This is a genomic window from Enterobacter sp. V87_3, from assembly GCF_029967835.1.
GTDB classification, from domain to species: domain Bacteria; phylum Pseudomonadota; class Gammaproteobacteria; order Enterobacterales; family Enterobacteriaceae; genus Enterobacter; species Enterobacter cancerogenus.
This window is the reverse complement of sequence record NZ_JASCAM010000010.1, coordinates 223096-453781: the sequence shown is the minus strand read 5'-3', so window position 1 is coordinate 453781 and position 230686 is coordinate 223096. Positions and strand designations below refer to the sequence as shown.

At 55.7% G+C, this 230686-nt stretch carries 194 protein-coding genes, 1 tRNA gene, 1 riboswitch and 1 other annotated feature (2 of these 197 running past the window's edge); of the genes, 121 read left to right on the top strand and 74 right to left on the bottom strand.

What is annotated here, in order from left to right:
* The 4 genes in view from menH to menE are tightly spaced (each overlapping or abutting the next) and all read left to right on the top strand, a layout consistent with a single transcriptional unit that may run on beyond the window.
* Positions 1-154, top strand: the end of a protein-coding gene (gene menH / locus QLG21_RS02770; protein WP_137849425.1) for a 2-succinyl-6-hydroxy-2,4-cyclohexadiene-1-carboxylate synthase. Its footprint begins 623 nt before the window's first position; 154 of the gene's 777 nt are visible here — the last part of the coding sequence; the start codon falls outside the window, past its left edge; the stop codon is at positions 152-154.
* Complete coding sequence (menB, locus tag QLG21_RS02765) at positions 151-1008, top strand: 1,4-dihydroxy-2-naphthoyl-CoA synthase (protein ID WP_006176492.1); 858 nt, start codon at positions 151-153, stop codon at positions 1006-1008. The genes menH and menB overlap by 4 nt, the downstream gene beginning before the upstream one ends.
* Positions 1008-1973 carry an o-succinylbenzoate synthase gene (gene menC, locus QLG21_RS02760; protein ID WP_282483850.1) on the top strand — a complete coding sequence of 322 codons (966 nt, stop codon included), beginning with the start codon at positions 1008-1010 and terminating at the stop codon, positions 1971-1973. Before menB ends, menC begins: the two co-directional genes overlap by 1 nt.
* Positions 1970-3331, top strand: coding sequence for an o-succinylbenzoate--CoA ligase (gene menE / locus QLG21_RS02755; protein ID WP_282483849.1), 1362 nt, complete (start codon positions 1970-1972; stop codon positions 3329-3331). The genes menC and menE overlap by 4 nt, the downstream gene beginning before the upstream one ends.
* On the opposite strand, the gene QLG21_RS02750 is transcribed toward menE, so the two are convergent.
* Genes QLG21_RS02750 through QLG21_RS02740 form a run of 3 tightly spaced genes read right to left on the bottom strand, consistent with a single transcriptional unit; the run spans position 3332 to position 6281 of the window.
* Positions 3332-4846, bottom strand: a complete 1515-nt coding sequence (locus tag QLG21_RS02750; protein WP_137849422.1) for a tripartite tricarboxylate transporter permease — start codon at positions 4844-4846, stop codon at positions 3332-3334. It abuts the gene before it with no gap.
* Between the two features lie 11 nt (positions 4847-4857).
* Complete coding sequence (locus tag QLG21_RS02745; protein ID WP_282483848.1) at positions 4858-5289, bottom strand: tripartite tricarboxylate transporter TctB family protein; 432 nt, start codon at positions 5287-5289, stop codon at positions 4858-4860.
* 11 nt (positions 5290-5300) lie between these two features.
* A complete protein-coding gene (locus QLG21_RS02740; protein ID WP_220710414.1) occupies positions 5301-6281 on the bottom strand; it encodes a tripartite tricarboxylate transporter substrate binding protein in 981 nt (326 codons plus the stop codon).
* A gap of 152 nt (positions 6282-6433) precedes the next feature.
* Here QLG21_RS02740 and tctD point away from each other — a divergent pair, with 152 nt between their 5' ends.
* The 4 genes from tctD (at position 6434) to QLG21_RS02720 (ending at position 10465) form a co-directional block, all read left to right on the top strand.
* Positions 6434-7108, top strand: coding sequence for a transcriptional regulator TctD (gene tctD, locus QLG21_RS02735; RefSeq protein WP_101737233.1), 675 nt, complete (start codon positions 6434-6436; stop codon positions 7106-7108).
* Positions 7095-8504 carry a sensor histidine kinase gene (locus tag QLG21_RS02730; RefSeq protein ID WP_137272303.1) on the top strand — a complete coding sequence of 470 codons (1410 nt, stop codon included), beginning with the start codon at positions 7095-7097 and terminating at the stop codon, positions 8502-8504. The genes tctD and QLG21_RS02730 overlap by 14 nt, the downstream gene beginning before the upstream one ends.
* A 127-nt stretch (positions 8505-8631) precedes the next feature.
* Complete coding sequence (locus QLG21_RS02725) at positions 8632-9171, top strand: YfaZ family outer membrane protein (RefSeq protein WP_042320303.1); 540 nt, start codon at positions 8632-8634, stop codon at positions 9169-9171.
* Between the two features lie 94 nt (positions 9172-9265).
* Positions 9266-10465, top strand: a complete 1200-nt coding sequence (locus tag QLG21_RS02720) for a nicotinamide mononucleotide deamidase-related protein YfaY (protein WP_282483847.1) — start codon at positions 9266-9268, stop codon at positions 10463-10465.
* A gap of 33 nt (positions 10466-10498) precedes the next feature.
* Here QLG21_RS02720 and glpC read toward each other — a convergent pair whose 3' ends face one another.
* Genes glpC through glpA form a run of 3 tightly spaced genes read right to left on the bottom strand, consistent with a single transcriptional unit; the run spans position 10499 to position 14521 of the window.
* Positions 10499-11689, bottom strand: a complete 1191-nt coding sequence (glpC, locus tag QLG21_RS02715; RefSeq protein ID WP_282483846.1) for an anaerobic glycerol-3-phosphate dehydrogenase subunit GlpC — start codon at positions 11687-11689, stop codon at positions 10499-10501.
* Positions 11686-12903 (bottom strand): glycerol-3-phosphate dehydrogenase subunit GlpB, encoded by a 1218-nt coding sequence (gene glpB, locus QLG21_RS02710; RefSeq protein WP_282483845.1) that lies wholly within the window; start codon positions 12901-12903, stop codon positions 11686-11688. The genes glpC and glpB overlap by 4 nt, the downstream gene beginning before the upstream one ends.
* Positions 12893-14521: an anaerobic glycerol-3-phosphate dehydrogenase subunit A gene (gene glpA, locus QLG21_RS02705; RefSeq protein WP_282483844.1), complete on the bottom strand. Its 1629-nt coding sequence runs from the start codon at positions 14519-14521 to the stop codon at positions 12893-12895. Before glpA ends, glpB begins: the two co-directional genes overlap by 11 nt.
* 251 nt (positions 14522-14772) lie before the next feature.
* Here glpA and glpT point away from each other — a divergent pair, with 251 nt between their 5' ends.
* The 4 genes from glpT (at position 14773) to QLG21_RS02685 (ending at position 19861) form a co-directional block, all read left to right on the top strand.
* Positions 14773-16125 (top strand): glycerol-3-phosphate transporter, encoded by a 1353-nt coding sequence (glpT, locus tag QLG21_RS02700; RefSeq protein ID WP_006176478.1) that lies wholly within the window; start codon positions 14773-14775, stop codon positions 16123-16125.
* An 11-nt stretch (positions 16126-16136) separates the two neighbouring features.
* A complete protein-coding gene (glpQ, locus tag QLG21_RS02695) occupies positions 16137-17198 on the top strand; it encodes a glycerophosphodiester phosphodiesterase (protein WP_282483843.1) in 1062 nt (353 codons plus the stop codon).
* 165 nt (positions 17199-17363) lie between these two features.
* Positions 17364-18905, top strand: coding sequence for a GMC family oxidoreductase N-terminal domain-containing protein (locus QLG21_RS02690; protein ID WP_282483842.1), 1542 nt, complete (start codon positions 17364-17366; stop codon positions 18903-18905).
* A 29-nt stretch (positions 18906-18934) separates the two neighbouring features.
* Positions 18935-19861, top strand: a complete 927-nt coding sequence (locus QLG21_RS02685; protein WP_282483841.1) for a LysR family transcriptional regulator — start codon at positions 18935-18937, stop codon at positions 19859-19861.
* A 34-nt stretch (positions 19862-19895) separates the two neighbouring features.
* Here QLG21_RS02685 and yfaE read toward each other — a convergent pair whose 3' ends face one another.
* The 4 genes from yfaE to ubiG all read right to left on the bottom strand — a co-directional run bounded on the left by yfaE (position 19896) and on the right by ubiG (position 24727).
* Entirely contained in the window at positions 19896-20150 is a 255-nt protein-coding gene (gene yfaE, locus QLG21_RS02680) for a class I ribonucleotide reductase maintenance protein YfaE (protein ID WP_042320298.1), read from the bottom strand.
* Positions 20150-21280 carry a class Ia ribonucleoside-diphosphate reductase subunit beta gene (nrdB, locus tag QLG21_RS02675; RefSeq protein ID WP_042320295.1) on the bottom strand — a complete coding sequence of 377 codons (1131 nt, stop codon included), beginning with the start codon at positions 21278-21280 and terminating at the stop codon, positions 20150-20152. Before nrdB ends, yfaE begins: the two co-directional genes overlap by 1 nt.
* A 100-nt stretch (positions 21281-21380) precedes the next feature.
* Positions 21381-23666: a class 1a ribonucleoside-diphosphate reductase subunit alpha gene (gene nrdA, locus QLG21_RS02670; RefSeq protein WP_006176472.1), complete on the bottom strand. Its 2286-nt coding sequence runs from the start codon at positions 23664-23666 to the stop codon at positions 21381-21383.
* Between the two features lie 332 nt (positions 23667-23998).
* A complete protein-coding gene (gene ubiG / locus QLG21_RS02665; RefSeq protein ID WP_006176471.1) occupies positions 23999-24727 on the bottom strand; it encodes a bifunctional 2-polyprenyl-6-hydroxyphenol methylase/3-demethylubiquinol 3-O-methyltransferase UbiG in 729 nt (242 codons plus the stop codon).
* A 146-nt stretch (positions 24728-24873) separates the two neighbouring features.
* On the opposite strand from ubiG, the gene gyrA reads away from it, so the two are divergent.
* Both gyrA and rcsC read left to right on the top strand, forming a co-directional pair.
* A complete protein-coding gene (gyrA, locus tag QLG21_RS02660) occupies positions 24874-27510 on the top strand; it encodes a DNA topoisomerase (ATP-hydrolyzing) subunit A (RefSeq protein ID WP_088208022.1) in 2637 nt (878 codons plus the stop codon).
* A gap of 140 nt (positions 27511-27650) precedes the next feature.
* A complete protein-coding gene (rcsC, locus tag QLG21_RS02655) occupies positions 27651-30497 on the top strand; it encodes a two-component system sensor histidine kinase RcsC (RefSeq protein WP_282483840.1) in 2847 nt (948 codons plus the stop codon).
* 110 nt (positions 30498-30607) lie between these two features.
* On the opposite strand, the gene rcsB is transcribed toward rcsC, so the two are convergent.
* Positions 30608-31258, bottom strand: coding sequence for a response regulator transcription factor RcsB (gene rcsB / locus QLG21_RS02650; RefSeq protein ID WP_006176468.1), 651 nt, complete (start codon positions 31256-31258; stop codon positions 30608-30610).
* Positions 31259-31274: 16 nt separating this feature from the next.
* On the bottom strand, positions 31275-33950 hold the full coding sequence (gene rcsD / locus QLG21_RS02645; protein WP_282483839.1) for a phosphotransferase RcsD: 2676 nt from the start codon (positions 33948-33950) through the stop codon (positions 31275-31277).
* Between the two features lie 742 nt (positions 33951-34692).
* Here rcsD and QLG21_RS02640 point away from each other — a divergent pair.
* The 6 genes from QLG21_RS02640 to mgtE all read left to right on the top strand — a co-directional run bounded on the left by QLG21_RS02640 (position 34693) and on the right by mgtE (position 42091).
* Positions 34693-35799 carry a porin OmpC gene (locus QLG21_RS02640; protein WP_058609847.1) on the top strand — a complete coding sequence of 369 codons (1107 nt, stop codon included), beginning with the start codon at positions 34693-34695 and terminating at the stop codon, positions 35797-35799.
* A gap of 115 nt (positions 35800-35914) precedes the next feature.
* A complete protein-coding gene (gene apbE, locus QLG21_RS02635; protein ID WP_042320291.1) occupies positions 35915-36970 on the top strand; it encodes an FAD:protein FMN transferase ApbE in 1056 nt (351 codons plus the stop codon).
* A gap of 72 nt (positions 36971-37042) precedes the next feature.
* On the top strand, positions 37043-38098 hold the full coding sequence (ada, locus tag QLG21_RS02630) for a bifunctional DNA-binding transcriptional regulator/O6-methylguanine-DNA methyltransferase Ada (RefSeq protein WP_282483876.1): 1056 nt from the start codon (positions 37043-37045) through the stop codon (positions 38096-38098).
* Positions 38098-38748 (top strand): DNA oxidative demethylase AlkB, encoded by a 651-nt coding sequence (gene alkB, locus QLG21_RS02625; protein ID WP_282483838.1) that lies wholly within the window; start codon positions 38098-38100, stop codon positions 38746-38748. Before ada ends, alkB begins: the two co-directional genes overlap by 1 nt.
* A 76-nt stretch (positions 38749-38824) precedes the next feature.
* Positions 38825-40468, top strand: a complete 1644-nt coding sequence (locus QLG21_RS02620; protein ID WP_006176461.1) for a multidrug ABC transporter permease/ATP-binding protein — start codon at positions 38825-38827, stop codon at positions 40466-40468.
* Positions 40469-40654: 186 nt separating this feature from the next.
* On the top strand, positions 40655-42091 hold the full coding sequence (gene mgtE, locus QLG21_RS02615; protein ID WP_006176459.1) for a magnesium transporter: 1437 nt from the start codon (positions 40655-40657) through the stop codon (positions 42089-42091).
* On the opposite strand, the gene QLG21_RS02610 is transcribed toward mgtE, so the two are convergent.
* Entirely contained in the window at positions 42054-43340 is a 1287-nt protein-coding gene (locus QLG21_RS02610) for a SulP family inorganic anion transporter (protein WP_137272552.1), read from the bottom strand. The two genes, mgtE and QLG21_RS02610, sit on opposite strands and share 38 nt — an antisense overlap.
* 186 nt (positions 43341-43526) lie before the next feature.
* Between QLG21_RS02610 and mqo the strand changes: the two genes are divergently transcribed.
* Complete coding sequence (gene mqo / locus QLG21_RS02605) at positions 43527-45176, top strand: malate dehydrogenase (quinone) (RefSeq protein WP_101737247.1); 1650 nt, start codon at positions 43527-43529, stop codon at positions 45174-45176.
* A 92-nt stretch (positions 45177-45268) separates the two neighbouring features.
* Here the strand turns inward: mqo and eco are convergent, their stop codons facing one another.
* Complete coding sequence (gene eco / locus QLG21_RS02600; protein WP_006176455.1) at positions 45269-45772, bottom strand: serine protease inhibitor ecotin; 504 nt, start codon at positions 45770-45772, stop codon at positions 45269-45271.
* A gap of 215 nt (positions 45773-45987) precedes the next feature.
* Here eco and QLG21_RS02595 point away from each other — a divergent pair, with 215 nt between their 5' ends.
* On the top strand, positions 45988-46248 hold the full coding sequence (locus tag QLG21_RS02595) for a DUF2534 family protein (RefSeq protein ID WP_042320288.1): 261 nt from the start codon (positions 45988-45990) through the stop codon (positions 46246-46248).
* Between the two features lie 55 nt (positions 46249-46303).
* Here QLG21_RS02595 and QLG21_RS02590 read toward each other — a convergent pair.
* From QLG21_RS02590 to QLG21_RS02580, 3 genes are all read right to left on the bottom strand, one after another.
* A tRNA-Pro gene (locus tag QLG21_RS02590) sits at positions 46304-46380 on the bottom strand.
* Positions 46381-46452: 72 nt separating this feature from the next.
* Positions 46453-48213: an LPS biosynthesis-modulating metalloenzyme YejM gene (gene yejM, locus QLG21_RS02585; RefSeq protein WP_137849407.1), complete on the bottom strand. Its 1761-nt coding sequence runs from the start codon at positions 48211-48213 to the stop codon at positions 46453-46455.
* A 19-nt stretch (positions 48214-48232) separates the two neighbouring features.
* Positions 48233-48460 (bottom strand): YejL family protein, encoded by a 228-nt coding sequence (locus QLG21_RS02580; protein ID WP_001135586.1) that lies wholly within the window; start codon positions 48458-48460, stop codon positions 48233-48235.
* A 134-nt stretch (positions 48461-48594) separates the two neighbouring features.
* Here QLG21_RS02580 and yejK point away from each other — a divergent pair, with 134 nt between their 5' ends.
* Positions 48595-49602, top strand: coding sequence for a nucleoid-associated protein YejK (yejK, locus tag QLG21_RS02575; protein ID WP_006176452.1), 1008 nt, complete (start codon positions 48595-48597; stop codon positions 49600-49602).
* A gap of 51 nt (positions 49603-49653) precedes the next feature.
* Here yejK and rplY read toward each other — a convergent pair whose 3' ends face one another.
* Positions 49654-49938: a 50S ribosomal protein L25 gene (rplY, locus tag QLG21_RS02570; RefSeq protein WP_006176451.1), complete on the bottom strand. Its 285-nt coding sequence runs from the start codon at positions 49936-49938 to the stop codon at positions 49654-49656.
* Between the two features lie 125 nt (positions 49939-50063).
* Complete coding sequence (locus QLG21_RS02565) at positions 50064-51824, bottom strand: DEAD/DEAH box helicase (RefSeq protein WP_006176450.1); 1761 nt, start codon at positions 51822-51824, stop codon at positions 50064-50066.
* 151 nt (positions 51825-51975) lie between these two features.
* Between QLG21_RS02565 and rsuA the strand changes: the two genes are divergently transcribed.
* The 3 genes from rsuA to QLG21_RS02550 all read left to right on the top strand — a co-directional run bounded on the left by rsuA (position 51976) and on the right by QLG21_RS02550 (position 54519).
* The gene (gene rsuA, locus QLG21_RS02560) at positions 51976-52683 is read left to right on the top strand and encodes a 16S rRNA pseudouridine(516) synthase RsuA (protein ID WP_137849404.1); all 708 of its coding nucleotides are present in this window, start codon (positions 51976-51978) and stop codon (positions 52681-52683) included.
* A gap of 15 nt (positions 52684-52698) precedes the next feature.
* On the top strand, positions 52699-53895 hold the full coding sequence (locus QLG21_RS02555; protein ID WP_058609838.1) for a Bcr/CflA family multidrug efflux MFS transporter: 1197 nt from the start codon (positions 52699-52701) through the stop codon (positions 53893-53895).
* A gap of 279 nt (positions 53896-54174) precedes the next feature.
* Complete coding sequence (locus QLG21_RS02550; RefSeq protein ID WP_042320285.1) at positions 54175-54519, top strand: YejG family protein; 345 nt, start codon at positions 54175-54177, stop codon at positions 54517-54519.
* 3 nt (positions 54520-54522) lie between these two features.
* On the opposite strand, the gene yejF is transcribed toward QLG21_RS02550, so the two are convergent.
* From yejF to QLG21_RS02505, 9 genes are all read right to left on the bottom strand, one after another.
* Complete coding sequence (gene yejF / locus QLG21_RS02545; protein WP_282483837.1) at positions 54523-56112, bottom strand: microcin C ABC transporter ATP-binding protein YejF; 1590 nt, start codon at positions 56110-56112, stop codon at positions 54523-54525.
* 1 nt (position 56113) lies between these two features.
* Entirely contained in the window at positions 56114-57139 is a 1026-nt protein-coding gene (locus tag QLG21_RS02540; protein ID WP_282483836.1) for an ABC transporter permease, read from the bottom strand.
* Entirely contained in the window at positions 57139-58233 is a 1095-nt protein-coding gene (locus tag QLG21_RS02535; protein ID WP_006176444.1) for a microcin C ABC transporter permease YejB, read from the bottom strand. The genes QLG21_RS02540 and QLG21_RS02535 overlap by 1 nt, the downstream gene beginning before the upstream one ends.
* A gap of 9 nt (positions 58234-58242) precedes the next feature.
* On the bottom strand, positions 58243-60048 hold the full coding sequence (locus tag QLG21_RS02530) for an extracellular solute-binding protein (RefSeq protein ID WP_282483835.1): 1806 nt from the start codon (positions 60046-60048) through the stop codon (positions 58243-58245).
* A 73-nt stretch (positions 60049-60121) separates the two neighbouring features.
* Positions 60122-61678 carry a cyclic di-GMP phosphodiesterase gene (locus QLG21_RS02525; protein ID WP_282483834.1) on the bottom strand — a complete coding sequence of 519 codons (1557 nt, stop codon included), beginning with the start codon at positions 61676-61678 and terminating at the stop codon, positions 60122-60124.
* A gap of 127 nt (positions 61679-61805) precedes the next feature.
* Positions 61806-62375, bottom strand: coding sequence for a bifunctional murein DD-endopeptidase/murein LD-carboxypeptidase (gene mepS, locus QLG21_RS02520; protein WP_006176441.1), 570 nt, complete (start codon positions 62373-62375; stop codon positions 61806-61808).
* Positions 62376-62787: 412 nt separating this feature from the next.
* Positions 62788-63504 (bottom strand): phosphatase PAP2 family protein, encoded by a 717-nt coding sequence (locus tag QLG21_RS02515; RefSeq protein ID WP_282483833.1) that lies wholly within the window; start codon positions 63502-63504, stop codon positions 62788-62790.
* Between the two features lie 33 nt (positions 63505-63537).
* Complete coding sequence (locus QLG21_RS02510; protein ID WP_006176438.1) at positions 63538-64524, bottom strand: GTP-binding protein; 987 nt, start codon at positions 64522-64524, stop codon at positions 63538-63540.
* A gap of 123 nt (positions 64525-64647) precedes the next feature.
* Positions 64648-66114, bottom strand: a complete 1467-nt coding sequence (locus QLG21_RS02505) for a fructuronate reductase (protein WP_282483832.1) — start codon at positions 66112-66114, stop codon at positions 64648-64650.
* A 205-nt stretch (positions 66115-66319) separates the two neighbouring features.
* On the opposite strand from QLG21_RS02505, the gene uxuA reads away from it, so the two are divergent.
* The gene (uxuA, locus tag QLG21_RS02500) at positions 66320-67510 is read left to right on the top strand and encodes a mannonate dehydratase (RefSeq protein WP_282483831.1); all 1191 of its coding nucleotides are present in this window, start codon (positions 66320-66322) and stop codon (positions 67508-67510) included.
* A 118-nt stretch (positions 67511-67628) separates the two neighbouring features.
* Here the strand turns inward: uxuA and yeiP are convergent, their stop codons facing one another.
* Positions 67629-68201 (bottom strand): elongation factor P-like protein YeiP, encoded by a 573-nt coding sequence (gene yeiP / locus QLG21_RS02495; protein ID WP_006176435.1) that lies wholly within the window; start codon positions 68199-68201, stop codon positions 67629-67631.
* Between the two features lie 163 nt (positions 68202-68364).
* Between yeiP and QLG21_RS02490 the strand changes: the two genes are divergently transcribed.
* Complete coding sequence (locus QLG21_RS02490) at positions 68365-68619, top strand: YkgJ family cysteine cluster protein (protein WP_042320278.1); 255 nt, start codon at positions 68365-68367, stop codon at positions 68617-68619.
* Here QLG21_RS02490 and setB read toward each other — a convergent pair.
* Positions 68616-69797, bottom strand: coding sequence for a sugar efflux transporter SetB (setB, locus tag QLG21_RS02485; RefSeq protein WP_282483830.1), 1182 nt, complete (start codon positions 69795-69797; stop codon positions 68616-68618). The two genes, QLG21_RS02490 and setB, sit on opposite strands and share 4 nt — an antisense overlap.
* A 354-nt stretch (positions 69798-70151) precedes the next feature.
* Between setB and fruB the strand changes: the two genes are divergently transcribed.
* Genes fruB through fruA form a run of 3 tightly spaced genes read left to right on the top strand, consistent with a single transcriptional unit; the run spans position 70152 to position 73922 of the window.
* Positions 70152-71282: a fused PTS fructose transporter subunit IIA/HPr protein gene (fruB, locus tag QLG21_RS02480; protein WP_058609899.1), complete on the top strand. Its 1131-nt coding sequence runs from the start codon at positions 70152-70154 to the stop codon at positions 71280-71282.
* Positions 71282-72220: a 1-phosphofructokinase gene (gene fruK / locus QLG21_RS02475; protein ID WP_006176431.1), complete on the top strand. Its 939-nt coding sequence runs from the start codon at positions 71282-71284 to the stop codon at positions 72218-72220. The genes fruB and fruK overlap by 1 nt, the downstream gene beginning before the upstream one ends.
* A gap of 16 nt (positions 72221-72236) precedes the next feature.
* Entirely contained in the window at positions 72237-73922 is a 1686-nt protein-coding gene (fruA, locus tag QLG21_RS02470; protein ID WP_282483829.1) for a PTS fructose transporter subunit IIBC, read from the top strand.
* Between the two features lie 46 nt (positions 73923-73968).
* Here the strand turns inward: fruA and nfo are convergent, their stop codons facing one another.
* Positions 73969-74826: a deoxyribonuclease IV gene (nfo, locus tag QLG21_RS02465; RefSeq protein WP_088208082.1), complete on the bottom strand. Its 858-nt coding sequence runs from the start codon at positions 74824-74826 to the stop codon at positions 73969-73971.
* Positions 74827-74890: 64 nt separating this feature from the next.
* Positions 74891-75937 (bottom strand): YeiH family protein, encoded by a 1047-nt coding sequence (locus QLG21_RS02460; protein WP_153688092.1) that lies wholly within the window; start codon positions 75935-75937, stop codon positions 74891-74893.
* A 97-nt stretch (positions 75938-76034) separates the two neighbouring features.
* Here QLG21_RS02460 and yieE point away from each other — a divergent pair, with 97 nt between their 5' ends.
* The 3 genes from yieE to cirA all read left to right on the top strand — a co-directional run bounded on the left by yieE (position 76035) and on the right by cirA (position 80749).
* Positions 76035-76901, top strand: a complete 867-nt coding sequence (gene yieE, locus QLG21_RS02455) for a DNA-binding transcriptional regulator YeiE (protein ID WP_006176427.1) — start codon at positions 76035-76037, stop codon at positions 76899-76901.
* Positions 76902-77081: 180 nt separating this feature from the next.
* Positions 77082-78551 carry a lysine-specific permease gene (lysP, locus tag QLG21_RS02450; protein WP_282483828.1) on the top strand — a complete coding sequence of 490 codons (1470 nt, stop codon included), beginning with the start codon at positions 77082-77084 and terminating at the stop codon, positions 78549-78551.
* 227 nt (positions 78552-78778) lie between these two features.
* The gene (gene cirA, locus QLG21_RS02445; protein WP_282483827.1) at positions 78779-80749 is read left to right on the top strand and encodes a catecholate siderophore receptor CirA; all 1971 of its coding nucleotides are present in this window, start codon (positions 78779-78781) and stop codon (positions 80747-80749) included.
* Between the two features lie 101 nt (positions 80750-80850).
* On the opposite strand, the gene fghA is transcribed toward cirA, so the two are convergent.
* Positions 80851-81678, bottom strand: a complete 828-nt coding sequence (fghA, locus tag QLG21_RS02440; protein WP_137849391.1) for an S-formylglutathione hydrolase — start codon at positions 81676-81678, stop codon at positions 80851-80853.
* A 137-nt stretch (positions 81679-81815) separates the two neighbouring features.
* Between fghA and QLG21_RS02435 the strand changes: the two genes are divergently transcribed.
* The 7 genes from QLG21_RS02435 to mglC all read left to right on the top strand — a co-directional run bounded on the left by QLG21_RS02435 (position 81816) and on the right by mglC (position 90010).
* Positions 81816-82964, top strand: coding sequence for a YbfB/YjiJ family MFS transporter (locus QLG21_RS02435; protein WP_102890471.1), 1149 nt, complete (start codon positions 81816-81818; stop codon positions 82962-82964).
* 103 nt (positions 82965-83067) lie between these two features.
* Positions 83068-83736 (top strand): GTP cyclohydrolase I FolE, encoded by a 669-nt coding sequence (gene folE, locus QLG21_RS02430; protein WP_042320272.1) that lies wholly within the window; start codon positions 83068-83070, stop codon positions 83734-83736.
* 18 nt (positions 83737-83754) lie between these two features.
* Positions 83755-84912, top strand: coding sequence for a DUF418 domain-containing protein YeiB (gene yeiB, locus QLG21_RS02425; RefSeq protein ID WP_282483826.1), 1158 nt, complete (start codon positions 83755-83757; stop codon positions 84910-84912).
* Positions 84913-85067: 155 nt separating this feature from the next.
* Positions 85068-86090 (top strand): HTH-type transcriptional regulator GalS, encoded by a 1023-nt coding sequence (galS, locus tag QLG21_RS02420; RefSeq protein WP_042320612.1) that lies wholly within the window; start codon positions 85068-85070, stop codon positions 86088-86090.
* A gap of 295 nt (positions 86091-86385) precedes the next feature.
* On the top strand, positions 86386-87384 hold the full coding sequence (gene mglB / locus QLG21_RS02415; protein WP_282483825.1) for a galactose/glucose ABC transporter substrate-binding protein MglB: 999 nt from the start codon (positions 86386-86388) through the stop codon (positions 87382-87384).
* Between the two features lie 79 nt (positions 87385-87463).
* The gene (gene mglA / locus QLG21_RS02410) at positions 87464-88984 is read left to right on the top strand and encodes a galactose/methyl galactoside ABC transporter ATP-binding protein MglA (protein WP_042320270.1); all 1521 of its coding nucleotides are present in this window, start codon (positions 87464-87466) and stop codon (positions 88982-88984) included.
* Positions 88985-88999: 15 nt separating this feature from the next.
* Positions 89000-90010 (top strand): galactose/methyl galactoside ABC transporter permease MglC, encoded by a 1011-nt coding sequence (gene mglC / locus QLG21_RS02405; protein WP_006176417.1) that lies wholly within the window; start codon positions 89000-89002, stop codon positions 90008-90010.
* Positions 90011-90115: 105 nt separating this feature from the next.
* On the opposite strand, the gene sanA is transcribed toward mglC, so the two are convergent.
* The 4 genes from sanA to QLG21_RS02385 all read right to left on the bottom strand — a co-directional run bounded on the left by sanA (position 90116) and on the right by QLG21_RS02385 (position 93061).
* Positions 90116-90829 carry an outer membrane permeability protein SanA gene (gene sanA, locus QLG21_RS02400; protein ID WP_006176416.1) on the bottom strand — a complete coding sequence of 238 codons (714 nt, stop codon included), beginning with the start codon at positions 90827-90829 and terminating at the stop codon, positions 90116-90118.
* Between the two features lie 127 nt (positions 90830-90956).
* On the bottom strand, positions 90957-91841 hold the full coding sequence (cdd, locus tag QLG21_RS02395) for a cytidine deaminase (RefSeq protein WP_058609827.1): 885 nt from the start codon (positions 91839-91841) through the stop codon (positions 90957-90959).
* Positions 91842-91970: 129 nt separating this feature from the next.
* Positions 91971-92666 (bottom strand): CidB/LrgB family autolysis modulator, encoded by a 696-nt coding sequence (locus QLG21_RS02390; protein WP_058609826.1) that lies wholly within the window; start codon positions 92664-92666, stop codon positions 91971-91973.
* Positions 92663-93061, bottom strand: a complete 399-nt coding sequence (locus QLG21_RS02385; RefSeq protein WP_006176413.1) for a CidA/LrgA family protein — start codon at positions 93059-93061, stop codon at positions 92663-92665. The genes QLG21_RS02390 and QLG21_RS02385 overlap by 4 nt, the downstream gene beginning before the upstream one ends.
* A gap of 201 nt (positions 93062-93262) precedes the next feature.
* On the opposite strand from QLG21_RS02385, the gene map reads away from it, so the two are divergent.
* The 8 genes from map (at position 93263) to QLG21_RS02345 (ending at position 103653) form a co-directional block, all read left to right on the top strand.
* On the top strand, positions 93263-94042 hold the full coding sequence (gene map, locus QLG21_RS02380) for a type I methionyl aminopeptidase (protein ID WP_006176412.1): 780 nt from the start codon (positions 93263-93265) through the stop codon (positions 94040-94042).
* Positions 94043-94108: 66 nt separating this feature from the next.
* Positions 94109-95041 (top strand): tRNA dihydrouridine(16) synthase DusC, encoded by a 933-nt coding sequence (gene dusC, locus QLG21_RS02375; protein WP_282483824.1) that lies wholly within the window; start codon positions 94109-94111, stop codon positions 95039-95041.
* 366 nt (positions 95042-95407) lie between these two features.
* Positions 95408-96697: a carbohydrate porin gene (locus QLG21_RS02370; protein WP_227658179.1), complete on the top strand. Its 1290-nt coding sequence runs from the start codon at positions 95408-95410 to the stop codon at positions 96695-96697.
* 165 nt (positions 96698-96862) lie between these two features.
* Complete coding sequence (gene bglG, locus QLG21_RS02365; protein ID WP_282483823.1) at positions 96863-97696, top strand: transcriptional antiterminator BglG; 834 nt, start codon at positions 96863-96865, stop codon at positions 97694-97696.
* 135 nt (positions 97697-97831) lie between these two features.
* Entirely contained in the window at positions 97832-99685 is a 1854-nt protein-coding gene (gene bglF / locus QLG21_RS02360) for a PTS beta-glucoside transporter subunit IIABC (protein WP_282483822.1), read from the top strand.
* Between the two features lie 12 nt (positions 99686-99697).
* Entirely contained in the window at positions 99698-101092 is a 1395-nt protein-coding gene (ascB, locus tag QLG21_RS02355) for a 6-phospho-beta-glucosidase (protein WP_282483821.1), read from the top strand.
* Positions 101093-101419: 327 nt separating this feature from the next.
* The gene (mdtQ, locus tag QLG21_RS02350; protein ID WP_282483820.1) at positions 101420-102838 is read left to right on the top strand and encodes a multidrug resistance outer membrane protein MdtQ; all 1419 of its coding nucleotides are present in this window, start codon (positions 101420-101422) and stop codon (positions 102836-102838) included.
* A gap of 50 nt (positions 102839-102888) precedes the next feature.
* Positions 102889-103653, top strand: a complete 765-nt coding sequence (locus QLG21_RS02345; protein WP_282483819.1) for an SDR family oxidoreductase — start codon at positions 102889-102891, stop codon at positions 103651-103653.
* 80 nt (positions 103654-103733) lie between these two features.
* On the opposite strand, the gene QLG21_RS02340 is transcribed toward QLG21_RS02345, so the two are convergent.
* Entirely contained in the window at positions 103734-104303 is a 570-nt protein-coding gene (locus tag QLG21_RS02340) for a DedA family protein (RefSeq protein ID WP_006176403.1), read from the bottom strand.
* Between the two features lie 157 nt (positions 104304-104460).
* Here QLG21_RS02340 and QLG21_RS02335 point away from each other — a divergent pair, with 157 nt between their 5' ends.
* Together QLG21_RS02335 and pbpG are read left to right on the top strand one after the other, a co-directional pair.
* Complete coding sequence (locus QLG21_RS02335; RefSeq protein ID WP_282483818.1) at positions 104461-105048, top strand: Yip1 family protein; 588 nt, start codon at positions 104461-104463, stop codon at positions 105046-105048.
* 167 nt (positions 105049-105215) lie between these two features.
* Positions 105216-106136, top strand: coding sequence for a D-alanyl-D-alanine endopeptidase (gene pbpG / locus QLG21_RS02330; RefSeq protein ID WP_153688103.1), 921 nt, complete (start codon positions 105216-105218; stop codon positions 106134-106136).
* A 97-nt stretch (positions 106137-106233) separates the two neighbouring features.
* Here the strand turns inward: pbpG and QLG21_RS02325 are convergent, their stop codons facing one another.
* Both QLG21_RS02325 and dld read right to left on the bottom strand, forming a co-directional pair.
* Positions 106234-106788 (bottom strand): GNAT family N-acetyltransferase, encoded by a 555-nt coding sequence (locus QLG21_RS02325; RefSeq protein ID WP_042320259.1) that lies wholly within the window; start codon positions 106786-106788, stop codon positions 106234-106236.
* Positions 106789-106900: 112 nt separating this feature from the next.
* A complete protein-coding gene (gene dld / locus QLG21_RS02320) occupies positions 106901-108649 on the bottom strand; it encodes a D-lactate dehydrogenase (RefSeq protein WP_058609817.1) in 1749 nt (582 codons plus the stop codon).
* A 189-nt stretch (positions 108650-108838) separates the two neighbouring features.
* Between dld and bglX the strand changes: the two genes are divergently transcribed.
* From bglX to QLG21_RS02295, 5 genes are all read left to right on the top strand, one after another.
* A complete protein-coding gene (gene bglX, locus QLG21_RS02315; RefSeq protein ID WP_282483817.1) occupies positions 108839-111136 on the top strand; it encodes a beta-glucosidase BglX in 2298 nt (765 codons plus the stop codon).
* Between the two features lie 147 nt (positions 111137-111283).
* On the top strand, positions 111284-112201 hold the full coding sequence (locus QLG21_RS02310) for an ABC transporter substrate-binding protein (RefSeq protein ID WP_058609815.1): 918 nt from the start codon (positions 111284-111286) through the stop codon (positions 112199-112201).
* 12 nt (positions 112202-112213) lie between these two features.
* On the top strand, positions 112214-113371 hold the full coding sequence (locus QLG21_RS02305) for an ABC transporter permease (protein ID WP_282483815.1): 1158 nt from the start codon (positions 112214-112216) through the stop codon (positions 113369-113371).
* The gene (locus tag QLG21_RS02300) at positions 113364-114314 is read left to right on the top strand and encodes an ABC transporter ATP-binding protein (protein WP_006176393.1); all 951 of its coding nucleotides are present in this window, start codon (positions 113364-113366) and stop codon (positions 114312-114314) included. Before QLG21_RS02305 ends, QLG21_RS02300 begins: the two co-directional genes overlap by 8 nt.
* On the top strand, positions 114298-115035 hold the full coding sequence (locus QLG21_RS02295) for an ABC transporter permease (protein ID WP_282483814.1): 738 nt from the start codon (positions 114298-114300) through the stop codon (positions 115033-115035). Before QLG21_RS02300 ends, QLG21_RS02295 begins: the two co-directional genes overlap by 17 nt.
* Here the strand turns inward: QLG21_RS02295 and QLG21_RS02290 are convergent.
* Together QLG21_RS02290 and mlrA are read right to left on the bottom strand one after the other, a co-directional pair.
* Positions 115010-115123: a protein YohO gene (locus tag QLG21_RS02290; RefSeq protein WP_071599713.1), complete on the bottom strand. Its 114-nt coding sequence runs from the start codon at positions 115121-115123 to the stop codon at positions 115010-115012. The genes QLG21_RS02295 and QLG21_RS02290 overlap by 26 nt on opposite strands.
* A gap of 69 nt (positions 115124-115192) precedes the next feature.
* Positions 115193-115933, bottom strand: a complete 741-nt coding sequence (gene mlrA / locus QLG21_RS02285) for an HTH-type transcriptional regulator MlrA (protein ID WP_006176391.1) — start codon at positions 115931-115933, stop codon at positions 115193-115195.
* A 217-nt stretch (positions 115934-116150) separates the two neighbouring features.
* Between mlrA and QLG21_RS02280 the strand changes: the two genes are divergently transcribed.
* The 3 genes from QLG21_RS02280 to QLG21_RS02270 are packed head-to-tail and all read left to right on the top strand — an operon-like array spanning position 116151 to position 119067.
* Positions 116151-117836 (top strand): sensor histidine kinase, encoded by a 1686-nt coding sequence (locus QLG21_RS02280; RefSeq protein ID WP_282483813.1) that lies wholly within the window; start codon positions 116151-116153, stop codon positions 117834-117836.
* A complete protein-coding gene (gene btsR / locus QLG21_RS02275; protein WP_006176389.1) occupies positions 117830-118549 on the top strand; it encodes a two-component system response regulator BtsR in 720 nt (239 codons plus the stop codon). The genes QLG21_RS02280 and btsR overlap by 7 nt, the downstream gene beginning before the upstream one ends.
* A gap of 47 nt (positions 118550-118596) precedes the next feature.
* Positions 118597-119067: a DUF1456 family protein gene (locus QLG21_RS02270; protein WP_282483812.1), complete on the top strand. Its 471-nt coding sequence runs from the start codon at positions 118597-118599 to the stop codon at positions 119065-119067.
* 99 nt (positions 119068-119166) lie between these two features.
* Here QLG21_RS02270 and metG read toward each other — a convergent pair whose 3' ends face one another.
* Positions 119167-121200, bottom strand: a complete 2034-nt coding sequence (metG, locus tag QLG21_RS02265; protein WP_282483811.1) for a methionine--tRNA ligase — start codon at positions 121198-121200, stop codon at positions 119167-119169.
* Positions 121201-121336: 136 nt separating this feature from the next.
* Between metG and apbC the strand changes: the two genes are divergently transcribed.
* Complete coding sequence (apbC, locus tag QLG21_RS02260; protein WP_282483810.1) at positions 121337-122446, top strand: iron-sulfur cluster carrier protein ApbC; 1110 nt, start codon at positions 121337-121339, stop codon at positions 122444-122446.
* 91 nt (positions 122447-122537) lie between these two features.
* On the opposite strand, the gene QLG21_RS02255 is transcribed toward apbC, so the two are convergent.
* Positions 122538-123017 (bottom strand): GNAT family N-acetyltransferase, encoded by a 480-nt coding sequence (locus tag QLG21_RS02255; RefSeq protein WP_282483809.1) that lies wholly within the window; start codon positions 123015-123017, stop codon positions 122538-122540.
* Positions 122968-123300, bottom strand: coding sequence for an RcnB family protein (locus QLG21_RS02250; RefSeq protein WP_006176384.1), 333 nt, complete (start codon positions 123298-123300; stop codon positions 122968-122970). Before QLG21_RS02250 ends, QLG21_RS02255 begins: the two co-directional genes overlap by 50 nt.
* A 467-nt stretch (positions 123301-123767) precedes the next feature.
* Between QLG21_RS02250 and QLG21_RS02245 the strand changes: the two genes are divergently transcribed.
* The 3 genes from QLG21_RS02245 to QLG21_RS02235 are packed head-to-tail and all read left to right on the top strand — an operon-like array spanning position 123768 to position 127551.
* On the top strand, positions 123768-124904 hold the full coding sequence (locus tag QLG21_RS02245; protein ID WP_282483808.1) for a polysaccharide export protein: 1137 nt from the start codon (positions 123768-123770) through the stop codon (positions 124902-124904).
* Positions 124904-125353, top strand: coding sequence for a protein-tyrosine-phosphatase (locus QLG21_RS02240; RefSeq protein WP_006176381.1), 450 nt, complete (start codon positions 124904-124906; stop codon positions 125351-125353). Before QLG21_RS02245 ends, QLG21_RS02240 begins: the two co-directional genes overlap by 1 nt.
* Entirely contained in the window at positions 125353-127551 is a 2199-nt protein-coding gene (locus QLG21_RS02235) for a polysaccharide biosynthesis tyrosine autokinase (RefSeq protein ID WP_282483807.1), read from the top strand. The genes QLG21_RS02240 and QLG21_RS02235 overlap by 1 nt, the downstream gene beginning before the upstream one ends.
* Here the strand turns inward: QLG21_RS02235 and QLG21_RS02230 are convergent.
* Both QLG21_RS02230 and QLG21_RS02225 read right to left on the bottom strand, forming a co-directional pair.
* A complete protein-coding gene (locus tag QLG21_RS02230) occupies positions 127548-128891 on the bottom strand; it encodes an NCS2 family permease (RefSeq protein WP_282483806.1) in 1344 nt (447 codons plus the stop codon). The two genes, QLG21_RS02235 and QLG21_RS02230, sit on opposite strands and share 4 nt — an antisense overlap.
* 20 nt (positions 128892-128911) lie before the next feature.
* Positions 128912-130690: an adenine deaminase C-terminal domain-containing protein gene (locus QLG21_RS02225; protein WP_282483805.1), complete on the bottom strand. Its 1779-nt coding sequence runs from the start codon at positions 130688-130690 to the stop codon at positions 128912-128914.
* A gap of 123 nt (positions 130691-130813) precedes the next feature.
* On the opposite strand from QLG21_RS02225, the gene QLG21_RS02220 reads away from it, so the two are divergent.
* Together QLG21_RS02220 and QLG21_RS02215 are read left to right on the top strand one after the other, a co-directional pair.
* Positions 130814-131734: a LysR family transcriptional regulator gene (locus QLG21_RS02220; protein WP_171007398.1), complete on the top strand. Its 921-nt coding sequence runs from the start codon at positions 130814-130816 to the stop codon at positions 131732-131734.
* Between the two features lie 76 nt (positions 131735-131810).
* The gene (locus QLG21_RS02215) at positions 131811-132326 is read left to right on the top strand and encodes a protein disulfide oxidoreductase (RefSeq protein ID WP_058609808.1); all 516 of its coding nucleotides are present in this window, start codon (positions 131811-131813) and stop codon (positions 132324-132326) included.
* 36 nt (positions 132327-132362) lie between these two features.
* Here QLG21_RS02215 and QLG21_RS02210 read toward each other — a convergent pair whose 3' ends face one another.
* From QLG21_RS02210 to QLG21_RS02200, 3 genes are all read right to left on the bottom strand, one after another.
* Positions 132363-133829: an aspartate aminotransferase family protein gene (locus tag QLG21_RS02210; protein ID WP_137849370.1), complete on the bottom strand. Its 1467-nt coding sequence runs from the start codon at positions 133827-133829 to the stop codon at positions 132363-132365.
* An 18-nt stretch (positions 133830-133847) separates the two neighbouring features.
* On the bottom strand, positions 133848-135224 hold the full coding sequence (locus QLG21_RS02205) for a diaminobutyrate--2-oxoglutarate transaminase (protein ID WP_006176373.1): 1377 nt from the start codon (positions 135222-135224) through the stop codon (positions 133848-133850).
* Positions 135225-135537: 313 nt separating this feature from the next.
* The gene (locus QLG21_RS02200; protein WP_137849369.1) at positions 135538-135975 is read right to left on the bottom strand and encodes a hypothetical protein; all 438 of its coding nucleotides are present in this window, start codon (positions 135973-135975) and stop codon (positions 135538-135540) included.
* A gap of 766 nt (positions 135976-136741) precedes the next feature.
* A riboswitch (TPP riboswitch) is annotated at positions 136742-136839 on the top strand.
* A gap of 35 nt (positions 136840-136874) precedes the next feature.
* Between QLG21_RS02200 and thiM the strand changes: the two genes are divergently transcribed.
* From thiM to QLG21_RS02185, 3 genes are read left to right on the top strand one after another with little or no spacing between them, the layout of a single operon-like run.
* Positions 136875-137645, top strand: a complete 771-nt coding sequence (thiM, locus tag QLG21_RS02195; RefSeq protein ID WP_282483804.1) for a hydroxyethylthiazole kinase — start codon at positions 136875-136877, stop codon at positions 137643-137645.
* Entirely contained in the window at positions 137642-138442 is an 801-nt protein-coding gene (thiD, locus tag QLG21_RS02190) for a bifunctional hydroxymethylpyrimidine kinase/phosphomethylpyrimidine kinase (RefSeq protein ID WP_137849366.1), read from the top strand. Before thiM ends, thiD begins: the two co-directional genes overlap by 4 nt.
* Before the next feature lie 42 nt (positions 138443-138484).
* Entirely contained in the window at positions 138485-139231 is a 747-nt protein-coding gene (locus tag QLG21_RS02185; RefSeq protein ID WP_006176355.1) for a GntR family transcriptional regulator, read from the top strand.
* Here QLG21_RS02185 and QLG21_RS02180 read toward each other — a convergent pair.
* Genes QLG21_RS02180 through QLG21_RS02170 form a run of 3 tightly spaced genes read right to left on the bottom strand, consistent with a single transcriptional unit; the run spans position 139205 to position 142433 of the window.
* Complete coding sequence (locus QLG21_RS02180; protein ID WP_101737305.1) at positions 139205-140158, bottom strand: PfkB family carbohydrate kinase; 954 nt, start codon at positions 140156-140158, stop codon at positions 139205-139207. The two genes, QLG21_RS02185 and QLG21_RS02180, sit on opposite strands and share 27 nt — an antisense overlap.
* The gene (locus QLG21_RS02175; RefSeq protein ID WP_282483803.1) at positions 140155-141159 is read right to left on the bottom strand and encodes an ADP-ribosylglycohydrolase family protein; all 1005 of its coding nucleotides are present in this window, start codon (positions 141157-141159) and stop codon (positions 140155-140157) included. The genes QLG21_RS02180 and QLG21_RS02175 overlap by 4 nt, the downstream gene beginning before the upstream one ends.
* A complete protein-coding gene (locus QLG21_RS02170; protein ID WP_006176350.1) occupies positions 141156-142433 on the bottom strand; it encodes a nucleoside permease in 1278 nt (425 codons plus the stop codon). The genes QLG21_RS02175 and QLG21_RS02170 overlap by 4 nt, the downstream gene beginning before the upstream one ends.
* Before the next feature lie 251 nt (positions 142434-142684).
* Here QLG21_RS02170 and fbaB point away from each other — a divergent pair, with 251 nt between their 5' ends.
* The 7 genes from fbaB to QLG21_RS02135 all read left to right on the top strand — a co-directional run bounded on the left by fbaB (position 142685) and on the right by QLG21_RS02135 (position 150396).
* Entirely contained in the window at positions 142685-143737 is a 1053-nt protein-coding gene (gene fbaB / locus QLG21_RS02165; RefSeq protein ID WP_006176348.1) for a class I fructose-bisphosphate aldolase, read from the top strand.
* Between the two features lie 303 nt (positions 143738-144040).
* Positions 144041-145195, top strand: coding sequence for a mandelate racemase family protein (locus QLG21_RS02160; RefSeq protein ID WP_137849362.1), 1155 nt, complete (start codon positions 144041-144043; stop codon positions 145193-145195).
* A gap of 33 nt (positions 145196-145228) precedes the next feature.
* On the top strand, positions 145229-146845 hold the full coding sequence (locus QLG21_RS02155) for an ABC transporter substrate-binding protein (protein ID WP_137849361.1): 1617 nt from the start codon (positions 145229-145231) through the stop codon (positions 146843-146845).
* Positions 146842-147879: an ABC transporter permease gene (locus QLG21_RS02150; protein ID WP_137849360.1), complete on the top strand. Its 1038-nt coding sequence runs from the start codon at positions 146842-146844 to the stop codon at positions 147877-147879. Before QLG21_RS02155 ends, QLG21_RS02150 begins: the two co-directional genes overlap by 4 nt.
* Complete coding sequence (locus tag QLG21_RS02145) at positions 147876-148781, top strand: ABC transporter permease (protein ID WP_137849359.1); 906 nt, start codon at positions 147876-147878, stop codon at positions 148779-148781. Before QLG21_RS02150 ends, QLG21_RS02145 begins: the two co-directional genes overlap by 4 nt.
* On the top strand, positions 148753-149613 hold the full coding sequence (locus tag QLG21_RS02140; protein ID WP_282483802.1) for an ABC transporter ATP-binding protein: 861 nt from the start codon (positions 148753-148755) through the stop codon (positions 149611-149613). Before QLG21_RS02145 ends, QLG21_RS02140 begins: the two co-directional genes overlap by 29 nt.
* A gap of 9 nt (positions 149614-149622) precedes the next feature.
* Positions 149623-150396, top strand: a complete 774-nt coding sequence (locus QLG21_RS02135; RefSeq protein ID WP_137849357.1) for an ABC transporter ATP-binding protein — start codon at positions 149623-149625, stop codon at positions 150394-150396.
* A gap of 95 nt (positions 150397-150491) precedes the next feature.
* On the opposite strand, the gene yegS is transcribed toward QLG21_RS02135, so the two are convergent.
* The gene (gene yegS / locus QLG21_RS02130) at positions 150492-151391 is read right to left on the bottom strand and encodes a lipid kinase YegS (RefSeq protein ID WP_137849356.1); all 900 of its coding nucleotides are present in this window, start codon (positions 151389-151391) and stop codon (positions 150492-150494) included.
* Between the two features lie 423 nt (positions 151392-151814).
* Between yegS and QLG21_RS02125 the strand changes: the two genes are divergently transcribed.
* Complete coding sequence (locus tag QLG21_RS02125; protein ID WP_282483801.1) at positions 151815-152627, top strand: RNase A-like domain-containing protein; 813 nt, start codon at positions 151815-151817, stop codon at positions 152625-152627.
* Between the two features lie 7 nt (positions 152628-152634).
* Positions 152635-152973, top strand: coding sequence for a contact-dependent growth inhibition system immunity protein (locus tag QLG21_RS02120; protein WP_282483800.1), 339 nt, complete (start codon positions 152635-152637; stop codon positions 152971-152973).
* A gap of 255 nt (positions 152974-153228) precedes the next feature.
* Here QLG21_RS02120 and yegQ read toward each other — a convergent pair whose 3' ends face one another.
* The 8 genes from yegQ to yegD all read right to left on the bottom strand — a co-directional run bounded on the left by yegQ (position 153229) and on the right by yegD (position 167315).
* A complete protein-coding gene (gene yegQ / locus QLG21_RS02115) occupies positions 153229-154590 on the bottom strand; it encodes a tRNA 5-hydroxyuridine modification protein YegQ (protein ID WP_006176342.1) in 1362 nt (453 codons plus the stop codon).
* Between the two features lie 206 nt (positions 154591-154796).
* Entirely contained in the window at positions 154797-155519 is a 723-nt protein-coding gene (gene baeR / locus QLG21_RS02110; protein WP_137849352.1) for a two-component system response regulator BaeR, read from the bottom strand.
* Positions 155516-156919: a two-component system sensor histidine kinase BaeS gene (baeS, locus tag QLG21_RS02105; protein ID WP_006176338.1), complete on the bottom strand. Its 1404-nt coding sequence runs from the start codon at positions 156917-156919 to the stop codon at positions 155516-155518. Before baeS ends, baeR begins: the two co-directional genes overlap by 4 nt.
* Positions 156916-158331, bottom strand: coding sequence for an MFS transporter (locus QLG21_RS02100; RefSeq protein WP_282483799.1), 1416 nt, complete (start codon positions 158329-158331; stop codon positions 156916-156918). The genes baeS and QLG21_RS02100 overlap by 4 nt, the downstream gene beginning before the upstream one ends.
* Positions 158332-161409 carry a multidrug efflux RND transporter permease subunit MdtC gene (mdtC, locus tag QLG21_RS02095; protein ID WP_282483798.1) on the bottom strand — a complete coding sequence of 1026 codons (3078 nt, stop codon included), beginning with the start codon at positions 161407-161409 and terminating at the stop codon, positions 158332-158334.
* Positions 161410-164532, bottom strand: a complete 3123-nt coding sequence (locus tag QLG21_RS02090; protein WP_282483797.1) for an MdtB/MuxB family multidrug efflux RND transporter permease subunit — start codon at positions 164530-164532, stop codon at positions 161410-161412.
* The gene (locus QLG21_RS02085) at positions 164532-165776 is read right to left on the bottom strand and encodes an MdtA/MuxA family multidrug efflux RND transporter periplasmic adaptor subunit (RefSeq protein WP_282483796.1); all 1245 of its coding nucleotides are present in this window, start codon (positions 165774-165776) and stop codon (positions 164532-164534) included. The genes QLG21_RS02090 and QLG21_RS02085 overlap by 1 nt, the downstream gene beginning before the upstream one ends.
* A gap of 186 nt (positions 165777-165962) precedes the next feature.
* Positions 165963-167315, bottom strand: a complete 1353-nt coding sequence (yegD, locus tag QLG21_RS02080; RefSeq protein WP_282483795.1) for a molecular chaperone — start codon at positions 167313-167315, stop codon at positions 165963-165965.
* Positions 167316-167446: 131 nt separating this feature from the next.
* Here yegD and alkA point away from each other — a divergent pair, with 131 nt between their 5' ends.
* Positions 167447-168319 (top strand): DNA-3-methyladenine glycosylase 2, encoded by an 873-nt coding sequence (alkA, locus tag QLG21_RS02075; RefSeq protein ID WP_101737314.1) that lies wholly within the window; start codon positions 167447-167449, stop codon positions 168317-168319.
* On the opposite strand, the gene QLG21_RS02070 is transcribed toward alkA, so the two are convergent.
* The gene (locus QLG21_RS02070) at positions 168284-171613 is read right to left on the bottom strand and encodes a diguanylate cyclase (RefSeq protein WP_137849346.1); all 3330 of its coding nucleotides are present in this window, start codon (positions 171611-171613) and stop codon (positions 168284-168286) included. The two genes, alkA and QLG21_RS02070, sit on opposite strands and share 36 nt — an antisense overlap.
* 342 nt (positions 171614-171955) lie before the next feature.
* Between QLG21_RS02070 and udk the strand changes: the two genes are divergently transcribed.
* The 3 genes from udk to asmA all read left to right on the top strand — a co-directional run bounded on the left by udk (position 171956) and on the right by asmA (position 175142).
* The gene (gene udk, locus QLG21_RS02065) at positions 171956-172597 is read left to right on the top strand and encodes a uridine kinase (RefSeq protein WP_006176324.1); all 642 of its coding nucleotides are present in this window, start codon (positions 171956-171958) and stop codon (positions 172595-172597) included.
* 90 nt (positions 172598-172687) lie between these two features.
* Entirely contained in the window at positions 172688-173269 is a 582-nt protein-coding gene (gene dcd / locus QLG21_RS02060) for a dCTP deaminase (protein WP_006176323.1), read from the top strand.
* A gap of 22 nt (positions 173270-173291) precedes the next feature.
* Positions 173292-175142: an outer membrane assembly protein AsmA gene (gene asmA / locus QLG21_RS02055; RefSeq protein ID WP_101737316.1), complete on the top strand. Its 1851-nt coding sequence runs from the start codon at positions 173292-173294 to the stop codon at positions 175140-175142.
* 89 nt (positions 175143-175231) lie between these two features.
* Here the strand turns inward: asmA and QLG21_RS02050 are convergent, their stop codons facing one another.
* Positions 175232-176815 (bottom strand): TerC family protein, encoded by a 1584-nt coding sequence (locus QLG21_RS02050; protein ID WP_006176320.1) that lies wholly within the window; start codon positions 176813-176815, stop codon positions 175232-175234.
* A 694-nt stretch (positions 176816-177509) separates the two neighbouring features.
* On the opposite strand from QLG21_RS02050, the gene QLG21_RS02045 reads away from it, so the two are divergent.
* The 38 genes from QLG21_RS02045 (at position 177510) to ugd (ending at position 220638) form a co-directional block, all read left to right on the top strand.
* Positions 177510-178649 carry a polysaccharide export protein gene (locus QLG21_RS02045; RefSeq protein ID WP_006176318.1) on the top strand — a complete coding sequence of 380 codons (1140 nt, stop codon included), beginning with the start codon at positions 177510-177512 and terminating at the stop codon, positions 178647-178649.
* Positions 178650-178655: 6 nt separating this feature from the next.
* Entirely contained in the window at positions 178656-179099 is a 444-nt protein-coding gene (wzb, locus tag QLG21_RS02040) for a low molecular weight protein-tyrosine-phosphatase Wzb (protein WP_006176317.1), read from the top strand.
* 2 nt (positions 179100-179101) lie between these two features.
* Positions 179102-181264 carry a tyrosine-protein kinase Wzc gene (gene wzc / locus QLG21_RS02035; RefSeq protein ID WP_282483794.1) on the top strand — a complete coding sequence of 721 codons (2163 nt, stop codon included), beginning with the start codon at positions 179102-179104 and terminating at the stop codon, positions 181262-181264.
* A 119-nt stretch (positions 181265-181383) separates the two neighbouring features.
* The gene (gene wcaA / locus QLG21_RS02030) at positions 181384-182226 is read left to right on the top strand and encodes a colanic acid biosynthesis glycosyltransferase WcaA (RefSeq protein WP_058609789.1); all 843 of its coding nucleotides are present in this window, start codon (positions 181384-181386) and stop codon (positions 182224-182226) included.
* A complete protein-coding gene (wcaB, locus tag QLG21_RS02025; protein WP_042320603.1) occupies positions 182226-182717 on the top strand; it encodes a colanic acid biosynthesis acetyltransferase WcaB in 492 nt (163 codons plus the stop codon). Before wcaA ends, wcaB begins: the two co-directional genes overlap by 1 nt.
* A complete protein-coding gene (gene wcaC / locus QLG21_RS02020) occupies positions 182714-183931 on the top strand; it encodes a colanic acid biosynthesis glycosyltransferase WcaC (protein WP_137849344.1) in 1218 nt (405 codons plus the stop codon). Before wcaB ends, wcaC begins: the two co-directional genes overlap by 4 nt.
* Complete coding sequence (gene wcaD / locus QLG21_RS02015) at positions 183906-185126, top strand: colanic acid polymerase WcaD (protein WP_088208129.1); 1221 nt, start codon at positions 183906-183908, stop codon at positions 185124-185126. Before wcaC ends, wcaD begins: the two co-directional genes overlap by 26 nt.
* A gap of 16 nt (positions 185127-185142) precedes the next feature.
* A complete protein-coding gene (gene wcaE, locus QLG21_RS02010) occupies positions 185143-185889 on the top strand; it encodes a colanic acid biosynthesis glycosyltransferase WcaE (RefSeq protein ID WP_137849343.1) in 747 nt (248 codons plus the stop codon).
* Between the two features lie 16 nt (positions 185890-185905).
* Entirely contained in the window at positions 185906-186460 is a 555-nt protein-coding gene (wcaF, locus tag QLG21_RS02005) for a colanic acid biosynthesis acetyltransferase WcaF (protein WP_006176308.1), read from the top strand.
* Positions 186461-186481: 21 nt separating this feature from the next.
* The gene (gmd, locus tag QLG21_RS02000; protein ID WP_088208132.1) at positions 186482-187603 is read left to right on the top strand and encodes a GDP-mannose 4,6-dehydratase; all 1122 of its coding nucleotides are present in this window, start codon (positions 186482-186484) and stop codon (positions 187601-187603) included.
* A 2-nt stretch (positions 187604-187605) separates the two neighbouring features.
* The gene (locus QLG21_RS01995) at positions 187606-188571 is read left to right on the top strand and encodes a GDP-L-fucose synthase (RefSeq protein WP_006176306.1); all 966 of its coding nucleotides are present in this window, start codon (positions 187606-187608) and stop codon (positions 188569-188571) included.
* Between the two features lie 2 nt (positions 188572-188573).
* Positions 188574-189053, top strand: coding sequence for a GDP-mannose mannosyl hydrolase (locus tag QLG21_RS01990; RefSeq protein ID WP_006176305.1), 480 nt, complete (start codon positions 188574-188576; stop codon positions 189051-189053).
* Positions 189050-190273, top strand: a complete 1224-nt coding sequence (gene wcaI, locus QLG21_RS01985; protein ID WP_282483793.1) for a colanic acid biosynthesis fucosyltransferase WcaI — start codon at positions 189050-189052, stop codon at positions 190271-190273. Before QLG21_RS01990 ends, wcaI begins: the two co-directional genes overlap by 4 nt.
* 3 nt (positions 190274-190276) lie before the next feature.
* A complete protein-coding gene (gene cpsB, locus QLG21_RS01980) occupies positions 190277-191713 on the top strand; it encodes a mannose-1-phosphate guanyltransferase (RefSeq protein WP_006176303.1) in 1437 nt (478 codons plus the stop codon).
* A gap of 110 nt (positions 191714-191823) precedes the next feature.
* Complete coding sequence (gene cpsG / locus QLG21_RS01975) at positions 191824-193194, top strand: colanic acid biosynthesis phosphomannomutase CpsG (protein ID WP_101737323.1); 1371 nt, start codon at positions 191824-191826, stop codon at positions 193192-193194.
* 115 nt (positions 193195-193309) lie between these two features.
* Positions 193310-194704, top strand: a complete 1395-nt coding sequence (wcaJ, locus tag QLG21_RS01970) for an undecaprenyl-phosphate glucose phosphotransferase (protein ID WP_006176301.1) — start codon at positions 193310-193312, stop codon at positions 194702-194704.
* 1 nt (position 194705) lies between these two features.
* Positions 194706-196184, top strand: coding sequence for a colanic acid undecaprenyl disphosphate flippase WzxC (gene wzxC, locus QLG21_RS01965; protein ID WP_282483792.1), 1479 nt, complete (start codon positions 194706-194708; stop codon positions 196182-196184).
* Positions 196185-196199: 15 nt separating this feature from the next.
* The gene (gene wcaK / locus QLG21_RS01960; protein ID WP_282483791.1) at positions 196200-197480 is read left to right on the top strand and encodes a colanic acid biosynthesis pyruvyl transferase WcaK; all 1281 of its coding nucleotides are present in this window, start codon (positions 196200-196202) and stop codon (positions 197478-197480) included.
* The gene (wcaL, locus tag QLG21_RS01955) at positions 197477-198697 is read left to right on the top strand and encodes a colanic acid biosynthesis glycosyltransferase WcaL (RefSeq protein WP_006176298.1); all 1221 of its coding nucleotides are present in this window, start codon (positions 197477-197479) and stop codon (positions 198695-198697) included. The genes wcaK and wcaL overlap by 4 nt, the downstream gene beginning before the upstream one ends.
* A gap of 12 nt (positions 198698-198709) precedes the next feature.
* Positions 198710-200101, top strand: a complete 1392-nt coding sequence (gene wcaM / locus QLG21_RS01950) for a colanic acid biosynthesis protein WcaM (protein WP_282483790.1) — start codon at positions 198710-198712, stop codon at positions 200099-200101.
* A 175-nt stretch (positions 200102-200276) separates the two neighbouring features.
* Positions 200277-201173 carry a GalU regulator GalF gene (gene galF, locus QLG21_RS01945; RefSeq protein WP_236347900.1) on the top strand — a complete coding sequence of 299 codons (897 nt, stop codon included), beginning with the start codon at positions 200277-200279 and terminating at the stop codon, positions 201171-201173.
* A 351-nt stretch (positions 201174-201524) separates the two neighbouring features.
* Positions 201525-202610, top strand: a complete 1086-nt coding sequence (gene rfbB, locus QLG21_RS01940; RefSeq protein ID WP_137849333.1) for a dTDP-glucose 4,6-dehydratase — start codon at positions 201525-201527, stop codon at positions 202608-202610.
* A complete protein-coding gene (gene rfbD, locus QLG21_RS01935) occupies positions 202610-203509 on the top strand; it encodes a dTDP-4-dehydrorhamnose reductase (RefSeq protein WP_282483789.1) in 900 nt (299 codons plus the stop codon). Before rfbB ends, rfbD begins: the two co-directional genes overlap by 1 nt.
* 51 nt (positions 203510-203560) lie before the next feature.
* Entirely contained in the window at positions 203561-204439 is an 879-nt protein-coding gene (rfbA, locus tag QLG21_RS01930; protein WP_137849331.1) for a glucose-1-phosphate thymidylyltransferase RfbA, read from the top strand.
* 2 nt (positions 204440-204441) lie between these two features.
* Entirely contained in the window at positions 204442-204990 is a 549-nt protein-coding gene (rfbC, locus tag QLG21_RS01925; RefSeq protein ID WP_137849330.1) for a dTDP-4-dehydrorhamnose 3,5-epimerase, read from the top strand.
* A gap of 47 nt (positions 204991-205037) precedes the next feature.
* A complete protein-coding gene (pseB, locus tag QLG21_RS01920) occupies positions 205038-206036 on the top strand; it encodes a UDP-N-acetylglucosamine 4,6-dehydratase (inverting) (protein WP_137849329.1) in 999 nt (332 codons plus the stop codon).
* Entirely contained in the window at positions 206036-207187 is a 1152-nt protein-coding gene (pseC, locus tag QLG21_RS01915; protein ID WP_137849328.1) for a UDP-4-amino-4,6-dideoxy-N-acetyl-beta-L-altrosamine transaminase, read from the top strand. Before pseB ends, pseC begins: the two co-directional genes overlap by 1 nt.
* Positions 207188-207898, top strand: coding sequence for a pseudaminic acid cytidylyltransferase (gene pseF, locus QLG21_RS01910; RefSeq protein WP_137849327.1), 711 nt, complete (start codon positions 207188-207190; stop codon positions 207896-207898).
* Entirely contained in the window at positions 207876-209408 is a 1533-nt protein-coding gene (pseG, locus tag QLG21_RS01905) for a UDP-2,4-diacetamido-2,4,6-trideoxy-beta-L-altropyranose hydrolase (RefSeq protein WP_282483788.1), read from the top strand. Before pseF ends, pseG begins: the two co-directional genes overlap by 23 nt.
* Positions 209408-210457, top strand: coding sequence for a pseudaminic acid synthase (gene pseI, locus QLG21_RS01900; RefSeq protein WP_137849325.1), 1050 nt, complete (start codon positions 209408-209410; stop codon positions 210455-210457). Before pseG ends, pseI begins: the two co-directional genes overlap by 1 nt.
* A gap of 19 nt (positions 210458-210476) precedes the next feature.
* On the top strand, positions 210477-211634 hold the full coding sequence (locus tag QLG21_RS01895) for a hypothetical protein (RefSeq protein ID WP_137849324.1): 1158 nt from the start codon (positions 210477-210479) through the stop codon (positions 211632-211634).
* Complete coding sequence (locus QLG21_RS01890) at positions 211631-213037, top strand: DUF6418 domain-containing protein (protein WP_137849323.1); 1407 nt, start codon at positions 211631-211633, stop codon at positions 213035-213037. The genes QLG21_RS01895 and QLG21_RS01890 overlap by 4 nt, the downstream gene beginning before the upstream one ends.
* A complete protein-coding gene (locus tag QLG21_RS01885; protein WP_282483787.1) occupies positions 212982-214094 on the top strand; it encodes a glycoside hydrolase family 99-like domain-containing protein in 1113 nt (370 codons plus the stop codon). The genes QLG21_RS01890 and QLG21_RS01885 overlap by 56 nt, the downstream gene beginning before the upstream one ends.
* Before the next feature lie 38 nt (positions 214095-214132).
* On the top strand, positions 214133-215320 hold the full coding sequence (locus QLG21_RS01880) for a hypothetical protein (protein ID WP_282483786.1): 1188 nt from the start codon (positions 214133-214135) through the stop codon (positions 215318-215320).
* Positions 215313-216254 (top strand): glycosyltransferase family 2 protein, encoded by a 942-nt coding sequence (locus QLG21_RS01875; RefSeq protein WP_137849320.1) that lies wholly within the window; start codon positions 215313-215315, stop codon positions 216252-216254. The genes QLG21_RS01880 and QLG21_RS01875 overlap by 8 nt, the downstream gene beginning before the upstream one ends.
* A gap of 62 nt (positions 216255-216316) precedes the next feature.
* A complete protein-coding gene (gene wbaP, locus QLG21_RS01870; RefSeq protein ID WP_282483875.1) occupies positions 216317-217687 on the top strand; it encodes an undecaprenyl-phosphate galactose phosphotransferase WbaP in 1371 nt (456 codons plus the stop codon).
* 150 nt (positions 217688-217837) lie between these two features.
* Positions 217838-219244 carry an NADP-dependent phosphogluconate dehydrogenase gene (gene gndA / locus QLG21_RS01865; RefSeq protein WP_282483785.1) on the top strand — a complete coding sequence of 469 codons (1407 nt, stop codon included), beginning with the start codon at positions 217838-217840 and terminating at the stop codon, positions 219242-219244.
* Between the two features lie 227 nt (positions 219245-219471).
* A complete protein-coding gene (ugd, locus tag QLG21_RS01860; protein ID WP_137849318.1) occupies positions 219472-220638 on the top strand; it encodes a UDP-glucose 6-dehydrogenase in 1167 nt (388 codons plus the stop codon).
* A gap of 52 nt (positions 220639-220690) precedes the next feature.
* Here ugd and QLG21_RS01855 read toward each other — a convergent pair whose 3' ends face one another.
* Positions 220691-221695: an NAD-dependent epimerase gene (locus QLG21_RS01855; RefSeq protein ID WP_137849317.1), complete on the bottom strand. Its 1005-nt coding sequence runs from the start codon at positions 221693-221695 to the stop codon at positions 220691-220693.
* Between the two features lie 190 nt (positions 221696-221885).
* Here QLG21_RS01855 and wzzB point away from each other — a divergent pair, with 190 nt between their 5' ends.
* The gene (gene wzzB / locus QLG21_RS01850; protein ID WP_137849316.1) at positions 221886-222866 is read left to right on the top strand and encodes an LPS O-antigen chain length determinant protein WzzB; all 981 of its coding nucleotides are present in this window, start codon (positions 221886-221888) and stop codon (positions 222864-222866) included.
* A gap of 39 nt (positions 222867-222905) precedes the next feature.
* Here the strand turns inward: wzzB and hisIE are convergent, their stop codons facing one another.
* From hisIE to hisL, 9 genes are all read right to left on the bottom strand, one after another.
* The gene (gene hisIE, locus QLG21_RS01845) at positions 222906-223517 is read right to left on the bottom strand and encodes a bifunctional phosphoribosyl-AMP cyclohydrolase/phosphoribosyl-ATP diphosphatase HisIE (protein WP_282483784.1); all 612 of its coding nucleotides are present in this window, start codon (positions 223515-223517) and stop codon (positions 222906-222908) included.
* Positions 223511-224287, bottom strand: coding sequence for an imidazole glycerol phosphate synthase subunit HisF (hisF, locus tag QLG21_RS01840; RefSeq protein WP_058610111.1), 777 nt, complete (start codon positions 224285-224287; stop codon positions 223511-223513). The genes hisIE and hisF overlap by 7 nt, the downstream gene beginning before the upstream one ends.
* On the bottom strand, positions 224269-225006 hold the full coding sequence (gene hisA, locus QLG21_RS01835) for a 1-(5-phosphoribosyl)-5-[(5-phosphoribosylamino)methylideneamino]imidazole-4-carboxamide isomerase (protein WP_137849314.1): 738 nt from the start codon (positions 225004-225006) through the stop codon (positions 224269-224271). Before hisA ends, hisF begins: the two co-directional genes overlap by 19 nt.
* Positions 225006-225596 carry an imidazole glycerol phosphate synthase subunit HisH gene (hisH, locus tag QLG21_RS01830; RefSeq protein WP_282483783.1) on the bottom strand — a complete coding sequence of 197 codons (591 nt, stop codon included), beginning with the start codon at positions 225594-225596 and terminating at the stop codon, positions 225006-225008. Before hisH ends, hisA begins: the two co-directional genes overlap by 1 nt.
* Complete coding sequence (gene hisB / locus QLG21_RS01825; protein ID WP_006176276.1) at positions 225596-226663, bottom strand: bifunctional histidinol-phosphatase/imidazoleglycerol-phosphate dehydratase HisB; 1068 nt, start codon at positions 226661-226663, stop codon at positions 225596-225598. The genes hisH and hisB overlap by 1 nt, the downstream gene beginning before the upstream one ends.
* Entirely contained in the window at positions 226660-227721 is a 1062-nt protein-coding gene (gene hisC, locus QLG21_RS01820; protein ID WP_282483782.1) for a histidinol-phosphate transaminase, read from the bottom strand. Before hisC ends, hisB begins: the two co-directional genes overlap by 4 nt.
* The gene (gene hisD / locus QLG21_RS01815) at positions 227718-229022 is read right to left on the bottom strand and encodes a histidinol dehydrogenase (protein ID WP_282483781.1); all 1305 of its coding nucleotides are present in this window, start codon (positions 229020-229022) and stop codon (positions 227718-227720) included. The genes hisC and hisD overlap by 4 nt, the downstream gene beginning before the upstream one ends.
* Before the next feature lie 5 nt (positions 229023-229027).
* Positions 229028-229927 carry an ATP phosphoribosyltransferase gene (gene hisG / locus QLG21_RS01810; RefSeq protein WP_006176273.1) on the bottom strand — a complete coding sequence of 300 codons (900 nt, stop codon included), beginning with the start codon at positions 229925-229927 and terminating at the stop codon, positions 229028-229030.
* A gap of 35 nt (positions 229928-229962) precedes the next feature.
* Positions 229963-230086, bottom strand: a sequence feature (His leader region).
* Positions 230062-230109 carry a his operon leader peptide gene (gene hisL / locus QLG21_RS01805; protein WP_001375657.1) on the bottom strand — a complete coding sequence of 16 codons (48 nt, stop codon included), beginning with the start codon at positions 230107-230109 and terminating at the stop codon, positions 230062-230064. Its footprint overlaps the feature before it by 25 nt.
* A 175-nt stretch (positions 230110-230284) precedes the next feature.
* Here hisL and QLG21_RS01800 point away from each other — a divergent pair, with 175 nt between their 5' ends.
* Positions 230285-230686: the 5' portion of an SDR family oxidoreductase gene (locus QLG21_RS01800; protein ID WP_282483780.1), read on the top strand. The gene runs 423 nt beyond the window's last position; only the first 402 of its 825 coding nucleotides appear in the window; its start codon is at positions 230285-230287; the stop codon falls past the right edge of the window.

Here is a 230686-nt window from a genome sequence, read left to right as displayed (position 1 = left end):
ACGTGATGAAAAATTTGGTGGCATCGCCGCCGAACTGAACGCCGTTCGCCATGCTATCCCTCATGCCGGACACAACGCCCATCGGGAAAATCCCGCTGCGGTGGCTGCGACTCTGGCGCAGATTCTGCGTCTTCCAACAAAGGACACACTATGATCTATCCTGATGAAAACATGCTCTACGCACCGGTTGAATGGCAAGACTGCTCCGAAGGCTATACCGACATTCGTTATCACAAATCGGCTGATGGGATTGCCAAAATCACCATCAACCGCCCGCAGGTGCGCAACGCGTTTCGCCCGCTGACCGTAAAAGAGATGATTCAGGCGCTGGCGGATGCACGCTATGACGACAATATCGGCGTCATTGTCCTGACCGGTGAAGGCGACAAAGCCTTCTGCTCCGGCGGTGACCAGAAAGTGCGTGGCGATTACGGCGGATACCAGGATGATGCCGGTACGCACCACCTGAACGTGCTCGATTTCCAGCGCCAGATCCGCACCTGTCCAAAACCGGTTGTTGCCATGGTCGCGGGCTACTCCATCGGCGGCGGCCACGTGCTGCACATGATGTGCGACCTGACCATTGCCGCTGAAAACGCCATCTTCGGCCAGACCGGCCCGAAAGTCGGCTCGTTCGACGGCGGCTGGGGCGCGTCCTACATGGCTCGCATTGTGGGTCAGAAAAAAGCGCGCGAAATCTGGTTCCTGTGCCGTCAGTATAACGCTCAGGAAGCGCTGGACATGGGCCTGGTGAATACCGTGGTACCTGTCGCCGATCTCGAAAAAGAGACCGTCCGCTGGTGTCGCGAAATGCTGCAAAACAGCCCAATGGCGCTGCGCTGCCTGAAGGCGGCACTCAATGCCGACTGCGACGGCCAGGCGGGTCTGCAGGAGCTGGCGGGTAACGCCACCATGCTGTTCTACATGACCGAAGAGGGTCAGGAAGGGCGCAACGCGTTCAATGAAAAACGTCAGCCAGACTTCAGCAAATACAAACGGAACCCGTAATGCGTCGCGCGCAGGTTTACCGCTGGCAGATACCCATGGACGCGGGCGTGGTGCTGCGTGAACGGCGGTTAAAAACCCGTGACGGGCTGTTCGTGCATCTCCGGCAGGGTGAGCGCGAAGGGTGGGGCGAGGTTTCGCCCCTTCCGGGCTTTAGCCAGGAGTCGCTGGAGGAGGCGCAGGCTGCAGTGCTTGCCTGGGCGCGCGAGTGGCGCGAGGGGGCCGAACCGGCACTGCCGGACATCCCCTCCGCTGCCTTCGGTGTCAGCTGCGCGCTGGCCGAGCTTGAGGGGCGCTTGCCCAACGCGGCGAACTATCGCGCTGCGCCGCTCTGCACCGGCGATCCGGACGAGCTGTTTGCACTGCTCTCCGCCATGCCGGGCGAAAAAGTGGCGAAAATCAAGGTCGGGCTGTACGAAGCGGTGCGCGACGGAATGGTGGCTAACCTGCTGCTTGAAGCGATCCCCGATTTGCATCTGCGTCTGGACGCCAACCGCGCCTGGACGCCGCTCAAGGCTCAGCAGTTTGCGAAGTATGTTAATCCCGCATACCGCAACCGTATCGCCTTCCTTGAAGAGCCCTGCAAAACCCGCGATGACTCCCGCGCCTTTGCCCGTGAAACGGGCATTGCGATTGCGTGGGATGAAAGCCTGCGCGAGGCGGATTTTGCGTTCATCGCCGAGCCTGGCGTGAGCGCGGTGGTGATCAAACCCACGTTCACCGGCAGCCTGGAGAAAGTGCGCGAGCAGGTCGCGGCGGCCCATGCCTTAGGGCTGACGGCGGTGATCAGTTCATCCATTGAATCCAGCCTCGGGCTGACCCAGCTGGCGCGCCTCGCCGCGTGGTTAACGCCCGACACCCTCCCGGGTCTCGACACGCTGAACCTGATGCAGGCGCAGCTGATCCGCACGTGGCCGGACAGTGCCCTGCCGTGCCTCGGGGTCGAGGCGCTGGAGCCGTTGTTATGATGTTTACTGACTGGCCGTGGCGACACTGGCGCGCGCAGCGTGCGGATAAACCCGCGCTGCGGTTAAACGACGACGCGCTGAGCTGGCAGCAGCTGTGCGAGCGGGTGGACAGGCTGGCGACAGGTTTCCACCGTCAGGGGCTGAGTGAGGGCGACGGCGTGATGCTGCTCGCCCATAACCATCCTCAAACGCTGCTGGCGTGGCTGGCACTGTTGCAGTGCGGCGCGCGTATTCTTCCTGTCAATCCTCAGCTTCCGCGCCCTCTGCTTGACGTCCTGCTCCCACAGATGACGCTGCGCTTTGCGCTGCTGCTTGACGGCACGTTTGACGGGCTTTCGCGGCTCGCGCTGGATGACCAACCCGGTGAGCATGCCGCCCCGTGGCAGCCGGAGCGTCTGGCGTCGATGACGCTCACTTCCGGCTCTACGGGCTTACCCAAGGCGGCGGTACACACCTGTGCGGCGCATCTTGCCAGCGCGGCAGGCGTGTTGTCGCTGATGCCTTACAGCGATGACGACGACTGGCTGCTCTCCCTGCCGCTGTTTCACGTCTCCGGTCAGGGGATTTTGTGGCGCTGGCTTCAGGCCGGGGCGCGTCTTACGGTGCGTGAGAAACAGCCGCTGGAGCAGGCGCTACAGGGCTGCACCCACGCCTCGCTGGTGCCAACACAGCTGTGGCGACTGCTTAATGGTGAGTGCCGCATCGCACTGAAAGCCGTGCTGCTTGGCGGGGCGGAAATCCCCGTTGAACTGACTGCGCGCGCGCGTGAGCAGGGTATTCGGACCTTCTGCGGCTACGGACTGACCGAGTTCGCCTCCACCGTCTGCGCCAAAGAGGCGGACGGCGCGCCGGATGTGGGCAGCGCGCTGCCGGGCAGAGACGTACAGGTGGTGAACGGTGAAGTCTGGATCAGGGCGCAAAGCATGGCGGCGGGCTACTGGCGAGACGGCGCACTCTTACCGCTGGTCAACGACCAGGGCTGGTTTGCCACCCGCGATCGCGGTGAGTGGCACAACGGTCGCCTGACTATTCTGGGCCGCATGGACAATCTCTTTTTCAGTGGGGGAGAGGGGATCCAGCCGGAATCGCTGGAGCGCGTGATCGTTACCCATCCGCAGGTAAACCAGGTGTTTATCGTCCCGCTGGACGACGCTGAGTTCGGGCAGCGCCCGGTCGCGGTGGTGGAATGTGAGCCGGGCACGGACATCACGGAATTACCGGAGTGGGTTCAGGGTAAGCTGGCGCGCTTTGAGCAGCCGGTCCACTGGCTGGCGTTGCCGCCAGAGCTAAAAAATGGCGGGATAAAGATCTCCCGCCAGGCGTTAAAACAGTGGGTCAATGCCCTGCTAAGAGGGTAATCAGCCGATATCCGGCTGCGGTTTGTGCTGGCGGCGACGAATCCAGCGCAGCACCGGTGGCACGACAATTACCATAATCGCCAGCGCCAGCAGGACTTTCGTCACGCTACTCTCCCACAGAATGGCCATGTTGCCGTTGCTGATGGAGAGGGCGCGGCGCAGGTTCTGCTCCAGCATTTCACCTAATACAAACCCCAGGATCAGCGGCGACATCGGGAAGTGCATCTTGCGCAAGATGTAGCCCAGCACCCCAAGCAGCACCATCAGGACCAGATCAAAGGTTGTGCTGTGCACCGCATACACCCCAACCGCAGAGACGGCGGCGATAGCAGGAACCAGGAACCACAGGGGAATGGTCAGCATTCGCGTGAACAGGCCGATCAGCGGGATGTTCATCACCAGCAGCATCACGTTGGCGATCAGCAGGGCGGCAATCAGACCCCAGACGATATCCGGCTGTTCGGTAAACATTGCCGGACCCGGTGTGATGTTGTAGAGCGTCAGCGCGCCCATCATCACCGCCGTGGTGCCGGAGCCGGGTACGCCGAGGGTCAGCATCGGGATAAACGAGCCGCAGGCCGAGGCGTTATTCGCCGCCTCTGGCGCGGCCACGCCACGGATATCGCCTTTGCCAAAGCTGTCGCTGTTACCGCTCAGCTTTTTCTCGGTCATGTAGGTGATGGCGCTGGCGATGGTGGCCCCTGCGCCGGGCAGAACGCCGACGAAAAAGCCGATCACCGACGAACGTAAGGTGGCACCCACACACTGCGCCCCCTCTTTGGCATTAAAGAGCATACGTCCGGTCTTACGGACCAGCGTCTGCCCGCTGCTGGTATGTTCCAGCATCAGTAAGATTTCCGATACAGAGAACAGCCCAATCACAACGACGATAAACTGCACGCCGTCAGACAGGTGAACGCTGTCGAAGGTAAAGCGATAAACCCCGGTGTTGGCATCCACGCCGACGGTGGCTAACCCTAAGCCAATCAGCGCAGACAAAAACGACTTCAGTGGATTTTGCGCCATCATGCTGCCAAGGCAGGCGATGGCAAACACCATCAGTGCAAAATATTCGGCCGGACCAAACGCCAGCGACCACTCGGCCAGCGCTGGTGCAAAGAGAATGATGCCGCCAATGGCGATCAGGGAGCCAAAGAACGAACTGACGGCAGAAATCGAGAGCGCCACGCCGCCGCGTCCCTGTTGCGCCATCGGGTAGCCATCCAGCGCGGTCATAATGGCGGCGGCATCGCCGGGCACGTTAAGCAGTATCGACGAAATGCGCCCGCCGTACTCACAGCCGATATAGACCGTCGCCAGCAGGATCAGCGCCGACTCCGCGGGCAAATGCAGGGCAAAGGCCAGCGGTAACAGAATCGCCACGCCGTTGATGGGGCCAAGGCCGGGCAGCAGGCCGACGATGGTCCCGACGAAACAGCCGATCAGGGCGATCACCAGGTTTTCCGGGGTCATCGCTACCGCGAACCCCTGAGAGAGATAGATCCAGGTATCCATAGCGTGCTCCGTTAGTTAAACCATGCGCCGAGGGGCAGCGTCACGTCCAGCAGGCGGTCGAAGGCGTACCAGAGTAAAATGCCCAGTACGACCCCGGAGATCCCCGCCGCAGGCAGCGAGGCGTTAAACAGCATGCCAATCACCATTGTCAGAATGGCGGTGGCAATCGGGAAGCCGAGCCATTCAAAGCCCCAGGCATACATCAGCAGGACAATCACCATGACCAGCAGCCGTTGCAGGGTACGGCGTGGCGGCCACTCTATGGTGTCCGGGTGGCGCAGCAGCAGGGCCACCGAGCAGAGCAGCATCAGGCCGACAATGCCCACGGGAAAGGGGCGCGGCCCCACGGGTTCATAGCTGTATTCGCTGTGGATCTGCCAGGCGACGAACATCCCGCCAATGCAGAGCAGCAGCCAAATTCCGGCAAAAATACGATCGCTCATAGCGCCTCCGGTTATTTCGCCAGACCAAAGGCTTTCGCCTGCTCGCGGTAGTCATTCACCTGTTTTTTAACGTATTCGTCCAGCGGCTTGCCGTTCAGATTGAACTCAAACAGCCCGCGCAGATCGCGCTGCTTTTTGAACTCGTCGGTTTGCTGGAGCTTCGCGAAGGTCTCCACCCACCACTGGTACTCGGCGTCGGTCACTTTCGGCCCGACGAAGAAGCCGCGAATGATCGGCCAGACCAGGTTATAACCCTGTTCTTTGGCGGTAGGGACGTTTGCCAGCTGGCCCGGCAGACGGTTTTCTGAGAACACCGCCAGCACGCGAATTTTGTCCCCGCTAAGGTAGGGCACCATTTCGCTGAGATCGCCCGATACCGCCTGGACGTGATTACCCATCAGCGCCGTCACCGGCTCACCGCCGCCTTCAAACGCCACGTAGCGCATTTTGTGTGGATCGACTTTCGCCTGCTGCGCCAGCAGAGCGGCTTTCATCCAGTCCTGACTGCCGATAGACGCCCCCGCGCCAATCACTACGCTGTTGGGGTCTTTTTCCATGGCGGCCAGCAAATCGTTCAGGGATTTCCACGGGGAGTCTGCGCGTACGGCAATCATGCCGTAATCGGTGCCCACGGTGGCGAGCCAGCGCACGTCATTCACGTCATAACGGCCAAATTTTCCTTGTGCCAGGTTCAGCAGGGAGCCGCCGGAGAAGGCCACCACGGTACCCGCTTCGGCAGGGCGCTGCGCGACAATCGCGTTATAGGCCACCGCCCCCACGCCACCGGGCATGTAGGTGACGCGCATCGGTTTTTCGATGGCCTTCGTCTCCAGCAGGCTGACCTGAATCAGCTTGCAGGTCAGGTCAAAGCCGCCGCCGGGTTTGGCCGGGGCGATACATTCGGTGCGGGAGGGCGCGTCCTGCGCCTGAACAACAGAAGCACTCAACATCAATACGCTTGCAGCAAGGGTAGAGAGTAATTGTTTTTTCATCGTTTATCCTCACGCCGGAGAACCGGGAGTACGGGTACGGGTGTCTTTTTACTGATTATGTGAACCACCTTGTAGCGGTTCCGTTGCGTGATTGTTAAAACAATAACCTTTCATTTCCCTTTCACTGCGGCACCAACTTTACAGGATGTGATATGCGTCTCTTACTGGCGGAAGATAATCGTGAGCTGGCTCACTGGCTGGAGAAAGCGCTGGTACAGAACGGTTTTGCCGTGGACTGCGTCAACGACGGACGCGCGGCAGATCACCTTCTGCAGGGGGAAAACTACGCTGTCGCTATTCTTGATATCGGCATGCCCGGATTCGACGGGTTGGAGGTGGTCCATCGTCTGAGAAAACGCGGGCAGACGCTGCCGGTGCTGTTTCTAACCGCGCGCAGCAACGTGGCAGACAGGGTCAAAGGGCTGAATGCCGGGGCGGATGACTATCTGCCGAAGCCGTTCGAGCTGGAAGAGCTTGATGCGCGCCTGCGCGCGCTGCTGCGTCGAAGTGAAGGGCGGACTCAGGAGCGTCAGCGTCTGGGGGAGCTTGAATACGATGATGAAGGCTTTTTCCTGCTGCGCGATGAACCCCTCTCCCTGACGCCGCGCGAACTCTCTTTACTGAAGGTGCTGATGCACCGCCGGACTCGCCCCGTCTCCCGACAGCAATTGTTCGACCAGGTGTTTAGCCTGAATGATGACGTCAGTCCCGAGAGCATCGACCTTTATGTTCATCGCCTGCGTAAGAAACTGACCGGTAGCGGCGTGCGGATCACCACGCTCAGAGGGCTGGGCTACGTGCTGGAGTGCGGCGATGAAGTGGCTTAAGCCGCAGTCGCTTTACCTGCAACTTTTGCTCTTTCTGGGTTTACCGCTGCTGCTGTTATGGGGGTTGTCAGCCTTCAACAGCTACGTCAGCGCACTACAGGCGGCGACGCAGGCCTATGACCGCACGCTGTTATCCTCGGCGCGCACGGTGTCGGAGCGGCTGGAGGTACACAACGGTAAGCTCCAGGTGAACGTTCCCTGGGTGGTGCTCGACAGCTTCGAGCTGAACATGAACGATCGCCTTTACTACAAGGTGGTCGATCCCGACGGTCGGGTGATCTCCGGCTATGACGATCTGCCGAAAATGCCCCCCTCCACGTCGCGCACCCGGCTCTATCCCGCGCTGGCCTGGTTTTACCATACCGAGTATCGCGGGCAGGCGATCCGCGTGGCGAAGCTGCTCCAGCCTGTAAACGAAGACAATGTGGTGGGGATGGCGGAGATCTACGTCGCCGAAACCCTCCAGTCCCGGCGCTATCTGGCGACTCAGCTTCTGTTCTCATCACTCGTGTCTCAGGGGCTGTTGGTGCTGCTGACGCTGGTTTTAACCGCCTGGCTGCTGCGCCGCGTACTGCGCCCGATGCGTCAACTCTCGTCGCTGATGGTCCGTCGTGAGCCCGGGTTGCTGGCCCCGCTGCCGGAGCTGTTGCCCTGGTCTGAAACGCGCCTGCTGATCGTGGCGTTTAACCGTTACATCGACCGGCTTCGCGGCGTGCTGTCGCGCCAGGCGCGTTTCAATGCCGATGCCTCTCATCAGCTCAAAACGCCGCTGGCGGTGCTGAAAACCCAGGTTTCCGTTGCCCTGACGCGCAACGATCCGGCGCTGTGGCAGGAGAGCTTGCGGGCGATGAACGTCACCCTGGATAACACCATCGTGCTGACCGAACGGCTGTTACAGCTTTCGGTGGTGAAGCGAAAAGAGCAGGGGGAACGGCAGTTTGCCCCGGTCGATCTGGTGCAGGTGGTGCAAAACTGCTGTTTCTCCCGGCTGGCGCAGGCGCGCAGTAAGGCTATCGATCTTGGTTATGACGGCGTTCAGCAGCCGGTGATGATTGAGGGCGATGACGTGCTGCTGGGCGAACTTTGCGCCAACCTGCTGGAGAACGCGATCAAATACACGCCCGAGCACGGGATCGTGACGGTGTACCTGCGCACGGACAACGGCGCGGTTGAGCTGAGCGTGGAGGACAGCGGGCCGGGGATTGCCGACGATCTCATCCCGCAGGCGTTGCTGCCGTTTCACCGGCTGGATAACGTGGGCGACGCCGCCGGGTCCGGCATTGGCCTGGCGCTGGCCAATGATATTGCCCGCCTGCACCGTAGCCATCTTCAGCTAACGCGCAGCGAAAATCTGGGCGGGCTGAGCGTGAAAATGCGCTTTTTATTGATGGTGTAAATACCGAAATTATCAAATCGTTACAAACTAATTGCCTGACGCACGCAGAGTGCTTGATCCCAAAGACACGCAGGTTAAAATCTCGCGGTTTTGGGACATCTCTAATTATTACGTGCGGGACATGACAATGAAAAAAGTGGCATTTTTGGGCGCAGGCCTGATGTTTGTTTCAGTTGCGGCAAACGCAATTTCCTTTAACGGCTCAGCGGGTCAGGATTACACCCACCTGGGCTTTGGCCTGGGGACGGAAACCTCTGGCCTGGCGATGACGGGCGGCTGGACGCATAACGACGACGACGGCGATGCGGCAAGCCTCGGCCTTGGCCTTAACGTTCCGCTGGGGCCATTCCTGGCAACCGTGGGCGGTAAAGGTATCTACACCAACCCGAACGACGGTGACGAAGGATACGCGGCGGCCGTTGGCGGCGGGCTGCAGTGGAAAATTGGCGACAGCTTCGGCCTGTTCGGCGAGTATTACTACTCTCCGGATTCGCTCTCCAGCGGTATCGACAGCTATCAGGAAGCTAACGCCGGTGCGCGCTGGACCATCATGCGTCCTGTTACCATCGAAGCAGGTTACCGCTATCTGAACCTGGCCGGTAAAGACGGCAACCGCGACAACGCGCTGGCCGACGGCCCGTACGTGGGCGTGAGCGCAGGCTTCTAATCCCCCCGGCGCGGCGGCCTGCCGCGCCAGTTTATCGCTTCCCCCCTCTCCCAATTGCGCTATAGTGTTTTGACTATTAAAGCGGGAGAACACAATGATTAACGTGGAGATGTTATCCACCGGCGATGAAGTGCTGCATGGTCAAATCATCGATACCAATGCGGCCTGGCTCGCCGATTTATTCTTTGAGCAGGGATTACCGTTAACGCGTCGCAACACGGTAGGCGACAACCTTGAGTCGCTGGTGAACATTCTGCGCGAACGCAGCGAGCACGCTGACGTGCTGATTGTGAACGGCGGCCTTGGCCCAACCGGCGACGATCTTAGCGCGCTGGCCGCCGCCACGGCGAAAGGCGAAGGGCTGGTCCTCCACGAAGCGTGGCTGGCGCAGATGGAACGCTTTTTCTCCGAGCGCGGTCGCGTCATGGCCCCCAGCAACCGTAAGCAGGCCGAAATCCCCGCCAGCGCCGAGCTGGTGGATAACCCCGTCGGCACCGCCTGTGGCTTTGCCGTTAAGCTTAACCGCTGCCTGATGTTCTTCACGCCGGGCGTGCCGTCTGAATTTAAAGTGATGGTCGAGCAGCAAATCCTGCCGCGCCTGCGCGCGCGTTTCACCCTGCCTGAGCCGCCGCTGTGTCTGCGACTGACCACCTTTGGCCGCTCTGAAAGCGACCTTGCCCAGAGCCTCGACAGCCTGCCGCTGCCGCCGGGCGTCTCGATGGGCTACCGCTCTTCTATGCCGATTATCGAGCTGAAGCTGACCGGCCCGGCGACGCAAAAGGAGGCCATGCTGGCGCTGTGGCCTGAGGTACAGCGCGTAGCGGGAGAGAGCCTGATCTTTGAGGGAACGGAAGGGCTGCCTGCGCAGATTGCCCGCACCCTGAAGGCTCGCCAGCTGAGCGTCACGCTGAGCGAACAGTTCACCGGTGGGCTTCTGGCGCTGCAACTTTCACGGGCGGATGCGCCGCTTCTGGCCAGTGAAGTGGTACCGTACCAGCAGGAAACGCTGGCGCAGACCGCGCGCTGGGCGTCGGAGCGCAGGGTTAAGCATTTCGCCGGGCTGGCATTGGCCGTCGGCGGCGTGGAGGGCGAGCACCTTAATTTTGCCCTCGCGACGCCGGAAGGAACCCATGCGCTGCAGGTAAAAATGAGTATTACCCGCCACAGCCAGGCGGTGCGTCAGGAGGTGTGTGCCATGATGGCGCTCAACATGCTGCGACGCTGGCTGAACGGCAAACCGGTCGCCAGCGAGCATGGCTGGATCAATGTGGTTGATTCCCTGTTTGTTGAGTAACGAATGTGCCGGGGCAAACCGCCCCGGCATCGCTTAGCCCAGCGCGTTTGCCAGCAGGGTGATGGGATGTTCGCAGCGTTTGCTGGTGGACATTTCAACCTGCCATTTGCAGGTTTCGCAGTCGGTCACTACCAGGTCGGCTCCGCTCTCCTCTATCTGCCTGAATAGCGGCGCGCCAATCGCCTGCGACGTGTCGTAGTTTTCACGCTTAAATCCGTAGGTGCCCGCTATCCCGCAGCAGCGCGAATCCAGCACCGTCAGCTCCAGCCCCGGGATCAGCCGCAGCAGCTCCAGCGTATACAGCGACCAGCCCATTTTTTCCATATGACATGGCGTGTGATACACCACCTTCAGCGGCAGGGTGCCCAGCGGTAAGGTCTTCCCACTGTCCAGCATGCGCCACAAAAACCGCGTTGCCAGTTCAATATGGTCGCGCAGATCGGTGTTATCCACGTCCAGCAGGTGAGGGTACTCGTCGCGCAGGGTGAAGGTGCAGGTAGACGAGGTGGCCAGGACCGGTATGCCTTTCCCGACTATCGCGTCGCGCAGGGAGGTGACGTTGCTGCGGGCCTGCCTGCGCGCTTTATCCGTAAAGCCGTTGGCAATCAGCGGCACGCCGCAGCATTTTTCCTTGCTCAGGAGCTGCACACCTGTGCCCATCGCGTTCAGCACTTTCAGCAGGTCTTTTCCCAACTGCGGGTGGTTGTAATTCACGTAGCAGCCATGGAAGAACGCCACCTGATCGGCAAAGCGTGCCTGTTCTGCCGCCACCGATTTGTACCAGCGACGGAAGGTGCCGTGGGCGTATTTCGGCAGGCTGCGGTGGTGGTCAATTTTCAGCGTCGCGTCGAGCAGCCGGCGTACCGGTTTCAGGGAGGTGGCGGCATTCACCAGCGGCGCGAAGGGCGTGGAAACGCTGCCCATCAGGTCGGTATGGCTGAGGATCGCATCGCGCAGCGTCGGTTTTTGCGTGCTGTACTGCGCCCGGGCGCGCTGGATGATGTCGCCGATTTTGACGTCTGACGGACAGGCCACCTCGCAGCGCTTACAGTTAATGCAGTATTTCAGCGCATCATCGTAGAGTGCGGCGTCTTTCAGACGCAGGCGCTCGCCGTCAGGCCCGGCCTGTTTTGGGCCAGGATAACGCGGGTTCACGCCGCTGACCGGGCAGACCGTGGTGCACACCGTGCATTTTATGCAGCTTTCGAAACGGCTATCGCTCATTGTTCTGCCTCCGTGCGTTGAATAATCTGCTCTGCGGCATGAAGCGCCGTGATCGCACACACGCCGCCGCCGCAGCCCTGGGCAATCGGATCGTAGCCGCCCAGAATCGAGCCGATGGCGTAGAGACCGTTAAGCGACCGGCCGTTGAGCTGCGGGTGCAGGTGGTTATCGACAATCACGCCAAACTGCTGCCAGGGCTGCGGCGTAAAGAAATCACTCTGATACCAGTCCGAACGGGAGGCGCTCTGCCGGACATCCAGCCCCAGAATGGCTTCGCGGATCCCCTCGCGGGTACTCAGTAAGCCGTTACTGAAAAAGCTGCCGCTGGCCAGCACCACGGCGCGTGCGCGCAGCGGAATATCGCCGTGGTTTCGCGTCCACACCTCGCTGAGGTCGCTATCAGACAGCGTGATCTTTTTCACCTCGTCACCCGCCATCCACACGCCGCCCTGGGCAATAAATTTTTGCTTAAGCTGCGTGTGCAGCCGAATACCCGGTACGGAAGGGGGAAGGGTCGGCAGCAAGCCGAGAGTGCACGGCAGGCGGTCCGACAGCCAACGCCAGAGTCGATTGTCGGTGAGGCCAAAGCACGCAGGCATCAACAGGGCGTCACACTGTTCAGCGAGCGGCCTGAGCGCGTCATACAACAGCGGCCAGTTATCGTCGTTATCCAGCAGCCGCGCGATATTCACTGCCCGAAACTCGCTGGAGTTTTCGCGCAGCATGTCCAGTTCGGGAAGGTCTATTTCCGCCGCCGTCGCGTTAATGCCGTGCTGACAGAGTGAGGCCGCCGCCAGGTGCGGCTGAAAATCAAGAAAACCGCCAATCCCCACCACCATTACGCGTTCTGCGCTGAACGGGGCGACAGGAACTTCTTCCGGGCTGAGCCACGCGGAACGCAGGGTGCCGAGCGGTGTCACGCGCTGGTGATTTTTCTCAGCGCTGCCCTGCATCCGCGCGCCACAGGCGCTCAGCAGCCTTTCGGTTTCCTGCGCCAGGCGGGCAATGTTGTGCTCGCCGATCAGGCTGTAGGGATGCTCAGGCGCAAGTGCGCCGCGACAGGCATCGTCGAGGAGATCCAGCGATCCGGAAGAGAAGTGCAAAGCGCTCTGCCCGCGGGTGATGATGGCGCAGCGCAGACCACGTCGCGTGAGCGTGATCCCGCACAGCAGCCCTGCCAGCCCGCCGCCGACAATAACGGTATTAAATTTCATTATGTGGCTCCTTCTCCAGGCCGCAAAGTCCCTGATAAACCCAGCGGGTAAACTCGCTTTCGCGCAGGGCATCGCCCCAGGCAACGGGCTGAATGCCTTTCCAGCGTTCATTGAGGAAATCGCTGAGCTGGGTCAGGGACTGCGCTGAGGTGGTGGCGTGAAAGCGTTGCAGCAGCCCGGCGGCGCGACAGGCGCAAAGCTCGCCCTGACAGGTACCCATACCGACGCGCGTGCGGCGGCGAAGATCGAGCAGCGTATTGACCGTCAGATTCTCGACGGCATATTGCACCTCGCCTGCGGTCACCGCTTCGCACTCGCACACCAGGCTGCGGCTTAGTCGCCCCTCGCCAAGCCACTGCGGGGTTCTGTCGCCGTGGCGATAAACGGCGGAGCCGCGCAGCGGAGCGGGCAGAGAGATGATTTTCTGCAGCGTTTTCTCGGTGGACTGACGCGATCCGGGCAGGGGCTGTTCTGCCGTGGCGCACGGCGTTGTGTTACCGAGTTTGCGGCAGACGGCATCTGTGGCCCACTCCGCCATCAGGCGGTAGGTCATGAGCTTGCCGCCGGTAATGGTGATAAAGCCCTCCATGCCGTCACGTTGGGCATGATCGAGCAGGACGATCCCACGGCTGACGTTGCGCCCGCTTGGGTCGTTATCGCTGGCGACCAGCGGTCGCACACCCGCATAGGCGCGCAGAATGCGGGTTTGCGCCATCACCGGGGCCAGTTTCTCGCCTTCGCGCAGAAGGATATCCACCTCTTCGGCCGTCACCCGGTTAACGTCAATCTCGCTGTAATCGACGTGGGTGGAGGTGGTGCCGATAAGCGAAATGGTGTCGCCCGGTACCAGAATATCGGCGTCGGAAGGCTTACGACAGCGGTTGATGACGTGGTTATTGATGCGATGGTCGAGGATCAGCAGTGAACCTTTCGCCGGGAACATGCGGATGGATAAGTCGGCATATTCCGCGATGCGTTGCCCCCAGATCCCCGCCGCATTAATAACCACGGCGGCATACAGTTCGCTGCGCTCGTTATATTGCGGGTCGAACACCCGCACGCCGCGCACAGTGTTGCCTTCGCGAATAAGCCCGGTGACTTCATGCCCGGTCAGAATGCGCGCGCCGTGTTCCCGGGCGTCCAGCATATTTGCGGCGGTCAGGCGAAACGGATCGACCGTGCCGTCGGGGACTTTCACCGCGCCGGTGAGGGCCGGGTTGACAGACGGCTCCAGCCGACGCGCCAGCGCCGGGTCGATGGCGTCGGCCCGGATCCCTGCGGCCGTGCAGGCGGAAATAAAGGTTTGCTGAAACGCGAGATCGTCTTCGGGAAGGGTAATGAACAGTCCGTTGGTCGGCTCGATGCAGTGGCGGGCGATGCGTTTCAGGATCTGGTTTTCCGCAATACACTCCCGCGCCGACTCACCGTCGGTCACCGCGTACCGCGCGCCGCTGTGCAGCAGGCCGTGGTTGCGGCCTGTGGCACCTGTCGCAATATCATGGCGCTCCAGCAGGGTCACGCTCAGGCCACGCAGGGCACAGTCGCGGGCGATGCCGGCCCCGGTTGCGCCGCCGCCAATGATTATCACATCGCTGTAGCGAGGATCGAGAACCGTCATTGTCTTCCCTCTATGTTCGTTTTTTTATCATTTAGCCACACTGAAAATGTGGTTTGTTTGATTTCGAACATAAACGCGCGTTATTCGAAAGTGAAACGTGATTCCATGCGCTTTTTTGCGCATTCTGTCATATTTCTGTAACAATCTGTGCGTTGATTCACAGTAACAATCACCGTGATTTCTTAACATCGCCGCCTCTGGAATCGGGTGCGAGGCACCTTCTCATTCATTACAAGGCCACGGAGGCTGTCATGCTCAGTATCTTTAAACCTGCGCCGCATCGGGCGCGTCTGCCAGAGGCAGAGATAGATCCGCTTTACCGCCGTCTGCGTTGGCAAATCTTCCTGGGGATTTTCTTCGGGTACGCGGCGTATTATCTGGTACGTAAAAACTTCGCGCTCGCCATGCCGTATCTGGTGGAGCAGGGTTTTTCGCGCGGTGATTTAGGGTTTGCGCTCTCGGGGATCTCTATCGCCTACGGGTTTTCCAAATTCATTATGGGGTCGGTGTCGGATCGCTCGAATCCGCGCGTGTTCCTGCCAGCCGGTTTGATTCTGGCGGCTGCGGTGATGTTGTTTATGGGCTTTGTGCCGTGGGCGACGTCCAGTATTGCTATTATGTTTGTGCTGCTGTTCCTCTGCGGCTGGTTCCAGGGGATGGGCTGGCCGCCGTGCGGACGCACCATGGTGCACTGGTGGTCGCAGAAAGAGCGTGGCGGAATTGTGTCGGTCTGGAACTGCGCGCATAACGTGGGCGGCGGTATTCCTCCGCTGCTGTTCCTGCTCGGGATGGCATGGTTCAACGACTGGAAAGCCGCGCTTTACATGCCGGCTTTTGGCGCGATCGTAGTGGCGATTATCGCCTTCGCCCTGATGCGCGATACGCCGCAGTCCTGCGGCCTGCCGCCAATTGAAGAGTACAAAAACGATTATCCGGACGACTACAGCGAACAGCATGAAGAGGAGCTGACGGCCAAACAGATCTTCATGAAGTACGTGCTGCCCAACAAACTGCTGTGGTACATCGCGGTAGCCAACGTTTTCGTTTACCTGCTGCGTTACGGCATCCTCGACTGGTCACCAACCTACCTGAAAGAGGTGAAACACTTCGCGCTGGATAAATCGTCCTGGGCCTACTTCCTGTATGAATACGCGGGTATCCCGGGCACGCTGATTTGTGGCTGGATGTCGGACAAGGTCTTCCGCGGCAACCGTGGTGCAACGGGTGTGTTCTTTATGACCCTGGTGACCATCGCCACCGTCGTTTACTGGCTTAACCCGCCGGGCAACCCGGGCGTGGACATGGCCTGTATGATTGTGATCGGCTTCCTGATCTACGGTCCGGTGATGCTGATTGGCCTGCATGCCCTTGAGCTGGCACCGAAAAAAGCGGCAGGGACGGCGGCAGGCTTTACCGGCCTGTTTGGCTACCTTGGCGGCTCGGTCGCCGCAAGCGCTATTGTCGGCTATACCGTTGACTTCTTCGGCTGGGATGGCGGCTTCATGGTCATGATTGGCGGTAGCGTACTGGCGGTACTGCTGCTGATTGTTGTCATGATTGGTGAAAAACGTCATCACGCCGAAATACAGGCACGTCGTCAATAAGGAGCGTTACGATGAAACTGACTCAACTCGCTACCGGCCTGCTGCTGGCCGGTGTCATGACAGGCTCGGCGCTGGCGGCAGACAAGATTGTCATTGCTCACCGTGGCGCCAGCGGCTATCTGCCCGAGCATACGCTGCCCGCGAAAGCGATGGCTTACGCGCAGGGGGCGGATTACCTTGAGCAGGATCTGGTGATGACCAGGGACGACCATCTGGTCGTCCTGCATGACCACTATCTTGACCGCGTCACCGATGTCGCCGACCGTTTTCCCGACCGTGCCCGCAAGGACGGCCGTTATTACGCCATCGACTTCACGCTTGACGAGATCCGCTCGCTGAAATTTACCGAAGGCTTCGAGATTGAAAACGGCAAGAAGGTACAGGTCTATCCGGGGCGTTTCCCGATGGGCAAGTCCGACTTCCGCATTCATACCTTTGAAGAGGAAATCGAGTTTGTTCAGGGGCTGAACCACTCTACCGGTAAAAATATAGGTATCTATCCGGAGATCAAAGCGCCGTGGTTCCATCATCAGGAAGGGAAGGACATTGCGGCGAAAACGCTGGATGTGCTGAAGCAGTACGGCTACACCAGTAAGAAGGATAAGGTTTACCTCCAGTGCTTTGATGCGGCGGAACTCAAGCGCATCAAAACCGAGCTGGAACCGAAGCGGGGGATGGATCTCAACCTGGTGCAGCTGATTGCCTATACCGACTGGAATGAAACGCAGGAGAAGCAGCCAGACGGCAAGTGGGTTAACTACAACTACGACTGGATGTTTAAGCCGGGCGCGATGAAGCAGATTGCGCAGTACGCCGACGGCATCGGGCCGGATTACCACATGCTGGTGGCGGAAGGTTCCACGCCGGGATACATTACCTTCACGGCGATGGTGAAAGAGGCGCACGCCAGCAAGATGCAGGTGCATCCGTACACGGTACGTGCGGACCAGTTGCCGGACTATGCGACGGATGTGAATCAGCTTTACGACGTGCTGTATAACCAGGCGGGCGTCGACGGGTTGTTTACTGATTTCCCGGATAAAGCGGTGCAGTTCCTGCGAACGTCTCAGTAACGCGTTGCACTAGTATGGACCCGCTTCGGCGGGTCTTTTTTTGTTCATTTTTTATGAACGCCGGTTCGCGTTTGGCGCTCTGTTCAGCGCGGTTGGCCTCACATATTCTCCTTTTATACCCCGGCGTGGCTGTTTTCTGCCGGTAGCGCGACAGAGGAGAAAGAGATGAGTGCAACGACAGCCGGTATCAACGATGTTTGGGACGTGATAGTGGTCGGGGGCGGTTCAGGCGGTGCGGTGGTGGCTGCAAGGCTAAGTGAAAATCCGGACCGGCGCGTGCTGCTGCTGGAAGCGGGGCCGGCCTTTGCGCCAGATGAGTATCCCCCCGAGCTGTCGATGAGTCACAGCGTGGGCGGTGGCGACTATATCTGGGAGCGGGGCACGGCGACCGGAACCGATCACACCGCAGAGCATCTCCGCGCAAGGGTATTGGGCGGCGGATCGGCGATCAATGCCGGGGCCTTCGTCAGGGCCCCCAGGTCTGATTTCGATCGCTGGGTAAAGCGCGGCCTGACGGACTGGTCTTTCGATAAGGTCTTACCCTGGTTCAAGGCGCTGGAGAGCGCCGATTATGGCGACGATGACTGGCACGGGCGTCACGGACCTGTACCGGTCAGGCTGCCGACGCTGGCATCGTTGAGCCCTGCCAGCCAGGCGTTTTATCACGCCTGCCGTGCACATGGTTTTGCGGAAATTGCAGACGTGAACGGGCCGCACCAGCACGGTATTGCCCTCTATCCGCTCAATGTCGTGAACGGCGTCAGGCAGAATACCGGCATGGTTTATCTCAACGCGCAGGTTCGCGCCAGGCCTAACCTGGAAATCGCAGGCATGGCGGTGGTCGACAAAGTTCTGTTGAATAAAGGCCGGGTCGAGGGTGTGCAACTGGCCGAGGGCAACCGCCTGTTTGCCGATACGGTGTTCCTGTGCGCTGGCGCGGCGGGAACGCCCGCTATACTGCTCCGCTCGGGCGTGGGGCCAGGGAGTGATTTGCGCCAGCTTGATATTCCCGTCTGCCAGGATTTACCTGTAGGGCTGAATCTGCAGGAGCAGCCGGTGAACGGTATTATGCTCGGCACGCTGCCGCCGCAGAGCGACAGCCCACCCATCGGCGCGACGCTCTGGACCCGTTCCACCCTGGCGGAACCCGGTGAGCTGGATATTTACATCAGTAATAACCATTTCGTTGATCCGGCGCTGTTTCCGCAAGGGTCGGGCTTTCAGCTGTTTTATACCGTTTCTCGCCCCTGGTCGCGCGGGACGCTGACGCTCACCAGCCGTAACCCGCTGCTGAAGCCGAACATCGATCTCAATCTGCTGGACGATGAGCGGGACGTCGCGCGTATGCTGGAGGCGTTGGAACTGTCGCGCGCGCTGGTGGAGGAAACACCGTTGCGCGAGCTGGTCACCGGGGAATATCCCGGTGTGAAGGGCGGCAAGCTGGCGGTCACGAAGTCGCAAAAGGTGAAAGAGCAGTACGCTACGGTCAAGAGCAATCTTCACCTCTCCGCTACGGCACCGATGGGGCTGGAGAGCGATCCGCAGGCCGTTGTGGATCAGCAGGGCCGCGTGTTGGGTACCCAGGGACTTTATGTTGCCGATGCGTCAATTTTCCCGGACGTGCCCTCGCAGGCCACCAACCCGGATGTGATCATGGCAGCAGAATATATCGCCAGCCGTTTCGCCGCCTCCGCCAGTGGGCCATAGTAAAAGGACGTGCCCGAACGGAATACCTGATGAACAAATTCGTGGAGATGAGCACCTTTGTCGCGGTGGTGGACGCGCTGAGCGTTGTCGGCGCGTCGCAAAAGCTGGGGACAACGAAATCGGTGATTAGCCAGCGTATCAAGGGGCTGGAGAAGCGCCTGGGCGTAAGCCTGCTGGAGCGCGGGCCGAGCCTGAGTCTCACGGAACAGGGGCTATTGTTCTACCGCGAATGCGTGCGCATTCTGGATGAGGTAAGCCTTGCGGAAGAGGCGGTGACGCCAGGGCGAACCGACGTCTGTGGCAGGCTGCGAATGACCACTTCGCACACCTTTATGTGTACGCACCTGTCGCCCATTCTGGCCGATTTCGCCGCGCGCTATCCGCAGATCGCGCTGGATATCGTCACTGAAGATCGGCATATCAATATGCATCAGCCCGGCTTTGACGTGGCGATCCGCCTTGGTACACTGCCGGATTCCACCCTGATTGCCCGGCATCTGGCGCGTAACCTGACCTATTTATGCGCCAGCCCGGCCTATCTCCAGCGCTGCGGCACGCCGTTGCATCCAGAGGAACTGGCGCACCACGACGGGCTACTGTACAGCCACCGCGCGCCGGGCGGGGTCTGGCAGCTTGTTCATCAGGGGGAGGTTCAGCCATGGCACGTCCGCAGTCGTCTGCGTTCGGATAACGCCTTCAGCCTGCTGGCAGCTGCAAAGGCCGGATTGGGTATTATGGTGCTGCCGCTTTTTTTAGGCGCAGAGGCTGTTGAAAAAGGGGAACTGCAGGTGATCCTGCCCGAGTGGCGTCCGGATGGTGGGAATATTGTTGCCCTGTATCGCAAAACGCGTCGGGATTCACCGGTGATACAGGCTTTAGTGAACTGCATTGGAGAACATCTGGGCGCGGAGCCAGAATGGGAAAGACGATTGCGCCTGAATGGACAACTGCCCTGATGCCCTCTCCCACAGGAAAAGGGTATCAGGGACGTTACATCTCGATCTCAATATCGCCTTTTGCCCGGCAGCAGCAGGGCAAAATTTCCCCTTCGCTGATAAAGGCCAGCGGTTCGGTCAGCCAGTCCACCTGGCCTGCGACCAGGCGACAGCGGCACGAGCCGCAATAGCCTTCCCGACACTGATACTCAACCTCAACCTGATGGGCCTCAAGGGCGACCAACAGGGAAGGGTGCTCTTCCCGACACAGGACTTCTGTGCCGGTAAGGCGTAGCGTCACCCGGCTCATCAGAGCTGGAAGTCGCTCAGGTCGTCGGTGTTGACTTCAGAATCAATCTGACCGACCAGGTAAGAGCTGACTTCCACTTCCTGTGGCGCGACCTGCACGTTATCGGACACCAGCCAGGTGTTGATCCACGGGATAGGGTTAGAGCGCGTCTGGAACGGCAGATCAAGACCCACCGCCTGCATACGGATGTTGGTGATGTACTCAACGTACTGACACAGGATGTCCTTGTTCAGACCAATCATGGAGCCGTCGCGGAACAGGTAATCTGCCCACTCTTTCTCCTGCTGTGCGGCCTGCACGAACAGGTCGTAGCACTCCTGTTTGCACTCTTCGGCGATAGCCGCCATTTCCGGATCGTCCGTACCGCTGCGCAGCAGGTTCAGCATGTGCTGGGTACCGGTCAGGTGCAGGGCTTCGTCACGGGCGATCAGACGAATAATTTTGGCGTTGCCTTCCATCAGCTTGCGCTCGGCAAAGGCGAAGGAGCAGGCGAAGCTGACGTAGAAGCGGATCGCTTCCAGCGCGTTAACGCTCATCAGGCACAGATACAGCTGCTTTTTCAGCGCGCGCAGGTTCACGGTGACAGTTCTGCCGTTCACGTTGTGGGTGCCTTCGCCCAGCAGATGCCAGTAGCTGGTCATCTCAATCAGCTCGTCGTAGTAGTGCGCGATGCCTTCGGCACGTTTCTGGATCTGCTCGTTGGTGACGATATCGTCAAACACCACCGCCGGATCGTTCACGATATTGCGGATGATATGGGTGTACGAGCGGGAATGGATCGTCTCGGAGAACGCCCAGGTCTCAACCCAGGTTTCCAGCTCCGGAATGGAGATAAGCGGCAGCAGCGCTACGTTCGGGCTACGCCCCTGAATGGAGTCCAGCAGCGTCTGATACTTCAGGTTGCTGAGGAAGATATGCTTTTCGTGTTCCGGCAGGGCCTGGAAATCGATACGGTCGCGAGAGACGTCAACTTCTTCCGGGCGCCAGAAAAAGGAGAGTTGCTTTTCAATCAGCTTTTCGAAGATGTCATATTTTTGCTGATCGTAGCGTGCCACGTTGACCGGCTGGCCGAAGAACATGGGCTCTTTGAGCTGGTCGTTTTTCGTCTGTGAAAAGGTGGTATATGCCATTGCGGTGAGTCCTGTTGAGATTTTATTGCCCGGCGGCACTGCGTTTGCCGGGCCTACAAAACCGTAGGCCGGGTAAGCGTAGCGCCACCCGGCGAAGTGCTTAGATCTTACATGCGCCGCTTTCGCAGCCATCGTCCTGAATTGACGGCACCATATCGTCCTGCGCGTCTTCTGCACCGTCACGGGTGTTGTGATAGTACAGGGTCTTCACGCCAAATTTATAGGCGGTGAGCAGGTCTTTCAGCAGTTGCTGCATCGGAACCTTGCCAGACGGGAAGCGCGTCGGGTCATAGTTGGTATTCGCAGAGATCGACTGGTCGATAAACTTCTGCATGATACCCACCAGCTGCAGGTAACCGTCGTTGTTCGGCATCTCCCACAGCAGTTCGTAGTTGTTGCCCAGCGTCTCGTAATCCGGTACGACCTGGCGCAGCACGCCGTCTTTCGACGCTTTGATGCTGACGTGGCCGCGCGGTGGCTCGATGCCGTTGGTGGCGTTAGAGATCTGCGAAGAGGTCTCGGACGGCATCAGGGCAGAGAGCGTGGAGTTACGCAGGCCGTGAGTCTTGATGGACTCGCGCAGGCCTTCCCAGTCCAGGTGCAGCGGTTCGCTGACGATCCCGTCCAGGTCTTTCTTATAAGTGTCGATCGGCAGAATGCCTTTCGCATAGGTGGTTTCGTTGAACCACGGGCACGCGCCTTGCTCTTTTGCCAGCTCGTTGGAGGCTTTCATCAGGTAATACTGAATAGCTTCAAACGTCTGGTGCGTCAGGTTGTTGGCGCTGCCGTCGGAGTAACGCTTACCGTTTTTCGCCAGCCAGTAGGCGAAGTTAATCACGCCAATCCCCAGGGTACGACGACCCATCGCGCCGCGTTTGGCCGCCGGGATTGGGTAGTCCTGATAGTCGAGCAGGGCGTCGAGTGCGCGAACTGCCAGCACCGCCAGCTCTTCCAGCTCGTCCAGGCTCTTAATCGCGCCCAGGTTGAAGGCAGACAGCGTACACAGCGCGATTTCACCGTTCTCATCGTTCACGTCATTGAGCGGTTTGGTCGGCAGGGCGATCTCCAGACACAGGTTGGACTGGCGCACCGGCGCAACAACCGGATCGAACGGGCTGTGGGTGTTGCAGTGGTCAACGTTCTGGATGTAGATACGGCCAGTAGAGGCACGTTCCTGCATCATCAGCGAGAACAGGTCGACGGCCTTCACGCGCTGCTTGCGAATGCTCTCGTCTTTTTCATATTTGGTGTACAGACGCTCGAACTCGTCCTGATCGGCAAAGAATGCGTCGTACAGGCCCGGTACGTCGGACGGGCTGAACAGGGTGATATCTTCCCCTTTCAGCAGACGGGTGTACATCAGCTTGTTGATCTGCACGCCGTAGTCCATGTGGCGCACGCGGTTGCCTTCCACACCACGGTTGTTTTTCAGCACCAGCAGGCTTTCCACTTCCAGGTGCCACATCGGGTAGAACAGGGTGGCTGCCCCGCCGCGAACGCCGCCCTGAGAGCAGGATTTCACCGCGGTCTGGAAATGCTTGTAGAACGGGATACAACCGGTGTGGAACGCTTCACCGCCGCGAATCGGGCTACCCAGCGCACGGATACGACCCGCGTTGATGCCGATACCGGCGCGCTGGGAGACGTATTTTACGATTGCGCTGGAGGTGGCGTTGATGGAATCCAGGCTGTCACCGCACTCGATCAGCACGCAGGAGCTGAACTGGCGGGTTGGCGTACGTACGCCAGACATGATTGGCGTTGGCAGCGAAATCTTGAACGTCGAGACCGCATCGTAAAAACGCTTCACGTATTCCAGACGGGTGTCACGCGGGTAGTTAGAGAACAGGCAGGCGGCCACCAGAATGTAGAGGAACTGGGCGCTCTCATAGATTTCACCGGTCACACGGTTCTGAACCAGGTATTTGCCTTCGAGCTGCTTCACCGCCGCGTAGGAGAAGTTCATGTCGCGCCAGTGATCGATAAACCCGTTCATCTGCTCGAACTCTTCTTCCGTATAGTCTTCGAGCAGATGCGTATCGTATTTGCCCAGTTCAACCATTTTTACGACGTGATCGTACAGCTTCGGCGGCTCAAACTGGCCGTAGGCTTTTTTACGCAGATGGAAAATGGCCAGACGTGCTGCAAGGTACTGATAGTCCGGTGCGTCGCGGGAGATGAGATCTGCCGCTGCTTTAATAATGGTTTCGTGGATATCAGACGTTTTGATGCCGTCGTAGAACTGGATGTGTGAGCGCAGTTCAACCTGGGAGATAGATACGTTATTCAGCCCTTCTGCTGCCCAGTCGAGAACTCGATGGATTTTGTCCAGATTGATACGCTCGGTAGTACCGTCGCGCTTTGTCACCAGCAGACTCTGATTCATGTGGGTTTTACCTGTCCGTGAAATAAAAAAATATCCCCCGCTTATCCACAAGGCTCTGTGGATAAATACTACATATAGGGGTTTTACGATAAGATTAACGCAAGATGGTGAGTATTCTAGTAGCGAATCATTTCAGTACAAGAGTTGATTTTGAGGTTAAATTGAGGTTGTGAAAGGGTAAAAAAGCCTAAGTCCTCGTATCGTAAGGCCTGGACGACATGTCAACATTTCAGAAAAAAAATCTAAAATTTGATCGAGTGCTGATTTCTTCAACGAGTGGTCAAAATTGCGCAACGAATGTCGCGCAATCTTTATAAGAAGTTCGTATGACGTTAGCTATTTTTTGCTGTAGTGTGCAACATATAGTTAACATCCACACCCGGGGCGAGTTTGAACTTGTCGGTTAACGGGTTGTAGTGCAGGCCGGTAATGTGCTGCTCCTTGAGCCACGTCTGGTCCACCCAGCCCAGCAGTTCAGCAGGCTTGATGAACTTCTTCACGTCGTGCGTGCCTTTCGGCACCATCCGCAGGACATACTCCGCGCCGACCACGGCCATCAGCCAGGCCTTGCCGTTACGGTTGATGGTGGAAAAGAACACCTGGCCGCCCGGTTTCACCAGCTTTGCACAGGCGTTGACGACCGACTGTGGATCGGGAACGTGCTCCAGCATCTCCATGCAGGTCACCACGTCGTACTGGTGCGCATGTTCTGCCGCGTGCGCTTCTACCGTTTCCTGCACATATTCCACCTGCACGCCCGATTCCAGCGCGTGCAGACGCGCCACCTGCAGTGGCTCAAAGCCCATATCGAGGCCGGTCACGGTGGCCCCTTCACGCGCCATGCTTTCTGCCAGGATCCCGCCGCCGCAGCCGACGTCGAGCACCTTTTTACCGAACAGACCGCCGGAACGCTCCGCGATATAGCCCAGACGCAGCGGGTTGATGCGATGCAGAGGTTTAAACTCACCTTCGAGATCCCACCAGCGGGACGCCACGGCTTCAAATTTGGCAATCTCTTCGTGGTCAACGTTGTGAGCTACCGGGGATTTTTCGGCATTCATGGGCGCTTTTACTCCTTATTTAGCAAGACAAAGGAGTATATCAGGCAATCCCCGTGAATAAAGCGTATTGCTTTACCTCAATCACCGTGGCTGTGTTATAATTTGCGACCTTTGAATCCGGGATACAGTAGAGGGATAGCGGTTAGATGAGCGACCTTGCGAGAGAAATTACACCGGTTAACATCGAGGAAGAGCTGAAGAGCTCCTATCTGGACTATGCGATGTCGGTCATTGTTGGCCGTGCGCTGCCGGACGTCCGCGATGGCCTGAAGCCGGTACACCGTCGCGTACTATACGCCATGAACGTATTGGGCAATGACTGGAATAAAGCCTATAAAAAATCTGCCCGTGTCGTGGGTGATGTCATCGGTAAATATCACCCGCATGGTGATACCGCCGTTTATGACACCATCGTTCGTATGGCGCAGCCATTCTCCTTGCGTTACATGCTGGTAGATGGTCAGGGTAACTTTGGTTCTGTTGACGGCGACTCCGCGGCGGCGATGCGTTATACGGAAATCCGTATGTCGAAAATCGCTCACGAGCTGATGGCCGACCTGGAAAAAGAGACCGTTGATTTCGTCGATAACTACGACGGCACTGAGCGAATCCCAGATGTTATGCCAACCAAGATCCCGAACCTGTTAGTTAACGGGTCATCCGGTATCGCAGTGGGCATGGCAACCAATATTCCGCCACACAACATCACGGAAGTGATTAACGGCTGCCTGGCCTATATCGATGATGAAGAGATCAGCATTGAAGGGCTGATGGAACACATCCCGGGGCCAGACTTCCCGACGGCAGCGATCATCAACGGTCGTCGTGGTATTGAAGAAGCGTACCGCACCGGTCGCGGCAAGATTTACATCCGTGCCCGCGCCGAAGTGGAAGCCGACGCCAAAACCGGCCGTGAAACCATCATTGTTCACGAGATCCCGTATCAGGTGAACAAGGCGCGTTTGATTGAAAAAATCGCCGAGCTGGTAAAAGAAAAACGCGTTGAAGGCATCAGCGCGCTGCGTGACGAGTCTGATAAAGACGGGATGCGCATCGTGATTGAAATCAAACGCGACGCGGTGGGTGAAGTGGTGCTGAACAACCTCTACTCCCAGACTCAGCTGCAGGTCTCCTTCGGTATCAACATGGTTGCACTGCACCATGGTCAGCCGAAGATCATGAACCTGAAAGAGATCCTGAGCGCGTTTGTGCGTCACCGTCGTGAAGTGGTGACCCGCCGTACGATCTTCGAACTGCGTAAAGCCCGCGACCGTGCGCACATCCTTGAAGCACTGGCCGTCGCGCTGGCAAACATCGACCCGATTATCGAGCTGATCCGCCGCGCACCAACCCCTGCTGAAGCGAAAGCCGCGTTAGTGGCGCAGCCGTGGGCGCTGGGTAACGTGTCTGCGATGCTGGAGCGTGCCGGTGATGACGCCGCGCGTCCTGAATGGCTGGAACCTGAATTCGGCGTGCGTGACGGTCAGTACTACCTGACTGAACAGCAGGCCCAGGCGATTCTGGATCTGCGTCTGCAGAAACTGACCGGCCTTGAGCACGAAAAACTGCTCGACGAGTACAAAGAGCTGCTGGAACAGATTGCTGAGCTGCTGCACATCCTGGGCAGCGCCGATCGCCTGATGGAAGTGATCCGCGAAGAGCTGGAGCTGGTCCGCGACCAGTTTGGCGACGAGCGCCGCACCGAAATCACCGCGAACAGCTCTGATATCAACATCGAAGACCTGATCAACCGCGAAGACGTGGTGGTCACCCTGTCTCACCAGGGCTATGTGAAGTATCAGCCGCTCACCGACTACGAAGCACAGCGTCGTGGTGGTAAAGGCAAATCTGCCGCACGTATCAAAGAAGAAGACTTTATCGACCGCCTGCTGGTGGCCAACACCCATGACACCATCCTCTGCTTCTCAAGCCGGGGTCGTCTGTACTGGATGAAAGTGTATCAGCTGCCGGAAGCGAGCCGCGGCGCGCGTGGTCGTCCGATCGTCAACCTGCTGCCGCTGGAAGCGAACGAACGTATCACCGCGATCCTGCCGGTACGCGAGTACGAAGAGGGCGTTAACGTCTTTATGGCGACCGCCAGCGGTACCGTGAAGAAAACGGCGCTGACCGAGTTTAGCCGTCCGCGTTCTGCCGGTATCATCGCCGTCAACCTTAACGAAGGCGACGAACTGATTGGCGTGGATCTGACCTCCGGTTCTGACGAAGTGATGCTGTTCTCTGCCGCCGGTAAAGTGGTGCGCTTTAAAGAGAACGCGGTGCGCGCAATGGGTCGTACCGCGACCGGCGTTCGCGGGATCAAACTGGCGGGTGAAGACGCCGTGGTTTCTCTGATTGTTCCACGTGGCGAAGGCGCAATCCTGACCGTCACGCAGAACGGTTACGGTAAGCGTACGGCAGAAAGCGAATACCCGACCAAGTCTCGTGGCACGCAGGGCGTTATCTCCATCAAAGTGACCGAGCGTAACGGTTCCGTTGTGGGCGCGGTGCAGGTAGACGATGCTGACCAGATCATGATGATCACCGATGCCGGTACGCTGGTGCGTACACGCGTGTCTGAGATCAGCGTGGTAGGGCGTAACACCCAGGGCGTTATCCTTATCCGTACTGCGGAAGATGAAAACGTGGTGGGTCTGCAGCGCGTTGCTGAGCCAGTTGATGACGAAGAGCTGGACTCTATCGACGGTACCGTAGCGGAAGGCGATGATGACATCGCGCCGGAAGCCGAGTCCGACGATGATGCTGCGGATGACGCAGACGAGTAATCATCACCTGATGTGAAGAAAAGGGCCGGTTTCCGGCCCTTTTGTTTTGCAGTTGCAGATAACTGAACGTTGCGGCATGGCGCGTTTACCGCTACCTTAACCACATTCTTTTTTGACCCCGATGGCGGAGCCTCGCCCCTTTGAAATACCTTGTCTCCTTTCGTACTACGCTGAAAGTCTCTCGTTATCTGTTTCGGGCGCTGGCACTGTTGCTGTGGCTGCTGGTGGCGCTGATCTCGGTCTTTTATATTGTTAACGCGCTTAACCAGAAAGAAGCTGAAATTCGCCAGGAGTTCAGTATCAGCTCCGATCAGGCCCAGCGTTACATTCAGCGAACGTCGGATGTAATGAAGGAGCTGAAATACATTGCTGAAAATCGCCTGACGGCGGAAAACGGCATTATGGCTATCCGTGGACGCAAAGATAAAACGGAAGTGCCCAATTTCGAGCCACTGTTCCCGGACTCAGACTGCTCCGCGATGGGTAACACCTGGCGCGGTTCGCTCGAATCTCTTGCCTGGTTTATGCGCTACTGGCGGGATAATTTTTCCGCCGCCTACGATCTGAACCGCGTGTTCCTTATCGGCAGCGAAAATCTCTGCATGGCCGACTTTGGCCTGCGTGATATACCCGTCGAACGGGATGATGCGCTGAAAAGCCTGCATGAACGAATCGTTAAATACCGCAATGCGCCTCAGGAAGAGCGCGGCAATAACATCTTCTGGATAAGCCAGGGGCCGCGCATGGGCGTCGGCTATTTCTATGCCCTTACCCCCGTATACCTGGCTAACCGCCTGCAGGCGCTGCTGGGAACGGAACAAACCATCCGTATGGAAAACTTCTTCACGCCGGGCAGCCTGCCGATGGGCGTGACCATTCTGGATGAAAACGGCCATACGCTGATTTCGCTGACCGGGCCGGAGAGCCGCTTAAAAATCGATCCGCACTGGATGCAGGAGCGCTCGTGGTTTGGCTACACCTCGGGCTTCCGCGAGCTGGTGCTCAAGAAAAGTTTACCGCCGTCCTCGCTCAGCATCGTCTACTCGGTGCCTGTTGATATGGTGCTTGAGCGGATCCGTATCCTGATCCTCAATGCCATCCTGCTGAACGTGCTGGTCGGCGTCGCGCTGTTTATGCTGGCGCGGATGTACGAGCGCCGGATATTTATCCCTGCCGAGAGTGATGCCCAGCGTCTGGAAGAGCACGAGCAGTTCAACCGCAAGATTGTCGCCTCTGCGCCGGTGGGAATCTGTATTCTGCGTACCCAGGATGGCACCAACATCCTCAGCAATGAGCTGGCACATAACTACCTCAACATGCTGACCCACGAAGACCGGCAGCGGCTGACGCAGATCATCTGCGGTCAGCAGGTTAACTTTGTCGACGTGCTGACCAGCACCCACACTAACCTGCAGATCAGCTTTGTGCATTCGCGCTACCGTAATGAAAACGTGGCGATCTGCGTGCTGGTGGATGTCTCTGCGCGCGTGAAGATGGAAGAGTCATTGCAGGAGATGGCGCAGGCGGCGGAGCAGGCCAGCCAGTCGAAGTCGATGTTCCTTGCCACCGTCAGCCATGAGTTGCGCACGCCGCTTTACGGCATTATCGGTAACCTCGATCTGTTGCAGACCAAGGAGTTACCGAAAGGGGTCGACAGGCTGGTTACGGCCATGAACAACTCCTCAAGTCTGCTGTTGAAAATCATCAGCGACATTCTCGACTTCTCGAAAATTGAGTCCGAACAGCTCAAAATCGAGCCGCGGGAGTTCTCCCCGCGTGAGGTGATGAATCACATCAGCGCGAACTACATGCCGCTGGTGGTGCGTAAACAGCTGGGGCTGTACTGCTTTATTGAGCCTGACGTGCCGCTGACGCTGCATGGCGACCCGATGCGCCTGCAGCAGGTCATCTCGAACCTGCTCAGCAACGCGATTAAATTCACCGACACGGGCTGTATTGTGCTGCATGTCTGCCTCGTTGGCGACTATTTGACCATTCGCGTGCGCGATACGGGCGTCGGGATCCCGGCGAAAGAAGTAGTGCGCCTGTTTGATCCCTTCTTCCAGGTGGGGACCGGAGTACAGCGCAACTTCCAGGGCACCGGGCTGGGGCTGGCGATTTGCGAAAAACTGATCAGCATGATGGACGGCGATATCTCCGTGGATACCGAACCGGGCATGGGGAGCCAGTTTACCATTCGTATTCCGCTCTACTCGGCGCAGTACCCGGCCAAACCGATGCTGGACGGCCTGAGCGGTAAACGCTGCTGGCTGGCCGTCAATAACGCATCGCTGAACGAATACCTCAGATCCTTGTTAAGCAGCAATGGCATCGAGGTGTCTCTCTACGAAGGGCAAACCCCGGATGCGGACGACATGCTGATTGCGGATGACCCGCCGGAGCAGCCGTGGCAGGGCAGGGGCGCGGTGATCTTCTGCCGACGTCATATCGGCATACCCGTTGAGCGCGCGCCCGGCGAGTGGGTGCACAGCGTGGCTACGCCGCACGAGCTGTTAGCCTTGCTGGCGCGCATTTACAGCATCCAGCTGGACGACGGGGATAACGCATCGGCGCTGCCTTCTCCTGAGTCGCTGGCCTCGCTGAATGACGACATGATGATCCTGGTGGTGGACGACCATCCAATTAACCGTCGCCTTCTGGCTGACCAACTCGGCTCGCTGGGGTATCAGTGCAAAACGGCGAACGATGGCGTCGATGCGCTTAACGTTCTCAGCAAAAACCATATTGATATCGTGCTGAGCGACGTGAATATGCCGAATATGGACGGGTATCGCCTGACGCAGCGCATTCGTCAGCTTGGCCTGACGCTGCCAGTGGTAGGCGTGACGGCAAACGCCCTGGCGGAAGAGAAACAGCGCTGTCTTGAGTCGGGTATGGACAGCTGCCTGTCAAAACCGGTGACGCTGGACGTGCTGAAGCAGACGTTGTCGGTGTATGCAGACAGGGTCAGGAAAACGAGAGTATAAAAAAAGGCCCGTAAGGGCCTTTTTATTTGCCCGGCGGCGCTGCGCTTGCGCGGGCCTACGGGTTCTGTGTGCCGGGTAACGCGAGCGCCACCCGGCACAGACAGCGGAGATCAATCCTTGTCCGACGCGCTCAGCGTAACGGAAGAGAGATAGTTCAGCAGGGCGATATCGTTATCCACACCCAACTTCATCATCGCGGATTTTTTCTGGCTACTGATGGTTTTAATGCTGCGGTTCAGCTTCTTGGCAATCTCGGTGACCAGGAAACCTTCAGCGAACAGACGCAGAACTTCACTCTCTTTCGGTGACAGGCGTTTGTCACCGTAGCCACCCGCGCTGATTTTCTCCAGCAGACGGGAGACGCTCTCAGGGGTGAACTTCTTGCCTTTCTGCAGCGCGGCGAGCGCTTTCGGCAGGTCGGTAGGTGCACCTTGCTTCAGCACAATCCCTTCAATATCCAGATCCAACACCGCGCTCAGGATAGCCGGGTTGTTGTTCATGGTCAGAACGATGATCGAGATGTCAGGGAAGTGACGTTTAATATATTTGATGAGCGTAATCCCATCACCGTATTTGTCCCCAGGCATGGAGAGATCGGTGATGAGGACGTGTGCATCAAGCTTTGGGAGGTTATTGATCAGTGCTGTAGAGTCTTCAAATTCACCGACTACATTCACCCACTCGATCTGTTCAAGCGATTTGCGAATACCGAACAGTACAATCGGATGGTCATCGGCAATAATTACGTTCATATTGTTCATGTATAAGGCTACCTTGCTACAGCAAGCTTTTGACGTAGGCGTCAATGTCGCTGATATAATTTTCAATGCCAGAGGCATCTTTCTCACGAATTAGATGTTCCAGCGTTTCACATAACTGCTTGCCGGGAACCAGATTAAGCATGGCAAACACGCCTTTAAGCCGGTGTGCTGTCTGCGCCAGCGCTGCAAAATCATTCGCAGCGGACTCAGTATACAACCGCTTAACATCATCTGGTACTGTATCAACAAACAGTGAATAGTATCCGCTGGCATGGAGTTCGGCATTTTCATCACCGCCCAACGGGGACTCCAGGATATCTTCCTGCGCCAGCTGCTCCTCGATCAGTTGTAGTACAGCCTCCTGCATCGCATTGCTCATGTTAAAGTTGACGCGCATCTGCCCAGGGCCGATTTTTCGCACGCCTGGCTCATCATCGCTTAAAAGCAAGCCGGAGGCAGTAAGATTAGACGGATTATCAGTTAAAAACAGATCAAATTCTTGACTCGCGAGCCGTTCATCGGGGGTGATACAGCTTGCGCCCCAGTTTTCCAGCTGGCGAACCACGATATTGCGGATCTCGTTTGAGGTCACATCGACCATCACCACCACATCATCCAGCAGACGTTCTTCATCTTCTTCTCGCGGGTTGGCGGTCATTTTTACGTGCAATGAATAGCGCGTGCCGAGAGTTTCACGCGCCTTGATGTTCAGGTGCCCACCCAGCTTGCGCGCCAGCTGATCGCACAGCCAGAAGGTGAGGGCATTTGCCTTGCCGTAGCGGTCGCCCTGCGTATCGTTAAGGAACGGGAAGTGCAGATTATCAATTTCACTCACGGTGACGCCTTCGCCGGTGTCGAGGATACGGAAGGTCAGACGATCGTCCGTTGACTCGTCGGTGCTGACCTCCAGGGTGATCTTGCCGATCTGCGTGGTGGTCACCGCGTACTGGATAAGCATCAGCAGGATCCGGCGCAGGGCTTCGCGATCGCCGTGGCGCTTATCGTTAGCCGGTAAGTGGTTGTTGATGAGCAGTTGCAGACCCTTGCGCTTAATCACGGGCAGCACGTCAGGCACCACTTCATCAATCAGATCCTGAATAGAGAACAGGGACGGATTGCCTTTCCAGCTATCGCTTTCCAGCATGTTCGCAAGCTGAATTTCATCTACCAGCTGCACCAGCGAGTCAGCCTGGCCTGCGAGCTGATGGCTTTCAGGCGTGCTCAGTTCGGCAGCCTTCGCGGCAAGCGTTTTCAACGGCTGCTTGAAGGCCTCGCCAATGTTTTGCATGAACGCGGCGCGCCCCTGCTGGTTTTTTTCATACAGTCTCTGCGCCTGCTTCAGCTTTTTATTCACCAGCACTTCGCGATCCTGATCGCGAATAACAAAAATCTGCGTGCGCGATGCCACCTGGCTGCGGAACTGGCGGATCTCATAGAGTTCATTATTAATGGTGGCCTGGATTACCCCCTGATGCTGATCCGCCATGGTGGTAATGTTCTGCAGGTTCAGATGCGGCAGCAGGTGGTCGGCAATCTTGTTACTCATTACCGTGCGGTTAGCCTCCTGGTCGTGAACCAGCACACCCAGCGGCAGCACGGAGACAATCTCTTCATTAAGGGCGCGCAATACGCGTAGCTCGTTACTTGTTCCAACGGAGACGGAAGAGGATTCCCCCTTCTGGCGGCCCGGCTGGAAACGGAAGGTGCTGTAGCCAAACAGCGCCAGCGCCAGCAGGCCAATGTTCAGGAGCAGCGGCAGCAGGATATTTTGCAGTGTGTCGAGCAGCAGCGTGCCGAAAGGAACCTGCCACACCAGACGCATGCCGGTTGAGTTCAGCGAGGAGGAAATTTCAATCTTCGAACCGTTAAAGGAGATCGAGACGCTCTCTGCCCCTTCTTTATCCGGCGGCGTGCGCATGTTTTGCGTGCTGTTGTCAGGATCCAGACGGAAGCTGTCCAGCGGCATATCCGGCGGGATCAGGTCATTAATGGGTAAGTCGAAGGCTACCACCGTCGCCAGATGCCCTGGCTGGTTGAAGGTGGTGCGCAAGGTAAAGTAATGCCCGTTTTGCCAGGCCAGCCGACGCAGGGAGGAGAAACTTTCGCGCTCGTCCAGGGCGTTAGCCTGCTGGAGCATTTCCGCCCGGCGGGAATCAACGATGCTGCCAACGGTAGTCTCTTTAAAGCCGGAGGAGAGATCTTTAAGCGGCAACGTCGAGACCAGAATCATGCTGTTGTCCTGGCCGTTCAGGTAATACATAGACCACGGCACGGTCTCCGCACCCCAGAGGGTATCAAGATAGCTGGAAATGCGCTGGGTCATCTCCAGCGTGGCGCTGTCGTGCGATCCGAAAATCAGGGCTTCCGTTTTACGCTGTGGTTTTTCGAGGTAATAAACGTCCTGCTTAAGACGCGTTTCCTGTAGTCCTTCACCGGACGATGTGGCCGGGGCGGCGGCAATATTGTCGTAAATCTGCCACGTGGCGTAGCGCCAGGTATCGATTCGTTTATGGATGGCGTGGGTGATATCGACGACCTGATAGCTTTTGTCCTTAAGCCAGGTATTCACCGCGCTTTGAATCATCACCCCCATCGTGACTAACAGCACAATGATCAACAGAAGAAAGAAACGGGTGATGCTCCCGGGAAGAAGGGAAAATTTGCTCGGGGCGGTAGTTTCAGTCTGACTCATTGATATGTTTAACCCGTGGTGGCTGCGCTTTAAGGGGATAGGGCAGTATAAAGGGTAATAACCGAATTTCCAGCGCCGTCATCGGTGAAGCAGGGACTTTTTATTGCCTGAATACCCTCATCGCATAAAGCTTAAAAGATGTACAACACCATGCTGAGTGTACAAATAAGTGGCGATACGAGGGCGAAAATAGCACTAATAAACAAGAAATTAAAAATTCATGCCAGAATGCATATTTTAGAGGGGGAAATAATCGATTTAGTTAATAGTCGTTATAATTTCACGCGGGTAGCACAAGAAAATTATATTTACGTAAAGATAAGTAAAAAAAAACCGAATGCGTTGCATCCGGTCTAATCAGGGATAAACAGACATTCAAAGCTGAATGACGGTAATAAATAAAGTTAATGATGATAGCGAGAGTTATTTTAGTGAGGTTGTACGATTTTGTTTTGTCTTTCAGTGCTGTAAAGATTTTTGGTATAAGGTATTGATATTATTAATGATAATTTAAAGCTTGATTATGCGTGCTCTATTTTTTCACTGTTTGTGCTTTGTAAAAGTTCCTCTTTATTTACAAATGGAAACATCTTTATGGAACAATGAAACATCTTCAAAGTTTTAGTATCATATTCCCATTGGATTATTCTGTAATTTTAAGGAGAATGAATCCGCCGACTGATTAAGAGGGTTGATCAGTAAGCAGTGGCAATAATAAGGCATATAACAGAGGGTTAATAAAATGAAAGTTAAAGTTCTTTCCCTCCTGGTACCAGCTCTGCTGGTAGCAGGCGCAGCAAATGCGGCTGAAATTTATAACAAAGACGGCAACAAATTAGATCTGTACGGCAAAGTAGATGGTCTGCACTATTTCTCTGATGACAAGAGCGCTGACGGCGACCAGACCTACATGCGTCTTGGCTTCAAAGGCGAAACTCAGGTTAACGACCAGCTGACCGGTTACGGCCAGTGGGAATACCAGATTCAGGGTAACACCGATGAAAGCGACAACCAGTCCTGGACGCGTGTGGCGTTCGCGGGTCTGAAATTCGCTGACGCGGGTTCTTTCGATTACGGTCGTAACTACGGCGTAATCTACGACGTGACCTCCTGGACCGACGTTCTGCCAGAGTTTGGCGGCGACACCTACGGCGCAGACAACTTCATGCAATCCCGTGCCAACGGCGTAGCAACCTACCGTAACCAGGACTTCTTCGGTCTGGTTGATGGCCTGAACTTTGCTCTGCAGTATCAGGGTAAAAACGGCAGCGTAAGCGGTGAAAACGATGCGGGTCGTAGCACCCTGAAACAGAACGGCGACGGTTACGGCGCGTCCCTGTCCTACAACCTGGGTGAAGGCTTCAGCATCGGCGGTGCGATGTCCTCTTCCAAACGTACCTCTGACCAGAACAACACCGCAGCACTGGGTGATGGCGATCGCGCAGAAGTGTACACCGGTGGTCTGAAATACGACGCCAACAACATCTACCTGGCCGCGCAGTACTCTCAGACCTATAACGCAACCCGTTTCGGTAATTCCCAGAGCACCAGCGACATCTATGGTTTTGCGAACAAAGCGCAGAACTTCGAAGTGGTTGCTCAGTACCAGTTCGACTTCGGCCTGCGTCCATCCGTGGCGTACCTGCAGTCTAAAGGCAAAGACATCGAAGGTTACGGCGATCAGGATCTGCTGAAATATGTTGATGTTGGCGCGACTTACTACTTCAACAAAAACATGTCTACCTACGTTGATTACAAAATCAACCTCGTTGACGAAAACGAATTCACCCGTCAGGCGGGTATCGGTACTGATGATATCGTAGCGCTGGGTCTGGTTTACCAGTTCTAATCGCGTTTCAGTACGTTGAAGGGGCCTTTTGGCCCCTTTTTTCATGCAATGATTGGGGTCTTACAAATGCCCCCTTTTGGTGTACTCTTGCCGCCCTGGCATGAGGATAATAAGAATGGACATGACTTTTTTACGCGCCAGCTTTCTGGCTACGCTTTTACTTCTGACAGCATGCGACGCATCAACGCCTCCGGCAAAAACCACCGCGCCAGCGCCAACGGTTCTGGATGGTAAAACCATGGGCACCGTCTGGCGCGTCAGCGTGATGAACCTCGACAACGCGCGCGCCGACGAACTCCGCGAAAAAATCCAGTCGCAGTTGGATGCTGACGATCAGCTGCTGTCGACCTGGAAAAATGACTCCGCGCTGATGCGCTTTAATCTTTCCAGAAGCACCTCGCTGTGGCCGGTCAGTGAGGCGATGGCCGACATCGTGACCGAAGCAATGCGCGTGGGATACAAAACCAACGGCGCGATGGATGTCACCGTCGGGCCGCTGGTGAACCTCTGGGGCTTTGGCCCCACTAAACAGCCTGACACTACCCCCGACCAGGCGGCGATTGATGACGCCCGCGCCCGCACGGGGTTACAGCACCTGACGACGATCTATCAGTACGGTCAGCAGTATCTTCAGAAAGATATTCCCGATCTGTTTGTCGACCTTTCGACGGTAGGCGAGGGCTATGCAGCGGACCATCTTGCTAAGCTGATGGCGCAGGAAGGGATTTCACGGTATCTGGTTTCAGTGGGCGGTGCGCTGGTCAGCCGGGGCATGAACGCCAGCGGTAAACCGTGGCGGGTGGCGATCCAAAAGCCAACCGACCAGCAGAACGCGGTTCAGGCGATTGTGGATATCAACGGTCACGGCATCAGCACCTCCGGCAGCTACCGCAACTACTATGAACTTGACGGTAAACGGATTTCGCATGTGATCGACCCGCAGACGGGACGTCCAATTACGCACAACCTGGTCTCGGTCACGGTTATCGCCCCGACGGCGCTGGAGGCGGATGCCTGGGATACCGGGCTGATGGTGCTGGGTACCGAGAAAGCTAAAGAGGTAGTGCGTCAGGAAGGGCTGGCCGTTTACATGATCACCAAAGAGGCGGATGGATTCAAAACCTGGCATTCGCCGCAGTTCGATAGCTTTCTGGTAAAGGAACAAAATTAAAAAGCAAGGTTGCGGGTTTTTCTTCGCTGGCGCTCGGGCAAGGTAGGGGTATGCTTGTAAGAGGAGCCGATGATGAAAAACCTGACCATGACCGATGATGAGCGCTGGCAGGCCGTGCTGGCCCGCGATCCGCTCGCCGATAACCAGTTTGTCTTTGCGGTACAGACGACCGGTATTTTCTGCCGTCCTTCCTGCCGCGCCCGCCACGCGCTGCGCCAGAATGTTCGTTTTTATCCTGATGCGGAACGCGCTGCGCAGGCTGGCTTTCGTCCCTGCAAGCGCTGCATGCCGGACAAACCCGATCCGCAGGCGCAAAAACTGCAAAAAATTGAGCTGGCCTGCCGTCTGCTCGAGCAGGATCCGGCCCTGAGTCTGGAGGCGCTGGCCCGGCAGGTTGCCGTCAGCCCGTTCCATTTCCATCGTCTGTTTAAATCCGTGACCGGCATGACGCCGAAGGCCTGGCAGCAGGCCGCGCGGGCGCAGCGCCTGCGTACTGCGCTTGCTCAGGGCGAGAACATTACCGATGCCGTACTGAACGCCGGTTTTCCGGACAGCAGCAGCTATTACCGCAAAGCCGATGGCGCACTGGGAATGACGGCAAAACAGTATCGCAGGGGGGATATCGCGGTGCGCTATACCCTCGTTGACTGTTCCCTGGGCCGCAGCCTGGTGGCGGAAAGCGAGCGCGGGATCTGCGCGATACTGCTGGGGGATAATGACGCGGCACTTGAAGAGGAGCTGCGAACGCTGTTTTCCAACGCGGCGCGCGAGCCTATGCAGGGCGAGTTTGCTCAGCGCATTCATCAGGTTATCGCCAGTATCGACAGCCACAGGATACCGCTGGCGCTGCCGCTGGATATTCGCGGCACGGCCTTCCAGCAGCAGGTCTGGCAGGCGTTACGCGCCATTCCGGCCGGTGAAACGCTAAGCTATCAGCAGGTGGCGAAGGCCATTGGCAAACCCAATGCCGTGCGTGCCGTGGCGGGAGCCTGCGCGGCGAATACGCTGGCGATTGTGATCCCTTGTCACCGCGTGGTGCGTAACGACGGGGCTCTGTCGGGCTATCGCTGGGGAACCGCCCGCAAGACGCTATTATTACAACGTGAGGCAAAAAAGCTGGAGGGCTAATGCTCGATCTTTTTGCGGAGGCTGAACCCTGGCAGGAGCCGCTGGCTCCCGGGGCGGTGATCCTGCGACGCTTTGCGCTTACGCGCGCGAAGGCGCTGCTCGACGGCATCAACGACGTGGCGGCCATCTCGCCGTTTCGCCACATGGTGACGCCCGGCGGCTACACCATGTCTGTCGCGATGACCAACTGCGGGCCGCTGGGCTGGGCAACCAATGCCCGCGGCTATTTATACGCCCCGGAAGACCCGGTCACCGGCCACCCCTGGCCGCCCGTGCCTGCGGTTTTTGAGGCTCTGTGCCACGAGGCAGCCATCGAAGCGGGGTATCCCGAATTTCAGCCCGACGCCTGTCTGATAAACCGCTACGCCGTCGGAGCAAAGCTGTCGTTGCACCAGGATAAGGATGAGCCGGACCTGCGCGCACCCATTGTTTCCGTCTCCTTAGGGCTACCTGCCGTGTTTCAGTTTGGCGGGTTAAAACGCAGCGATCCCCTGAAACGCCTGATGCTGGAGCATGGCGACGTGGTGGTCTGGGGCCGGGAATCCCGCCTGTATTACCACGGTATTCAGCCTCTTAAGCCTGGCGTTCATCCTATGACGGGGGAATACCGTTACAACCTGACCTTCCGGCAGGCAGCGTACAGCGAATAAAAATAAGAATTATTCTTGATGTAGGCGCAAGGCAGTTTACACTGCTGGCTGTTTTTTATTGTCCGGATTGCTCTGCATGCAACTACTTCTTCTTGTCTGGCGTCAGTATCGCTGGCCTTTTATTGCGGTAATGGCCCTAAGCCTTGCCAGCGCCGCGTTGGGGATTGGCCTGATTGCTTTCATCAACGTGCGTTTGATTGAAATGGTCGACACTTCACTCTCCGTTTTGCCGGAATTCCTGGGATTACTGCTGCTACTGATGGCGGTGACGCTTGGCTCACAGCTGGCCCTGACCGCGCTTGGCCACCATTTCGTTTTCCGTCTGCGAAGCGAATTCATCAAACGGATCATGGATACCCACGTTGAGCGCATTGAGCAGCTTGGCAGCGCCTCTCTGCTGGCAGGGCTGACCAGCGACGTACGTGCCATCACCATTGCGTTTGTGCGTCTGCCGGAACTGGTGCAGGGGATCATTCTGACCTTTGGCTCGGCGGCCTATCTGGCCTGGCTTTCCACCAAAATGCTGGCCGTGACCGCGCTGTGGATCGTCATTACCATCTGGGGCGGCTTCCTGCTGGTATCGCGCGTCTATAAACACATGGCGGTGCTGCGCGAAACCGAAGATAAGCTCTATAACGATTACCAGACGGTACTGGAAGGGCGCAAGGAGCTGACGCTGAACCGCGAGCGTGCCGAGCATATCTTTAACCACCTGTATACGCCCGATGCGCGCGAATACCGGCACCATATTATCCGGGCCGATACCTTCCATCTTAGCGCGGTGAACTGGTCGAACATTATGATGCTGGGGGCGATTGGCCTGGTGTTCTGGATGGCAAATAGCCTGGGCTGGGCCGATACCAACGTGGCGGCAACCTACTCGCTGACGCTGTTGTTCCTGCGCACGCCGCTGCTTTCCGCTGTCGGCGCGCTGCCCACGCTGCTGAGTGCTCAGGTGGCGTTTAACAAACTTAAAAAATTCGACCTCGCGCCGTTCAAAGCCGAGTTCCCGCGCCCGCAGGCCTTCCCGCACTGGCAAACGCTGGAACTGCGCGACGTCACCTTCCGCTATCAGGACAACGCGTTTTCCGTCGGGCCGGTAAACCTGACGATTCACCGCGGCGAGCTGCTGTTCCTGATTGGCGGCAACGGCAGCGGAAAATCGACGCTGGCGATGCTGCTGACCGGGCTGTACCAGCCGCAGTCAGGCGAAATTTTGCTTGATGGCAAAGCGCTGAACGCAGAAAAGCCGGAGGATTACCGCAAACTCTTCTCGGCGGTATTCACCGACGTCTGGCTGTTCGACCACCTGCTGGGGCCGGAAGGGCAGCAGGCGGACCCTGCGCTGGTGGACAAATGGCTTGCGCACCTGCAAATGTCGCACAAGCTGGAATTGCAGGACGGCAAGATCCTCAACCTGAAGCTCTCCAAGGGGCAGAAAAAGCGCGTGGCGCTGCTGCTGGCGCTGGCTGAAGAGCGCGACATCATCCTGCTGGACGAGTGGGCAGCCGATCAGGACCCGCACTTCCGCCGTGAGTTTTATCAGGTGCTTCTGCCGCTGATGCAGGAGATGGGCAAGACCATTTTTGCCATCAGCCATGACGATCACTACTTCATCCATGCCGATCGTCTGCTGGAGATGCGCGACGGGAAGCTCAGCGAGCTGACCGGCGAAGAGCGCGACGCGGCTTCACGTGATGCGGTGGCCCGTACGGCCTGAGTGCGATTGTGCCGGGTGGTGGCTTCGCCTCACCCGGCATGTTTACGCCCGTGCGAAGGTAGCAACGCCGTGTACGCTGTTTAGCACGATATGCCGCTTTTTTCTCCATCCCGCCCCGTTGTTTATTCTTATTTACATATCCCCGCGCTATGCTTAATGCCATCTCATTTCATGGATTTATGATTGATGTCGGTATTAAGCAAAAACAGCGCCAGGGTGCGCGATCAGGAACGTGCGCGTCTTATCTGGCTTCTCACTACCGATAAAGCGGTTACGTCTGCTTTACTGGGTAAACTGACCCTGGCTGAGCAATATGATGTCGGTACGTTATCCGACGATATTGCTGAGGTAGGAGCGCTGGTTGCTCACTTGCCCCCGCCCGACCTGGCGGACACCCTTGAAGCACTCCCTTCGGAAGAACGCCACGCCCTGTGGCGGCTGGTACAGGATCACGAGCGTGGTCAGGTCCTGCTTGAGGCGTCCGAAAACGTCTGGGATGACCTCATCGATGAGATGAGCGACAAGGCCATTCTGGATGCCCTGCAAACGCTCGACATCGACGAGCAGATTTACCTGGTTCAGCACCTGCCGCGAAACCTGACCGGGCGACTGCTGGCGTCCCTGCCGGCGGAAGAGCGCGCGCGGGTGCGTCAGGTGATGCACTACGAAAAAAACAGCGTCGGCGCGATCATGGAGTTTGGCGTCATCATGGTGCGCCCGGATGTGACCCTCGGGACGGTGCAGCGCTATCTGCGTCGCCTGGGCGATATGCCGGACAACACCGATAAGCTGTTTGTCACCTCACGGGATAAAACCCTGCTTGGCGAGCTGGAGCTGAAAACTATTCTGCTCAACAGCACCCAGCGGCGGGTGAGTGAGGTGATGGAGAACGAACCGATGGTCTTCTCGCCGGAAGATGACGCGGAAAAAGCCGCGCGTACCTTCGAGCGTGACAACCTAGTGAGTGCGGCAGTGGTGGATTCAGTGGGCAAACTGATGGGGCGTCTCACCATCGACGAGATCGTCGATGTGGTCTACGAAGAGACCGATAACGATTTACGTGCCCTCGGGGGGATCAGCGCCGAAGATGACGTTCACGCCTCCGTCGGCAAGGCTGTCAAAACGCGCTGGGCGTGGCTGGCCATCAATCTCTGTACCGCGTTCATCGCCTCGCGCGTGATTGACGGCTTTGAACATACCATTTCACAACTGGTGGCGCTGGCCTCGCTGATGCCCATTGTGGCAGGGATCGGCGGCAACACCGGTAATCAGACCATCACCATGATCGTCCGCGCGCTGGCGCTGGAAAACATTCAGCCCGGCAACTTCGCCTTTCTGATTTTCAGGGAGATGGGCGTGGCGCTGATCAACGGCCTGGTGTGGGGCGGGATCATGGGGGGCATCACCTGGTGGCTGTACGATGATATGGCGCTCGGCGGGGTGATGATGCTGGCAATGGTGTTAAACCTGCTGGTGGCCTCAATGATGGGGGTCATTATTCCGCTGACGATGACCAAGCTCAAGCGCGACCCCGCAGTGGGGTCGAGCGTGATGATCACTGCCATTACCGATACCGGCGGTTTCTTTATTTTTCTTGGGCTGGCGACGATTTTTCTTCTGTAACCCGAGGCGTGCGCTTAAGTCGGGCGGGCAGGATAACCATCATCACAATCCCGCCCAGCACGCCAATCGCCAGATTACCGGTGTAGACCGTTGCCGCCACGGTGACCAGCATCACGACCGTTTCGGCAATCGGGGCGTGTTTTAACGTCGCAGGCTGAATACTATGCCAGCTGAAGGTTTTAATGGCCACGATGGCCATGATCCCGGCCAGAACAGCCATCGGTATTTTCGCCATCACCTCGCTGAGCGCGGTGACCAGCACCAGCAGCACAATGCCCGCCGCAACGGTTGAAATGCGGCTGCGGCCTTTGCCCATCTCAACGTTGACGATGGTTTGTCCAATCATCGCACAGCCTGCAATACCGCCATACAGCCCGGCCATGATATTACCCACGCCCAGCCCGATGCTTTCCCGGCGCTTGCTTGACGGGGTGACGGTCAGCTCATCCACCAGCTTCGCCGTCAGCAGCGACTCCAGCAGACCGACAAAAGCAATACTCAGTGCGCACGGCCAGATGATGGACAGCGTGTGCAGATTCAGCGGAACAAGCAGCTGCGTCAGCCCCGGCAAGCCGCCACTCATAGAGCCTTCATCGCCGACGGTGGGCAGGATCTGTCCGCTGGTGACGGTGAAAAGGGTTAACACCACGATGGCGATCAGCGGCGAGGGGACGCTTTTGATGTAGCGCGGAACCCACAGCACAATCAGCAGCGTCAGGACAAACAGGCCGACAATCAGCGGGCTTTTGCTCCAGAAGTGCGGAACCTGGGCGAAGAAAATCAAAATGCCGAGGGCGTTTACAAACCCGGTCATCACCGACTGGGGGATAAAGCGCATTAACCGCGCCATGCCCAGCACGCCAAACAGGATCTGGATAGCCCCGGCCATCAGGACCGCAGGCAGGATGTACTGCACGCCGTGCTGATGCACCATCGGACCAATCACCAGCGCAACGGAGCCTGCGGCAGCCGTCACCATGGCCGGGCGACCACCGAGCACGGACAGGGCCAGACAGAGAACCACGGAGGCGACCAGGCTCACTTTCGGGTCTACGCCCGCGACGACGGAAAACGAGATGACCTCGGGGATCAGCGCCAGCGCGGTAATTACGCCCGCCAGCGTTTCGCGCATCAGACTCGATGGCGATCGAAGTACGTTAGCAACGTGATTTTCTTGGGAGATGGGTAATGACATAACAATTCGCAGGTTAGGGCAGGCTTCCGTGCGCGCGATCACAAAGTGCAGCATAGTAGCCACAAAAACCGACCATTGCCAGCGGCACGCGCAATCCCCTACAAACAATCCATCATTAAATTTCACAATTACAATAATTTCGTAACCTTTAAACAATATTTAAAAGTTGCTACCGTTCCCGCGCAGCTGTTTCACCTGCAATTTCCACGCATCACGTACTATTCAACGAAGGCATAAATTATGAAAAAAATGACTGCCATGCTCTTTTCTCTGGCTGTGGGACTGAATACCGTCTCCCTGGCGGCGAAAGCCGACACGCCTGAAGAGCAGGAAACGGACGTCCTTTTAATTGGTGGCGGCATCATGAGCGCTACGCTGGGCACCTATCTGCACGAACTCCAGCCGGACTGGTCGATGACCATGGTCGAGCGCCTTGATGGCGTGGCGAAGGAGAGCTCTAACGGCTGGAACAACGCCGGTACCGGGCATTCGGCACTCATGGAACTGAACTACACGCCGCAGAAAAAGGACGGTTCCATTAGTATCGAGAAGGCGGTAGAGATCAACGAAGCGTTCCAGATCTCTCGTCAGTTCTGGTCTCACCAGGTTAACAGCGGCGTGCTGCAAAACCCGCACTCCTTTATCAACACCGTTCCGCACATGAGCTTCGTGTGGGGCGACCAGAACGTTAACTTCCTGCGCGCGCGCTACGCTGCCCTGCAGCAGAGCACCCTGTTCCGCGGCATGAAATACTCTGAAGATCACGCCCAAATTAAAGAGTGGGCACCGCTGGTAATGGAAGGTCGTGACCCGAACCAGAAAGTCGCGGCGACCCGTACCGAAATTGGTACCGACGTGAACTACGGTGAGATCACCCGTCAGCTGGTTGGCTCCCTGCAGAAGAAAAACAACTTCACGCTGCAGCTTAACACCGAAGTACGCGGCTTCAAGCGCAACGCGGATAACAGCTGGAGCGTGACCGTTGCCGATCTGAAAAACAACGAAGCCGAGCACGTCATTAAAGCGAAGTTCGTCTTTATTGGTGCAGGCGGGGCAGCGCTGAAGCTGCTGCAGGAGACCGGTATTCCTGAAGCGGATGGCTATGCGGGCTTCCCGGTAGGCGGCCAGTTCCTGGTATCTGAAAACCCTGAAGTGGTAAACCGTCACCTGGCGAAAGTGTACGGCCAGGCCTCTGTCGGCGCGCCGCCGATGTCCGTTCCGCACATCGATACCCGTATGCTTGACGGCAAGCGCGTGGTGCTGTTCGGGCCGTTCGCAACCTTCTCGACCAAGTTCCTGAAAAATGGTTCGCTGTGGGATCTGCTGAGCGCGACCACCACCTCTAACGTGAAGCCTATGATCGACGTCGGTCTGGATAACTTCGACCTGGTGAAATACCTAATTAGCCAGGTGATGCTCTCTGACGAAGAACGCTTCGAGGCGCTGAAAGAGTACTATCCGCAGGCGAAAAAAGAGGACTGGCGTCTGTGGCAGGCGGGCCAGCGCGTGCAGATCATCAAACGCGATCCTAAAGAGGGCGGGGTACTGCGTCTGGGTACCGAAGTGGTGAGCGATAAAGACGGGACGATTGCTGCCCTGCTGGGTGCATCACCGGGCGCGTCCACCGCGGCACCGATCATGCTGCACCTGATGGAAAAAGTGTTTAAAGATAAAGTCGCCAGCCCGGAATGGCAGGCGAAGCTGAAAACCATCATTCCATCTTACGGCACGAAGCTGAACGGTAACGTTGAGGCGACGGAACAAGAGCTGGAATACACCAGCCGCGTGCTGCAGTTGCAGTACATCAAGCCGCAGGCCGCCGACGCGGCACCTAAGGCAGAGCTGAAACCTCAGCCGGAAAACAAACCGGTCGCGGATATCGCACTGTAATATAAAAAAGCCGGGTGGCGCTAACGCTTACCCGGCTTACGTTCGGTGCTGTGTTGCAGGTCGGGTAAGGCGAAGCCGTCACCCGAATTTTTTCAACGAATTACCGCTTGCCCAACGTTCTCATCCGCCTTCCAGATGCGATACTTCACATCCACATTTTCAGGCGTGTATACCACGATAGGCAGCTTGCTGTTGTAGCGCAGCAGACTGTTGTCACCCAGATACGCGGTCACAAATTTCTTCTCTTTTTTGCCGTCCGGGCAGGCCATCATAGTGGAGACCGGAGAAGTCACTTTATCAAAGACGTAGTAGTCGTAACCCCAGCCTTCCAGGGTTTTGCTCTCCAGCTTGCCGCCCAGACGGTGGTGGTTACAGTCCACTTCCAGCGTCTGACCAATCAGCAACTCAACTTTGAAGTTGGCTTCATTTTCCTGGGCCGGAACCTGAATAACCTGACGCTTCATCCCCTTTTCCGCTTGCGGATAAGGGGCTACTTTTTCCAGAGGCTGATCGTTTTTGGTGTCGGTGGCGAATGCGCTGGTGCTGACGCAGGCTGCAGCCAGCAGGGCGATGGCAAATTTAGGTGCGTTTTTCACAGTTATCCCTTTATGTCTATGTCAAAACGTTCGCTGCCAGATTAGCATAATTCAAATGAATGATTGGAGTGATTTACTTACATTTTCATTATGTATGGATGAATACACTGCCTGATGGCGATGTCACTGGTCTTTCGTGCTGGTGTGGAGTCGAGGGGGAGATCGTGTTATTTTAAGCGTTAAAAATGTTATTCATCTGTAAAGGGAAGAGAAAGATGGTTCGTGCAAAACTGAAAACAGCTGAAGGCCGCAAGTTTTTACTGGCATTACTGGTTGTGTTTTTGATTGCCGCTGCGTGCGTTGGCCGGGCAACCATTGTGGGCGTGATCGAGCAGTACAATATTCCGCTCTCCGCCTGGACCACCAGCATGTATGTGCTGCAGTCGGCGATGATCTTTGTCTACAGTCTGGTCTTCACCGTTCTGCTCGCCATTCCGCTGGGGATCTTCTTCCTCGGGGAGCGCGACAAGCACTAAGCCTGAGCGTCAGCCATAAAAAAACCCGCCATAAGGCGGGTTTTTTGTATTTGATTGGTCGGCACGAGAGGATTTGAACCTCCGACCCCCGACACCCCATGACGGTGCGCTACCAGGCTGCGCTACGTGCCGACGCATAAAAGGAATACTACTCGAATCCTTTTTGAATGCAAGGGGAGACCACGCTAACTGGTTTATAATTAATCAGTTAGCGATGAAGCGTTTCTCATCCGTCAGCACCTGCAGCAGCAGGCTGAGCTGCGGCTTCTGATCCTTGAGCTTCTCACCCTGAAGATTATACGTCTGGTAGCTGCCGTTGCTGTTCAGCACCAGCGTCAGCGCCGGCGTCGTTACCGCCAGGGTGTTGCCGCCAGCTGCCGTGACCCAGTCATGTCGGCGCGTGGCGCTGAAGAGATCCTGTCCCTGCGAATATTCATTTGCTGGCGTACTGACGTGCAGCAGACGCTGCATAAGCGTGGTCATGACGTCTTTATGATCGGTCAGCATCGTGACGCGCTGAGCAGGGGTGCCCGGCCAGTGAATGACCAGCGGGACGTGCAGGTTAGGACGAGACCAGTCCATATTTTTAGTCTCATCGCCCAGCGGCACGCCGTGACCCGCAGTAATAATTACGACCGTATTGTCGAGCTTGCCAGAGTCGCGAAGTGCCTTCAGCACGCGCGCAATTTGCGCATCGACATCATCCGCAGCACGGCTGTAGCGGCGAGCAAAGCCTTTTTGATTGCTGTCATCAAGCGTGGTGCCGTTAAAGGCAACCCACGAGAACCAGCGGTTATCTTCCTGAGCATAGCGCTGCAGCCAGTTAACCCACTGGTTGGCGGTCTGCTCATCGGACTGGCTACGCGGTGCAGGCAGGGAGAAATCAGACAGCAACGCCTGGCGATACAGCGCGCTGTTAAAGCCGTCTGAGGCAAATAAGCCTAACTGATATCCCTGCTGATTCAGCCCGGTGATCAGCGCCGCCGGAATACGTGCGGCCAGCACACCGTCCATATAGCCTGGGGAAATGCCGTAAAACAGGCCGAAGATCCCCGCGTCGGTGGTGTTACCAGAGCTCATATGCTGCGTAAAGGTGATGTTCTGTCCGGCGAAGTCGGCCAGCGCCGGCATCTGTTTCTCGTAACGGGAATAGTTCAGACCGTCCACGGTGATCAGCAAGACGTTCTGGCCGCGACCCATATCGCGGTAGCGCAGATCGCTCAGCGGGTACTGCACGCTGACCGCTTCCGGATTACCTTGCTCAACCAGACGACGTTGATACTCCTGAGCATCCAGCAGGCCGTGCTTCTCAAGGAAGCGACGCGCGGTCATCGGGTAGGAGAGCGGCAGGTTGGCGCGTTGCATGGTAATCGGGCGATAGAAGTTCGCATCTGCCCAGATATACATGATGTGCGAGCTGATAAAAGAGATGAAAAACAGCGCCGCGACCGGCTTCGCATAATGGCGACGTCGCGTCAGGCTGCGGAGTTTTTGCCAACTCCAGGTGGCAAAGAGCATCTCAATCAGGAGAATAATGGGCACGCTGATAAACATCAGCTGCCAGTCACGTGCGGTCTCGTTTTGGTCAGGGTTAATGACCAGCTCCCAGACGATGGGGTTGAGATGCAGGTGGAAACGGGTAAAGACTTCACTGTCGATAAGCAACAGCGTCATGCCCGCTGTCGCGAGGATCGCGGACAGGAAGCGCATCAGACGCTGCGACATGACGACAAACGTCAGGGGAAACAGGATCAGCAGATAGGTAGCGAACACCAAAAAGCTAAAGTGACCGACAACGCTTATCCAGGAGTAGACACGCCCGGTTAAGGTAGTGGGCCAGTCCGCGACAAACAGATAACGACAGCCAATCACCATCGCCAACAGGATGTTGAACAGGGCAAACCAGTGCCCCCAGCTAACCATCTGGGAGACTTTTTCACGGTAGCGCTGACGATTCGTCACCATAAACTGTTGTTCGTTTCCCTTAGTGGGCCTGGTCGTCGCTAACAGATGACTGCAGTGCCTGGGCGAAAGATTTGGCGATCGCCTGACGCTGAGCCGGAGCAACGCTGGTATTGATAAGGTTGGTGACCATATTTCCCAGTACCATCAGGGAGAGATCGGTCGGCGTTTTGTGTTTTTCCAGTACGTTGACCAGCTCACTGAGCAATTGTTCAACGTGTTCATCACTGTAGCGGGAATGTTGTGGCATAAATCAAAATCAGTCTGTTGATAAGAGGGCAACATATTACCGTAGCAACAGCTTTTTTTCCCCTTTTTTATCTTCTGTTGCACACATGCGTTGGTGGTGGTTGAATACCGCCCGGTCTAAAAGGAGAGTTTATCATGAGTCTGGAAATCAACCAGATTGCCTTGCACCAGCTTATCAAGCGTGATGAGCAAACCCTTGAGGTGGTGCTGCGCGATTCGTTACTTGAACCAACGCCTACCGTTGTAGAGATGATGGCGGAGTTACACCGCGTCTACAGCGCAAAAAATAAAGCCTATGGCCTGTTCAGCGAAGAGAGCGAACTGGCTGATAGCCTGCGCCTGCAGCGTCAGGGCGAAGAAGATTTCCTGGCGTTCAGCCGCGCGGCAACCGGTCGTTTGCGTGATGAACTGGCGAAATACCCGTTTGCTGACGGCGGTATCGTGCTGTTCTGCCACTACCGTTACCTGGCGGTGGAGTATTTACTGGTCACGGTGCTGAACAACTTAAGCAGCATGCGCGTCAACGAGCAACTGGACATCAGCTCCACGCACTATCTCGATATCAATCATGCGGATATCGTCGCGCGTATCGATTTGACCGAATGGGAAACCAACCCAGAATCCACCCGTTATCTGACCTTCCTGAAAGGCCGCGTGGGCCGCAAAGTGGCCGATTTCTTCATGGACTTCCTCGGCGCGAGCGAAGGGCTGAACGCGAAAGCGCAGAACAAAGGTCTGCTGCAGGCGGTGGATGACTTCACCTCAGAAGCGCAGCTCGACAAATCCGAGCGCCAGAACGTGCGTCAGCAGGTTTACAGCTACTGTAACGAACAGCTTCAGGCGGGGGAGGAGATTGAACTGGAGTCGCTCTCTAAAGAGCTGGCGGGCGTCAGCGAAGTGAGCTTCCAGGAGTTTACCGCCGAAAAAGGCTATGAGCTTGAAGAGAGCTTCCCGGCGGATCGCAGCACGCTGCGTCAGCTGACGAAATTTGCCGGCAGCGGTGGCGGCTTAACCATCAACTTTGATGCCATGCTGCTGGGGGAACGTATCTTCTGGGATCCGGCGACCGATACGCTGACCATCAAAGGCACACCGCCGAACCTGCGCGATCAGCTGCAGCGCCGCACCTCGGGCGGTAAATAACGGCCATAAAAAAACCCCGCAGAAGCGGGGTTTTTCTCGACGAGTTTGCGATTACGCGCGAACGAAGTCGATGTGAGACAGTTTTGGCTTGAACGGGTGACGCTGAACAGCCTGAACTTTCACTTTTTCTTCTTTACCGCCAACAACGATGGTCAGAACTTCGCTGTAGAATTCAGCTTTAGTCTGCATGTTCCATACTTTGTCGTGATCCAGTTCGATTGCAACTGGAGCAGCTTCGCCACCGTAAACGATAGCCGGGAACTTGTTAGCGTTACGCAGGCGGCGGCTCGCACCCTTACCCTGCACGTTACGTACTTCTGCTTCGATAGTGAACATAGATTTCTCTCTGTATTTAAAACCCTACTACAGGCGACCCAGCAGCAGGTGAGTGTTCTGCCTCACGGATGTGAAGCGGGCGGCATTTTATACTCAAACGCCCCGCACATCAACGAAAAGTCCCGTCAGCCGCGTAATTCATTTGCCCGGCGAAAGCGGCCTTCGTAGTCAAAGACCTTTTCACGCACCTGCCAGTACTGGCCTTTTTGACGGGCAACCACGAAATCGGGATGGCGCAGTAACGCCTGCTGATGCACGATATCGGCAACCGTTATCCAGCGCAGGGGCACCCCCGGCGTGCGGGTATGCGGGCGGATAAACAGCTGCTCAAACGCCATTCGCTGGGCAGGCGTGTGTAACCTGAACCGCTCGCTGACGTCTGCGCCGTCCTCATCGTAATAAGTAATTTTTAACCATTCGCCTTTTTCGTCCGCCCCCGGCTGCAGCGCCATGCCGGAACAGCGAAGCACCAGCGCGTCTTTCAGCTTCAGCGCGGCTTTGAGCATGTCGTCCGGGTCGACCAGCACCGTGTCGCATTCCCGGCAGCGACGGGCGGCAATATCGTTCTCCGCGTTGCACTGCGGGCAGTTTTTAAAGCGGAAGCGGAAATCGCACTGTTCGCGATGGCCGTCGTCATCTTCAAACCAGCCCTGGCAGCGCCGGCCAAAATGTTCAATCAGCGTGCCGTCAGCGGTGGTTTTGCCCCAGAAGGTGTTAGCGAATCCGCAGGCGGGACAAAAGACCTGAACCGGCACGTTGTCACTTTTGCCTTTCGGCGCGCCCACTTCCGGCGCGTAAAGATCGTGTGGGTTCCCGGCGTAGTCCAGGATCAAACAGTCGGTTTTCCCCGGCGCCAGGCGCAGCCCGCGCCCGACGATCTGCTGATACAGGCTGACCGATTCGGTCGGGCGCAAAATGGCGATCAGGTCGACGTGCGGGGCATCAAAGCCGGTGGTCAGCACGGATACGTTGACCAGATAGCGGAACTGCTGCGCCTTGAAAGCCTCAATCAACGCGTCACGCTCCGGGCCGGGGGTATCGCCGGTGATAAGCGCGGCATCGTCAGCGGGCAGCAGGCCGGTGATCTCTTTCGCGTGCTCGACGGTGGCGGCGAAAATCATTACCCCTTTGCGTGTCCGGGCGAACTCTTCAATCTGGCTGATGATATGCGGCGTGATCCGCTGCTGCTTTTTCAGCTCATGATTGAGGTCCGCTTCGCTGAACAATCCGTTGCTCTGCGCCTGGAGTCGGCTGAAGTCGTACTGCACCACGGGCATATCCAGCCGCTCGGGTGGCGTCAGATAGCCGTGCTTAATCATGTACCGCAGCGGAAGCTCGTAGATGCAGTCGCTGAACAGCGCTTTTTCGTCCCCGCGCACCATGCCGTGATAGTGGAAACGGTAGATCCAGCCTTTACCCAGGCGAAAGGGCGTCGCGGTCAGCCCGAGCAGGCGAATCTGCGGGTTTACCGTTTTCAGATGCGTCAGGATCTGCTGATACTGGCTGTCGTCGTCATCGCTGATGCGGTGGCACTCGTCGACGATCAGCAGCGAAAACTCGCTGCGAAACTGCTCCAGGTTACGGGCAACCGACTGCACGCTGCCAAACACCACTTTACCGTGGCTCTCTTTGCGTTTCAGCCCGGCGGCGAAGATGTCGGCGTCCAGCCCGAGCGCACAATATTTGGCGTGGTTCTGCGCGACCAGCTCTTTGACGTGCGCCAGCACCAGCACGCGCCCGCGCGCCAGACGTGCCAGCTCGGCAATCACCAGGCTTTTGCCCGCGCCAGTGGGGAGCACAATGGCCGCAGGCGTTGTGTGTTTTCGAAACCAGGCCAGGGTGGCGTCAACGGCTTCCTGCTGATAGGGGCGGAGTGTGAAAGTCATGAGGTCTCGGTTTAGTTATTTCGCATAGAGTATGCCACGAAACTTTTTCCCTTGAGTGGCGCAACCAGACCATTATACTGAACCGTTCTTGACTGCTTCTTTTTCGGGCGCGTTGTCCGACTTCCAGCACCATTAAGGCTAAAAAGATTTCATGCGACTTGATAAGTTTATCGCTCAGCAACTCGGCGTAAGCCGCGCTATTGCAGGGCGCGAGATACGCGCCAGCCGCGTTACCGTGGATGGCGACATTGTGAAAGATACGGCGTTCAAACTCCAGCCTGAACATCAGGTAGAGTATGACGGTAACACGCTTACCCAGCAGAACGGCCCGCGCTACTTCATGCTCCACAAGCCGGAAGGCTACGTCTGCTCAACGGACGACCCCGATCACCCGACGGTGCTCTATTTCCTGGATGAGCCGGTCGCGCACAAGCTGCACGCCGCCGGTCGTCTGGATATCGACACCACCGGTCTGGTACTGATGACCGATGACGGCCAGTGGTCGCACCGCATTACCTCTCCGCGCCACCACTGCGAGAAGACCTACCTGGTTACGCTGGAGTCGCCAGTGGCGGACGATACGGCAGAACACTTTGCGAAAGGCGTTCAGCTGCACAATGAAAAAGATCTCACCAGACCGGCAGTGCTGGAGGTTATCACCCCGACGGAAGTCCGTCTGACCATCAGCGAAGGGCGCTACCACCAGGTGAAACGGATGTTTGCCGCCGTGGGCAACCGGGTGGTAGGTCTGCATCGCGAGCGCATTGGCGCCATTGAACTCGATCCGGAACTTGCGCCAGGCGAATACCGCCCGCTGACGGAAGAAGAGATCGCCAGCGTAGGCGTACCTTCGCGTTAATTTCAGGAGAACCCTGTGACCACCAGGCCACACTCGTCTTTCAAAATCGTCTTCATTCTTGGCCTGCTGGCCATGCTGATGCCGCTGTCTATCGATATGTATCTCCCCGCGCTGCCAGTGATTTCCGAGCAGTTTGGCGTACCGGCGGGCAGCGCCCAGATGACGCTCAGCACCTATATTCTCGGTTTTGCTATCGGTCAGCTGCTGTACGGACCGCTGGCAGACAGCCTCGGGCGTAAACCGGTTATCCTTGGCGGGACGTTAATCTTTGCTGGCGCAGCGGTGGCCTGTGCCCTGGCGCAGACAATCGATCACCTGATCGTCATGCGCTTTTTCCACGGCCTGGCGGCAGCTGCGGCAAGCGTGGTGATTAACGCCCTGATGCGTGATATCTACCCGAAAGAAGAGTTCTCCCGCATGATGTCGTTTGTCATGCTGGTGACCACCATTGCCCCGCTGGTTGCGCCAATGGTGGGCGGCGCGGTGCTGGTGTGGTTCAGCTGGCATGCGATTTTCTGGATCCTGGCCATTGCCGCGCTGCTGGCGTCGGCGATGATTTTCTTCTTTATTGATGAAACGCTGCCCGTTGAGCGTCGGCAGAAGTTCCACATCCGTACCACGCTCGGGAACTTCGCTTCTCTGTTCCGCCACAAGCGCGTGCTGAGCTACATGCTGGCAAGCGGCTTCAGCTTCGCCGGGATGTTCTCGTTCCTGAGCGCCGGGCCGTTTGTCTACATTGAGCTGAACCACGTCTCCCCGCAGCACTTTGGCTATTACTTCGCGCTGAACATCGTGTTCCTGTTTGTGATGACCATCATTAACAGCCGCTTCGTACGGCGCGTTGGGGCGTTGAATATGTTCCGCGCCGGGCTGTGGATCCAGTTCGTGATGGCGATATGGCTGGTGGTGAGTGCCTTCTTTGGCGTCGGTTTCTGGGCGCTGGTGATAGGGGTTGCGGCGTTTGTCGGCTGTGTGTCGATGATCTCCTCCAATGCGATGGCGGTGATCCTCGACGAGTTTCCCCACATGGCAGGAACGGCATCGTCGCTGGCGGGGACCTTCCGCTTCGGCATCGGCGCGATTGTGGGGGCGCTGCTCTCGCTGGCGACCTTTAACACGGCCTGGCCGATGCTCTGGGCCATCGCTTTCTGCGCCACAAGCTCGGTTCTTTTTTACCTGTACGCCAGCCGGTCGCGAAAAGTCGCGAACTAGCGCACAAATAAGGCCCAACTCGGGCCTTTTTTTTGACACATGTCAACCAAACCCCCGTTCGTTTACCCTCTGTTTGTTTCTTTTATGTAAAATCTATTTGTGTAAAAAGTCACATCATTGTATTTAAAAAGGTTGAGTTAGATCGCAGAAACGGGTACATATAGCCCCGACGCGAGGCTGCCACTCCTATAAAAAGCGCTGAACAGTGCAGGTTAGCGATGATGTGTTACTATAAATGTAAATAAATTGTGAAGTAAATTTTGCTTCCGGGGAACGAACGTGAATACATTACAACTCTCCATTGTCCATCGCTTGCCCCAGAGCTATCGCTGGTCGGCAGGTTTTGCAGGTTCAAAAGTTGAACCGATTCCGCAAAGTGGTAAAGAGTGCGAGAATTGTCTGGTTGCGCTTAAGCTGCTAAGCCCGAGCGATGAAAACGCATGGCCGGTAATGGAACGTCTTAGCCAGGCGTTGACGGATATCGAAGTGGTCAGCTCCGTGCTGGAGTGCGAAGGCGAGCCTTGCCTGTTCGTCAACAGCCAGGACGAATTTGCCGCCACCTGTCGACTGAAAAACTTTGGCGTGGCGATTGCCGAGCCTTTCTCTGGTCACTATCCCTTCTAAGCGCTAGTCTGCCTGCAGCAGCTGGCGCGTATAGTTTTGCGTTGGCGCGGCGAAAATGCGTTGACACTCCCCCTGCTCGACAACCTCTCCCTGACGAAGCACAATCACCTGATGGCACAGCGCACGCACCACCTGTAAATCATGACTGATGAAGATATAGGCAAGGCGGTGCTTTTCCTGCAAGTCTTTTAGCAGTGCCAGGATCTGCGCCTGCACCGTTCTGTCGAGTGAAGACGTTGGCTCATCAAGAATGATCAGCTCCGGTTTTAAGATAAGCGCGCGGGCTATCGCAATGCGCTGGCGCTGTCCGCCGGAAAATTCAGCCGGGTAGCGATGCCGCGTGTCGGGATCCAGGCCTACCTCCACCATCACGCGCATCACGTCGTCTTCGCGCTGCCGGGTCGTCAGTTCAGGGCGATGAACGCGCAGCCCCTCTTCGATGATTTGCAACACGCTCAGGCGTGGGTTGAGCGACGAATTCGGATCCTGAAAAACAACCTGCATACGCGGACGCACGGGAAGCATCTGACGACGGTTCCAGTCGTGCAGTGGCATACCGTCGAAAATAATATCCCCCCGTGAGGCAATTAAGCGCAGCAGCGCCAGGCCGGTGGTGCTTTTACCCGAGCCTGACTCGCCAACCAGCCCGAGCGATTCCCCCGGTCGCAGCGAAAAACTGACGTTTTTTAGCACAATTGTGTGGTCAACGACGCGCCGCAGTATGCCTTTGCGCACCGGAAACGAGACGGCGAGATCCTTCACCTGCAATATCGGCACGCTGTCTGCGCGCAGGGGGACCGGATCGCCTGACGGTTCGCTATCCAGCAGGCGCTGCGTATACGGGTGCTGTGGAGCACTGAGCAGGGCGGCGGCGCGGTTTTGCTCAACGCAGCGTCCGTTTTGCATAACGGCCACGCTGTCCGCCAGCTTTTTCACAATGCTCAGGTTGTGGGTGATAAACAGCAGGCTCATGTTCAGCTCGTCACGCAGCTCGCGCAGCAGGTGCAGGATCTGCGCCTGCACCGTGACGTCCAGAGCGGTTGTCGGCTCATCGGCAATCAGCAGTTCCGGGCGGGTGAGCAGGGCCATGGCGATCATCACGCGCTGGCGCTCACCGCCGGAGAGCTGGTGGGGGTAATCGCTTAGCCGTTTGGCCGCGTGACGTATGCCGGTACGCTCAAGGCAGTCCAGGATCTCTCCTCGCGCCGCCTCTTTACGCATGCCCCGGTGCAGGGACAGCACTTCATACAGCTGTTTTTCCAGGGTGTGCAGCGGGTTGAGCGACACCATCGGTTCCTGAAAAATCATGGCAATTTTATTGCCGCGGATCCCGCGCAGGGTCTGCTCATCGGCGTGAAGCAGCGAGCTGCCGTGAAACAGAATATCGCCCTGGGGATAACTGACCGGCGGGGATGGGAGCAGGCGCAGCACCGAGAGCGCCGAAACGCTCTTGCCGGAACCGGACTCGCCCACCAGCGCCAGGGTTTCACCGCGCTGGATCTGCAAAGACAAATCCGTGACCACCGTGCGCGTTTCGCCCTGCCTGGAAAACGCAATCGACAGGTGATCAATACTCAGAAGAGGCTGCGTCATCTTATACCGCCTTGTTAGGATCAAACGCGTCGCGCACGGCTTCGCCAATGAAGATCAGCAGCGAGAGCAATATAGCCACCGAGAGGAAGGCGGTGATGCCCAGCCACGGCGCCTGAAGATTATTCTTGCCCTGCAGCAGCAGTTCGCCGAGCGACGGGGAGCCGGGCGGTAACCCGAACCCGAGAAAATCAAGCGAGGTCAGGGTGGTAATGGAGCTGCACAAAATAAACGGCAGGAAGGTGAGGGTTGCCACCACGGCGTTGGGCAACATATGGCGGAAGATGATCCCGCTGTCGCTCACGCCCAGAACCTGGGCGGCGCGGATATAGTCGTAATTGCGGGTTCGCAGAAACTCCGCGCGCACCACGCCCACCAGCGCCATCCAGCCAAACAGAACGGTGATCCCCAGCAGCCACCAGAAGTTTGGCTGGACCACGCTTGAAAGCAGAATGATTAAAAACAGGGTCGGCATGCCGGACCAGACCTCAATGATACGCTGGCCCCAGAGATCGACCTTGCCCCCGTAATAGCCCTGAATGGCGCCCGCCACGACGCCCATGACGCTGGAAAACAGCGTCAGCATCAGCCCAAAGAGGATCGAGATCCGCGTGCCATAGAGGATGCGCGCCAGCACATCACCGCCGTTGGCATCGGTGCCCAGCCAGTTTTGCCGGGAGGGTGGAGAAGGGAAGGGGGTCTGGGTGGCGTAATTGATGCTGTTTGCGCCAAAGCGAATCGGTGCCCACAGCGCCCAGCCGTGTTGCTCGATATGCTGACGCAGCCAGGGATCCTGATATTGCGCCGGTGTGGCAAAGGGCCCGCCAAAATCGCTTTCGCTGTAGTTAGCCAGCACGGGCATGTACCAGCGGTCGTTGAAGTGCACCAGCAAGGGTTTATCGTTGGCAATCAGCTCCGAACACATGCTCAGCGTGAACAGCACGGCGAAGATCCACAATGACCAATAGCCGCGGCGGTTATGACGAAAGCGCGCCCAGCGGGCCTGATTAACGGGGCTTAAGTGCGGCATCAGCGGCCCTCAAAGTCGATACGGGGATCGACCAGCGTATAGCTGATATCGCTAATGATATTCAGCAGCAGGCCAATCAGGGTGAAGATGTAGAGTGTGCCAAACATCACCGGATAATCGCGAGAGACGGTCGCTTCGTAGCCCAGCAGCCCCAGGCCATTCAGGGAGAACATCACCTCTATCAGCAGCGAACCGGTAAAAAACATGCTGATGAAGGTGGCCGGAAAGCCTGCAATCACCAGCAGCATGGCGTTGCGGAAAACGTGTTTCCACATGATCTGCTTTTCACCGACGCCCTTGGCGCGCGCGGTGACCACGTACTGTTTGCGGATCTCATCGAGAAACGCATTTTTGGTCAGCATCGTCAGCGCCGCAAAGCCGCCAATCACCGTCGCCAGCACCGGCAAAGTGATATGCCAGAAATAGTCGGTGATTTTTTTATACCACGGCAGGGTGCTGAAGTCGGCTGACACCAGCCCGCGAAGCGGGAAGATATCGAAGTAACTGCCGCCAGCGAAAAAGACAATCAGCAGCACGGCAAACAAAAACGCCGGGATCGCATAACCCACAATGATGAACGTGCTGCTCCAGATATCAAAGCGGCTGCCGTTGTGGACCGCTTTACGGATCCCCAGCGGAATCGACACCAGATAGATGATCAGCGTCCCCCACAGACCCAGCGTGACCGACACCGGCAGGCTCTGCTTAATCAGGGTCAGGACCGAGGCGCTGCGAAACAGGCTGTCGCCAAAATCAAAACGCACGTAGTTCCACAGCATGGTGAAATAACGCTCGTGCAGCGGCTTATCAAAGCCGTAGCGCTGGGTGATCTCGGCGATCACCTCCGGATCCAGCCCGCGCCCGCCCCGGTAATGGCTGTCGCTGATATTACCCACGCCGGTTCTGGCATGGCTTGCGCCTAAACCTTCCCCGCCGCCGCCCGGTATCGCGCCGCTGTTGCCAAATTCCACGGCCGCGATCGCTTGATCCACCGGGCCGCCGGGCGCAATTTGCACGATAAAAAAGTTGATGGTGATGATGGCCCACAGCGTTGGAATAACCAGCAGCAGACGACGGATCAGGTAAGCACCCATGGTTATTCCTTAGCGCCGCTCGGCAGGGAGCTTCGCGGCCTTATTCACGTCATACCACCAGGTATCAAAACCCAGTGAATAAATGGGGCGCACGGACGGCAGGGAGAATTTATCCCAGCGGGCCGTACGATCTTCACCCATGTACCACATCGGCAGCATGTAATAGTTCCAGGTTAACACCCGGTCAAGCGCCCGGCCCAGGGGAAGCAGTTTGTCTTTATCGCCCTGTGCCGCAATAATTTTGGCGATGAGGGCATCGATGGCCGGGCTTTTCACCCCTGGCGCGTTATAACTCGAGTCAATATAGTTCGAGGCCCAGGCGATCTGCAGGTCGCTGCTCGGCCAGGGCTGGGCGGACCACAGGCGCTGCATCATATCGTAATCACGGCTGCGCATGCGGTTGGTGATCTGCGCATTATCCACCTGACGAATATTCAGGGTCACGCCCAGGCGTTCAAGGTTCTGTTTAAACGGCATCACCCACTGGTTATCAGCACCCGAGGAGAGCAGTAGCTCAAAGCTCAGCGGTTTCCCGGTTTTTGCGTTGATCCGCTTTTGATTTTTAAGCGGCCAGCCCGCCGCGTCCAGCAACCGGCTGGCCTTCAGGAGGTTATCGCGATCGAAGCCATTGCCGTCCGACACCGGCGGGGTAAAGACGGAGGTAAACACCTCGGGAGGCAGTTCAGCTTTCAGCGGGGCCAGCAGGACCAGCTCGTCCGCATTGGGATAATCGCGGGCGGCATATTCCGTATTCTGGAAATAACTGTTGGCGCGGCTGTAGGCACCGTAAAAGAGCGCTTTGTTCATCCATTCAAAATCAAACGCCAGGGTTATCGCCTCGCGGACCCGTCGGTCGGCAAAGACCGGACGCTGGATATTAAACGCCAGCCAGCGCGTGTCCTGGGCAGACTCATTTTTGTGTTCGTCTTTGACGATGTACTTTTTAGCGAAGTTCTTGCCGATGTAGCGGGTCGCCCAGTTTTTGGCGCTGCTCTCGAGGCGTAAATCAAAGGCACCGGCTTTGAACGCCTCAAACGCGACGTTATCATCCAGGTAGTAATCGTAGCGGAGGGTATCGAAGTTCCAGCGCCCGCGGTTGACGGGCAGATCGGCGGCCCAGTAGTCTTTGACGCGGGAATAGACCAGATACTGACCCATCCGCCAGGCGGTGATGCGGTAGGGGCCACCCGCCAGCGGCGGCACGGAGAGCGGATCGCTGAGCTTATGGTTCTTCCAGAAGGATTCCGGCATCACCGGCAGGGAGAACAGGCTCAGCATGTTCTCTTTATTCGGCTCGCTCAGTTCGATACGCACGGTAAGCGGTGCGATGGCCTTAATGGTGGTGCCTTTATACACCAGGCGAAACTGCGGCACGCCCTCGGTCATAAACTTATGGAACGTGAAGGCGATGTCGCTGGCTTTTACCGGCGTGCCGTCATGAAAACGCGCGCGGGGGTTAATCGACACTTCAGCCCAGGCAAAATCATCCGCATAACGGACATTGTCCGCCACCAGGGGATAGTAGCTGCCCGGTTCGTCGTCGGAGGTGATAAAAAGGGTATCGTAGAGCGACTCGGTGCGCGCAGCCGCCACGCCGCGCAGCGCGTAGCGGTTAAAGTTATCGAAGGTGCCGGTGGCGGAAAGGGTGACGTTTCCCCCTTTAGGCGCGGCGGGGTTGACGTAATCAAAGTGGGTGAAGTTAACGGCATATTTCGGCTCGCCAATAACGGCAAACGCGCTGCTCTCTTTGATTGTCTGTGCCTGAGCGGGCAGGCACAAGAATGCCATTAGCATCAGTATTACGCGCATCACCATCAGCCGCGGTCCCTCTTTGTATCGAATGGCTCAGATAAGCTGAATAATAAGTGACGCCGACGCGATTGTGAAATTATTCGCGGGGTTGCGGCATATCCGGCGTCCACTGGCTGAATTGCTCCAGCGGCATCGGGCGGCTAATCCAGTAGCCCTGCAGGAAGTTCACTCCGTGCTCCCGCAGCCAGGCCGCCTGCTCGGGGGTTTCCACACCTTCCGCGACGGTGGACATATTTAACCGCCTCGCCAGTGTCAGCACGGCATCAAGTACGGGGGAGGTCACGGTTTCTGTCCCAATGGCGTTAACAAAGCCGCGGTCGATTTTGATGTAGTCCATGGTGAAACGCTCAAGATAGATAAGCGCGCTGTGCCCGGTCCCGAAGTCGTCGATGGCTATCTCAAACCCTTCGTTGTGCAGCCACTCAAACAGCGTATTGGCCTGATGATGGTTGATCATATCGCGCTCGGTAATCTCCAGTACGGTCTGGAAATGATCTGGAGGCAGCAGGCTGGTAAAGGTTCGCATATCGTCTTTAAAGCTGTCGGCGTGCAGGTGCCCTGGCGCGATGTTGATCCCGAGCTTCGCGCCGGGCGGTAAAAGCGTTTGTAAAACCGGCGCATCGCGAATAATCAGGTCGAAAAGATGCAGCGTCAGCGGGACGATCAGCTTCTGGGCTTCGGCAAAGTTGATAAAGGCGTCAGGCGGAATTTCGCCCATGGTAGGGTGCTTCCAGCGCATCAGCACCTCTACGCCGCGCATTTTAAGCTCTTTCGCATCCACCACCGGTTGATAGACCACGTAGAACTGGCCTGCCTTGATGGCGGTTAAAATCTCTTTACCCGGGTTCTGGCGAATGGTCAGGATGTAGAAATTAAGGGAGCCTCCCGCAATCCCGCAGACCAGGCCGAAAAACAGGGCGAAGAGCATTTCATCCGTGGTCCAGGCTTGCGCATACATTTTGATGGTGATCGGCACGGCCTTAAGCGTGGCGGTGCGGGCCGGATGTTGATTCAGGTCGCGCGCGTTGACCAGATGCGGGGACATGGTGGATAACGCTTTATCGCCAATGACGACGGCAATTCCCGTGAATGCGTCCTGACGAGAGGTGTAGAGCAGGTAGGGGGCCAGGTTGAGGTTCACCGAGGTAAACACGCCGCCGTCTTTCACCAGCGGATTTCGATGCCAGATGGCGATGGCCGGCTTGCCGGGTAACATGGGCGTCCCTGGCAAAAGGGCCATATCGATCTGCTTAGTGATATTCAGGTCAGGAATGAGTTCCTGCATGGGGACCTGCATAGGCCCGGTTGCGGATGAGCAAAACGCATTGCTGTCCCGGACCAGCAAAAAGGCGCGTACGTTGATACTAAAGGCCGCGCGCGAGGTCAGCTCGCCGCTCACATCATGGCAGTTGCTCAGCGTGAGCGGCTGGAGCACATCGATAGCGGTTTTCAGCTCGCCGAAATACCCCTCCATGTACACGCTCAGGTCTGAAATCAAGGTATCAAACTTGGCCTGTCGCTTCTGATAGCTCCAGAAAAACTGTATCGAACCCATAAGCAGGGCGATGAAAAGGCCTGTCAGGATACTGAGGATCGCTATTTTGCGATTGCTGAAAAAGTAGCGGGTAAACATAGACGTCGTGCTTCCTGAATGGCCGCTGAATGTGTTCAGTGTAACGGGCAAAAAAAAACACTGCCGAAGCAGTGCCTTTCTTTATCGTATCGCCAGCCAAGGGATAACTCACGATACAACAGTTATATTAACTGCGGGTCAAAACTCGGCGCGCTTCGTTGTAGCGCTTCTTCCAGTATGGCTCGTTCATGCTGGAGATGGTCACACCGCTGCTGGTGGAGGCATGAACAAACTGATCGTTACCGATATAGATGCCCACATGTCGGCCGGTCGATCCTGCCTTGAACAGGACTAAATCACCGGTACGCAGTTTGGTGCGTGAAATCGACTTGCCCATCACCTGCTGTTCATAGGTTGAACGCGGGAGGTCTAACCCAAATTGCTCGCGGAAGGTACGCTGTACGAAACCGGAACAATCAATGCCTTTCTTAGTGCTGCCGCCAAGACGATAACGCACGCCTTTCCAGTCAGCATACTGGTCCATAATACGGGACTTCACGTCCAGATTACGTACCATATTTTCAAATTCATCCTGAGAGGCTTGCAGTGAAGAGGAATCTTCCATTCCCACAACACGCGTCTCAGGATGCATATTCTTCGCGGTGTTCGTTGTGCTACATGCTGAAAGCAGTACCGCCACTGCAATCGCCGGGATCCCCCGCAAGATATATCTCAAAATCGGTTGAGATTTGACCATGTTGTTTATTATCCCTTGAAGTCCTTAACGAAAAAATCGTTATAAAAAATGCCAAACGTGACGAGACTAATTACCTGCGCACAATCAGACAATTCTTTATGGCCAAATCTGTGGCTCAGCGCACAAATTTATTCACCACAGTAATAATTATCTTTGTGGGGCAAAACGAGTCTGAGATTACCCGATTGCAAGGGCCATTGCGAGCAAAAATACCCTTTTTTTTATAAGAAAAAGTGATACAGAAAGTGAATAACCGCAATAGCGCAAAATGCCGTCAATGTTGCTGCTTAAATGCGCAATTCATTCATTTCTAACATGAATGTGATGACGAGAATATGACAGCCAGACAGGCGAAAGGGGGGAGGCGCATCAGGGATCCCAAACGATCCCTGATGGATGATGATAATTTAGGTTAGGTATTTGTTTTAATTTTGTTGCTATTTCCGGGCATATAACGATCGAAAAGCGCAATTAAACGGTCGCTAAAGGGGGTCATTAAGCACCATGGCGCCCCAATGAGCACCGCCGTCAGGGAGCCGACGGCAATATCGGTAAACCAGTGCGCACCAATCATGACGCGCGGGAATGCAAATATCACGACGATGGCCAGAGCAATGGCAAAGGCTTTTTTACCGAAATAACGCAGCATGAAGGCGGAGAAAATAAGCAGCATCATGCCGTGATCGCCAGGGAAACTGTCTTTCGAAGCGTCTTTTGTCGAAATATGCAGCAATTCACTCACGCGGTAAATATTCGGGAACGACAGGGAGGGGCTTGCGCGTTTAACCGGCATCAGATGCTGCGCCAGCTGGTTGATCACCACCGCCGTCAGCAGCATCACCAGACCCATCATTATGATACGACGACGCCCTGTTTTGTCCTCTTTCAGCCAGAAGGAGAGCATTAAACAGCCCATCGCCAGCAGCGAGCAACCGTCAAAGGCACGGTTATTGGTAATCGCTACCAGCCATAAAAACGCCTTACTTTTTACCAGTTCCTGATTAAAGAAATGGAAAATGCTGGAATCCAGCGGGAACCACAGGCCGTGGTTCACCGGAAGATACCAGGATAAAAAGAGCGCCAGCCCGGCGGCGTTCAGCAGTAATATCTGGGGGTATCGAGTCGTCATAGTCTTCAGCATAGTGTTAAAACTGGGGCAACGTTAGCCACCCGAACTTAAACGAAGCTTCAACAGACTGGACTGGAGTGCGTTCCAGTCGGTGTTAACCGCACTAATTAACTCTATTCGGCTATCCGGCGGCGCGACGTTCTGCGTTTCGATAAAGAAGTCCTCGCCCTGGCGGTTTATCCGTACCAGGCCGTCCTGCGTGCGCATCACCCCTTTTACACGCTCAACCGGGGCCAGCCTGGCCCACTCAAGGATGCCAATGGTGTCAAACTGCGTGTCGGCGTCAAAAATCCATCCGCAGGCCTGATGCCCCTGACCGCTGTTCAGGTTACGCCGCCAGCGCTGATGCTCAGGCAGGCTTAACGCCGCCAGGCCATGCTTCACGCCATGATGATGCGCGTGCTCGGGGCTGGATGGCAGTTCTGTCTGATTCAGGCGAGGAAGATCGAGCAGCGCGCCATCAATATTCCCTTGCGTGGTCTCGACACGCTGGCGTCCACCGCCCGCGTGTTGCCACCAGGCCGCCAGTGCTGCCTGGCTCTCGGGCGTGCTGCGGTCGGATTTATTCGCCACAATGATATCTGCCGAGGCGAGCTGATCGCGGAAGTTCTCATTGCTCAGCGTTTTTTCATCGAGCAGCTGGCGCGGGTCGAGCAGGCAAAGCGTGGCGCGCAGATCGATCCAGGGTTCATAAACCGGTGCGGTCAGTAAATCGAGAATTTGCTTCGGGTGGCCCAGCCCCGTGGGTTCAATCAGCAGACGGTCTGGTTTGCCCTGACGGAGCAGCGTGTTCAGCCCCACCTGCATCGGCAGACCATTCACACAGCACATGCAGCCGCCGGGGATCTCCTTGATCATCGCACCGCTGTTGGCCAGCAGCGCGCCGTCGATACCGACTTCGCCAAATTCGTTAACCAGCACGGCCCATTTTTCGGCCGGATCTTTATTTGCCAGCAAATGCAGAATGGAGGTGGTTTTGCCGCTACCGAGGAAGCCGGTGATGAGGTTGGTTTTGGTCACGTGTGCTCCGAGAGATAATCGTAATGCTAAACCGATAATCTATCATCCTGGCGAAAAAAACGGACATTGAGAAGGGGAGGCGCGAACGGAGAGGCACCCCGTTCGCGTTAAACGCAATAATCGCTAAATATTTAACGTTTCGATAACGGCCCGGCGCGCGCCATCGCGGACGAGGCGCTGGTAGGCCTGAACGATTGCGTCCACGAACGCCGGCGTTTGCGGCAGGTCGTGGCCGAAGATCTCGTTTAGCCCCAGCAGGGCGGTGACGCGATCGGCTTCGCTGCTGGTGCTCACAATGCCACGGATTTTCTCGCTAAGCGGATCGCGAACGTCGATTACGTTTCCCTGGTCATCCGTGCCGCTGACGTAGCGCATCCAGCCCGCCACGCCCAGCGCCAGCAGAGGCCACGCAGTGTGACGTTCAAGATGCACCCGAATGCCGTCGAGCATCCGCTGCGGCAATTTCTGGCTGCCGTCCATCGCGATCTGCCAGGTCCGGTGCTGAAGCGCCGGGTTGGCAAAACGGTCGATCAGGCTGTCGGCATAGGCGGTGAGGTCAACATCCGTAATGCGCAGGGTAGGGGCCTGCTCGTCCAGCATCAACCGGCGGGCGGCCTCGCGGAAGTGCTCATCCTCCATGCATTCATTAATATGCGCGTAGCCCGCCAGGTAGCCAAGGTAGGCCAGAAACGAGTGGCTGCCGTTCAGCATCCGCAGTTTCATTTGCTCCCAGGGCAAAACGTCCTGCACCATCTGCACGCCTGCGACCTCCCACTCTGGCCGTCCGGCGACAAAGTTATCTTCAACCACCCACTGGATAAATGGCTCACAGCTGATGGCGCAGGGATCGTCCACGCCAAGGGCCTGGGTGATTTCGGCCAGAGAGGCCTCGGTGGCGGCCGGAACAATCCGGTCGACCATGGTGCCCGGGAAGCTGACGTGCGCATCAATCCAGGCGGCAAGCTCAGGGGAGCGTTTTTGCGCCATCCCGAGCACGGCGTTTTTCACCACATGTCCGTTATCCGGGATGTTATCGCAGGAGAGAACGGTAAACGGCTGCAACCCCCGCTCGCGGCGGCGATGCAGCGCTTCGACCAGAATACCCGGCGCGGAATGTGGTTCTGACGGATTTTCAAGGTCATGGACAATGCGGGCGTTTTGCGTATCCAGCCTGCCGGTAGCCGGGTCGAGGCAATAGCCTTTTTCAGTGATGGTGAGGGAAACAATCGCCACCTGGGGTTCGCAGAATTTTTCAATGATCGCCGCCAGCGAGTCGAGTTTTGCATTCAGACATTCATGTACCGCGCCGACGATAATCGGCTGATTCCCGTCAGGCCCTTTCTCCAGCACCGTAAACAGATGGTCCTGGGCGCGCAGCTGGCTCATCAGCACGTCGCCGCTGAACAGGCTGATCTCGCAAATCCCCCAGTCACCCCCCTTTGCGTTCAGTACCCGGTCTGTTAACAATGCCTGATGCGCGCGATGAAACGCACCAAAGCCAAAATGGACGATGCGCGAGCGCAGTGACTGACGGTCGTAATGCGGCTGTTGAACACGGGAAGGAAGCGCGGTGGAGGCAATTGTCTTCATGAAATACACACCTGATTAACCATTAATTAACAATGCCAGTGTAAAGTTATATGACAACAAAGAGAATTGGTAAGCCGTAAATATCGCGATTATGTGAGTTTGATCAATCAATGCCGTGGGCTATATTGACCCACATGATTAAACATGTATGGTAGTCGTCAACACAGTCATTCATATTGGTATAACAACTTTAAGGGGTGGGACGATGGAACAAACCTGGCGTTGGTACGGACCGAACGATCCGGTTTCGCTTGATGATGTGCGTCAGGCAGGCGCGACGGGCGTCGTGACGGCACTGCACCACATTCCCAACGGCCAGGTGTGGCCGGTTGACGAAATCAAACAGCGTCAGGCGCTGCTGGCGGAAAAGGGCTTAACCTGGTCTGTGGTCGAAAGCATCCCGGTGCATGAAGAGATCAAAACCCGTTCCGGCGAGTGCGACACCTGGATTGCCAACTATCAGCAGAGCATCCGTAACCTCGCCGCCTGCGGGATTGATACCGTTTGCTATAACTTTATGCCTATTCTGGACTGGACGCGTACCGATCTGGAATACCAGATGGCAGACGGCTCTAAAGCGCTGCGCTTTGACCAGATTGCCTTTGCGGCCTTTGAGCTGCACATTCTGAAACGTTCTGGTGCCCAGGCGGACTATACCGCCGAAGAGCAGCAGCAGGCGAAGCAGTGGTTTGATGCCGCCAGCGAAGCCGATAACGAAAAGCTGACGCGCAATATCATTGCCGGTCTGCCGGGGGCTGAAGAGGGGTACACCCTGGATCAGTTCCGCGCGCGTCTGGCCGAGTACGGTAATATCGATAAAAACCAGCTGCGCGACAACATGGCCCACTTCCTGCGCGCCATTGTCCCGGTCGCAGAAGAGGTGAAAGTGCGTCTGGCTATCCATCCTGATGATCCTCCGCGTCCCATCCTCGGCCTGCCGCGTATTGTCTCGACGATCGAGGATATGCAGTGGCTGAAAGAGACGGTCGACAGCATCTATAACGGCTTTACCATGTGCACCGGCTCCTACGGCGTGCGTGCGGATAACGACCTGGTGCAGATGATCGAGATCTTTGGCGATCGGATCCACTTCACCCACCTTCGCGCTACCTGCCGGGAAGAGAACCCGAAAACCTTCCACGAAGCGGCGCACCTGGGCGGCGACGTGAATATGGTGGCGGTGGTGGATGCGATCCTGGCGCAGGAAGTTCGCCGTAAGCAGGCGGGCGATGTACGTCCGATTCCGTTCCGTCCGGATCACGGGCATCAGATGCTGGATGATTTACGCAAGAAAACAAACCCGGGCTACTCGGCGATTGGTCGCCTGAAAGGGATGGCGGAAGTGCGCGGCGTTGAGCTGGCGCTGAAGATGACGAAGTATCCAGAGCTGCTGTAAGCTCTGTTGCCCGGTGGCGCTACCGCTTACCGGGCCTACAAAAAAACCGGCCTGAGAGCCGGTTTTTTAGTTTTTGCAGGTCGGGTAAGGCGAAGCCGCCGCCCGACAAATGCCGCAATCAGTCAGCACGACCCATATAGCGTTTTTCTTCAATATGGATGCGGATTTTCTCGCCTGCTGAGAGGTACTCAGGCACCTGAACAACCAGACCGGTCGTCAGCGTTGCCGGTTTGTTACGGGCGCTCGCGGACGCGCCTTTGATACCCGGTGCCGTATCGACAATTTCCAGATCGACGGTTTGCGGCAGTTCCAGCGCCAGCAGCACGCCATCCCAGGTCAGCACCTGCATGTCCGGCATCCCACCTTCTGGAATGAACAGCAGCTCTTCTTCGATCTGATCTTTGGTGAAGATATACGGCGTATAGTCTTCTTTATCCATGAACACGTATTCGTTGCCGTCGATATAGGAGAAATCAACGTAGCGACGGGTCAGGGTCACGGTATCCACGATATCGTCGCCTTTGAAGCGCTCTTCAACCTTCAGGCCGGTACGCACGTCGGCGAAACGCATCTTATACAGCGTTGCAGCACCGCGGGCGCTCGGGGCCTGAATATCGATATCTTTCACAATCAGCAGTTTGCCGTTGTAATTCAGTACCATACCTTTCTTAATTTCGTTCGCTCTTGGCATTGCAGTAATCCTGTTTACGGGAGGTAAAAAATATCGCGCCAAATTACTCGCGCGCGGCCTTTCAGGCAAGAGGAATTCGTGGCTTTTGCTATCAATACACAAAAGGTGTTACTGTGCGCCCGATGCCCGACTGCGCGGGCATTTCTACCCACAGAGAGCCTTTATGGATTGTCGTCCGGACTGTGGCGCGTGCTGTACCGCACCGTCCATCTCAAGCCCCATACCCGGCATGCCGCAGGGCAAGCCGGCAAACACGCGCTGCGTTCAGCTCTCTGAATCCAATCTGTGCATGATCTTTAGTTCGCCTTTGCGCCCGAAGGTGTGCGCCGGGCTTCAGCCCAGCGCCGGAATGTGCGGCAGCACGCGCGAACAGGCCATGACCTGGCTGCTTGAGCTGGAGAGCCTCACCGCACCCTAAACGTCTTTAATGCGCGTCAGACACCCGATGGTCACGACGCACATCACCAGCGCAATCCAGAACACCGTGTGATAATTCCAGATTTCCGCCACGATCCCGGCCATGGAGCCGGCAATAATCCAGCCCACGCGGGTGGTATTAGTATAAAGGGTGGTGGCTGCGCCTGCCTGTCCAGGCATCAGATCCTGGAAGTAGAGCATCCCGATGCCCGCCAGGATCCCGATGTAAATCGCGTTCAGCAGCTGTAACGTCAGCAGCAGCGCCGGGCTATGCACTGTCAGCATGCCGATATAGAACAGCAGCCCGGCGACGGCCGCAATGCGCATCAAAAAGCGCTTTCCGAAGCGCTTCGCGTAATAACCGGCGATGAGCATGGTCGGGATCTCCAGACCTGCCGCGGTACCCATCATAATGCCCGCCAGTTTCTCCGGCAGGTGCAGCTCGTCAATAATAAACAGCGGCATATTAATAATGTAGAGACTGTTGGTTCCCCACATCAGCATACAAATGATGAATAACAGCAACGCGTCACGACGATTGCGGCGCGGCGCTTCCAGCACGCCGGTCGTGACTTTTGGCTCTTTGCGCATCGACGGCAGGAAAAACCATACCATTGCGCCGCACACCACAAACGCCACGGCGGCGCTCAGGTACATCACCGTAAAACCAAAACCCATCGCCAGCGCATACGCCAGCGGCGGGCCAATCACCCATGCCAGGGAGACCTGGGCACGCAGAATGGAGCTGAACATGACCGCTTCGCGCCCGGTGCGATCGGCGTGCTCGCGGGCAAGGGCGAACATCTGCGGGTTGGCGGTGGAGCCAAAGCTGCTCAGGAATACGCCGACAAACAGCAGAACGAAGTAGTTTCGGTTCCAGGCGAACAGCACGCAGGCGAACACGCCCAGCAGGCAGCAGAACACAATCAGGCTTTTGCGATCGCCTTTACGGTCAGAGCGGCCGGCAAGAAACTGGCTGACGAGGATCCCGATAATGGCGCTGCCGGTAAAGAAGAAGCCAACCATCGCCGGGCGGGCATGAACCTCGTTCGTTAAAAACAGGCTCAGCGTGGGTGTTTGTAATGCCCCCGCGATACCGGTGAGGAAAGCGACAATCAGAAACGCCGTTGACGTCAAATCAAAGGGCTTTGGTGAGGCGGCAGCGGGGGTGTTATGCATGTTTTATAATCAGAGAATGACAAAACCGCGGAGTTTACGCCGCCCGTCATAAAATAAACAGTGGGTGCCGTCAATTTCGCCACAAAAAATCAAAATAGCATTTCATTTTAGTCGTTCAGCTGAAGCTGCTGACGCCGTTTGCTGAACGTCAGCAAAAATGGCTCGCTGCAACAGAAATGTGCGGCATCTCTAAATTCTGTTATACGAAATGTAACTTTTCTTGCAACATTCTCGAGAAAAAGGCAAGAATTCTTGAAACGTTTCAGCGCTATCTTGTTTGAACTGACGGAGCAGGTTAGCGCATTTTTTCTCATTAAGGCTGAAACGATTCAAGTTCAGCAGGAGAGGAGAACCATGTTCCAGTTATCTGTTCAGGATATTCACCCGGGCGAACAGGCCGGGAATAAAGAAGAGGCCATTCGCCAGATTGCCGCCGCGCTCGTACAGGCAGGCAACGTCGCGGAAGGCTACGTTGATGGCATGCTGGCGCGCGAGCAGCAGACGTCTACCTTCCTCGGCAACGGCATTGCCATTCCGCACGGTACAACGGACACCCGCGACCAGGTGCTGAAAACCGGCGTTCAGGTTTATCAGTTCCCGCAGGGCGTCGTCTGGGGTGACGGCCAGGTGGCTTATGTCGCCATCGGTATCGCCGCCAGCAGTGATGAACACCTGGGCTTGCTGCGTCAGCTGACGCACGTGTTAAGCGATGACGCCGTTGCTGAACAACTGAAATCTGTCACCACCGCCGAAGAGCTGCGCGCCCTGCTGATGGGTGAAAAACAGAGCGAAGCGCTGAAGCTGGACAACGAAACGCTGACCCTGGACGTTGCCGCCAGCGATCTGGTGACGCTACAGGCGCTGAACGCCGGTCGCCTGAAAGAGGCCGGTGCCGCTGATACGGCCTTCGTGACGCGCGTCATTAACGACAAACCGCTGAATCTCGGTCAGGGCATCTGGCTGAACGACAGTGCTGAAGGCAACCTGCGCAGCGCGATTGCGGTTAGCCGCGCGGCCACCGCTTTCGAGGTAGAAGGTGAACGTGCTGCGATGCTCGTCACCGTCGCCATGGCCGATGAACAGCCGGTTTCCGTGCTGAAACGCCTGGGCGATCTGCTCCTGAACAATAAAGCTGAAAAACTTCTGAACGCTGATGCCGCCACCGTGCTGGCGCTTCTGACCAGCGACGACGTGCCGACGGATGACGTGTTGAGTGCTGAGTTTGTGGTACGTAATGAACATGGCCTGCATGCCCGCCCGGGCACCATGCTGGTGAATACGGTGAAACAGTTCGAAAGTGACATCACCGTGACCAACCTCGACGGTTCAGGCAAACCGGCGAATGGCCGCAGCCTGATGAAAGTTGTCGCGCTGGGCGTGAAGAAAGGCCACCGCCTGCGTTTCACCGCACAGGGTGCGGATGCTGAACAGGCGCTGAAAGCGATTGGCGACGCCATCGCGGCAGGTCTGGGGGAGGGCGCATAATGAGCAGACGTGTTGCTACGATTACCCTCAACCCGGCTTACGATCTGGTGGGCTTCTGCCCGGAAATCGAGCGCGGCGAAGTTAACCTCGTCCGCACAACGGGCCTGCATGCAGCAGGGAAAGGCATTAACGTCGCGAAGGTCCTTAAGGATCTGGGTATCGACGTCACCGTGGGCGGTTTCCTCGGCAAAGACAACCAGGACGGTTTTCAGCAGTTGTTCAGCGAGTTGGGCATTGCGAACCGTTTCCAGGTCGTTCAGGGCCGTACCCGCATCAACGTTAAGCTGACGGAAAAAGACGGTGAAGTGACCGATCTGAACTTCTCCGGCTTCGAGGTTACGCCATCGGACTGGGAACGTTTCGTTAACGATTCGCTGACCTGGCTCGGCCAGTTTGACATGGTCTGCGTCAGCGGCAGCCTGCCGTCAGGCGTCAGCCCGGAAGCCTTCACCGACTGGATGACGCGCCTGCGCAGCCAGTGTCCGTGCATTATCTTCGACAGCAGCCGTGACGCCCTGGTAGCCGGCCTCAAGGCCTCGCCATGGCTGGTGAAACCTAACCGCCGCGAGCTGGAGATCTGGGCAGGCCGCAAGCTGCCAGAATTAAAAGATGTGATTGAAGCTGCCCATGCCCTGCGCGAGCAAGGTATTGCGCACGTGGTGATCTCTCTCGGTGCGGAAGGCGCACTGTGGGTGAACGCCTCGGGCGAATGGATCGCCAAACCACCGTCGGTTGAGGTAGTCAGCACCGTCGGCGCAGGGGATTCGATGGTTGGCGGCCTGATTTACGGCCTGCTGATGCGTGAATCCAGCGAGCATACGTTACGTCTTGCCACCGCCGTTGCCGCCCTGGCCGTCAGCCAGAGCAACGTCGGTATTACCGATCGTACCCAGTTGGCCGCGATGATGGCGCGCGTTGACTTAAAACCTTTTAACTAACAGCAGGAGAGGAATAATGAAAACGCTGCTGATTATCGACTCCGGACTCGGACAGGCTCGCGCCTATATGGCGAAGACGCTGCTGGGCGCGGCGGCTCACAAAGCACATCTGGATATTATCGACAACCCGGGCGATGCCGAACTGGCGATTGTGCTGGGCGACAGCATCCCGGCGGACAGCGCGCTGAACGGCAAAAAAGTGTGGCTGGGCGATATCAATCGCGCGGTGGCACATCCTGAGCTGTTCCTGAGCGAGGCAAAAAGCCACGCAACGGTGTACACCGCACCTGTTACAAAAACGCCGATTGCGGCGTCCGGCCCGAAACGTATTGTTGCCGTGACGGCCTGCCCGACGGGCGTGGCGCACACCTTTATGGCGGCTGAAGCCATTGAAACCGAAGCGAAAAAACGCGGCTGGTGGGTGAAGGTTGAAACGCGCGGTTCCGTTGGCGCGGGTAACCCTATCACGGCGGAAGAGGTAGCTGAGGCGGATCTGGTGATCGTCGCGGCGGATATCGAAGTGGATCTGGCGAAGTTCGCTGGTAAGCCGATGTACCGTACCTCGACCGGCCTGGCGCTGAAAAAGACCGCTCAGGAGTTTGATAAAGCGCTGGCGGAAGCTAAGCCGTATCAGGCAACCGGCGCGGCGAAAACCGCTACAGAAGGGAAAAAAGAGTCTGCGGGCGCGTATCGCCACCTGCTGACCGGCGTCTCCTACATGCTGCCGATGGTTGTTGCGGGCGGTCTGTGTATTGCGCTTTCCTTCGCCTTTGGTATTGAAGCGTTTAAGGAACAGGGCACCCTGGCCGCGGCGCTGATGCAGATTGGTGGCGGCTCAGCCTTCGCGCTGATGGTGCCGGTGCTGGCAGGCTTTATTGCCTTCTCCATTGCTGACCGTCCGGGTCTGACCCCGGGTCTTATCGGCGGTATGCTCGCCGTGAGCACCGGTTCCGGCTTTATCGGCGGTATCATTGCGGGCTTCCTGGCGGGTTACGTCGCGAAGCTTATCAGCTCGAAGCTGAAATTGCCGCAGAGCATGGAAGCGCTGAAACCGATCCTGATCATCCCGCTGCTCTCCAGCCTGGTGGTCGGTCTGGCGATGATTTACCTGATTGGTAAACCGGTTTCGGGCATTCTGGAATGGCTGACCCACTGGCTGCAAACCATGGGGACGACGAACGCTGTTCTGCTGGGAGCACTCCTCGGTGGCATGATGTGTTTCGACATGGGCGGCCCGGTGAACAAAGCGGCTTATGCCTTTGGCGTTGGCCTGCTGAGTACCCAGACCTATGCGCCAATGGCGGCGATCATGGCGGCAGGTATGGTGCCACCGCTGGCGCTTGGACTGGCGACAATCATCGCGCGTCGTAAGTTCGACAAAGCACAGCAGGAAGGCGGTAAAGCTGCCCTGGTGCTGGGCCTGTGCTTCATCACCGAAGGGGCGATTCCGTTCGCCGCGCGTGATCCATTCCGCGTACTGCCTTGCTGCATCGTCGGTGGCGCAGTGACCGGCGCTATCTCAATGGCGGTGGGTGCGAAGCTGATGGCACCGCACGGCGGTCTGTTCGTGCTGCTGATCCCTGGCGCAATCACCCCGGTGCTGGGCTATCTGCTGGCGATCGTCGCCGGTACGCTGGTGGCGGGTTTCTCTTACGCCGTGCTGAAACGCCCGGAAGCTGAAGCCGTCGCCAAAGCGGCATAAGCAGTAAGATGAAAAAAAGCCGGGTTGCATGAGCACCCGGCTTTTTTTATGCCGCCTGTTCGGCGGTTTGCTGCGCTTTCAGCCAGGCAATCTCTTCGACCCAGATATCGGGATTGATGGTTTCCAGCACCATCGGGATCCCGTCGAAGCGCGGGTCCTGCATGATAAAGCGGAACGCATCGTGACCGATGTTCCCTTCGCCCAGGCTGTGGTGACGGTCCACCCGGCTGCCGAAGGCGCTTTTGGCATCGTTTAAGTGCATGCCACGCAGGTACTGAAAGCCGACGATGCGCTCGAACTCATCGAAGGTGTGCTGACACGCCTCGGTGGTACGCAGATCGTAACCCGCCGCAAAGGCGTGGCAGGTATCGATGCACACGCCCACGCGGGTTTTGTCTTCCACGCCGTCGATAATCGCTGCCAGATGTTCAAACTTAAAGCCAAGGTTGCTGCCCTGACCGGCGGTGTTTTCAATCACCGCCGTCACGCCCTGCGTCTTGTCCAGCGTAATGTTGATGGATTCAGCGATGCGCGCCAGACAGGCGTCTTCATCAATTTGCTTCAGATGGCTACCCGGATGGAAATTCAGCAGCGTCAGCCCGAGCTGTTCGCAGCGCTGAACTTCATCGAGGAAGGCTTCTCGGGATTTTTCCAGCGCCTCTTCAACCGGATGGCCGAGGTTAATGAGGTAGCTGTCGTGGGGAAGGATCTGGCCCGGCCCGAAGTGATATTTCTCGCAGGCGGCTTTGAACTCATCAATCATTTCGGTGGTCAGCGGTGCGGCACGCCACTGGCGCTGGTTCTTGGTGAACAGGGCGAAAGCGGTCGCCTCGATTTCTGCGGCGCGAATGGCGGCATTCGCCAGGCCGCCTGCAGCGCTAACGTGCGCTCCAACATATTTCATAAGGGAATTCCTGTTAACCCGAAATGCGTATGATAACGGGTTAACAGGGGAAGGATGTAGTGGTTTATGCCATCAGGCTGTGTACCGCGAGGTTAATCGCGCCACCGCCGACAATCAGCCAGATGAACAGTACCAGCGCCATCAGCAGCGGTTTTGCCCCGGCTTTTTTCAGCGCGCTGACGTGGGTGGTAACCCCCAGCGCCGCCATCGCCATTGCCAGCAGCACGGTATCGAGCGTCACCAGCATATCCACCACGGCTTTTGGCAGCAGATGGAACGAGTTAAAGATCGCCACCACGATGAACAGGATCGCAAACCACGGGATCGTGATTTTACTCTTCTGGTTGCCATCAGCGGGCGCCAGCTGTTTAACGCGTGCGGCCAGGAAAATCAGGAACGGAGCCAGCATCATCACGCGCAGCATTTTGGCGATCACCGCAGCGTTTTCCGCATCCGGGTTGATGGCGTGACCCGCCGCGACAACCTGCGCCACTTCATGCATGGTCGAGCCGATGTAGATACCGTAAGTTTCAGGGCTAAACCAGTGGGCCAGCAGCGGGTACATGGCCGGGTAGAGGAAAATCGCCAGGGTACCGAAGATCACGACCGTTGCCACCGCGACGGTGACTTTACTGGCCTCTGCTTTCACCACCGGCTCCGTTGCCAGCACCGCCGCTGCGCCGCAGATGCTGCTGCCTGCGCCAATCAGCCAGCTGGTTTGCTTATCCAGCCCGAAGATCTTCTGGCCGATAAAGCACGCCAGCAAAAAGGTGCTGCTCAGCGTCAGGACATCAATGACGATGCCGCTCACGCCCACGTCCGCAATCTGGGAAAACGTGAGGCGAAAGCCGTAGAGAATAATCCCGAGCCGCAGAAGATGCTGCTTGGCGAAAATAACCCCACCGTCGCAGGATTTCCAGATGTGCGGGTAAAGGGTATTCCCGACGACCATACCAATTAAAATGGCCAGCGTTAAGGCGCTGAAGCCTGCGCCCGCCACCGCCGGAATGCTGCCGCCCCAGAGCGCCACGCCGGTAATGACGGCACTGAGCGCAAGACCCGGCACGAAGTGCCACAATGTACGATGATGCTGTAAGGTGATTTCTGACATAACCTTCTCCTTTGTCTGGCTAAAGGTTACGGCGCTCTGGCTTAAAAATAAAATTGATTATATATTTATAATCAATCTTTATAAGTGGTAAGCAACCATGCACATTACTTTGCGTCAGCTGGAAGTGTTTGCGGAAGTGCTGAAAAGCGGCTCGACGACACAGGCGTCGCAAATGCTGTCGCTTTCGCAGTCTGCCGTCAGCGCTGCGTTAACCGATCTCGAAGGGCAGCTGGGCGTTCAGCTTTTCGACAGGGTAGGGAAGCGGCTGGTGGTGAACGAACACGGTCGACTTTTATATCCGCGCGCGCTGGCGCTGCTGGAGCAGGCGACGGAAATCGAACAGCTGTTCCGCGAGGACAACGGCGCGATCCGCGTTTATGCCAGCAGCACCATCGGCAACTACATTCTGCCCGAGGTCATTGCCCGCTACCGCCGCGACTTCCCGGCCCTGCCGCTGGAGATGAGCGTCGGCAACAGTCAGGACGTGATCAATGCGGTAATCGATTTTCGCGTAGACATTGGTCTTATCGAAGGGCCGTGCCACAACGTCGACATTATTGCTGAACCCTGGCTGGAGGATGAACTGGTGGTGTTCGCTTCGCCAGCCTCATCGTTATTACAGGGCGAGGTGACGCTCGAGCGCCTGGCGCAGGCCCAGTGGATCTTGCGTGAGCAGGGGTCCGGCACGCGCGAAATCGTGGATTACCTGCTGCTCTCCCATCTGCCACAGTTTCAACTGGGGATGGAGCTGGGAAATTCCGAAGCCATTAAACATGCGGTGCGTCACGGGTTGGGTATCAGCTGTCTTTCGCGGCGGGTGATTGCTGAACAACTCGAGGCGGGTACGCTGGTTGAAATCCCTGTTCCACTGCCAAAACTGGTGCGCACGCTGTGGTGCATCCATCATCGTCAGAAACACCTTTCCAGTTCGTTGCAGCGTTTTTTACGCTACTGCGAGATGTAACCCTCCCCGGTGGCGCTACGCTGACCGGGGCTACGCGCGATTTTCAGCCCCTGTTTTTATGCTTTACTTATAATCCCGGCCGCGTCATGAAGCTCTCTTATAACTGGGGATTTCTGCCGGAAGGAACGGGGATCGTCTGCTACAATCGCGCCTCATTTAATAAATGGACAGCATTTTCACATGGTTTCAGAAAATAAAACCACAGAAGCGCCCGCGCTACGTCGCGAACTCAAGGCGCGTCACCTGACGATGATCGCCATTGGCGGCTCCATTGGTACAGGTCTTTTCGTTGCCTCTGGCGCAACGATTTCGGCAGCAGGCCCGGGCGGGGCACTCTTCTCTTATATCCTGATTGGCCTGATGGTGTACTTCCTGATGACCAGTCTGGGCGAACTGGCCGCTTACATGCCGGTCTCGGGTTCCTTCTCCACTTACGGGCAAAAGTATGTCGAAGAAGGCTTCGGCTTTGCGCTGGGCTGGAACTACTGGTACAACTGGGCGGTAACCATCGCCGTTGACCTGGTGGCATCACAGCTGGTGATGACCTGGTGGTTCCCGGACACGCCCGGCTGGATCTGGAGTGCGTTGTTCCTGGCGGTGATTTTCCTGCTGAACTACATCTCCGTTCGCGGCTTCGGTGAAGCGGAATACTGGTTCTCTCTGATCAAAGTGACGACCGTCATCATCTTTATCGTCGTCGGTGTGACGATGATCGTCGGCATTTTCAAAGGGGCAGAGCCGGCGGGCTGGAGCAACTGGACCATAGGCGATGCGCCGTTTGCCGGGGGCTTCTCGGCGATGATTGGCGTGGCGATGATCGTCGGCTTCTCCTTCCAGGGAACCGAGCTTATCGGCATCGCGGCTGGTGAATCTGAAGATCCGGAGAAGAACATTCCGCGCGCGGTGCGTCAGGTGTTCTGGCGTATCCTGCTGTTCTATGTGTTCGCCATTCTGATTATCAGCCTGATCATTCCTTATACCGATCCGAGCCTGCTGCGTAATGACGTGAAAGACATCAGCGTTAGCCCGTTCACCCTGGTCTTCCAGCATGCTGGCCTGCTCTCGGCGGCAGCGGTGATGAATGCCGTTATCCTGACCGCGGTACTCTCTGCGGGTAACTCCGGTATGTACGCCTCTACCCGTATGCTCTACACCCTGGCCTGCGACGGTAAAGCGCCACGTATTTTTGCTAAACTCTCTCGCGGCGGCGTACCGCGTAACGCGCTGTACGCAACCACGGTAATCGCGGGCCTTTGCTTCCTGACCTCGATGTTCGGTAACCAGACCGTTTACCTGTGGCTGCTCAACACCTCGGGTATGACCGGCTTTATCGCCTGGCTGGGGATTGCCATCAGCCACTATCGTTTCCGCCGTGGTTACGTGATGCAGGGGCACGACATCAATGACCTGCCGTACCGCTCAGGGTTCTTCCCGCTGGGGCCGATTTTTGCCTTTGTTCTGTGCCTGATCATTACGCTTGGCCAGAACTATGAGGCGTTCCTGTCTGACACCATCGACTGGGGCGGCGTGATGGCGACCTACATCGGCATTCCGCTGTTCCTGGCGATCTGGTTTGGTTACAAACTGGTGAAAGGCACACGTTTCGTTCGCTATAGCGAAATGGATTTCCCGGAACGATTCAAAAAATAACCGCAGTTCCTCTCTTTCAGCCCGCTCACTCGAGCGGGCTTTTTTATCTCCACAGTATGCAGAACGGATATAATTTTTAACAATTAAATTGATAATAGTTATCGTTTGCTTTATCGTTATCAAAAATGATAACGCGCCAGCCGACCCGCCACAGACGTGGGCGGCATGATGGGCATTGCGAGCAATAATTCATTGATTTAGTTGTGTTCACCTCATGGAGATATGGAATGTTTAGGTTGAATCCCATCGTCAGGGGAGGCCTTTGTGCGTCCGCTATGTCCCTGGCACTGCCTGTTGTAGCGGCGGAATCCGGCGACACGCTGGTTGTCACGGCCTCGGCTACTGAGCAAAACCTGAAGGATGCGCCCGCCAGTATCAGCGTGATTACCCAGGAAGATTTGAAGCGTAAGCCGGTTCAGAACCTGAAAGATGTGTTACAGGATGTGCCGGGCGTGCAGCTCACTAACGAAGGGGATAACCGTAAAGGCGTCAGCATTCGTGGGCTGGACAGCAGCTATACGCTGATCCTGATCGACGGTAAGCGCGTGAGTTCGCGTAACGCGGTGTTCCGCCATAACGATTTCGACCTGAACTGGGTGCCTGTAGATGCCATTGAGCGTATCGAAGTGGTGCGCGGGCCGATGTCCTCGCTTTACGGGTCAGATGCGCTGGGCGGCGTGGTCAACATCATTACCAAAAAGATCGGCCAGAAATGGACCGGTACCCTCAGTGCGGATTCAACCATTCAGGAACATCGCGATCGCGGTGATACCTATAACGGCCAGTTCTATACCAGCGGTCCACTGGTAGACGGTGTGCTGGGGCTGAAAGCCTACGGCAGCCTGTCCAAACGCGAAAAAGACGACCAGCAGTCATCTTCTACCTCTTCCACCGGTGAAACTCCGCGTATTGAAGGGTTCACCAGCCGTGATGCCAACGTCGAGTTCGCCTGGACGCCAACGGAGAACCACGACTTCACCGCGGGCTACGGCTTCGACCGCCAGGATCGCGATTCCGACTCCCTCGATAAAAACCGTCTCGAGCGCCAGAACTACTCCCTGAGCCACAATGGCCGCTGGGGCGTGGGCAATAGCGAGCTGAAAGTGTATGGCGAGAAGGTGGATAACAAAAATCCCGGCAACGCCAATGCGATTACCTCCGAGAGCAACGCTGTTGACGGTAAATATGTGCTGCCGTTGGGTGAAATCAACCAGTTGCTGACCTTTGGCGGCGAGTGGCGTCACGATAAGCTGAAAGATCCGGTCAACCTCACGGGCGGCTCCAGCAGCAATACCTCGGCAAGCCAGTACGCGCTCTTCCTGGAAGACGAGTGGCGCATCTTTGAGCCGCTGGCGCTGACCACCGGTATTCGTATGGATGACCACGAAACCTACGGCGACCACTGGAGCCCGCGTGCCTATCTGGTCTATAACGCAACGGATACGGTAACGGTGAAAGGGGGCTGGGCCACCGCGTTTAAAGCGCCGTCTCTGCTGCAGCTTAGCCCGGACTGGATCACCGGCTCGTGCCGCGGGGCGTGTGAGATTGTCGGTAACCCGGATCTGAAGCCTGAGACCAGCGAAAGTTTCGAACTCGGTCTCTACTATAGCGGGGAAGAGGGCTGGTTAGAGGGTGTGCAGGCGAGCATCACCACCTTCCAGAACGACGTAGACGATCGTATCAGTATCAGCCGTACGGCTAACGTCGATCAGGCGCAAAGCTACCCGAACTATGTTGGTCTGAACGCCGATGGCGAGCCTATTTTCCGCTATTACAACGTTAACAAGGCGCGCATCCGGGGTGTGGAAACTGAACTGAAATTCCCGGTGGCGGAAGACTGGAAAGTCACGCTGAACTACACCTATAACGATGGCCGCGATATCAGCAATGGCGGCAACAAACCGCTGTCCGAACTGCCGTTCCATACGGCAAACGGAACCGTTGACTGGAAAGCCACGCAGGACTGGGCGTTTTACGTACAGGGCAACTATACCGGCGAGAAACGCGCCTTAACCAGCGGTGCCGCGACGCCGGGTGGCTATGTCGTGTGGAACACGGGTGCGTCATGGCAGGCAACGAAAGCCGTTAAGCTGCGCGCGGGCGTGCAGAACCTGCTGGATAAAGACCTCAGCCGTGACGATTACAGCTACACGGAAGATGGTCGTCGCTACTTTGTGGGCGTGGATTATAAGTTCTGATGTCGCTTTAATGCCGGGTGGCGGCTGCGCCTTACCCGGCCTACATTCGAGGGATTTGTAGGCCCGGTAAGCGAAGCGCCACCGGGCAACAAAGGGCGCACTTATCCCATTAAATGCGCCGCATGGAAGCGGAGATGATCCTCAATAAAGGACGCCATAAAGTAATAGCTGTGATCGTACCCCGGCTGAATGCGCAGGGTCAGCGGCCAGTTTTTCTGACGTGCGGCCTCTGCCAGCAGCGCAGGCTGCAGCTGACCGGCGAGGAACTGATCCGCATCGCCCTGGTCGACGAGCGTGGGGATCGCATCCGCCGAATCGCTCGCCAGCATCAGCGCACAGCTGTCCCATTCCTGCCATTGTTCAGCGTCCTCACCCAGGTAGTGCGTAAAGGCTTTTTGCCCCCACGGCACCTGAGAAGGGTTCACAATCGGCGCAAATGCCGACACGCTGGTGTATTTCCCCGGATTTTTCAGCGCCATGATCAGCGCGCCGTGGCCGCCCATCGAGTGACCGCTAATTGCACAACGCTCGCTCACCGCAAACTCTGCCTGAATCAACGCGGGCAGTTCATCGCGGATGTAATCGTACATGCGGTAATGGTTCGCCCAGGGCTGTTGGGTCGCATTGAGGTAGAAGCCTGCGCCTTTGCCTAAATCGTAGCCGGCATCGTCGGTAACCTCGTCACCGCGCGGGCTGGTGTCCGGCATGACCAGTGCAATACCCAGCTCAGCGGCGACCCGCTGCGCCCCGGCTTTGGTGGTGAAGTTTTCGTCGTTGCAGGTCAGGCCTGACAGCCAGAACAGAACGGGGGGATTTTCCGTCGGTGGCAGAAAAATGCTGAACGTCATAGCACAGTTCAGAACGGTGGAGTCGTGCCGCCAGCGCTGCTGTCGACCTTCAAAACAACGGTGCTCTTCGAGCAGTTCCATGCAGGGCTCCTTATACGAAAAACGATTCATCAAACTCATAATACAGAGTTTTCATTGACCTGTGAGTAACTTTCACTTCCGCTTCACGGCGGGATACTGCATCATAAATTTACTTTTCTTTAACAACTGGAGTGATCATGGCGCTGCGTATCGCGCTCAGCGGATTTGTGGTTCTGGTGGTTGCCATGGGCATCGGGCGGTTTGCCTTTACGCCTCAGGTGCCGCTGATGATTGCCGCCGGGCAACTCACGCTGACCAGCGCGGGGCTGGTGGCGGCGATGAACTACCTGGGCTATCTGGTAGGGGCCTGGGATGCCATGCGCGCCCATCGCTTCGTGGAAACGCGTCTCTGGTTGGGCATGGCCGGCGCGGTTGCGCTGACGCTCCTTTCCGCCGCCGCGGATAATGCGCTCGTCCACGGACTGCTGCGCTTTGTCATCGGCTGCATGAGCGGCTGGTCAATGGTGCTGATTGCCGCCTGGACCAACGAGCGTCTGGGCCAGTTGGGTAAGCCGGGCCTGAGCGCGGCGGTCTTCGCCGGGCCGGGGGCGGGTATCGCCCTGAGCGGACTGCTGGCGGTCTATATTCAGGCGAAGGGGCTGTCGGCAGGGGCGGCCTGGCAAATCTATGGCGTGCTGGCGCTGGTGCTTATCGCGCTGGTGGCGCGGTATCTGCCGCGTGCGGGTCAGCTCCATCGACCCGGCACGGCGCCTGAGCCACTCACGTTGACCACGGATTTGAAACGGCTGGTCTGGAGCTACAGCCTGGCGGGATTCGGTTACATCCTGCCAGCGACCTTTCTCTCGCAAATGGCGGCCGTGCGATTCCCCGGCAGCGTCTTCGCGCAGTTTGTCTGGCCGCTGTTTGGTGCTGCCGCCGTGCTGGGCATTGCGCTCAGTATCGCCCTGCGTCATCTCTCCACCTCGAACCGCAGGCTGGCCATCGTCCTGTGGCTGCAGGGCGCAGGCGTGCTGGCGGCCTGGCTGTTACCCGGCCTCAGCGGACTACTGATGGGCGGATTGCTGGTGGGCGGCGGCTTCCTGTGTGCGGTTCAGCTTTCCTTACTCTATGGACGCGAGCTGGCGCCGAACCATACGCGCTATATGGCGGGGCTGCTGACCACCGGCTATGCAATCGGTCAATTGATTGGTCCGGTCACCTCCGCTATTTCCACCTGGCTGACCCATCAGCTGGAGCCAGCGTTGGGGCTGGCCGGGGTCGCCTTGTTCATTGGCGGCGCGCTGGTGTGGAACCGTCAGGCCGAAAGGCAGCGGCAATTGCAATAATTATCATCGTGAATACTGGATTATGTGCGTCACCTCACGCACAATGAGCGCACACTTTTGCCACAACGAGGGCAGAAGGAAGCCACACCTGCAGGAGAAAAAAATGTCATCACTCAGTAAAGAAGCTGCCCTGGTCCATGAAGCCCTGGTTGCGCGCGGTCTTGAAACGCCACTGCGCCCGCCGGTTCAGGAGCTGGATAATGAAACCCGCAAGCGTCTGATTTCCGGGCACATGACCGAGATCATGCAACTGCTGAATCTCGACCTGAGCGACGACAGTCTGATGGAAACGCCGCACCGCATTGCCAAGATGTATGTCGACGAGATTTTCTCCGGCCTCGATTACGCCAATTTCCCTAAAATCACCGTCATTGAAAATAAGATGAAGGTTGATGAAATGGTGACGGTGCGCGACATCACCCTGACCAGCACCTGCGAGCACCACTTCGTAACCATCGACGGCAAGGCGACCGTGGCGTACATCCCGAAAGACACGGTGATTGGTCTGTCCAAGATCAACCGCATCGTGCAGTTCTTCTCCCAGCGCCCGCAGGTGCAGGAGCGTCTGACGCAGCAGATCCTTACCGCGCTGCAGACTCTGCTGGGCACCAACAACGTGGCCGTCTCTATAGACGCGGTGCATTACTGCGTTAAGGCGCGCGGCGTACGTGACGCCACCAGCGCGACCACCACCACCTCGCTCGGAGGCCTGTTTAAATCCAGCCAGAATACCCGCCAGGAGTTTCTGCGCGCCGTACGTCACCACAACTAATCAGGCAGGGCAGGAACCATGGAGCGAAACGTCACGCTCGATTTTGTTCGCGGCGTCGCCATTCTCGGTATCCTGCTGCTCAATATTAACGCCTTCGGTTTGCCGAAGGCGGCCTACCTCAATCCGGCCTGGTATGGCGAGATCGCTCGCAGCGATGCCTGGACCTGGGCGGTGCTCGATCTCTTCGCCCAGGTCAAATTCCTGACGCTGTTTGCCCTGCTGTTTGGCGCGGGCCTTCAGCTGTTGCTCAGGCGCGGCACGCGCTGGATCCAGGCGCGCCTGACGCTGCTGGTTATACTCGGCTTTATCCATGGGCTGTTCTTTTGGGACGGCGATATTCTGCTGGCGTACGGGCTGGTGGGGCTAATCTGCTGGCGCTTGATTCGCGATGCGCCCAGCGTCAAAAGCCTGTTTAACACCGGCGTGATGCTGTACGTCATGGGGCTGGGCGTGCTGGTGCTGCTCGGTCTTATTTCGGGCGATTCAACCAACCGCGCGTGGATCCCGGACGCGGCTCACCTTCAGTACGAACAGTTCTGGAAGCTTAAAGGCGGCACCGAGGCGATAAGCAATCGCGCGGATATGCTGGGCGACAATCTCATTGCGCTGGGCGCACAGTACGGCTGGCAGCTGGCGGGAATGATGCTGATGGGCGCGTCGCTGATGCGCACCGGCTGGCTGAAAGGCGAATTCAGCCCAAGTCATTATCGTCTGACAGGGGCAGGGCTGGTGCTGCTTGGCCTGCTGATCAATCTCCCGGCGGTCGTGATGCAGTGGCATCTGGCGTGGAACTACCGCTGGTGTGCCTTCCTGCTTCAGGCTCCACGTGAGCTGAGCGCGCCGTTTCAGACCATCGGCTATGCGGCGCTGATCTACGGTTTCTGGCCACAGCTTAGCCGGCTGTGGATCGTCAGCGCCGTGGCCTGCGTAGGCCGCATGGCGCTCAGCAACTACCTCCTTCAGACGCTGATTTGCACCACGCTGTTCTATCGATTTGGCCTGTTTATGAAATCCGACCGGCTGACGCTCCTGGCGTTCGTTATTCCGGTCTGGGCCGTGAACCTGGCGTTTTCCGTTATCTGGCTGCGCTATTTCCGCCAGGGACCGCTGGAGTGGGTATGGCGTCAATTAACCGCACTTGCGTCGGGTGTATCATTGAGTAATACAACCAGATAACGATCTGGATCACAATCATTAACAAAACGGATGTAAGCGTTTTCATCTGTGTGACCTTCTTCACGTAGTCCCCTTCCGCTCGCTGCCAGAATAGCCTCCTTGCTAAACACAGGGGGTGTCTGTGAGTTGCTGCAATCCTTTGAAGGATGGTGAACATGATCACCATTCGTGACGTTGCCCGTCTGGCGGGCGTTTCCGTAGCGACCGTCTCTCGCGTGCTGAACAACAGCGCGCTGGTCAGCCCTGAAACGCGTGAAGCCGTTGTAAAAGCCGTCACCCAACTGGGGTACAGACCCAATGCCAATGCTCAGGCGCTCGCGACCCAGGTCAGCGACACCATTGGCGTGGTGGTGATGGATGTGTCAGATGCTTTTTTTGGTGCACTGGTCAAAGCGGTGGACGTTGTCGCGCAGCAGCATCAGAAGTACGTGCTGATTGGCAACAGCTATCACGAGGCGGAAAAAGAGCGCTATGCCATTGAGGTGCTGATCCGCCAGCGCTGTAACGCCTTAATCGTGCACTCAAAAGCGCTCAGCGATGAGGAGCTGGCCGGGTTTATGGAGCAGATCCCCGGCATGGTGCTGATCAACCGGATTGTCCCTGGCTATGCCCATCGCTGCGTCGGGCTGGATAACGTCAGCGGCGCAATGATGGCGACGCGGATGCTGATAAACAACGGCCATCAGCGCGTCGGTTACCTGGCTTCCAGCCATCACATTGAAGATGACGATATGCGCCGGGAAGGGTGGCAAAACGCGCTGAAAGAGCAGGGCATTGTCCCGCTGGATAGCTGGATCGGCACGGGTACGCCGGACATGCAGGGAGGCGAGGCCGCGATGGTCGAGCTGCTGGGACGTAATCTTCAGCTCTCTGCCGTCTTTGCCTATAACGACAGCATGGCGGCGGGGGCGCTGACCGCCCTGAAAGACAACGGTATTGCGGTGCCACAGCATTTATCGCTGATAGGATTTGATGATATTCCTATCGCGCGTTACACCGACCCGCAGCTGACAACGGTTCGCTACCCCATTGCCTCCATGGCAAAACTGGCGACGGAGCTGGCGTTACAGGGCGCAGCAGGCATGCTTGATGCGGGTGCAACCCACTGTTTCATGCCGACTTTAGTGCGTCGTCATTCGGTATCCATTCGGCAAATTGTGGCTCCGATCACTAACTGATTACACAGAGTGATGTAACCGTTTTCAATCTGTGAGTAAATTCACAGTATCTTAACAAGCCGCTGACTATGATGTCAGCGTTTTAGGGGCTGAAACGCTATGTAACGGTGATTATTCACTTTGACCATAGCAAACGTGCCGTAAACATCTAAAAAAACGCATTTCTGGAGCCTTACCGATCACGGAAGATAGAAAGTTTATCAGTGAACTTCGGCTGCCAGTAACGTTTATTTAACATCTGCCCGCCGACCGTTATTCGCAAGAACTACCCTGCATAAAAAAAACCGGAGATACCATGAATAAGAAGGTGTTGATTCTGTCTGCTGTAATGGCAAGCATGCTTTTTGGTGCAGCTGCACACGCTGCGGATACCCGTATTGGCGTGACCATTTATAAATACGACGACAACTTCATGTCTGTTGTGCGTAAAGCAATTGAAAAAGATGCTAAGGCAGCGCCAGATGTTCAGCTGCTGATGAATGATTCCCAGAACGACCAGTCCAAACAGAACGATCAGATTGACGTGCTGCTGGCAAAAGGCGTGAAAGCGCTGGCAATCAACCTGGTTGACCCGGCTGCAGCAGGCACGGTAATTGAGAAAGCACGCGGCCAGGACGTGCCAATCGTCTTCTTCAACAAAGAACCTTCCCGTAAAGCGCTGGACAGCTATGACAAAGCGTTTTACGTCGGTACTGACTCCAAAGAGTCCGGTATTATCCAGGGCGACCTGATTGCTAAACACTGGGCGGCAAACCCGAACTGGGATCTGAACAAAGACGGTCAGATTCAGTTCGTTCTGCTGAAAGGCGAACCGGGCCACCCGGATGCTGAAGCACGTACCACCTACGTTATCAAAGAGCTGAACGACAAAGGTCTGAAAACCCAGCAGCTGGCGTTAGATACCGCCATGTGGGACACCGCTCAGGCGAAAGATAAGATGGACGCGTGGCTCTCTGGTCCGAACGCCAACAAAATCGAAGTGGTTATCGCCAACAACGATGCGATGGCAATGGGCGCGGTAGAAGCGCTGAAAGCACACAACAAATCTTCCATCCCGGTGTTCGGCGTGGATGCTCTGCCAGAAGCGCTGGCGCTGGTGAAATCTGGCGCGATGGCCGGTACCGTGCTGAACGATGCCAACAACCAGGCGAAAGCCACCTTCGATCTGGCGAGAAACCTGGCCGACGGTAAAGGTGCCGCTGAGGGTACCAACTGGAAAATTGAAAACAAAATCGTTCGCGTACCTTACGTGGGCGTAGACCAGTCCAACCTGGCTGAGTTTATCGGTAAATAAGTGAGTTAACCTGTCTCCACTGGGCGCAATTCGTTGCGCCCATTTATAACGCGCTATGCGAGGCCAACAAGGTATAATTATGGTCAGCACAACTACTCAGTCGTCCGGTGAATACCTGTTGGAAATGAGCGGTATCAACAAGTCATTTCCCGGCGTAAAGGCACTCGATAACGTTAATTTAAAAGTGCGTCCTCACTCTATTCATGCCCTGATGGGGGAGAACGGTGCGGGTAAATCAACGTTATTAAAATGTCTTTTTGGGATCTATCAAAAAGATTCTGGCAGCATTCTTTTTCAGGGGAAAGAGATCGATTTCCATTCGGCGAAAGAGGCGCTGGAAAACGGTATCTCAATGGTTCACCAGGAACTGAACCTGGTACTGCAACGGTCGGTTATGGATAATATGTGGCTGGGCCGCTATCCCACCAAAGGTGTATTTGTCGATCAGGATAAAATGTATCGCGACACCAAAGCCATATTCGACGAGCTGGATATTGATATCGATCCGCGCGCCCGCGTGGGAACATTATCCGTTTCCCAGATGCAGATGATCGAAATTGCGAAAGCATTCTCCTATGACGCCAAAATCGTCATTATGGACGAACCCACATCTTCATTAACGGAAAAAGAGGTTAACCACCTTTTTACCATTATTCGTAAGTTGAAAGACCGCGGCTGCGGTATTGTCTATATCTCGCATAAGATGGAAGAGATCTTCCAGCTATGCGACGAAATTACCATCCTGCGCGACGGCCAGTGGATTGCCACCCAGCCGCTGGAAGGGCTGGACATGGACAAAATCATCGCCATGATGGTGGGCCGCTCCCTGAACCAGCGCTTCCCGGACAAAGAGAACACGCCGGGCGAAGTGATCCTTGAGGTGCGTAACCTCACCTCGCTGCGCCAGCCGTCGATTCGTGACGTGTCGTTCGATCTGCATAAAGGCGAAATTCTGGGGATCGCGGGCCTGGTCGGCGCCAAGCGCACCGATATTGTGGAAACGCTGTTTGGTATTCGCGAAAAATCCGGCGGCACTATTACGCTGCACGGCAAAAAAATTAATAACCACAACGCCAACGAAGCCATTAATCACGGCTTTGCGCTGGTGACGGAAGAGCGTCGCTCAACCGGCATTTATGCTTATCTGGATATTAATTTTAACTCGCTGATCTCCAATATCCGTAACTACAAAAGTAAAATCGGTCTGCTGGATAATTCCCGCATGAAAAGCGATACCCAGTGGGTTATTGACTCCATGCGCGTGAAAACGCCGGGCCACCGTACGCAAATCGGTTCGCTTTCCGGTGGTAACCAGCAGAAGGTGATTATTGGTCGTTGGTTATTGACTCAGCCAGAAATTCTGATGCTGGATGAACCCACCCGCGGTATCGATGTGGGTGCAAAGTTTGAGATTTATCAGCTGATCGCTGAACTGGCGAAAAAGAATAAAGGGATCATTATTATTTCTTCCGAAATGCCGGAATTGTTAGGGATCACAGATCGTATTCTGGTCATGAGCAATGGTCTCGTTGCCGGAATTGTTGACACCAAAACGACAACGCAAAACGAAATTTTACGTCTTGCGTCTTTGCACCTTTAAGATCAGGGGCTCCTCATGAGTGCGTTAAATAAAAAAAGTTTTCTCACTTACCTGAAAGAAGGCGGTATTTACGTTGTTCTTTTAGTCTTGCTGGCCATTATTATTTTCCAGGACCCTACGTTCTTAAGTCTGCTGAACTTGAGTAACATTCTGACCCAGTCTTCCGTGCGTATTATCATCGCGCTGGGCGTGGCGGGTCTTATCGTCACCCAGGGGACAGACCTGTCGGCAGGGCGTCAGGTGGGCCTGGCGGCGGTTATCGCGGCAACGCTGCTGCAGTCGATGGAAAACGCCAACAAGGTCTTCCCGGAAATGGCAACCATGCCGATTTTCGTGGTGATCCTGATTGTCTGCGCCATCGGGGCAATCATCGGCCTGATTAACGGTATCATCATCGCTTACCTGAACGTGACGCCGTTTATCACCACCCTGGGTACGATGATCATCGTTTACGGTATCAACTCCCTTTATTACGACTTTGTTGGCGCTTCCCCCATTTCGGGCTTCGACAGCGGCTTCTCAACCTTCACGCAAGGGTTTATTGCGATGGGCAGTTTCCGCCTGTCGTACATCACCTTCTATGCGCTGATTGCGGTGGCCTTCGTCTGGGTGCTGTGGAACAAAACGCGCTTCGGTAAGAACATCTTCGCCATCGGCGGGAACCCGGAAGCGGCGAAAGTTTCCGGCGTGAACGTGGCGCTGAACCTGCTGATGATCTATGCCCTGTCCGGCGTGTTCTACGCGTTTGGCGGGATGCTGGAAGCGGGGCGTATCGGCTCTGCCACCAATAACCTCGGCTTTATGTATGAGCTGGATGCGATTGCGGCCTGCGTGGTCGGCGGCGTCTCCTTCAGCGGCGGTGTCGGTACCGTCATCGGCGTGGTAACCGGTGTGATCATCTTCACCGTGATTAACTACGGTCTGACCTATATCGGCGTAAACCCTTACTGGCAGTACATTATCAAGGGCGCGATTATCATCTTCGCGGTAGCGCTGGACTCCCTGAAATACGCGCGTAAGAAATAAGAGAAGTGATGTGAAAAAGCCCGCTCATGTAGCGGGCTTTTTTTTACCGGGCCTACAAAATCGCGATGGCAGGTCGGGTAAGGCGAAGCCGCCACCCCACGGGGTTTAGCGTTTCTTCTGCAACTCCAGCAGCTGCTCCGGTCGTACTGCCGGGTATCCCTGCGCATCTTCCGGCACTTCATGCATGGTTGGGATGGGCACCAGCGGGCCTAAAAAGCGCGGTTCGCGTTTAAAAATGTAGAGGTCAGCCAGAGCACCGAAGCGAGCGCCAAACTCACGCACGCGCACGCTGAGCATATCTTTTGGCGACGGTACCGCGTAGCACTGGGCCTGAATGCCCATATGCAACGCGATAAACAGCGCACGCTCGCAGTGGAAGCGCTGGGTGATGATGATGAAGTCGTTGGTGTCGAAGACTTTGCGGGTGCGCACAATGGAGTCCAGCGTGCGGAAGCCGGCATAATCGAGCACGATATCTGCCGGGTCAACGCCGCCGGCAATCAGATCCTTACGCATCGTCACCGGTTCGTTATAGCTTTGCTGGGCGTTATCCCCGCTTAGCAGCAGGTAGTTCACCTTGCCGCTGTTATAGGCGTTCAGCGCGCCCTGAATACGGTAACGGTAATACTGGTTAATGACCCCGGTGCGATAGTACTTGGCTGTGCCCAGCACCACGCCGACCTGGCGATAGGGGAGATCCTGCAAATCGTCAAAGATGTAGGGGGCGGTTTTCCAGCTCATCCAGCGGTCAAGGCCAAGCACGACCAACAGCAGTATGCCGACCAGGACAGACAGGCTGTAAAAAACGCGCTTTAACATGAAGATGGCTCGTACCGAAGGTGAAATTTAACTCAGGCTACTTTACCCGCCTGGTTAGCGCAAGAAACGGTGAATCAACTGAGGGGTTTTTCAGCAAACGGGCGGGCATTTCTGCCCGCCGTCAACATTACGCCAACAGTACGCGGTCGATTGTCGAGCAGCCGAGCGCCTTCAGGGTGGCGGCGGTAGCGTCCCACTGGACCAGCGGTGCATCGGCTTTTTCTGCGAGGATCGCGCGCTGGATGTCCGGGTAGTCGTAGCCGTTGAGGCTCAGAAGGTTGAGCGCGCCCTGTAACGGCGGCAGCGTCGGGTTAAATGCGGCGTTCTCTGCGTAGCTGCCGGTGAAGATGCGCCCGTCACGACACTGAAGCGCCACGCCGCTTGGCGATGTGCTGTAAGGGGTGTGGCTCATGTTAGCAGCGGCAATCGCCGCTTCGCTCAGCTCATCACCGGAGAGGGCGAAACCGTGGTTCTGCGCGTCCATCAGCAGCGTTTTGATCTCCAGATCTTTCGGGCCAAACGCATCTGGCAGGTAATCGCCCAGCGTATGCGGCTCACGGCCCGGCAGATTGATGCGCAGCTCAAGCCCGCTGTTCAGCTCGTTCATAAACTGACGGCAGTGGCCGCAGGGGGTGTAGTTAACGGTGATCGCGCGCAGCCCCTTTTCACCGCGCAGCCAGGCGTGGCTGATGGCGCTCTGTTCAGCGTGAACGGTTTGCTGCATGGTGGCCCCGAGGAACTCCATGTTCCCGCCGAAGTACCAGACGCCGCTGACGCCGCGCGCGATGGCGCCAACGTTGAAGTGGGAGAGATCGGCGCGGGCACAGGCGGCAGCCAGTGGCAGCAGTGCAAAAGCCAGTTCGTCTTCGTCCAGTCCCGTGGCTTGTTTAAGCGTCGTGACCTGCTCCGCGGTCAGCAGGGCGGGGAAATGCGTATCCGCCAGAACCGGGGCCAGGGCTGATTGCAAATTCTCCGCAAGCTGGGCGAAAGCTGTTTGAAAACGTGGGTGCATGGCGTTGCCTCATCAAGGTTAATGGATCGGTAGTGTACGGAGCCGATGGGCCTTAATATGTGATCCACTTCTCATAATGTATGCAACTTATGAAATCAAAATGAAATTTGCGCGACGCATCGCAAAATTTTAGCCCACCACGGCCAGGATCACCGGGAAGAGGAACGGGGCAATCAGCGAGGTCATGATCCCGCAGATGACCAGCGCCAGGGAGCTGAATGCGCCCTCCTGATAATCCATCTCGGCACAGCGCGCGGTACCCAGCGCGTGTGAGGCGGTACCCATCGCCAGACCCCGCGCGGCTTTAGTATGAATTTTCATCACATTAAGCAGGGTGTGGCCAAACACCGCCCCCAGGATACCCACGAAGATCACGCACATGGCACTGATGGCCGGGATCCCACCGATGCTGCCGCCCACGGCCATGGCAATCGGCGTGGTGACGGATTTAGGCATAATGGAGGCGGCAATCTCGGGCGATGCGCCCATCAGCAGTGCCACCGATGTGCCGGTGATCATCGCCACCAGGCTGCCCAAAAAACAGATGGTAATGATGGATTTCCAGCGGGCGCGGATCTGGTGCAGCTGTTCATATAAAGGAAACGCCAGCGCCACGACGGCAGGCTGCAGCAAATCGTTTAATATTTTGCTCCCGGCAAAGTAGCGTTCGTAAGGAATGCCGGTGAGCATCAGGAAAGGAATAATCACCACCATCGCTACCAGCAGCGGGTTAAGCAGCGGCATCTTAAAACGTGCGGCCAGTTTACGGGCGGCGAAGAAGACCACTAGGGTTAACGGCAGCGACCACCAGATATTGGCTATCATTGTTTGGTTCCTTTTTGCCCGACCACTTTACGTTCGCCGTGTACCAGATGCGAACTCCAGCTCACCACCAGTAATACCACCAGCGTACTGACCGCGCAGGAGACCACAATCGGGCCGAACTGCGCTTTGAGCAAATCGAAATACTGCATCACCCCCACGCCGATAGGCACGAACAGCAGCGCCATATAGCGGATAAGGACGAAGCAACCGGGGTTGACCCACTTCGCGGGCAGCACCTGCAGCGCCAGCAGCACAAACAGGATCAGCATGCCGATAATGCTGCCGGGGATCGTAATGGGCAGCAGCGAGGCGATAAAGATCCCGGCATAGAGACAGGCGTAAATCAGGACGAATGCGCGCAGATATTGCCAGACAGTATTCAATGATTTGCTCATGGTAAAAGTCCTTGAAGAAACGCATTCATCATACAATTAAACCCAGAAGTGTGCCACGGATCACATCATGAAATTTGAGAATACCAGACATTCCGAAAGGGAACGTTGGGCATTTCACCAAATGGACAGCAGCCCGTTTGCATGCCAGTATTAGTTTCATTTATGAATCAAACGATTAACAGGCTGCGCAGGAGACGATCTATGCCGTCAATCATCATTAAAACCGCCGATGAGCTCGTCAGACAGCGCCACGCCGGGGAACTGTTAGCCTCCGTCTTTACCATGTTAGACGGATTTATCGCGCCCGGCGTGACCACCATGGCGATAAACAACCGTGTTGAGGCGTTTATCGTCGATACGCTTCAGGCCCGCCCGGCCAGTAAAGGGCAGTATGATTTCCCGTATGTGCTTAACACCTCCGTCAACGAGGTGGTCTGCCACGGCATTCCTAAAGAATCTGAACATCTGAAGTCCGGTTCAATTGTGAACGTTGATATCACCCTCGAAAAAGAGGGCCTGATTGCCGATTCCAGCAAAATGTATCTGATTGGCGATGTTTCACCGCTGGCGCGTCGGCTGGTGAAAAAAACCTACGAAGCGATGTGGAAAGGGATCAAGGCGGTGAAGCCCGGCGCGACGCTCGGGGATATCGGCCACGCTATTCAGTCGCACGTTGAAAGCAACGGCTACAGCGTGGTGCGTGAGTACTGCGGCCACGGTATCGGCAAAGAGATGCACGAGGAGCCGCAGGTGCTGCATTACGGCAAACCGGGCGAAGGTGCGGTGCTGAAAGAGGGGATGGTGTTTACTATCGAGCCGATGGTCAACCAGGGTGACAGCCGCATCAAGACTAAAAAAGATGGCTGGACGGTGGTGACGCGCGATAAAAAATTGTCGGCGCAGTGGGAGCATACCATTGCGGTTACCGCAGACGGATTTGAGGTGCTCACCCTGCGTCCTGAAGAAACGATCCCGGATTAACCTCCGGGCTTCCCACTGACCCTGCGAGCAGATACCATAGCGCGTCTTTTTTCACAGGTACTCTGCATGCGTGTTTTACTGGCCCCAATGGAAGGCGTGCTCGATTCTCTCGTGCGCGAACTTCTGACCGAGGTGAACGATTACGATCTCTGTGTGACGGAGTTTTTACGCGTGGTCGATATGCTGTTGCCGGTAAAATCTTTTCACCGACTCTGCCCTGAGCTGCACAACCAGAGCAGGACCTCCTCCGGCACGCTGGTGCGCATCCAGCTGTTGGGCCAGTATCCCGAATGGCTGGCAGAAAACGCCGCTCGCGCCGTTGAGCTGGGCTCTTACGGCGTCGATCTCAACTGTGGCTGCCCGTCGAAAATGGTCAATGGCAGCGGCGGCGGGGCGACGCTGTTAAAAGATCCTGAGCTTATCTATCGCGGCGCAAAAGCCATGCGTGAAGCCGTGCCGTCGCATCTGCCGGTAACGGTTAAAGTGCGCCTGGGCTGGGACAGCGGCGCGCGCCAGTTTGAAATCGCCGATGCGGTACAGCAGGCTGGGGCAACCGAGCTGGTGGTGCATGGCCGTACCAAAGAGGATGGCTACAAAGCGGAGCGCATCAACTGGCAGGCCATCGGTGAGATCCGCCAGCGGCTCACCATACCGGTTATCGCTAACGGTGAAATCTGGGATTACGAGAGCGCCCAGGCCTGCCTGAAAGAGACGGGCTGTGACGCGGTGATGATTGGCCGTGGAGCGCTGAACGTGCCCAACCTTAGCCGGGTGGTGAAATATAACGCGCCACGGATGCCCTGGGCCGACGTCGTGGCGCTGCTGCAAAAATACAGCCGCCTGGAAAAGCAGGGTGACACCGGTTTATATCACGTCGCACGCATCAAACAGTGGCTTAGCTATTTGCGTAAAGAATACGACGAGGCACTGGGATTATTTCAGGAGATCCGTACGCTGCAAACGTCGGCGGATATCGCGCGGATAATTCAGTCAAAATAATAAGCGTTAATTTGCTCACAATTTTTTAAATAAGAAAACATCGAAGGTTTGCAACGTGGCGCGACGGTGTTAAGGTGCCACTGTTTTCAACGCAGGATTGTTACTGGTTAACAGGCAAAACCTAAGCGTTCCGCAGCATACGCCGCTGTGGAACGCTTAGGTTTTTTTTTGCCTGTCATTTACGCAGGAGAAAAACCTGGCTTAACGCTATTCAAAGAAATTAATAAACAGATCGCGACAGGAAATTAAAAAATTTCCTGCGACCGGTTACGCACTAATACTCTTTCACAGGTGGTTATGATGGAATATAAAATTATTCCCTGTAAGCTGTGCGCGCTCGCCATATTGACGTTTTCCTCGTTGTCGATGGCGCAGGAATGGAACGGAACCGTATTAGGCTTCGAGGCCCCACCGGATCCGATTCTCGGTGACATGCTCGGAATACGAACGATCCTTAACGATAACGGGTTTACCTATAATCTCGGTTATCTGAATGAAATTGCCTCGAACGGCGGGGGTGGCTACAACCATGATACCCATGTGGCCTATATCGATCAGTTTGCGCTGACCTTCAACCAGGACCTGGCGCGATGGACCGGCATACCGGACGCGCGGATCGAAGGCAATATCGTTAACCGCAACCACAATGACGATCTCACCACTAAACGCCTGCAGGACCCGCGGGTAAACTTTAACGATCTGACCCAGGAAAGCTGGGGTGGACAGTCGATTACGCGCCTGGGCTGGCTGACCTTCGCCAGAAGCTTTGACGATCGGCGTCTTACCTGGCGGGTGGGGATGATGAACAAGGTACAGACCTTCGATCAGATTATCCCGTGTGACTTCCAGATGCTTTCCCAGTGCGGCGGAAAATCGGCCAACTCGCTCACCTGGAACAACTGGAACGTGCATACATGGGGCACCACGCTGGAGTATAAAGTGACGCCTACCGTCACGTTGAAAGGCGGCGTGATGGAGCAAAATCCCAATGCCGCAAGCCGCAGTCACGCCTGGAGTTGGTCAACGAAGGGCAGTAAAGGAGTATTACTGCCGGTCGAGATCGACGCCCGTCCGCTGATTAACGGTCTGCCGGGCGCGTACAATTTGGGCGTGGTGTTTACCAATGCATCGCAAACCGATCTTTATCGCGGGAAATCCGGCGGGGCGGGTGCGACCGACCCGGACGGATATGATCATCACAACCGGACGTGGTTTATGTACGCCGGTCTGAACCAGCAGCTCACGCAGCATCACGACGATCCAAACCGCGGGTTAAGTACCTCTGTCAGCATGAGCCTGGCCGATCAACGCAGCAACTATATGCATCAGGTCTATGCCGCCTCGCTGCGCTATCGTGGGCTGTTTGATGCCCGTCCGGAAGACTGGATAGGCTTTGGTTTGACCTGGATAGACATGAGCAATCAGTACGCGCGTAACCAGCGTGAGATGAATGCCCTGAACGGCGTCGCAGACTATAACGACCCGGCGTATCATCCGGTCCCCGGCCATTCCCTCAACGGTGAGTTTTACTATCGTTTCCGTCCCGTTGCCTGGCTTGAGCTTCAGCCGGGTATTCAGTACTGGCACCATCCGGGCGGCGTTTCACGTACTCAGGATGCATGGGTCACCGAGCTCAAAACCGTGGTGACCTTCTGATATCGCCCTGACAAGCACGATCTGCATCACGTTTTTACGCGTGACAGATTGAGGCTACGAATGAAACTGATAGAGTGCCAGAACTGGATTGTTACTGCTTAGGCAGGCAAAACCTGATTTTCTGGCTTCTGCCGGAGGTCAGGTTTTTTTGTTTCTGGGGTTCCGATGAAAATCGCCAAGATTCTGAATAATAATGTGGTGGTTGTTCTGGATGAGCGCGGGCGCGAACAGGTGGTGATGGGGCGCGGGCTGGCCTTTCAGAAGCGCATGGGTGACGCGCTGGATACCGCGCTGATTGAAAAAGTCTTTGCTCTGCAAAGCGACGAGCTGGTACGGCGTTTGGGTGAGTTGCTGAACCAGATCCCGCTGGAAGTTATGACCACCTGCGATCGCATCATTGGGCTGGCGGCGCAGCGGCTGGGCAAATTGCAGGACAGTTTGTATATCACCCTGACGGACCACTGCTTCTTTGCAATTGAGCGTCAGAAAAAAGGGCTGGCAATCAAAAACGTGCTGCTGTGGGACATCAGGCGGCTGTATCCAAAGGAGTTCGAACTGGGGCAGGAGGCAAGGGCCATTATTGCCAAACGCCTTAACGTTGAGCTGGTGGAGGATGAGGCCGGGTTTATCGCCCTGCACCTGGTCACCGCGCAGCTGAACAGTGAAATGCCGGAAGTGATGCACGTCACCCGGGTCATGCAGGAGATCCTGCAACTGGTTAAATACCAGCTGCAACTGGAGTATGACGAGGAGTCGTTGAGCTATCAGCGCTTTGTCACCCATCTGAAATTTTTTGCCCAGCGGATGCTGACCCGCACCGTGGTGCAAGATGATGACGTTACGCTGCATACGGCGGTGAAGGACAACTACGCGAAAGCGTGGAAATGCGCCGAGAAAATCGCCCAGCATCTGAACAAAAGCTATCAGCGAGCGCTGACAACCGAAGAAATTATGTTCCTCGCTATTCACATTGAGCGGGTGAGAAAAGAGGGGCGTTAAGCCTCAACGCTGGATTGTTACTGCATCATGCAGGCAAAACCTGAGTGCGGCCTTCGACAGGAGGACGCCTCGGGTTTTTTTATTTTTATACTCAGTCAACAGGTGCCTGCGGGCATCGGATGTAAGGAAATTGCGATGGAATACCAGGCATTAGCAAAGGATATTCTCAGCCACGTTGGCGGAAAAGAGAACATCGTCAGTCTTGTTCACTGCGCTACCCGGCTTCGCTTCAAACTGAAAGATAATCAAAAAGCGGATGCCGACGGGCTGAAGAAAAATCCGGGCGTCATTATGGTGGTTGAAAGCGGCGGACAGTTTCAGGTGGTGATTGGCAATCACGTTCACGCCGTCTGGCAGGCGGTGCGCGATGCCGCAGGGCTAACGGATGTTGCCCCCGTGGTGGACGACAAGGGTGATAAAGGTCATTTACTGGGGCGCCTGATAGATATCGTCTCTGGCATTTTCACCCCTTTTATCGGCATTCTGGCGGCCTCCGGTATCCTGAAAGGACTGCTGGCGCTGGCGCTGGTGTGTGGCTGGCTCAGTGTGGAAAGCGGGACCTATAAAATCTGGTTCGCCGCGAGCGACGCGCTGTTCTTCTTCTTCCCGCTGGTGCTGGGCTACACCGCCGGGAAAAAGTTTGGCGGCAACCCGTTTATCACCATGGTGATCGGCGGGGCGCTGACCCATCCGATGATGATTGCCGCATTTGACGCCAGCCAGCAGCCGGGCGCGGTTGCCCAGACGTTTCTCGGCCTTCCGGTCACCTGGTTTAACTACAGTTCGTCGGTGATCCCCATTATTCTCGCGGCGTGGGTAAGCTGCTGGCTGGAAAAGCGGAGCACCGCGCTTCTGCCTCCGTCGATGAAAAACTTTTTTGCGCCGCTGATCTGTTTAGCCGTCACCGTACCGCTGACGTTTCTGGTGATCGGCCCTCTCGCCACCTGGCTGAGCCAGCTGCTGGCGAACGCTTATCAGTGGATCTATGTGCTGGCTCCGTGGCTGGCGGGCGCGGCAATGGGCGCGTTGTGGCAGGTTTGCGTGATTTTCGGCCTGCACTGGGGGCTGGTGCCGCTGATGATCAATAACCTGGCGGTGCTGGGCCATGACTCGATGCTACCAATGCTGCTTCCCGCCGTCTTTGGTCAGGTGGGCGCGGCGCTGGGGATCTTCCTGCGTACCCGCGATGCGCGCCAGAAAATGCTGGCCGGCTCCTCCGTCACGGCAGGGATTTTTGGGATCACCGAACCGGCTGTGTATGGCCTTAACCTGCCGCTGCGCCGCCCGTTTATCTTTGGCTGCGTGGCGGGTGCGATCGGCGGGGCGATTGTCGGCTTTAGCGATACGCACGTCTACTCCTTTGGCTTTGCCAATATCTTTACCATCGCACAAATGATCCCTCCGGGCGGCGTAAACGCCACGCTGTGGGGCGGCATTATCGGCACGGTGGTCGCCCTGGTGCTGAGCTGTGGCCTGACGCTGGTGGCGGGCATGCCGGGGCACACTACCTCAGAGGTCGCGGCGTCAGCGGGTGAAAACGAGGTGCTCTCTCCGATGACCGGCACCGTGCTGGCGCTTGATCAGGTGCCGGATACGACCTTTGCCAGCGGCCTGCTGGGCAGCGGTGTGGCAATTATTCCCGCCACTAATCAGGTCGTTGCGCCGTTTGCCGGCGAGGTGGCCTCTCTCTTTCAGACTAAACATGCTATCGGCCTGCTCAGCAAAAGCGGTATTGAGGTGTTGATCCACGTCGGGATCGACACCGTGAAGCTCGACGGCAGACCGTTCACCGCCCATGTGAAGGTGGGCGACAGCGTGCAGCCGGGCGACCTGCTGCTGGAATTTGACCGTCAGGCGATTATTGACGCCGGATATGACCTGACGACCCCGATTATTATCAGTAACAGCGATGAGTATCGCGACGTGGTGACCGTGGCGGCAACGTCCGTAACCGCCGGTGCGCCATTGCTCAGCGTAAGCCATCAATAACAGGAGAACGTGATGAAGACTTTCCCGGATGATTTTTTATGGGGCGGCGCGCTGGCCGCGAATCAGGTAGAGGGGGCTTATCAGGAAGATGGCAAAGGGCTGTCTACCTCTGACGTGCAGCCGCAGGGCGTGTTTGGCCCGGTGGTGGAGCGCGTGGAGGGTGACAGCGGCATCAAGGACGTCGCCATCGATTTCTACCATCGCTACCCGGAAGACATCAAACTGTTTGCCGAAATGGGCTTTAGCTGCCTGCGCGTGTCCATTGCCTGGACGCGGATCTTCCCGAACGGTGACGAGCAGCAACCAAATGAGGCGGGGCTGGCGTACTATGACAGGCTATTTGACGAGCTGGCCGCGCATGACATCACCCCGCTGGTAACGCTGTCGCACTACGAAATGCCGTGGGGGCTGGTTAAGCAGTACGGCGGCTGGGGCAATCGCAAGACGATAGGCTTCTTTGAACATTACGCTCGCACCGTATTTGCGCGCTATGGGGGGAAGGTCAAGCTGTGGCTGACCTTCAATGAAATCAACATGTCGCTGCATGCGCCGATGACCGGCGTCGGCCTGCCGGAGTCCAGCAGTAAAGGCGAAGTGTATCAGGCGATCCATCATCAGCTGGTGGCGAGTGCCCTGGCGGTAAAAGCCTGTCACGACATCATTCCGGACGCCAGAATTGGCAACATGCTGCTGGGCGGTTTGATGTACCCGCTGACCTGCAAACCGGAAGACGTGCTTGAAGCCTTGCAGGAGAACCGTGCCTGGCAGTTCTTCGGCGATGTGCAGTGCCGCGGTGCCTATCCGGGGTATATGCTGCGTTTCTTCCGTGACAACGGTATTGAAATAGCGATAACCGATGCTGACCGCGAGGCGCTGAAATCGACCGTTGATTTTATCTCGTTCAGTTACTACATGACGGGCTGTGTCACCACCGATGAGGCGTTGAACCAGCAGGCGCGCGGCAATATTCTGAGCATGGTCCCTAACCCGCACCTGGCAAGCTCCGAGTGGGGCTGGCAGATTGACCCTGTCGGCCTGCGTACGCTGCTGAACGTGCTGTGGGATCGCTATCAAAAGCCGCTGTTTATCGTGGAGAATGGTCTCGGCGCGAAGGATAAACCGGACGCCAGCGGTGTGGTACAGGATGATTACCGCATCAGCTACCTGAACGATCATCTGGTCCAGGTGCGCGAAGCCCTTGACGATGGCGTGGAGGTGATGGGGTATACCAGCTGGGGACCCATCGATCTGGTCAGCGCATCGAAAGCGGAACTGTCCAAACGCTACGGCTTTATTTACGTTGATCGCGATGACAGCGGAGAAGGTACGCTGGCGCGAAGCCGCAAGAAAAGTTTCTACTGGTATAAAGAGGTGATTGCCACCAACGGCGGCTCCCTCAAGGGCTGATTGAAAAAGTGTTTGCCCGGCAACTCGCCGGGCAGACGCGTCAGAAAATCATCTTGAATACACCGGTGACCACCAGCAGCCCTATCAGAAATATAATTAAAATAACCCACAATAGTATTTTCATTCGCTTCTCCTGCGCTTGTTTGTTCCCGGTAAGTGTAGCAGTCAATTTATAAGCGTGATGAATGCATCCATATAATTAATTACTAAGGAAAATAATTTTCTGATTATGAAAATGTATGACAAAGTGCGGATTGCCACGCGTTACTAAAAAAAGGGACGGTTTCAAGCGTAATTTGCGCCTTTATTTTTTGAGTGCATAACGTCATGAAGCGTTCTCTTATTCTTTCTCTTAATACCTCTCTGATTTTATTCCTGACCGCGTGCGCCCCGCAGCTTCCCACAGTGACGGGGATAACTGCGCAACCGGTCGCCTCTGCCGTTAACGCCCACCTGTCCCGTATTGACTGGCCAAAAAGCGAATGGTGGAAAGACTTCAACGATCCGCAGCTTAACGAACTGATTGCCAAAGCCTTGCAGGACGCGCCGGATATGCAGATTGCCCGGCAGCGAATCACCCTGGCCGAGGCGCAGGCCAAAGCCACGATGGCCGCCGACGGCCCGCAAATCGATTTTTCAGCCGATGCCGAGCGGCAAAAAATGTCGGCAGAAGGGCTGATGGGGCCGTTTGCCCTAACTGACCCGGCAGCGGGTACTACCGGGCCATGGTATACCAACGGCACCTTTGGCCTGACGGCGGGCTGGGATCTGGATTTGTGGGGGAAAAACCGCGCGCAGGTCGAGTCCCGTATCGGCAGGGTCAATGCCCAAAAAGCCGAACTGGAACAGACCCGCCAGCTTCTTGCCAGCAGCGTGGCGCGGCTCTACTGGGCGTGGCAAACCCAGTCTGCGGTCGCCGGGGTGCTTACCCGGATCAAACATGAGCAGGAGAATATCATTGGGGCCGACGTGGAGTTATATCAGCACGGGATCACTTCCTCTGTGGAGGGGATAGAAACCGATATCAACGCCAGCAAAACCGATGAACACATAGCCGATGTGAACGGCAAAATGAGAACGATTGAGGCCCGACTGGAAGCCTTGACCCATACTACGTCGCTGAAACTCACGCCTCATGCGCTGCCCGCTGTTGAAGCGTCATTGCCGACCACGCTGGGCTACGAACTCCTGGCCCGCCGGCCCGATCTGCAAGAGGCCCGCTGGTATATCGAAGCCTCCATGAGCGAGGTCGACGCCGCCAAAGCCGCTTTTTATCCGGATGTGAACGTCATGGCGTTTCTGCAACAGGATGCCCTGCACCTGAGCGATCTGTTCCGCTCCTCGGCGCAGCAGATGGGCGTGACGGCCGGGCTGACGTTACCGATTTTTGACAGCGGCAGGCTGAACGCCAGCCTGGATATCGCTCAGGCCCAAAATAATCTTTCGGTGGCGAACTACAACAAAGCCGTGGTGGAGGCCGTCAATCAGGTGGCGCGCACGGCCAGCGAAGTGGAAACCCTGACGGCGAAAAACCAGCATCAGCAGAAGGTTGAAAAAGAGGCGGCACGCGTGGTGTCACTGGCGCAGGCGCGCTTCAGGGCGGGGATCGTGGCAGGCTCGCGCGTCAGCGAAGCCAGCATTCCGGCGCTGCAGGAGCGTATCGCCGGGTTGATGCTTCAGGGCGAGTACGTCGACGCCACGCTGCAGCTGACGTCTGCCCTGGGCGGCGGATATCGCCACGGCTAAATCCGGGCGTTATCTATACTTACCTCTCTGCACATTTTCAGGAGGTGAGTATGACCCGAGTTGCAATTGTCACCGCTTCAGATTCCGGGATAGGTAAAACCACGGCGCTGATGCTGGCTGAAAGAGGCTTTGATATCGGCGTAACCTGGCACTCCGACGAGAAAGGCGCGCTCGAAACCTGCCGTGAGGTGGAGGCGCTCGGACAGCGGGCGGAAGCCATCCATCTGGATTTGAGTACGCTCCCGGAAGGGGCAAAGGCGATTGAAACGCTTATTGCGCGTTTAGGGCGGCTGGACGTGCTGGTCAACAACGCTGGCGCGATGGCCAAGGCGCCGTTTCTCGAGATGAAATATGAGGACTGGCGGGGCATTTTCACCGTGGACGTTGACGGGGCGTTTCTCTGTTCGCAGATCGCCGCCCGCCAGATGGTGAAGCAGGGGGAGGGCGGAAGGATCGTGAACATCACCTCGGTGCATGAGCATACGCCTTTACCCGATGCCAGCGCCTACACGGCGGCAAAACACGCCCTGGGTGGGCTAACCAAGTCGATGGCGCTGGAGCTGGTGGGCCACAACATTCTGGTGAATGCCGTGGCCCCCGGCGCTATCGCCACCCCGATGAACGACATGGACGACAGCGAGGTGAAGGCGGGTTCGATGCCGGCTATCCCGCTGGCGAGACCGGGGCACACCAAAGAGATTGCCAGCCTGGTGGCGTGGCTTTGCGACAATGATGCCAGCTATACCACGGGGCAATCGTTTATTGTCGACGGCGGATTTATGCTGGCGAATCCGCAGTTTAAACCTGCGGAGTAGGTTTCCCTCACCCTGACCCTCTCCCAAATGGAGAGGGAACGTGATACCCGAGGGGGCGGGGGTAAGGGCATCAGGCCGCACTACTCCTCCCGCTTTTTCTCACGGTGCTTCAGCCACAGCCTCACCGCAATCACTGCCACGACCACCAGAATCAGCCACGCCCAGTGTTTGAGATGCTGATCGAGGTTATGCAGCCACGGGCCAATCACTTCGCCACCCGCGTAGCCGAGAGTGGTAAAGATCAGCGCCCAGGCGATCGCGCCAAGGATATTCAGCGGCAGGAAAATTTTAGGGGGTAACCGGCTGGCCCCGATCAGTATCGGCCCGATGATGCGGAATCCGTACATAAAGCGGGTGCCAATGACGAAAAGATAGGGATGGCGCTGGATAAGCCTCTGCGCCCGGTTGATTTTCTTGCGGTGCTTCGAAAACCGCCTGAGCAGCGTTGGCCCAAAGCGTAACCCGAGGAAGTAGAGAAGCTGGTCGCCTATCATGCCGCCCAGCGCCACGGCGGCGACAACCAGCGGAAATTTCAGCAATCCCTGATGTGCCGCAACCCCTCCTAACAGGGTGATGGTTTCGCCTTCCGCCACGCTTCCGACAACCAGCGCAGCGTATCCATAGTGTTCAATCAGACCATTAATATCCATTAAGTAAGCGTAGTCTCCCTCAGCGTGCCTGCATTAATCATATACCCCATGAATAAATAACGCGGCAATCAAGGCAAATTTCCTGCTGTACATAAAATAATCGACAGCCTGCATTATACTTAGGCTATCGCTGACGGGCCGACAACAAGGGGGCGCTATGAACCATGTCTGGGGACTCTTCTCCCATCCCGATCGTGAAATGCACGTAATCAGAAGCGAGAACGAAACGGTTGCGCATCATTACACGCACCATGTACTGCTGATGGCAGCGGTGCCGGTGATCTGCGCGTTTATTGGTACGACTCAAATCGGCTGGAACTTTGGTGATGGCACCGTGGTCCAGCTCTCCTGGTTCACCGGGCTGGGGCTTGCGGTGCTGTTCTATGGCCTGATGCTGGCCGGTGTTGCCATCATGGGACGCGTCATCTACTGGATGGCACGCAACTACCCGAAGCGTCCATCGCTGGCGAACTGCATGATCTTCGCCGGATACGTCGCGACGCCGCTGTTCTTAAGCGGCATTGTTGCGCTCTATCCGCTGGTCTGGCTGTGCGCGCTGGTCGGTACGGTCGCACTCTTTTATACCGGCTATTTGCTGTACCTGGGTATTCCCACCTTCCTGAATATCAATAAAGAAGAGGGCCTGAGCTTCTCCAGCTCAACGCTTGCCATTGGCGTACTGGTACTGGAGGCGTTACTGGCGCTGACGGTGATTCTTTGGGGCTATGGTTACCGTCTCTTCTAGGCGTATTGCATTGCTGGCGTAAATGCCAGCAATGCAGCATCTGTTCACGATTAACTGCTGGCGACAACGCACAGTGCCCGCTATGATGCCGAAGCCAGCCTGCATTTACCCATCCATGCAGGCGGTGTACGTCATTACGTGCGTGAATAATTACCAGAAGTCTCACCATGTTAAAATTCCGAGTCTCTTTACTTAGCCTGGCGCTGTTGCTGGGAGCGTCTGTTGCCGCACCGGTGATGGCCAAAACACCCGCGGTAACCACCGCTGCGCAACCGCAAATTGCGTCCGGCAGCGCGATGATCGTGGATCTGAACACCAACAAGGTGATTTACGCCAGCCATCCGGACCTGGTGCGCCCGATCGCCTCGATAACCAAATTAATGACCGCGATGGTGGTGCTTGATGCACGACTGCCGCTGGATGAAAAGCTGAAGGTGGATATCAGCCACACGCCGGAGATGAAAGGGATCTACTCTCGCGTGCGTCTGAACAGTGAGATCAGCCGTAAAAATATGATGCTGCTGGCGCTGATGTCCTCTGAGAACCGTGCGGCGGCGAGCCTGGCGCATCATTATCCGGGCGGCTATGACGCGTTTATTCGTGCCATGAATGCCAAAGCCAAATCGCTGGGGATGACCAACACCCGCTTTGTGGAGCCTACGGGCCTGTCGATTCATAACGTCTCGACGGCGCGGGATTTGACGAAGCTGCTGGTCGCCAGCAAACGCTATCCGCTGCTCGGCCAGCTCAGCACCACGCGTGAAGATATGGCGACGTTCTCGAACCCTCCGTACACGCTGCCGTTCCGCAACACCAACCATCTGGTGTATCGCGATAACTGGAATATTCAGTTAACCAAAACGGGCTTTACCAACGCGGCGGGGCACTGCCTGGTGATGCGCACCGTGTTCAACGGCAAACCGGTGGCGCTGGTGGTGATGGATGCGTTCGGGAAATATACCCACTTCGCGGATGCCAGCCGCCTGCGTACCTGGATTGAGACCGGGAAAGTGCAGCCGGTGCCGGCTTCAGCGCTGGCGTATAAGAAGCAGAAAGCAGAACAGATGGCGACCGCACAGAACGATTGAGCCGTTTGTGAGCGCCGGGTGGCGGCTTCGCCTTACCCGGCCTACAAGGGCGTCGCATGCAGGCCCGGTAAGCGACGCCGCCCAGGGCAACAGCGACTTACTCCGGCAGCGTCCAGTCCCCGTCGTTAAGCGGGCGCTGCATAATCAACGTATCCCGCCAGTCCCCTTTCTTGTAGCCCACGCTTCGCAGTTGGCCGACGACTTCAAAGCCGTGCTTTTTATGTAAACGCAGCGACCCGGCATTGTTATTCCCGTCACCGACAACCGCAATCATCTGTCGCCACGGACCCTTTTCACAGCGCGCAATCAGCGCATCCATCAGCGCCGATCCAAAACCGCGTCCGGTGGTGCTGGCGTCGACGTAAATCGATTCTTCAAGCGTGAAACGGTAGGCGGGGCGGGGGCGGTAGTAGGTCGCATAGCAATAGCCCACCACAATCCCACGATAGAGCACAACCAGCCATGGCAGACCTTTGTCGGCAACGTTTTGCATGCGCTGACGCATTTCATCGACGGTGGGGGGAACCTCTTCAAACGACGCACGGCCGTGAAGGACATGCCATGCATAGATGGCCGAAATGGCATGCGCATCGTCAGGAAGGGCGTCGCGCACGTCGACTTCAGTTTCAGACAAAATATCAACAGCCGACATGATGTGCCTGCTCCTCAACATGGAAAGCCAGAGAAACGTTTCTCTGGCGTCAGGCACCTACTCTAGTATGTTTGAGGACTGCTTAACAATCTCTTAAATTTGGCTGTAGGAACTAATCAGAGGCTTGCGTATTGTGCGGCTCCGCGTCAGCCGACTCTTTCCAGTATTTATTCCGCGTAGTCTTACCAATGCCGGGATTCATACTGTTTGTAGGGTCATTTTCGCGATAAAACCGTTTAAGCGTCTCGGGCGCTTCGTATAAATGCCCAACGTTATGTTCCGCCGGATATTGTGCCCCGCGAGCGCGCAGCAGCGTCAGCATCTGCTCTTTCAGGGCGTGTGCATCGACCCCTTTCTTGACGATGTAATCCTGATGGAAGACGTAGCACATAAAGTGACCGTAGTAGAGCTTGTGCACCAGCTTGCTGTCGAACTCCGGCGGCAGGTGTTCAAACCATTCGGTATCGTTACGCCGCAGGGCAATGTCCAGCGCCAGAATATCTTCCACCTCGTCGGAATGAACCGCCTGATAGCGAATGGCCGCGCCCGCCGCCGCGAAGCGGTGCAGGAAGGCTTTGCTGCCTTCTTCCGGCGTACAGGCAAAGAAATCCCCGTCGGCGGTTTTGAAGAACTCGGTCAGCCAGGTCTGCGCTTCGGCAATGCCATCGCCGGCCATCTTCAGCAGCAGATGATGTTCGTACCTGTCGCGCCAGGTTTTCATTCTTTCAGGTAAATGCGCCGGGAAGACGTTGCCGAGTTTCTGCATGAAGCGGTCGGTAAAGTGCGGCTTAAACAGCGGCACTTTTTCCAGCATTGCGTCGGTGCGGCCCTTCATCGTAAAGAAGAACGGCATTTTGTCGGTACCGAGCTTGTCGATCATCAGGAAGGTGTCTTTACCGTAACGCTCGGCGATGTCGTAGATATCGCGATGCATATACTCGCCTGCCACCGGCAGATGGGTAAAGTTGCCAAGAATGTGGCGGCGGATCTCGGTCAGTACGCCTGGCTCATTGGTGCCGATGTAGAACACCTGCTGGTTTTTTTCAGCCGGGAAAGTGTCCAGGCGCACGGCGAAGACGGCAAGCTTGCCCGCGCAGCCGGAGGATTCAAACAGACGGTCCGGGTCAGCGTTATAGCGCGCCGGGGTCTGGGCTTCTATGTCGCGCACGCGGGTTACGTAGTCATGGTCGTGAGCATGACGTCCGTCGTGCTGAACGTCTTCATCCCGCACGCGATCGTCGTCGAGCTTGCTGAGAATTTGCTCCGGCGTCACGCCCAGATCGATCCCCAGATGGTTCACCAGCGTCAGTTTGCCGTTCTCGTCGATACGGGCGAAAAGGGACATTTCGGTGTAAGCCGGGCCGCGCTGCACCAGCGAGCCGCCGGAGTTGTTGCAGATCCCGCCCACCACGGAGGCGCCGATGCAGGAGGAGCCGATCACCGAATGCGGTTCGCGTCCCAACGGCTTGAGCGCTTTTTCCAGGGAATACAGGGTGGTGCCGGGGAAGGCAAGCACCTGTTCGCCTTTATCCAGCAGGTGCAGTTTGTCGAGACGCAGCGTGCTGATAATCACGATGTCGCGATCGTAATCATTGCCGTTCGGCGTTGAGCCTTCCGTCAGACCGGTATTGGCGGCCTGCATCAGAATAATTTTGTCGGCGGTGACGCAGGCGCTCAGTACACGCCACAGTTCCAGCAGCGTGCCGGGGAAGACCACCGCCAGGGCGTCGCCCTGTCCGGAACGAAAGCCCTTGCGGTAGCGCGCGGTTTTGGCCGGGTCGGTAAGCAGGTGAGAGGAGCCAACCAGGCGCGACAGTTCGTTAATAAATGCGGTGTTATCGTGAGATCGAACAGAAGACATCTTCCACTCCTTGTGGTGGGGCAAATTTCTCGCTGTAAAGCATAGCGCGATTAATCGTCAAGCGGTCTACTATTCATGAGAAAAATCAGAGAATAACCCTGCACGGATCAAAGGGTTTATGGCACACTGCGCTTTTCGCACGGGCTGGCCGAGGGCTGCCGGCGGTTATTGATGAGAGAGTAAAACGACATGAAATGGCTATGTTCGGTAGGTGTCGCCGTTAGCCTGGCGCTGCAACCTGCGCTGGCAGACGATTTGTTTGGTAATCATCCGCTCACGCCTGAAGCCCGTGATGCATTTGTCACCGAGCTGCTCAAGAAGATGACGGTCGATGAGAAAATTGGCCAGCTGCGTCTGATCAGCGTCGGCCCGGATAACCCGAAAGAGGCTATCCGCGACATGATCAAGGAGAGCCAGGTCGGGGCCATTTTTAACACCGTTACCCGCCAGGATATCCGCAAAATGCAGGATCAGGTGATGGAACTCAGCCGCCTGAAAATCCCTCTCTTTTTCGCCTATGACGTGCTGCACGGCCAGCGCACCGTCTTCCCAATCAGCCTCGGCTTAGCCTCCTCCTTTAACCTTGACGCGGTAAAAACCGTCGGGCGTATTTCCGCCTATGAAGCGGCGGACGACGGCCTGAACATGACCTGGGCACCGATGGTCGACGTCTCCCGCGATCCGCGCTGGGGCCGCGCGTCGGAAGGCTTCGGTGAAGACACCTACTTAACCGCCACGATGGGGAAAACCATGGTGGAAGCGATGCAGGGCAAAAGCCCGGCGGACCGCTACTCGGTAATGACCAGCGTCAAACACTTCGCGGCCTACGGCTCGGTGGAAGGCGGAAAAGAGTACAACACCGTGGACATGAGCCCGCAGCGCCTGTTCAACGACTACATGCCGCCGTATAAAGCGGGGCTGGATGCGGGCAGCGGCGCGGTGATGGTGGCGCTGAACTCCCTGAACGGCACGCCTGCAACCTCCGACGCCTGGCTGCTGAAAGACGTGTTACGTGACCAGTGGGGCTTTAAGGGCATCACCGTCTCGGATCACGGCGCGATTAAAGAGCTGATTAAACACGGCACGGCCGCCGATCCGGAAAATGCGGTACGCGTGGCGCTTAAGTCCGGCATCAACATGAGCATGAGCGACGAGTATTACAGCAAATACCTGCCGGGGCTGGTGAAAAGCGGCAAAGTGACGATGGCCGAGCTGGACGACGCCACCCGCCACGTGCTGAACGTTAAATATGACATGGGGCTGTTTAACGATCCGTACAGCCACCTCGGGCCGAAAGACTCTGACCCGGCGGACACCAACGCCGAAAGCCGTCTGCACCGCAAAGAAGCGCGCGAAGTGGCGCGTGAAAGCCTGGTGCTGCTGAAAAACCGCCTCGACACGCTGCCGCTGAAGAAATCCGGCACCATTGCCGTGGTCGGCCCGCTGGCCGACAGCAAGCGCGACGTGATGGGCAGTTGGTCCGCCGCGGGCGTTGCCGCTCAGTCCGTAACCGTGCTGACCGGCATTAAGAGCGCCGTCGGGGATAATGCGAAAGTGGTGTACGCCAAAGGGGCGAACGTCACCAACGATAAAGATATCGTCACCTTCCTCAATCAGTATGAAGAAGCCGTGAAGGTCGATCCGCGTACGCCGAAGGAGATGATCGACGAAGCGGTTAACGCCGCGAAGCAGTCCGACGTGGTGGTGGCCGTGGTGGGTGAAGCGCAGGGGATGGCGCACGAAGCCTCCAGCCGTACCGACATTACGATTCCGCAGAGCCAGCGCGATCTGATCGCCGCCCTGAAAGCGACCGGTAAGCCGCTGGTACTGGTGCTGATGAACGGTCGCCCGCTGGCGCTGGTGAAAGAAGATCAGCAGGCTGATGCGATTCTCGAAACCTGGTTCGCCGGGACCGAAGGCGGTAACGCCATCGCCGACGTGCTGTTTGGGGATTACAACCCGTCCGGCAAGCTGCCGATGTCCTTCCCGCGCTCCGTCGGGCAGATCCCGGTGTACTACAGCCATCTTAATACTGGCCGTCCGTATAACGCCGATAAGCCGAATAAGTACACCTCCCGTTACTTCGACGAAGCCAACGGCCCGCTGTATCCGTTTGGCTATGGCCTGAGCTACACCACTTTCACGGTGTCTGACGTGAAAATGTCGGCTCCGACCATGACCCGTGACGGCAGCGTCACCGCCAGCGTGGACGTGACCAACAGCGGCAAGCGTGACGGCGCAACGGTGATCCAGATGTACGTTCAGGACGTTACCGCGTCCATGAGCCGTCCGGTGAAGCAGCTGCGTGGTTTTGAGAAGGTGGATCTCAAGCCTGGTGAGACCAAAACGGTGAGTTTCCCGATTGACGTCAACGCGCTGAAGTTCTGGAACCAGCAGATGAAATACGATGCTGAACCGGGCAAGTTTAACGTCTTTATCGGCGTAGATTCCGCCCGCGTGAATAAAGGCGAGTTCGAGCTGCAGTAACCCTTCCTTTCTCTGACATCCCCCGCAGGCCGGGGGATGTATCTTACCTTATGCTAAAAAGGCATTTTGACGGTTAAATCCGCCGTTTTAAGCTACGCTTTTCTCTCAAGCCTCTGAAAAAGGCGATAAAAAAATGAGGACAGCGGAATGACGAAGACAAAGGGGATTCTAGGCGCGGCGGCATTACTGGCGGCGCTGAGCCTGCCATTGCAGGCCGCCGAGCCGGTGAAGGTTGGCTCAAAGATCGATACCGAAGGGGCGTTGCTCGGCAATATCATTTTGCAGGTGCTTGAGAGCCATGGTGTGAAAACCGTCAATAAAGTGCAGCTTGGTACCACGCCGGTGGTGCGCGGCGCGATCGTTTCGGGCGAACTGGATATCTATCCTGAATACACCGGTAACGGCGCTTTCTTCTTTAAAGATGAAAACGACGCGGCATGGAAAAACGCCAAAGCCGGTTATGAGAAGGTCAAAAAGCTGGATGCGGAACAGAACAAACTGGTCTGGCTGACGCCTGCACCAGCCAACAACACCTGGACCATTGCGGTGCGCAAAGATGTTGCTGAGAAAGGCAAGCTGACGTCGCTTGAGGATCTGAGCCGCTATCTGAAAGAGAAGGGCGATATCAAGCTTGCCGCCTCTGCGGAGTTCATCGAACGCCCCGACGCGCTTCCTGCCTTTGAAAAAGCCTACGATTTTAAACTCGACCAGTCGCAACTCCTCTCCCTGGCGGGCGGCGATACCGCGGTGACCATTAAGGCGGCCGCGCAGCAGACCTCCGGCGTGAATGCGGCGATGGCCTACGGAACCGACGGCCCAGTGGCCGCGCTGGGCCTGCAAACCTTAACCGATCCAAAAGGCGTCCAGCCGATTTATGCCCCGGCACCGGTAGTGCGTGAGGCGGTCCTCAAAGCCTATCCGCAGATTGGCGACTGGCTTAAGCCGGTCTTTGAAAAGCTGGATGAAAAAACGCTGCAGCAGCTCAATGCCAACATTGCCGTTGAAGGACTGGATGCCAAAAAAGTGGCTGCCGACTTCCTGAAACAACAAGGGCTTGTGAAGTAACAGGGAAAGGCTGTGCCAATAAAATGTCATAACCGCGTACTGCTGCTGTTGGTAATTGTCGCCCTCGCCGCCGTCGCGTTACCCTTTGTGAACGTTGCGCCCAATCGCCTGGTCTCGGGCGAAGGGCGCGCGATCTGGACTATCTGGTCATTTACGCCAGCGCTGCTTGCCGCCGCGCTGGCTGTGCTGATCGCCTTATCCCTGTGGTCATCGCGTTTATCCCTCTGGCTGTCACTCGTGCTTTGTGAAGCGCTGTTTATTGCGCTGTTCTGGAGCGCGGGGCTGGCGGCGACGCAGATGACCTCGCTTGAAAGCCCCCTTGCGCGAACGTCGATAGGCAGCGGTCTGTGGCTGTGGCTGGCGCTGTGCCTGCTGGCCTGCAGCGATGCGATCCGCCGCCTGATGCCGATGTCCGCCTGGCGCTGGCTGCTTAACGCCCAGCTCTGGTGTATTCCACTGGTGCTGCTGTTCAGCGGCGAGCTGAACGACCTGTCGTTATTAAAAGAGTATGCCAATCGTCAGGAGGTGTTTGACGATGCGCTCGCGCAGCACCTGACCATCCTGTTCGGTACGCTGGTACCGGCCCTGCTGGTGGGCGTACCGCTGGGCATGTGGTGCTATCGCCATCCCTCGCGCCAGGGTGGGGTGTTCACTGTACTTAACGTTATCCAGACCATCCCGTCCGTTGCGCTGTTCGGCCTGCTGATCGCACCGCTGGCGGGGCTGGTGCAATCCTTTCCGGCGCTTGGCTCGTTGGGCATCGCGGGAACCGGGCTTACGCCGGCGCTGATTGCCCTGGTGCTGTATGCGCTGATGCCGCTGGTCCGTGGCGTCGTGGCCGGGCTGGGGCAGGTCTCGTCTGACGTGCTGGAGAGCGCGCAGGCGATGGGCATGAGCGCCCGCCAGTGTTTCTGGAAAATCCAGCTGCCGCTTGCGCTTCCTTTGCTGGTGCGCAGCCTGCGGGTAGTGACGGTGCAAACCGTGGGCATGGCGGTGATTGCCGCGCTGATTGGTGCGGGCGGCTTCGGTGCGCTGGTATTCCAGGGGCTGCTCAGCAGCGCGCTGGACTTAGTGCTGCTCGGGGTGATCCCCACCATCGCGCTGGCGGTCGTGCTTGATGCGCTGTTTGCCTTGTGGCTCGCGTTGCTCAGGAGAAGAGCCAATGATTGAATTTAACGATGTCAGTAAAACCTTTGCGGGCCGTCCGGCGGCAAGCCATCTGAACCTGAATTTTGCCGAGGGCGCATTTTCCGTGCTGATCGGCACCTCAGGGTCAGGTAAATCCACCACCCTGAAGATGATCAACCGCCTGGTCGAGCACGACAGCGGGCAGATCCGCTTTGCCGGAGAAGAGATTCGCAGCCTGCCAGTGCTGGAACTGCGCCGTCGCATGGGGTACGCCATTCAGTCCATCGGCCTGTTCCCGCACTGGACGGTGGCGCAAAATATCGCCACGGTGCTACAGCTGGAAAAATGGAGTCGACGCAGCATCGACGAGCGCGTGGATGAGCTGATGGCCCTGTTAGGGCTGGAGCCTGCGCTGCGCGACCGTTATCCGCACCAGCTTTCCGGCGGGCAGCAGCAGCGGGTCGGGGTAGCGCGCGCGCTGGCCGCCAACCCGCAGGTGCTGCTGATGGATGAACCTTTCGGCGCGCTCGATCCGGTTACGCGCGCGGCCCTGCAGGCAGAGATGACGCGCATCCACCGCATTCTTGGGCGCACCATCGTTCTCGTGACCCACGATATCGATGAAGCGCTGCGGCTGGCCGACCACCTGGTGTTGATGGACAACGGCGAAGTGATCCAGCAGGGGACGCCGCTGGCGCTGTTGAGCCATCCGACCAATGATTTTGTCCGCGAGTTTTTTGGCCGCAGCGAGCTGGGCGTCAGGCTGCTCTCCCTGCGCACGGTGGGCGAGTACATGCGGCGGGGCGATGCGTCGCCTGGCGGCGAACCGCTTCAGGAACAGATGAGCCTGCGCGATGCGCTTTCGGCCTTCGTGGCGCGCCAGTGCGAGGCGCTGCCGGTCTGTGATGCGCAGGGGACACTCTGCGGCGCGCTGCATTTCCGCGATCTGCTGGTGGGGGAGGTGGCGCGTGAAGTGGATGCGTGATCCGCTGCCCTGGCTGGTGGGGCTTTTTCTGGTCTTGCTTTGGGCCATGCCTTACAGCGCCGGGCTGTTTAGTACCCTGTTTCCTGACCTGCCGCGTCCGGTTTATCAGCAGGAGAGCTTTATCAATCTTGCGCTGGCGCATGCCTGGCTGGTGATCCTCTCAAGCGTCGTGGCGATTGTAATTGGCGTGGGGGCCGGGATTGCGGTAACGAGTCCATCCGGCAAGGAGTTTCGCCCGCTGGTGGAGACGATAGCCGCTATTGGACAAACTTTTCCGCCGGTCGCGGTGCTGGCCATTGCGGTGCCGGTGATGGGCTTTGGTCAGGTGCCAGCGATTGTCGCGCTGATCCTGTACGGCGTCTTGCCCATTCTTCAGGGCACGCTGGCGGGGATTGCCTCGGTTCCGGGGTCGGTGCTGAGCGTGGCGGAAGGGATGGGGATGAGCGCCTGGCAGCGGCTTGGCAAGGTGGAGTTGCCGCTTGCGGCACCGGTGATCGTGGCGGGGATCCGCACGTCGGTGATTATCAACATTGGCACCGCGACCATCGCCTCAACGGTGGGAGCTAATACGCTCGGAACGCCGATTATTATCGGCTTAAGCGGGTTTAACACGGCCTATATCATTCAGGGTGCACTGCTCGTCGCGCTGGCGGCTATCGTGGTCGATCGCCTGTTTGAGCGCCTGGCCGTTTATCTCAGCCGACACCGCCGCGTACAATAAATGAGTAACCCGCCAGCATCACGCCGCCGATACCGCTGAGGGCCATCAGCACAAAAAGGGTTATTACGGCCAGTTTAGTTGCCTTCATCATTTGCTCCTGTTGTTAGCGGAACAATTATACGGTGAAGCGCAGCTGTTAATGAACCATTAAATGTCGTTAAGGCTCATTTGGACCAAGCGGGTAAACGGGGTAGCCATGCTCACGCCACTCCGTGAGCAGCTGCTGCTGCGAGGCGGTTGGCACTTCGCCGCACCACACCAGCAGGGTTTGTCCGTCGAAAAGGTCGGGGCGAAGCTGGGGGAGGGAATGTGCCAGTACGTCCACACGCCAGCCCCGCTGGGTGGCGATCCAGGCTTCCAGCCATAGCCGGGTGGTATCGTGAACGTTCCAGCCGACAACCAGCGCATCTTTTCCACCCTTGTTTCTGGCCGATGCAAGAAAGACGGCGATGTAGTTGATGAGTACCCCGTCCAGCATGCTGAGCAGCGCCTGCAGGGTGGTTTGCTGACACTGCAGCCGTCGGCGCAGCGGGATGAAAAGGTGGGTGATCAAGGTCCGGGCGGGATAATCGCGCCCCTGCTCTTTAATCCAGGCACGCAGGCGCTGAAGGTTGCCCGCCTGCAGAAGCCGCAACAGCGTTTCCTGATGCTCGCGCCAGAGATGCTGGGTGTCCGGGTCGTCCTGGCTGAGCAGATCTTTGACTTTGCCCACCTGCACGCCATTGTCGATCCAGCCTTTGATCTCGCGGATGCGGTCGATGTCTGCCTCATTGAACAGACGATGACCGCCGTCGGTTCGCTGCGGCTTCAGTAATCCATAACGTCGCTGCCACGCGCGCAGCGTGACGGGATTGATATCACAAAGGAGTGCCACTTCACCTATCGTGTAAAGCGCCATAGTTGCCCCCGGCTTGCGCGTTCCCAGCTTAACTGTAGACCCAGTTTGGCGAACCAGGAAGAATTGTCGTTTTTTTGAACGAATAATGCCCGTTATGGGTGATATTCGGCAAAAGGTGTGACAGCGAACACGAAATGCGGCTTTTTTGGAATACTTCAAAGAAAGTTTACCGCCATCAGTGTATGTTACGCGTTTTTGAAATGTGCGGTCCCTGCGTATGTACGAGTTCAATCTGGTGCTGCTGCTGCTTCAGCAGATGTGTGTGTTTCTTGTCATCGCCTGGCTGATGAGTAAAACGCGCCTGTTCATCCCGCTGATGCAAGTGACCGTTCGTCTCCCGCACAAGCTGCTTTGCTACGTCACCTTCTCCATTTTTTGCATCATGGGCACCTATTTCGGGCTGCACATTGAAGACTCCATTGCCAACACGCGCGCCATCGGCGCGGTCATGGGCGGTCTGCTCGGTGGTCCGGTCGTGGGCGGGCTGGTTGGGTTAACCGGCGGATTGCATCGCTACTCAATGGGCGGCATGACGGCGCTAAGCTGCATGATCTCGACCATTGTTGAAGGGCTGCTCGGTGGCCTGGTGCACAGCTACATGATCAAACGCGGACGCCCGGATAAAGTCTTTAGCCCGATCACCGCCGGGGCGATTACCTTCGTGGCGGAGATGGCGCAGATGGCGATTATTTTGCTGATCGCCCGGCCCTACGAAGACGCGCTGCATCTGGTGAGCAGCATTGCCGCACCGATGATGGTGACCAACACCGTCGGGGCCGCGCTGTTTATGCGTATTCTGCTCGACAAGCGCGCGATGTTTGAGAAATACACTTCGGCCTTCTCCGCAACGGCGTTAAAAGTCGCCGCGTCGACCGAAGGGATCCTGCGCCAGGGCTTTAACGAAGAAAACAGCATGAAGGTGGCGCAGGTTCTTTATCAGGAACTGGATATCGGCGCGGTCGCGATTACCGACCGTGAACGGCTATTGGCCTTTACCGGCACCGGGGACGACCACCATCTGCCGGGCAGACCGATCTCTTCCGCGTACACCCTGCGCGCCATCGAGACCGGTGAAGTGGTCTACGCCGACGGCAACGAAGTGCCGTACCGCTGCTCCCTGCATCCGCAGTGCAAGCTCGGCTCTACGCTGGTCATTCCGCTGCGCGGTGAAAATCAGCGGGTGATGGGCACCATCAAGCTTTATGAAGCGAAGAACCGCCTGTTCAGCTCGATCAACCGCACGCTGGGGGAGGGGATCGCCCAGCTGCTGTCGGCCCAGATTCTGGCCGGACAGTATGAACGGCAAAAAGCGCTGCTGACGCAGTCAGAGATCAAACTCCTGCACGCTCAGGTCAACCCGCATTTCCTGTTTAACGCGCTCAACACGCTGAAGGCGGTCATTCGCCGTGACAGCAATCAGGCGGCCCAGCTGGTGCAGTTCCTGTCGACGTTTTTCCGCAAGAACCTCAAGCGTCCGTCGGAAATTGTCACCCTCGCGGATGAAGTCGAGCACGTTAACGCCTATCTGCAAATTGAGCAGGCGCGTTTTCAGTCTCGCCTGCAGGTGTCGCTGTCGGTGCCGGATGAGCTGGCGTACCAGCACCTTCCGGCCTTTACCCTGCAGCCTATTGTCGAGAATGCCATCAAGCACGGCACGTCTCAGCTGTTGGGGATTGGCGAGATCACGATTTCTGCCAGCCGGTTTAACCACCATCTGGTGCTGGATATTGAAGATAACGCCGGGCTTTATGCGCCAACCGCATCAGGCGGTTTGGGCATGAGCCTGGTGGATAAACGCCTGCGTGCGCATTTTGGTGACGACTGCGGGATCACCGTCGCCTGCGAGCCAGACCACTTTACCCGCATTACCTTACGACTGCCGCTGGAGGAAAACGCATGCTGAGAGTGCTGATTGTGGATGATGAGCCGCTCGCACGGGAAAACCTGGGCGTTCTGTTGCAGGAGCACAGTGATATTGAGGTGGTAGGAGAGTGTGCCAATGCCATCGAGGCGATTGGCGCGGTGCACAAGTTGCGCCCGGACGTGCTGTTTCTCGACATCCAGATGCCGCGCATCAGCGGCCTGGAGATGGTGGGGATGCTCGATCCCCAGCACCGTCCCTATATCGTGTTTTTGACGGCCTTTGATGAATATGCCGTGAAAGCCTTTGAAGAACATGCGTTTGATTATCTGCTAAAGCCGATCGAGGAGAAGCGTCTGGAAAAGACGCTGACCCGCCTGCGCCAGGAGCGTGGCGTGCAGGATGTGACCCTGCTGCCGGAGAACCAGCAGCCGCTGAAGTTCATCCCCTGCACCGGACACAGCCGAATTTATCTGCTGCAAATGGATGACGTCGCCTTTGTCAGCAGCCGGCTGAGCGGCGTGTACGTCACCAGCGCCGAGGGCAACGAAGGGTTCACCGAACTGACGCTGCGCACGCTGGAGAGCCGCACCCCGCTGATCCGCTGTCACAGACAGTATCTGGTTAATATGGCGCATCTCAAGGAGATCCGGCTTGAGGATAACGGCCAGGCCGAGCTGGTGCTGCGGGCCGGACAAACGGTTCCCGTCAGCCGCCGCTACCTGAAAAGTTTGAAAGAAGCGATTGGCCTGTAAAACTGGTACACTGCGCGCCATTGCAACATCGAAAGTTAAAGGCACTCATGATTAGTAATGACATTCTTCGTAGCCTGCGCTACACCCTGAAAGCAAACAATAACGACATGGTGCGCATTCTTGCGCTGTCCGATATGGAAGCCACGTCGGCAGGTTTCGACACCTGGATGACCAAAGAAGATGAAGAGGGTTTTGTTCGCTGCCCGGACATTATTCTGTCTGGCTTCCTGAACGGCCTGATTTACGACAAGCGCGGCAAAAATGAGTCTGCGCCCGAGCTGGCGCTGGAGCGCCGCGTGAATAACAACACCGTGCTGAAAAAACTGCGTATCGCCTTCTCACTGAAAACTGACGATATTGTGGCGATCATGACCGAGCAAAAATACCGCGTATCGGTGCCGGAAGTGACCGCCATGATGCGCGCGCCGGATCATAAAAACTACCGCGAGTGCGGCGACCAGTTTCTGCGTAACTTCCTGCGCGGGCTGACCCACCGGGTGCATCACCCGAAAGCGTGATTTTATCCGGGTGGCGGCCTGATGCCCTTACCCCGACCCTCTCCCAGAGGGAGAAAACACGTTGCAAAAAAAAGCCGGAGATCAACTCCGGCTTTTTTGTTATTTCACCTGCTGACCCGGCTTCGCGCCTTCGTCAGGGCTTAACAGGAAGATATCTTTCCCGCCAGGACCTGCCGCCATCACCATCCCTTCAGAGATGCCGAAGCGCATTTTGCGCGGCGCAAGGTTCGCAACCATCACCGTCTGGCGACCAATCAGCACCTGCGGATCGGGATAGGCAGAACGGATGCCGGAGAAGACGTTACGCTTCTCGCCACCCAGATCCAGCGTCAGGCGCAGCAGCTTGTCAGAGCCTTCGACGAATTCCGCGTTTTCAATCAGCGCCACGCGCAGGTCGACTTTGGCGAAATCATCAAAGGTAATAGTCTCCTGAATCGGATCGTCTGCCAGCGGGCCGGTTACCGGCGCAGCGGCAGCCTTCACCTCTTCTTTGGAGGCCTCGACGAGGGCTTCCACCTGCTTCATTTCGATGCGGTTATACAGCGCCTTGAAGGTGTTGACCTTGTGGCCGAGCAGCGGTTGCTGGATGGCATCCCAGGTCAGCTCGGTGTTCAGGAATGCTTCAGCACGCCCAGAGAGCTGCGGCAGAACCGGCTTGAGCCAGGTCATCAGCACGCGGAACATATTCAGGCCCATGGTGCAGATAGCCTGAAGGTCCGCATCGCGGCCTTCCTGTTTAGCAACAACCCACGGTGCCTGCTCGTCAACGTAGCGGTTAGCCACGTCAGCCAGCGCCATGATTTCACGAATCGCTTTACCGAATTCACGGCTTTCCCAGGCGTCGCCAATCGCAGCTGCGGCGTCGGTGAAGGTTTTGTACAGCTCAGGATCGGCCAGTTCGGCAGACAGCACGCCGTCAAAACGCTTGGCGATAAAGCCCGCATTACGGGAGGCCAGGTTCACCACCTTGTTGACGATGTCCGCGTTAACGCGCTGGACGAAATCTTCGAGGTTCAGGTCGATATCGTCGATACGTGAAGAGAGCTTCGCGGTGTAGTAGTAGCGCAGGCTGTCCGCGTCGAAGTGGTTCAGCCAGGTGCTGGCTTTAATAAAGGTGCCGCGGGATTTAGACATCTTCGCGCCGTTCACCGTCACATAGCCGTGCACGAACAGGTTGGTTGGCTTGCGGAAGTTGCTGCCTTCCAGCATCGCTGGCCAGAACAGGCTGTGGAAGTAAACGATATCTTTGCCGATGAAGTGGTACAGCTCGGCGTCGGAATCTTTCTTCCAGTATTCGTCAAAGCTGGTGGTGTCGCCGCGTTTGTCGCACAGGTTCTTGAACGAGCCCATGTAGCCGATAGGCGCATCCAGCCAGACGTAGAAATATTTGCCCGGCGCGTTCGGGATTTCGAAGCCGAAGTAAGGTGCATCGCGGGAGATATCCCACTGCTGCAGACCGGATTCGAACCACTCCTGCATTTTATTGGCGACCTGCTCCTGCAGCGCACCGCTGCGGGTCCACGCCTGCAGCATTTCGCTAAACGACGGCAGATCGAAGAAGAAGTGCTCAGAGTCGCGCATCACAGGCGTTGCGCCGGACACCACGGATTTCGGCTCGATAAGCTCGGTCGGGCTGTAGGTCGCGCCGCACACTTCGCAGTTATCGCCGTACTGATCCGGGGATTTACATTTCGGGCAGGTGCCTTTGACGAAACGGTCCGGCAGGAACATGCCTTTTTCCGGATCGTAAAGCTGAGAAATGGTGCGGTTTTTGATAAAACCGTTCTCTTTCAGTCGGGTGTAGATAAGCTCAGACAGCTCGCGGTTCTCGTCGCTGTGCGTCGAGTGGTAGTTGTCATAGCTGATGTCAAAACCGGCGAAATCCGTCTGGTGCTCCTGACTCATTTCACCGATCATCTGCTCCGGGCTGATGCCGAGCTGCTGCGCTTTCAGCATGATCGGCGTGCCGTGGGCGTCGTCTGCACAGATGAAGTTGACCTCGTTGCCGCGCATTCGCTGGTAACGGACCCAGACATCAGCCTGGATATGCTCCAGCATGTGGCCGAGGTGGATTGAGCCGTTGGCGTACGGCAGTGCGCACGTTACCAGAATTTTTTTCGCGACTTGAGTCATAGTAGTCATTACTTCTTTTAACTGTGAAAAGGGTTTTTGATATTACCAAAAGGGGCATTATTAAGTAAGCACAAACCACGGCCTTTCAGGTAAACTTGTCATCTAAGGTCTTATTCACAAGAACAAAGGAGTCGGGATGAGTTCTCAATCCCAGGCCAAATCACCGGAAGCCTTACGAGCAATGGTCGCCGGGACGCTGGCTAATTTTCAGCATCCAACCCTGAAGCACAATCTCACCACGCTGAAAGCGCTTCACCACGTCGCATGGCTGGACGACACGCTGCATATTGAACTGCAGATGCCGTTCGTCTGGACCAGCGCATTTGATGTCCTCAAAGAGCAAACCAGTTCCGAACTGCTGCGCATCACCGGTGCAAAAGCGATTGACTGGAAGCTGAGCCACAGCATCGCCACGCTTAAGCGCGTGAAAAACCAGCCGGGCATTAACGGCGTCAAAAATATCATTGCCGTCAGCTCTGGTAAGGGCGGGGTAGGTAAGTCCTCCACCGCGGTCAACCTGGCGCTGGCGCTGGCTGCCGAAGGGGCGAAAGTCGGTATTCTGGATGCGGATATTTACGGTCCGTCCATCCCGGCTATGCTGGGCGCAGAAAACCAGCGTCCAACCTCGCCGGACGGCACCCACATGGCACCGATTATGGCGCACGGTCTGGCAACCAACTCTATCGGTTATCTGGTTACAGACGATAACGCGATGGTCTGGCGTGGCCCGATGGCCAGCAAAGCGCTGCTGCAAATGCTGCAGGAAACGATGTGGCCGGATCTGGATTACCTGGTGCTGGATATGCCGCCGGGCACCGGTGATATTCAACTGACGCTGGCGCAGAACATTCCCGTGACGGGGGCAGTGGTTGTGACCACGCCGCAGGATATTGCCCTGATCGACGCCAAAAAAGGCATCGTGATGTTTGAGAAAGTTGACGTGCCGGTGCTGGGCATTGTCGAGAACATGAGCATGCATATCTGCAGCAACTGCGGGCATCATGAGCCTATTTTCGGCACCGGTGGTGCAGAGAAACTGGCCGCGCAGTATCACACTCAGTTGTTGGGTCAGATGCCGCTGCACATTACCCTGCGTGAAGATCTGGATAGCGGAAAACCGACGGTGGTGAGCCGTCCGGACAGTGAATTTGCCGAGATGTATCGTCAACTGGCGGGGCGCGTTGCGGCGCAACTCTACTGGCAGGGCGAAATCATTCCCAGCGAAATCGCCTTCCGCGCGGTGTAATTCTTCTGCGTTGAGTGCCGGGTGATGGCTTCGCCTTCCCCGGCCTGTGAAATACGGTTTTGTAAGTCAGGTACGCGAAGCGCCACCTGACTTAACCATGCCGATAGTGCATCAAATAATACTCGCCTTCCGGCGAATCTCCCGTCGCCTCGATGTGCCAGCCGTGACGCTGGTAAAACGCAACCGCCCGTTCATTCTTGACCAGACACTTCAGTGCGCCAGTGCTGGTGAAGGTCTGTTGCACCTGCTCCAGCAATACGCTGCCAACCCCAAGTCCCTGATACTCCGGGCCGACGAACAGGTTGTGCAGGAAGTTATCGTTAGGCCAGACGGAGGCAAACCCCACGCGATGGCCGTTTTGCACCGCCACCCAGATTTGCTCGTCGCGGGTGGCCGCGTCAAAATCCTCCAGCTGCCAGTCTTCACTGTTCAGCCAGGGCCAGGCCTCGCGCCGGGCATGAAGAAACAGCGTGCGCAGGAAAGGACGATCGCTTTCCTGCCACGGACGGACGAAAACGGGATTAGCGGTGATAGAAGATATCGCCGTTGTACGCTTTGTAGATCTTGCCATCGGCATCGCCAATCAGGACGTAATTCTCGCCCATGTAAGTCCAGTGTGTGCCAGCATCCGGCGCCGGAAGGTTACGGAGCTGATACTGCTTGATCGTGTATTCTGGCGTTTGATACATCGCAGGTGCCGTATCGCCAATTTTGAACTTTGTGAAATCGGCGATGAACTCTTGCTCTTCATAGGCCTTGATGCCAGAAGGCGCAGACGCTGTTTGCGGAGCCGCGGACGCTGCACCCGCCAGAGACATCATTACACCCAGAAGCAGCCATTTATGCTTAGCCATTTTTTCTCCAGTTATACCGTTACTGATACTCACAGCCTGCTGTTGCGTTGACAGTGTGGCAGATAGCCTATTTTAAGTACCCCAGCAGAGGTTGTTCGAAAAAAAATGTAACAAAAATGGACGGTTTTGTGTAGGGCAAAAGGTTAATGATATATTTTTCGTGAATATAAAAACCTCAGACTAATTCATTGCTGTGATATTTTTTTTAATTAATTCTGAAAATGCATGTCAGATATAATTTTACAATAAATATGGCATGCATTTTATCAAAAGAAGTTTTAAGCTAATAAAAGCAGAGCCGTTTAATCATTGCTCGCGGATTTTTGGTAGCAATGTTAATTCTGCTCACCATTCGATGACGCATGCTTTACCTGTTTTATTTAATTCAGTTTTTAATAAAAATGTGGTGACATCAGTATGTTGCCGTATGCGCGTCCGTCGCGTTCATGAATAAAAAATTTATACAAATGAAAAGTACAACAAAATTATCTGTAATTTTCTTAACAATATCTCAGTTAACGGGTTGCGTATTTTCTCCAGGGCAGAATCTCAGCACGACCGGAAAAAATATTGTCGCATCTTCGGATGAAACTAATTTAGATAAACGCATAGACGTCTATCCTCTAACACCTTCAATTATCGAAAAACTGCGTCCTGCGGAATCGAAATCTCAGCCGAATCCTAAACTGGATGAGCAGATCAAAAACTGGGAATACCGCATCGGAGCGGGTGACATTTTGACCGTTACCGTGTGGGACCACCCTGAACTCACCACCCCGGCGGGGCAGTACCGCAGCGCAAGCGACACCGGTAACTGGGTGAATGCGGACGGTACGCTTTTCTATCCTTACGTCGGCAAGCTCAACGTGCTGGGAAAAACCGTGGCAGAGGTGCGCGAAGCGATTACCCGCAGGCTGGATAGCGTCATTGAAAGCCCGCAGGTCGATGTCAGCGTGGCCGCGTTCCGGTCGCAAAAAGCGTATGTCACCGGCGAAGTGGCTAAATCCGGCCAGCAGCCCATCACCAACATTCCCTTGACGGTGATGGATGCGGTCAACGCGGCGGGCGGGTTGTCTGTCGATGCGGACTGGCGAAACGTGGTGCTCACCCACAACGGCGAGGACTCACGCCTCTCGCTTTATGCGCTGATGCAAAAAGGCGACCTGACGCAGAATAAACTGCTTCATCCCGGCGACATTCTTTTCATTCCGCGCAATGACGCCCTGAAAGTGTTCGTGATGGGCGAAGTTGTTAAGCAAAGCACCCTCAAAATGGATCGCAGCGGCATGACGCTTGCCGAAGCGCTGAGCAGTGCTGGCGGCCTGAATCAGGATATGGCGGATGCCACGGGGATCTTTGTCATTCGTTCCGTTGCGAAGAAAGGCCTGCAGGACAAAATTGCCAGCATCTACCAGCTGAATGCACAGGATGCGTCTGCCATGGTGTTAGGCACGGAATTCCAGCTTGAACCCTATGACATCGTCTACGTCACGACCGCGCCGCTGTCGCGCTGGAACCGCGTGATAAGCCAACTTGTTCCGACGATCAGCGGCGTTCACGACCTGACCGAAACGGTGCGTTACATCAGATCGTGGCCGCAATAATGTTTAATTCAATATTAGTGGTTTGCACCGGCAACATTTGCCGTTCCCCCATTGGGGAGCGGCTGTTGCGCCAGCAGTTGCCCGGCAAGCAGATCTCCTCTGCTGGCGTGTGGGGGATGGAAGGATCGCCGGCGGACGAAGGCGCGCAGTATGTGGCATTACGTCATGGGATCTCTCTTGACGACCACAGAGCGCGCAAGCTAACGCCAGGCCTGATGCAAAAAGCCGATCTGATTCTGGTGATGGAGCCGGAACATCTTCACTTTATTTCCGCCATTGCGCCTGAAATTCGCGGGAAATCGCTGCTGTTTGGGCAATGGCTGGAATCGCAGAGCATTCCTGACCCGTACCGTAAAAGCTATGCAGCATTTGAATATGTTTTCGAGCAGTTAGGAAAAGCCAGCCGGGAGTGGGCTCGCCGTTTGGGTCAAAAAGGAATAACGCATTAATGACGTCTTACAGCACAGACAACTATGGTGCAACCGCACCTCAAGCCAGTGAAGTTGATTTCGTTCGACTGCTCGGCGAAGCGATCGATCATCGCGTTAAGATCGTCTGCATCACGCTCCTGTTTACCCTTTTGGCAGGCGCGTGGGCTTTCTTTACCACACCGGTCTACCAGGCGGATGCGCTGGTACAGATTGAATCCAAACAGGAAAACGGGCTGCTTAAAAACTTAGGCCAGCTTGATTCTGGTCTGTTACCTGATGCCACGCCGGAAATATTGCTGCTCAAGTCGCGCATGATCCTTGGTGAAACGGTGGAAAATCTCGGGCTGACCCAGCAGGTTCATCAGCGCGTTTACCCGGTGATCGGGCGTTTATGGGAGCGCATTCAGGGACGCAAGCCGGGTGATATTCAGCTCGGCTGGCTGCAGATCCCTCATCAAGACGGTAAACCCCAGACGCTGGTGCTCACCGTACAGGCGCAGGGGCAGTATTCTCTGGATGGCGACAATTTTCACGCGCAAGGCGCGGTTGGCAAGCCGCTTGCGAAAGCGGGCGTCTATCTTCATGTCCAGTCGATTGACGCAGAGGTGGGGACCGAATTCACGCTGAAAACACTCACGAAGCTTGAGGCGATCAACGCGTTAAGCAAAAGCTTTACGGTCAAAGAAATGGCCAAACAGAGCGGTATGCTGGCGTTAACGTTGACCGGCAAAGATCCGCAGAAAATTACGAAGGTGCTCAACGGCATCACCAGCAATTTTCTGAAGCAGAATATTGCGCGTCAGGAAGCCCAGGACACCCGCAGTCTGGCGTTTTTGGAGCGCCAGCTGCCTAAAATCAGCGGCGAGCTGGATGAGGCCGAAGAACGGCTTAATGCGTATCGTAAACAGCGGGATTCCGTCGACCTGACGCTGGAAGCGAAGTCGATTCTCGATCAGGTGGTCAACGTTGAAAATCAACTTAACGAACTGACCTTCCGCGAGGCGGAGATCTCGCAGCTGTTTAAGAAAGATCACCCGACCTATCGCGCGCTGCGGGAAAAGCGGCAGACCCTGGAGAACGAACGCAGTCGGCTTAACCACCGCGTCTCAACCATGCCCACCACGCAGCAGGAGATCTTGCGTCTGAGCCGTGACGTTGAATCCGGACGCACCATCTATCTCCAGCTGCTGACGCGCCAGCAGGAGCTGAATATCTCGCGTTCCAGCGCGATTGGTAACGTGCGTATCATCGATCAGGCTGAAACCCAGCCTGAGCCGATCAAACCTAAAAAAGCGCTGATTATCGTACTCGGGTTTGTGGCGGGGCTGGCCCTTTCACTGGGCTACGTCATCGCCAGCGTGGCGCTAAAACGCGGCATCATGAGTTCGGAACAGCTGGAGCCGCTGGGCGTTCCGGTTCTGGCTACGCTTCCGCGCTCGGTTTGGCTCTGGAAGAAAACGCACCTGCGCAGCAAAAGTTTGTTTGCCTCACGCTGGCGGCACACCACCTCGAACGTGCCGTTTTTGCCGGTAGACCGTCCCGCAGACAGCTACGTCGAAGCGGTGAGGGGCCTGCGTACCAGCCTGTACTTTACAATGATGGATGCTGCAAACCGCATTGTGATGTTCTCTGGCCCGACTCAGGACTGCGGGAAAACCCTGGTCAGTACCTCACTGTCGGCCATTGCCGCCCAGTCGGGACAAAAGGTGCTTTTTATCGATGCGGATATGCGTGAGGGCTACGTTCATAAAATCTTTGGCCTGAATAACGACTGCGGGCTGTCGAGCGTGCTTGAAGGAAAATGCGACGGCGTGCAGGCGATTCAGCGTTTCGAGAAAGCGGGAATCGACGTGATGACCAGCGGACCTACGCCGATCCATCCGGCGGAGCTGCTGATGAATGAACGCTTCAGAGCGCTGATGGCATGGGCCAACGAGCGCTACGATCTGGTTGTGATTGATACGCCGCCGGTGCTGGCCGTTACCGACGCTTCCCTGGCTGCGCAAACGGCGGGAATTACACTTCTGGTATCCCGTTATGCCAAAACCAGCGTGAAAGAGATCGAGAACAGCTTAAAACGCCTGCAGCAATCTGGCGTGGGCGTCAGCGGTATTATCCTGAACGATATTATTAAATCCGCTGCGCTGTATTACAGCGAGGGGTATAGCCAGTATGACTACGGCTACACCCCGAAGCGTAAGCAGCGCAAAGGTTAGTGCTTCACTAGCGTCGCAAAGTAGTACATTAGGGGAATGGCGAGGATCCACAGACCAACGGGGATTTCACGCCATTTCCCGGCAATCGCTTTAATCACGATGTAAAACAGCAATCCTCCCGCAATGCCCGTGCCGAAGCTGTTGGCAATCAGCGTGATCATCACCATCATCAGCACCGGCAGGCCGTCGGTGAAATTCGCCAAATCCACTTTTCTCAGCCCGCTAAACATGTTCAGGCCAATCAGGATCAGCGCTGGCGCGGTGGCTTCTTTCGGGATCATCAGCGCTACCGGAGTAAAGAGCAGCATCAACAGGAACATCACGGCGGCAGCCAGTGCCGTCATGCCGGTTTTGCCCCCGGCTTCGGCAGCCGCTGAAGATTCAATCAGCGCGGTCGCCGCAGGAATGCCAACCCACGGGCCAATCGCAGCGGCAATCGAATCCACCATAAACGGACGGTTGATGTGGGGCATGTTGCCTTCCTCGTCCAGCAGACCCGCTTCACCGCCTACCGCCAGCGTGGTCCCCATGGTGGAGAAAAATTCCGATGCGAAGAAGACGAACAGGAAAGGCAGAAAGGCAATGTTGAGTGCACCCAGCATATCGATATGCCCCAACACCGGGGTCAGCGAGTGGGGGAGATCGAGAAAACGCGCGGGCAACTTTGTTACGCCAGCCGGGATGCCAATCAGCGTGGCAAAGAGGATTGCCCACAGGATCGCCCCCGGTATACGACGCGCCTGAAGGGCGATAGCCAGAAACAGGCCCGCCAGGGCGACCAGCGCGGCGGGAGAGAGAAAATCCCCCAGCATCAGCGCGTTGGTTTTGGCGTTCGCCAGCACCAGCCCGGCGTTGCGGAACCCCAGCACGGCGACGAACAGCCCAATGGAGGCCGTCAGCCCGAGCTTGATTGACTGGGGAACGGAGCGGGTCACCACTTCACGCAGGCCAAAACGCGTCAGCAGGAAAAACAGGATCCCCGACCAGCAGGCGATACCCAGGCCAATTTGCCAGCCAATGCCTTCGCTTCCCGCCAGGGTCACGCCGACCAGCACGGAACCACCAATACCTGGCCCGACGATAAACGGCAGATTGGCATAGAAAGCCATCAGCAACGTGCCCGCGACGAAGACCAGAATGGTGCCGGTTGTGGCGGCTCCCTTGTCCATACCGCCCACGGCCAGCAGCCCCGGTATCACCACCAGCAGATAGGCAGCGGCCAGAAAACCGGTGATCCCCGCCAGACACTCGGTGCGCACGGTGCTGCCCCGCGCCCGCAGTGCAAAACGTTGTTCAAGCCAGCTCCCTGGTGCTGGCGAATTAACGGTGTTGTCGGCCATTATCCGGCTCTCCTTCGCAATTATGATGTAATGTCCGGGGTTTCCCGGTAAGAAATCAGCGGATCGACAATTTCGCGTGTCGATCCATCCGTCAGTCCAAGATCGGTCAGATGCGGCCCGGCGTTACAGGCGAGACAAGTTCCCTCTATCGCCTTAAAGACGCGGTAGGGCGGCTCCCAGTCGGCAATCAGGCTGCTGCGATCGCGTAGCGCCTTGAACTGGCGGGCCAGCTCATCCGCAGGCAGTTCAGAGAGCATCCCCGCAATCGGCATGGCGACATGGGCAATCACCTGGCCATGCTGGGCCAGCGCCATTCCGCCGCCGCTTTGGATTAGTGTGCGGGCGGCCAGGGCCATCTCTTCGGGATCGCGCCCCAGGACCACCAGGTTATGCGAGTCGTGAGAATAGCTGGTGGCAATGGCGCCGCGCAGTTCTCCCCAGCCTTCCAGCAGGGCCATCTGCGGTTTTGCCGCGTGCCGCGCGTGGCGATGCTGAACCCAAATCAGACTGAAACCACTCGGGATCTGCACCCGCCCGTTGCGCACCTGAACCTCGGTTTCTCCCCAGCGGGTGAATCGCGCGCCGCTGATATGGCGCAACCGGGCAACGCCGTGGTGGGCGTTTGCGATGCGCATCTGGAAATCATCGACGCCTGGCGCGGGCAGTTGCACCGTATCGCGCGGGAGCGTCAGGGGGGTATCGGGCAGAGAAGTCAACATCTTCCCGTTGCGGGCGATCTCTTTTCCGGCAACATAGACCTGGCGAGCCGTGAGCTTTTGCAGCGAATCAAAGACGACCAGATCCGCACGGCGCCCGGCGGCAATCAGCCCCAGATCGTTGCGCTGCAGGCGAATGGCCGCGTTCAGCGTGGCGAAGCGCAGCGCGTCCGTTGCCGCTAAACCGTGCCCGATGAGCAGGTTCAGCAGCGCGATAATGCCGCCTTTCTCCAGCAGGATGTCCGGCGGCACATCGTCGGTACAGACCGTGATCTGCGAGGAGAGATACGGCAACGTTTTCAGGGCATTAACAATATCGGGCAGCAGATAAGGGTGGGAGCCACGAATTTCCAGCGTCAGCCCGGCGCGCAATTTCTCCAACGCGTCGTCTGCGGAGGTCAGCTCATGGTCTGAGGTCACACCCGCGGCCAGATAAGCCTGTAGATCGGCACCGCTAAGCCCGCGCGCATGGCCTTCAATGAGCTTGCCGCTCTCCAGCCCCGCCTGCATGATCTCCAGCATGCGCGGGCTGCCGTTGAGTACACCATGCATATCCATCACTTCCGCCACGCCGCGCACGTCCGGCCAGCTCAGCAGCGTTTGCATTTCCTGTCCGGCAAAATCGGCCCCGGACATCTCGAGGCCCGGCGTGGAGGGCACGCTCGACGGCGCGGCGACCATCACCTGCAGGGGTAAATTCCGGCTGGCCTCAATGGCAAAACGGACGCCCTCAATGCCCAGCACGTTCGCCAGTTCATGTGGATCCCAAAATACCGCCGTGGTCCCCTGCGCCAGCACGATTTCAGCGTAGCGGGCGGGCAGCAGATGCGAGCTTTCCAGGTGGACGTGCGTGTCCATCAGCCCAGGCGACACGTACTGGTTGTTCAGATCCTGTATCTCATGCGCGTCGGTACGGCAGCCCCGGGGATGTACGCTGGCGATCAGTTCGCCAACAATGCCAATATCCGCCTCGCGGATCTCGCCCGTGGCCATATCAATAATGCGCGCGTGGGTGAGCAGCAGATCAAAGGGCGTTTCGCCTCGCGCGGCCTGAACGGCGCGGCGTCGGGTTTCGGAAGTCATGCAATTAACGGTTCCAGCTTTAAAACAATGACGCTACTCTATGCACGCGGCAAACGTTTGCCCAGCTGATAAAATTTATCGCCCGATAACGGCGGGTTATTCTGTGACGTGTAGACAAAGATAATGATGATGGAACCCTGGCAGCGCTTGCCCGCGCTTTCGCTTCGACAGCTACAGTATTTTGTGACGCTGGCGCAGCTGCGTCATTTTACCGACACCGCTAACAAGCTGGCAATCAGCCAGCCGGCGCTGAGCAGCGCGCTGCGGCAAATCGAGACGGTGCTGGGCGGCAAACTGGTGAACCGCACGGCCTCGGCGGTTACGCTGACGGAGCTTGGCGCTGCCATTCTGCCGCACGCCCAGCGGGTGCTCAGCGTGGCGCAACTCGCCTTCGATGATATGCAGCACATCGTGCAGGCCGGGGGCGACGGCACCGTGCGCATTGGGCTGATCCCCTCCGTGAGTTCGCTGCTGTTTCCCCGCCTTCCGCAGATCCTCGCCCAGGCTTTTCCCCGTCTGAGGGTGGAGTTTCTCGATCAAACTAACGATGAGCTGGTCGCCCAACTGCTAAAAGGGCAGATCGATTTTGGCGTGGGTGCTATCGATAATACGGTGCCCGACCGGCTGGACCTCTTTCCGCTTCAGGACGATCCTTTTGTGGCGGTGTTCCACCGCGACGACCCGCTGGCCGCGTCGGCACACATACCCTGGAAGCAGCTGGCCGGGCGCGATATCGCCGTCTTTTCGAAAGGCAATATTCAGCGGCTGGTGGCGGCGCTGGCAGAAAGCCATCGTCTGTCCCTGCAGACGCGCTACCAGGTCGACTACATCGAAACCCTGTATGGTCTGGTGCGTTCCCGGCTGGCCCTGGCGATTTTACCGCAGCTGTATACCACCCATCTGCAGGACCCGCAGCTTTGCGTGGTGCACCTGCAACAGCCCGCGCTGGCCCGCACGGTGGCGCTGATGCGGGCACCTCAGACGCTCCCGCCGTTTATCGAATCCTGCTTTACCCTGATGGTCGACACCCTGCGGACATCCTGACCTCTATGCGACACTTCTTTACAGCGAGGCGGGGCGATGCTCGCTAAGATAACCCTCGTCAATAGATGAGGGTACAATGGATAACCGTAAAGTGAGTAAACTGCGCCGCTGGGTGCGGGAAGGGTGTGTTTTAATCCTGCTGGTTATGGTCGTGATGTGGGGCGTGGATCAGTTCCGCAAACCGACGTTGCCTGCCAGCTTCAGCGCGACACCCATGCAAAGCATCGACGGCAAAACGTACGATATTGCCGCGCTCAGCCAGGACCGGCCGCTGCTGATTTACGTCTGGGCGACCTGGTGCAGCATCTGCAGGTTCACTACCCCGTCCGTCAGCGCTCTGGCAGAAGAGGGCGGCAACGTCGTGAGCATTGCGCTCCGCTCCGGTGATGATGCCAAACTGCACCGCTGGGTAGAGAAGAAACAACTCGCCATGCCGGTCATCAACGATGCCAACGGCGCGCTGTCGCAGGAATGGCAGGTGAGCGTCACGCCGACGCTGGTGATTGTGTCGAAAGGCAAAGTGGTGAGTACCACAACGGGCTGGACAAGCTACTGGGGAATGAAGGTCAGACTCTGGTGGGCGGGAATATAAAAATAACCCCTCTCCCTGACGAGAGAGGGGCTGAGATTACTTCGCCAGAACTTCCTGAGCGGTACGCTCAACCAGCGACAGCAGGACTTTCACATCTTCCAGCGTCACGGTTGGGTTCAGCAGGGTCAGCTTCAGGCAGGTGATGCCGTTATGCTCGGTCACGCCGACGTTCGCGCGGCCTGACTCCAGCAGCGCGTCGCCAATTTTCTGGTTCAGCAGGGCGATGCCCGCGTCGTCCATCTGCGTCTCTGGGCGGAAGCGGAACAGCACGCTTGCCAGCTGTGGCTGCATCACCAGTTCCAGAGCAGACTGCGCTTTCACGTAGTCCGCAACCTGCTGCGCCAGCGTCACACCGTGATCGATAATCGCCGCATACTGCTCCTGACCCAGCGCTTCCAGGCTCATCCACAGCTTCAGCGCGTCGAAACGACGGGTTGTCTGCAGAGACTTGGACACCAGGTTTGGCACGCCTGCTTCTTCATCGAACTCAGAGTTCAGGTAGGCCGCCTGATAGCGCATCAGCTCATAGTGACGCGCTTCTTTCAGTAGGAACGCGCCGCAGCTGATGGTCTGGAAGAACTGCTTGTGGAAGTCCAGGGTAACGGAATCCACCAGCTCAATACCGTCCAGGTAGTGACGATACTGCTCGGACATCAGCAGCGCGCCGCCCCAGGCCGCATCAACGTGCACCCAGATGTTCTGCTTCGCCGCCAGTTCAGCAATCGCACGCAGCGGATCGATAGCACCGGCATCGGTGGTACCTGCCGTCGCAACAATCGCCAGGATCTGTTCGCCGTTGGCATTGCACTGCTCGATTTTCGCCGCCAGATCGTTGAGATCCATACGCGAGAATTCGTCCGTTTTCACCTGGAGCACGGACTGATAGCCGAGGCCCATCAGCGCCATGTTTTTCTGCACGGAGAAGTGCGCGTTTTCGGAGCACAGCACGCGAATTTTATGCAGATCGCCGACCAGACCGTTCTGCTGAACGGAGTGGCCCTGACGCGCGAAGAAAGCGTCGCGCGCCAGCATCAGGCCCATCAGGTTGCTCTGGGTACCGCCGCTGGTGAAGACACCCGCGTCGCCAGCCTGATAACCCACGCGGGTACGCAGCCATTCGATCAGCTTGATCTCAATAATGGTTGCGGACGGGCTTTGATCCCAGGAGTCCATGCTCTGGTTGGTGGCGTTGATCAGCACTTCCGCCGCCTGGCTTACCACCAGGCTTGGGCAGTGCAGGTGCGCCACGCACTGCGGGTGATGAACGGACAAACTGTCTTTCAGGAAGAACTCCACGGCGCGTTCAATCGCCGCGTCGTTGCCCAGCCCTTTCGGGTTGAAATCCAGCTGAATACGGTCGCGCAGCTCCGCGACCGTTTTGCCCTGATACATCTCAGGCTGTTTAAGCCACTGCATCACAGCCTGAGTGCTTTGTTCAATCGCCTGCTTGTAAGCATCAATGCTCTGCGCAGAGGAGAACAAAATTGGGTTTGAATCAGACATCGTAATCAACAACTCCGGTTACGCCGGGCGAACGCCCGCAGCAAGCAGCGCCTGCTCGAATTTATCCAGGAACACTTTCAGCTCTTCATCGCTGATCAGCAGTGACGGCAGCAGACGCAGCACGACGCCGTTACGGCCACCGCGCTCCAGAATCAGGCCCGCTTCGAAGCACTTCTTCTGGATCAGCGCTGACAGCTCGCCGTCGCCAGGGAAGCAGCCCATGTGGTCAGCGGCTTCGTCTGGCTTGACGATCTCAATACCGATCATCATGCCCAGACCGCGAACGTGGCCGATCACCGGATAGCGTTTCGCCATCTCTTTCAGCTGGCCTTTCAGCCATTCGCCCTGTGCAGCCACTTTGTCTGCAATGTTCTGGTCTTTCAGGATTTTCAGCGTCGTCAGACCGGTTGCCATCGCCAGCTGGTTGCCGCGGAACGTGCCGGTGTGGTGGCCTGGCGCCCATGCATCGAACTGCTTTTTGATACCCAGCACAGCCAGTGGCAGACCGCCGCCAACCGCTTTGGACATCACGATGATGTCTGGCTCAATGCCCGCGTGCTCGAAGGCGAAGAATTTACCGGTACGGGCAAAACCTGCCTGCACTTCGTCGAGGATCAGCAGAATGCCGTGTTCCTGAGTCACTTTACGGATGCGCTGCAGCCACTCAGCCGGAGCCGGGTTCACGCCGCCTTCACCCTGAACGGCTTCAAGGATCACCGCCGCAGGTTTACGCACGCCGCTTTCAACGTCGTTAATCAGGTTGTCGAAGTAGTAGGTCAGCGCTTTCACGCCCGCTTCACCACCGATACCCAGCGGGCAGCGGTACTGATGCGGATAAGGCATGAACTGCACTTCCGGCATCATGCCGTCTACGGCTTCTTTCGGAGACAGGTTGCCGGTCACGGACAGCGCGCCGTGGGTCATGCCGTGGTAACCACCCGAGAAGCTGATGATCCCGCTACGGCCGGTGACTTTTTTCGCCAGCTTCAGCGCCGCTTCAACGGCGTCAGCACCGGACGGGCCGGTAAACTGCAGGCAGTATTCTTTGCCCTGACCTGGCAGCAGGGAGAGCAGGTATTCTGAAAACGCGTCTTTCAACGGCGTAGTCAGATCCAGGGTATGTAACGGCAAGCCGCTGGTAATGACATTTTGGATGCTTTTCAGCACATCAGGATGATTGTGACCAAGCGCAAGGGTGCCCGCGCCAGCTAAACAATCAAGGTATTCTTTATTATCTGCATCGGTGATCCACACGCCTTCTGCTTTAGTGATCGCTAAAGGCAGCTTGCGCGGATAACTGCGGACGTTAGATTCGAACTCGGCCTGACGGGCCAGATAGGTTTCGTTGCTTTTAGGGGCATCTGCGGTGTCAATACGGACTTTATCCGTCATCATATCTCTCCTACAACCGCGGCTTCGTTATGCGCCACGATTGAATAAATAGTTTTAAAAAATAGATGGGGCCTGAAAAAACGCCGCCAATATAGAGCCTTTTGACACGTGGCTCAATCGATAATTTGCTTACCGTTTTGTTACATGGCGAACAGGGCGGGTTTTATCCCAAATTTAACCCACCAGACGGTGGTTTTTATTCAGGCAGAACAAGGGGTTTCACGTGTTTGTTGAGGACTGCAAATGTACGTCAAAGAGTGTTACAAATCGTGCCTTTTTTTAAGGGATAAGGAGGCTTTACGCCTCCTTTAACCGGTTATTGTTGCGTCACCTGTAAAACGCCGTGCTCGCGACCGGTCGTTTTATTCCAGGACGCATCCGTAATACCATTGTCATCAAGCACAATCGATATAACGTACCCCGCGCCGTGGATTTCATAGAAATGGGCGTTCAGACGCTTAACGGTCGCCTTTTTGCCATTGACCGTCGCACTAAAAAAGCCGTTTGAAATGGTGGCGTTAAGCCCGTTTGCCGAGAAAGAAGCTTCCCGCATCGGGTCGTGAATTTGTGCTGCCTTATCGGGCGGCGCCGCGTTTTCCGCTTTGCTTTTGTTAATATCGCACGAGCCATCGCTGGCGCTTATTTCAGTACATCCCGAGCGTTCTAACTGAGCGCGATACTGCGCGTTGATGGCGTAAGCCGGCGCGGTGGCGACGGAGAACAGCAATGCGATAAGGGCTAATTTCGTTTTCATATTCCTGCCTCAAGGATGTTTTGTATGTTCAGGATGCGTCTCTGTCGCCCGGGCCGCGTTTGCATAAGCCGCGGAAAGGGACGCATTGGTAATGCTTTGTTGCCTTTGTTGCTCAGAGAGATAACATGTATCGTAGCTCACCCCTTTCGCGGTGCAATTCGCGATCCGCTGTTCAGGCGAGGCACATCCCGCAAGCATGGCCGTGCTTATGACTATCATCATCAACTTCTTCATGTTATTGCCTTATAACCTACACAGATAATAAGAAACGTACATCACGCCAATCCAGATCCCGAGAGTAATAAGCATCAGGTAGAGGGCGGCAGAGAGAAATATATATTTAGACATGTTAGTGACTGTTTTCGTTATTATTGCTAACGAACTAAAGGTTAATATAGTCGTGTGTATACGAACCCGCGCATGGGGTTTCATAAAAGTGAAAAAGATAACTGGGGTGAACTATCCAGTAAGGTGACGTTTAAAACTTTGATTAAGATCACGTTAAGCACGAATTGCAACAGTGAGGGTTACTGAAAAAAATTAATGTAAACATTGACTTATATGTTTTTATGACGTTCTGAAGATAAGTCGTTGATTGCACATGCGTTAACTGGAGTAATGTTTTCAAGGTTATTATGTAGCGGTGTAATCGCACAGTCTCAGGTTATTATTTCGAATGAAACTCGCTGTGTATTAAGTGAAAATGCCTCTCTTAAAATCAAAAAAAACAGATTAAACAAAGGGCGCTAATTCGTTATACTGGTGTCTCTTTGACTCGGGGTGCCCTTCTTAAATGAAGGCTGAGAAATACCCGTATTACCTGATCTGGATAATGCCAGCGTAGGGAAGTCAGATGCCTTCCCGGTCATCGCTTCTTCACGCAAGGCAGGAGCGAAACCATGCAGCCTGACCTGCTCGATTTACACGTTTTACATCAATTCCGCACCCGTTCCCCGCTCACGCACTGTATGACCAACGACGTCGTGCAGACCTTTACCGCCAACGCGCTACTGGCGCTGGGCGCATCGCCCGCCATGGTGATTGAAGCGGAAGAGGCTGAACAGTTTGCTGCGCTTGCTGATGCACTGCTGATTAACGTCGGCACGCTCACTTCACCGCGCGCGCAGTCGATGCGCCGCGCCATTGAGCGCGCCGTGGCGGCAGGAAAGCCCTGGACGCTTGACCCGGTTGCCGTAGGCGCGCTGGCGTTCCGCAGCCGTTTTTGCCATCAAATCCTCATCCTTAGCCCCGCCGCCATTCGTGGCAATGCCTCGGAAATCCTCGCGCTGACCGGGATGAGCGCGGGCGGACGCGGGGTGGACACCACCGATACCGCCGCCAGCGCGGTACCTGCTGCACAGGCACTGGCACGGCAAACCAATGCGATAGTGGTGGTGACGGGTGAGGTGGATTACATCACCGACGGGCAGCGTACCCGCACGGTGGCCGGGGGCGATCCGCTGATGACCCGGGTAGTGGGCACCGGCTGCGCGCTCTCGGCGGTGGTTGCGGCCAGCTGTTCGCTTCCCGGCGACAGGCTGGATAACGTCACGGCCGCCTGCGGATTTATGAAGCGTGCCGGCACGCTTGCCGCGTCGCAAAGCCGTGGTCCGGGCAGTTTTGCCAGCGCCTTCCTCGACGCGCTGTACACGCTGGAGGTGCAGGCATGAAACGCATCAACGCACTGACTATCGCAGGCACAGATCCGAGCGGCGGCGCGGGGATCCAGGCCGATTTGAAAACCTTCTCGGCGCTTGGGGCGTACGGCTGCTCCGTCATTACCGCGCTGGTGGCGCAAAACACGCGCGGCGTGCAGTCGGTCTATCGCATTGAGCCGGATTTTGTCGCGGCGCAGCTCGATTCCGTTTTCAGCGACGTGCGCATTGATACCACCAAAATCGGCATGCTGGCCGAGACTGATATCGTTGAAGCGGTGGCGGAACGGCTTAACCGCTACCAGGTGCAAAACGTGGTGCTTGATACCGTGATGCTGGCCAAAAGCGGCGATCCGCTGCTTTCCGCGTCGGCCGTTGAGACGCTGCGTAAAAAGCTCCTGCCGCAGGTGGCGCTGATCACACCGAATCTGCCGGAAGCCGCCGCGCTGCTGAACGCGTGTCACGCGCAAAACGAGCGAGAGATGAAAGAGCAGGGGGCCGCGCTGCTGGCGATGGGCTGCGGTGCGGTGCTGATGAAAGGCGGACATCTGGACGATGCACAAAGCCCGGACTGGCTGTTCACGCGGGACGGCGCGCAACGTTTTACCGCCCCGCGCGTGCAGACCAAAAACACCCACGGGACGGGCTGCACGCTCTCTGCCGCGCTGGCGGCGCTGCGTCCGCGCCATGCGAACTGGGCCGATACGGTGCAGGAGGCCAAAGTCTGGCTCTCACACGCGCTGGCAAAAGCCGATTCTCTGGAAGTGGGTCACGGTATTGGCCCTGTTCACCATTTTCATGCATGGTGGTAAGCCGTATACTGACAGAATACACCTCGCCTGAGAAAAACAGAGATGGAACAAGCGCATACCCGGTTGATCGCCCAACTCAATGAACGGATCGCCGCGCCCGATAATACGCCGCTGTACCTGAAATTTGCCGAAACGGTCAAAAACGCTGTACGCAGCGGCGTGCTGGCACACGGGAATATCCTGCCGGGCGAACGTGACCTGAGCCAGCTGACCGGGGTGTCACGCATCACCGTGCGTAAAGCGATGCAGGCGCTGGAGGAGGAGGGCGTGGTCACGCGCGCCCGCGGCTACGGCACACAAATCAACAATATCTTCGAATATTCGCTCAAGGAAGCGCGCGGGTTTTCTCAGCAGGTGGTGCTACGCGGCCAAAAGCCTAACACCCTGTGGGTCAACAAGCGGGTGGTGACCTGCCCGGAAGAGGTGGCTAACCATCTTTCCCTTCCGCCGGACAGCCAGGTTTTTTTGCTCAAACGCATCCGCTATGTGGATGACGATGCGGTATCGATTGAGGAATCCTGGGTGCCGGTCGGGCTGATCCCCGATCCCGATGCCATCGGTGTTTCGCTGTACGACTATTTCCGCAGCCAGAATATCTACCCCCAGCGCACCCGCTCCCGCGTCAGCGCGCGGATGCCGGACGCTGAATTCCAGACCCACATTAAGATGGACGAAAAAATACCGGTGCTGGTGATCAAGCAAGTTGCGCTTGACCAACAGCACCGGCCGATTGAGTACAGTATTAGCTACTGTCGCAGCGATTTATACGTCTTTGTGTGCGAGGAGTAGCGCCTCGCGCGTGGGGGCACAGTCACCGCCGCGGTGGCTGACCACCCACGCGGCGACCGCATTGCCCAGCCGTACCGCATCCGCCAGACTCCAGCCCGCCGCCAGGCCGGCAAGCGTGCCGCCCGCGTGGCTGTCGCCCGCGCCAATGGTGTCCACCACCGTTGCTGAAAACGCTGGCACGTAGCCCGAGGCGTCGCCGTCGTACCATGCAGCACCGTCTTTATCATGCCGTACGATCAATGGCGCGGCGAAACGCTGCTGCCACTGCGCGCCGAGGGTGTCGACATGCATACCCGCTCGTTCAGCGGCAATATCCGCCTCCTGGCGATTAAGCGACACAATCGGTTTGCAGGCCATGATCCGCGCCATCAGCGCGTCGGGGATATCGGCAATGCGCGGGCCGAAGTCGATAAACGCGGTGACGTCCCGCAGCCCTTCCAGCCAGCGCGTCAGCCGTTCACCGCTCGGCGACGCCAGCTGATACCCGGACAACGAGACCAGGCTCCCTGGCGGCACGTTCAGCGCATCCAGCCAGCTCTGCTGCCACTGGTTTTCCACGCCGCTAAATGACATAAACGTGCGTTCGCCGTCGGGCTCGACCAGCGCCAGGCACCAGCCGTTATCGCCGGATTCGGCCTCGATGGCGCTGTGCAGATCCTGCTTCGCCATGGCGTTACGAATGATATCCGCCCACACGCCGTGCCCGACGGGCAGGGCATTTTGCGTCTCGATCCCAAGGCGTTTCAGGGCTATGGCGATGTTCAGCGCGCAGCCGCCAATGTTCACCCCCTGCTGCTTTAGCTCGATATCACATCCGCGCCACGGCAGGGCGTAGGCATCGGCGATCACGTCAATGACCGCCGCGCCCAGCACCGTTACCGGACGCGTGGCCGTAAGCGTGGCAAGGCTGTGGGCAAATGAACTCATACGCCCTCCCTTTGCTCCCGGTAGTGCAGTAGTTTTTCGCAGTAGTGGCCGAAATCAAGCTGGTTAATGGCGTCTAGCTCGGACTTAAGCGCCGGGTCAATCGCCTGCACGCCGTGAAGCGCGCCGCAGATTGCCGTTGCCATCGCACCGATGGTGTCCGTGTCACCGCCCAGATTGGCGCACAGGATCGCGCAGCGGTTCGGGTCGGTTCCGGCCAGTTCAACCATCGCGATAGCCGCAGGTACGGACTCAATGGTGCTGGTTCCCGCCCCGATAAGCTGATAAATCTGCTCGCTGGCGGACTCTGTCCCGTTTGCGTTGCGCACGGTTTTAAGCGCCAGCTCAATGCGGGCCGCAAGCGAAGCGCTAAAGGTGGTGGATTTCGCCTCCTGCGCCGCGCGGGCGATCCCCGGCAGGGCATCGACGATGTTCTGCCAGGACTCACCGTCGATGGCGCGCGTAATCGCCCAGGCAATCACGACCGCGCCGGCAACGGCCAGATCGGATTTATGCGTTGGGCTGGAGGCCAGCGCTACCTGCTCAACAAAATGCGCCAGACGCGTGGCGGGAAGCAGGCAGCCCAGCGGGGAAGCGCGCATCGCCGCACCGTTGGTGACGCCGTTGTTCTCCAGCTCGCTGACCGGCTTGCCGTCGCGGATGGCGTTAAGGGCAATTTTGGAGGTTGGCCCTAACACGTTCTTATTAAACGCGTCGAAGTCCAGCGCCCAACGCAGAATATGCTTGCCGATAACGTCGGCGTTGATCTCCCCCTCGCACTCGATAATGGCGTCTGCCAGGCACAGCGCCATTGACGTATCGTCGGTGAATTCGGCGCGGTTGAAATAGCAGGCCGCATTATTTTCTGCCGGGCCGGGTAAGAAGTGGTCAATCCAGCCGAAGTGTGCTTTGACGCGCGTTCTTGGCCACAGCTCAGACGGCATGCCCATCGCATCCCCTAACGCCTGCCCGTAAAGAGCACCGAGAATACGTTCTCGTTTCATTTAACTTCCCCTCGTGTCAGCGCGGTATCGCCATCAACCACCTCAATTGCGGTGATCTCTTTATCCGATTCGCGGAAAAACAGCATAAACAGCACGGCGATCACGGCAATCATGATCCCGCCAAACGTCCACATTCCGGCCCAGTTGAAGGTCAAGCCATTCACCGGCTCTTTATATGCGAACATTTTTTCCATCATCACGCCGCCCAGGCGGTAACCCAGCAGGCTACCAAAGCCCTGACAGCACAGCGTAATCAGGCCCTGCGCCGCGGTGCGCATGTGCGCGGGCGCTTTTTTGTCCACGTAGATGTACGCGGTCACGTAATAGAAGTCGTAGCTCACCCCGTGCAGCAGAATGCCGAGGAACAGCAGGGCATAGGTAAAGTACTGTTCCGCGCCGCCGTAAACAAAGAAGCCATAGCGGATGGCGGCGGTGATCAGGCCCAGTAACAAGACCTTCTTAATACCAAAGCGTTTGGTGAAGAACGGCAGGGCCAGCATAAAGAAGATTTCGGAGAACTGGCCGAGCGTCATCCAGCCGGTGGCGTTTTTCATGCCTACTTCGGTGAGATAGCCGTTGGCGAAGATGTAGTAGAAGGCCAGCGGCATGGCGAACAGGAACGAACAGATAAAGAACACCAGGAAGTTTTTATCGCGCAGCAGGATCAGCGCGTCCAGCCCCAGCATCACTTTGACATCCAGCTTGCCGGTACTTTTCGGCGGTGTGTTTGGCAGGAACAGCGCGAACACGCCGAGCAGCGCGGAGCTGGCTGCGGTCATCAGCAGCGGAATATTGGTATCCGAAATATCGTTATAGCCCAGCATCTGCGGCAGGAAGCCGCACGCCAGCCCGGAGGCGATCCAGCCGATGGTGCCCATCACGCGGATGCGCGGGAAATCGGCTTCGACATCATCCACGTTGGCAAATGCGATGCTGTTGGTCAGCGCAATGGTCGGCATGTAGGTTAATGAGTAGGCCAGCAGCAGCGGGAAGAAAGTGCTGAACTGGGTTTGCTGAGCAGCGAAGTACATCAGCACCGCCCCGGCGAACATCAGCACTGCCAGCACTTTCTGGGCGGCAAAGAAACGGTCGGTCAGCGAGCCGACGAGGATTGGCGAGACGATCGCGGCGATGGCGGTACAGGCGTAAGACCAGCCAATTTCCCCTGCGGTAAAACCGCTTTTGCTGAGCCATAGCCACAGTGGCACAAACCATGCGCCCCAGATAAACCATTCAACAAACATCATGAATGACAGTTGGACTTTCGTTTTCATTGTTTAATCCTGCATGTCAGAGAGGGTACGCCTTTAACATACCATCTAATAATACCTTTTAAATACCTTTAAGGCGATTGTTTGATCGGTGTAACAAAATTGTTGTAACCGAAACGAGCCAGCAGATTGTGCTTAAAAAAGTTGCAGATGGTGGAAAATCTGTTAAGTCGGTACCAGGCTTAGTCTGCCCACAACACGGTGGGACTGGATAACACACGCCGACATCACGTCGGACTTACGGGAGCATCACTATGACTGATATTGCGCAGTTGCTTGGCAAAGACGCCGACAGCCTTTTACAGCATCGTTGTATGACCATTCCAGCCGACCAGCTTTACCTGCCTGGTCACGACTACGTAGATCGCGTAATGGTGGACAACAACCGTCCACCGGCGGTACTGCGAAATATGCAGACGCTCTACAACACCGGACGACTGGCCGGCACGGGTTACCTCTCTATTTTACCTGTAGATCAGGGCGTTGAGCACTCCGCAGGGGCATCCTTTGCGGCTAACCCGCTTTACTTCGACCCAAAAAACATTGTTGAGCTGGCGATTGAAGCCGGCTGTAACTGCGTGGCCTCCACCTATGGCGTGCTGGCCTCGGTTTCGCGCCGCTATGCGCACCGCATTCCGTTCCTCGTTAAACTCAACCACAACGAAACCCTGAGCTACCCGACGGAATACGACCAGACGCTCTACGCGAGCGTTGAGCAGGCGTTCAACATGGGCGCGGTCGCGGTCGGCGCGACCATCTACTTCGGCTCCGAACAGTCGCGTCGCCAGATTGAAGAGATTTCTGCGGCGTTTGAACGCGCGCATGAGCTGGGTATGGTCACGGTGCTGTGGGCCTATCTGCGTAACAACGCGTTCAAAAAAGACGGGGTGGATTACCATGTTTCCGCCGACCTCACCGGCCAGGCGAACCACCTGGCGGCCACCATCGGCGCGGATATCGTCAAGCAGAAGATGGCTGAGAATAACGGCGGCTACAAGGCGGTGAACTATGGTTACACCGACGACCGCGTGTACAGCAAGCTGACCAGCGAAAACCCGATCGATCTGGTGCGCTACCAGCTGGCGAACTGCTACATGGGTCGCGCCGGGCTGATTAACTCCGGCGGTGCGGCGGGCGGTGATACCGACCTCACTGACGCGGTGCGTACGGCGGTGATCAACAAACGCGCGGGCGGCATGGGGCTGATCCTTGGTCGTAAGGCCTTCAAGAAAACCATGGCCGACGGCGTGAAGCTGATCAATGCGGTGCAGGATGTCTATCTGGATAGCAAAGTGACGATCGCGTAACGTTTTGCCCCTCATCCTGACCCTCTCCCGGTGGGAGAGGGAATAGTATCTCCTTCCCCTTTGGGGTGAAGGGAAACCAAAACCCTATTTCATTTCACCCAAACACCCATCCCGATCCACCTCACATTTCCCCTTTCTTTTGTGAAAAGTGTCACTCCTTGCCGTGCATATGCACAAAAAATGGCCGAAGCTTAGCGGAATTTGTCTAAGGCAGCGGACGAATTTTGCGCTTAAAGTTAGTTTTCGAAACAGCTTTTCAAAATAAGAAGCCACTCCGATCCTCTGTAGCGTTAAGGACTGTTCATGAAAATAGAATCTGTAAACGTCACCGTATTCCGGTATCCGACGCGGCGCGTTTCCGACAGCGCCGGGCATTCCCACCCTGGCCCGGAAAGCGCGGCCAAGATGGCGATGCTGACCATTACGGCAGACGATGGCACTCAGGGCTATTCGTTCGCGCCGCCGGAAGTGGTGCGCCCCTTTGTGGTCAACACATTCTTTCGCAAGGTGCTGGTAGGGCAGGACGCATTTAACCGCGAGCGCATCTGGCAGGACCTGGTGCACTGGCAGCGCGGCAGCGCCCATCAACTGACCGAGCGCGCGCTCTCGTTCGTCGAGCAGGCGCTGTGGGATCTGGCAGGCCGCAAGCTCAACATGCCGGTCTGGAAACTGCTCGGCGGCTACCGCGACACGGTCCCGGCTTACGGCAGCACCATGTGCGGAGACGATCTGCCGGGCGGGCTGTCCACGCCGGACGAGTACGCCCGCTTTGCTGAGAAGCTGGTGGCGCGAGGCTATAAGGCCATCAAGCTGCACACCTGGATGCCGCCGGTCTCCTTCGCGCCCAACCCTAAAATGGACATCAAAGCCTGCGCCGCCGTGCGTGAAGCGGTCGGGCCGGATATCGACCTGATGATCGACGGCTATCACTGGTACAGCCGTACCGACGCGCTGTGGATTGGCAAAGAGCTGGAAAAACTCGGCTTTGCCTGGTTTGAGGAGCCAATGGAAGAGGAGAGCATGTCGTCCTACGCCTGGCTGGCGGAAAACCTGTCGATTCCGATTATCGGCCCGGAAAGCCTCGGCGGAAAACACCACAGCCGCGCGGACTGGGTCAAGGCCGGGGCGTGCGACATCCTGCGCGCAGGGGCTAACGGTGTGGGGGGCATCTCCCCGACGCTGAAGGTGGCGAACCTGGCGGAATCCTTCGGCATGGACTGCGAAGTGCACGGCAACGGGGCGGCGAGCCTGGCGGTGATCGGCGCGATCAAAAACTGCCGCTGGTACGAGCGCGGCCTGCTACATCCGTTCCTCGATTACGACGAACCGGCGACGTACCTCAACAGCCTGATCGATCCGATGGACGAACACGGCATGGTCAGCCTGCCGACGCGCCCGGGACTGGGCGAAGACATTAATTTTGCATATATCGAAGCCAATACCGTCAGCCACGACTGACAGATAAAAACGTACCCTACAGGCGATATATACATGAAACGATCTCCCTTAGCCGGGGCGTGCCTTGTCGCGCTCGCGCTGATGACGGGGAGCGGGGCGGTGCAGGCGACAACGCCGCCCGACCAGCTCATCATCGGCATGAATATGAACAACCTGCTCACCCTCGATCCGGCGGCCATGACCGGTAACGAAGTGGTAGGTATCGTGGTCAATCTTTACGACTCGCTGGTGGAGCTTGATCCGAATGAACTCACCCATGTCAGACCCGCGCTGGCGACGTCCTGGGATATTGCCCCGGACGGTAAAACCCTGACCTTTCACCTGCGCGACGACGTAACATTTCACTCCGGCAATCCGCTGACGGCGAAGGATGTGGTCTGGTCGATGCGCCGACTGCTGCACCTGAACCTCGCGCAGGCCTCGGTGTGGAAATCTTACGGATTTTCTAAGAAAAACATCGACAGCCACATCAGCGCCCCCGATGCGTATACCGTGCAGATCGTCCTGCCGAAGCCCAACGATCCGCAGCTGGTGATTTACTCGCTGGGGGCGCTGGGCAACCTCGGCGTGCTCGACAGCAAAACGGTGCAGCAGCACGCGGTGAACAACGACTGGGGGAACCGCTGGCTGACCACCAACGAGGCCGGTTCCGGCCCGTTTATGCTGGACACCTGGCAGGCGAAGGACGTGCTGCGGATGCAGCGCAACCCACACTACTGGCGCGGCGAGCCAAAGATGAGCCGCGTGGTGCTACGCCATTTCCAGGAGTCGCAAACCCTGCGCCTGATGATTGAGAAGGGCGATCTGGATATCGCCAACAACATGGCGGTGTCGGACATCAACGCCCTGCGTAGCGATCCGCAGCTGACCGTGGAAGCCGTACAGAAGGGCACCGTTTACTACGTGGCGATGAGCATGAAAGAGCCACACTTCGCCAACCCTAAAGTGCGCGAAGCAGTGCGCTATCTGATTGATTATCAAGGCATCAATAACGCGCTGATGCCGGGTTACGGCGTGCTGCACCAGCGCCCGATCAAAGCCGGCATGCCCTCTACGTTGCCGGATCCGGGCTACAGGCTCGATATCCCACGCGCCAAAAAGCTGCTGGCGGAGGCGGGCTACCCGGAGGGGTTTGATACCACCCTGCGCGTGCTGGCCGACCAGCCGTTCCTCAACATCGCCATTGCCGTCCAGTCCACGCTGATGCAGGCGGGGATCAACGCCAAAATTATCACCGGCACCGGGAACCAGATCTACGGCGCGATGCGCGAACGCAGGTTCGACATGCTCGTCGGGCGCGGTGGTAGCGGGGTTGAGCCGCATCCGCACTCCAGCCTGCGCGCGCTGGTCTATAACCCGGATAACAGCGACGAGGCGCGGCTGACCAACTTCCAGGGCTGGCGCACCAGCTTCTACGACAAACCGCTCAACGCGATGATCGATAAGGCCCTGCTGGAGCGCGACCCGAAAAAACAGGTAGCCGACTATCAGCAGATACAGGTGCGCTACGACGAACTGATCCCGGCGATGGTCCCCCTGTCGCAAATGGTGGATTCGGTGGTGGTACGCAACGAGGTAAAAAACTTTCAGTCGCACCCGTCGGCCACCACCTTCCTGCGCGACGTCTACAAAACCGGAGGTGAAAAATGAGCGTGGCGATCCTCTCTCCCGGCTCCCGGACCCGGCGATTTTCAAAGCGCTTAACGCAGGTGCTGGTGACGCTGTTTGGCCTGCTGCTGCTGACCTTTTTCATCGGCCGCGTGATGCCCGTCGACCCGGTGCTGGCTATTGTTGGTCCGGATGCCGATCACAGTACCTATCAGCAGGTGTATCACCAGTTGGGGTTCGATCAATCCCTGCTGACGCAGTTTGGTATCTACCTCAATAACCTGCTGCACGGCGATCTGGGTAATGCGCTGCTGACGGGGAAGCCGGTCACCGACGACATTTTGCGCGTCTTCCCGGCAACGCTGGAGCTGGCGACCATGGCGATTATTGTCGGCGCGGGCCTGGGCATTCCGCTGGGCGTGCTGGCGGCGGCGCGGCGCAACAGTCTCTCCGATTACGTGGTGCGCATTATCAGCCTCGCAGGTTATTCCACGCCGATCTTCTGGGTCGGAATGATGGGGCTGCTGCTGTTCTACGCCTGGCTTGGCTGGGTGGGCGGGGCAGGGCGTCTGGATCTTGGGCTGGAAGGTTTAGTGCCGCGCCGCACAGGGCTGATGACCGTCGATGCGCTGCTGGCGGGCAACGGCGCGGTGTTCTGGAACGCCGTTAACCATCTGGTGCTGCCGGCTTCGCTGCTCGGCTTCCACTCTCTGGCCTACATCAGCCGCATGACCCGCAGCTTTATGCTGGCGCAGTTGTCCCAGGAGTTCATCATCACCGCGCGGGTGAAGGGCTTAACCGAGCGTCAGGTGATCTGGAATCACGCGTTTCGCAATATCCTCGTGCAGTTGCTGACGGTGGTCGCGCTGGCCTACGGCGCGCTGCTGGAAGGGGCGGTGCTGATTGAGACCGTCTTCTCCTGGCCGGGGTTTGGTTCGTATCTCACCGGCAGCCTGCTGCTCGGGGATATGAACGCGGTGATGGGCTGCGTGCTGCTGGTGGGGGTCATCTTCGTGATGCTGAACCTGCTCTCAGACATGCTGTATCAACTCTTTGACCCGAGGACGAAATCATGACCGTTTCTCTGGATTCGCCGCTGGGGACCGGGCCATCCGAACGCCGCCAGCGTATTAAGCGCACGCTGGATCGCGCCGTGGGCTTCGTCGGCAAGATGGCACGTAACCCGCTAACCGCTGTCGGCGGCGGCATCATCCTGCTGCTGTTGATTGTCGCTGCCTTCGCGCCGCTGATTGCACCCTATAACCCGCTGGTGCAGGACCTGAACAACGCGCTGGCGGCACCGAATGCGCAGCACTGGTTCGGCACCGACGAGTTTGGCCGGGACATCTTCAGCCGCCTGGTGTACGGCTCGCGCATCACGCTCTATATCGTGCTGCTGGTTTCCGTCACCGTCGGCCCGCTGGGGCTGCTGCTGGGCGTGACCGCAGGCTACTTCGGCGGCAGGGTGGACGCGGTGCTGATGCGCGTCACCGATATCTTTATCTCCTTCCCGAGCCTGGTGCTGGCGCTGGCATTTGTCGCGGCGCTCGGGCCGGGGCTGGAGCACGTTGTCATCGCCATTACGCTCACCGCCTGGCCGCCGATTGCCCGACTGGCGCGCGCCGAAACGCTCTCCCTGCGCCAGGCCGATTTCATCTCCGCCGTGCGGCTTCAGGGTGCTTCCCCGGTGCGTGTGCTGTGGCGTCACATCGTGCCGCTGTGCCTGCCGTCGGTGATTATCCGCATCACCATGAACATGGCGGGGATCATCCTGACCGCAGCCGGACTGGGCTTTCTCGGGCTCGGCGCACAGCCGCCGGAGCCGGAGTGGGGGGCGATGATCTCCAGTGGCCGTACCTACATGATGGAGTGCTGGTGGGTGGTCACAATTCCGGGGCTGGCAATCCTGATTAACAGCCTGGCGTTTAACTTCTTAGGAGATGGCCTACGTGACATCCTCGATCCTCGCAGCGAATAGTCCGCTGCTCGACGTGCGCGATCTCCACGTCGATTTTATCACCGGCGGCGCGGTCACCCACGCGGTGCGCGGCGTCTCATTCCAGCTCGGACGCGAAAAACTGGCGATTGTCGGTGAATCCGGTTCCGGCAAATCGACGCTTGGCCGCGCGCTGTTGCGCCTGCATCCGGCCAAAGCACGCATCCGCGCCGAGCGGATGCAGTTTGGTGATGTTGATTTACGCACCGTCAGCGAGGCGCAGATGCGCGCCATTCGCGGCAAGCGTATCTCGATGATCATGCAGGACCCGAAATACTCGCTTAATCCGGTGGTATGCGTGGGGGATCAGATTGCCGAAGCCTGGCTCACCCACCATCCGGGGCGCAAGGCCGAAGCCAGAGCCAACGTGCTGAAGATGCTTGACGTGGTGCGTATTCGCCAGCCGGAGCGGGTCTATCGCCTGTATCCGCACGAGATTTCCGGCGGGCAGGGGCAGCGCATTATGATTGCAATGATGCTAATTGCTGAGCCGGAGCTGGTGATTGCCGACGAACCCACCTCGGCGCTGGACGTATCGGTGCGTTTGCAGGTGCTCGGCCTGCTGGACGATCTGGTGCAGTCCCGCGGTCTCGGGCTGATTTTCATCAGCCACGACATCAACCTGGTGCGCAGCTTCTGTGACCGGGTGCTGGTGATGTACGCCGGGCGGGTGGTCGAGTCTATTGCCGCAAAGGATCTGCATAACGCGCAACACCCCTACACGCAGGGCCTCATTAGCGCGCTGCCGGACATTCACCATCGCCGTCCGACGCTGCCGGTGCTGCAGCGTCAGGCCAGCTGGCTTACCGACTAAGGAGCAGAGATGATCGAGATTAATCACCTCAACCTGGCCTTCGGCGAGGGCGAGAAGCGCAATCAGGTGCTGGATGACGTCACTATCAGCGTGAAAGAGGGCGAGATTTACGGTCTGGTAGGGGAGTCCGGCTCCGGCAAAACGACGGTCCTGAAATGCCTGGCCGGGCTGTTCACCCACTGGGAGGGCGAGCTGGCAATTAACGGTACACCGCTGGAAAAACGTCTCACTCAGGAACGCTGCCGACGGGTGCAGATGGTGTTTCAGGATCCGTACGGCTCGCTCCATCCTCGCCACACCATTGGCGATATTCTGGAGGAGCCTTTGCAGATCCACGGCATCAAAGACTGGGATCGGCGCATCCATACCCTGCTGGATAAAGTCGGGCTGAACCGGGCGTTTCGCGACCGCTACCCGCACCAGCTCTCCGGCGGGCAGCGCCAGCGCGTGGCGATTGCCCGGGCGTTGATTCTGGAGCCGCAGGTGCTGCTGCTTGATGAACCCACCTCGGCGCTGGACGTGTCGGTGCAGGCGGAAATTCTCAACCTGCTGGCGGAATTGCAGCGGGAATCAAACCTGACCTACCTGATGGTGAGCCACGATCTGGGCGTGATTGCACATCTGTGTCAGAAGGTCGCGGTGATGCAGTACGGTAAAATCCTCGAAAGCCTGACGGTGGACGAACTCGTCGCCGGGAACGTGAAAACCGACTATACACGAATGCTGATTCACGCCAGCCAGCAGTATTCCCGCGAAATGGCGCGGGAGGTGGCGGTGTATTAGGTGTGTGCGGTCTGGTGCCCTCACCCCGGCCTTCTCCCACAGTGAGAGCGAGAATTGTAGGCCGGGTAAGGCGTAGCCGCCACCCGGCAAAAACATCAGCGCAACAGCACGCAGTCCGGCGGCAACCGGCACTGCAGCGCGCCCGGGACAACTTCGATGCGGAACCGGTCGCCGCTCAACGGCTCGCCATCAAGGTTGAAGGTCATACCGTTTGGGGCGACCACCTCAAACCACGCGGATTTTCCGGCGATAATATTCGGGCTTTCTGCTGGCTGGGTCAGGGTGGTAAACAGCGCGGGTAGCAGCCCGTCGCCGGTGAAGATCCGCAGCTGTAGCTGCCCATCGTTAATCAACGCCTCCGGGCAGAGCTGCTGTCCGCCGCCCGCCTGGCGACCGTTGCCGATGCCGATCACCAGCGCATCGCCCTGCCAGTGGAAATTCTCACCGCTGATTTCACAGCTGTCCGGCTTAAGGGTGTCCATACGCATCAGGCCGTGAATCAAATAGGAGACGCCGCCGAGTGCGGCCTTCAGCTTTTCCGGCGTTTCGCTGGTGATGCGCGTGCCGAATCCGCCGGTAGCCATATTGATAAAGCAGGTCTGATCGTTCACCTGTGCAATGTCGACGGCGGTGGCTTTACCGAGGATCGCCAGCTGCAGCGCCTTCATAAAATCCTCGGGGATGCCGGCGCTGGTGGCAAAATCGTTGGCGGTGCCAAGGGGCAGAATGCCCATCACCGGGCGGTCCGCCGGGTTGAGGTCGATCAGCGCCCCGGCGATTTCGTTGATGGTACCGTCGCCACCGCCGGAAATAATCGTATCAACGCCGAGACGTCTCCCTTCGTCGATATAGCGCGCCGCGTCGCCTTTTTCCCACGTCACCCGGACGTGAATAGATGCGCCGTCTTCACGCAGTTCGTCGATCGCCTGACGCAGCAAATCATTGCCTGCACTTTTACCATTAAGAATCAATAAACTGTCTGGATAGGTTGCCATCCACGTTGCTCCCTTTTCTTAGTCTACCAAGAGTGTATCTCAGGGAGGGGAAAAGCGGGTAAGAACAGGACGAAAGGCAAAAAATAAGGCTAACACTAAAGCTTCCCAGGTTACGCAGAGGCGTTAAACCACGTTGGCCCATGCGTGTACTTTGGGCGAAAGGGTTATGGCGGCAGGGGGCGATATCAGTCATCCGCAATTTAAGGTATCAAGCCCGGCCAAAATTCCGAAATTCCCGGATAATATCTCACAGGCACAGACCCAATAAACGTAATGCTACCGGGGCTAAAACGTGTTTGAAGGGCAGGCGGCGTTAAACAACGAGCAATACGCGCGAGGCGTAAGCTGATGAATCATTATTGACCTTACATCTGATGGATAATAACCTCGGGTTTAACTGCTTAATGATAAAAGGGAGTTTATATGCAAACCCAGGATGGGCTTACCGTTACGATATCTCCGGTACAGATGGCCGCTATATTACGTGGTAAAACTGTCAGCGAAGGAGAAACAATGAGTAACCGTTTATGGGGCGGTCTGGGCGTTGTAAGCGGCGTTGTAGAAATGTTCGGTGCAGGCGTTTTGTGCGTGGTTCCTGAACCCACAATGTTATCTAAAGCAGGATGTGTTGTTGTTGGCTCTCATAGTCTCGATACCCTAACGGCGTCATTTAAGCAGGTGATTACGGGCAAACAGGCTGCTACAGCAACCGCTCAACTGGCAGAGTTTGCAGCTACCGGATTGGGTGCAAGTCCTGATGTTGCCTATAAAGTCGGTGTTACAGTTGATCTCGCTGTTCCGTTTGCGTTCGCAAGTGCAGCCGGTGCCGCTAGAGTTGGCTCAGTGTATTCTGGCCGTATTCGTTTGCTGGCGCATGAAGGCGGTACGTTCGGGCATACAATTGCGCGGCATATTGGTCAAACTCCAGAGCAATTGATTACACGTCTCACAACAACGAGACTTTCTCGTGTAAGTAGCTTTAATAGTATAAAACAAGCAGAGTTATTGATATCAGAAGTTCTTTCAGTAAAACGTGGTCAATTAACCGGCGCATTAAAATATATGCAGCCCGAAGCTAAATTACCTCTGGAACATAGCTTCCCTTACCCGGTTGGAAAGTATATTGATAGAGGATCTACGGAAGTAAAAAAAGCGTATACTGTTCGGGTGATAATTAAAGCCAGACGCTATGGTGATAAAACCTACTTCATTTTGACAGCATATCCGGCACCATAAGGTACTTATGAATACTGATTCCAGCAAACCATGTGAACTTGATACATTAGTTGTTGTTTACTTCGGGCAAGATTGCGATCTTATTGTTGATGATTGTGATTTTAATAAGCTTCTTGACGAGTACTTGACTACTTCCACAGAATTTAATTTACGGATGCTTCTTGCTAATATTATCGAAATAGAAAATCAATCTGATGGGTATGAAGTGCTTATTGCTCGTTACAAGGGTGAGTTTGCTCCAGACCTTTGGAATATGACAGCGCAGGAATGGCTCGGTATTGTTAAAGCCCGACTGATAAGCTACATGACAGCCAAAGGTTACTCAACAGAGTTGTCGCATTTCTAGTATACAGCTGACCAGCACAACGCACTCTGATCCAGACCGAGCGGTCGTGAAACCGGCGTCAAACAATGTCCGGTGGTTTGACGCAAAAAAATAAGCCCGCGTAAGGGAGATTACGCAGGCTAAGGAGGTGGTTCCTGGTACAGCTAGCATTTATGGGTTATGTTTTTCAGCGGGGGGATAATACCCGTAACGAGCGAAGCGGTATGTGATCCGTTTCTAAGAATTATCCCAGCGTGAAAAAATTTCCCTAATCAACTATTTTGCGTGCGGATTGCGGGTGTTTTCACCGTCAAAGTTGCGCATCAGCAGCGCAAACTCCAGCTCCACCTCTTCCGGAACCGGCAGCCATACGGTATGACCGTCGCCCGGTGCGACCTCAATCGCCTCGCCTTTGCCGTTTTCCAGATGCTCCAGCGTGAAGTTCATATTGCCCTGCGGGGTCATCAGCTCCAGGCTGTCGCCTTTGGTGAATTTATTTTTCACCGCGACGGCTGCCAGCGGGCCTTTACGCTCGCCGGTGAAATCGCCGACAAACTGCTGGCGTTCAGAAATAGAGTAGCCGTGCTCGTAGTTCTGATAGTCGTCATGGGTGTGACGGCGCAGGAAACCTTCGGTGTACCCACGATGCGCCAGGCCTTCCAGCGTTTCCAGCAGGGTGGTGTCGAATGGTTTACCGGCTGCTGCATCGTCGATCGCCTTGCGATAAACCTGTGCGGTGCGTGCGCAGTAGTAATAAGACTTGGTGCGACCCTCGATTTTCAGCGAATGCACGCCCATCTGGGTTAAACGCTCGACGTGCGCGATGGCGCGCAGATCTTTGGAATTCATGATGTAGGTGCCGTGCTCGTCTTCAAAGGCAGTCATGTACTCGCCCGGACGTTTAGCCTCTTCAATCATAAACACGCTGTCAGTCGGCGCGCCGATGCCGAGCGTCGGCTCCACGTTAGTCACCGGGATCGGTTCGTGCTTGTGCACGATGTTACCGATGTCGTCCTCTTTGCCTTCCTGAACGTTGTACTCCCAGCGGCAGGCGTTGGTGCAGGTGCCCTGGTTAGGATCGCGTTTGTTGATATACCCCGAGAGCAGGCAGCGGCCGGAGTAGGCCATGCACAGCGCGCCGTGGACGAATATCTCAATCTCCATGTCCGGCACCTGAGTGCGGATCTCTTCAATCTCTTCGAGGGACAGTTCACGAGACAGAATGACGCGGGTCAGCCCCATCTGTTTCCAGAATTTCACCGTCGCCCAGTTAACGGCGTTAGCCTGAACGGAGAGGTGAATGTCCATTTCCGGGAAGTTCTCCCGAACCAGCATGATTAAACCCGGGTCCGACATGATCAGCGCGTCCGGTCCCATTTCCACCACCGGCTTCAGGTCACGGATGAACGTTTTCAGCTTGGCGTTGTGCGGCGCGATATTGACCACCACGTAGAATTTTTTGCCCAGGGCATGCGCTTCGTTGATGCCGAGCTGCAGGTTCTCGTGGTTGAATTCGTTGTTGCGCACGCGCAGCGAGTAGCGCGGCTGGCCCGCGTAAACGGCATCGGCACCATAGGCAAAGGCGTAACGCATATTTTGCAGCGTTCCCGCCGGGGAAAGGAGTTCCGGTTTAAACATGTTTGTTCTCATTCTGATGACAGGTCAGATCCGCGAGCACCAGGTGACGCGGTAGGGGGAGTTCCCATACTTTAAGGGCGGGCATTGTAGCGCTGCGGGGCGGGGAGGTAAAGCTTTGCACCTCACCCTAACCCTCTCCCCAAAGGGGCGAGGGGACTCAAACACCCTCTCCCCTTTGGGGAGAGGGCAGGGTGAGGGGGGGTTATTTAGGCAATCCTGCACGCATCCGCTTCCCAGCGATACCCGACACCGTACACCGCGCGGATAAACGACTGGTCAGCGTCGAGCGCTTCCAGCTTGCGGCGCAGGTTTTTGATATGGCTGTCGATGGTGCGGTCGGTCACCACGCGGTAATCATCGTACAGGTGGTTCAACAGCTGTTCGCGGGAGAAAACCTTCCCCGGCTCGTGAGAGAGGGTTTTCAGCAGGCGAAACTCGGCAGGGGTAAGGTCCAGAAGCTTGCTGCGCCAGCTGGCCTGGAAACGGCTTTCGTCGACAATCAGCGGGCTTTCGGCGTCCAGCACCTGCAGCTCGCGCTGCGGCCTGCAGCGGCGCAGGATAGTTTTCACGCGGGCAACCACTTCGCGTGGACTGTAGGGTTTGCAGATGTAATCGTCAGCGCCAATTTCGAGACCCAGCAGGCGGTCGATCTCTTCGATTTTAGCGGTCACCATAACGATGGGCACGTCTGAAAAGCGGCGGATTTCCCGGCACAGGGTCAGGCCGTCGGTGCCCGGCAACATCAGGTCCAGCAGGATCAGGTCCGGCGGAGTCTGGCGCACATAGGGGAGCACCTGGTCGCCATGATTAATCAGCGTGGGGGCATAGCCTGCGGCGCGTAAATAATCGATAAGCAGTTGCCCGAGCTTAGGCTCGTCTTCCACGATAAGAATGCGCGGTGTGTTTTCGTCAATCGGTAATTCGGTCATGCTTCTCTCGATAAATCCCGTTCCAGAGGTAACTCTACTGTAATGCTAACCCCGCCAAATGGCGAATGGGCGGCGCGGATCGTGCCGTTGTGGGCTTCGACGATGTTAACGCAGATCGCCAGCCCCAGCCCGGAGCCGCCGCTGGCGCGGTTGCGCGAGCCTTCGGTGCGGTAAAAGCGCTCGAATAATTTTTCCAGCTGCGCGTCCTGCACGCCGGGGGCGGAATCGGCAAAGGTCAGGGCGAAGCGCCCGTTCTCTTGTTTGCCGGAGATAAGTAGCCCGCCACCGCTGTCGGTATAGCGCAGGCTGTTTTCCAGCAGGTTATTGAACAACTGCATCAGGCGGTCGGGGTCGCCAAATACCACGGCGCTGTCCGGCAGCGAGAGGTCAATTTTCAGGTTGCGGCTGGCAAAGCGTTCCCGGAACGCGCCGCTGACCACTTCAAGAATGTTAATCACGTCCACTGGCGCTTTCTGGTAGGCCAGCGCGCCCTCGTCGGACATTGAGAGCTGGTGCAGGTCGTCCACCAGCTTGGTGAGCGTCCCGACCTCGGCCTGTAATGACGCCACCGATTCAGGCGTAAACTGGCGCACGCCGTCCTGAATCGCCTCCAGCTCGCCGCGCAGCACCGCCAGCGGGGTGCGCAGTTCGTGGGAAATGTCGGCCATAAAATCGCGGCGCATCTGCTGGTTTTTCTCCAGCGTGCTGGCGAGCTGGTTGAAGTCCTGCGCCAGCTTGCCCAGCTCATCCTGGCTGCGGGTATCCACGCGGGTGGAGAAATCCCCGGCGGCCAGCTTGTGGGTGCCTTCTACCAGACGTTTTACCGGCGCAAGCAGGCCGCGCGCCAGCGGGAAGGTGGCAAGTGCGGCCAGCAGGGTGGAGAGGGCGACAATCAGCCAGCTGGTCTGGCGCTGCTGGCGGTCAAAGTTGATATCCGTGTTGCGCGTCAGACGCTCGACCGGGGAGGCGATGACCCAGCCGACGGTCTCATTGTTAACCCTGATGGCGCGCTTTGAGCCGTCGGGTGGAACCGGCGCGCGCGGGCCAACCAGCACGCGCATCTCCTGGTCAATCACCCAGAACTGGGTGCGCCAGCCGTGCGGCGGCATGCCGGGGCCGGGGCGGTCGTCATCGTTATCGTGCTCCAGCGAACGCAGGATCTGAAACACGAAGCGGTCGTTATTGCGCAGAAAACGCCAGTTCCCGTGCAGGGCGTACTGCTCGCCAAGCGCATCGCCTAAGCCCTGCAGGCGTTGCTCGTTGCCGTGCTTGATGTAGTCGATAAAGCCGCGCTCGAAGCTGACCCGCACCGCCCAGTGCATGGTGATCAGCAGAACGATACAGGTGGCAAAAATTGCCACAAACAGCTTGCCGGTGATGCCCGGACGCCAGAATTTCATGGTGCACTCCTTTTGCCGCGTCGGATCACGACATTCTTACGGGTATCGTTCGGGACTCTGGCGAAGATAAAAGCGGGCAGGGCGATAATCACCGCCATGCTGAGATAGGTATATAAAAACACCTGATGCGCGCCCGGGGTGTCGACGCTGAGATGCTGCTGGCCGTACATGCCGAGCAGGATGCCCGCCATGGTCACGCCCACGCTCATTGAGAGCTGCATAATCATCGACAGCAGGCTGTTACCGCTGCTTGCCAGCTCGTCCGGCAGGTCTTTCAGCGTCAGGGTATTCATCGACGAGAAGCGCATGGAGTTAATGATGCCCTGGCAGAACAGCACCAGCGGCAGCACGTAATACCAGCCCATCAGCGCCACGGCCATAAACAGCAGGCTTACCAGCGCCAGCCCAAGCGTGGCGGCGACCAACACCCGGCGGTAGCCGAAGCGGTTGACTACCTGCACCACGATGCGCTTCATGCCCATGCTGCCGAGCACCATCGGGATCATCATCAGGCCCGCGTGGAACGGCGAAAAGCCCAGGCCAATCTGTAAAAAGACCGGCGTCATAAAGGGCAGCATGCCGCTGCCGATGCGCCCGGCGAAGCTGCCGAACAGGCCAAGGCGGTAGGTGGGGTTTTTAAACAGATGAAGGCTAAACAGCGCTTTGTCGTTCCCTCTGGCATGCCACAGATACCACAGAATGGCGGTGATGCCGAGGGCGACCAGTATTCCGAGGGGCAGGGAGGAAATCCCCAGCCCTTTCTGCCCGTCGAGCGCCAGCGTCAGCGTGGCCATCCCGGCGGCCAGCAGGATAAAGCCAAAGACGTCGAAGCGCCGGGTTTGCATGGTGTAGTTCGGCATCAGCATCAGGGTGGCTATCGCCCCCACGATGCCGACCGGCAGGTTGATCAAGAAGATCCAGTGCCACGAGGCGTACTCCACCAGAATCCCGCCCAGCGCCGGGCCGAGCAGCGGCCCCACCTGGCCGGGGAGCGTCACGAAGGTCATCGCCGCCATATACTGCTCGCGCGGGACTATTTTCATTACCGTTAGCCGCCCCACGGGCACCATCATCGCGCCGCCAACGCCCTGTAAGACGCGGGCCATAATTAGCTGATCGAGCGTGTTCGCCTGAGCGCAAAACAGCGATCCCACGGTAAACAGCACGATGGCGGTGAAAAAGATATTTCTCACCCCGACTTTATCCGCCAGCCAGCCGCTGGCGGGGAGCATTACCGCCACCGTCAGCACATAGGAGACGATCACCATATGCATGTGCAGCGGGCTTTCCCCCAGGCTTTTCGCCATGGAGGGGAGGGCGGTATTCACGATGGTGGTGTCCAGCGACTGCATGAAGAAGCCGAACGCCACTATCCATAGCTGCCAGCGAACCTGACGGGGAAGATCGGTCATTTACTCGGTCACCGTTGTTCTGTTTTTACGTGAAAAACGCAGTCGCAGACGGTCGAAGAACAGATAGACCACTGGCGTGGTGTAGAGCGTCAACAACTGGCTCATCACCAGCCCGCCAACAATGGTGATCCCCAGCGGCTGGCGCAGCTCGGACCCGTCGCCACCGGAAATAACCAGCGGCAGCGCGCCAAACAGCGCCGCCAGCGTGGTCATCATGATCGGGCGAAAACGCAGCAGGCAGGCCTGGAATATGGCCTCTTCCGGCGTCAGGTTGCCGTTGCGCTGGGCGTCCAGCGCGAAGTCGACCATCATGATCGCGTTTTTCTTCACAATGCCTATTAATAGCATGATACCAATCAGCGCGATGAGGCTGAATGGCGCGCCGAACAATTCCAGCGCCAGCAGTGCCCCCACGCCCGCCGACGGTAACGTCGAGAGGATGGTCAGCGGATGGACGTAGCTCTCATACAACACGCCGAGCACGATATAGACCGTCGCAATCGCCGCGAGGATCAGGATCACCTGCGAGTTCATCGTGTCCTGGAATACCTGCGCGGTACCGGCAAAGCTGCCGCGCACCGTAGAGGGCACGCCAAGCTGGATCATGGTGCGGTTAATGGCGTCGCTCGCTTCAGACAGCGACGAGCCGGTCGGCAGGTTGAAGGAGACCGTCGATGCCGCCGACAGCCCCTGATGGTTCACCGACAGCGGCGCGTTCGCGGGCTGCCAGCTGGCAAAGTAGGAGAGCGGGATCGCCTTGCCTTCACTGTTAATCACAAACATTTTGTCCAGTGCGCTGATGTCCTGGGTGTAGCGCGGATCGACCTCCATCACCACCTTGTACTGGTTCATCGGCTGGTAGATGGTGGAGATTTCACGCTGACCAAAGGCGTTGTTCAGCAGGCTGTTGGCCGCCGCCACGTCAATCCCCAGCCGCGACATGGTTTCGCGATCGTAGGTCAGGTTCATCTCCGCGCCGTTGTTTTGGCTGTCGGAGTTCACGTCGGCCAGCTGCGGCAGAGCGGCCAGGGCCTTGCGGATCTTCGGCTCCCATTCGCGCAGCGCGGCTAAATCATCCGAGAGCAGGGTGTACTGATAGCTGGCGTTGGCCTGACGTCCGCCGACGCGGATATCCTGAACGGCCATCAAAAACAGGTTTGCGCCCGGCTCTTTGGCGAGCTTGACCCGCAGACGGTCGATCACCTGCTGCGCGGTTTCGTTACGCTCATCCCGCGATTTCAGGGTGATAAACATCATCCCGCTGTTCACGCGCGACCCGCCGGTAAAACCGGTGACGTTATCCACGGCTTTGTCTTCACGAATAATCTTCATAAAGTCCTGCAGCTTGCCGCGCATCGCCTGGAAGGAGATGCTCTGGTCGGCCTGAATACCGCCCATCAGCACCCCGGTATCCTGTTCCGGGAAGAAGGTTTTCGGGATGGAGATATACATCCAGACGTTCAGCGCGATGGTGCCCACCAGCACCAGCCCGACGATGCGGGTGTGGTTCAGCACCCATTTCAGCGATTTGCCGTAGCCTTCCTGCATCGCCATCAGCACGCGGCCAAAGCCCTTGCGGCGCGGCTGGGTGTGCGGTTTGCTGCGTTTGAGCATCCAGCCGCACATCATCGGCGTGAGGGTGAGTGAGATCACCAGCGAGATACCAATCGCGACGGAAAGCGTGACGGCAAATTCGCGCAGCAGGCGGCCAGGAAGCCCGCCCATCAGCAGCAGCGGCAGGAATACCGCCACCAGCGACAGGCTCATGGAGAGCACCGTAAAGCCGACCTCGCGCGTGCCCTGCAGCGCCGCCTGCAGCGGCTTCATGCCCGCTTCGAGGTGGCGTGAAATGTTTTCCAGCACCACTATCGCATCATCCACCACGAAGCCGGTGGCGATGGTCAACGCCATCAGCGACAGGTTGTTGAGGCTGAAGCCACACAGGTACATGGCAGCAAAGGTGCCGATCAGCGACACCGGTACGGCAACGGCCGGGATCAGCGTCGCGCGGCCCGAGCGCAGGAACAGGAAGACCACCAGGATCACCAGCGCGACGGAGATGATCAGCGTCTGCTCAACCTCTTCAAGCGAGGCGCGGATCGTCGGGGAGCGATCCTGGGCAATCTGCAGGTCTATCGCCGCCGGAATGGTCTCCTGCAACTCCGGCAGTCGCGCGCGAATGCTGTTCACCGTTTGGATAATGTTGGCTTCCGGCAGCTTGCGGATCATCAGCAGAATCGCCGGTTTGGCATTGGTCATCCCGGCGTTGCGCACGTCCTGCACCGAATCGGTCACGCTGGCGACATCGCTCAGACGCATCGCCGCGCCGTTGTTGTAGTGAATAATCAGCGGCTGGTATTCTGCGGCGGTTTTAAGTTCATCGTTTGTCTGGATCTGCCAGCGGTGGCTGCTGTCTTCAATCGCCCCCTGCGGTTTGCGCACGTTTGCGTTGCTGATGGCGGAACGCACGTCGTCCAGCGACACGCCCTGGTTGAACAGCGCCTGCGGGTTGAGCCCTACGCGCACGGCGGGCAGGGAGCTACCGCCCACGTCGACGTCGCCCACGCCGTCGATCTGGGCGATGGTCTGCGCCAGTTGGGTAGAGGCAAAGTCATACAGCTCGCCCTGGGAATAGGTGTCCGAGGTGAGCGTTAAGATCATGATTGGCGCGTCGGACGGGTTGGCTTTGCGATAGGTCGGCCTGCTCGGCATACCGCTCGGCAGCAGGCTCTGGGCGGCGTTGATCGCTGCCTGCACGTCGCGCGCTGCGCCGTTGATATCCCGGTCGAAGTTGAACTCAAGGATAATGCGCGTGCTGCCCAGCGAACTGCTGGAGGTCATTTCGTTGACCCCCGCAATGCGCCCGAGTGACCGCTCCAGCGGCGTGGCGACCGACGAGGCCATGGTTTCCGGAGACGCACCGGGCAGCGAGGCGCTGACCATGATCACCGGGAAGTCCACCTGCGGCAGCGGGGCTACCGGCAACAGCCGGAAGCCGAGTACGCCGCACAGGGTGATGGCGAGCGAAATCAATATCGTCGCCACCGGGCGGTAAATGAAGAGCGCGAAAAACTTCACTTACGCCTCCTCTTCACGTTTCGGGAAGCGGCTTTTGGTCCACAGGGCCAGACGGTCAAACAGCAGGTAAATCACCGGCGTGGTAAACAGCGTCAGCACCTGGCTGACCAGCAGACCGCCGACCATACCGATCCCTAAAGGACGCCGCAGTTCGGCCCCAACGCCGGTACTCAGCATCAGCGGCAGCGCGCCTAACAGGGCGGCGAGGGTGGTCATCAGGATCGGACGAAAACGCAGCAGACAGGCCTGGAAGATCGCATCGCGCGGCGACATTCCCTGTTCGCGCTCGGCGGCAAGGGCGAAGTCGATCATCATGATGGCGTTTTTCTTGACGATACCGATGAGCAGAATGATGCCGATAATCGCAATCACGTCCAGCTCGCTGCCCGCCAGCATCAGCGCTAACAGCGCCCCGACGCCCGCCGTCGGCAGGGTGGAGAGGATGGTGATCGGGTGAATAAAGCTTTCATACAGTACGCCCAGCACGATATACATCGCCACCACGGCGGCCACGATCAGCCAGATGGTGCTGCCCAGCGCCGCCTGGAACGCCAGCATACTCCCCTGGAACTGGGTCTGTATATCCGTTGGGAAGCCGAGGTTTTTTTCGGCGTTTTGGATCGCTTCCACCGCCTCGCCCAGCGAGTATCCGTCCGGGACGTTAAACGAAATGGTGGTCGACGGGAACTGATCCAGATGGTTGATGGTCAGCGGGGTGTGGCGCTCCTCCACGCTGGCAATGGCGCTGAGCGGCACGATGCCGCCGTCCTTACTGGTCAGGCGTACGGTGTCAAGCGCGGCAAGCCCGGGCGTGTTCCCGGTGTTGTGCTCCAGCACCACGCGGTACTGGTTCGCCTGCGTATAAATAGTGGAGATCAGGCGCTGGCCAAAGGCGTTGTACAGCGCGTTATCCACGTCCGCCATGGAAATACCCAGACGGCTGGCGGTGTCACGGTTAACGTTAACGTAGGCCGCCAGCCCTTTATCCTGCCAGTCGCTGCTGACATCGGAGAGCTGCGGGAGGCCGCGCAGGGTATCAACCAGCTGCGGCACCCAGGTGCTGAGCGCCTCCAGGCTGGTGGTCTGCAGGGTAAACTGATACTGAGTGCGGCTCACCTGGGTATCAATGGTTAAATCCTGAATCGGCTGCAGGTAGAGTTCGATGCCCGGCACCTTCGCCACCGCGTTTTGCAGGCGCTGGATCACCGTGTTGACGCGATCGTCGCGGTCATCAAGCGGTTTGAGGTTGATCTGCAGACGCGCGCTGTTCAGCGACGGGTTAGTGCCGTCGACGCCCACGTAGGCGGTGAGGCTTTCCACCGCCGGATCTTTCATGATGATCTCCGATACCTGCTGCTGGCGCTGTGCCATGTTGGCGAACGAAACGGTCTGCGGGGCCTGTAACGTGCCCTGGATAATGCCGTTGTCCTGAATCGGGAAGAAGCCTTTCGGGATGAAAATCCACAGCATCACGCTGAGCGCCAGCGTACCCAGGGCAACCCCAAGCGTCGCCCACGGGTGGTTCAGCACCTTCGCCAGCACGTGGCCGTAGGCGGCGATGATGCGCTCGAACATCCGCTCAGAGGCGCGCGAGAAACGGTTTTGCTTGCGCAGGGACTCCACGCTCAGCATGCGGGCACACATCATCGGGGTCAGCGTCAGCGACACCACGGCGGAGATCAGGATCGCCACCGCCAGGGTGACGGCAAACTCCCGGAACAGCCGTCCGACGATATCGCCCATAAACAGCAGCGGGATCAGCACCGCAATCAGCGAGAAGGTGAGGGAAATAATGGTAAAGCCGATCTCGCCCGCCCCCTTCAGCGCGGCGGCGAGCGGCTTCTCGCCTTTCTCGATGTAACGCGAAATGTTCTCGATCACCACGATGGCGTCATCCACCACGAAACCGGTGGCGATGGTCAGGGCCATCAGCGTCAGGTTGTTGATCGAGAAATCAAGGAACACCATCACCGCAAAGGTTCCGACCAGCGAGAGTGGTACGGCGACGGCGGGAATAATGGTGGCCGGCACGTTGCGCAGGAACAGGTAGATAATCATTACCACCAGCGCAATCGCCAGCATCAGCTCGAACTGGGTGTCGGTAACGGAGGCGCGAATGTTGGTGGTGCGGTCGGAAAGCACCTTCACGCTGACCGATTTCGGCAGGCTTTCAATCAGCTGCGGCAGCATGGCACGAATGCTGTCGGCGGTTTCGATGATGTTCGCACCCGGCTGGCGCTGAACGTTCATGACAATCGCCTGCTGCTTGTTGGCCCATGCCCCAAGCCAGCTGTTTTCCGCGCCTTGTTCTACGGTCGCCACGTCGCCGAGGCGAATTGGCGCGCCGTTCTGGTAGGCGACAATCAGCTGGCGATACTCATCGGCTGACTGCATCTGATCGTTGGCCGAAAGCGTGACCGCGCGGGTTGGCCCGTCCAGCGAGCCTTTGGCCGAGTTGACGTTGGCGCTGGTGATGGCGGTACGAATGGTTTCGCTGGTTAACCCCAGCGCGGCAATCGCCTGCGCGTTAAGCTTCACGCGCACGGCAGGACGTTGTCCGCCCGCCAGGGTCACCAGACCGACGCCCGTTACCTGTGAAATCTTCTGTGCCACGCGGGTTTCAACCATATCTTCCACCTGCGTCATCGGCATGGCGGAGGAGGTGACGGCCAGCGTCATGATTGGCGGATCGGCCGGGTTGACCTTACTGTAGACTGGCGGATTAGGCAGGTCAGACGGCAGCAGATTGGTGGCGGCGTTGATCGCGGCCTGCACCTCCTGCTCGGCGACGTCCAGCGAGAGCGTCAGCTGGAACTGCAGCGTCACTACCGATGCCCCACCAGAGCTTTGCGAGGACATCTGCTTCAGGCCAGACATCTGCCCAAACTGGCGCTCCAGCGGCGCGGTAATGGCCGACGTCACCACGTCCGGGCTGGCGCCAGGGTAGAGCGTGACCACCTGAATCGTAGGGTAATCCACTTCCGGCAGCGCCGACACGGGCAGAAAGCGATAGCCAATTATCCCGGCTAGCAAAATGGCCACCATCAACAGCGTGGTGGCGACGGGGCGCATAATAAACAGGCGTGATGGCCCACCTGTCGCGCTCGGTGGCATGACCTGCATCAGGCGCTGGCTCCCTGTTTAGCGTGCTCGCGTTTCGCCGGCTGTTCGCTGTTGCTCGCGCCATGCGCCTCGACCACTTCGACGCGCGCCCCTTCGGTGAGACGGTCGATGCCGTCGGTTACCACCCGATCGCCTGCGGATAGCCCGGCGCTAATCACCACCGTCTGGCTATCCTGAATCCCGGTTTTCACCAGATGCTTGCTGACCTGGTTGTCATCGTTAAGCACCCAGACGAAGTTGCCTTCGTTACCCATCTGCAGCGCTGCCGTTGGGATCACCACCGCGTTTTCTTCGGTAGAGACCAGCATGCGCGCATTAACGAACTGATTCGGGAAAAGCGCATCATCCTGATTGCTAAAGCGTGCTTTCAGCTTGATGGTACCGGTGGTGGTATCAATCTGGTTATCGAGGCTCAGCAGAGCTCCTTCGCTGAGTTTCTGTTTGTTGGTGCGGTCCCAGGCTTCAACCACCAGCCCTTTACCGGCTTTTTGCGCCTGCACCACGGTGGCGATGTCGCTCTCCGGCAGGGTAAAGACTAAATCGATGGGGTGAGTCTGGGTAATGACCACGATGCCCGTGGTATCACCGCTGGAGATCTGGTTGCCGATATCAACCTGCTTCAGGCCGACGCGTCCGTCAATCGGCGCGGTAATGCGGCTCCAGTCGAGCTGCAGTTGGGCGCTGGCGACCGCTGCTTCGTCTGCTTTGATCGTGCCTCGGGTTTCGCTGACCAGCGACTGCTGAGTGTCCAGCTCCTGACGCGACACCAGGTTGGTTTTCACCAGCTGCTGATAGCGGGCGAGATCGCGCTGGGCATTGGCTAAGGTGGCTTTGTCTTTGGCAAGCTGCCCCTGCGCCTGAGCGAGCGAGACTTTGAACTGGCTTGGGTCGATCTCTGCCAGTAAATCACCGGCCTTAACCTGCTGGCCTTCCTGGAAGTGAAGCGCCATCAGCTGCCCCTCGACCCGGCTGCGCACGGTGACGGTATTGGCTGCAGTAATGGTGCCAAGCCCGGTGAGATAGCGCGGAACGGCTTTGTTGATGGCGGTCGCTGCCTGCACGGGGGCCAGCGCCGCGCCGCGCATACCGTGGCGGCCACCGCCCGCCGCGCGCGGAGATGAGCTGCTCACCCCCGAGGATGCAGGGGACTTCGCGGATTGACTGTGCCAGTACCAGGCGGCGGCAAGAACCACCACAATGATGCCAGCGGCGATAGCCCAGCGGGATTTGTTACTGCCTTTCATCGTTTTACGTTCTCATCCTGAAACACTTCGGGGAATGATACTAGTTTAGTCAGGCTACCCGGCAGAAAAATGGAGGAAATGTGGAACACTGTCTGGAATTGTCTGAATGGCGGGAGAGGGAGTCGATCCTTTTCTCCCTCTCCCTTTGGGAGAGGACCGGGGTGAGGGCACCAGGCCACACCCGTGTTAGCTAAACATCACCTGCGCCCAGCGCGCCAGCCCTGCGGTTACGGAGCCAAAGTCATCGCCACCGGCAATCGGTATGCCCGGCAGTTGTTCCGCCAGCGCTTTCTTAATCAGCGGCGAACGGGCGCTACCCCCGGTTAAATAGATCACGTCCGGCTGCTCTTTGCCGTTATCCAGCGCCAGCTGTACCTGTTCGAGAATGCGCTGCAGCGGCTGCGACAGGGCCGTTTCAAGCCCTTCCTGCGAGATACTCGTTGCCAGTTCGTCGCTGATAAACGGCAGGGTGACCGCATGTTCCGGGCGATCTGAGAGCGCAATTTTGCTCTCTTCGGCGGTGCGCACCACGCGGTAGCTCAGGCGCTGACGCCAGACCTTGTGGAGCAGCGCGACTTTGTCGGCATCCTGCGCATCGCGTATCAGATCGTTGAGAAAACGACCGTTTGCGGTGCTGTAAAAATCACTCTGCGCAGGCACATCGTTGATCGCAATGGCATTCCACCACGGCAGAACCGGCAGGGCGATCCCTTTTTCGGTTTGTCCGCCCATGCCCAGCAGCGGCATCAGGCTCTTAAAGGCGAGGGCAATATCCAGATCGTTACCGCCCACACGGCAGCCGCTGTGCCCCAGCAGGCTTTTTTCACGATCGCGACGCTGATGCCACTGCGGCCCCATCAGCAGCAGCGAGCAGTCCGTCGTTCCGCCGCCGATATCCACCACCAGCACACGTTTTTCTGCCGTTAACGTGGCTTCAAAATCCAGTCCCGCCGCTACCGGCTCGTACTGGAACACCACGTCGCGAAAACCTGCACGGTGCGCCGCGCGCGCCAGAATACCCTGCGCCTGCTGGTTGGCTTCATCGCCCCCCAGACCCTGGAAGTTTATCGGACGGCCAATCACCGCCTGGTCGATGGTTTCCGTGACCTGCGTTTGTGCCTGATTGCGGATGTGCAGCATCATGGCGCAGACCAGATCCTCAAACAACGCGACCTGCTGCGGCTTCAGGCCGCTGGCCCCGAGGAATGACTTCGGTGATTTAACGAAGTAAACCTCCTCCGGATCCTCAATGTACTGCCCGAGCGACGACAGGCCGAACTGCACGCTGGCAGGCGTAACGTCGATGTCCTCGTCGCGGTTATAGCTCACGGCGCGGCGCAGCAGAGCCTGCGTTTCCGCCGCGGTGGCCGGAACCTGGTGATGGCGGAAAAGCCATTCGCTCACAGCTTCACGGGTTGGCGCGCAGAGCATTGACGGCAGCAGCGTGCTCTCTTTTTCCATTTTCAGGAGCTGTGGTTGCCCGTTGTGCATCACCGCAACCGAGCAGTTTGCCGTACCGTAATCGAATCCAATAAACACGTAGAAATCCCCATGCCGGTGAGAAGGGGCGAGACTTTAACGAAATGTCTCTTCCGCGACAACTGGAATATGAAAGCAAGGCGAAACAAGGCCTTTCGGTTTATGCTGAGGAGAACATGACAGGAGCAACGATGTTTACCTTGAACTGGCAACCCCCCTACGACTGGCAGTGGATGTTTGGCTTTCTGGGCGCGCGTGCCGTGACGGGCGTGGAAACCGTGACCGAGGACGACTACGAGCGCAGTTTTGCCTGTGACGGGCACCGGGGCATTTTTCGCGTCACACCAGACCTTGCCTCCCACACCCTCAACGTCACGCTCAGCCCGGGTCTGATGCCGGTGGCGGCAGGCTGTCTGGACCGCATCGCACGGCTGTTCGATCTTGACTGCGATCCGCAGCAGATTGCCCGGACGCTCGGCGAGTTGGGTGCTGCGCGGCCCGGGCTGCGTTTACCTGGCGCAATGGATGCTTACGAGCAGGGCGTGCGGGCGATCCTCGGGCAACTGGTGAGCGTGGCGATGGCAGCGAAACTTACCGGACGGGTGGTGGCGCTGTACGGTGAGGCGGTTGAAGATGCGCCGGATTATCTCTGTTTCCCCACCCCGCAGGCGCTGGCCGCTGCCGATCCGCTGGCATTGAAAGCGCTCGGGATGCCGGTAAAAAGGGCGGAATCGTTAATTCATCTCGCCCGGTCGGTGGTGGACGGTGACTTTCCTCTCGTTCCACCGGTGGACATCGACGCGGGCATGAAAGCGTTGCAGCAGCGGCCCGGCATTGGCCGCTGGACGGCAAACTATTTAGCGCTGCGGGGATGGCAGGCCAAAGATGTGTTTTTGCCGGATGATTATCTGATTAAACAGCGCTTCGCTGGCATGACGCCCGCGCAAATCCGCCGTTACGCCGAACGCTGGCAGCCGTGGCGCTCCTATGCGCTGTTGCACATCTGGTATACCGACGGCTGGACGCCCTCAGTTGATGGCGAAATAGCTGGTGTTGAGCAGTAGTTCCAGCGGCTGCGGTTCGCCGATGGTGTCGCCATAGATAAAGTCGATGCCGATGCCCGAGAGGGTATCCATCATGATTGGCTGGTTGCAGGGGCCTGCCAGGGTTTTCATTCCCAGCCGCTGGGCGTGGCCCTGAATGATGGTCACCATCATTTCATCCATCAGGTTTCCGTGAACGTTTGACACCACGTCCGGGTCGAGCATCAAATAGTCGGCCATGTTAGCGCTGAGATGGCTAAAGAGGCTCATGTCGCGCCCCACCTGGCTTAACACCACCCGGCAACCTGCGTGTCGCAGTTTTTGCAGACCCTGCTGCAGGTTCTCATCCGTATTGCGCAGCACCTCTGCGGAGATAATCAGGTGCAGCAGGCGGCCCGGGAATGGGCCTTTCTCCAGCAGTTCAATCAGCTCGTCTACCAGGGTGACGCTGGATAACCCGGCTTGCGAAAGCGGTAGCGCAACCCCCATCCCTTTGGCCGCTACCTGGGCAGCGTACGCGCGGAAGAACTCGCTGAAGATACGCCGGTCGAGGGCGTGAAGCAGCTCAGGCTCGGCGAGACCAGAACGGAACGCCTGCTCCTCCTGTACTTCACCCTGGCTGGTCCACAGGCGCAGCGAGATGAGCCAGAAGTTGCTGCTCTCCGGTATGCGCGGGGAGGCGACGCTGCGGGCAATCATCAGCAGGTGATTGTCCTTGATCATATGCCACTGCTCATCGAGCGACATCATGCTGCGCGCGCTGTGGATCCGCTCCTGCTGCGGTTCGTAAACCGTCACCACCCCACGCCCGCTGTTTTTAGAGGCATAGCAGGCGATATCGGCCTGGGACATCACCTCTGCCGCCTGATGGTTGGTCTCATCAATCAGGGTAATGCCCGCGCTGGCGCCGATACGGTGCAGGCGGCCTTCCCACATAAAGTGATAGTTATTGATGGCGTGGATCAGCCGCCCGGTAATGTAGCGAGCGCTTTCGATATTGCAGTCCGGCAGCAGCAGACCAAACTCATCGCCCCCCAGACGGGCAAGAACGTCGCTGGAGCGAAGCATGGTCAGCATCAATGATGACAGCTCACGAAGCAGGGCGTCGCCCGCGGCATGGCCTGCGGTATCGTTGACGGCTTTGAAACGGTCAAGATCGATGAAAATCAGGGCATGGCGCTGGCGCGTCTCCTGCACGGTCTGGATCAGGCGCTTAAGATGGGTTTCGAAACTGACGCGGTTAGCCAGATGCGTGAGCGCGTCATGGGAGGCGCTGTAGCTTAGCTGGCGCAGCATTTTGCGTGATTCGGTCACATCCTGGATAACCAGCACCGAGCCGATGGCCTGCCCGTCCAGCGTGCTGAGCGGCGTGATGCTGTAGTGGATATCGAAGCTGCCGCCGTTGCGGCAGTTGAGTACCACGTCCTGCTCGATATCGGAACGGGACATATCGCCGCTGTGGATATTTTCCATCAGCGGTCCTTTCTCACCGAAGGTGATGTGCAACACGTTCAGAATTGGCTGCCCGATGGCCTCGGACTGCGGCCAGCCGCTCATCTTCTCGGCCACCGGGTTCATAAAGGTCACGTTCATGTCGACGTCGGTGCAGAGCACCGCCTCGCCGATGGAGTCGAGCGTAATGTGCAGACGCTCTTTTTCCTGGAACAGCGCCTCGTTAAGCTGTTTGACCTCGGTCATGTCCATGTTAATGCCGAGCAGACGTTCCACTTCACCCTGCTTGTTCAGCACCCGGTTGGCCAGGGAACGAATATGTCGCACCCCCTCTTTTACTCGGATGCGGAATTCGAGCTTAAACGGCATGCGCGCGGTCAGGGAGTCGCGGATCACCTGTTCCGCATGCTCGCGGTCTTCAGGCACAATCGACGCATTCCACAGCTGCCAGGTGGGCTTGATGTGCGAGGGGATCTCATACAGCTCAAACATCCGCTTATCCCAGCTGATGACGTCCGGCTGCAAATCCCATTCCCAGATCCCAATCCCCCCCGCTTCGTTCGCCAGGGTAATGCGCTCCATCAGGCGCTTATTGACCCATTCGGTATGCTTGAGATCGTTAATGTCTTCAATCTGGGCGATAAAGTAGAGCGGGGTGCCGTCGGCGTGGCGTACGACGGAGACGGCAAGCAGCGCCCAGACCACTTCCCCGTCGCGAGTGTAGTAACGCTTCTCGAGGCTGTAGGTGTTGATATCCCCGTTGACCAGCTGATCGAGCTGTTCGATATCAGAGTGTAAATCTTCCGGCCAGGTAAGCTGCTGGAAGGTCAGCGACTGAAGCTCCGTCTGGCTGTAGCCGAGAAAGTTGCACAGCGCCTTGTTGGCCTGTAGCCACTGGCCGTCGATGCCCACCAGCGCCATACCGATGGCGGAGTACTCCATTGCATTGCGAAAACGTTCTTCGCTCTCGGTAATGTGCTTGCGCTCGGCGCGGAAGGCATACATCACCATTGTCATCACGTTGGCGGGCAATAGCATCATCAAAAACGGCAGCCACGGCGCGTTGAGCATGGCGCTGGCGTTCTGCGTCGCAATTGGAGTCGGGTTTTGCGCCATCATCAGGGAGACCATCATGACGGTGACCAGGAACACCAGAAACGCTTCCACGCGCGGCAGGCGGACCGCGCTCCACATCAGCAGGACAATTACGCAGGTAAAAGGCCACGGCAGCCAGTTCATGGCGGCCCAGCTCAGAACCAGCGTCACCGCCATGGTGACCAGGGTTTCCAGCAGCAGCTGCGGGTTGCGGTGGCGCAGGAGATAGTGCGGTTTGAACAGCAGCCCTAACGGCACCAGCGCCAGCGCGCCGATTGATTCGGAAACCACCCAGACCAGAAAATTACGCAGCGGCTCTGGCCCCGGTGCCAGAAAATGAATTAACACGCCCCCTGTCAGCGGCGGGATCAGGGCGCTGCCAATCGCCAGACGCACCCAGTCATTCAAGTTTTGTAGCGGGTTATACCACGGCAGCAGCTTACGCAGCAGCAGTGCGCCGATGCAGGCCTCAATAATATTGACGGAGGTATAAATGAAGCTAACGGATCCCCACGAAAAGAGCATCCATGAGGCCAGGACATTCCCGAATGAACAGGCGAGGGCAATACCCGGCCACATCTTCCCGGCATGACGATAAAACGCCACCGTCATAATAGAGGTAGGGAACCATAACGGCGCGAGCAGGGTGCCGAAACGGGTGAGTTCCAGGGAAAATAGGGTAAAAATAAACGTGACCAGACCCAGACAGACAAGTCGCAGTAAAGGATGTTGGGTGGTAATCAAAACCCGCTGGTATTGTTTATTCATTACCGCTTTATCCCGAGACGCCAGGTCGCCAGGAGCGATGTCCGGACGCGAGAAATTAAGAATTTGGTTTATGCTAGTACAAACAATTTACAATTCATATGCTGACTGCTCAGATTTTGACATCATAGACTTATTAAATAGTTACTCGCCAAAAAATTCCCGTTAAACGACCAAAAAGTGGTCATTTAAATTTCACTCAGGGAGAAAAAGCGACTTTGGAGGCTCTCTCGCATTACCTGCGGTTTCGACTGGTATCACGCCTGCGAAATCCCTATAATTGCCGCGTTTGACGCTCCGGCGTCGTCCTTCCTTAACATCCAGGTTAATCAGGTCGCTAAATTTATGACTGATAAGTCTCATCAGTGCGTCATTATAGGCATCGCCGGCGCATCGGCTTCAGGTAAAAGTCTTATTGCCAGTACGCTGTATCGCGAACTGCGTGAACAGGTTGGTGATGAGCATATCGGCGTCATTCCCGAAGATTGCTATTACAAAGATCAATCCCATCTGTCGATGGAAGAGCGCGTAAAGACTAACTACGACCACCCTAATGCCATGGATCACAGCCTGCTGTTCCAGCACTTAGAAGCGCTGAAAAGCGGCAAGGCTATTGAATTGCCTGTTTACAGCTACGTAGAACATACCCGCTTAAAAGAGACCGTTCGCATTGAGCCGAAGAAGGTCATCATCCTTGAAGGGATCCTGCTGTTAACGGACGCGCGGCTGCGCGAGTCGATGAACTTCTCTATTTTTGTCGATACCCCGCTGGACATCTGCCTGATGCGCCGCATTAAGCGTGACGTCAACGAGCGCGGGCGTTCTATGGACTCCGTGATGGCACAGTATCAGAAAACCGTGCGTCCGATGTTCCTGCAGTTTATCGACCCATCCAAGCAATACGCCGATATTATCGTGCCTCGTGGCGGTAAAAACCGTATTGCCATTGATATCTTAAAAGCGAAAATCAGTCAGTTTTTTGAATAAGCCGCGCGAATTGTGTACCGTTCAGAGATAACCTGGTTTGCCCTGAGCCGATAACGCCTCAGGGTACGATGCACGAAAGGAGAAAGTGCCATGCGTCTTTGTGACCGCGATATAGAAGCCTGGCTGGATGAAGGCCGCCTGTCTATCACCCCGCGTCCGCCGGTTGAGCGCATTAACGGCGTGACGGTCGATGTGCGTCTGGGGAATAAGTTTCGCACCTTCAGCGGCCATACGGCGCCGTTTATCGACCTGAGCGGGCCGAAAGACGAGGTGAGCGCGGCGCTGGACCGCGTGATGAGCGACGAAATCGTCCTCGACGAGGGTGAGGCGTTTTATCTGCATCCGGGTGAACTGGCGTTGGCCGTGACGTTTGAATCAGTCACGCTGCCTGCCGATCTGGTGGGCTGGCTCGATGGCCGCTCCTCGCTGGCGCGTCTGGGTTTGATGGTGCACGTAACGGCGCACCGCATCGATCCGGGCTGGTCAGGCCGTATTGTGCTGGAGTTCTTCAATGCGGGTAAACTCCCGCTCGCGCTGCGTCCGGGCATGATGATCGGTGCGCTGAGCTTTGAACCGCTGACAGGCCCGGCGGATCGTCCTTATAATCGCCGTCAGGATGCAAAATATCGCGACCAGCAGGGTGCGGTTGCCAGTCGTATCGATAAAGACTGATTGTTAGACCATTGAGGATGCCATGAGAAGAGTTCTGACAACGCTGATGATTTTGCTGGTGGTTCTGGTTGCTGGCCTTTCGGCGTTGGTACTGCTGGTTAACCCGAATGACTTCCGTGCCTATATGGTGCGTCAGGTCGAAGCGCGCAGTGGTTACGAACTTAAGCTGGACGGGCCGCTGCGCTGGCACGTCTGGCCGCAGCTGAGCATTCTCTCCGGGCGCATGTCGCTGACTGCGCCAGGGGCATCACAGCCGCTGGTGGCGGCCGACAACATGCGTCTTGATGTCGCGCTGATCCCGCTTTTCTCCCATCAGCTTCAGGTTGATCGGGTGATGCTGAAAGGGGCGGTGATCCAGCTTACGCCGCAAAGCGAAGCGGTCCGTCAGCCGGATGCGCCAGTTGCCCCGCACGAAAATACCTTGCCCGACGTGCCGTCCGATGCCGGCTGGTCGTTTGACATCGCCAACCTGAAAATTGCCGACAGCGTGCTGGTTTTCCAGCATGAAGATGATGAGCAGGTTACCGTGCGCAATATCAGCCTGACGATGGAGCAGGACGCGAACCACATTGCGACCATGGCGTTTTCCGGGCGTATCAACCGCGACCAGCGCGATCTGACGTTGTCGATGGATGCCAACGTAAACGCGTCGGACTATCCGCACCAGTTGACTGCCGATATCCGCCAGTTGAACTGGCAGCTCACCGGCGCCGACCTGCCGACCAAAGGCATTGCCGGCCAGGGGACCTTGCAGGCCATCTGGCAGGAAGAACACAAACAGCTGCAGCTCAATAACCTTAACCTGCAGGCCAATGACAGCAGCATGAAAGGGCAGGCGAGCGTGACCCTGGCTGAGGAGCCGAAGTGGGTTCTGGATTTGCAGTTCGACACGCTGAATCTTGAAAACCTGCTTCCAACACAGCCCGCCAGCACGGCTGATGCCGGTGCGGCGCAAAACGGTCAGAGCCAGGCGATGAAGCCGCGGCCAGTGATTTCATCTAATCTCGATCAGCCTGACTATAACGGCCTGCGCGGTTTTACCGCCGATATTCTGCTAAAAGCTAACCGGCTGCGCTGGCGCGGCATTGAGTTTACCGACGTCAGTAGCCAGATGTTCAATCACAATGGATTGCTCGTCATCTCCGAGCTGGGCGGCAAGATGGGGGCAGGGCATCTGTCGCTGCCGGGTACGCTGGATGTGCGTAAAGACACGGCCAGCGCTGCCTTCCAGCCGCGCCTGGATAATGTCGAAATCGGCACCATTCTGAACGCCTTTAACTACCCGATTTCACTGACCGGACAGATGTCGCTGGCGGGGGATTTCGCCGGCACGAAAATTGACGCCGACGCGTTCCGCCATAACTGGCAGGGCCAGGCGCACGTTGAGTTGAAAGACACCCGCATGGAAGGCCTCAACTTCCAGCAGCTGGTCCAGCAGGCGGTTGAGCGCAGCAGTAACGTTAAGGCGAATGAAAACTACGACAGCGCGACACGTCTTGATAACTTCACCAGCGATCTGACCCTGGATAACGGGCAGCTTTCGCTGAATCAGATGCAGGGCACCTCGTCGATGCTGGCGCTCACCGGTGAGGGCAAGATGGATCTGGTGAAAGAGACGGCTGACACCCGATTTAACGTCCGCGTGCTTTCCGGCTGGGAAGGCGAGGGTGAACTGATTGATTTCCTCAAAGCGACGCCAGTCCCGCTGCACGTCTACGGAAAATGGCAGGCGCTGAATTACAGCCTGCAGGTTGATCAAATTCTGCGTAAGCACCTTCAGGATGAAGCCAAACGTCGGCTGAACGACTGGGCGGATCGCAACAAGGATTCACAAAACGGTAAGGACGTGAAAAAGCTGTTAGATAAGCTTTGAGAGTGTTAGTGCCGGGTGGCGGCTACGCCTTACCCGGCCTGTAAAATCCGTAAATCGCAGGCCGGGTAAGCGAAACGCTATCCGGCTTTTTATACCTCAAAATCCAGCTCATCCTCGCTACGCAGCGGTATCAGCTGCACCTTCTGCACGCGATGGCTTTCAACCTGAAGCGTTTTGATCAAGTAATCTCCTACCTGCACCTCTTCGCCTGGCGTCGGAATGCGCTGGAGATACTCCATCAACAATCCTGCAATGGTGTGGTATTCACGCTTCTCATCCAGCGGCAGCGGAACAAACTGCACCAGGTCCTCAAGCGGCATATGGCCGTTTGCCGTCCAGGTGCCGTCGGCATTCTTCTGGATATCGTGGCGCGCATCGATTTCATCCACTTCGTTAGGCAGATTGCCGGCGATCGTTTCCATCACGTCGCTCAGCGTCACTAAACCTTCAACGGACCCAAACTCATCCACCACAAAGGCAAAGTGAGTGCGCGCGTTGCGGAACTGCTCAAGGGCGGACAGTAACGGCAGCGCCTCCGGGAACACCAGCGGCTGGCGGACCAGCACACGCAGGTTGAGCGGCTCGCCGTGCAGTTGCTGTTGCAGCAGGTCGATGATGTGTACCACGCCGAGCAGTTCTTCTTCCTCGTCGCCCCCGGTCACCACCACGCGGGTGTGCTGGTTTTTATCCAGCAGGGCGCGGATCTGCTCTTCCGGGGCCGTCAGGTCGACATGTTCGATGTCGTGACGGGAGGTCATGATGCTGCTGACCGATCGCTGGTTAAGGTTCAGCACGCGCTCAATCATGCGCCGTTCCTGCGGGTTAAAGATCTGCCCGTCGCTGTGGTCGGCAAGCAGCGCGGCGGACTCGGCGTCCAGTTCAGCATCCTCTTTTCGTCCGCTGAGCAGGCGCATCACCGTATCGGCGGTGCGCTGACGCAGGGTCTGATTAGCGGAGAGAAAGCGGCGACGGTTGAAAATCGCCAGCTGGTTAAGGGATTCGATCATCACCGAGAACCCGATCGCGGCGTACAGATACCCCTTCGGAATATGGAAGCCAAAGCCGTCGGCCACCAGGCTAAAGCCGATCATCAGCAGGAAGCTCAGGCAGAGAATAACGATGGTCGGGTGGCTGTTCACAAAGCGGGTCAGCGCCTTGCTGGCCATGATCATCAGCGTAATAGCAATGATTACCGCGGCCATCATCACCGCGAGGTGGTCTACCATGCCGACGGCGGTAATGACCGAGTCCAGCGAGAAGACGGCATCCAGCACCACGATTTGCGCCACCACCGGCCAGAATTTTGCCCCGCGACGCTGGGTCGGGTTGTCATGGTCTTTCCCTTCAAGCCGCTCGTTAAGCTCGACGGTGGCTTTGAACAGCAAAAACAGCCCGCCGAACAGCATGATCAGATCGCGGGCGCTGAAGCTCAGGCCGTAAACCGTAAACAGCGGCGTGGTGAGAGTGACCAGCCAGGAGATGGAGGCCAGCAGCAGCAAACGCATCACCATCGCCAGCACCAGCCCCGTGACGCGCGCACGGTCGCGCTGCGAAGGCGGTAATTTTTCGGCAAGGATGGCGATAAAGACCAGATTATCAATACCGAGCACTAATTCGATGACGACCAGCGTAACCAGCCCGGCCCAGATTGACGGATCGGCAATCCATTCCATAGTAATAGCAATACCTTCTGTTATATGACTAATGTCACATTGCGATCATGGATAAAGCTGACCAAAAATGCAATGGCAGGCTGAGATTTCTCTTAATCGATAACCAAAAAAATGAACAACATGCGGGAGGGTGTAAATAAGTGTAGTGCGGGATTTTGATTATCGGAGATGTTATTTAGGATATATCGCACTCAGTGGTTTTATTCGATATTTTGTCAATATAAAGAAATTCCTAAAACCTTAAAAATTTGCTCTTAATATTAATCTTAAAAACTGTTATTCGGACGGTTGTCTCCTTGCCTGCTATTAGGTTAGCTGCAACAATTCTCCCAGCATCAAATGTTAAAACTTCTTGCTGCTATTTTTGTTTCGGTATTCAGGGAATGGAAATGTTTATCTGTCATGGGTTTTTCATGGCCGATATATTTTCCCTGAAGCCATGTCCAAGAGGGTGTCTATCCATAACATATTGTTTAGTCAGTGGATTGGTAACTGAAAGCCAAGGGCGGTAGCGTGCCTGAAGGCGTGTAAAACAGCCTCAATTATTCTGTCAATAGCCAATGGATGAATACGGTTTTTTTAGGACAGATGCCAGTTATATTTCAAATTGATTAACTGCATGCTGAATGCCAAAACGACCCGCGCTTATTTAATTTGCACAGGATAATTACTCTGCCAAAGTGATAAATAATCAATGATGAAATCCAAAATGAAATTGATGCCATTATTGGTGTCTGTGACCTTGATGAGTGGTTGCACGGTCTTTCCCGGCAGCAATATGTCCACATCGGGCAAGGATGTGATTAAACAACAGGATGCCGATTTCGATCTCGACAAAATGGTCAATGTTTATCCCCTGACCCCGCGTCTGGTCGAACAATTACGTCCGCGTCCGAATGTTGCCCAGCCGAATATGTCTCTGGACCAGGAAATCGCCAATTATGAGTATCGCGTGGGGCCGGGTGACGTGATTAGCGTTACCGTCTGGGATCACCCTGAACTCACCACCCCGGCGGGCCAGTACCGCAGCTCAAGCGATACCGGGAACTGGGTCCAGTCCGATGGCACCATGTTCTATCCGTACATTGGCAAAGTGCATGTTGTCGGCAAAACGCTTGCCGAGATCCGTAGTGATATTACCAGCCGCTTAGCGCAGTACATTGCTGACCCGCAGGTGGACGTTAATATCGCCGCATTCCGCTCGCAGAAAGCTTACATCTCCGGCCAGGTGAACAAATCCGGCCAGCAGGCCATCACCAACGTGCCGCTTACCGTTCTGGATGCCATCAATGCCGCGGGCGGCTTAACCGATGGCGCCGACTGGCGCAACGTCGTGCTGACCCACGAAGGCAAAGAGCAGCGCATTTCGCTGCAGGCGCTGATGCAAAACGGCGACCTGACCCAGAACCGCCTGCTTTATCCAGGCGATATTCTGTACGTGCCGCGTAACGACGATCTGAAAGTCTTCGTCATGGGTGAAGTGAAGAAACAGAGCACCCTCAAAATGGACTTCAGCGGCATGACCCTGACCGAAGCGCTGGGCAATGCGGAAGGCATCGATCTGACCTCCTCCAACGCCAGCGGCATCTTCGTGATCCGTCCGCTGAAAGGCGAGGGCAGCGCGAAAGGCAAGATTGCCAATATCTACCAGCTGGATATGTCCGATGCGACATCGCTGGTCATGGCCACCGAGTTCCGCCTCCAGCCATACGATGTGGTCTATGTCACCACCGCGCCGGTTGCCCGCTGGAACCGTCTGATCAACCAGTTGCTGCCAACCATCAGTGGCGTTCGCTACATGACGGATACGGCGCGCGACATTCACACCTGGTAATCCGCGATGTTTAACAAAATTTTAGTGGTGTGTGTGGGGAACATTTGCCGTTCCCCCACGGCTGAACGCCTGCTGAAACAGTATCAGCCTGATCTCACGGTGGAGTCCGCAGGGCTGGGTGCGCTGGTCGGTAAAGGGGCCGACGAACGTGCCACCCACGTTGCCCTGGATCATAACCTCTCCCTCGACGGGCATATCGCCCGTCAGGTCACGGGCCGGATGTGCCGCGAGTATGACCTGATCCTCGCGATGGAAAAACGCCATATTCATGCGCTGTGCGACATCGCCCCGGAGATGCGCGGCAAGGTGATGCTGTTTGGTCACTGGGACAATGAACGCGAGATCCCCGATCCGTATCGCAAGAGCCGTGAGGCATTTGAGGCGGTGTACACCTTACTTGACCAGTCTGCCCGTCAGTGGGCGCAGGCACTGAAAGCTCAGCAGGGATAACAATGACAGAAAAAACAAAAACATCTGCCGCCCCGATCTCGGGCAGTGATGAAATTGATATTGGTCGTCTTGTCGGCACCGTGGTTGAAGCGAAGTGGTGGGTGCTCGGCATCACCGCCGTGTTCGCCGTTGGGGCGTTTATCTATACGCTGTTTGCGACGCCAATCTACAGCGCCGACGCGCTGGTCCAGATTGAACAGAATACCGGCAACTCGCTGGTACAGGACATCGGCTCCGCGCTGGCAAATAAGCCACCGGCGTCGGATGCGGAAATTCAGCTGATCCAGTCGCGTCTTGTACTCGGCAAAACGGTGCACGATTTAGGGCTGGATATTTCGGTCACTAAAAACACCTTCCCGGTGTTTGGCGCAGGCTGGGATCGCCTGATGGGCCGCAGCAATGATACGGTGAAAGTCACCGACTTTGTGCTGCCGAAAGGCGCCGGAGATCAAACCTTCACCCTGGAGGTTCTCGGGCCAAACCAGTATCAGCTTACCAGTGACGCCGGTTTTAGCGCGCGCGGTGAAGTCGGGAAGATGCTCTCCAAAGACGGCGTTAGCATGATGGTCAGCGCCATTCACGCGCAGGAAGGCGGTGAGTTCACGGTCACCAAATTCTCCACGCTTGGGATGATCAATAACCTGCAAAACAACCTGACCGTGACCGAAAACGGCAAGGACACTGGCGTCCTGAGCATGACCTTTACCGGTGAAGATAAAGATCAGATCCGCGACATCCTCAACAGCATCACCCGCAACTACCTTGAGCAAAACGTTGAGCGCAAGTCGGCGGAAGCAGCGAAAAGTCTGGCCTTCCTTGCCAAACAGCTGCCGGAAGTGCGTTCGCGCCTGGATGACGCCGAGAACAAACTGAACGCTTATCGCCAGGATAAAGACTCCGTCGACCTGCCGCTGGAAGCGAAATCGGTGCTGGATTCGATGGTTAACATCGACGCGCAGCTCAACGAGCTGACCTTCAAAGAGGCGGAAATCTCCAAGCTGTATACCAAACGCCACCCGGCCTACCGCACGCTGCTGGAAAAACGCCGCACCCTGGAAGACGAGAAGGCGAAGCTGAATAACCGCGTCACCGCAATGCCAAAAACCCAGCAGGAGATTGTGCGTCTGACCCGCGACGTGGAATCTGGCCAGCAGGTGTACATGCAGCTGCTGAATAAACAGCAGGAGCTGAAGATCACCGAAGCCAGTACCGTTGGCGACGTGCGCATCGTTGACCCGGCCATCACGCAGCCTGGCGTGCTGAAGCCGAAGAAGGCGCTGATTATTCTCGGCAGCATTATTCTCGGCCTGATGCTCTCTATCGTGGGCGTGCTGCTGCGCTCCCTGTTCAACCGCGGTATCGAAAGCCCGCAGGTGCTGGAAGAAAATGGCATCAGCGTTTACGCCAGCATCCCGCTCTCTGAGTGGCAGAAATCGCGCGACAGCGTGAAAACCGTCAAGGGCGTGAAGCGTTACAAGCAGAGCCAGCTGCTGGCCGTGGGTAACCCGACTGACCTCGCGATTGAAGCCGTGCGCAGCCTGCGTACCAGCCTTCACTTCGCCATGATGGAGGCCAAAAACAACGTCCTGATGATGACCGGGGTCAGCCCGTCGATTGGTAAAACGTTCGTCTGTGCCAACCTCGCGGCAGTGGTGAGCCAGACCAATAAACGCGTGCTGCTGATCGACTGCGATATGCGTAAGGGCTACACCCACGAGCTGCTGGGGACCAACAACGTCAACGGTCTGTCTGAAATCCTGCTCGGCAAAGGGGAGATCGCCGATAGCGCGAAACCGACCTCGATTCCGAAGTTTGACCTGATCCCACGCGGCCAGGTACCGCCTAACCCGTCTGAACTGCTGATGAGCGAGCGCTTTACCCAGCTTATCGAGTGGGCGAGCAAGCACTACGATCTGGTACTGATCGATACCCCGCCAATCCTCGCCGTGACCGATGCCGCAGTGGTGGGTCGCCATGCGGGGACCACGCTGATGGTGGCGCGCTACGCGGTGAACACGCTCAAGGAAGTGGAAACCAGCCTGAGCCGCTTCGAGCAGAACGGCATTGAGGTGAAAGGGGTGATCCTCAACTCCATCTTCCGCCGTGCGACCGGGTATCAGGATTACGGCTATTACGAGTACGAATATAAGTCTGACAGTAAATAACTACACAGTCTTACCCCTCACCCTAACCCTCTCCCCAGAGGGGAGAGGGGACTGCACGGTGCAGCTTTTCTCCCTCTCCCCTCTGGGGAGAGGGTCGGGGTGAGGGGAATGGGGAAAATATGAACACACAACGCCCTTTGATTTCTATCTATATGCCGACATGGAATCGTCAGCAGCTGGCGATCCGCGCGATTAAATCGGTCCTGCGTCAGGATTACGATAACTGGGAACTGATCATCGTCGATGACTGTTCCTCCTCGTTTGAGCAACTGCAAAAATTTGTTGAAGACCTGAACGACCCGCGCGTGATGTACACGCATAACCCCATCAATTCCGGGGCGTGTGCGGTGCGTAATCAGGCGATTATGCAGGCGAAAGGGCAGTATCTGACCGGGATCGACGATGATGACGAATGGACGCCAAACCGTCTGTCGATCTTCCTGTCGCATAAAGCGCAGCTGGTGACGCACGCGTTCCTGTATGCCAACGACTATGTTTGCCAGGGCGAAGTTTATTCGCAGCCGGCGAGCCTGCCGCTGTACCCGAAATCACCGTACTCCCGTCGCCTGTTTTACAAGCGCAACATTATCGGTAATCAGGTGTTTACCTGGGCACAACGCTTTAAAGCCTGTCTGTTTGATACCGAACTGAAGGCCGCACAGGACTACGACATTTTCCTGCGGATGGTGGTGGAGTACGGCGAGCCGTGGAAGGTGGAAGAGGCCACGCAGATCCTGCACATCAATCATGGCGAGATGCAAATCACCTCGTCGCCAAAGAAATTCTCGGGCTATTTCCACTTTTACCGCAAGCACAAAGAAAAATTCGACCGTGCCAGCCGTAAGTATCAGCTTTTTACCCTCTACCAGATCCGCAACAAGCGCATGAACTGGCGCACGCTGCTCACGCTGCTTTCCGTACGTAACGGCAAGCGTCTGGCCGATGGACTTCGGGGGAAATAATGTTTCTGGAAGATTGCCGCGCAAACGGCTGGAGTCTGCGCCCGTGCTGCATGGTGCTGGCCTACCGCATCGCGCATTTTTGCTCGGTGTGGCGCAAAAAAAATGTGCTCAACAACCTGTGGGCGGCACCGGTGCTGGTGCTGTACCGCATCATCACTGAATGTTTCTTCGGCTATGAAATTCAGGCTGCGGCCACCATTGGCCGTCGCTTTACCATTCATCATGGCTATGCGGTGGTGATCAATAAGTTCGTGGTGGCAGGGGATGATTTCACCATCCGTCACGCGGTCACTATTGGCAATCGCGGGCCGGAAAGCCTGGCCTGCCCGGTCATCGGCAATAACGTCGAGCTGGGCGCTAACGTGGTGATGATTGGTGATATTACCGTGGGCAATAACGTCACCATTGGTGCCGGTAGCGTGGTGCTGGACAGCATCCCGGACAACGCGCTGGTGGTCGGTGAGAAAGCCCGCGTGAAGGTGATCAAATGAATATTTTGCAATTTAACGTGCGCCTGGCGGAAGGCGGCGCGGCAGGCGTGGCGCTGGATCTGCACCAGCGCGCGCTGGAAAAAGGGCTACAGTCCCGTTTCGTCTACGGTTACGGCAAGGGCGGCAAGAAAAGCGTCAGCCACGATAACTATCCGCACGTTCTGAAGCAGACGCCGCGCCTGACGTCGGTGGCGAACATTGCGCTGTTCCGCCTGTTTAACCGCGATCTGTTTGGCAATCTGAATAATCTCTATCGCACCGTGACCCGTACCTCCGGGCCGGTTGTTCTGCATTTTCACGTCCTGCACAGCTACTGGCTGAACCTGGAAGAGGTGGTAGCGTTTTGCGAAAACGTGCAGGCCCACAAGCCGGACACGCGATTCGTCTGGACGTTGCACGATCACTGGAGCGTGACCGGGCGCTGCGCGTTTACCGACGGCTGCGAAGGCTGGAAAACCGACTGCCAGAAATGCCCGACCCTGAGTAACTATCCGCCGGTTAAAGTGGATCGCGCGCACCAGTTAGTTGAGGGCAAGCGCCAGCTGTTCCGCGCCATGCTTTCGCTCGGCTGCACCTTTATCTCGCCAAGCCAGCACGTCGCGGATGCGTTCAACAGCCTGTACGGGGCAGGGCAGTGCAAGATCGTCAACAACGGGATCGACGTGGCAACGGAAGAGATCCTGGCCGAACTGACGCCGGTTGCCGTAACGGCAGGTCAGCCGAAAATTGCCGTGGTGGCGCACGATCTGCGTTACGACGGCAAAACCAACCAGCAGCTGGTGCGCGACATTATGGCGCTGGGGAACAAGATTGAGCTGCATACCTTCGGCAAGTTCTCCCCGTTTGAGGGGCCGAATGTGATTAACCACGGGTTTGAAACCGACAAACGCAAACTGATGAGTGCGCTCAACGGTATGGACGCCCTGGTGTTTAGCTCCCGCGTGGACAACTACCCGCTGATCCTGTGCGAAGCGCTCTCTATCGGCGTGCCGGTGATTGCCACCCACAGCGACGCCGCGCGCGAAGTGCTGGATAAATCGGGCGGAAAGACTTTTGCAGAGAGTGAGGTTCTGCCTCTGGTGCAGCTGCCGAAGGCGGAGATTGCGCAGGCCGTTTTTGGCACTGACCTGGAATCGTTCCGCAACCGCAGCCGCAAGGCCTACAGTGGACAACAGATGCTGGAGGAGTATGTCTCGTTCTATCAGAATCTGTAGTTATCTGCTGCTGCCGCTGATCTACCTGCTGGTCAACGTCAAGATTGCCCAGCTGGGAGAGAGCTTCCCGATCACTATCGTCACCTTCTTGCCGGTCCTGCTTTTGCTCTACGTTGAGAAAATCAGCCTCAAGAAACTGATGATTGCGCTGGGGCTGGGGTTTGGCTTAACGGCCTTTAACTACCTGTTTGGTCAGTCGCTGGATGCCAGCAAATACGTCACCTCAACCATGCTGTTTGTGTATATCGTCATTATTATTGGCATGGTGTGGAGTATTCGCTTTAAAACTATTTCTCCGCACAATTATAGGAAAATCCTCAGGTTCTTTTATATTGTCGTCGGGCTGGTTGTTATGCTTGCGGCCATGGAGATGGCGCAAATTATTTTGACCGGCGGCAGTAGCCTGATGGAAATAATTTCGAAATATCTCATTTACAGTAACAGCTATGTACTGAACTTTATTAAGTTTGGTGGTAAACGTACCACTGCCCTCTATTTTGAACCCGCGTTTTTTGCTCTGGCATTAATCTCAATTTGGCTCAGCATCAAACAGTTCGGTATCAAAACCCCTAAGACCGATGCTATGATTCTTGCAGGAATCGTTCTGTCCGGATCGTTCTCAGGGGTAATGACATTTATCCTGTTTTACCTGCTGGAGTGGGCGTTTCAGTATCTGAACAAAGAAGCGATTAAGAAAAAGCTGCCGCTGGCGATAATCTCCCTGACGGTATTTCTGGTGGGCGTAATATTTGCGTTTCCGTACATCTCCGAACGTCTTGGTGATTTGGGAACCGAAGGCTCGTCGTCCTATTATCGCATCATTGGTCCGCTGGTGATGGTGGGGTATTCATTAACCCACATTGATGGCGTAGTAAGATTCGGCTCACTTTACGAATATGTTGCATCATTCGGAATCTTTAACGGTGCGGACGTCGGAAAAACAATAGACAATGGCCTGTATCTGTTAATTATTTATTTTTCCTGGTTCGCCGTACTGTTGACGCTGTGGTATCTGTTTAAAGTTTTCAAAATGATGATCAACGCGTTTGGTGATAACCAGAACTTTCGCGTACAGCTTTATCTTTTTACGCCAGTGTCGCTGTTTTTTACGGGGTCAATATTTAGCCCAGAATATGCTTTCTTGATTGTCTGTCCGTTTATTTTGCGCAAGGCGCTTAATATTACGCGCGTATGACGAAATGAGGTGATTTATGTTTCTTAGTGTGGTTACCGTCGCCTTTCGCAACTACGAAGGCGTGGTAAAAACCTGGCGCTCGCTGCGCAACCTGGCGCGCGATCCGAGTATCACCTTTGAGTGGATCGTGGTCGACGGCGGCTCGAACGACGGCACGGCGGAGTTTCTGGAAAAACTCAACGGTGAGTTCAACTTACGTTACATCAGCGAGAAAGATAAAGGCATCTACGACGCCATGAATAAGGGGATCGCCATGGCGCAAGGGCGCTATGCCATCTTCCTCAATTCCGGCGATACCTTCCACGATGATGTGGCGCTGTTTGCCCGTCAGCTGGCGCGTCAGAAAGAGGACGCGATGTTTATCGGCGATGCGCTGCTCGATTTCGGTGACGGTAACACGGTACTGCGTAGCGCAAAACCGGGCTGGTATATCTATCACAGCCTGCCCGCCAGTCATCAGGCCATTTTCTACCCGGTCAGCGGGCTGAAAAAACAGCCTTATGATTTGCAGTATAAAGTGTCATCAGATTATGCCCTGACGGCCAGTTTGTATAAAGCCGGTTATCCGTTTCGTCGAATTAAAGGGCTGGTGTCCGAATTTTCGATGGGGGGCGTGTCAACGTCTAATAATCTGGAACTATGCCAGGACGCGAAAAACGTTCAGCGTAAAATATTACGCGTGCCGGGCTTCTGGGCAGAATTGTCTTATTTCTTCCGTCTTAAAACGACGGGTAAAGCGAAAGCCTTATATAACAAAGCCTGAAATATAAGGAAACGTGATGCAGGAACTTAACGGATTCTCCGTGCCGAAAGGTTTTCGGGGCGGGAACGGTATTAAGGTGCAGTTGTGGTGGGCGGTTCAGGCAACGTTATTTGCCTGGTCTCCGCAAATACTGTACCGCTGGCGAGCATTTTTATTGCGCCTGTTTGGTGCAAAAATCGGAAAAAACGTAGTCATTCGTCCATCGGTAAAAATTACGTACCCTTGGAAATTAACGCTTGGGGATTATGCCTGGGTCGGGGATGACGCGGTGCTATATACCCTTGGCGATATTACGATTGGTGCCAACTCGGTGATTTCACAGAAATGTTATTTGTGCACCGGCAGCCATGATTTTATGAGCCCGCATTTTGATATTACCGCCACGCCTGTTGTGATTGGCGAAAAATGCTGGCTGGCAACGGACGTTTTTGTTGCACCCGGTGTTTCTGTTGGCGACGGCACGGTTATTGGTGCCCGCAGCAGCGTTTTTAAATCGCTACCGGCAAATAAAATTTGCCGTGGCAATCCCGCAGTGGTGATACGCGAACGCGTTGAAACTGAAAAACTTTGATAAGTACAGAGGAATATAAACATGTCTAAAGTCGCTCTCATCACCGGCGTTACCGGACAGGATGGTTCTTACCTGGCAGAATTGCTGCTGGAAAAAGGTTATGAAGTTCACGGTATTAAACGTCGTGCATCGTCTTTCAACACCGAGCGTGTGGACCATATCTATCAGGATCCCCATGCCGCGAACCCGAAATTCCACCTGCACTACGGCGACCTGACCGATACCTCCAACCTGACCCGCATCCTTCAGGAAGTGCAACCGGATGAAGTGTATAACCTGGGCGCGATGAGCCACGTCGCCGTTTCTTTCGAATCCCCGGAATACACCGCTGACGTTGATGCCATGGGGACCCTGCGTCTGCTGGAAGCGATTCGCTTCCTCGGCCTTGAGAAGAAAACCCGCTTCTATCAGGCGTCCACCTCTGAGCTGTACGGCCTGGTGCAGGAGATCCCGCAGAAAGAGACCACGCCATTCTACCCTCGCTCACCGTATGCGGTGGCAAAACTGTACGCCTACTGGATCACCGTGAACTACCGTGAATCCTACGGCATGTACGCCTGTAACGGCATTCTGTTCAACCACGAATCCCCGCGCCGCGGCGAGACCTTCGTAACCCGCAAAATCACCCGCGCGATCGCCAACATCGCTCAGGGCCTGGAGTCTTGCCTGCACCTCGGCAACATGGATTCCCTGCGTGACTGGGGCCATGCGAAGGACTACGTGAAAATGCAGTGGATGATGCTGCAGCAGGACAAGCCAGAAGACTTCGTGATTGCGACCGGCGTGCAGTACTCCGTACGTCAGTTCGTGGAAATGGCCGCGGCACAGCTGGGCATCAAACTGCGCTTTGAAGGCACCGGCGTGGAAGAGAAGGGCATTGTGGTCTCCGTGACCGGCCATGACGCACCGGGCGTGAAGCCGGGCGACGTGATTGTCCAGGTTGACCCGCGTTACTTCCGTCCTGCGGAAGTGGAAACCCTGCTCGGCGACCCAACTAAAGCGCACGAAACCCTGGGCTGGAAACCAGAAACCACGCTGCAGGAGATGGTCTCTGAGATGGTGGCTAAAGATCTTGAAGCGGCGAAAAAACACTCTCTGCTGAAGTCCCATGGCTACGAGGTTGCCATCGCGCTGGAGTCCTGAGAATGACCAAACAACGTATTTTTGTCGCTGGTCATCGCGGAATGGTGGGTTCCGCGATTGTCCGACAGCTTGAACAGCGCGGCGACGTCGAGGTGATTGTCCGCACGCGCGACGAGCTGAACCTGCTCGACAGCCGCGCAGTGCAGGCGTTCTTTGAGAACGAACGCATTGACCAGGTGTATCTGGCGGCGGCAAAGGTGGGCGGTATCGTCGCCAACAACACCTACCCGGCGGATTTCATCTACGAAAACATGATGATTGAGAGCAACATCATTCACGCGGCGCACCTGCACAACGTGAACAAGCTGTTGTTCCTTGGTTCATCCTGTATTTACCCGAAAATGGCGAAGCAGCCGATCGCCGAGAGCGAACTGCTGCAGGGGACGCTGGAAGCGACCAACGAGCCGTACGCGATTGCCAAAATTGCCGGGATTAAGCTGTGTGAGTCCTACAACCGTCAGTACAACCGCGACTATCGCTCGGTGATGCCGACCAACCTGTACGGGCCGCACGATAACTTCCACCCGAGCAACTCGCACGTGATCCCGGCGCTGCTGCGCCGCTTCCACGAGGCGACCGCCGAGAATGCACCGGATGTGGTGGTGTGGGGGAGCGGCACGCCGATGCGTGAGTTCCTGCACGTGGACGACATGGCTGCGGCCAGCATTCACGTTATGGAGTTGGATCGCGAGGTCTGGCAGGAAAACACCGAGCCAATGCTGTCGCACATCAACGTTGGCACCGGCGTGGACTGCACGATCCGCGAGCTGGCGCAGACCATCGCGCAGGTGGTGGGCTACAGAGGCCGCGTGGTGTTTGACGCCACGAAACCGGACGGTACGCCGCGCAAGCTGCTCGACGTGACCCGCCTGCATCAGCTGGGCTGGTATCACGAGGTGTCACTGGAGCAGGGGCTGGCAAGTACCTACCAGTGGTTCCTTGAAAATCAGCACCGCTTCCGGGGGTAACCATGTTTTTGAGTCAGGAAGATTTTGCCACGATCGTTCGTTCCACACCGCTCATCTCAATGGATTTGATTGTGGAGAACGAACGCGGCGAGTTCTTGCTGGGGAAACGAACCAATCGTCCTGCACAGGGCTTCTGGTTCGTGCCCGGCGGGCGCGTGCAGAAGGATGAGCGGCTTACCGATGCGTTTGAACGTCTCACTCTGGCGGAACTGGGCCTGCAACTGCCGATGGCATCAGGCCAGTTTTACGGGGTCTGGCAGCACTTCTATGACGATAACTTTTCAGGTAGCGACTTCACCACGCACTACATCGTGCTGGGGTTCCGCCTGAAAGTGAGTGAGGCAGACCTGCGTCTGCCTGATTCTCAACATGACGACTACCGCTGGCAAACGCCAGAGGCGCTGCTTGCCAGTGACAATGTGCACGACAACAGTCGTGCCTATTTTCTGGCAGATCGTCAGGCCGGAGTGCCGGGCTTATGAGAATCCTTGTTTACGGAATCAACTACTCCCCGGAGCTGACCGGCATCGGGAAATATACCGGTGAAATGGTGGAGTGGATGGCGAGCCAGGGCCACGAGGTGCGGGTCATTACCGCACCGCCGTATTACCCGGAATGGAAGGTAGGCGAGCGTTACTCGGGCTGGCGTTATCGCCGCGAACAGGGGGCCGCCACGGTCTGGCGCTGCCCGCTGTACGTGCCGAAGCAGCCGTCAACCCTGAAACGCCTGCTCCATCTCGGCAGCTTTGCCCTGAGCAGTTTCTTCCCGCTGATGGCGCAGCGTCGCTGGAAGCCGGATCGCATTATCGGCGTGGTGCCGACGCTGTTTTGCACGCCGGGCATACGCCTGCTGGGGAAACTCTCCGGCGCACGCACCCTGCTGCACATTCAGGATTATGAAGTCGATGCGATGCTCGGTCTGGGCATGGCCGGTAAAGGCAAGGGTGGCCGTGTTGCCAGACTCGCCAGCGCCTTTGAGCGCAGCGGCCTGCACAACGTGGATTACGTGTCGACGATCTCGCGCTCAATGATGAACAAAGCGCAGGAGAAGGGCGTCGCGCAGGAGAAAGTGATCTTTTTCCCGAACTGGTCCGAAGTGGCGCGCTTTCGTGACGTAACGGAAAGTGATGCCCGGGCGTTACGCACTCAGCTCGGTTTGCCTGATGACCAAAAAATCATTCTTTATTCAGGCAACATCGGTGAAAAGCAGGGGCTGGAAAGCGTTATCGAGGCGGCGCATCAGTTAAGCAAACATTCATGGATGTTTGTGATTGTTGGGCAGGGTGGCGGTAAAGCGCGTCTGGAAAAGATGGCGAGCGAACGCGGCCTGACCAATGTGAAATTTTTCCCGCTTCAGTCTTACGAGGCCTTGCCTGCGTTGCTGAAGATGGGCGACTGCCATCTGGTGGTGCAAAAGCGCGGCGCGGCGGATGCGGTATTGCCGTCGAAGCTCACCAACATTCTGGCGGTCGGCGGCAACGCGGTCATCACCGCCGAGCCGGAGACCGAGTTAGGCCAGCTGTGCGAACGCTATCCGGGGATCGCCGTTTGCGTCGAGCCGGAGTCGGTGTCCGCACTGGTCGCTGGCATTGAGCACGCGCTTGCCATGCCAAAAGTCAACACGGTGGCACGTGAATATGCCGAACGCACGCTCGAAAAAGAGAACGTGCTGAGCCAATTTATTGCAGATATACGGGGATAAATCATGAGTCAAAGCAAACTGTTTCCGGTCGTGATGGCTGGTGGCTCTGGTAGCCGGTTGTGGCCGCTGTCCCGCGTGCTCTATCCAAAACAGTTCCTCTGCCTGAAAGGGGAGCTCACCATGCTGCAAACGACGGTCAACCGTCTGCAGGGCGTGGAGTGTGAAAGCCCGGTGGTGATCTGCAACGAGCAGCACCGCTTTATCGTTGCCGAGCAGCTGCGCCAGCTGAACAAACTCACAGAAAATATCATTCTGGAGCCTGCCGGACGTAATACCGCACCCGCTATCGCCCTGGCGGCGCTGGCGGCGAAACGCAGCAGCCCGGAATGTGACCCGCTGATGCTGGTCCTGGCCGCTGATCACGTCATTCAGCAGGAAGAGACGTTCCGCGACGCGGTACGGGCCGCCATTCCTTACGCCGAGAGCGGCAAGCTGGTGACCTTTGGCATCGTTCCGGATCTGCCGGAAACCGGTTATGGCTATATCCGCCGCGGCACGGTCACGGCTGGCGAAGGTGACAGCGTGGCGTTCGATGTGGCGCAGTTCGTTGAAAAACCCAATCTTGAAACCGCGCAGGCCTACGTAGCCAGCGGGGAATATTACTGGAACAGCGGCATGTTCCTGTTCCGCGCCGGGCGTTATCTGGAAGAGCTGGAAAAGTATCGCCCGGATATCTTGCGCGCCTGCGAAAAAGCCATGGCCGTGGTTGACCCGGATCTTGATTTCATCCGTGTCGATGAAGCCTCTTTCCTCGCCTGTCCTGAAGAGTCCATCGACTACGCGGTGATGGAACGCACGGCGGATGCCGTGGTCGTGCCAATGGATGCCGGCTGGAGCGACGTCGGCTCCTGGTCCTCTCTGTGGGAGATCAGCGCCCATACGCCGGAGGGAAACGTTCATCACGGTGACGTGATCAGTCACAAAACCGAAAACAGCTACGTTTACGCCGAGTCCGGCCTGGTCACCACGGTGGGGGTAAAGGATCTGGTGGTCGTTCAGACCAAAGACGCGGTGCTGATTGCTGACCGTAACGCGGTGCAGGACGTGAAGAAAGTCGTCGAGCAGATTAAGGCCGACGGTCGTCACGAGCATCATATCCACCGTGAAGTGTACCGCCCGTGGGGTAAATATGACTCCATCGACGCGGGCGATCGCTATCAGGTGAAGCGTATTACCGTAAAGCCGGGCGAAGGGCTGTCGGTACAGATGCACCACCACCGCGCCGAGCACTGGGTGGTGGTGGCGGGGACCGCCAAAGTCACCATCGACGGTGAAATCAAGCTGCTGGGTGAGAACGAGTCTATTTACATCCCCCTGGGGGCGACCCACTGCCTGGAAAACCCGGGGAAAATTCCGCTCGACTTAATTGAAGTGCGCTCCGGTTCCTATCTGGAAGAGGACGACATCGTGCGCTTCCAGGACCGTTACGGACGGGTATAGCGCCTTAGCACCTCGCCCGGTGGCACTACGCTAACCGGGCCTACGAATGAAAAAAATAAATTTGGCCATTACGTGGTCAGGGCCAACTGTTGCCTGAAAAAGGGGTCATCATGGAAAAATTAACCTGTTTTAAAGCCTACGATATTCGCGGCAAGCTGGGCGAAGAGCTGAATGAAGACATTGCGTGGCGCATTGGCCGTGCATATGGCGAATATTTAAAGCCCCAAACAATCGTGCTGGGCGGCGACGTGCGCCTGACCAGCGAATCCCTCAAGCTGGCGCTGGCGAAAGGGCTGCAGGACGCGGGCGTAGACGTGCTGGATATCGGCCTTTCCGGCACAGAAGAGATCTATTTTGCCACTTTCCACCTGGGCGTGGACGGCGGTATCGAAGTGACCGCCAGCCATAACCCGATGGACTACAACGGCATGAAGCTGGTGCGCAAGGGCGCGCGTCCGATCAGCGGTGATACCGGCCTGCGCGACGTGCAGCGCCTGGCGGAAGCGAACGACTTCCCGCCGGTGGATGAAGCGAAACGCGGCAGCTATCAGCAGATCACCCTGCAAAAAGAGTATATCGACCACCTGCTGGGCTACATCAACGTGGCGAACCTCAAGCCGCTGAAGCTGGTGATTAACTCCGGTAACGGCGCGGCGGGTCCGGTTATTGATGCGCTGGAAGCGCGCTTTAAGGCGCTGAACGTGCCGGTGACCTTCATCAAAGTGCATAACACCCCGGACGGTACCTTCCCGAACGGTATTCCGAACCCGCTGCTGCCCGAGTGCCGGGACGACACCCGCAACGCGGTGATTGAGCATGGCGCGGATATGGGCATTGCCTTTGACGGCGATTTTGACCGCTGCTTCCTGTTCGATGAAAAGGGCCAGTTTATCGAAGGCTATTACATTGTCGGCCTGCTGGCGGAGGCATTCCTCGAGAAGAACCCGGGCGCAAAAATCATTCACGATCCGCGTCTCTCCTGGAACACCGTCGACGTGGTAAGCGCGGCGGGCGGCGAGCCGGTGATGTCCAAAACTGGCCATGCGTTCATTAAGGAGCGCATGCGCGAAGAGGACGCCATCTACGGCGGCGAAATGAGCGCGCATCACTATTTCCGCGATTTTGCCTACTGCGACAGCGGGATGATCCCGTGGCTGCTGGTAACCGAGCTGCTGTGCCTGAAAGGGCAAACGCTGGGCGAACTGGTGCGTGACCGCATGGCCGCCTTCCCGGCAAGCGGGGAAATCAACAGCACGCTGGCGCAGCCTGCCGAGGCCATTGCCCGCGTGGAGCATCACTTTGCGATCCATGCCCTTGAAATCGACCGCACCGACGGGATCAGCATGTCGTTCCCGCAGTGGCGTTTCAACTTGCGCTCCTCCAACACCGAACCGGTGGTGCGCCTGAATGTGGAATCACGGGCCGATACGGCGCTGATGGAAGCGCGAACGAAGGACATTCTGGCGCTGTTGAATCAGTAAATCCTGGCCCCTCACCCCGGCCCTCTCCCCACAGGGGAGAGGGTGTTCAAGTTCCCTCTCCCCTGTGGGGAGAGGGTTAGGGTGAGGGGGAAGGTTGTGAACTAAAGGAACAACGATGACGAATCTAAAAAAGCGCGACCGAGCGAGAACGAATGCATCGTTAATCTCTATGGTGCAGCGATTTTCTGATATCACCATCATGGTCGGCGGATTGTGGGTGGTGTGTCAGATCAGCGGGCAGTCGTTCTTATATATGCATCTGCTGATGGCCCTGATCGCGCTGGTGGTGTTCCAGATGATCGGCGGAATGACCGATTTTTATCGCTCGTGGCGCGGTGTGAAAATAACCACCGAGCTGATGCTTCTCCTGCAAAACTGGACTCTGAGCCTGATCTTCAGCGCCGGGCTGGTGGCTTTCAGCCAGGATTTCGATAACCGTCTGGTGACCTATCTGGCCTGGTATCTGCTGACCAGCGTAGGCATGGTGGTGTGCCGATCCTTGATCCGCTTTGGCGCAGGCTGGCTGCGTAACCGGGGCTATAACACCCGCTATGTGGCCGTTGCCGGTGATTTGCCGGTAGGGCAGGTGCTGCTTAACTCCTTCCGCAAAGAGCCGTGGTTAGGCTTCGACGTGGTGGGGATTTATCACGATGCTAAGCCGGGCGGTGTGTCGTCGGACTGGGCGGGAAACTACGAACAGCTGGTCGAGGACGCAAAAGCCGGCAAGATCCACAACGTCTACATCGCCATGCAGATGAAAGATGAATCCTGCATCAAAACGCTGGTGCGTGACCTGGCGGACACCACCTGCTCGGTGATCCTCATCCCGGACGTCTTTACCTTTAACATTCTCCACTCCCGTATTGAAGAAGTGAACGGCGTTCCGGTGGTTCCGCTGTACGACACGCCGCTGTCCGGTATTAACCGCGTGCTGAAACGCCTCGAAGATATCGTGCTCTCGTCGCTGATTTTGCTGCTGATTTCCCCGGTGCTGTGCTGCATTGCGCTGGCCGTAAAGATCAGCTCGCCCGGCCCGGTTATCTTCCGCCAGACCCGCTACGGCATGGACGGTAAGCCGATTATGGTGTGGAAATTCCGCTCCATGAAGGTGATGGAAAACGACAGCGTGGTAACGCAGGCGACGCAAAACGATCCGCGCGTGACCCGCGTGGGCAACTTCCTGCGCCGGACCTCGCTGGACGAACTGCCGCAGTTTATCAACGTCTTTACTGGCGGCATGTCGATCGTGGGGCCTCGTCCGCACGCCGTCGCCCATAACGAGCAGTACCGCACCCTGATCGAAGGCTATATGCTGCGCCACAAAGTGAAGCCAGGCATTACCGGCTGGGCGCAAATCAACGGCTGGCGCGGCGAGACCGACACGCTGGAAAAAATGGAAAAACGCATTGAGTTCGATCTGGAGTACATCCGCGAGTGGAGCGTCTGGTTCGATATCAAGATTGTCTTTCTGACTATCTTCAAAGGTTTCGTGAACAAAGCGGCGTACTAAGATGAGCTTACGAGAAAAAACCATCAGTGGTGCCAAGTGGTCGGCAATGGCGACCATCGTCATCATTGGCCTTGGGCTGGTGCAGATGACGGTGCTGGCGCGCATTATCGATAATCACCAGTTCGGTCTTCTGACCGTGTCGCTGGTGATTATCGCCCTCGCCGATACGCTGTCTGACTTTGGTATTGCCAACTCGATTATCCAGCGCAAGGAGATTAGCCATCTGGAGCTGACCACGCTCTACTGGCTGAACGTTGGGCTTGGGATCGGCGTGTTTGTGCTGGTATTCCTGCTGAGCGACACCATCGCCCGCGTGCTGCATAACCCGGACCTGGCACCGCTGATGCGCACGCTCTCCTTTGCGTTTGTGCTGATCCCCCACGGGCAGCAGTTTCGCGCGCTGATGCAAAAGGAGCTGGAGTTCAACAAAATCGGCATGATCGAAACCAGCGCCGTGCTGGCGGGCTTCACCTTTACCGTGGTCAGCGCCCATTTCTGGCCGCTGGCGATGACCGCTATTCTGGGCTATCTGGTCAATTCCGCCGTGCGTACGCTGCTGTTTGGCTACTTTGGCCGCAAAATTTATCGCCCGGGGCTGCACTTCTCGCTGGCATCGGTATCCTCCAACCTGCGCTTTGGCGCATGGCTGACCGCCGACAGTATCATTAACTACGTCAATACCAATCTCTCCACGCTGGTGCTGGCGCGTATTCTCGGCGCGAGCGTCGCAGGGGGATACAACCTGGCGTACAACGTCGCGGTTGTTCCGCCGATGAAGCTGAACCCGATTATCACCCGCGTGCTGTTCCCGGCGTTCGCCAAAATCCAGGACGACACGGAGAAGTTGCGCGTCAACTTCTACAAGCTGCTCTCCGTGGTCGGCATTATCAACTTCCCGGTGCTGCTGGGTCTGATGGTGGTCTCCAGCAACTTCGTCCCGCTGGTGTTTGGCGAGAAGTGGGTCAGCATTGTGCCGATCCTGCAGCTGCTTTGCGTAGTCGGGCTGTTGCGCTCGGTGGGGAACCCGATTGGTTCGCTGCTGATGGCGAAAGCCCGCGTTGATATCAGCTTCAAATTCAACGTCTTCAAAACCTTTCTGTTTATTCCGGCGATCGTTGTCGGCGGCCACATGGCCGGCGCCCTCGGCGTGACGCTCGGCTTCCTGCTGGTGCAAATCATCAATACCGTGCTGAGCTACTTCGTGATGATTAAGCCGGTGCTCGGCTCAAGCTACCGCCAGTACATCCTGAGCCTGTGGCTGCCGTTTTACCTCTCATTGCCGACCCTTGTCGTGAGCTACGGGCTGGGCGTGGTGCTCAACGGGCAGCTGCCGCTCGCCGCGCTGCTGGCCGTGCAGGTGGCGGCGGGCGCGCTGGCGTTCGGGGTGATGATTGTGCTGTCGCGTAATGCGCTGGTGGTTGAGATGAAACGTCAGTTTTGCCGTAACGAAAAAATGAAAACGCTGCTTCGCGCAGGCTAATTTTAAGAGGCCATTATGAAATTACTTATTCTTGGCAACCATACCTGCGGCAACCGTGGCGACAGCGCCATTCTGCGCGGTTTACTGGATGCGATTAACACCCTTGAGCCAGAGACGGAAGTCGACGTGATGAGCCGTTACCCGGTCAGCTCCTCCTGGCTTTTAAACCGCCCGGTGATGGGCGATCCGCTGTACAGCCAGATGAAACAATATAATAACGCCGCGGGCGTTATGGGCCGCGTGAAGAAAGTGCTGCGCCGTCGCTATCAGCATCAGGTGTTGCTCTCCCGCGTGACCGATACCGGCAAGCTGCGCAATATTGCCATCGCGCAGGGCTTTACCGATTTTGTCCGTCTGCTGTCGGGCTATGACGCCATTATTCAGGTGGGCGGATCGTTCTTTGTCGACCTGTACGGTGTGCCGCAGTTCGAACACGCGCTTTGCACCTTTATGGCGAAAAAACCGCTGTTCATGATTGGCCACAGCGTGGGGCCATTCCAGGATCCGCAGTTCAACCAGCTGGCGAACTACGTGTTTGGCCACTGCGACGCGCTGATCCTGCGTGAATCGGTGAGCCTCGATATGATGAAGCGCAGCGAAATTGATACCACAAAAGTCGAACACGGCGTGGATACCGCCTGGCTGGTGGACCATCAGGACGCCACTTTCCAGGCAAGCTATGCCGTGCAGCACTGGCTGGATGTGACCGCGAAACAGAAAACCGTTGCCATTACCCTGCGCGAGCTGGCGCCGTTTGATAAACGTCTTGGCACCACCCAGGCGGCGTATGAGAAAGCCTTCGCCGAGGTTGTTAACCGGGTGCTCGACAGCGGGTATCAGGTGCTGGCGCTCTCAACCTGTACCGGTATCGACAGCTATAACAAAGACGACCGCATGGTGGCCCTGAACCTGCGTGGGCTGGTCAATGACCCTTCGCGTTACCATGTGGTGATGGATGAACTGAACGACCTGGAGATGGGCAAGATCCTCTCTGCCTGTGACCTGACCGTGGGCACCCGTCTGCACTCGGCGATTATCTCCATGAACTTCGGTACGCCCGCTATCGCGATTAACTACGAGCACAAATCTGCCGGCATTATGCAGCAGCTCGGCATGCCCGAAATGGCGGTCGATATACGTCATCTGCTGGACGGCTCCCTCGGGGCCATGGTCGGCGACACGCTGGGGCAGTTGCCTGCTATCAATGAACGGCTGGCTGCGGCGGTGAAAGCCGAGCGCGAGAAAGGGATTGGGATGGTGAAATCGGTGCTCGATCGCGTCGGGGAGGGGAAATGAAGGTTGGTTTCTTCTTACTGAAATTTCCTTTGTCGTCTGAAACCTTTGTGCTGAACCAGATCACCGCGTTTATCGATATGGGATATGACGTGGAGATTGTCGCCCTGCAAAAGGGCGACACGCAGAACACCCATGCGGCATATACCCAGTATGGGCTGGAGGCGAAAACCCGCTGGCTGCAGGATGAACCGAGCGGGCGAATGAATAAGCTGCGCTACCGTGCAGGCCAGACGCTGCGGGGACTCCACCGCGCGTCAACGTGGCGGGCGCTGAACGTGTCACGCTACGGGGCCGAATCCCGCAATTTGATCCTCTCGGCTATTTGCGGGCAAACGGCGCAGCCGTATCGTGCCGATGTGTTTATCGCCCACTTCGGCCCGGCGGGCGTGACCGCCGCGAAACTGCGTGAGCTTGGCGTGATTGAGGGCAAGATCGCCACCATCTTCCACGGAATCGACATCTCGAGTCGCGAGGTGCTCAACCACTACACGCCTGAATATCAGCAGCTTTTCCGCCGGGGCGACATGATGCTGCCCATCAGCGAGCTGTGGGCAGGACGGCTCAAAACCATGGGCTGCCCGAGCGAAAAAATCACCGTATCACGGATGGGCGTGGACATGGCGCGATTCACCCAGCGTCCGGTAAAAGCGCCGGGTACACCCTTGCAGATTATCTCCGTGGCCCGTCTGACCGAGAAGAAGGGGCTACATGTGGCTATCGAAGCCTGTCGTCAGCTCAAAGCGCGCGGCGTGGACTTCCATTACCGCATCCTGGGGATTGGGCCGTGGGAGCGCCGTTTACGCACCCTAATCGAACAGTATCAGCTGGAAGGTTATGTGGAGATGCCGGGCTTTAAGCCGAGCCACGAGGTGAAGGCCATGCTCGATGAGGCGGACGTGTTCCTGCTGCCTTCAGTGACAGGAGCGGACGGCGACATGGAAGGGATCCCGGTGGCGCTGATGGAGGCGATGGCGGTGGGCATTCCCGTCGTGTCTACGTTGCACAGCGGTATTCCCGAGTTGATTACGTCGGAGCATTCCGGCTGGCTGGTGCCTGAAAACAATGCCTTAGCGCTGGCCGATCGTCTCGCCGCCTTTTGCGATATTGACCCGCAGGATCTGGTGTCGATATTGCGCAATGCGCGCGGAAAAGTGGAAGCCGAATTTAACCAGCAGGCGATCAATCGCCAGTTAGCAAGCCTGCTGCAAACGTTGTAACGCCGAGGTTGTATGCTGAAAAAGATTACCCGACGCCGCTTTGTTTCATCTTTATCGCTTCTGGCCGCTGCGCCGCTGCTCTCGTCCCGACCGGCGCGGGCAGCAGGCGGGTCGACGGTCAGTATCGATCGCTACAATCATAACGACTGGATTGCGGCCTTTAAGCAGGCATTTAGCGAAGCCGACACCGTTGTGGTGCCCGCCGGGCTCACCTGCGAAAACATCAATACCGGCATTTTTATTCCGGACGGTAAAACGCTGCTCGTTCGCGGCGCGCTGAAAGGTAACGGACGCGGGCGGTTTGTCCTCCAGGAAGGCTGTAAAGTTATCGGTGAGGGAAAAGGGCGCACCCACAACATCACCCTGGACGTTCGCGGGTCCGACTGCGTGATTAAGGGCCTGGCGATGAGCGGCTTCGGGCCGGTCACGCAGATTTATATTGGCGGAAAGAAACCGCGCGTGATGCGCAATCTGCTGATTGATGGCCTCAGCGTGAGCCAGGCCAATTACGCCATTTTGCGCCAGGGGTTTCATAACCAGGTTGACGGCGCGCGGATTATCAATTGTCAATTCAGCCATTTGCAGGGTGATGCAATCGAGTGGAACGTGGCGATTAACGACCGCAATATCCTGATTTCCGACCACGTGATTGACACGATCAACTGCACCAACGGCAAGACGAACTGGGGTATCGGCATTGGCCTTGCCGGGAGCACCTATGACAATGACTACCCTGAAAAGCAAACGGTGAAGAACTTCGTTGTCGCCAATATTACGGGCAGCAACTGTCGGCAATTAGTCCACGTCGAAAACGGCAAACACTTCATTATCCGTAATGTAAAAGCCACCAATATCACACCGGATTTCAGTAAGAAGGCGGGGATTGATAATGCCACGGTAGCTATTTATGGCTGTGATAATTTCATCATTGATAATATCGATATGGTCAATAGTGCCGGAATGTTAATCGGGTACGGGGTGATCAAGGGGGATTATTTGTCGATCCCGCAGAACTTCAAGCTTAACGATATTCGCCTGGATAATCGCCAGCTTACGTATAAACTGCGCGGAATACAGATTTCATCGGGTAATGCAACCTCCTTTGTTGCCATCACTAACCTCAACCTCAAGCGTGCTACACTTGAACTGCACAACAAGCCTCAGCATCTCTTCCTGCGCAATATCAACGTCATGCAGGAGGCAGCCACTGGCCCGGCGCTGAAGATGAATTTTGACCTGCGCAAAGATGTGCGCGGGAAGTTCATGGCCAAAGATGAGACCTTGCTCTCGCTGGCGAACATCAAGGCCGTGAATGAAAAAGGGCAGAGCTCGGTGGATATTGATCGGGTCGACCAACAAACGGTGAATACAGAACGGCTGAATTTTGCGCTGCCTCACAGATAAGCACATTTGGCAATTTTACGACTATTCCTGGTAGATAAGCGTTTACTATTCAGATTACAACTACTGTAATTTGTGGTGCGGTGGCGTAACATTCTATGAGATTTACGGCAAATCATACTGGCGAAAACAGGTTTAAAAGCTATAATTCGTCAACCATTTTAAGGTGGAAGGTATAATGATTAATTTGAAAGCAGTCATTCCGGTAGCGGGTCTGGGCATGCATATGCTGCCAGCCACAAAGGCAATTCCAAAAGAGATGCTGCCGATTGTCGACAAGCCGATGATTCAGTACATCGTCGACGAGATTGTGGCTGCAGGGATCAAAGAAATCGTCCTGGTCACGCATTCCTCCAAGAATGCCGTTGAAAACCACTTCGACACCTCCTACGAACTCGAAGCGTTGCTTGAGCAGCGCGTCAAACGCCAACTGCTGGCCGAAGTGCAGTCTATCTGTCCTCCTGGCGTAACCATCATGAACGTGCGTCAGGCACAGCCGCTGGGTCTGGGCCACTCGATTCTGTGCGCACGCCCGGTGGTGGGTGATAATCCATTTATTGTTGTGCTGCCCGATATCATCATTGACAATGCCTCTGCCGATCCGCTGCGTTACAATCTGGCGGCGATGGTTGCACGCTTCAATGAAACGGGTCGCAGCCAGGTTCTGGCGAAACGCATGAAAGGCGATCTGTCCGAGTACTCTGTTATCCAGACAAAAGAAGCGCTGGAGACGGAAGGGCAGGTGAGCCGCATCGTCGAGTTCATTGAGAAGCCGGATCAGCCGCAGACGCTGGATTCCGACCTGATGGCAGTAGGCCGCTATGTGCTGAATGCAGATATCTGGGCCGAGCTGGAAAAAACCGAGCCGGGTGCTTGGGACCGTATCCAGCTGACCGATGCGATTGCTGAGCTGGCGAAGAAGCAGTCAGTTGATGCCATGCTGATGACGGGCGACAGCTATGACTGCGGTAAGAAAATGGGGTATATGCAGGCGTTTGTGAAGTATGGCCTGCGTAACCTGAAGGAAGGTCAGAAGTTCAGAACCCGGATTGAGAAGTTGCTGGCTAACGACTAAGTTCTCACCACGCTTTGAATAAGCGGCAGTCCGCATTTTGGTTGTTGTTACATAACCAGAATGAGGGTTGCCGTTTTTTGTTATTAACTCCTGTAATAACATGGAGTTATCTGATTGTGTTTTGCTCTGATTTGTAACGATTTGTGCTTGTTTCTGATGCCATTTAGGACGACAATTAACGCCAGTTTCGGTCTGTAAACAGACCATCACATTTCATTTCATGAAGCATTGCTCAGTGCACTGGTAGCTGTTAAGCCAGGGGCGGTAGCGTGCTTATTTGTTGACTCAGTGATATTTACTGAGCGCCTACACATCAATATCTCGCCATATCCAACAGACGGAATAGTTAACGTGAAAATTCTTGTTACGGGCGGGGCCGGTTTTATCGGCTCAGCCGTTGTACGACATATTATTAATAATACCCAGGATGAAGTCGTCAACGTGGATAAATTGACGTATGCCGGTAACCTGGAATCGCTTTCTGACGTTAGCGGTCATGCTCGTTACGCATTTGAACACGCTGATATTTGCGACAAAACGGCGATGGATCGCATTTTTGCCGAACATAAACCGGATGCGGTGATGCATCTGGCAGCAGAAAGCCATGTTGATCGCTCAATCACTGGCCCTGCAGCGTTTGTTGAAACGAATATCGTCGGCACTTATGTGCTGCTGGAGGCGGCTCGCGCTTACTGGTCAAAACTAGATGAAGAAGCCAAAAACGCGTTTCGTTTCCACCATATTTCAACCGATGAAGTCTACGGTGATTTACCGCACCCGGACGAACATCCGTCATCAGCCGAGCTGCCGTTGTTCACCGAAACCACAGCCTATGCGCCAAGCAGCCCATATTCTGCGTCTAAAGCCTCAAGCGATCATCTCGTGCGCGCATGGCTACGTACCTACGGTTTCCCGACAATAGTCACTAACTGCTCAAATAACTATGGTCCTTACCACTTCCCGGAGAAGCTGATCCCGCTGGTGATCCTGAACGCGTTAGACGGTAAAGCGTTACCAATCTATGGCAAAGGCGATCAGATCCGTGACTGGCTCTATGTGGAAGACCACGCGCGTGCGTTATATACCGTTGTCACTCGGGGTAAACCGGGCGAAACGTACAATATTGGTGGCCATAACGAAAAGCAAAACCTGGATGTCGTACATACCATTTGCGATCTGCTGGATGAAATCGTGCCGAAAGAAGGGTCCTATCGCGACCAGATCACCTATGTTGCAGACCGCCCAGGCCATGACCGCCGCTATGCAATTGATGCGCATAAAATCAGCGTTGAGCTAGGCTGGAAACCTGAAGAGACATTTGAAAGCGGTATTCGTAAGACCGTGAAATGGTATCTGGATAATCAGGAATGGGTCAACAACGTAAAAAGCGGTGCCTATAAAACCTGGATCGAACAGAATTATGGAGAGCGTCAATAATGAATATTCTTCTGTTCGGGAAAACAGGGCAGGTGGGCTGGGAACTCCAGCGCGCACTGGCACCGCTGGGCGATTTGATAGCGCTCGATGTGCATTCAATCGATTACTGTGGCGATTTCAGCAATCCAGAGGGGATTGCTGAAACAGTGCGCGCGATTAAGCCTGACGTCATCGTCAACGCAGCGGCGCATACAGCAGTGGATAAAGCCGAATCTGAACAGGAATTCGCGCAGCTGCTCAACGCAACCAGCGTCGAGGCTATTGCCAAAGAAGCGGCAAAAATTGGTGCATGGGTGATCCATTATTCGACGGATTATGTCTTTCCTGGAGATGGCGAAACGCCATGGCGTGAAACGGATGCGACAGCACCTCTTAATGTGTACGGCCAGACCAAGCTTGATGGCGAAAAAGCGCTACAGGAACATTGCATTAAGCACCTGATTTTCCGTACAAGTTGGGTATATGCGGGCAAAGGTAATAACTTTGCAAAAACCATGCTTCGCCTGGCAAAAGAGCGGAAAGAGCTCTCGGTGATCAATGATCAAGTGGGTGCACCAACGGGTGCCGAATTACTGGCAGACTGCACCGCGCATGCTATTCGCGTGGCGTTGGTCAAGCCGGAAGTGGCGGGACTCTATCATCTGGTTGCCTCTGATACCACTACATGGTACGACTATGCGGCACTGGTGTTCGATGAAGCGAGAAAGGCCGGAATTGAACTGGCAATTGAAAAACTTAATGCCGTTCCAACAACTGCGTATCCTACGCCTGCGCGTCGTCCGCAGAATTCGCGCTTGAACACTGAAAAATTCCAGAAAAACTTTGGTCTGGTGTTGCCTGGCTGGGATGTTGGCGTGAAGCGTATGCTCGCTGAACTGTTTACCGCTCAATCAATTTAATCAATATAAAATGCCCGAGCGCGGGCATTGCGTATTTAAAGAGAATGTATAATGACTACGCGTAAAGGTATTATTCTTGCTGGGGGATCCGGCACCCGTCTGTATCCTGTGACCATGGCGGTGAGTAAACAGCTGCTGCCTATCTACGATAAACCGATGATTTACTATCCGCTGTCGACACTCATGCTGGCAGGGATTAAAGATATCCTGATCATTAGTACTCCGCAGGATACGCCGCGCTTTGAACAACTGCTGGGCGACGGTAGTCAGTGGGGCTTAAATCTGCAATACAAAGTGCAGCCAAGCCCGGACGGACTGGCTCAGGCATTTATCATCGGTGAAGAGTTTATTGGTGAAGACAGCTGCGCATTGGTGCTGGGCGATAACATTTTTTACGGTCATGACCTGCCTAAGCAACTTGAAGATGCGCTGAATAAAGGTGATGGTGCAACGGTATTCGCTTATCACGTTAACGACCCTGAACGTTATGGTGTCGTGGAATTTGATAAGAATGGTACGGCTATCAGTCTGGAGGAGAAGCCGCTGGAGCCTAAGAGTAATTATGCCGTTACGGGTCTCTATTTCTACGGTAACGATGTTGTCCAGATGGCTAAGAATCTTAAGCCGTCTGCACGCGGTGAGCTAGAAATCACTGACATTAACCGTATTTATCTTGAGCAGGGTCGTCTGTCTGTTGCCATGATGGGGCGTGGTTATGCATGGCTAGATACTGGAACGCATCAGAGTTTAATTGAAGCGAGTAATTTTATCGCGACAATCGAAGAGCGCCAAGGCCTGAAAGTTGCTTGCCCAGAAGAGATTGCTTATCGCAAAGGTTTTATCACAGCTGAACAGGTAAAAAAATTGGCAGAGCCGCTAACAAAGAATGCCTATGGCCAGTATTTGCTTAGAATTGTTAAAGGTTACTAACAGTGAACATAATTAAAACGAGTATTCCTGATGTGTTGATTTTCGAGCCAAAGGTTTTTGGCGATGAGCGTGGCTTTTTTATGGAAAGCTTCAATCAACAGGTCTTTGAATCCGCCGTTGGGCGTGAGGTTAAGTTTGTACAAGACAACCATTCTAAATCATCCAAAGGTGTTTTACGCGGTTTGCACTATCAACTCAGTCCCCATGCTCAGGGAAAACTAGTTCGATGTGTCACTGGCGAAGTTTATGATGTCGCAGTTGATATTCGTAAGAGTTCTGCAACATTTGGGAAATGGGTTGGAGTCCACTTATCTGAACAAAACAAGCGCCAATTATGGATACCTGAAGGCTTTGCGCATGGTTTTCTTGTTCTAAGCGAAACCGCCGAATTTTTATATAAGACAACGAACTACTATGCTCCTGAATTTGATCGTGGTATTAGATGGAATGATTCCACACTAGGTATTGATTGGCCAGGCGAGGGTGATTTCAATCTTTCTTCTAAAGATCAAGTTCAACCTCTGTGGAATGATGTAGAATTTTTTGCGTAATTTTATTGTTGGCAAGTCGCCTAACAAATTTGAATAGAGTAAATATCATGTTTAATGACAAAGTAATTCTTGTTACTGGTGGTACAGGTTCTTTTGGCAATAAATTTGTTCGTATGACGCTTGAAAAATATAATCCGAAAAAGATTATTATTTATTCTCGTGATGAAATGAAGCAATGGGAAATGGCTAAACATTTCAAAGATGAAAGCCGTATTCGCTTCTTCATTGGGGATGTGCGCGATAAAGATCGCCTGTACCGTGCGCTGGATGGCGTTGATTTTGTGGTACACGCGGCCGCAACTAAAATCGTGCCAACAGCAGAATACAACCCTTTCGAATGTGTAAAAACCAATATCAATGGTGCAATGAACGTTATCGATGCCTGTATCGACAAAGGTATTGAGCGCGTTGTTGCACTATCTACTGACAAAGCTAGCAGCCCTGCGAACCTTTATGGTGCGACAAAACTGGCCTCCGACAAGCTTTTTGTCGCCGGTAACTCTTATTCTGGTGCCACCAAAACCCGCTTTGCCGTGGTACGCTATGGCAATGTGATGGGTTCTCGTGGTTCTGTTATCCCATTCTTCCTGTCCATCAAAGACAAGGGCGAACTGCCAATCACCGATGACCGCATGACCCGCTTTATGATCACCCTTGAGCAGGGCGTTGAGCTGGTATGGCATGCCTTTAACGACATGGAAGGCGGCGAGATCTACGTTAAGAAAATCCCTTCAATGAAGGTAACGGATGTCGCAACAGCCGTTGCGCCAGATGCTGCTCAGAAAGTGATTGGTATTCGTCCTGGTGAGAAATTGCATGAACAGATGATCAGTGCAGAAGATGCGCATTATACCTATGAGTATCCAGAACACTTTAAAATCCTTCCTGCCATCCATAACTGGTGCGACTCTCCAGAACGTATTAAAGATGGCAAGCGCGTTCCAGAAGGCTTCGTTTACGAGAGTGATAGCAATGCAGAATGGATGAGCATTGAAGAGCTTCGTCAATGGATTGATGATAATCGCGATAAAGTAGGCAATATCTAATGAAATTTATCCCCTACGGAAGGCAGGATATCTCTGATGAAGATATCAATGCAGTAGTGAGCGTACTGAAGTCTGATTTCTTGACTCAGGGGCCATGTGTTCCACAGTTTGAGCAGGCAATCGCTGATTATGTCGGCGTTAAACATGCAGTGGCGGTTAACAGCGCGACTTCTGCACTTCATATTGCATGCCTGGCGCTGGGGCTGAAAAAAGGCGACTGGCTTTGGACTTCGCCTAACACCTTCGTGGCTTCGGCAAACTGTGCGCTCTATTGCGATGCAAATGTAAGCTTTGTTGATATCGACCCACAGACTTACAACATGAGCGTTACCGCGCTGAAAACCAAACTCATTGCTGCGAAAGCTGAAGGCACATTGCCTAAAATTGTTGTACCGGTAGCGTTTGCTGGACAGTCATGCGATATGGAAGCGATCCATCAGCTTTCGAAAGAGTATGGTTTTGCTATTATAGAAGATGCGTCCCATGCCATCGGCGGCAACTACCAGAGTGCCAAAATTGGCAACTCTCGTTTTGCTGATATCACCATTCTGAGTTTCCACCCAGTTAAGATCATCACCACGGCGGAAGGCGGAATGGCGCTGACGAATAATGATTCGCTGGCTGAAAGTATGCAGCTTTTCCGCAGTCATGGCATTACGCGTGACGAAGATAAAATGACCAAAGCGTCAGAAGGTGGTTGGTACTACCAGCAGGTTGATCTTGGTTTGAACTACCGCATGACTGAACTGCAGGCAGCACTGGGTGTGACCCAACTTAAGCGTATCGACGGTTTTGTGGCGCGTCGCCATGAACTCGCAAAACGTTATCATACTGCGTTTGATGGCATTCCCGTGTCGACACCTCTGCAATCAGAGAGTTGTTACAGTGCATTGCATCTTTACCCGTTAACGGTAAACGATCCTGCCATGCGCAAGCCATTGTTTGATTACATGCGTGACAAAGGTATCGGTGTTAACGTTCATTATATCCCCGTTCACACTCAACCGTATTATGAGCAATTAGGGCATAAAGCAGGAGATTACCCGGTCGCGGAGGACTATTACGCGCGTGCGATTAGCATCCCTATGTACTCCACGTTAACTGATGAAGAGCAGGAGTACGTCATCCAGTGCATTCGGGAGTTCTTTTAAATGAATGTGGCAATCATTCCTGCGCGTGGTGGCAGTAAGCGTATTCCACGCAAAAACATTAAAGAATTTTGTGGGAAACCAATGATTGCCTGGTCCATTGAAGCCGCTCAAAAGAGCGGCGTCTTTGACCGAGTCATTGTATCAACTGATGATAAAGAGATAGCGGAAGTTGCGCATGAATATGGTGCAGAAGTGCCATTTATTCGTCCAGAAGAGCTTTCGAATGATTTTGCTGGTACCATTCCTGTTATTCGCCATGCCACTGAATGGCTCATAAGCAGCGGTTATGAGGTAGATTTTGTATGCTGTATCTACGCTACTGCGCCCTTTATTCGTGCTGAGGATATTGTTCGCGGGCTAGTAACCCTCGGTGAACAACAAGGCGATTACGCATTTACCGTTACCAGATTCCCTTATCCTATCCAACGGGCACTGAAAGTCAGCAACGAACAGCGTATAAGTATGTTCTCACCAGAAATGTTCAATGTTCGTTCTCAAGATCTTGAAGAGTCCTGGCACGATGCAGGTCAATTTTACTGGGGAACATCATTTGCATGGTTGAATGAAAAGCCGATTTTTAGCGCAGACTCTTATTCGATCGAACTTCCGCGTGAACGAGTCCAGGATATTGATACACCTGAAGACTGGCGTGTAGCAGAGTGGTTGTTTAAAACCATGGAGTTTAAAAATGAACGTGTATCTGCGGGCTGACTCATCTCTTTCGATAGGCTCAGGGCATATAATCCGATGCCTGAACTTGGCGAAGGCACTAAAAAAAGCAGGCGCGCAGTGCACATTCGTATCTAAAAACCATCACGGAAATATTTTAGAAAAAATCATACAGGAAAAATTTCCTTTAAAAGTAATTACCGCATTAGACAAACCTGACGTTTATGTTCGGGATGAAAAATCATGGCTCGATGGTAACCAGTGCGATGATGCTGAGCAGTTTGTTAGTTTAGTAGCAGAGAATTGCCGTTCTCCGAATATTATCGTCGTAGACCATTATTCGCTTGATCGAGAATGGGAAGCGATTGTAAAAGCACGGTTTCCTGAAGCTTATTTAGTAATTATAGATGATCTGTGCAATCGGCCACATTGCGGTGATTTAATTATTGATCAAACATATCAGCGTAACGCAAGAGATTATGTAAAATTCAATGAAAATAATGGCAAGGTTTTGGCTGGTACCAATTTTGCTTTAATTAGCCCTATATTCTCGCAGTTAAGAGATCAATCAATTTCCAGAAAAGCTGGCATTAAAAAGCCCAAAAAACTTATGCTAACAATGGGCGGTGTCGATGCACAAAACATTGCGGGGAAAATGCTGGAATGTTTAGAACATCTCGATTTTGAAAACATTGAAAAAATATCTGTCATTTTAGGTGCTGCTTGTCCGCATGGCGAAGAGATCGCTATGCTTGCCAGTAAATCAAAATACTGTGTTGAAGTCCTATTCAATGTTTCTAATATGGCTGAATTAATGTTAGAACATGACTTTGCTATAGGCGCATTAGGGGGGACTACATGGGAACGCTGCGTAATGGGGTTGCCAGCAGTGAATGTTGTTATTGCGGATAATCAAAGAACTATAGCCAATAATTTGGCAGAGGCAGGGGCAATTATAATGAATGCTGAAAAATTCAACGCCTCTGATCTCGGCACAGCCTTAACACATTTGGTCTCTCATTATCATGTACAGCGACTCCTTGCTATGAATATATGTGATGGTCAAGGTCTTTTCAGGGTTACTCAGGAAATGATACTTATTCCGGCAAAAGATGGAATCAATGTATTTCTTCGTCAAGCGACATGTGATGATATTGACTTTGTATATCAGCTTCAATGTGAACCAAAGACACGGCAGTTTGCGCGCAACCCTGAGATTCCTGAATATGAAAAGCACGTTAAATGGATGCAGCGTAAGTTAGCGGCTAGTGATTCTTTCTTTTACATCATTGAACACATTGCAGCATGTGGCGTCATTCGATTGGATCCTGTTGAACATGTCGAGGCTAGATATGAACTATCTATCTTTTTAACCTCAGCAAGTCATGGCAAAGGCATTGCGAGAGCAGCTATCAAGCGAACATTAATGCTGCATAATGATATTTCGATCCTGGCTACCGTTTTGCCAGAGAATAATGCATCACATCAGTTATTTGAGCGTCTTGGTTTTTTTAAAATGTCTCCCAGCGAATATATTAGCGAGAAAAAATAATGAACGAGTTTATTACAATTGATGGTCGTCGAATTGGAAAGGACTATCCTCCTTATATTATAGCTGAACTATCAGCGAACCATAATGGTGATATCGACCGCGCCTTCAAAATTATGGAAGAAGCGAAAACTGCGGGTGCTAATGCAATCAAATTGCAAACTTACCGTGCAGATACCATTACTATTGATTGTGATACAGAAGATTTTCAGATTCATGGCGGATTATGGAATGGACAGACGCTTTTCAATTTATATAAAGGAGCACAAATGCCATGGGAATGGCACAAGCCTTTATTTGAAAAAGCAAAAGAGCTTGGGATTACTATTTTTAGCAGCCCATTCGATTTTACAGCAGTCGATCTGCTTGAAGAGTTAGGCGCACCGGCATATAAAATTGCTTCTTTCGAGGCTATAGATTTACCATTAATCAAATATGTTGCCAAAACTGGTAAGCCAATGATTATCTCAACCGGTATGGCTGATGAGCAGGAGATTCAGGAAGCGATTAATGCCGCACGCGAAGGCGGGTGTAAGGAACTTGTCGTTTTACATTGTGTTAGCGGCTATCCGGCACCAGCTGAAGACTACAACCTTGCAACGATTCCAGATATGGCTGAACGTTTCGGTGTAATTACTGGATTGTCGGATCATACAATTGATAACACAACGGCAATAGCATCGGTTGTGCTTGGTGCAAATGTGATTGAAAAACACGTTACATTGGATCGCAATGGCGGTGGGCCAGATGATAGTTTTTCACTTGAACCTGCAGAGCTGTTTGCATTATGTCGTGATGCAAAAACGGCCTGGCAGGCTTTAGGCAGTGTAAACTATGCACGGAAAGAGAGTGAAAAAGGAAATGTAAAGTTCCGGCGTTCACTTTATGTTGTTAAAGACATTAAAGCCGGGGACGTCTTCACCCCAGATAATATAAAGAGTATCCGACCTGGCTTTGGTGTCCCGCCGAAGCACTACGAAGAATTTATTGGAAAAACTTCACTCTGCGATATTAAAATGGGTGAACCGCTTAAGTTTGCATATATTAGATAGCTGAGAAGGGAGTTTAAGATTGAACACCGATGATGTTTATGAGTATGTTGAAAAAAGAAATAATAAAGATGTAAATTTCAAAAGCAATATTGCTCAGCTATATAAAAATAATGCAAAATGGATTGTCCCCTTTTATGATGTTTTAGTAAAGTCCATTTTTTTTTGGCTCATACCTAAAGGTAACAAAAAATATTTTTTCTTAGGAACTCGCTTTGCTAATTTGATTACAGCATTGCCAAAAAATGAAATTTGCATCATCGGTGGTCCCAAACAGTTACTTTTTTGTCTTAAAAATAACATTAGCTATCTTCCAAACGGAACCTTCTGGAATGTTTTAAGTATTGGTTTTGAAAGAGATATTCATGCGCAACTAACAATGCTTTCATCAAAAATGAAGCACAATTTTATGAAAGTAATCGACCGCTCAGCGCAGCCACTAATTATTGTCGAAAACGACTCCCTACCACTTCAGAGGGTATTTTGTAACATTGCTAGCGCGGTTAACATCAAAACAGTATGTATACAACATGGATTATTTCAATCTAAAACTGACGCTGAAACAATTGATGGTTGGATATGCGATTACTTCGTTTGTTATGATAATAATCAGAAAAATGTAGTTACCGGGTTAGGTCTTGATTCAACCAAAGTCGTTATAGGTGGTTTTTATGAGCCTATAAAAAAAATAACTAACATTGAGTACTCTAACCCAATAAGAGTTTGCTTTCTTGGTCAACCGTGGTTCAAATATGGGGAAAAATACAAACAAAAATATTTGGCTATTATAGAACTGCTATCATCACAGTTAAGCAAGGATGCTATACTTTATAATTTCAAGGCCCATCCTTGGGAAACAGATGCTCCATATCTTCAAAATATGAAAAATATTTATCATGGAAATATGGAAGATGCAATTAGAGATCATGATGTATTTCTATCGCTCACCTCAACTGCGTTACTTGAAGTAACTATGTCAGGCAAGGTTAGTATTCAAATATATGATCCACAATTTAATTGTGATAATTTTGAAATGCTCGGCTATGCATATACTATTCAAAGCGAGGATCTCGAAAAATTATTACTTCCAACAATCAATAATCCGCCATTTAGTTTAGAAATGCCAGGTTTTGATAATTTAGTGTACCAGATTGAAGAGCTTTCAAAGGTGAATATGTGAAATCATCTCTTGGAATAAATTTATATCCGATTGCAACATTATTTATTTCTCTTACGGCGGTTATTGCAGTTTCCATTTTTCCAGAGTTATATCTAATTTCAGGATTCTTTAGCGTCTTATTGTTTATTTTGTTTTGCAAGCATCTGTATCAGAAGCAACAATATTTTTTCTTTTTGCTTATGCCATTTATATTTCCACATTTCACAGCAATAGTTTCGAATATATCGCTTGAAACGGGAGCGTTTATAGAGGAGTTACAAGTTACCTCATATGCAACGGGAGGGGTAACCAGATTAGTTTTTTATTTATTATCCTTTTTTGTTATTGGGATGTTTTCATTTGGTATTATAAACAAATATAGAATAAATCGTTTTAGTTTTACGCTGAAAGGTGATTATTTTCTTTTGGAAAAACAATTAATTTTACTTTTTTCAATGTCAATATTCGCAGTACTCACGGTGAGTGCTTTGCTTTGGGGAAGTCCCTTACTTAAAGGAGTGCAGCGATTTGACTATTGGGCATTACATCCATATCCAGGCATTAGAAATTTTTTATACCAAGGCTACTTACTTTCTTTCATTTTAGGTGTTTATATAACAAGGTTAAAATTAAATGGAAGAAATAATTACAAATCCTATATATTGGTCGTGGCACTTTTTTGTGTTTTCAATGTTATTTATGGTGAAAAATTCACCGGCGTTTTTTTAACTTTAATGTATTTCTTTGTCGGGTTGTTTGGGGCCTTAGTGATTTATAAAAAAGTAAAAATCATTAATACCAAAACAGTTCTGTTTTTATTATTGCTGATGTTGATTTTGTATGGCTTGATATATTATCAATACAAATATATACATCAGTTGCCTGGGAGTATATTCTCATTCATTGAAAGTCGTGTGCTCAATTTACAAGGTGAAGTATGGTGGGCGATAGATGAACTTAATCCATCCGGGAATGGTATTGCTTATTTGTACACCTATAACCAAAATTGCAAATTAACGGGAGGGCTGTACTCATTAATGTACCAAATAGCTCCTGTAAGCCTCGTTGACTCTTATTGTGAGCGAGGCATTACGTTTACAATGGGTTACCCTGCAATATTAATTTCCTCTGTGGGTTATATTAGTGGATACTTTTTGAATTTAATGTTCGCGGTTTTAATTGGTGTAACATTATTTTTAATAAAGAAATCAATTGAATATCCCAATATCATTTCGCTTTTCTTATCAGCGAAAGTATTATTAATAGAAACCCATGCATTCAACATGGGAAACATTTACAATGTCGTCGATATCAAATTCTTCATATATTTCTTGTTATTATTAATATTTTCTGAACTAAGGTTGAAAAATGCACAAGTTAGTAGCCATGTATTTACCTCAATTCCATCCAGTAAAACGGAATAATGAATGGTGGGGGGAAGGGTTTACTGAGTGGCGTAATGTTGTCAAGGCAAGACCTCGTTTCAAAGGTCATCATCAACCGCAGCTTCCGGCAGATTTGGGGTATTACGATTTACGTCTTGCTGCTACAAGAAATAAACAAGCCGAAATGGCAAGAGAATATGGTATCCATGGTTTCTGCTACTATCATTATTGGTTTAATGGGGAGCTGTTGTTAGAGCAACCAGTTGAAGATATGTTAACTACTGGTGCGCCTGATTTTCCATTCTGCTTATGTTGGGCGAATGAAAACTGGACTCGCGCCTGGGATGGGATGGAGCGAGAAGTTTTGATTAAACAAGATTACACTGATGCTGATGCATCAGCCCATATGAAATATCTTGCGCCATACTTTTTAGATCGTCGTCATATTTTGGTCGAAGGAAAACCTGTTTTCTTAATTTACCGTGTTGATAATATCCCTGAGCCAAAAAACTATATCGAACGCCTTAGAAAATATGCGAGAGAAAATGGCGTAGCAGAACTGCACCTTGTTGCTGTTAAAAATGGATTTGTTGAACTGAACGATGAAGCAATTCTCTCCCTTGGTTTCGATGCGATTATGGATTTCCAGCCAAATCGTAATGATTTTCCAAAGGAAAATAAGTCTTCATCTCAGTTTATTGTTGATACCGCCCGTAAAATTCTACCAACAACAATTTACCAAGCGCTGAAAGGTAGTGTTTCGGCCGTTAACCGTATTGATTATAAGCAACTTGTTGCAGAGAAAGTGGCGCAAGAATGGCCAGTAAATTACGTTAAATACCCTGCGGTGTTTCCATCATGGGATAATACTGCTCGAAGAAAAACCCCGACTGTCATCCAAAATAATGATCCAGAAGACTTCCGGAAGTGGCTTGATTATGCGATTAAGTCCACATCTGCCTACGATCATGATAAACAATTTATCTTTATTAACGCCTGGAACGAATGGGCTGAAGGATGTCATCTTGAACCGGATGAAGTCATGGGTAAATCTTTCCTCGAAGTCACTCGTTCTGTTATTCTTGCTAAAAATTAATTGTGAAACTTTATAATTTACTCATTCGCGGAGCAACTTTGGCAAGTCGCTTCGTTTTGGTAATTTTTATTGCTAAGTTCCTCTCAACAGAGGAACTTGGTGCGTATTCATTATTTTCTGCTTCGATTACGTACGCACTTTTTTTTGTAGGTATGGATTTTTATACCTTTTCCTCCCGAGAAATATTGTCAGTTGATAAACCATTGTGGTATGGAATTATAAAAAATCAATACATTTTCTATTTTATTTTCTACCTCATTGCTTTTCCATTGATATATAGTTTCTTTTATTTAGGTTTTCTTCCAAAACAATTTATTATTTGGTTTTATCTGATCCTTATTGCCGAGCATTTAGCGCAAGAATCAATGCGATTACTTGTAGTTTTGAATAGGGCCTTTTTGGCAAATGTGGCTCTTTTTATCCGCTCGGGAGTTTGGGTTTACGCTGCAGTATTAGTAATGTTCCTTAATACTGATAAGCGGGAGATAAATGTAATACTAATATTGTGGCTTTTGGGTTCCTGTGTATCGATTTTGCTGGTAGTACCTGAGCTTCTCCGTTTGCGCAAAATTACTGCCGAGGATACTAGCGTTGATTTTGCCTGGATGCGGAAAGGGGTAAAGATCGCTGCCCCCTTACTTATAGGCACACTTGCCCTCCGCTCCATTTATTTGGTTGATAGATATTCTCTAAGTTATTTTAGTAATTTATCAATAGTAGGCATCTATTCTTTTTATTCAAGCTTTGCTAGTGCATTACTTGCTTTTGTTGATGCTGTAGTAGTAATGCAAATATATCCTAAAATAGTAAGTTCAGTGAAAAATAAAGATTTTGAAGGATTGGCTCATTTTAGAAAAAAATTTATAAGAGCTGTTTCTTTTTTAAGTTTAACGCTAGTGGTTGTTTTACCTGTTGGAGTATATGCACTGTTATTATGGATGAAAAAAACCGAATATATTGAATACATGCCATTACTGGCTGCGCTGATGTTAAGTAGCATTATTTATAGTTATGCCTTACTACCTCACTATGAATTATATGCATATAATGAAGATAAAAAAATAATTATATCATCAGTATTTGCTGCATTGGTGGGCGTAATTACTATGCCAATAGGTGCGTATTTCTTTGGTGTATACGGTGTAGCTATTGGGCAAGTCTTAGCTGTAATGTTTCTGTATATTTATAAAATACTACTTTTAAAAAAGAGAAAGCTATATGCATAAAAATCTCTGTGTAGTGATTCCAACTTGCAATGGCGGTAAAGTATGGGAGGAGGCAGCATTCCAGCTCTCGCATCTTAAAAGCCAGTCAGTATCCGTTGTGACAATTGATTCGGAATCCACTGATGCAACAAGAATCATATCCGAGAAATATGGTTTCATTATACTGGATGTCAAGCGTTCGGAATTTAATCATGGTGGAACGAGAAATATAGCCGCTCGTTATTGTATTGAAAAACTTGATGCGGAAATTATTGTGTTTTTAACGCAAGATGCGATCTTGCAATCACCAAAGGACGCGATTGAAATAATTCTGGAAAAATTTTTTGACAATCCTAAGCTTTCTGCACTATACGGAAAGCAATTGCCACATGATGATGCTAATTATATTGCAAAGCATGCTCGCTATTATAATTATAAAGATAAACCATATATAGCATCTTCAAAAAACTATAAGGAAATGGGTTTGAAAGCTGTTTTCTTATCGAATTCTTTCTCAGCATATAATTCAAAAATTTTTGTTCTGCTTGGCGGTTTTCCTGAAAACACTATTCTATGTGAGGATATGTATTACGCCGCGAAATCTATCCAGAACAATTACTCGATTGGATATTGTCCTGAGATTGTTGCCAAACACTCTCATAATTATACACCATTAGATGAATTCAAAAGATATTTTGATATTGGGGTGTTTCATACTTGTGAAAATTGGATTGGCAACACTTTTGGAGGTGCTGGCGGTGAGGGGAAAAAATTCCTTTTGTCAGAGTTCTTATTTTTAATGAAGCATAATCCTTTTTACATAATCCCAGCTGAAATTAATAATTTCATGAAAATAATTGGTTATAAACTTGGGAAGAATTATCAGAAATTATCACTTTCGAAACGCAAAGCTTTTAGCATGCACAAAGCTTATTGGAAATCGGAGATTAAGTGAACAGGAACATAGCGTCATTACGCACTTTCTTCTACTCAAAGTGCACTGTAGCCTTGGTTGATTTGATAACTTTAATATTACCTTTCTTCTTGGCATTAGGGTTACTTGATCTTTTTACAGGAAATTTGCCTCGTTTCATACCACAAAGTGAGTTTGATGACCGTGTAATTACCCATATTTCACTGTCTGTAATTTGTGTTAGCTGGTTTTGGATAAGATTAAGGCATTACTCGTATAGAAAACCGTTTTGGTTTGAATTGAAAGAGTTATTACGCACGTTGGTTATCTTTGCTGTAATTGAACTTTCAGTCATTGCTTTTTCTAAGTGGCAATCATCACGTTATCTTTGGGTTTTAACCTGGATGTTCGCGATGATGATGGTACCTGTTGGTCGCGCTTTGTCACGGAGAATACTTGATCGTCTCGGTTGCTGGAAAAAAACCACCGTCATTATCGGTTCAGGGAAAAATGCATTTGAGGCATGCCTGGCTCTTCGTAGCGAAGAAAGCATGGGATTCGATGTAAGGTATATGTTTGATGTTTCTGCCAGATATAATGATCAACTACAAAATATAACTTATATCAATGATGAATCATGGCTGCTTAGTTCTTTCAGCGGTAAAGTTGTTCAGTTCGTTATCGCGGTTGAATCTCATGAATCTGATGTGAGAGATTATTGGCTTAAAACTTTATCGAAGCATGGTTTTCGACATGTATCTGTTATCCCTACCACGCGAGGGTTGCCGTTATATGGAACTGATATGGCATTTTTATTCAGTCATGAAGTCATGATTTTCCGTGTAAATAACAATCTGGCAAAAAGGACATCGCGCTTCGTTAAGCGAACATTCGATATAATATGTTCTTTCTTAATAATACTCGTAAGTTCGCCATTATTGATCTATCTATACTATAAGGTTACGCGAGATGGTGGTCCAGCAATATATGGGCATATGCGTGTAGGTCGTCATGGAAAATTATTTCCCTGTTACAAATTCCGTTCAATGGTGCTGAACTCTCAGGAAGTATTAGAAGAATTACTAGCATCAGATTCCTCAGCGCGTGAAGAATGGAATCGTGATTTTAAATTGAAAAATGATCCGCGAATCACTTCTGTAGGTAAGTTTATACGTAAGACTAGTCTGGACGAGTTGCCACAACTTTTCAATGTCTTGAAAGGACAAATGAGTTTGGTTGGCCCACGTCCAATTATATCTGAAGAGTTGGCTCGTTATGATGATAATGTTGATTATTATTTAATGGCAAAACCGGGCATGACAGGTTTATGGCAGGTGAGCGGTCGAAATGATGTTGATTACGATACGCGTGTCTACTTTGATTCCTGGTATGTTAAAAATTGGTCGCTATGGAATGACATTGCTATTCTATTCAAAACTGTGAAAGTTGTCCTTCATCGTGACGGCGCATATTAATGCACCAATAACCGATTTTTGAACGTATAAAGTTCATTCTACAGAAGACATCTATTGCTACCTTTAGGTCGCTGACCTGGGTTAACATGTTCTTCACTTTACCCGCCGACTCTGTTACGGCGGGGTATTCACACCTGACAGGAGTATGTAATGTCCAAGCAACAGATCGGCGTTGTCGGTATGGCAGTGATGGGGCGCAACCTGGCGCTCAACATCGAAAGCCGTGGTTATACCGTATCCGTTTTCAACCGCTCCCGTGAAAAAACCGAAGAAGTGATTGCCGAGAACCCAGGCAAGAAACTGGTTCCATTCTATACGGTTAAAGAGTTTGTTGAGTCTCTCGAAACGCCACGTCGTATCCTGTTAATGGTGAAAGCGGGCGCGGGTACCGATGCTGCTATCGATTCACTGAAACCGTATCTGGATAAAGGCGACATCATTATTGATGGCGGCAATACTTTCTACCATGACACTATCCGTCGTAACCGTGAATTGTCAGCAGAAGGTTTTAACTTCATCGGTACCGGTGTGTCCGGTGGTGAAGAAGGTGCCCTGAAAGGCCCATCTATCATGCCTGGCGGTCAGAAAGAAGCGTATGAGCTGGTCGCACCAATCCTGACTAAAATTGCTGCTGTTGCTGAAGACGGCGAGCCGTGTGTAACCTATATCGGTGCTGATGGTGCTGGTCATTATGTGAAGATGGTTCACAATGGCATCGAATACGGTGACATGCAACTGATCGCTGAAGCGTACTCTCTGCTGAAAGGCGGCCTGAATCTCTCTAATGAAGAGCTGGCTGAAACCTTTACTGAGTGGAATAAAGGCGAACTGAACAGCTACCTGATCGACATCACCAAAGATATCTTCACTAAGAAAGATGAAGAAGGTAAATACCTGGTTGATGTGATTCTGGATGAAGCTGCTAACAAAGGTACTGGTAAGTGGACCAGCCAGAGCTCGCTGGATCTGGGCGAGCCGCTGTCCCTGATCACCGAGTCCGTCTTCGCGCGTTATATCTCTTCTTTGAAAGAGCAGCGCGTTGCAGCATCTAAAGTGCTGTCTGGCCCGCAGGCGAAACCCGCCGGTGATAAAGCCGAGTTCGTTGAGAAAGTCCGTCGTGCGTTGTATCTCGGTAAAATCGTCTCTTATGCACAGGGCTTCTCGCAGCTGCGCGCCGCTTCTGACGAAAACAATTGGGATCTTAACTACGGCGAAATCGCGAAGATCTTCCGCGCTGGCTGCATCATTCGCGCCCAGTTCCTGCAGAAAATCACCGATGCCTATTCTGAAAATGCGGGGATCGCGAACCTGCTGTTGGCGCCGTACTTCAAGAAAATTGCCGACGAATACCAGCAGGCGCTGCGTGACGTGGTTGCTTATGCCGTGCAGAACGGCATTCCGGTTCCAACCTTCTCTGCCGCTGTAGCATATTACGATAGCTATCGTGCAGCCGTACTGCCTGCGAACCTGATTCAGGCGCAGCGCGACTATTTCGGCGCGCACACCTATAAGCGCACTGATAAAGAAGGTGTGTTCCACACCGAATGGCTGGATTAATTTAATCTACTCGATGCCATCAGAACCCGGAGAAAAGCTCCGGGTTTTTTTTGCTCTAAAAATGTTGATTGTTATTCGAAGTAGTCTGAATGTCGCCCCGTTAACAGGCAATACTCCTGCTTCGCCTTGACAGTTCTGTCGGCCTGGAGGTACAAAGCCCAACAGTTATGTTTATCGCGATGGTCATTTGACCATCAGTACAGTTAACTTACGGAAGTCATTAGCGAATGAAAATAACAATCTCCGGTACAGGCTATGTTGGTTTATCGAACGGTATTCTGATTGCGCAGAACCACGAAGTGGTAGCGCTTGATATCGTCCAGTCTAAAGTGGACATGCTTAATCAGAAGAAGTCCCCGATTGTTGATACAGAGATTCAGGACTACCTGGCGAATAAACCGCTGAACTTCCGCGCCACCACGGACAAAGAGGATGCCTACCGCGACGCGGATTATGTTATCATCGCGACGCCAACGGATTACGATCCTAAAACGAACTATTTCAACACCTCTACCGTTGAAGCCGTTATCAAAGATGTCATCTCAATCAACCCTAATGCCGTGATGATCATCAAGTCGACCATTCCTGTCGGCTTTACCAAATCTATCAAAGAAGAGTTGGGTATTGATAATGTCTTCTTCTCGCCAGAGTTCCTGCGTGAGGGCAGGGCGTTATACGATAACCTGCACCCCTCCCGTATCGTGATTGGTGAGCGCTCTGAGCGTGCGGAGCGTTTTGCTGCGCTGCTCCAGGAAGGCGCAATTAAAAAGGATATCCCGGTTCTGTTTACGGACTCCACCGAAGCAGAAGCGATTAAGCTGTTCGCGAATACCTATCTGGCTATGCGCGTAGCGTACTTCAACGAGTTAGACAGCTATGCAGAGAGCCTGGGCCTGAACACGCGCCAGATTATCGAAGGCGTGTGCCTTGACCCGCGCATCGGCAACCACTACAACAACCCGTCGTTTGGCTATGGTGGCTACTGCTTGCCAAAAGATACCAAGCAACTGCTGGCTAACTATCAGGCGGTGCCGAACAACCTGATCTCTGCCATCGTTGATGCTAACCGCACGCGTAAAGACTTCATCTCCGATTCGATCCTGGCGCGTCAGCCGAAGACGGTGGGTGTCTATCGTCTGATTATGAAGAGCGGCTCCGATAACTTCCGCGCGTCTTCCATTCAGGGGATCATGAAGCGTATTAAGGCTAAAGGCGTTCAGGTTATTATCTATGAACCTGCGATGCAGGAAGATGAGTTCTTCCACTCACGCGTGATTCGCGATCTGGATGCCTTTAAGAAAGAAGCGGATGTAATTATCTCAAACCGTATGGCGGAAGAGTTGGCGGATGTAGAGGATAAGGTTTATACCCGCGATCTGTTCGGAAGCGACTGAGTTTTACTCTGTTGCCCATAAAAAACCCGGCTATTACGCCGGGTTTTCTGTTTTAAACCTGATAGAAATTTCGGTACCAGTCGACAAAGTGCTTCACCCCATCTTTCACTGAAGTCTGTGGTTTAAAACCAATCACCTCATACAGCGCCTGAGTATCGGCGCTGGTTTCCAGCACGTCACCCGGCTGGATCGGCATCATATTTTTCTCGGCCTCTTTCCCTAGCGCATCTTCCAGCGCGGTAATGTAATCCATGAGTTCAACAGGAGAGCTGTTGCCGATGTTATAGACGCGATACGGTGCAGAGCTGGTTGCTGGCGAACCGCTCTCAACGGTCCATTGCGCATTGGCTTGAGGGATAACGTCCTGCAGGCGGATGATGGCTTCGGCGATATCATCGATATAGGTGAAGTCTCGTTTCATCTTGCCGTAGTTGTAAACATCGATCGGCTTACCTTCGATCATCGCTTTGGTGAACTTGAACAGCGCCATGTCCGGACGCCCCCACGGGCCGTACACAGTAAAGAAGCGCAGGCCGGTCGTTGGCAGGTTGTACAGATGAGAATAGGTATGCGACATCAGCTCATTGGCCTTTTTAGTTGCCGCGTAAAGCGAAACAGGGTGATCCACTGAATCGTCCGTTGAGAAAGGCATCTTACGGTTGAGCCCATAAACGGAGCTGGAAGAGGCATAAAGCAGGTGTTGAACCTTATTGTGTCGACAGCCTTCCAGCACGTTGAGATGACCCACCAGGTTGGCATCCGCATAAGCATGTGGGTTATCCAGCGAGTAGCGAACCCCTGCCTGAGCGGCCAGGTGGAGCACACGGTCAAACTTTTCATCGGCGAAGAGCGCAGCCATGCCTTCACGGTCGGCTAAATCCAGTTTATGGAAAGAGAAATTGTCGGATTTGAGCAGATCCAGACGCGCCAGCTTAAGGTTGGGGTCATAGTAGTCATTCAGGTTATCAATACCTACGACCTGATGGCCAGCATCCAGAAGTCGCTTGCTGACATGCGAACCGATAAAACCTGCTGCGCCCGTTACCAAAAATTTCATATCTTTCCTCGTTAACGCTTCGTTCTTGTTGGTGCACAGGGCACCAGATTGTGACTATGATAACGCGTTGCTGATAAGTTACATAACGCATCTTTACGATATAACTCATCGAATTCCTATAGAAAAATCCGCAGTAACAGATAAACTACGTAAACATAATTTTTTTGCCCTTTTATCTGTTAGGGATTGTATGACGCAAAACAACAATAGCCTGGTCACGCGCAGTACGGACCCGGAGCAAATTGATTTACTTGATTTAGTGCTGCAACTTTGGCGCGGAAAGTGGGTAATCGGGGCATTCATCGCTGTTTTTATCGTTTTAGCTGGCGTATATATCACGGTCGCAAAAGAGAAATGGACCTCATCCGCCATCATTGCCCAGCCTGATGCGGCACAAATCGCCACGTACACTAATGCGTTGAATATTCTTTACGGCGGCGCAGCGCCGTCAATGCTCGATATTCAGACTCGCGCGATCGGTCGTTTCAACTCCTCCTTCTCCGCGTTATCTCAGGCGCTTGAAAATCAGGACCAACCTGAAAAATTGACCATCGAGCCTACGGTAAAAGGACAAACGCTGCCTTTGACGGTAAGCTATGAGGCTGAATCTGCGGAAGCCGCACAAAAGCAGCTTGCCCAGTATATTCAGCAGGTTGACGAGCAGACCGCAAAAGAGCTGACCGTTGACCTTAAAGACAACATCAAGCAGCAGATCACCACCCTGAAAGACTCTCTGGAAAACCAGGAGAAGGTTTCTCAGGAGCAGAAAGATCTGCGCATCAAACAGATTACTGAGGCGCTTAAAAACGCTGAAGCGGCGAAAATTACCACCCCGCAAATTCAGCAAACTCAGGATGTTACTCAGGAAACGATGTTCCTGCTGGGCAGCGAAGCGCTGAAATCCATGATTGATAACGAAGCCTCGCGTCCGCTGGTCTTCTCTGGTGCTTACTACCAGACCAAACAGAACTTGCTGGATATCCAGAACCTCAATGTGAATCCAGACAGCATTCACGTTTATCGCTACGTTATGAAGCCTAACCTGCCCGTCCGTCGCGATAGCCCGAAAAAAGCCATCACCCTGATCCTCGCCGTACTGCTTGGCGGGATTATCGGTTCAGCAGTAGTACTGGGCCGCAACGCGCTGCGAAACTACAAACCAAAAGCCTGATTCACAGGCAAAAAAAAGACCGGGTCTCCCCGGTCTTTCTTATTTATGTCTCTTGCGAAGATTCTCTATCACCGCCGTTAAATCCAGCTCTTGATCCTGTAGTAGGACCAGCAGGTGATACATCAAATCAGACGCCTCGTTGGTCAGCTCTTCCCGGTCATGCACCGTTGCGGCCAGCGCGGTCTCAACGCCTTCTTCGCCCACCTTCTGCGCAATACGCTTGGTTCCGCTGGCGTAAAGCTTCGCCGTGTAGGAACTTTCAGGATCGGCCGTTTTACGCTCGGCGAGCAATTGCTCCAGCTGGTATAAGAACAGCCACTGGTGGCTCGCTTCGCCGAAGCAGCTGCTGGTGCCTTTATGGCAGGTCGGGCCAATCGGGTTTACCAGCACCAGCAGCGTGTCGTTATCGCAGTCCGGCGTGATGCTGACAACATTGAGGAAATGACCGGAGGTTTCCCCTTTGGTCCACAGGCGCTGTTTTGTCCGTGAGAAAAAGGTCACTTTGCCGCTGTCGATGGTTTTCGCCAGCGCGTCCTTGTTCATATAGCCCAGCATCAACACTTCGCCTGATACGGCATGCTGCACAACTACGGGCAGTAAGCCATCCGTTTTTTCCCAGTCCAGCTGTTTCTGTTGTTGTTCTGTTAACATACCCTGATCTCCACGCCCTGAGCTGCCAGGTACGCTTTTAACTCACCAATATTGATAATCTGTTTGTGGAACACGGAGGCAGCCAGCGCGCCGTCGACGTTCGCCACGCGGAAGGCGTCCAGGAAGTGCTCCTGAGTTCCCGCGCCGCCGGAGGCAATCAGCGGGACGTTGCATACCGCACGCACCTTTTTGAGCTGTTCCAGATCGTAGCCGTTACGCACGCCGTCCTGGTTCATCATGTTGAGCACGATCTCGCCCGCGCCACGTCTCTGCACTTCTTCCACCCAGTCCAGCGTTTCCCATTGGGTGATGCGGGTCCGGCTTTCGTCACCTGTGTACTGGTTGACGTGATATTTGCCCGTTGCATCGTCGTACCAGGTGTCGATCCCTACCACAATACACTGCACGCCAAAGCGGTCAGCCAGGCGGGTAATGAGGTCCGGGTCAGCCAGAGCGGGGGAGTTGATTGAAATCTTGTCAGCGCCGAAAGAGAGAATTTTGGCCGCATCGTCCGCGGATTTAATCCCGCCCGCCACGCAGAAGGGAATATCAATCACTTCCGCCACGCGTGCCACCCAGCTTTTGTCGACGACGCGTCCATCGCTGGAGGCGGTGATATCGTAAAAGACCAGTTCGTCTGCGCCTTCTTCGGCGTAGCGTTTTGCCAGCGGCACGATGTCGCCGATGATCTCGTGATTGCGGAACTGCACGCCTTTTACCACCTGGCCGTTACGCACGTCCAGGCAGGGGATTATCCGTTTTGCCAGCATTGAATTGCCTCCGTCACCGTAAACTTACCTTCCAGTAAAGCGCGTCCTACAATCACGCCCTGCACGCCGGTGCTGCGCAGGGCGGCAACGTCACCGATATCACCGATTCCGCCAGAAGACTGGAACGCGACCTGCAGATAACGGGCGCAGACCTCTTCATATAACCCGACGTTGGAGCCAGCCAGCGTCCCGTCGCGGGAAATATCCGTACACAGCACGTGCTTCAGGCCAACAGGGAGATATGTCTCGACCAGCGCCTCCAGCGTTACGCCGGAGTTTTCCTGCCAGCCGCTGACGGCAACCTGTTTAGCGCCTTCTGCATCGATACGCACGTCCAGCGCCAGCACCAGCGCATCCGCGCCAAAGCGGCGGAACCAGCCTTTGACGGTCTCAGGATCTTTCACTGCGGTTGAACCCACCACCACGCGCGCCACGCCCGCGTCCAGCAAGGCCGCAACGTCCTCTTCCGTACGCACGCCGCCGCCAACCTGCACCGGAACAGCCACACCGGCGACCAGTTTCTTGAGCAAGGGTATCTGACGCTTGTCCGGATCTTTTGCGCCGGTCAGATCGACGAGGTGTAAAACTTCAGCCCCCTGGGCCGCATAATCCTGCAGGCGCGGCAGCGGGTCGTTACCGTAGTCGCGCTGCTGGCCGTAATCGCCCTGGTGGAGACGCACAACCGTGCCGTCAATCAAATCTAAAGCGGGAATAATCATCACATCTCCAGGAAGTTTTTCAGCAGCTGCGCGCCTGCAGCGCCGGAGCGCTCCGGATGAAACTGCACGCCAAAGAAGTTATCTTTTTGCACCGCGGCGGTGAACGCCTCGCCGTAGCTGCACTGGGCGATGGTGTACGTATTGACCGGCATGGCGTAGCTGTGCACGAAGTAAAAGTACGCGCCGTCGTCGATACCGCGGAACAGCCGATCGCCCGCTTTTGGATAGACGCGGTTCCAGCCCATGTGCGGCAAGGGCAGACCGTGGTCGGTCATCTTAGGCACATCCTCTTCAATAATGCCCAGCAGGTCGACACCGTTCGACTCATCGCTGCGACGCCCGAGAAGCTGCATACCCAGGCAAATCCCCAGTACTGGCTGAGTACAGGCTTTGATGAGGTCCGCGAGTTCACGCTCGTGGATCTGATCCATCGCCGCCTGCGCGGTCCCCACGCCCGGCAGGAAAAGTTTGTCTGCACGTAACACCACTTCAGGATCGCGGCTGACCTGCGGCTCGTAGTCGTGGCGCGTAATTGCCGATTTCACCGAGTTCAGGTTGGCGCATCCGGTATCCAGAATCACCACGTTCATTACAACACTCCTTTCGACGAGGGCAGTGCATCGCCGTCAACACGAATGGCCTGGCGCAGCGTGCGGCCAAAGGCTTTGAACAGGCTTTCCACGCGGTGATGGTCGTTCTTGCCTTTGGTTTTAAGGTGCAGCGTCAGACCCATGGTGTAGGTGAGCGAGCGGAAGAAGTGCTCAACCATCTCAGTGCTCAGATCGCCGACGCGCTGATAGGTAAAGTCTGCTTTATATTCCAGATGCGGGCGACCGGAGATATCCATCGCACAACGCGCCAGACATTCGTCCATCGGCAGGACAAAACCAAAGCGATTAATGCCGCGCTTGTCACCCAGCGCCAGCTTCAGCGCTTCGCCCAGCGCCAGGCCGGTATCTTCCACGGTGTGGTGATCGTCGATGTACAGGTCACCTTTGACGGTGATTTCCATGCGAAAGCCGCCATGGGTCGCAATCTGATCCAGCATATGGTCGAAGAAACCCACGCCGGTGTGGATCTTGCTGCCGCCTTCGCGATCGAGCCAGACCTTTACGTCAATCTGGGTTTCTTTGGTGTTGCGTTCCACGTGCGAGTAGCGGTCACGTTGGGTTAACTGCTCGCCAATCGTTGCCCAGTTGAGGCTGGCGCGGTCGTAGCGCAGCCCCGTAATACCCATGTTTTCGGCCAGTGTGATGTCGGTGATGCGGTCGCCGATCACATAGCTGTTGGCCTTATCCAGCGCCTCTTCGGCAAGATAACGTTCAACCAGCTTCACTTTAGGCTTACGGCAGTCGCATTCGTCGGCAGGCAGGTGCGGGCAGATGAGTACTTCATCAAACGCCACGCCCTGCGAGGTCAGGATCTGCATCATCAGGTTATGTGGGCCATCAAAGTCTGCCTGCGGGAAGCTGTCGGTACCCAGACCGTCCTGGTTCGTGATCATCACCAGCTTAAAGCCCGCTTTCTGCAGCCTGAGCAGAACCGGGATGACGTCGGGTTCAAAAGCCAGCTTGTCGAAACGATCGACCTGAAAATCGGCAGGGGGTTCCGAGATAAGGGTCCCGTCTCGATCGATAAAGAGATACTTCTGGCTCATACTGTCTCCGTTTTCAGAGCGTCAATAACGCGCTGGCTCTCTTCACGGGTCCCCACGGTAATACGCAGGCAGCCGCTTAAAGAGGGTTGTTTGTTTTGGTCACGTAAGATAATGCCCTGATCCCATAAAGATTTAAATACGGCACTTGAGGCGGTAAAGCGGGCCAGGATGTAATTGGTTTCGGAGTCGAACACCTGCTCTACGCATGGAATAGCCTTCAGAGCCGTCATCAGGTACTGACGTTCTTCAAGGATCTGCGCCACGCGCTCACGCATGGCGTTGATGCCCTGCGGGGTCAGCGCCTGAGCGGCGATATCCGCCACCGGCGTAGAAAGCGGATAGGGGGCGATGACTTTCAGCAGCAGGTCGATCACCTCTTTGTTGGCTAGCGTAAAGCCGCAGCGCAGGCCCGCCAGGGCGAAGGCTTTCGACAGCGTACGCAGCACCACCAGGTGTGGATACTCTGCAAGCCAGCCGGCCAGCGTCGCCTGTGGGCAAAACTCAATGTAAGCTTCATCGGCCACCACCAGCGCTTTGCCGCGGGTCAACTCAAGCAGGGTGCGGATATCCTGAGGGTTGATAATTTGCCCGGTTGGGTTATTGGGGCTACAAACAAAGACCACCTTCACGCCGTCAAGATTATCGGCGATGCCCTGCAGATCCAACTGCCAGTCGTCCAGCGCCTGCACGTTGCGGCACGCCACGCCAAAGGTTTCCGCGCTTACGCTGTACATACCGTAGGTAGGCTGACAAAACATCACCGCATCGTTGCCCGGCTCGCAGAAGGCGCGGATCAGCAGTTCAATCCCTTCATCGGCCCCACGGCTGACCAGCACCTGCTCGGTCTTGACGCCCGCATACTGGGCGTAGTTCTCAATCACCGCTTTGGGCTGACACTCCGGGTAGCGGTTCAGCGTCTGCTGAGACAGCTCGAAGGCGACCGCCGTCGGAAATTCGTTGGCGTTTAGCCAGACGTCACCTTTGCCGCCCAGACGACGCGCGGACTGATAGGGCGTCAGTCGACGGACATTTTCACGGGCTAAATCTTCAATGTTCATGCTTGCTCCTTCAGGGCGGCCACGCGTAGCGTAACGGCGTTTTTGTGGGCGGTCAGGCGCTCGGCGGCAGCCAGCGTCTCAATGGTCGAGGCCAGCGAGGCAAAGCCCTCGCGGGAAAGCTCCTGCACGGTCATACGTTTCTGAAAATCTGCCAGGCCGAGGCTGGAGCAGGTTGCGGTATAGCCGTACGTCGGCAGCACGTGGTTGGTTCCTGACGCATAATCACCCGCGGATTCCGGGGACCAGTCGCCGAGGAAGACCGAGCCGGCGCTGGTAATGCTGTCGACCAGTTCGCGCGCGTTGCGGGTCTGAACGATCAGGTGCTCAGGGCCGTACTGGTTAGAAATGGCAATACACTGTTCAACATCGCGGGCCACAATCAGGCGGCTGGCGGATAACGCCTGGCGGGCCGTTTCGGCGCGGGGCAGATCGGCAAGCTGGCGCTCAGCGGCTTCACCCACGCGTTTTGCCATATCGGCATCCGGCGTCAGCAAAATCACCTGCGAATCCGGGCCGTGTTCCGCCTGAGACAACAAGTCAGAGGCAACAAAATCCGGCGTGGCCCCGCTGTCGGCAATCACCAGCACTTCTGATGGACCCGCAGGCATATCAATGGCCGCGCCGTCGAAACGCTGGCTCACCTGACGCTTGGCTTCGGTGACGTACGCATTTCCTGGCCCGAAAATTTTATCGACCCGGGGAACGGATTGCGTACCAAACGCCAGGGCCGAGATGGCCTGCGCACCGCCCACTTTAAACACTTCCTGCACGCCGCAGAGCTTAGCGGCATACAGAATTTCATCGGCAATCGGAGGTGGGGAGCAGAGCACCACTTTCTGACAACCGGCGATACGCGCCGGGGTAGCCAGCATTAATACGGTGGAAAACAGCGGGGCGGAGCCGCCAGGAATATAGAGGCCAACCGAGGCAACCGGACGCGTAACCTGCTGGCAACGAACGCCTGGTAGCGTTTCTACGTCCACCGTCTGCAGTTTTTGCGCGGTGTGGAAGGTGTCGATGTTTTTTACCGCCACCGCCATCGCCTGTTTAATCTCGTCGCCGAGGCGCTTTTCCGCCTCGGCGATTTCCTGTTCGGTCACCTTTAACGCGCCAACCTCGGTTTTGTCGAACTTTGCGCTGTATTCGCGCAGCGCGTCGTCACCACGGGTTTTGACGTTGTTGAGGATCTCCGCGACGGTGCGGGTGATACCCTCAGAGGCAGAAATAGCCGGGCGCATCAGTAATTCATTTTGCTGCTCTTCAGTGCAGCTATTCCAGTCGATAATGGTATTAAAGCTCATGGCCGTTACTCCATCATCTTCTCAATAGGCAGCACCAGAATGGAGCTTGCCCCCAGCGCCTTGAGTTTTTCCATGGTTTCCCAGAACAGGGTTTCGCTGCTGACCATGTGCATGGCGACGCGTTGCTGATCCCCCGCCAGCGGCAGAATGGTTGGGCGTTCAGCGCCCGGCAGCAGAGCAATGACTTCATCCAGGCGTTCGGTTGGTGCATGCATCATGATGTATTTTGATTCTCGGGCCTGAATCACTCCCTGAATACGGGTTAACAGGCGGTCGATGAGCTGCTGCTTGGCATCGTCCATCTCGCCGTCACGCTGGATCAAGCAGGCTTTGGAGCGGTAAATCACTTCCACTTCACGCAGGCCGTTTGCTTCAAGGGTTGCGCCGGTAGAGACGAGGTCACAGATGGCGTCTGCCAGGCCCGCACGCGGGGCGACTTCAACGGAGCCATTCAGCAGGCAGGATTTAAACTGCACGCCTTTCTGGTCGAGGTAACGCTTGAGCAGGTGCGGGTAAGAGGTGGCGATACGTTTGCCATTGAGCGCGGCCGGGCCGTCCCAGGCTTCGTCCGCCGGTGTAGCCAGCGACAGGCGGCAACCACCGAAATCGAGGCGGCGGAGCGTGAAATAGCGTGGATCTTCGCCCTGCGCGCGGCGGGTCAGCAGTTCTTCCTCCAGCACGTTTTCACCAATGATACCGAGGTCAACCACGCCATCCATTACCAGCCCGGGAATATCGTCATCACGTACGCGCAGAATATCGATAGGCATATTTTCAGCCAGAGCAATCAGACGCTGGGTGTGTAAATTGATTTTAATTCCGCAGCGGGCCAGCAGTTCGCGTGAATCGTCGCTCAAACGGCCTGATTTTTGAATAGCTATGCGTAAACGTGAGTTATCTAACATTCTTTATTCCTCGTTAACCTGTCCGAATTTGGTCCAAAAAAAAGCCCCCGGAAGAGGATCTTCCGGGGGCTTTTTCTTGCGTTCATGCACCACTGGAAGATCCAAACGTCTTCCAGCACACATCGCCTGAAAGACTAGTCAGGATGATGGTGATGATGGTGTTTAAATTGAACGCGTGTCATGTAATTTCTCTATGAATGCTTATTCATGTGATGTCTTTTAACCTAAACCACTTATACGCTGCTTTGCAAGGGCTTTTTTTAATCATTAATTCATTTCATATTGATGCTATGAATTGTGTGATCAGCGGTGCTGGCGTAGCCTTAATAGAAACGTGAGTAAGCCTGGAGAATGGACATGAAAAAGGTCGCAATTGTCGGTTTAGGGTGGTTGGGAATGCCGCTGGCGATGTCATTAGCCGCGAAAGGCTGGCAGGTGACCGGCAGTAAAACCACTCTGGACGGGGTGGAGGCTGCCAGAATGTGCGGGATAGAGGGCGTCGAGCTGCGCCTTGAACCGGAGTTGATCTGTGATACCGATGACCTGGACGCCCTGATGAACGTCGACGCGCTGGTGATCACCTTACCGGCGCGCCGCAGTGGGCCTGGAGAGACCTTTTACCGCCAGGCGGTACAGGAGATTGTCGATAGCGCGCTCGCGCATCATATTCCGCGCATTCTGTTTACCAGCTCGACCTCCGTTTACGGGAACATCGACGGGACGGCGAAGGAGACCACAGAACGTCATCCTGTCACTGCC

Excerpts from the sequence above, each read along its gene's own strand:
- menB (WP_006176492.1), top strand. The coding sequence starts at position 151 with ATGATCTATCCTGATGAAAACATGCTCTACGCACCGGTTGAATGGCAA.
- menC (WP_282483850.1), top strand. The coding sequence starts at position 1,008 with ATGCGTCGCGCGCAGGTTTACCGCTGGCAGATACCCATGGACGCGGGC.
- menE (WP_282483849.1), top strand. The coding sequence starts at position 1,970 with ATGATGTTTACTGACTGGCCGTGGCGACACTGGCGCGCGCAGCGTGCG.
- QLG21_RS02750 (WP_137849422.1), bottom strand. The coding sequence starts at position 4,846 with ATGGATACCTGGATCTATCTCTCTCAGGGGTTCGCGGTAGCGATGACC.
- QLG21_RS02745 (WP_282483848.1), bottom strand. The coding sequence starts at position 5,289 with ATGAGCGATCGTATTTTTGCCGGAATTTGGCTGCTGCTCTGCATTGGC.
- QLG21_RS02740 (WP_220710414.1), bottom strand. The coding sequence starts at position 6,281 with ATGAAAAAACAATTACTCTCTACCCTTGCTGCAAGCGTATTGATGTTG.
- tctD (WP_101737233.1), top strand. The coding sequence starts at position 6,434 with ATGCGTCTCTTACTGGCGGAAGATAATCGTGAGCTGGCTCACTGGCTG.
- QLG21_RS02730 (WP_137272303.1), top strand. The coding sequence starts at position 7,095 with ATGAAGTGGCTTAAGCCGCAGTCGCTTTACCTGCAACTTTTGCTCTTT.
- QLG21_RS02725 (WP_042320303.1), top strand. The coding sequence starts at position 8,632 with ATGAAAAAAGTGGCATTTTTGGGCGCAGGCCTGATGTTTGTTTCAGTT.
- QLG21_RS02720 (WP_282483847.1), top strand. The coding sequence starts at position 9,266 with ATGATTAACGTGGAGATGTTATCCACCGGCGATGAAGTGCTGCATGGT.
- glpC (WP_282483846.1), bottom strand. The coding sequence starts at position 11,689 with ATGAGCGATAGCCGTTTCGAAAGCTGCATAAAATGCACGGTGTGCACC.
- glpB (WP_282483845.1), bottom strand. The coding sequence starts at position 12,903 with ATGAAATTTAATACCGTTATTGTCGGCGGCGGGCTGGCAGGGCTGCTG.
- glpA (WP_282483844.1), bottom strand. The coding sequence starts at position 14,521 with ATGACGGTTCTCGATCCTCGCTACAGCGATGTGATAATCATTGGCGGC.
- glpT (WP_006176478.1), top strand. The coding sequence starts at position 14,773 with ATGCTCAGTATCTTTAAACCTGCGCCGCATCGGGCGCGTCTGCCAGAG.
- glpQ (WP_282483843.1), top strand. The coding sequence starts at position 16,137 with ATGAAACTGACTCAACTCGCTACCGGCCTGCTGCTGGCCGGTGTCATG.
- QLG21_RS02690 (WP_282483842.1), top strand. The coding sequence starts at position 17,364 with ATGAGTGCAACGACAGCCGGTATCAACGATGTTTGGGACGTGATAGTG.
- QLG21_RS02685 (WP_282483841.1), top strand. The coding sequence starts at position 18,935 with ATGAACAAATTCGTGGAGATGAGCACCTTTGTCGCGGTGGTGGACGCG.
- yfaE (WP_042320298.1), bottom strand. The coding sequence starts at position 20,150 with ATGAGCCGGGTGACGCTACGCCTTACCGGCACAGAAGTCCTGTGTCGG.
- nrdB (WP_042320295.1), bottom strand. The coding sequence starts at position 21,280 with ATGGCATATACCACCTTTTCACAGACGAAAAACGACCAGCTCAAAGAG.
- nrdA (WP_006176472.1), bottom strand. The coding sequence starts at position 23,666 with ATGAATCAGAGTCTGCTGGTGACAAAGCGCGACGGTACTACCGAGCGT.
- ubiG (WP_006176471.1), bottom strand. The coding sequence starts at position 24,727 with ATGAATGCCGAAAAATCCCCGGTAGCTCACAACGTTGACCACGAAGAG.
- gyrA (WP_088208022.1), top strand. The coding sequence starts at position 24,874 with ATGAGCGACCTTGCGAGAGAAATTACACCGGTTAACATCGAGGAAGAG.
- rcsB (WP_006176468.1), bottom strand. The coding sequence starts at position 31,258 with ATGAACAATATGAACGTAATTATTGCCGATGACCATCCGATTGTACTG.
- rcsD (WP_282483839.1), bottom strand. The coding sequence starts at position 33,950 with ATGAGTCAGACTGAAACTACCGCCCCGAGCAAATTTTCCCTTCTTCCC.
- QLG21_RS02640 (WP_058609847.1), top strand. The coding sequence starts at position 34,693 with ATGAAAGTTAAAGTTCTTTCCCTCCTGGTACCAGCTCTGCTGGTAGCA.
- apbE (WP_042320291.1), top strand. The coding sequence starts at position 35,915 with ATGGACATGACTTTTTTACGCGCCAGCTTTCTGGCTACGCTTTTACTT.
- ada (WP_282483876.1), top strand. The coding sequence starts at position 37,043 with ATGAAAAACCTGACCATGACCGATGATGAGCGCTGGCAGGCCGTGCTG.
- alkB (WP_282483838.1), top strand. The coding sequence starts at position 38,098 with ATGCTCGATCTTTTTGCGGAGGCTGAACCCTGGCAGGAGCCGCTGGCT.
- QLG21_RS02620 (WP_006176461.1), top strand. The coding sequence starts at position 38,825 with ATGCAACTACTTCTTCTTGTCTGGCGTCAGTATCGCTGGCCTTTTATT.
- mgtE (WP_006176459.1), top strand. The coding sequence starts at position 40,655 with ATGTCGGTATTAAGCAAAAACAGCGCCAGGGTGCGCGATCAGGAACGT.
- QLG21_RS02610 (WP_137272552.1), bottom strand. The coding sequence starts at position 43,340 with ATGCTGCACTTTGTGATCGCGCGCACGGAAGCCTGCCCTAACCTGCGA.
- mqo (WP_101737247.1), top strand. The coding sequence starts at position 43,527 with ATGAAAAAAATGACTGCCATGCTCTTTTCTCTGGCTGTGGGACTGAAT.
- QLG21_RS02595 (WP_042320288.1), top strand. The coding sequence starts at position 45,988 with ATGGTTCGTGCAAAACTGAAAACAGCTGAAGGCCGCAAGTTTTTACTG.
- yejM (WP_137849407.1), bottom strand. The coding sequence starts at position 48,213 with ATGGTGACGAATCGTCAGCGCTACCGTGAAAAAGTCTCCCAGATGGTT.
- QLG21_RS02580 (WP_001135586.1), bottom strand. The coding sequence starts at position 48,460 with ATGCCACAACATTCCCGCTACAGTGATGAACACGTTGAACAATTGCTC.
- yejK (WP_006176452.1), top strand. The coding sequence starts at position 48,595 with ATGAGTCTGGAAATCAACCAGATTGCCTTGCACCAGCTTATCAAGCGT.
- rplY (WP_006176451.1), bottom strand. The coding sequence starts at position 49,938 with ATGTTCACTATCGAAGCAGAAGTACGTAACGTGCAGGGTAAGGGTGCG.
- QLG21_RS02565 (WP_006176450.1), bottom strand. The coding sequence starts at position 51,824 with ATGACTTTCACACTCCGCCCCTATCAGCAGGAAGCCGTTGACGCCACC.
- rsuA (WP_137849404.1), top strand. The coding sequence starts at position 51,976 with ATGCGACTTGATAAGTTTATCGCTCAGCAACTCGGCGTAAGCCGCGCT.
- yejF (WP_282483837.1), bottom strand. The coding sequence starts at position 56,112 with ATGACGCAGCCTCTTCTGAGTATTGATCACCTGTCGATTGCGTTTTCC.
- QLG21_RS02540 (WP_282483836.1), bottom strand. The coding sequence starts at position 57,139 with ATGCCGCACTTAAGCCCCGTTAATCAGGCCCGCTGGGCGCGCTTTCGT.
- QLG21_RS02535 (WP_006176444.1), bottom strand. The coding sequence starts at position 58,233 with ATGGGTGCTTACCTGATCCGTCGTCTGCTGCTGGTTATTCCAACGCTG.
- QLG21_RS02530 (WP_282483835.1), bottom strand. The coding sequence starts at position 60,048 with ATGGTGATGCGCGTAATACTGATGCTAATGGCATTCTTGTGCCTGCCC.
- QLG21_RS02525 (WP_282483834.1), bottom strand. The coding sequence starts at position 61,678 with ATGTTTACCCGCTACTTTTTCAGCAATCGCAAAATAGCGATCCTCAGT.
- mepS (WP_006176441.1), bottom strand. The coding sequence starts at position 62,375 with ATGGTCAAATCTCAACCGATTTTGAGATATATCTTGCGGGGGATCCCG.
- QLG21_RS02515 (WP_282483833.1), bottom strand. The coding sequence starts at position 63,504 with ATGACGACTCGATACCCCCAGATATTACTGCTGAACGCCGCCGGGCTG.
- QLG21_RS02505 (WP_282483832.1), bottom strand. The coding sequence starts at position 66,114 with ATGAAGACAATTGCCTCCACCGCGCTTCCTTCCCGTGTTCAACAGCCG.
- uxuA (WP_282483831.1), top strand. The coding sequence starts at position 66,320 with ATGGAACAAACCTGGCGTTGGTACGGACCGAACGATCCGGTTTCGCTT.
- yeiP (WP_006176435.1), bottom strand. The coding sequence starts at position 68,201 with ATGCCAAGAGCGAACGAAATTAAGAAAGGTATGGTACTGAATTACAAC.
- QLG21_RS02490 (WP_042320278.1), top strand. The coding sequence starts at position 68,365 with ATGGATTGTCGTCCGGACTGTGGCGCGTGCTGTACCGCACCGTCCATC.
- setB (WP_282483830.1), bottom strand. The coding sequence starts at position 69,797 with ATGCATAACACCCCCGCTGCCGCCTCACCAAAGCCCTTTGATTTGACG.
- fruB (WP_058609899.1), top strand. The coding sequence starts at position 70,152 with ATGTTCCAGTTATCTGTTCAGGATATTCACCCGGGCGAACAGGCCGGG.
- fruK (WP_006176431.1), top strand. The coding sequence starts at position 71,282 with ATGAGCAGACGTGTTGCTACGATTACCCTCAACCCGGCTTACGATCTG.
- fruA (WP_282483829.1), top strand. The coding sequence starts at position 72,237 with ATGAAAACGCTGCTGATTATCGACTCCGGACTCGGACAGGCTCGCGCC.
- nfo (WP_088208082.1), bottom strand. The coding sequence starts at position 74,826 with ATGAAATATGTTGGAGCGCACGTTAGCGCTGCAGGCGGCCTGGCGAAT.
- QLG21_RS02460 (WP_153688092.1), bottom strand. The coding sequence starts at position 75,937 with ATGTCAGAAATCACCTTACAGCATCATCGTACATTGTGGCACTTCGTG.
- yieE (WP_006176427.1), top strand. The coding sequence starts at position 76,035 with ATGCACATTACTTTGCGTCAGCTGGAAGTGTTTGCGGAAGTGCTGAAA.
- lysP (WP_282483828.1), top strand. The coding sequence starts at position 77,082 with ATGGTTTCAGAAAATAAAACCACAGAAGCGCCCGCGCTACGTCGCGAA.
- cirA (WP_282483827.1), top strand. The coding sequence starts at position 78,779 with ATGTTTAGGTTGAATCCCATCGTCAGGGGAGGCCTTTGTGCGTCCGCT.
- fghA (WP_137849391.1), bottom strand. The coding sequence starts at position 81,678 with ATGGAACTGCTCGAAGAGCACCGTTGTTTTGAAGGTCGACAGCAGCGC.
- QLG21_RS02435 (WP_102890471.1), top strand. The coding sequence starts at position 81,816 with ATGGCGCTGCGTATCGCGCTCAGCGGATTTGTGGTTCTGGTGGTTGCC.
- folE (WP_042320272.1), top strand. The coding sequence starts at position 83,068 with ATGTCATCACTCAGTAAAGAAGCTGCCCTGGTCCATGAAGCCCTGGTT.
- yeiB (WP_282483826.1), top strand. The coding sequence starts at position 83,755 with ATGGAGCGAAACGTCACGCTCGATTTTGTTCGCGGCGTCGCCATTCTC.
- galS (WP_042320612.1), top strand. The coding sequence starts at position 85,068 with ATGATCACCATTCGTGACGTTGCCCGTCTGGCGGGCGTTTCCGTAGCG.
- mglB (WP_282483825.1), top strand. The coding sequence starts at position 86,386 with ATGAATAAGAAGGTGTTGATTCTGTCTGCTGTAATGGCAAGCATGCTT.
- mglA (WP_042320270.1), top strand. The coding sequence starts at position 87,464 with ATGGTCAGCACAACTACTCAGTCGTCCGGTGAATACCTGTTGGAAATG.
- mglC (WP_006176417.1), top strand. The coding sequence starts at position 89,000 with ATGAGTGCGTTAAATAAAAAAAGTTTTCTCACTTACCTGAAAGAAGGC.
- sanA (WP_006176416.1), bottom strand. The coding sequence starts at position 90,829 with ATGTTAAAGCGCGTTTTTTACAGCCTGTCTGTCCTGGTCGGCATACTG.
- cdd (WP_058609827.1), bottom strand. The coding sequence starts at position 91,841 with ATGCACCCACGTTTTCAAACAGCTTTCGCCCAGCTTGCGGAGAATTTG.
- QLG21_RS02390 (WP_058609826.1), bottom strand. The coding sequence starts at position 92,666 with ATGATAGCCAATATCTGGTGGTCGCTGCCGTTAACCCTAGTGGTCTTC.
- QLG21_RS02385 (WP_006176413.1), bottom strand. The coding sequence starts at position 93,061 with ATGAGCAAATCATTGAATACTGTCTGGCAATATCTGCGCGCATTCGTC.
- map (WP_006176412.1), top strand. The coding sequence starts at position 93,263 with ATGCCGTCAATCATCATTAAAACCGCCGATGAGCTCGTCAGACAGCGC.
- dusC (WP_282483824.1), top strand. The coding sequence starts at position 94,109 with ATGCGTGTTTTACTGGCCCCAATGGAAGGCGTGCTCGATTCTCTCGTG.
- QLG21_RS02370 (WP_227658179.1), top strand. The coding sequence starts at position 95,408 with ATGGCGCAGGAATGGAACGGAACCGTATTAGGCTTCGAGGCCCCACCG.
- bglG (WP_282483823.1), top strand. The coding sequence starts at position 96,863 with ATGAAAATCGCCAAGATTCTGAATAATAATGTGGTGGTTGTTCTGGAT.
- bglF (WP_282483822.1), top strand. The coding sequence starts at position 97,832 with ATGGAATACCAGGCATTAGCAAAGGATATTCTCAGCCACGTTGGCGGA.
- ascB (WP_282483821.1), top strand. The coding sequence starts at position 99,698 with ATGAAGACTTTCCCGGATGATTTTTTATGGGGCGGCGCGCTGGCCGCG.
- mdtQ (WP_282483820.1), top strand. The coding sequence starts at position 101,420 with ATGAAGCGTTCTCTTATTCTTTCTCTTAATACCTCTCTGATTTTATTC.
- QLG21_RS02345 (WP_282483819.1), top strand. The coding sequence starts at position 102,889 with ATGACCCGAGTTGCAATTGTCACCGCTTCAGATTCCGGGATAGGTAAA.
- QLG21_RS02340 (WP_006176403.1), bottom strand. The coding sequence starts at position 104,303 with ATGGATATTAATGGTCTGATTGAACACTATGGATACGCTGCGCTGGTT.
- QLG21_RS02335 (WP_282483818.1), top strand. The coding sequence starts at position 104,461 with ATGAACCATGTCTGGGGACTCTTCTCCCATCCCGATCGTGAAATGCAC.
- pbpG (WP_153688103.1), top strand. The coding sequence starts at position 105,216 with ATGTTAAAATTCCGAGTCTCTTTACTTAGCCTGGCGCTGTTGCTGGGA.
- QLG21_RS02325 (WP_042320259.1), bottom strand. The coding sequence starts at position 106,788 with ATGTCGGCTGTTGATATTTTGTCTGAAACTGAAGTCGACGTGCGCGAC.
- dld (WP_058609817.1), bottom strand. The coding sequence starts at position 108,649 with ATGTCTTCTGTTCGATCTCACGATAACACCGCATTTATTAACGAACTG.
- bglX (WP_282483817.1), top strand. The coding sequence starts at position 108,839 with ATGAAATGGCTATGTTCGGTAGGTGTCGCCGTTAGCCTGGCGCTGCAA.
- QLG21_RS02310 (WP_058609815.1), top strand. The coding sequence starts at position 111,284 with ATGACGAAGACAAAGGGGATTCTAGGCGCGGCGGCATTACTGGCGGCG.
- QLG21_RS02300 (WP_006176393.1), top strand. The coding sequence starts at position 113,364 with ATGATTGAATTTAACGATGTCAGTAAAACCTTTGCGGGCCGTCCGGCG.
- QLG21_RS02290 (WP_071599713.1), bottom strand. The coding sequence starts at position 115,123 with ATGAAGGCAACTAAACTGGCCGTAATAACCCTTTTTGTGCTGATGGCC.
- mlrA (WP_006176391.1), bottom strand. The coding sequence starts at position 115,933 with ATGGCGCTTTACACGATAGGTGAAGTGGCACTCCTTTGTGATATCAAT.
- QLG21_RS02280 (WP_282483813.1), top strand. The coding sequence starts at position 116,151 with ATGTACGAGTTCAATCTGGTGCTGCTGCTGCTTCAGCAGATGTGTGTG.
- btsR (WP_006176389.1), top strand. The coding sequence starts at position 117,830 with ATGCTGAGAGTGCTGATTGTGGATGATGAGCCGCTCGCACGGGAAAAC.
- QLG21_RS02270 (WP_282483812.1), top strand. The coding sequence starts at position 118,597 with ATGATTAGTAATGACATTCTTCGTAGCCTGCGCTACACCCTGAAAGCA.
- metG (WP_282483811.1), bottom strand. The coding sequence starts at position 121,200 with ATGACTCAAGTCGCGAAAAAAATTCTGGTAACGTGCGCACTGCCGTAC.
- apbC (WP_282483810.1), top strand. The coding sequence starts at position 121,337 with ATGAGTTCTCAATCCCAGGCCAAATCACCGGAAGCCTTACGAGCAATG.
- QLG21_RS02255 (WP_282483809.1), bottom strand. The coding sequence starts at position 123,017 with ATGGCAAGATCTACAAAGCGTACAACGGCGATATCTTCTATCACCGCT.
- QLG21_RS02250 (WP_006176384.1), bottom strand. The coding sequence starts at position 123,300 with ATGGCTAAGCATAAATGGCTGCTTCTGGGTGTAATGATGTCTCTGGCG.
- QLG21_RS02245 (WP_282483808.1), top strand. The coding sequence starts at position 123,768 with ATGAAAAGTACAACAAAATTATCTGTAATTTTCTTAACAATATCTCAG.
- QLG21_RS02240 (WP_006176381.1), top strand. The coding sequence starts at position 124,904 with ATGTTTAATTCAATATTAGTGGTTTGCACCGGCAACATTTGCCGTTCC.
- QLG21_RS02235 (WP_282483807.1), top strand. The coding sequence starts at position 125,353 with ATGACGTCTTACAGCACAGACAACTATGGTGCAACCGCACCTCAAGCC.
- QLG21_RS02230 (WP_282483806.1), bottom strand. The coding sequence starts at position 128,891 with ATGGCCGACAACACCGTTAATTCGCCAGCACCAGGGAGCTGGCTTGAA.
- QLG21_RS02225 (WP_282483805.1), bottom strand. The coding sequence starts at position 130,690 with ATGACTTCCGAAACCCGACGCCGCGCCGTTCAGGCCGCGCGAGGCGAA.
- QLG21_RS02220 (WP_171007398.1), top strand. The coding sequence starts at position 130,814 with ATGATGATGGAACCCTGGCAGCGCTTGCCCGCGCTTTCGCTTCGACAG.
- QLG21_RS02215 (WP_058609808.1), top strand. The coding sequence starts at position 131,811 with ATGGATAACCGTAAAGTGAGTAAACTGCGCCGCTGGGTGCGGGAAGGG.
- QLG21_RS02210 (WP_137849370.1), bottom strand. The coding sequence starts at position 133,829 with ATGTCTGATTCAAACCCAATTTTGTTCTCCTCTGCGCAGAGCATTGAT.
- QLG21_RS02205 (WP_006176373.1), bottom strand. The coding sequence starts at position 135,224 with ATGATGACGGATAAAGTCCGTATTGACACCGCAGATGCCCCTAAAAGC.
- QLG21_RS02200 (WP_137849369.1), bottom strand. The coding sequence starts at position 135,975 with ATGAAAACGAAATTAGCCCTTATCGCATTGCTGTTCTCCGTCGCCACC.
- thiM (WP_282483804.1), top strand. The coding sequence starts at position 136,875 with ATGCAGCCTGACCTGCTCGATTTACACGTTTTACATCAATTCCGCACC.
- thiD (WP_137849366.1), top strand. The coding sequence starts at position 137,642 with ATGAAACGCATCAACGCACTGACTATCGCAGGCACAGATCCGAGCGGC.
- QLG21_RS02185 (WP_006176355.1), top strand. The coding sequence starts at position 138,485 with ATGGAACAAGCGCATACCCGGTTGATCGCCCAACTCAATGAACGGATC.
- QLG21_RS02180 (WP_101737305.1), bottom strand. The coding sequence starts at position 140,158 with ATGAGTTCATTTGCCCACAGCCTTGCCACGCTTACGGCCACGCGTCCG.
- QLG21_RS02175 (WP_282483803.1), bottom strand. The coding sequence starts at position 141,159 with ATGAAACGAGAACGTATTCTCGGTGCTCTTTACGGGCAGGCGTTAGGG.
- QLG21_RS02170 (WP_006176350.1), bottom strand. The coding sequence starts at position 142,433 with ATGAAAACGAAAGTCCAACTGTCATTCATGATGTTTGTTGAATGGTTT.
- fbaB (WP_006176348.1), top strand. The coding sequence starts at position 142,685 with ATGACTGATATTGCGCAGTTGCTTGGCAAAGACGCCGACAGCCTTTTA.
- QLG21_RS02160 (WP_137849362.1), top strand. The coding sequence starts at position 144,041 with ATGAAAATAGAATCTGTAAACGTCACCGTATTCCGGTATCCGACGCGG.
- QLG21_RS02155 (WP_137849361.1), top strand. The coding sequence starts at position 145,229 with ATGAAACGATCTCCCTTAGCCGGGGCGTGCCTTGTCGCGCTCGCGCTG.
- QLG21_RS02150 (WP_137849360.1), top strand. The coding sequence starts at position 146,842 with ATGAGCGTGGCGATCCTCTCTCCCGGCTCCCGGACCCGGCGATTTTCA.
- QLG21_RS02145 (WP_137849359.1), top strand. The coding sequence starts at position 147,876 with ATGACCGTTTCTCTGGATTCGCCGCTGGGGACCGGGCCATCCGAACGC.
- QLG21_RS02135 (WP_137849357.1), top strand. The coding sequence starts at position 149,623 with ATGATCGAGATTAATCACCTCAACCTGGCCTTCGGCGAGGGCGAGAAG.
- yegS (WP_137849356.1), bottom strand. The coding sequence starts at position 151,391 with ATGGCAACCTATCCAGACAGTTTATTGATTCTTAATGGTAAAAGTGCA.
- QLG21_RS02125 (WP_282483801.1), top strand. The coding sequence starts at position 151,815 with ATGCAAACCCAGGATGGGCTTACCGTTACGATATCTCCGGTACAGATG.
- QLG21_RS02120 (WP_282483800.1), top strand. The coding sequence starts at position 152,635 with ATGAATACTGATTCCAGCAAACCATGTGAACTTGATACATTAGTTGTT.
- yegQ (WP_006176342.1), bottom strand. The coding sequence starts at position 154,590 with ATGTTTAAACCGGAACTCCTTTCCCCGGCGGGAACGCTGCAAAATATG.
- baeR (WP_137849352.1), bottom strand. The coding sequence starts at position 155,519 with ATGACCGAATTACCGATTGACGAAAACACACCGCGCATTCTTATCGTG.
- baeS (WP_006176338.1), bottom strand. The coding sequence starts at position 156,919 with ATGAAATTCTGGCGTCCGGGCATCACCGGCAAGCTGTTTGTGGCAATT.
- QLG21_RS02100 (WP_282483799.1), bottom strand. The coding sequence starts at position 158,331 with ATGACCGATCTTCCCCGTCAGGTTCGCTGGCAGCTATGGATAGTGGCG.
- QLG21_RS02090 (WP_282483797.1), bottom strand. The coding sequence starts at position 164,532 with ATGCAGGTCATGCCACCGAGCGCGACAGGTGGGCCATCACGCCTGTTT.
- QLG21_RS02085 (WP_282483796.1), bottom strand. The coding sequence starts at position 165,776 with ATGAAAGGCAGTAACAAATCCCGCTGGGCTATCGCCGCTGGCATCATT.
- alkA (WP_101737314.1), top strand. The coding sequence starts at position 167,447 with ATGTTTACCTTGAACTGGCAACCCCCCTACGACTGGCAGTGGATGTTT.
- QLG21_RS02070 (WP_137849346.1), bottom strand. The coding sequence starts at position 171,613 with ATGAATAAACAATACCAGCGGGTTTTGATTACCACCCAACATCCTTTA.
- udk (WP_006176324.1), top strand. The coding sequence starts at position 171,956 with ATGACTGATAAGTCTCATCAGTGCGTCATTATAGGCATCGCCGGCGCA.
- dcd (WP_006176323.1), top strand. The coding sequence starts at position 172,688 with ATGCGTCTTTGTGACCGCGATATAGAAGCCTGGCTGGATGAAGGCCGC.
- asmA (WP_101737316.1), top strand. The coding sequence starts at position 173,292 with ATGAGAAGAGTTCTGACAACGCTGATGATTTTGCTGGTGGTTCTGGTT.
- QLG21_RS02050 (WP_006176320.1), bottom strand. The coding sequence starts at position 176,815 with ATGGAATGGATTGCCGATCCGTCAATCTGGGCCGGGCTGGTTACGCTG.
- QLG21_RS02045 (WP_006176318.1), top strand. The coding sequence starts at position 177,510 with ATGATGAAATCCAAAATGAAATTGATGCCATTATTGGTGTCTGTGACC.
- wzb (WP_006176317.1), top strand. The coding sequence starts at position 178,656 with ATGTTTAACAAAATTTTAGTGGTGTGTGTGGGGAACATTTGCCGTTCC.
- wzc (WP_282483794.1), top strand. The coding sequence starts at position 179,102 with ATGACAGAAAAAACAAAAACATCTGCCGCCCCGATCTCGGGCAGTGAT.
- wcaA (WP_058609789.1), top strand. The coding sequence starts at position 181,384 with ATGAACACACAACGCCCTTTGATTTCTATCTATATGCCGACATGGAAT.
- wcaB (WP_042320603.1), top strand. The coding sequence starts at position 182,226 with ATGTTTCTGGAAGATTGCCGCGCAAACGGCTGGAGTCTGCGCCCGTGC.
- wcaC (WP_137849344.1), top strand. The coding sequence starts at position 182,714 with ATGAATATTTTGCAATTTAACGTGCGCCTGGCGGAAGGCGGCGCGGCA.
- wcaD (WP_088208129.1), top strand. The coding sequence starts at position 183,906 with ATGTCTCGTTCTATCAGAATCTGTAGTTATCTGCTGCTGCCGCTGATC.
- wcaE (WP_137849343.1), top strand. The coding sequence starts at position 185,143 with ATGTTTCTTAGTGTGGTTACCGTCGCCTTTCGCAACTACGAAGGCGTG.
- wcaF (WP_006176308.1), top strand. The coding sequence starts at position 185,906 with ATGCAGGAACTTAACGGATTCTCCGTGCCGAAAGGTTTTCGGGGCGGG.
- gmd (WP_088208132.1), top strand. The coding sequence starts at position 186,482 with ATGTCTAAAGTCGCTCTCATCACCGGCGTTACCGGACAGGATGGTTCT.
- QLG21_RS01995 (WP_006176306.1), top strand. The coding sequence starts at position 187,606 with ATGACCAAACAACGTATTTTTGTCGCTGGTCATCGCGGAATGGTGGGT.
- QLG21_RS01990 (WP_006176305.1), top strand. The coding sequence starts at position 188,574 with ATGTTTTTGAGTCAGGAAGATTTTGCCACGATCGTTCGTTCCACACCG.
- wcaI (WP_282483793.1), top strand. The coding sequence starts at position 189,050 with ATGAGAATCCTTGTTTACGGAATCAACTACTCCCCGGAGCTGACCGGC.
- cpsB (WP_006176303.1), top strand. The coding sequence starts at position 190,277 with ATGAGTCAAAGCAAACTGTTTCCGGTCGTGATGGCTGGTGGCTCTGGT.
- cpsG (WP_101737323.1), top strand. The coding sequence starts at position 191,824 with ATGGAAAAATTAACCTGTTTTAAAGCCTACGATATTCGCGGCAAGCTG.
- wcaJ (WP_006176301.1), top strand. The coding sequence starts at position 193,310 with ATGACGAATCTAAAAAAGCGCGACCGAGCGAGAACGAATGCATCGTTA.
- wzxC (WP_282483792.1), top strand. The coding sequence starts at position 194,706 with ATGAGCTTACGAGAAAAAACCATCAGTGGTGCCAAGTGGTCGGCAATG.
- wcaK (WP_282483791.1), top strand. The coding sequence starts at position 196,200 with ATGAAATTACTTATTCTTGGCAACCATACCTGCGGCAACCGTGGCGAC.
- wcaL (WP_006176298.1), top strand. The coding sequence starts at position 197,477 with ATGAAGGTTGGTTTCTTCTTACTGAAATTTCCTTTGTCGTCTGAAACC.
- wcaM (WP_282483790.1), top strand. The coding sequence starts at position 198,710 with ATGCTGAAAAAGATTACCCGACGCCGCTTTGTTTCATCTTTATCGCTT.
- galF (WP_236347900.1), top strand. The coding sequence starts at position 200,277 with ATGATTAATTTGAAAGCAGTCATTCCGGTAGCGGGTCTGGGCATGCAT.
- rfbD (WP_282483789.1), top strand. The coding sequence starts at position 202,610 with ATGAATATTCTTCTGTTCGGGAAAACAGGGCAGGTGGGCTGGGAACTC.
- rfbA (WP_137849331.1), top strand. The coding sequence starts at position 203,561 with ATGACTACGCGTAAAGGTATTATTCTTGCTGGGGGATCCGGCACCCGT.
- pseB (WP_137849329.1), top strand. The coding sequence starts at position 205,038 with ATGTTTAATGACAAAGTAATTCTTGTTACTGGTGGTACAGGTTCTTTT.
- pseC (WP_137849328.1), top strand. The coding sequence starts at position 206,036 with ATGAAATTTATCCCCTACGGAAGGCAGGATATCTCTGATGAAGATATC.
- pseF (WP_137849327.1), top strand. The coding sequence starts at position 207,188 with ATGAATGTGGCAATCATTCCTGCGCGTGGTGGCAGTAAGCGTATTCCA.
- pseG (WP_282483788.1), top strand. The coding sequence starts at position 207,876 with ATGAACGTGTATCTGCGGGCTGACTCATCTCTTTCGATAGGCTCAGGG.
- pseI (WP_137849325.1), top strand. The coding sequence starts at position 209,408 with ATGAACGAGTTTATTACAATTGATGGTCGTCGAATTGGAAAGGACTAT.
- QLG21_RS01885 (WP_282483787.1), top strand. The coding sequence starts at position 212,982 with ATGCACAAGTTAGTAGCCATGTATTTACCTCAATTCCATCCAGTAAAA.
- QLG21_RS01875 (WP_137849320.1), top strand. The coding sequence starts at position 215,313 with ATGCATAAAAATCTCTGTGTAGTGATTCCAACTTGCAATGGCGGTAAA.
- gndA (WP_282483785.1), top strand. The coding sequence starts at position 217,838 with ATGTCCAAGCAACAGATCGGCGTTGTCGGTATGGCAGTGATGGGGCGC.
- ugd (WP_137849318.1), top strand. The coding sequence starts at position 219,472 with ATGAAAATAACAATCTCCGGTACAGGCTATGTTGGTTTATCGAACGGT.
- QLG21_RS01855 (WP_137849317.1), bottom strand. The coding sequence starts at position 221,695 with ATGAAATTTTTGGTAACGGGCGCAGCAGGTTTTATCGGTTCGCATGTC.
- wzzB (WP_137849316.1), top strand. The coding sequence starts at position 221,886 with ATGACGCAAAACAACAATAGCCTGGTCACGCGCAGTACGGACCCGGAG.
- hisIE (WP_282483784.1), bottom strand. The coding sequence starts at position 223,517 with ATGTTAACAGAACAACAACAGAAACAGCTGGACTGGGAAAAAACGGAT.
- hisF (WP_058610111.1), bottom strand. The coding sequence starts at position 224,287 with ATGCTGGCAAAACGGATAATCCCCTGCCTGGACGTGCGTAACGGCCAG.
- hisA (WP_137849314.1), bottom strand. The coding sequence starts at position 225,006 with ATGATTATTCCCGCTTTAGATTTGATTGACGGCACGGTTGTGCGTCTC.
- hisH (WP_282483783.1), bottom strand. The coding sequence starts at position 225,596 with ATGAACGTGGTGATTCTGGATACCGGATGCGCCAACCTGAACTCGGTG.
- hisB (WP_006176276.1), bottom strand. The coding sequence starts at position 226,663 with ATGAGCCAGAAGTATCTCTTTATCGATCGAGACGGGACCCTTATCTCG.
- hisC (WP_282483782.1), bottom strand. The coding sequence starts at position 227,721 with ATGAACATTGAAGATTTAGCCCGTGAAAATGTCCGTCGACTGACGCCC.
- hisD (WP_282483781.1), bottom strand. The coding sequence starts at position 229,022 with ATGAGCTTTAATACCATTATCGACTGGAATAGCTGCACTGAAGAGCAG.
- hisG (WP_006176273.1), bottom strand. The coding sequence starts at position 229,927 with ATGTTAGATAACTCACGTTTACGCATAGCTATTCAAAAATCAGGCCGT.